The 161659-nt window shown below is 71.7% G+C and carries 156 protein-coding genes, 4 tRNA genes and 3 pseudogenes (1 of these 163 cut by a window edge); 66 read left to right on the top strand and 97 right to left on the bottom strand.

What is annotated here, in order from left to right; all coding sequences use genetic code 11:
* Positions 1-52: 52 nt before the first annotated feature.
* Entirely contained in the window at positions 53-508 is a 456-nt protein-coding gene (locus BJP25_RS31965) for a nuclear transport factor 2 family protein (RefSeq protein WP_075978781.1), read from the bottom strand.
* 179 nt (positions 509-687) lie between these two features.
* Here BJP25_RS31965 and BJP25_RS31960 point away from each other — a divergent pair, with 179 nt between their 5' ends.
* Both BJP25_RS31960 and BJP25_RS31955 read left to right on the top strand, forming a co-directional pair.
* Positions 688-1614 carry a DMT family transporter gene (locus BJP25_RS31960; protein ID WP_084794845.1) on the top strand — a complete coding sequence of 309 codons (927 nt, stop codon included), beginning with the start codon at positions 688-690 and terminating at the stop codon, positions 1612-1614.
* Positions 1615-1624: 10 nt separating this feature from the next.
* Entirely contained in the window at positions 1625-3028 is a 1404-nt protein-coding gene (locus BJP25_RS31955) for an MFS transporter (protein WP_075978780.1), read from the top strand.
* Between the two features lie 64 nt (positions 3029-3092).
* Here the strand turns inward: BJP25_RS31955 and BJP25_RS31950 are convergent, their stop codons facing one another.
* The 8 genes from BJP25_RS31950 to BJP25_RS31915 all read right to left on the bottom strand — a co-directional run bounded on the left by BJP25_RS31950 (position 3093) and on the right by BJP25_RS31915 (position 9709).
* Entirely contained in the window at positions 3093-4097 is a 1005-nt protein-coding gene (locus BJP25_RS31950) for an alpha/beta hydrolase (protein WP_198943661.1), read from the bottom strand.
* A gap of 103 nt (positions 4098-4200) precedes the next feature.
* Entirely contained in the window at positions 4201-5025 is an 825-nt protein-coding gene (locus BJP25_RS31945) for an ABC transporter permease (RefSeq protein ID WP_408607247.1), read from the bottom strand.
* 5 nt (positions 5026-5030) lie between these two features.
* The gene (locus BJP25_RS31940; protein ID WP_075978779.1) at positions 5031-6104 is read right to left on the bottom strand and encodes an ATP-binding cassette domain-containing protein; all 1074 of its coding nucleotides are present in this window, start codon (positions 6102-6104) and stop codon (positions 5031-5033) included.
* A 123-nt stretch (positions 6105-6227) separates the two neighbouring features.
* Complete coding sequence (locus BJP25_RS31935) at positions 6228-7004, bottom strand: TetR/AcrR family transcriptional regulator (RefSeq protein ID WP_075978778.1); 777 nt, start codon at positions 7002-7004, stop codon at positions 6228-6230.
* Positions 7005-7061: 57 nt separating this feature from the next.
* Positions 7062-7943 carry an NmrA family NAD(P)-binding protein gene (locus tag BJP25_RS31930; protein WP_075978777.1) on the bottom strand — a complete coding sequence of 294 codons (882 nt, stop codon included), beginning with the start codon at positions 7941-7943 and terminating at the stop codon, positions 7062-7064.
* 11 nt (positions 7944-7954) lie between these two features.
* On the bottom strand, positions 7955-8794 hold the full coding sequence (locus tag BJP25_RS31925; RefSeq protein ID WP_075978776.1) for an NAD(P)H-binding protein: 840 nt from the start codon (positions 8792-8794) through the stop codon (positions 7955-7957).
* 154 nt (positions 8795-8948) lie between these two features.
* Positions 8949-9383 carry an ester cyclase gene (locus tag BJP25_RS31920; RefSeq protein ID WP_143219430.1) on the bottom strand — a complete coding sequence of 145 codons (435 nt, stop codon included), beginning with the start codon at positions 9381-9383 and terminating at the stop codon, positions 8949-8951.
* Positions 9380-9709 (bottom strand): antibiotic biosynthesis monooxygenase family protein, encoded by a 330-nt coding sequence (locus BJP25_RS31915; protein ID WP_075978775.1) that lies wholly within the window; start codon positions 9707-9709, stop codon positions 9380-9382. Before BJP25_RS31915 ends, BJP25_RS31920 begins: the two co-directional genes overlap by 4 nt.
* 219 nt (positions 9710-9928) lie before the next feature.
* Between BJP25_RS31915 and BJP25_RS31910 the strand changes: the two genes are divergently transcribed.
* Both BJP25_RS31910 and BJP25_RS31905 read left to right on the top strand, forming a co-directional pair.
* Entirely contained in the window at positions 9929-10714 is a 786-nt protein-coding gene (locus BJP25_RS31910; RefSeq protein WP_075978774.1) for an SDR family NAD(P)-dependent oxidoreductase, read from the top strand.
* Between the two features lie 37 nt (positions 10715-10751).
* Positions 10752-11711, top strand: a complete 960-nt coding sequence (locus BJP25_RS31905) for an aromatase/cyclase (protein WP_075978773.1) — start codon at positions 10752-10754, stop codon at positions 11709-11711.
* Between the two features lie 69 nt (positions 11712-11780).
* Here the strand turns inward: BJP25_RS31905 and BJP25_RS31900 are convergent, their stop codons facing one another.
* Entirely contained in the window at positions 11781-12542 is a 762-nt protein-coding gene (locus BJP25_RS31900; RefSeq protein WP_075978772.1) for an SDR family NAD(P)-dependent oxidoreductase, read from the bottom strand.
* Positions 12543-12600: 58 nt separating this feature from the next.
* A complete protein-coding gene (locus BJP25_RS31895) occupies positions 12601-13506 on the bottom strand; it encodes an AfsR/SARP family transcriptional regulator (RefSeq protein ID WP_075978771.1) in 906 nt (301 codons plus the stop codon).
* A gap of 661 nt (positions 13507-14167) precedes the next feature.
* On the opposite strand from BJP25_RS31895, the gene BJP25_RS31890 reads away from it, so the two are divergent.
* From BJP25_RS31890 to BJP25_RS31825, 14 genes are all read left to right on the top strand, one after another.
* On the top strand, positions 14168-14938 hold the full coding sequence (locus BJP25_RS31890; RefSeq protein WP_075978770.1) for a cyclase family protein: 771 nt from the start codon (positions 14168-14170) through the stop codon (positions 14936-14938).
* Entirely contained in the window at positions 14938-16353 is a 1416-nt protein-coding gene (locus tag BJP25_RS31885) for an AMP-binding protein (protein ID WP_084794843.1), read from the top strand. The genes BJP25_RS31890 and BJP25_RS31885 overlap by 1 nt, the downstream gene beginning before the upstream one ends.
* Position 16354: 1 nt before the next feature.
* Positions 16355-16618: a hypothetical protein gene (locus tag BJP25_RS31880; RefSeq protein ID WP_075978769.1), complete on the top strand. Its 264-nt coding sequence runs from the start codon at positions 16355-16357 to the stop codon at positions 16616-16618.
* The gene (locus tag BJP25_RS31875; protein ID WP_198943660.1) at positions 16615-17646 is read left to right on the top strand and encodes a hypothetical protein; all 1032 of its coding nucleotides are present in this window, start codon (positions 16615-16617) and stop codon (positions 17644-17646) included. Before BJP25_RS31880 ends, BJP25_RS31875 begins: the two co-directional genes overlap by 4 nt.
* Positions 17639-18448, top strand: a complete 810-nt coding sequence (gene trpA / locus BJP25_RS31870) for a tryptophan synthase subunit alpha (protein ID WP_075978768.1) — start codon at positions 17639-17641, stop codon at positions 18446-18448. Before BJP25_RS31875 ends, trpA begins: the two co-directional genes overlap by 8 nt.
* Entirely contained in the window at positions 18445-18819 is a 375-nt protein-coding gene (locus tag BJP25_RS31865) for an ectoine synthase (protein WP_075978767.1), read from the top strand. The genes trpA and BJP25_RS31865 overlap by 4 nt, the downstream gene beginning before the upstream one ends.
* Before the next feature lie 77 nt (positions 18820-18896).
* The gene (locus BJP25_RS31860) at positions 18897-20039 is read left to right on the top strand and encodes an acyl-CoA dehydrogenase family protein (protein WP_075978766.1); all 1143 of its coding nucleotides are present in this window, start codon (positions 18897-18899) and stop codon (positions 20037-20039) included.
* Positions 20036-20722: a phosphoribosylanthranilate isomerase gene (locus BJP25_RS31855; protein WP_198943659.1), complete on the top strand. Its 687-nt coding sequence runs from the start codon at positions 20036-20038 to the stop codon at positions 20720-20722. The genes BJP25_RS31860 and BJP25_RS31855 overlap by 4 nt, the downstream gene beginning before the upstream one ends.
* The gene (locus BJP25_RS31850) at positions 20719-21462 is read left to right on the top strand and encodes a beta/alpha barrel domain-containing protein (protein WP_198943658.1); all 744 of its coding nucleotides are present in this window, start codon (positions 20719-20721) and stop codon (positions 21460-21462) included. Before BJP25_RS31855 ends, BJP25_RS31850 begins: the two co-directional genes overlap by 4 nt.
* Before the next feature lie 94 nt (positions 21463-21556).
* The gene (locus BJP25_RS31845) at positions 21557-22828 is read left to right on the top strand and encodes a beta-ketoacyl-[acyl-carrier-protein] synthase family protein (RefSeq protein WP_075978765.1); all 1272 of its coding nucleotides are present in this window, start codon (positions 21557-21559) and stop codon (positions 22826-22828) included.
* Positions 22825-24027 carry a ketosynthase chain-length factor gene (locus BJP25_RS31840; RefSeq protein ID WP_075978764.1) on the top strand — a complete coding sequence of 401 codons (1203 nt, stop codon included), beginning with the start codon at positions 22825-22827 and terminating at the stop codon, positions 24025-24027. Before BJP25_RS31845 ends, BJP25_RS31840 begins: the two co-directional genes overlap by 4 nt.
* Before the next feature lie 76 nt (positions 24028-24103).
* Positions 24104-24364: an acyl carrier protein gene (locus tag BJP25_RS31835; RefSeq protein WP_198943657.1), complete on the top strand. Its 261-nt coding sequence runs from the start codon at positions 24104-24106 to the stop codon at positions 24362-24364.
* A gap of 128 nt (positions 24365-24492) precedes the next feature.
* On the top strand, positions 24493-24840 hold the full coding sequence (locus BJP25_RS31830) for an NUDIX domain-containing protein (protein ID WP_075978763.1): 348 nt from the start codon (positions 24493-24495) through the stop codon (positions 24838-24840).
* A gap of 200 nt (positions 24841-25040) precedes the next feature.
* Positions 25041-25415, top strand: coding sequence for an NUDIX domain-containing protein (locus BJP25_RS31825; protein WP_075978762.1), 375 nt, complete (start codon positions 25041-25043; stop codon positions 25413-25415).
* 9 nt (positions 25416-25424) lie between these two features.
* Here the strand turns inward: BJP25_RS31825 and BJP25_RS31820 are convergent, their stop codons facing one another.
* Positions 25425-25958: a GNAT family N-acetyltransferase gene (locus BJP25_RS31820; protein WP_084794841.1), complete on the bottom strand. Its 534-nt coding sequence runs from the start codon at positions 25956-25958 to the stop codon at positions 25425-25427.
* 153 nt (positions 25959-26111) lie between these two features.
* Between BJP25_RS31820 and BJP25_RS31815 the strand changes: the two genes are divergently transcribed.
* Positions 26112-26894, top strand: coding sequence for a hypothetical protein (locus tag BJP25_RS31815; protein ID WP_075978761.1), 783 nt, complete (start codon positions 26112-26114; stop codon positions 26892-26894).
* Positions 26895-26950: 56 nt separating this feature from the next.
* Here the strand turns inward: BJP25_RS31815 and BJP25_RS31810 are convergent, their stop codons facing one another.
* Both BJP25_RS31810 and BJP25_RS31805 read right to left on the bottom strand, forming a co-directional pair.
* Positions 26951-27760: an Fpg/Nei family DNA glycosylase gene (locus BJP25_RS31810; protein WP_075978760.1), complete on the bottom strand. Its 810-nt coding sequence runs from the start codon at positions 27758-27760 to the stop codon at positions 26951-26953.
* Positions 27760-28230: a ribose-5-phosphate isomerase gene (locus tag BJP25_RS31805; RefSeq protein WP_075978759.1), complete on the bottom strand. Its 471-nt coding sequence runs from the start codon at positions 28228-28230 to the stop codon at positions 27760-27762. Before BJP25_RS31805 ends, BJP25_RS31810 begins: the two co-directional genes overlap by 1 nt.
* A gap of 61 nt (positions 28231-28291) precedes the next feature.
* Here BJP25_RS31805 and BJP25_RS31800 point away from each other — a divergent pair, with 61 nt between their 5' ends.
* Both BJP25_RS31800 and BJP25_RS31795 read left to right on the top strand, forming a co-directional pair.
* A complete protein-coding gene (locus tag BJP25_RS31800) occupies positions 28292-28978 on the top strand; it encodes a DUF429 domain-containing protein (RefSeq protein ID WP_075978801.1) in 687 nt (228 codons plus the stop codon).
* The gene (locus BJP25_RS31795; protein ID WP_075978758.1) at positions 28979-29644 is read left to right on the top strand and encodes an MBL fold metallo-hydrolase; all 666 of its coding nucleotides are present in this window, start codon (positions 28979-28981) and stop codon (positions 29642-29644) included.
* A gap of 93 nt (positions 29645-29737) precedes the next feature.
* Here BJP25_RS31795 and BJP25_RS31790 read toward each other — a convergent pair whose 3' ends face one another.
* Both BJP25_RS31790 and BJP25_RS31785 read right to left on the bottom strand, forming a co-directional pair.
* The gene (locus BJP25_RS31790; protein WP_075978757.1) at positions 29738-31168 is read right to left on the bottom strand and encodes an aldehyde dehydrogenase family protein; all 1431 of its coding nucleotides are present in this window, start codon (positions 31166-31168) and stop codon (positions 29738-29740) included.
* 200 nt (positions 31169-31368) lie between these two features.
* The gene (locus BJP25_RS31785; protein ID WP_075978756.1) at positions 31369-31986 is read right to left on the bottom strand and encodes a mycothiol-dependent nitroreductase Rv2466c family protein; all 618 of its coding nucleotides are present in this window, start codon (positions 31984-31986) and stop codon (positions 31369-31371) included.
* Between the two features lie 197 nt (positions 31987-32183).
* On the opposite strand from BJP25_RS31785, the gene pepN reads away from it, so the two are divergent.
* A complete protein-coding gene (gene pepN, locus BJP25_RS31780; protein WP_075978755.1) occupies positions 32184-34739 on the top strand; it encodes an aminopeptidase N in 2556 nt (851 codons plus the stop codon).
* 385 nt (positions 34740-35124) lie between these two features.
* Here the strand turns inward: pepN and BJP25_RS31775 are convergent, their stop codons facing one another.
* Both BJP25_RS31775 and ctaJ read right to left on the bottom strand, forming a co-directional pair.
* Positions 35125-35613, bottom strand: coding sequence for a DUF5130 family protein (locus tag BJP25_RS31775; RefSeq protein ID WP_075978754.1), 489 nt, complete (start codon positions 35611-35613; stop codon positions 35125-35127).
* Entirely contained in the window at positions 35600-35857 is a 258-nt protein-coding gene (gene ctaJ, locus BJP25_RS31770; protein ID WP_075978753.1) for an aa3-type cytochrome oxidase subunit CtaJ, read from the bottom strand. The genes BJP25_RS31775 and ctaJ overlap by 14 nt, the downstream gene beginning before the upstream one ends.
* Before the next feature lie 385 nt (positions 35858-36242).
* Between ctaJ and BJP25_RS36615 the strand changes: the two genes are divergently transcribed.
* On the top strand, positions 36243-37148 hold the full coding sequence (locus BJP25_RS36615) for a hypothetical protein (protein ID WP_408607244.1): 906 nt from the start codon (positions 36243-36245) through the stop codon (positions 37146-37148).
* Positions 37149-37160: 12 nt separating this feature from the next.
* Here the strand turns inward: BJP25_RS36615 and BJP25_RS31755 are convergent, their stop codons facing one another.
* Positions 37161-37853, bottom strand: a complete 693-nt coding sequence (locus BJP25_RS31755; RefSeq protein ID WP_233158374.1) for an HNH endonuclease — start codon at positions 37851-37853, stop codon at positions 37161-37163.
* 169 nt (positions 37854-38022) lie between these two features.
* On the opposite strand from BJP25_RS31755, the gene BJP25_RS31750 reads away from it, so the two are divergent.
* The 3 genes from BJP25_RS31750 (at position 38023) to BJP25_RS31740 (ending at position 41121) form a co-directional block, all read left to right on the top strand.
* Positions 38023-39009, top strand: a complete 987-nt coding sequence (locus tag BJP25_RS31750; protein WP_075978751.1) for a mechanosensitive ion channel family protein — start codon at positions 38023-38025, stop codon at positions 39007-39009.
* Between the two features lie 37 nt (positions 39010-39046).
* Positions 39047-39448 carry a globin gene (locus BJP25_RS31745; protein ID WP_075978799.1) on the top strand — a complete coding sequence of 134 codons (402 nt, stop codon included), beginning with the start codon at positions 39047-39049 and terminating at the stop codon, positions 39446-39448.
* Positions 39449-39552: 104 nt separating this feature from the next.
* A complete protein-coding gene (locus BJP25_RS31740; protein ID WP_233158373.1) occupies positions 39553-41121 on the top strand; it encodes a glycoside hydrolase family 13 protein in 1569 nt (522 codons plus the stop codon).
* Positions 41122-41276: 155 nt separating this feature from the next.
* Here BJP25_RS31740 and BJP25_RS31735 read toward each other — a convergent pair whose 3' ends face one another.
* From BJP25_RS31735 to BJP25_RS31695, 9 genes are all read right to left on the bottom strand, one after another.
* Positions 41277-41912 carry a hypothetical protein gene (locus BJP25_RS31735; protein ID WP_075978750.1) on the bottom strand — a complete coding sequence of 212 codons (636 nt, stop codon included), beginning with the start codon at positions 41910-41912 and terminating at the stop codon, positions 41277-41279.
* Complete coding sequence (locus tag BJP25_RS31730; RefSeq protein ID WP_233158372.1) at positions 41905-42333, bottom strand: acyl-CoA thioesterase; 429 nt, start codon at positions 42331-42333, stop codon at positions 41905-41907. The genes BJP25_RS31735 and BJP25_RS31730 overlap by 8 nt, the downstream gene beginning before the upstream one ends.
* Positions 42334-42401: 68 nt before the next feature.
* Positions 42402-43397 (bottom strand): PP2C family protein-serine/threonine phosphatase, encoded by a 996-nt coding sequence (locus BJP25_RS31725; RefSeq protein ID WP_075978749.1) that lies wholly within the window; start codon positions 43395-43397, stop codon positions 42402-42404.
* A gap of 130 nt (positions 43398-43527) precedes the next feature.
* The gene (locus BJP25_RS31720; RefSeq protein WP_075978748.1) at positions 43528-48498 is read right to left on the bottom strand and encodes an NAD-glutamate dehydrogenase; all 4971 of its coding nucleotides are present in this window, start codon (positions 48496-48498) and stop codon (positions 43528-43530) included.
* 161 nt (positions 48499-48659) lie between these two features.
* Entirely contained in the window at positions 48660-52115 is a 3456-nt protein-coding gene (locus BJP25_RS31715) for a hypothetical protein (RefSeq protein WP_075978747.1), read from the bottom strand.
* A 12-nt stretch (positions 52116-52127) separates the two neighbouring features.
* Complete coding sequence (gene ettA / locus BJP25_RS31710; protein ID WP_075978746.1) at positions 52128-53804, bottom strand: energy-dependent translational throttle protein EttA; 1677 nt, start codon at positions 53802-53804, stop codon at positions 52128-52130.
* A gap of 82 nt (positions 53805-53886) precedes the next feature.
* Positions 53887-54141: a DUF7218 family protein gene (locus BJP25_RS31705; RefSeq protein WP_075978745.1), complete on the bottom strand. Its 255-nt coding sequence runs from the start codon at positions 54139-54141 to the stop codon at positions 53887-53889.
* 74 nt (positions 54142-54215) lie between these two features.
* A complete protein-coding gene (locus BJP25_RS31700; protein WP_075978744.1) occupies positions 54216-54602 on the bottom strand; it encodes a single-stranded DNA-binding protein in 387 nt (128 codons plus the stop codon).
* A gap of 102 nt (positions 54603-54704) precedes the next feature.
* Positions 54705-56708 carry a cytochrome c oxidase assembly protein gene (locus tag BJP25_RS31695; RefSeq protein ID WP_143219429.1) on the bottom strand — a complete coding sequence of 668 codons (2004 nt, stop codon included), beginning with the start codon at positions 56706-56708 and terminating at the stop codon, positions 54705-54707.
* Between the two features lie 192 nt (positions 56709-56900).
* Here BJP25_RS31695 and BJP25_RS31690 point away from each other — a divergent pair.
* A tRNA-Arg gene (locus tag BJP25_RS31690) sits at positions 56901-56976 on the top strand.
* 109 nt (positions 56977-57085) lie between these two features.
* Complete coding sequence (locus BJP25_RS33915; RefSeq protein ID WP_143219428.1) at positions 57086-57427, top strand: hypothetical protein; 342 nt, start codon at positions 57086-57088, stop codon at positions 57425-57427.
* 195 nt (positions 57428-57622) lie between these two features.
* Here BJP25_RS33915 and BJP25_RS36610 read toward each other — a convergent pair.
* Positions 57623-58048, bottom strand: a pseudogene (locus BJP25_RS36610) (recombinase family protein); the annotation flags it as partial.
* Between BJP25_RS36610 and BJP25_RS33905 the strand changes: the two are divergent.
* Positions 57939-58169 carry a hypothetical protein gene (locus tag BJP25_RS33905; protein WP_158075739.1) on the top strand — a complete coding sequence of 77 codons (231 nt, stop codon included), beginning with the start codon at positions 57939-57941 and terminating at the stop codon, positions 58167-58169. The pseudogene BJP25_RS36610 and the gene BJP25_RS33905 sit on opposite strands and share 110 nt — an antisense overlap.
* 83 nt (positions 58170-58252) lie before the next feature.
* Here the strand turns inward: BJP25_RS33905 and BJP25_RS36605 are convergent.
* From BJP25_RS36605 to BJP25_RS31625, 14 genes and pseudogenes are all read right to left on the bottom strand, one after another.
* A pseudogene (locus tag BJP25_RS36605) lies at positions 58253-58666 on the bottom strand (recombinase family protein); the annotation flags it as partial.
* Entirely contained in the window at positions 58663-59079 is a 417-nt protein-coding gene (locus tag BJP25_RS31680) for a recombinase family protein (protein ID WP_084794839.1), read from the bottom strand. The gene BJP25_RS31680 and the pseudogene BJP25_RS36605, both read right to left, overlap by 4 nt.
* A gap of 122 nt (positions 59080-59201) precedes the next feature.
* On the bottom strand, positions 59202-59765 hold the full coding sequence (locus tag BJP25_RS31675; protein WP_075978741.1) for a hypothetical protein: 564 nt from the start codon (positions 59763-59765) through the stop codon (positions 59202-59204).
* Positions 59766-59890: 125 nt separating this feature from the next.
* A complete protein-coding gene (locus BJP25_RS31670; RefSeq protein ID WP_075978740.1) occupies positions 59891-60799 on the bottom strand; it encodes a replication-relaxation family protein in 909 nt (302 codons plus the stop codon).
* Positions 60800-60968: 169 nt separating this feature from the next.
* On the bottom strand, positions 60969-63125 hold the full coding sequence (locus BJP25_RS31665) for a type IV secretory system conjugative DNA transfer family protein (protein WP_075978739.1): 2157 nt from the start codon (positions 63123-63125) through the stop codon (positions 60969-60971).
* Positions 63118-63351, bottom strand: a complete 234-nt coding sequence (locus BJP25_RS33895) for a hypothetical protein (protein ID WP_143219426.1) — start codon at positions 63349-63351, stop codon at positions 63118-63120. The genes BJP25_RS31665 and BJP25_RS33895 overlap by 8 nt, the downstream gene beginning before the upstream one ends.
* A 154-nt stretch (positions 63352-63505) precedes the next feature.
* Complete coding sequence (locus BJP25_RS31660; protein ID WP_075978738.1) at positions 63506-63706, bottom strand: hypothetical protein; 201 nt, start codon at positions 63704-63706, stop codon at positions 63506-63508.
* Entirely contained in the window at positions 63703-64302 is a 600-nt protein-coding gene (locus tag BJP25_RS31655; protein WP_075978737.1) for an MT-A70 family methyltransferase, read from the bottom strand. Before BJP25_RS31655 ends, BJP25_RS31660 begins: the two co-directional genes overlap by 4 nt.
* Before the next feature lie 205 nt (positions 64303-64507).
* Positions 64508-65182, bottom strand: a complete 675-nt coding sequence (locus BJP25_RS31650; protein ID WP_143219425.1) for a hypothetical protein — start codon at positions 65180-65182, stop codon at positions 64508-64510.
* On the bottom strand, positions 65182-66255 hold the full coding sequence (locus BJP25_RS31645) for a hypothetical protein (protein ID WP_075978735.1): 1074 nt from the start codon (positions 66253-66255) through the stop codon (positions 65182-65184). Before BJP25_RS31645 ends, BJP25_RS31650 begins: the two co-directional genes overlap by 1 nt.
* The gene (locus tag BJP25_RS31640; protein WP_143219424.1) at positions 66252-67052 is read right to left on the bottom strand and encodes a hypothetical protein; all 801 of its coding nucleotides are present in this window, start codon (positions 67050-67052) and stop codon (positions 66252-66254) included. The genes BJP25_RS31645 and BJP25_RS31640 overlap by 4 nt, the downstream gene beginning before the upstream one ends.
* An 81-nt stretch (positions 67053-67133) precedes the next feature.
* Entirely contained in the window at positions 67134-67358 is a 225-nt protein-coding gene (locus tag BJP25_RS31635; protein WP_075978733.1) for a hypothetical protein, read from the bottom strand.
* Positions 67359-67473: 115 nt separating this feature from the next.
* The gene (locus tag BJP25_RS31630) at positions 67474-67659 is read right to left on the bottom strand and encodes a hypothetical protein (RefSeq protein WP_143219423.1); all 186 of its coding nucleotides are present in this window, start codon (positions 67657-67659) and stop codon (positions 67474-67476) included.
* 331 nt (positions 67660-67990) lie between these two features.
* Positions 67991-68419 (bottom strand): hypothetical protein, encoded by a 429-nt coding sequence (locus BJP25_RS31625; protein ID WP_075978731.1) that lies wholly within the window; start codon positions 68417-68419, stop codon positions 67991-67993.
* A 151-nt stretch (positions 68420-68570) separates the two neighbouring features.
* Here BJP25_RS31625 and BJP25_RS33890 point away from each other — a divergent pair, with 151 nt between their 5' ends.
* On the top strand, positions 68571-70028 hold the full coding sequence (locus BJP25_RS33890) for a hypothetical protein (protein WP_143219422.1): 1458 nt from the start codon (positions 68571-68573) through the stop codon (positions 70026-70028).
* Between the two features lie 216 nt (positions 70029-70244).
* The gene (locus BJP25_RS33885; RefSeq protein ID WP_143219421.1) at positions 70245-71870 is read left to right on the top strand and encodes a hypothetical protein; all 1626 of its coding nucleotides are present in this window, start codon (positions 70245-70247) and stop codon (positions 71868-71870) included.
* Between the two features lie 63 nt (positions 71871-71933).
* On the opposite strand, the gene BJP25_RS31620 is transcribed toward BJP25_RS33885, so the two are convergent.
* Both BJP25_RS31620 and BJP25_RS33880 read right to left on the bottom strand, forming a co-directional pair.
* Complete coding sequence (locus BJP25_RS31620) at positions 71934-72305, bottom strand: ribbon-helix-helix domain-containing protein (protein WP_075978730.1); 372 nt, start codon at positions 72303-72305, stop codon at positions 71934-71936.
* A 204-nt stretch (positions 72306-72509) separates the two neighbouring features.
* Positions 72510-73241 carry a hypothetical protein gene (locus BJP25_RS33880; RefSeq protein WP_143219420.1) on the bottom strand — a complete coding sequence of 244 codons (732 nt, stop codon included), beginning with the start codon at positions 73239-73241 and terminating at the stop codon, positions 72510-72512.
* 1368 nt (positions 73242-74609) lie between these two features.
* On the opposite strand from BJP25_RS33880, the gene BJP25_RS31615 reads away from it, so the two are divergent.
* Together BJP25_RS31615 and BJP25_RS36025 are read left to right on the top strand one after the other, a co-directional pair.
* The gene (locus BJP25_RS31615; protein ID WP_075978729.1) at positions 74610-74966 is read left to right on the top strand and encodes a hypothetical protein; all 357 of its coding nucleotides are present in this window, start codon (positions 74610-74612) and stop codon (positions 74964-74966) included.
* Positions 74967-75421: 455 nt separating this feature from the next.
* Entirely contained in the window at positions 75422-75637 is a 216-nt protein-coding gene (locus BJP25_RS36025) for a hypothetical protein (protein ID WP_143219419.1), read from the top strand.
* 121 nt (positions 75638-75758) lie between these two features.
* On the opposite strand, the gene BJP25_RS31610 is transcribed toward BJP25_RS36025, so the two are convergent.
* The 3 genes from BJP25_RS31610 to BJP25_RS31605 are packed head-to-tail and all read right to left on the bottom strand — an operon-like array spanning position 75759 to position 76729.
* The gene (locus tag BJP25_RS31610; RefSeq protein ID WP_075978728.1) at positions 75759-76052 is read right to left on the bottom strand and encodes a hypothetical protein; all 294 of its coding nucleotides are present in this window, start codon (positions 76050-76052) and stop codon (positions 75759-75761) included.
* A 28-nt stretch (positions 76053-76080) separates the two neighbouring features.
* The gene (locus BJP25_RS34465) at positions 76081-76227 is read right to left on the bottom strand and encodes a hypothetical protein (protein WP_158075738.1); all 147 of its coding nucleotides are present in this window, start codon (positions 76225-76227) and stop codon (positions 76081-76083) included.
* A gap of 58 nt (positions 76228-76285) precedes the next feature.
* Positions 76286-76729 (bottom strand): recombinase family protein, encoded by a 444-nt coding sequence (locus BJP25_RS31605; protein ID WP_075978727.1) that lies wholly within the window; start codon positions 76727-76729, stop codon positions 76286-76288.
* Between the two features lie 279 nt (positions 76730-77008).
* Between BJP25_RS31605 and BJP25_RS31600 the strand changes: the two genes are divergently transcribed.
* The gene (locus BJP25_RS31600) at positions 77009-78364 is read left to right on the top strand and encodes a helix-turn-helix domain-containing protein (RefSeq protein WP_075978726.1); all 1356 of its coding nucleotides are present in this window, start codon (positions 77009-77011) and stop codon (positions 78362-78364) included.
* Here BJP25_RS31600 and BJP25_RS31595 read toward each other — a convergent pair.
* Complete coding sequence (locus tag BJP25_RS31595) at positions 78361-79026, bottom strand: HAD family hydrolase (protein ID WP_075978725.1); 666 nt, start codon at positions 79024-79026, stop codon at positions 78361-78363. The two genes, BJP25_RS31600 and BJP25_RS31595, sit on opposite strands and share 4 nt — an antisense overlap.
* 513 nt (positions 79027-79539) lie before the next feature.
* On the opposite strand from BJP25_RS31595, the gene BJP25_RS33870 reads away from it, so the two are divergent.
* Entirely contained in the window at positions 79540-79836 is a 297-nt protein-coding gene (locus BJP25_RS33870; RefSeq protein WP_143219418.1) for a hypothetical protein, read from the top strand.
* A complete protein-coding gene (locus tag BJP25_RS33865) occupies positions 79833-80939 on the top strand; it encodes a putative T7SS-secreted protein (protein WP_143219417.1) in 1107 nt (368 codons plus the stop codon). Before BJP25_RS33870 ends, BJP25_RS33865 begins: the two co-directional genes overlap by 4 nt.
* Positions 80940-81298: 359 nt before the next feature.
* Here BJP25_RS33865 and BJP25_RS31585 read toward each other — a convergent pair whose 3' ends face one another.
* Positions 81299-81532 carry a helix-turn-helix domain-containing protein gene (locus BJP25_RS31585; RefSeq protein WP_075978723.1) on the bottom strand — a complete coding sequence of 78 codons (234 nt, stop codon included), beginning with the start codon at positions 81530-81532 and terminating at the stop codon, positions 81299-81301.
* Positions 81533-81800: 268 nt separating this feature from the next.
* Here BJP25_RS31585 and BJP25_RS31580 point away from each other — a divergent pair, with 268 nt between their 5' ends.
* Positions 81801-82853: a hypothetical protein gene (locus tag BJP25_RS31580; RefSeq protein ID WP_075978796.1), complete on the top strand. Its 1053-nt coding sequence runs from the start codon at positions 81801-81803 to the stop codon at positions 82851-82853.
* Positions 82850-83494, top strand: a complete 645-nt coding sequence (locus tag BJP25_RS31575; RefSeq protein ID WP_075978722.1) for a hypothetical protein — start codon at positions 82850-82852, stop codon at positions 83492-83494. The genes BJP25_RS31580 and BJP25_RS31575 overlap by 4 nt, the downstream gene beginning before the upstream one ends.
* A 63-nt stretch (positions 83495-83557) precedes the next feature.
* Here the strand turns inward: BJP25_RS31575 and BJP25_RS31570 are convergent, their stop codons facing one another.
* The 5 genes from BJP25_RS31570 to BJP25_RS31545 all read right to left on the bottom strand — a co-directional run bounded on the left by BJP25_RS31570 (position 83558) and on the right by BJP25_RS31545 (position 87585).
* The gene (locus BJP25_RS31570) at positions 83558-84607 is read right to left on the bottom strand and encodes a helix-turn-helix domain-containing protein (protein WP_075978721.1); all 1050 of its coding nucleotides are present in this window, start codon (positions 84605-84607) and stop codon (positions 83558-83560) included.
* Position 84608: 1 nt separating this feature from the next.
* Positions 84609-85229, bottom strand: a complete 621-nt coding sequence (locus BJP25_RS31565) for a hypothetical protein (RefSeq protein WP_143219416.1) — start codon at positions 85227-85229, stop codon at positions 84609-84611.
* 58 nt (positions 85230-85287) lie between these two features.
* Positions 85288-86421 carry a tyrosine-type recombinase/integrase gene (locus tag BJP25_RS31560; protein ID WP_233158370.1) on the bottom strand — a complete coding sequence of 378 codons (1134 nt, stop codon included), beginning with the start codon at positions 86419-86421 and terminating at the stop codon, positions 85288-85290.
* On the bottom strand, positions 86418-86684 hold the full coding sequence (locus BJP25_RS31555; protein WP_075978719.1) for a hypothetical protein: 267 nt from the start codon (positions 86682-86684) through the stop codon (positions 86418-86420). The genes BJP25_RS31560 and BJP25_RS31555 overlap by 4 nt, the downstream gene beginning before the upstream one ends.
* Positions 86685-87288: 604 nt before the next feature.
* Positions 87289-87585, bottom strand: a complete 297-nt coding sequence (locus BJP25_RS31545) for a hypothetical protein (protein ID WP_084794856.1) — start codon at positions 87583-87585, stop codon at positions 87289-87291.
* Between the two features lie 221 nt (positions 87586-87806).
* Between BJP25_RS31545 and BJP25_RS31540 the strand changes: the two genes are divergently transcribed.
* Positions 87807-89069 (top strand): NYN domain-containing protein, encoded by a 1263-nt coding sequence (locus BJP25_RS31540; protein WP_075978716.1) that lies wholly within the window; start codon positions 87807-87809, stop codon positions 89067-89069.
* A gap of 61 nt (positions 89070-89130) precedes the next feature.
* Complete coding sequence (locus BJP25_RS31535) at positions 89131-93912, top strand: DEAD/DEAH box helicase (RefSeq protein WP_075978794.1); 4782 nt, start codon at positions 89131-89133, stop codon at positions 93910-93912.
* Positions 93913-94508: 596 nt separating this feature from the next.
* Here BJP25_RS31535 and BJP25_RS32935 read toward each other — a convergent pair.
* Positions 94509-95015 (bottom strand): helix-turn-helix domain-containing protein, encoded by a 507-nt coding sequence (locus BJP25_RS32935; RefSeq protein ID WP_143219415.1) that lies wholly within the window; start codon positions 95013-95015, stop codon positions 94509-94511.
* Positions 95016-95319: 304 nt separating this feature from the next.
* Here BJP25_RS32935 and BJP25_RS31525 point away from each other — a divergent pair, with 304 nt between their 5' ends.
* The 3 genes from BJP25_RS31525 (at position 95320) to BJP25_RS31515 (ending at position 97920) form a co-directional block, all read left to right on the top strand.
* Positions 95320-95799, top strand: a complete 480-nt coding sequence (locus BJP25_RS31525) for an NUDIX hydrolase (RefSeq protein ID WP_332888648.1) — start codon at positions 95320-95322, stop codon at positions 95797-95799.
* Positions 95800-95846: 47 nt separating this feature from the next.
* The gene (locus BJP25_RS31520; protein WP_075978715.1) at positions 95847-96125 is read left to right on the top strand and encodes a helix-turn-helix domain-containing protein; all 279 of its coding nucleotides are present in this window, start codon (positions 95847-95849) and stop codon (positions 96123-96125) included.
* Between the two features lie 181 nt (positions 96126-96306).
* Positions 96307-97920, top strand: a complete 1614-nt coding sequence (locus BJP25_RS31515) for an MFS transporter (RefSeq protein WP_233158369.1) — start codon at positions 96307-96309, stop codon at positions 97918-97920.
* Positions 97921-97938: 18 nt separating this feature from the next.
* Here the strand turns inward: BJP25_RS31515 and BJP25_RS31510 are convergent, their stop codons facing one another.
* Together BJP25_RS31510 and BJP25_RS31505 are read right to left on the bottom strand one after the other, a co-directional pair.
* Positions 97939-98934, bottom strand: a complete 996-nt coding sequence (locus tag BJP25_RS31510; RefSeq protein ID WP_075978713.1) for an NAD-dependent epimerase/dehydratase family protein — start codon at positions 98932-98934, stop codon at positions 97939-97941.
* A 5-nt stretch (positions 98935-98939) separates the two neighbouring features.
* Complete coding sequence (locus tag BJP25_RS31505; RefSeq protein ID WP_084794831.1) at positions 98940-99968, bottom strand: ScbA/BarX family gamma-butyrolactone biosynthesis protein; 1029 nt, start codon at positions 99966-99968, stop codon at positions 98940-98942.
* A 226-nt stretch (positions 99969-100194) separates the two neighbouring features.
* Between BJP25_RS31505 and BJP25_RS31500 the strand changes: the two genes are divergently transcribed.
* Entirely contained in the window at positions 100195-100833 is a 639-nt protein-coding gene (locus BJP25_RS31500; RefSeq protein WP_075978712.1) for a ScbR family autoregulator-binding transcription factor, read from the top strand.
* A 13-nt stretch (positions 100834-100846) separates the two neighbouring features.
* On the opposite strand, the gene BJP25_RS31495 is transcribed toward BJP25_RS31500, so the two are convergent.
* The 4 genes from BJP25_RS31495 to BJP25_RS31480 all read right to left on the bottom strand — a co-directional run bounded on the left by BJP25_RS31495 (position 100847) and on the right by BJP25_RS31480 (position 105208).
* Positions 100847-101470, bottom strand: a complete 624-nt coding sequence (locus BJP25_RS31495) for a ScbR family autoregulator-binding transcription factor (protein WP_075978711.1) — start codon at positions 101468-101470, stop codon at positions 100847-100849.
* Positions 101471-101563: 93 nt separating this feature from the next.
* Positions 101564-102409, bottom strand: a complete 846-nt coding sequence (locus BJP25_RS31490; RefSeq protein WP_075978710.1) for an AfsR/SARP family transcriptional regulator — start codon at positions 102407-102409, stop codon at positions 101564-101566.
* Between the two features lie 164 nt (positions 102410-102573).
* Entirely contained in the window at positions 102574-104184 is a 1611-nt protein-coding gene (locus tag BJP25_RS31485; protein ID WP_075978709.1) for an ABC-F family ATP-binding cassette domain-containing protein, read from the bottom strand.
* Between the two features lie 220 nt (positions 104185-104404).
* Positions 104405-105208, bottom strand: a complete 804-nt coding sequence (locus tag BJP25_RS31480) for an Rmt family 16S rRNA (guanine(1405)-N(7))-methyltransferase (protein WP_075978708.1) — start codon at positions 105206-105208, stop codon at positions 104405-104407.
* Positions 105209-105260: 52 nt separating this feature from the next.
* On the opposite strand from BJP25_RS31480, the gene rsmI reads away from it, so the two are divergent.
* Both rsmI and BJP25_RS31470 read left to right on the top strand, forming a co-directional pair.
* Positions 105261-106118 carry a 16S rRNA (cytidine(1402)-2'-O)-methyltransferase gene (rsmI, locus tag BJP25_RS31475; protein WP_075978707.1) on the top strand — a complete coding sequence of 286 codons (858 nt, stop codon included), beginning with the start codon at positions 105261-105263 and terminating at the stop codon, positions 106116-106118.
* Positions 106105-107217, top strand: coding sequence for a DUF371 domain-containing protein (locus tag BJP25_RS31470; protein ID WP_075978706.1), 1113 nt, complete (start codon positions 106105-106107; stop codon positions 107215-107217). Before rsmI ends, BJP25_RS31470 begins: the two co-directional genes overlap by 14 nt.
* A 16-nt stretch (positions 107218-107233) precedes the next feature.
* Here the strand turns inward: BJP25_RS31470 and kamB are convergent, their stop codons facing one another.
* From kamB to BJP25_RS31415, 11 genes are all read right to left on the bottom strand, one after another.
* Positions 107234-107884 (bottom strand): 16S rRNA (adenine(1408)-N(1))-methyltransferase KamB, encoded by a 651-nt coding sequence (gene kamB / locus BJP25_RS31465; RefSeq protein WP_075978705.1) that lies wholly within the window; start codon positions 107882-107884, stop codon positions 107234-107236.
* Positions 107885-108608: 724 nt separating this feature from the next.
* Positions 108609-108983 carry an STAS domain-containing protein gene (locus BJP25_RS31460; RefSeq protein ID WP_075978704.1) on the bottom strand — a complete coding sequence of 125 codons (375 nt, stop codon included), beginning with the start codon at positions 108981-108983 and terminating at the stop codon, positions 108609-108611.
* A 465-nt stretch (positions 108984-109448) separates the two neighbouring features.
* On the bottom strand, positions 109449-109907 hold the full coding sequence (locus BJP25_RS31455; RefSeq protein WP_075978703.1) for a PPOX class F420-dependent oxidoreductase: 459 nt from the start codon (positions 109905-109907) through the stop codon (positions 109449-109451).
* An 8-nt stretch (positions 109908-109915) separates the two neighbouring features.
* A complete protein-coding gene (locus BJP25_RS31450) occupies positions 109916-110833 on the bottom strand; it encodes an SMP-30/gluconolactonase/LRE family protein (protein WP_233158368.1) in 918 nt (305 codons plus the stop codon).
* A gap of 90 nt (positions 110834-110923) precedes the next feature.
* Positions 110924-111586 (bottom strand): histidine phosphatase family protein, encoded by a 663-nt coding sequence (locus BJP25_RS31445; protein WP_075978701.1) that lies wholly within the window; start codon positions 111584-111586, stop codon positions 110924-110926.
* Positions 111583-112638: a phosphotransferase family protein gene (locus BJP25_RS31440; RefSeq protein ID WP_075978700.1), complete on the bottom strand. Its 1056-nt coding sequence runs from the start codon at positions 112636-112638 to the stop codon at positions 111583-111585. The genes BJP25_RS31445 and BJP25_RS31440 overlap by 4 nt, the downstream gene beginning before the upstream one ends.
* On the bottom strand, positions 112635-113384 hold the full coding sequence (locus tag BJP25_RS31435; protein ID WP_075978699.1) for an SDR family oxidoreductase: 750 nt from the start codon (positions 113382-113384) through the stop codon (positions 112635-112637). Before BJP25_RS31435 ends, BJP25_RS31440 begins: the two co-directional genes overlap by 4 nt.
* Positions 113381-114181 carry an SDR family oxidoreductase gene (locus tag BJP25_RS31430; RefSeq protein WP_075978698.1) on the bottom strand — a complete coding sequence of 267 codons (801 nt, stop codon included), beginning with the start codon at positions 114179-114181 and terminating at the stop codon, positions 113381-113383. Before BJP25_RS31430 ends, BJP25_RS31435 begins: the two co-directional genes overlap by 4 nt.
* The gene (locus BJP25_RS31425; protein WP_075978697.1) at positions 114178-115386 is read right to left on the bottom strand and encodes an acyl-CoA dehydrogenase family protein; all 1209 of its coding nucleotides are present in this window, start codon (positions 115384-115386) and stop codon (positions 114178-114180) included. The genes BJP25_RS31430 and BJP25_RS31425 overlap by 4 nt, the downstream gene beginning before the upstream one ends.
* Before the next feature lie 196 nt (positions 115387-115582).
* Positions 115583-116785: a S8 family peptidase gene (locus BJP25_RS31420; protein ID WP_075978696.1), complete on the bottom strand. Its 1203-nt coding sequence runs from the start codon at positions 116783-116785 to the stop codon at positions 115583-115585.
* 419 nt (positions 116786-117204) lie between these two features.
* The gene (locus BJP25_RS31415) at positions 117205-118800 is read right to left on the bottom strand and encodes an acyl-CoA synthetase (RefSeq protein ID WP_233158367.1); all 1596 of its coding nucleotides are present in this window, start codon (positions 118798-118800) and stop codon (positions 117205-117207) included.
* 237 nt (positions 118801-119037) lie between these two features.
* Here BJP25_RS31415 and BJP25_RS31410 point away from each other — a divergent pair, with 237 nt between their 5' ends.
* The gene (locus BJP25_RS31410) at positions 119038-120657 is read left to right on the top strand and encodes a bifunctional 3'-5' exonuclease/DNA polymerase (protein ID WP_408607246.1); all 1620 of its coding nucleotides are present in this window, start codon (positions 119038-119040) and stop codon (positions 120655-120657) included.
* Positions 120658-121070: 413 nt separating this feature from the next.
* Here BJP25_RS31410 and BJP25_RS31405 read toward each other — a convergent pair whose 3' ends face one another.
* Positions 121071-122066 (bottom strand): tetratricopeptide repeat protein, encoded by a 996-nt coding sequence (locus BJP25_RS31405; RefSeq protein ID WP_075978693.1) that lies wholly within the window; start codon positions 122064-122066, stop codon positions 121071-121073.
* Positions 122067-122314: 248 nt separating this feature from the next.
* On the opposite strand from BJP25_RS31405, the pseudogene BJP25_RS31395 reads away from it, so the two are divergent.
* Positions 122315-123394, top strand: a pseudogene (locus tag BJP25_RS31395) (multidrug effflux MFS transporter); the annotation flags it as partial.
* A gap of 219 nt (positions 123395-123613) precedes the next feature.
* On the opposite strand, the gene BJP25_RS31390 reads toward BJP25_RS31395, so the two are convergent.
* Positions 123614-125533, bottom strand: coding sequence for an SDR family oxidoreductase (locus tag BJP25_RS31390; protein WP_075978690.1), 1920 nt, complete (start codon positions 125531-125533; stop codon positions 123614-123616).
* Between the two features lie 58 nt (positions 125534-125591).
* Entirely contained in the window at positions 125592-125843 is a 252-nt protein-coding gene (locus BJP25_RS31385; protein WP_075978689.1) for a hypothetical protein, read from the bottom strand.
* A 144-nt stretch (positions 125844-125987) separates the two neighbouring features.
* Between BJP25_RS31385 and BJP25_RS31380 the strand changes: the two genes are divergently transcribed.
* Positions 125988-126497 (top strand): PH domain-containing protein, encoded by a 510-nt coding sequence (locus BJP25_RS31380; RefSeq protein WP_075978688.1) that lies wholly within the window; start codon positions 125988-125990, stop codon positions 126495-126497.
* Positions 126494-128002, top strand: a complete 1509-nt coding sequence (locus BJP25_RS31375) for a PH domain-containing protein (protein ID WP_075978687.1) — start codon at positions 126494-126496, stop codon at positions 128000-128002. Before BJP25_RS31380 ends, BJP25_RS31375 begins: the two co-directional genes overlap by 4 nt.
* 7 nt (positions 128003-128009) lie before the next feature.
* Here BJP25_RS31375 and BJP25_RS31370 read toward each other — a convergent pair whose 3' ends face one another.
* Entirely contained in the window at positions 128010-129488 is a 1479-nt protein-coding gene (locus tag BJP25_RS31370; RefSeq protein ID WP_075978686.1) for a glutamate--cysteine ligase family protein, read from the bottom strand.
* 117 nt (positions 129489-129605) lie between these two features.
* Between BJP25_RS31370 and orn the strand changes: the two genes are divergently transcribed.
* Together orn and BJP25_RS31360 are read left to right on the top strand one after the other, a co-directional pair.
* Positions 129606-130211 carry an oligoribonuclease gene (gene orn / locus BJP25_RS31365; RefSeq protein ID WP_075978685.1) on the top strand — a complete coding sequence of 202 codons (606 nt, stop codon included), beginning with the start codon at positions 129606-129608 and terminating at the stop codon, positions 130209-130211.
* Between the two features lie 65 nt (positions 130212-130276).
* A tRNA-His gene (locus tag BJP25_RS31360) sits at positions 130277-130349 on the top strand.
* Positions 130350-130606: 257 nt separating this feature from the next.
* Here the strand turns inward: BJP25_RS31360 and BJP25_RS31355 are convergent.
* Positions 130607-130834 (bottom strand): RNA-binding S4 domain-containing protein, encoded by a 228-nt coding sequence (locus tag BJP25_RS31355; protein ID WP_075978684.1) that lies wholly within the window; start codon positions 130832-130834, stop codon positions 130607-130609.
* A 33-nt stretch (positions 130835-130867) separates the two neighbouring features.
* The gene (locus BJP25_RS31350; protein ID WP_084794825.1) at positions 130868-132070 is read right to left on the bottom strand and encodes a L,D-transpeptidase; all 1203 of its coding nucleotides are present in this window, start codon (positions 132068-132070) and stop codon (positions 130868-130870) included.
* Between the two features lie 169 nt (positions 132071-132239).
* Between BJP25_RS31350 and BJP25_RS31345 the strand changes: the two genes are divergently transcribed.
* Positions 132240-132315: transfer RNA gene (locus tag BJP25_RS31345), tRNA-Lys, on the top strand.
* A gap of 79 nt (positions 132316-132394) precedes the next feature.
* Here the strand turns inward: BJP25_RS31345 and BJP25_RS31340 are convergent.
* Together BJP25_RS31340 and BJP25_RS31335 are read right to left on the bottom strand one after the other, a co-directional pair.
* On the bottom strand, positions 132395-133609 hold the full coding sequence (locus tag BJP25_RS31340; RefSeq protein ID WP_084794823.1) for a glycoside hydrolase family 3 N-terminal domain-containing protein: 1215 nt from the start codon (positions 133607-133609) through the stop codon (positions 132395-132397).
* A gap of 48 nt (positions 133610-133657) precedes the next feature.
* A complete protein-coding gene (locus tag BJP25_RS31335; RefSeq protein WP_075978683.1) occupies positions 133658-133849 on the bottom strand; it encodes a hypothetical protein in 192 nt (63 codons plus the stop codon).
* 169 nt (positions 133850-134018) lie between these two features.
* Between BJP25_RS31335 and BJP25_RS31330 the strand changes: the two genes are divergently transcribed.
* Positions 134019-134804 carry a DUF4184 family protein gene (locus BJP25_RS31330; protein ID WP_075978682.1) on the top strand — a complete coding sequence of 262 codons (786 nt, stop codon included), beginning with the start codon at positions 134019-134021 and terminating at the stop codon, positions 134802-134804.
* Here BJP25_RS31330 and BJP25_RS31325 read toward each other — a convergent pair.
* From BJP25_RS31325 to BJP25_RS31305, 5 genes are all read right to left on the bottom strand, one after another.
* On the bottom strand, positions 134788-134991 hold the full coding sequence (locus BJP25_RS31325; protein WP_075978681.1) for a hypothetical protein: 204 nt from the start codon (positions 134989-134991) through the stop codon (positions 134788-134790). The genes BJP25_RS31330 and BJP25_RS31325 overlap by 17 nt on opposite strands.
* Positions 134988-136127, bottom strand: a complete 1140-nt coding sequence (locus tag BJP25_RS31320; protein WP_075978680.1) for an inorganic phosphate transporter — start codon at positions 136125-136127, stop codon at positions 134988-134990. The genes BJP25_RS31325 and BJP25_RS31320 overlap by 4 nt, the downstream gene beginning before the upstream one ends.
* Positions 136128-136290: 163 nt before the next feature.
* Complete coding sequence (locus BJP25_RS31315; RefSeq protein WP_075978679.1) at positions 136291-137529, bottom strand: GGDEF domain-containing protein; 1239 nt, start codon at positions 137527-137529, stop codon at positions 136291-136293.
* Positions 137530-137891: 362 nt separating this feature from the next.
* Entirely contained in the window at positions 137892-138761 is an 870-nt protein-coding gene (locus tag BJP25_RS31310) for an SDR family NAD(P)-dependent oxidoreductase (RefSeq protein ID WP_075978788.1), read from the bottom strand.
* Between the two features lie 705 nt (positions 138762-139466).
* Entirely contained in the window at positions 139467-142895 is a 3429-nt protein-coding gene (locus BJP25_RS31305; protein WP_075978678.1) for a tetratricopeptide repeat protein, read from the bottom strand.
* Between the two features lie 404 nt (positions 142896-143299).
* On the opposite strand from BJP25_RS31305, the gene BJP25_RS31300 reads away from it, so the two are divergent.
* Positions 143300-145414: a phospholipase A2 gene (locus BJP25_RS31300; RefSeq protein ID WP_075978677.1), complete on the top strand. Its 2115-nt coding sequence runs from the start codon at positions 143300-143302 to the stop codon at positions 145412-145414.
* Between the two features lie 276 nt (positions 145415-145690).
* Entirely contained in the window at positions 145691-147661 is a 1971-nt protein-coding gene (locus tag BJP25_RS31295) for an LCP family protein (protein ID WP_084794817.1), read from the top strand.
* Between the two features lie 82 nt (positions 147662-147743).
* Here BJP25_RS31295 and BJP25_RS31290 read toward each other — a convergent pair whose 3' ends face one another.
* Positions 147744-149243 (bottom strand): flavin-containing monooxygenase, encoded by a 1500-nt coding sequence (locus BJP25_RS31290; protein ID WP_075978676.1) that lies wholly within the window; start codon positions 149241-149243, stop codon positions 147744-147746.
* 126 nt (positions 149244-149369) lie between these two features.
* Between BJP25_RS31290 and BJP25_RS31285 the strand changes: the two genes are divergently transcribed.
* Entirely contained in the window at positions 149370-149951 is a 582-nt protein-coding gene (locus BJP25_RS31285) for a TetR/AcrR family transcriptional regulator (RefSeq protein ID WP_075978675.1), read from the top strand.
* A 66-nt stretch (positions 149952-150017) separates the two neighbouring features.
* Positions 150018-150413, top strand: coding sequence for a hypothetical protein (locus BJP25_RS31280; protein WP_075978674.1), 396 nt, complete (start codon positions 150018-150020; stop codon positions 150411-150413).
* A gap of 58 nt (positions 150414-150471) precedes the next feature.
* Here the strand turns inward: BJP25_RS31280 and BJP25_RS31275 are convergent, their stop codons facing one another.
* Positions 150472-150693, bottom strand: a complete 222-nt coding sequence (locus tag BJP25_RS31275; RefSeq protein WP_075978673.1) for a DUF3618 domain-containing protein — start codon at positions 150691-150693, stop codon at positions 150472-150474.
* Between the two features lie 109 nt (positions 150694-150802).
* On the opposite strand from BJP25_RS31275, the gene BJP25_RS31270 reads away from it, so the two are divergent.
* The 7 genes from BJP25_RS31270 to BJP25_RS31240 all read left to right on the top strand — a co-directional run bounded on the left by BJP25_RS31270 (position 150803) and on the right by BJP25_RS31240 (position 154867).
* A tRNA-Leu gene (locus BJP25_RS31270) sits at positions 150803-150876 on the top strand.
* Between the two features lie 65 nt (positions 150877-150941).
* Positions 150942-151427, top strand: a complete 486-nt coding sequence (gene smpB / locus BJP25_RS31265; RefSeq protein ID WP_075978672.1) for an SsrA-binding protein SmpB — start codon at positions 150942-150944, stop codon at positions 151425-151427.
* A 33-nt stretch (positions 151428-151460) separates the two neighbouring features.
* Positions 151461-151646 carry a hypothetical protein gene (locus tag BJP25_RS31260; RefSeq protein ID WP_075978671.1) on the top strand — a complete coding sequence of 62 codons (186 nt, stop codon included), beginning with the start codon at positions 151461-151463 and terminating at the stop codon, positions 151644-151646.
* Between the two features lie 205 nt (positions 151647-151851).
* On the top strand, positions 151852-152382 hold the full coding sequence (locus BJP25_RS31255; protein WP_075978670.1) for a hypothetical protein: 531 nt from the start codon (positions 151852-151854) through the stop codon (positions 152380-152382).
* A gap of 136 nt (positions 152383-152518) precedes the next feature.
* Complete coding sequence (gene bcp, locus BJP25_RS31250) at positions 152519-152992, top strand: thioredoxin-dependent thiol peroxidase (RefSeq protein ID WP_075978669.1); 474 nt, start codon at positions 152519-152521, stop codon at positions 152990-152992.
* A 106-nt stretch (positions 152993-153098) separates the two neighbouring features.
* On the top strand, positions 153099-153941 hold the full coding sequence (locus BJP25_RS31245) for a serine hydrolase (protein WP_143219412.1): 843 nt from the start codon (positions 153099-153101) through the stop codon (positions 153939-153941).
* A 47-nt stretch (positions 153942-153988) separates the two neighbouring features.
* Positions 153989-154867: a serine hydrolase gene (locus BJP25_RS31240; protein WP_143219411.1), complete on the top strand. Its 879-nt coding sequence runs from the start codon at positions 153989-153991 to the stop codon at positions 154865-154867.
* On the opposite strand, the gene rdgB is transcribed toward BJP25_RS31240, so the two are convergent.
* The 6 genes from rdgB to BJP25_RS31210 all read right to left on the bottom strand — a co-directional run bounded on the left by rdgB (position 154842) and on the right by BJP25_RS31210 (position 159269).
* Complete coding sequence (rdgB, locus tag BJP25_RS31235) at positions 154842-155453, bottom strand: RdgB/HAM1 family non-canonical purine NTP pyrophosphatase (protein WP_075978666.1); 612 nt, start codon at positions 155451-155453, stop codon at positions 154842-154844. The genes BJP25_RS31240 and rdgB overlap by 26 nt on opposite strands.
* Positions 155450-156211 carry a ribonuclease PH gene (rph, locus tag BJP25_RS31230; RefSeq protein WP_075978665.1) on the bottom strand — a complete coding sequence of 254 codons (762 nt, stop codon included), beginning with the start codon at positions 156209-156211 and terminating at the stop codon, positions 155450-155452. Before rph ends, rdgB begins: the two co-directional genes overlap by 4 nt.
* 21 nt (positions 156212-156232) lie before the next feature.
* Positions 156233-157003: an MBL fold metallo-hydrolase gene (locus BJP25_RS31225; protein ID WP_075978664.1), complete on the bottom strand. Its 771-nt coding sequence runs from the start codon at positions 157001-157003 to the stop codon at positions 156233-156235.
* Positions 157004-157038: 35 nt separating this feature from the next.
* The gene (gene murI / locus BJP25_RS31220; RefSeq protein WP_075978663.1) at positions 157039-157845 is read right to left on the bottom strand and encodes a glutamate racemase; all 807 of its coding nucleotides are present in this window, start codon (positions 157843-157845) and stop codon (positions 157039-157041) included.
* Positions 157842-158477 carry a rhomboid family intramembrane serine protease gene (locus BJP25_RS31215; RefSeq protein WP_075978662.1) on the bottom strand — a complete coding sequence of 212 codons (636 nt, stop codon included), beginning with the start codon at positions 158475-158477 and terminating at the stop codon, positions 157842-157844. The genes murI and BJP25_RS31215 overlap by 4 nt, the downstream gene beginning before the upstream one ends.
* A gap of 156 nt (positions 158478-158633) precedes the next feature.
* A complete protein-coding gene (locus BJP25_RS31210) occupies positions 158634-159269 on the bottom strand; it encodes a response regulator transcription factor (RefSeq protein ID WP_075978786.1) in 636 nt (211 codons plus the stop codon).
* A gap of 76 nt (positions 159270-159345) precedes the next feature.
* Between BJP25_RS31210 and BJP25_RS31205 the strand changes: the two genes are divergently transcribed.
* Positions 159346-160188 carry an oxidoreductase gene (locus BJP25_RS31205; protein WP_075978661.1) on the top strand — a complete coding sequence of 281 codons (843 nt, stop codon included), beginning with the start codon at positions 159346-159348 and terminating at the stop codon, positions 160186-160188.
* Here the strand turns inward: BJP25_RS31205 and BJP25_RS31200 are convergent.
* The 3 genes from BJP25_RS31200 to BJP25_RS31190 form a co-directional block, all read right to left on the bottom strand.
* Complete coding sequence (locus tag BJP25_RS31200; protein WP_075978660.1) at positions 160178-160870, bottom strand: aspartate/glutamate racemase family protein; 693 nt, start codon at positions 160868-160870, stop codon at positions 160178-160180. The genes BJP25_RS31205 and BJP25_RS31200 overlap by 11 nt on opposite strands.
* Before the next feature lie 57 nt (positions 160871-160927).
* Positions 160928-161389 carry an SRPBCC family protein gene (locus BJP25_RS31195; protein WP_158075737.1) on the bottom strand — a complete coding sequence of 154 codons (462 nt, stop codon included), beginning with the start codon at positions 161387-161389 and terminating at the stop codon, positions 160928-160930.
* Positions 161390-161470: 81 nt separating this feature from the next.
* Positions 161471-161659, bottom strand: the 3' end of a protein-coding gene (locus BJP25_RS31190; RefSeq protein WP_075978658.1) for a PLP-dependent cysteine synthase family protein. Its footprint extends 762 nt past the window's final position; the window shows 189 of its 951 coding nt (coding positions 763-951); the start codon falls outside the window, past its right edge; it ends in the stop codon at positions 161471-161473.

Here is a 161659-nt window from a genome sequence, read left to right as displayed (position 1 = left end):
CCGGGGGGGGGGCACCGGGGGCCCCGGTGCCCGCCCCGCCGTCGTCGGCCCGTCAGGGGCGGTCGTCGCGGGTGACCCTGCGGTGCCTCAGCAGGACCTCCCCGTCGCGCACGACCAGCTGGTCGTGGGTCACGCACATCATGTCCAGCCGGGGCGCGCCACCGCGCGGGGTGGCGATCACCTGGGCGTAGGTCCGCGCGGTGAGCACGCCGTCGGCGTCGGCGGGGTCGAGCGCCAGCGACACCAGCACGTGCCGGTGCTGCTCGCCGATCTCGTCGAGGCGCTGCTTGGCCTCCCGCGCGCCCTCGGCCAGCGCCCGCCTGCCCGCGATCGGCTCGGGCGCCGACGGCGGGGCGAACACCCCGTCCTCGGTGAAGGTCGCCGCCCACTGCTCGGCCGCGCCCGAGTCCAGCAGGTGCATGTGGTGGGCGTAGAAGTGCTGCACGCGCGCGTAGAGCTCGCCGTAGCTCAGCTCCAGCGCCGTGGGCGCGGTCTGCGCGATGGTCATCGGTGGTCCTCCGCTCGATCCGTCCACAGTGGTCGCACCAGCGTGGCGCACCCCGCTCCGAGCGCGCTCGAGCATGGCAGGAGCCCGCCTCCACCGGTACTCCGGTGCCGCGCGACCGAACCCGGTGACCGTGGTGGCACGGCCCCCACCGCGGGGCACACCGACGGAGGGAGCGGCACGTGGACCAGGGTGGGGCGCTGCGCTTCGGCGCGGTCGCGCTGATGTGGGGCTCGACGTACTTCTGGATCAAGGAGGCGCTGGGCGGGCTCTCGCCGAGCCAGTTCAGCTTCCTGCGGGTGCTGGTGGGCGCGGTGGCGATGCTGGCCGTCGTGGTCATCGCGGGGGCTGCGCTGCCGCGCTCGCCGGGGGTGTGGCTGCGGCTGCTGCTCATCGGTTTCCTGACCAACGCGCTGCCGGTGCTGCTGGTGCAGGTGGTGCCCGACGCCACCGGCGCCGACGTCGGGGTGGTGTCGGTGTTCAACGCCAGCGTCCCGATCTGGGTGCTGCTGCTGGCCCGGCCCGCGCGCGAGCCCCGCGCGGGCGCCCGGCTGGTCACCGGGGTGCTGGTGGGCTTCGCCGGGGTGCTGCTGGTGTTCCCGCCGTGGGAGCAGGCCGACCGCTGGCTCACCTGGGGGTCGCTGGTGAACTTCGTCGCCGCCGTCGCCTACGGCCTGGCGATGATCGCGATGCGCAGGCTCATGGTGCGCGCGGGGGTGCGGCCGGTGGTGCTCTCGGCGACCCAGGCGTTCTTCGGCGTCGGGTGGGCCGCGGCGGTGATCCCGGTGGAGGGCTGGGGCCCGGCCCCGGTGTGGAGCACGCCGGTGGTGGTGTCGCTGCTGGTGCTGGGCGTGCTCAACACCGCGGTGGTGTTCACCTTCTTCACCCGGCTGGTGCTCGACGAGGGCGCGCTGCGCGCGGGCACCGTGCTCTACCTGGTCCCGGTGGTGCTCGTGCTGGGCAGCGCCTGGCTGGAGGGCGCCCCGCTGTCGGCGCTGCACCTGGTGGGCATGGCGGTGGCGGTGGTCGGCGTGGCCATCGCCTGGGTGCCCGCGCGCACCGGGGCGCCCGCGCCCACCCCCCGCCCCGAGCCCTCCGCGATCGGTTGAGGAGCAGCAGATGTCCGCAGTGATGACCCGCGCGAGCGCGGCGCCCAGCGCCCGCCGCACCGCCGTCGGCCTCGCCGTGCTGGTCGCCGCGCAGGCGATGGTGCTGGTGGACGAGATGATCGTCAACATCGCCCTGCCCGGGCTCAGCGAGGCCCTGGCGACCACCCCGACCCAGCTGTCCTGGGTGCTCAACGCCTACCTGCTCACCTTCGGCGGCCTGCTGCTGCTCGGCGGCCGGGCCGGGGACATCCTCGGCAGGCGCCGGGTGTTCCTGGTCGGGGTCGCGCTGTTCACCGTCGCGTCGCTGGCCCGCGGCCTGGCCCCCGACGTCGGCACGCTCATCGCCACCCGGGCGGTGCAGGGCGTCGGCGCGGCCCTGGTCTCCCCCTCGGTGCTGGCGCTGATCATCGGCATGTACCGGGAGGCGGGCGCCCGCGAGCGCGCCATCGCCGTGTACACCGCCGTCGGCGGGGTGGGCGCGGCGGTGGGGCTGCTGCTGGCGGGCGTGTTCACCTCGGTGGGCTCGTGGCGGTGGGTGCTCGCGCTCAACGCCCCGGTCGGCCTGGTCGTGCTGGCCGCGGCACCCTTCGTGCTGCGCGAGACCGTGCGCGCCCCCGGGCGCTTCGACCTCGCGGGGGCGCTGACCTCCGCGTTCGGCGTGGCCGCGCTCGTCTGGGCGCTGTCGGGGGTGGGCACGACCGGCTGGGGCGACCCGCTGGTGCAGGCCGCCGCGGCGGTCGGGGTCGCGGCGCTGGTGGTGTTCGTCGTGGTCGAGCGGCGCGCGCGGCAGCCCATCGTCACCCCCGGTCTGCTCGCCGACCGCGGCCGGGGCACGGCCTACCTGGCGGTGCTGGTGGTGCAGGGCGCGCAGATCGGGCAGCTGTACTTCCTGACCCAGTTCCTGCAGCAGGCCATGGGGTACTCGGCGATGCTCGCCGCGGTGTCGTTCCTGCCGGTGACCGCGACCCTGCTGGGGCTGGCCGGGGTGGCGGTGCGGGTGTCCGCCCGGTTCGGGCCCCGGCTGCCGGTGGCGCTGGGCGCGCTGGCCCTGGTGGCGTCGAACCTGCTGCTGTCGCGCCTGGACCTGAGCGCGGGGTACGCCGTCGACGTGCTGCCCGCCCTGCTGCTGCTGGGCGCGGGCATCGCCTTCGGCACGATCCCGGCCACCATCGCGGGCACCTCGGGGGTCGCGGAGACCGAGTACGGGGCGGCCTCGTCGGTGGTGACGACGGTGACGGCGGTGGGCGCCTCGCTCGCGCTGGCCACCCTGGTGACGGTGATGACGACGGCCGCCGAGGGCGCGGCGGACCCGTTCACCGAGGGCATGTCCGCGGCGTTCGTCGCGGGTGCGGCGTTCGCCGCGGCGACCCTGCTGGTGGCGCTGCTCATGCCGCGGCGCGGCGCGCGCACCTGAGCCCGGGCGCGAAGAGGGGGCGGGCAGTGGGGGGGAACCCACTGCCCGCCCCCTCTTCGTCGTGTCAGCCGACGTGCGCGCGGACCCACTGCAACGCCTTGGCCTGCCACTGCGGGGCCGTGCGGTGCAGGTTCAGCGAGTGCCCGGTGGCGGGGACGACCCACACGGCCAGCTCGGCGGTGCGGTAGTGCGCGCGCTCCTGGGCGAGCAGCGCGGCCGAGCTGCGGCAATCGCTGCCCGTCCCCCCGCAGACCACCTTGTCCTGCTGGCCCACCACGATGAGGGTCGGCACGGTGATCGCCGCGTTCTCCTCGGGCAGGGGGTAGGAGGCGCTGAAGACGTCGGGCTGCTTGGTCAGCTCGTCGAGCACCACCACGCGGCGGTCCGCTGTGGACAGGTCGTAGAACCAGCGCGCCCTGGCCCCCGGTGCGGTGGTGTAGTAGCCCTCGTCGAGCCCGCGGTGGCGCAGCAGCGGGTCCGCGGTGACCGGGTGGGTGATCTGGTCCCACGGCAGCTCGGCGGCGTAGGCCGCCTCACCGGTGAGGACCAGGGCGTCGACCGACCCCGGCCGGTGGATGGCCAGCGACCGGGCCAGCGTCGAGCCGTAGGAGTGCCCCACGGCGACGACGGTGGCGAACCGGTGGCCCGCCAGGCCGCCGCGCACCCGCCGCAGCACCTCGCCCAGGACGGCCTCCTGGGTGTCGGCGGCGTAGGCGGTGCTCGGCGGCGCGGAGCTGGCCCCGGACCCCAACCGGTCCAGGACGAGAGTGGCGTGCCCCGAGGCGAGCGCGGCCTCGGCGTAGGACGGCTTGGCCGGGTCGCCGCGCAGCCACCAGTACGCCTGCCCGTAGGTGCCGCCGGGGACGAGGACCTGGACGGTGGTGGCGCCGCGCGGCACGCACAGGGTGGCCGAGACCCGCAGGGTCGACGGCGCCCCGGCGGTGACCGGGACGGGGATGCCGACCGCCGCGCACGCCGCGGCCGCCCGGGACGGGGCGGCCGCGGCGGGCGCGGCGGTGGCGAGCAGCAGGGCGTGGGCGGCGACGATCCGGGTCAGTGCTCTGCGCACCGGCTTACCTCCGGTTCAAGGGGGTGGACAGCCGACTGCCCCGGCGGGGAGGGAGGTCCCGCCGGGGCAGTCGCGGTCGGTCCAGCGTGGCCGGACCCGCTCGTCAGTCGCTCAAGGACGAGTAGCGCCGCACCGCCAGCGGCAGGAAGATCGCCAGGATCACCAGCGGCCACACCACGGCCATCAGCGCGGCGTTCTCCACCACCCACGAGTCGCCGCCCCAGCCGGGGTTGCCGAACAGGTCGCGGGTGGCGGTCACCGTGGACGACAGCGGGTTCCACTCCGCGATCGCGCCCAGCCAGCCCGGCATGGTGGACGGGGCGACGAAGGCGTTGGACAGGAAGCCCAGCGGGAACTCCAGCGTCTGCACGCCCGCCACCGCCTCCTGCCCGCGCATCACCAGGCCGAGGAAGATGCCGACCCAGATCAGCGCGAAGCGCAGCAGCAGGATCAGGCCCATGGCGCCCAGGGTCGCCCCGACCGAGCCGTTGGCCCGCCAGCCGATCGCCAGGCCCACCAGCATCATCACCGCCAGGGTGACCACGGCGAAGATCATGTCGGCCACCGCGCGGCCGATCAGGATCGCCGCGGGCGCCATCGGCATCGACCGGAACCGGTCGGTGACCCCGCGCTCGACGTCGGTGGAGATGGCGATGGTGGTCATGCTGATGCCGAAGATCATGGTCATGGCGAACATGCCCGGCATGAGGAACTCGCGGTAGCTGCCGCCGTCGGGCACCGCCATCGCGCCGCCGAAGAGGAAGGCGAACATCAGCACCATCACCACGTTGAACGCCAGCGAGGCGATCAGCGTGGCGGGGTTGCGCACCCAGTGCGCCAGGCTGCGGCCGGTCAGGGTCACCGAGTCGGCCAGGACGCGGCCGAGGCCGCCGTCGCCGACCTCGGGGACGGGTCGGTCCAGGGTCACCGCGCTCACGCGTTCACCTCCTGCGCACCGGCGCGCTCGGCGGCCGGGACGTCCTTCTTGCCCTTGCGGTCCGGCTTGGACTTCTTGTCCGCCTTCGCGGCCTTCGCCGCCGCGGCGGCCTCCTCCTCGCTGACCGGCCTGCGCCCGGTCAGGTGCAGGAACACCTCGTCGAGGGTGGGGCGGCGCAGGGCGATGTCCTCGGCGGACACGCCCGCGGCGTCGAGCGCGCGGACGACCTCGATGAGCGAGGCGTCGCTGTTGGCGACCCGCACCGAGAGCTTGCGGTCCTCCTCGTCGAGCTCGGGCGCGGCGCCGACGAGCTGCTCCAGGGTGCGCGCGGCCAGGGCGAGCTGGTCGCGGTCGGGCACGGCCAGGTCGATGCGGTCCCCGCCGGTCTTGGTCTTGAGCTGGTCGGGGGTGCCCTCGGCGATCACCCGGCCGGTGTCGATGACCGAGACCCGGTCGGCCAGCTGGTCGGCCTCGTCGAGGTACTGGGTGGTCAGCAGCACCGTGGTGCCCTGGCGCACCAGGTCGCGCACGGCCTCCCACACCTCGTTGCGCCCGCGCGGGTCCAGCCCCACGGTGGGCTCGTCGAGGAACAGCACCGCGGGCGCGAGGATCATGCTCGCGGCCAGGTCGAGCCTGCGCCGCATGCCGCCGGAGTAGGACTTCACCGGCTTGTCCCCGACCTCGGCCAGGCCGAAGCGCTCCAGCAGCTCGTCGGCGCGCTGCCGCGCGGCGGCGGCGCCCAGCCGGTAGAGCTTGCCGAACATGACCAGGTTCTGCTTGCCGCCGAGCACCTCGTCCACGGCGGCGTTCTGCCCGACCAGGCCGATGCGGTACCGCACCTTGGCCGCCTCGGTGGCCACGTCGTGACCGGCGACGGTGGCCCGGCCGCCGTCGAAGCGCTGGAGCGTCGACAGGATCCGGACCGCGGTCGTCTTGCCCGCGCCGTTGGGCCCGAGCAGGCCGCACACGGTGCCCGCCCGCACCTCCAAGTCGAAGCCGTCGAGGGCGACCTTGTCGCCGTACCGCTTGCGGAGGCCCTCGGCCACCACCGCGAGATCGCTCGAGCCCACAGTTGCTCCCCTTCCATCGGCTCCCGGGAACCGGCTACAGCGTATCACATACCGTACAGCATGCTGTACCTAGTACGACGAGGACCCCCACCCGGCCGCGCACGGGGCGCGGACGGGCCGGGGTCAGGCCGGGTCGGAGCCTGCGGCGCGCTGCTCGACCAGCGCCTCGATGCCGTCGAGCAACCGCGCCAGCCCGAAGTCGAACGCGTGCTCGGCCGGGTAGGCGGTGCCGTGCGCGGCACCCGCGGCGGCGCCGACCTTGGCCGCCGTCGGGTACCGGCCCATGTCGACCACCGAGGACAGCAGCGGCCCGTGCACCCGCCACCACTGCTCGTCGGTCATGCCGGTGCCGCGCTCGGCGCGCAGCGCGTCCACCGCGCGCCGGGCCGCGCCCTCGGCGTGGTCGCTGACCAGCGCGACCACCGAGTCCATCTCCACGTCGGACAGGCCGATGCCCTCCACCGCGCGCAGCTCGAACTCGTACTTGGCCAGCGCGTTGGGCCCCAGCGACGGCCGCCCGGAGGGGATCTGCAACATCCACGGGTGGCGCAGCCGCAGCGCCCAGTTCTCCCGCGCGACCAGCTCCAACCGCGCCCGCCAGCCGCCGTCGAGGTCGTGCGGCTTGGCCGTCTCCCCGTAGACGGTGTCGAGCATGACGTCGATCAGCTCCGCCTTGCCGGGCACGTAGGTGTACAGCGACATGACCCCGACCCCGAGCGACTGGGCGACCTGGCGCATCGACAGCACCCCGAGGCCCTCGGCGTCGGCCAGGTCGATCGCGGTCAGCACGATCTTGTCGACGTTCAGGTCCGAGCGACCGCGCTGCCGCGACCGCCGCCGGTCGCCCCAGAGCAGCGCCAGGCTCCTGGCCGGGTCACCACCGCTGTCGACTCCCGCCACCGCGCACCCCCTTACCGTATTATGTACAATACATCATACGACGGGAGCGCCGGGACGTCACGCCGCGGCGGGCGCGCGCCAGGCGCCGAGCGCCAGCCAGTCCCGGAAGCTGTGCAGGCCCGGGTGCACCGCCCGCACCGCCGGGATGTCCGCGGCGTAGCCGTCGGTCTGCAACCACTCGAACATCACCGCGATCTCCGGCGCGTACGGGATGTGCGGGTTGGCCGCCACCTGCTCCAGCCCCAGCGGGGCGAACCGGGCGGGCAGGCCCGCCGCGGCGCCGAACGCGGCGGCGATGCCGTCCGCGGTCAGCTCGTCGCCCGCGATCTCCAGCGCCGTGCCCGCGAACCGCCCCGGGTCGGCGAAGGCGGCGGCGGCCACCGCGCCGATGTCGGCGGCGGCGATGAGCTGCACCCGGGTGTCCGGGCGCAGCGCGAGCCGGACGGTGAGCACGCCGTCCTCCACCGCGGGCGGGTGCGCGGCGAAGTTGTCCATGAAGAACGTCGGCCGCAGCACGGTGGTGGGCACGCCGGACGCGGCCAGGTACCGCTCCACGGCCCGCTTGCTGTCGAAGTGCGGGACACCGCTCTCCCGCTCGGCCCCGCCCACGGAGCTGTAGACCACGTGCTCGACGCCCGCGGCCGCCGCGGCGTCGGCCACCGCGCGGCCCTGCCGGACCTCGCCGCCGAGCCCGCCGGGGGCCATGAACGTCTGCACGCTGAAGACGCCGTCCACCCCCTCGGCCGCCGCGCGCAGCGACGCCGGGTCGTCCAGGTCGCCCCGGACGAGTTCGGCGCCCGCGGCGGCCACCGCCAGCGCCGCGGGTGAGGACGGGGTGCGCACCAGGGCGCGCACCCGGGCGCCCGCGGCCAGCAGGGCGCGCGCGGTGGCGCCGCCCTGCACGCCGGTGGCGCCGGTGACGAGGATCGTCCGGTTCACCGCCGCCCCCCTCAGCCGAACGCCGCGGCGTGCTCGGCCGCCCACGCGTGGAAGGTGCGGGCGGGCCTGCCCAGCAGCCGCTCGGCGGTGCCGGTGGGGTAGCCCCACGGGACCTCCCGGCTGCGCAGCGCGGCCACGTTGCCCTCGGCCACGGCGCGGTCGCCGCCCGCCGAGGCGAACACCGCCACCGCCTGCTCGGCCGGGGCGACCTCGAAGGCGATCGGCCTGCCCGCCGCCCTGGCCAGGATCCTGGCCTGGTCGCCGGAGGTCAGCACCTGCGGCCCGGTGAGGTCGTAGGCGTGCCCGGTGTGGCCCTCCTCGGTGAGCGCGGCGACGGCCACCGCGGCCACGTCCCCCGGGTCGATGGGGGCGCCGGGGCGGTTGCCGACCAGGCAGCGCACCGTGCCGGTGCCGCGCACCGACCCGCTCCACCACAGCGCGTTGCTGTGGAAGGGGCCGGGGCGCAGGAACGTCCAGCGCTCGGTCGCCGCGGCGACCGCGGCCTCGGCGGCCCGGTGCTCCTCGGCGATGCGGTGCGGCACCGGGTGCAGCACGCTCAACGACGACAGCAGCACCACCCGCGGCGGTCGCCGCACCGCGGCCAGGGCGGCGGTGAACCCGCGCACCTCGGCCTCCACGTCGCCCACCAGCACCAGGAACACCGCGTCGACGCCGTCGAGCGCGGCGGTCACCGCCGCGGTGTCGCGCGGCGCGCCAACCGCCACCTCCACGCCCTCGGGCAGCGCCGCGTCGGGGTTGCGGGTCAGGGCCCGCACCCGCTCCCCCCGTTCGAGCAGCCGGGTCAGCACCCCGCCACCCACCGTTCCGGTCGCCCCGGTCACCAGGATCATGCGTCCTCCACCCACTTCCGCCTCGATTCCGAACCAGGTCGCGCAGCCCGGGCGCAGCGCCCGGGCGCGGACCCACCGCGCCCGGCGGGCGCGTTCGTCCACTGTGCTCACCGCGGTGCGGCCCACACCCGCTCCCCGCCTGCCGCGGCCGCCGTCAGTCCCGCCAGCCGCGCTCGGTCGGCCACGGCTCGTCGAGCTGGCGGTAGGTGCCCAGGTAGTCCGGCCAGTCCCGGTGGTCGCGGATCTTGCCGTCGACGAGCTTGACCAGGTGGATCTGCTCGCCGGAGAACACCCGGCCGGTGGCGGGCATCCCGACCAGCTCCCCGACGTGGCGGCCGTAGAGCACCAGGTACGCCCGCACCCAGTCGCCGCGCTCCTGGTAGCGGATCTCCTCCAGCCGCGCCTGCTCGGAGAAGGTCATCCGCAGCCACGCCACCGCCATCCGGAACGCCGCCGGGCCCTTGAGGTCCATGTGCTCCAGCGACGCCGGGTTGAGGTAGTCGGGGTGGATGTACTCGTCGGCGTCGTCGGTCTCGCCGGTGTTGTAGGCGCGCACCATCCGCTGCACGGCCTCGATCCCCGCGCTCACACCGCCACCGCCCCGGCCACGTGCAGCACCGGCTCGTAGAGCGCCGGGTCCGACGAGCACAGCGCGCGCAGCTCGGCGGCGTGCCGGGCGAACCCGGGGGCGCCCACCGCGGCGCGGAAGGACGCCGCGTCGGTCCACTCGGCGACGTTGACGTACCCGACGGCCGCGCCGCGGTCCAGCGCGCGCAGCAGGGTGTGCCGCACGAAGCCCGCCTGCTCGGCCATGAACCGGGACGTCTCGGCGAAGGCGGCCTCGAACCGCTCCGGCTCGCCGGAGACGGTGAAGCGGTTGACGAAGGTCACCGGACCCTCGGGTGGCTCTGCCATCGGGTGTCCCCTCCTGGGTTCGTGGGACCGGCCTGCCCGGTCCGCTCCACCGTCGGCCCCCGGGATCGCACCGGGCTCGCAAACGGCTCGACGCCGCCTCCGCCCCGGGGTCCACCGGCGTTCGAGCGGGCGTTGCCACGATCAGCGCGCGGTGCGCCCCACCGGGCGGGCAGCCAAGACGAGCACCACCCAGACGAGCACCACCGACGAGGAGGAACCATGGCCGAGCACCCACGCCCCGCCGCGCTGGTCACCGGGGGCACCAGCGGCATCGGGCTGGCGGTGGCCCGCGCGCTCGGCGCCGCGGGCCACCCGGTGTTCCTGTGCGCGCGCGACGCCGAGCGGGTCGCGCTGACGGTGAAGACCCTGCGCGAGGAGGGCACCACCGCCGCCGGGACGTCCGCCGACGTGTCCGACCCCGAGCAGGTGCGCGCCCTGGTCGCCGCCGCGGTGGCGGCGCACGGCCCGGTGGGCGTGCTGGTCAACAACGCCGGGCGCAGCGGCGGCGGGCCGACCGCCGAGATCGCCGACGACCTGTGGACCGAGGTCATCGACACCAACCTCACCAGCGTCTTCCGGATGACCAAGCAGGTGCTGACCGCGGGCGGGATGCTGGCCGCGGGCTGGGGCCGGGTCGTCAACATCGCCTCCACCGGCGGCAAGCAGGGCGTGGTGTTCGGCGCGCCCTACTCCGCCTCCAAGCACGGCGTCGTCGGCTTCACCAAGGCGGTCGGCCTGGAGCTGGCCAAGACCGGCGTCACCGTGAACGCGGTGTGCCCCGGGTACGTCGAGACGCCGATGGCGCACCGGGTGCGCGAGGGCTACGCGCGGATGTGGGGCACCACCGAGGACGACGTGCTCGGCCGCTTCCAGACCAAGATCCCGCTGGGCCGCTACTCCACCCCCGAGGAGGTGGCGGGCCTGGTCGGCTACCTGGTGACCGACACCGCCGCCTCCATCACCGCGCAGGCGCTCAACGTCTGCGGCGGCCTCGGCAACTACTGACCGACCACACCGGAGCAGTCCGAACAGGAGGAACGGGATGGGCACGACCCACGAGACCGAGCACCGCGTCGAGGTCGACGCGCCCGCGGCGCGGGTCTACGCGCTGATCGCCGACGTGGCGAACTGGCCGGTGGTCTTCCCGCCGACCGTGCACGTCGAGCACGTCGAGCGCGCGGACGGCGGCCGGGGCACCGAGCGGATCCGCATCTGGGCCACCGCCAACGGCGCGGTGAAGGCCTGGACGTCGCGGCGCGAGCTGGACCCGGCGGCGCGGCGGGTCCGCTTCCGCCAGGAGGTGTCGCAGTCGCCGGTGGCCGCCATGGGCGGGGAGTGGATCGTCGAGGAGCGCGGCGAGCACGCCTGCCTGGTGCGGCTGACCCACGACTTCCAGGCCGTCGACGACGACCCGGGTGGCGTGGCGTGGATCAGCGCCGCGGTGGACCGCAACAGCACCTCGGAGCTGGCGGCACTGCGCGCGGCGGCCGAGGGCGGCGCGGGCGCCGCGCGGCTCACCACCACCTTCGACGACGTCGTGCGCGTCGACGGGGCGGCGCGGGACGTCTACGACTTCATCAACGAGGCCGACCAGTGGTCGCACCGGCTGCCGCACGTCGCCGCCGTGCGCCTCACCGAGGACACCCCGGGCCTGCAGGTGCTGGAGATGGACACCCGCACCGCCGACGGCGCCACGCACACCACCACCTCGACGCGGGTCTGCCTGCCCACCGACCGCATCGTCTACAAGCAGTCGAAGACCCCCGCGCTGATGTCCGTCCACACGGGCCAGTGGCGGTTCGAGGAGGTCGACGGCGGCACCGTGGTCACCTCAACGCACACCGTGGTGCTGGCCCCCGGCGCCATCGCGGGTGTGCTCGGCCCGGAGGCGACGGTGGACACCGCGCGGGACTACGTGCGCGCGGCGCTCGGGCGCAACAGCACGGCGACCATGCTGGCGGCCAAGGAGTACGCCGAGGGCAGGCGCGCCACCGTGGGCTGAACGCCGGGCGCCGGGGTGGTACCGCGGTCGCGGTACCACCCCGGCGCGCTCACGGGTGTTCCCGGGTGCTCAGGTGACGGAGAGGCCGCCGTCGACGGCGATGACGGCCCCGTTGGCGTACGCGGCGCCCGGTTCGGTCAGCGCGACCACCCACCAGGCGATGTCGGCGGGGTCGCCGACCCGCCCGGCCGGGATGCGCGGCAGCATGGCCGCGAGGACGTCCTCGTAGACCTGCCTGGGCATGCCCGCCCGCTCCGCGACGCCGGTGTCGACCAGGCCGGGGGCGATGCCCAGCACGCGGATCCGCCGCGGCGCCAGTTCCACCGCCCAGGTGCGGGTGAGCGCGTCCAGCCCGACCTTCGTGGCCGCGTACACCCCGCTCTCGGGCATGGCGCGCAACCCGATGCAGCCCGCCGAGCCGATGTTGACCACGGTGCCCGCCGACTCGGTGAGCGGGTCGAGCGCGGCCTGGGTGAGCAGCACCGGGGCCACCAGGTTGGTCTCGACCTGGTGGCGCACGGCCGCCGGGTCGAACCCGCCGAGCACGTCGAACCCCGCCGTGGCGGCGTTGTTGACCAGGACGTCGATGCCGCCGAGCTCGCGCAGCGCGGTCTCGACGACCAGGTCGGGCCCGTCGGGGGCGGTGATGTCGGCGGCCAGGGCGCGCACCCCGGGACGCCCGCCCGCCGCTTCGGCGAGGGGCTCCGGGGAGCGGCCGACCACCAGCACGCGGTCGCCGCGGTCGGCGAAGGCGTGCGCGGTGGCGCGGCCGATCCCGGTGCCGCCGCCGGTGACCACGACGCGGCGCGGTGTGTGCTGTCCAGGTGTCATGCGCCGACGGTAGGAGCGGGCGGGCGCAGGACGCTCGAACGCCGGTCCAGCCGCCCGCTCAGTACACCCTGGCGGTGTCGGCGGCGGTGGACCAGCGGAAGTCGACGACCTTGGCCAGCAGCGCGTCGTGACCGCGGCCGCCGTCGGCGCCCAGGATCGCCTGGTGCACCTCGCGCACCCGGGCACCGGGCTCGATGCCCAGGTCCTCGACCAGGTTGTCGCGCAGGGTGCGGAAGACCTCCAGCGCCTCCGCGCGCCGGTCCAGGCTGTGCAGGGCGATCATGTACTGCGCGTGCAGCCCCTCGTGCAGCGGGTTCTCCACGGTGAGCGCGGCGAGCTCGGTCAGCACCTCGTGGTACATGCCCAGGCGCAGCTGCGCGCCCACCATGTGCTCGATGGCCACCAGCCGCGACTCCTCGACCTGCCTGCGCTTGGACTCCAGCACCCGCCCGCCGCGCACGTCGAGGAACGCCGGGCCGCGCCACAGCCGCAGCGCGGCGTCGAGGGTGCGCACCGCCTGCAGGTCGTCGCCCGCGAGCAGGAACTCCCGCGCGGAGGCCACGGCCACCTGGTAGCGGTGCAGGTCGAGGCTGCCGGTGCCGAGATCGAGGACGTAGCCGCCCGCCTTGGTCTGCAGCAGCCGCGCGGCCACCTCCTCGGTGCGCAGGCCGGTGGTCGTGGCGAGCACCTTGCGCAGGTTGAGGATGTAGGTCTGGAGGGTGGTCAGCCAGCTGGCGGGCGGCTCGTCGCCCCACAGCTCGCGCATCAGCAGCGAGACCGGCACGACCTGGCCCGCGTTGACGGTCAGGGCGGTGAGCAGGTTCCGCAGCTTCGGTGCGCTGGGCGTGCTGGTGTTGTTCCCGCACCGGAGGTACAGCGGTCCTAGGACACCGACGTCTAAAGCACAGTCGCGCCCACCGGGGTCACCGGTGGGGGCGTTCCGGACACTTCGCGCGAAGGACATGGAACCCCACAGTGTCGATTCGGCTGGATCGGCCGGTGAGCCGGTGCCGCGTGCCCGTGCGGGGGGTGTCCGGCGGAGCGCCCATCCGGGCTCCCCGGGCTCCGCCGACCCGCACCGGACGGGGCCGCCACTCCCCCGGTGGCCTCCGCAGCGGGTGCGCACCGCACCACCCTGGCTGCCTCGGCGATGCCCAATGGTGCTCGCGGTGAGCAGACCTGTCCAGGAAGCGCTCAGCGCCGCGAGCACTCCCCAGCAGGTCGAACGGGGCTTGAGCGGGGTTCGAGAGCGGCGTGGCACCGGCGGCGCGGGCAAATCGGGCGTTTAGGGCGATACCTGTGTACGGCACAACGTACGAACAAGGCCCGCGTCACGCCCGGAGATCGTTCCGCCGATGGCGAAGTTACCGACGGTCACAGAATTTTGCGTCATAGGCGGAAATGGGGCTACAGCGCGGTGTCACTTTCCGTTCCGCGCCACCACACCGATGGCCGAATCGCCAGCGGCCATCGGGGCGCTAATCGCATCACCGCCAGTGATAATCAGCCGAAAAGTATCACCAGTGATGTGCGTCACCACGGTGGTGAATTGCGTCCACCCATTCTCCAACCCGCCTCAAGCCCGGGCGGCGACGCTGGTCCCCGGAGCAGCTGAGGAGGTACTGGTGCGGATCATCGATCTGTCCTCGCCGGTCGACGCGGCGGCGTACGAGCCCGACCCGGTGGTGCACGAGGTGCTCACCCCCCGGGAGGGCGCGCTGCACATGGCCGCCGAGATGCGCGAGCACTTCGGCGTCGCGTTCGACCCCGACGACCTGCCGGACGGGGAGTTCCTGTCCCTGGACCGGTTGACCCTGACCAGCCACACGGGCACGCACGTCGACGCCCCGTCGCACTACGGGAGCAGGCCGGGCGCCGAAGCGCCCCGCCACGTCGACGCGCTGCCCCTGGACTGGTTCTTCGGCCCCGTGGTCAAGCTCGATGCGCGGGGGCACGGTACCGGCGTCATCGGCGCCCCGCACCTCGAAGCGGAGTTCACCCGAATAGGGCACACCCCCGGCGCGGGCGAGATCGTCGTGCTGGACACCGGCGCCGCCGAGCTGGCGGGCACCCCCGCCTACTTCACCGATTTCGCGGGCCTCGACCGCAAGGCCACCGAACTGCTGCTCGACCTCGGCGTGCGGGTGATCGGCACCGACGCGTTCAGCCTGGACGCCCCGTTCACCGACATCCTCGCCCGCTACCGGGAGACCGGCGACCGCTCGGTGCTCTGGCCCGCGCACTTCGCGGGGCGCACCCGCGACTACTGCCAGCTGGAGCGGCTGGCCAACCTGGGGGAGCTGCCCGCGCTCGGCGCGCGCATCGCCTGCTTCCCGGTCCGGATCGCGGGCGGCGGCGCCGGGTGGACCCGGGCCGTCGGCCTGCTCGACGACTGATGGCGGGCCCCGGGTTCGCCGAGGCGGTCGGCACCCACCCGGCGGACGCGCCCGCGCTGGTGCACCGCGGCACCACGACGACCTACGGCTGGCTGTGGGCCGAGGCGCTGCGCGGGCGAGACCGGCTGCGCGCGCTGCCCGCCGGCGCCCCGGTGGCGCTGCGGGTCGACAAGTCACCCGCCGGGATCGCGCTCGTGCTGGGCGCGCTGCTGTCCGGCAGGCCCGCCCTGCTCCCGTCGGCGACCCTGCCGGAGACCGTGCTGGGCGAACTCCTGGCGGCGACCGGGTGCACGTGGGTCGTCACCCCCACCGGGGCGACCGAGGTCCCCGGGGCCGGGCGCGCGGCACCCGCGGGCACCGCCCTGGTGCTCACCACCTCCGGGTCCACCGGTGTCCCCAAGGCGGTGCCGCTGCCCGGCGCGGGCATCGACGCGTTCACCCGCTGGGCGGCCGCCCGGTTCGGCGTCGGCCGGGGCACCCCGGTGCTCAGCTACGCGCCGCTGACCTTCGACCTGTCCCTGCTCGACATCTGGACCACGCTCGCCGCGGGCGGCACCGCGGTGCTGGTCGACGAGGACGAGGCCCTGCACGCGGGCAGGCTGGCCGCCGCGGTCCGCGACAACCGGGTCGAGGTGGTGCAGGCCGTGCCGATGGCGCTGGCCCTGCTCGCGTCGGCGGGCGGGTCCTACGGCTCGGTGCGGCACGCCATCGCCACGGGCGACGCCCTGCCGCCCGGCGGGGTCACGGCGATGGCCGCCGCGTTCCCGGGTGCCCGGCTGCACAACCTCTACGGCTGCACCGAGACCAACGACAGCCTCATCCACGACATCGATCCCCGGCGCGACGCCGACGGGCCGGTGCCCATCGGGGTGCCGCTGCCGGGGGTGGCCGCGCGGGTCGTCGACGCCGAGGGCACCGAGGTCACCGGTCCGGGCACGGGCGAGCTGTGGGTGCGCACGCCCTTCCAGGGCCCCGGCTACCTGGGCGGCGTCCGCGGCGGGTTCGACGCCGGGGAGCCGGGGTGGTACCGGACCGGCGACCTGGTGCGGCGGCGCGCCGACGGGGCGCTGGTGCTGCTGGGCCGCGCCGACTCCCGGGTCAAGGTGCGCGGGGTCGCGGTCGACCTGGCCGCGGTCGAGGCCGCGCTCGCCGGGCACGGCGAGGTCGTCGAGGCGGTCGTGCTCGCGGTGCCCGACCCGGTGGGCGGGCGGCGGCTGCGCGGCCTGGCCCGCCGCGCCGCGGGCAGCGCGCTGACCACCCTGGACCTGCGCAGGCACTGCGCGGCGGTGCTGCCGCGCGGGGCCGTCCCATCCGACCTGCTCATCGTCGACACCGCGCTCCCGCGCAACACCAACGGAAAGCTCGACCGCGCCGCCGCGGCGCGCGAGCACACACCCACCCTGGAGGGGATCTGACGTGCAGCACGCGCGCGCCATCACGCAGTTCATCATCGACGAGTTCCTGCCGGACGTGGCCCCGGCCGACCTCGACCCGCACGCCGACCTGATCGCCGACGGGGTCATCGACAGCCTGGGCCTGCTCAAGCTGCTGGTGTGGCTGGAGACCGAGCACGGCCTGCGCGCCGACGACCTGGAGCTGTCGCCGGAGCGGTTCAAGTCGGTGGCGGCCATCGACGGCCTCATCGCCGAGCACGCGGCCACCGCGGTCGAGGCGACGTGAGCGCGACCGTGCACCCGGTGGTGCTGGCCCTGCTCGACCGCGGCGCCGACCCGGGCGCCGGGGTCGACGCGACCGCCTGGCACTCGCTGTGGGACGCCGTGGCGGCGGGCGCGCTGCCCCGGGGCGAGGCGGTGGCGCTGCTGGCCTCGCTGGCGACGCTGCGGCCCGCGCCCGCGACGGCCGCCGCGTTCGCCCGGTCGCTGGCCGAGCGGGGTCCCCGACTCGGGCCCGCCTTCCCCGGGTCGGTGAACGTGGTGGGCACCGGCGGCGGCCCGCGCACCTTCAACATCTCCACCGCGGCGGCGTTCACCGCCGCAGCGGCGGGCACGCCGGTGGTCAAGACCGGGTCGCGGGCGCGCACCAGCGCGCACGGCTCCTACGACCTGCTGGACCGCCTCGGCGTGCCGCGCACCCGCTCGCACGAGGAGACCGCCGAGGTCCTGGACCGCTGCGGGGTGGCCTTCGCGGGCGACTTCGCCTACCCGGCGGAGCTGCGGGCGCTGGTCGGGGCGGTGCTGCCGCTGCCGCCCGCGGCGGTGGCCGGGTTCGTCAACCTGCTCGGCCCACTGCTGGCCGCGGTGCCGGTGGCCGCGCAGGTGACGGGGGTGTCGGACCGCTCGGCGCTGCCGCTGCTGCGGGCCGCGGCCGACGCGGCGGTGCCGCACCCGGTGTGGTTGTGCAGCAACGCCGCCGGGGTCGACGAGCTGCTGGGGTTCGCCGACGACACCATCGACACCGGGGGCGGGCCGGAGCCGGTGCCGGGCGGCACCGGGTCGCTGGCGCCGCTGCGGCCCGTGCCCGACGCCGACCTCGTCGACCACTTCCTCGACGTGCTCTGCGGGCGGGGGCACCCCGGTGCGGTGGCCGCGGTGCGGCTCAACGCCGCCGCGCTGGTCCGGGCCGCGGACCCGGCGGTGAGCTGGGTGGAGGCGCTGGCCATGGCCGACGACGCGGTGCGCTCGGGGGCCGCGGCGGCGCTGGTGCGCCAGGCGCGCGCGGGCAGGCCGGTCGCGGTGGCCCGTGGCTGAGTTCTTCGCAGGCCGCGGCCCCGCCGACCCGGGGCTGGCGGTGTTCCTCACCGCGGGCGCCCAGCCGCTGGACCTGCAGGCGGACCTGGTCGAGGTGCTCGACGCGGCCGGGGTGGACTGCCTGGAGCTGGCGGTGCCGTTCCCCGGCTCCCCCACCGACGGCCCGGTGCTGCGCGCCGCGGCGGACCGGGCGCTGGCCGCGGGCACGGACCTGGCGCGGGTGCTGGCGTTCGTCGCGGCGGTCCGCCCCCGCCTGCGGCGCACCAGGATCGCGCTGCTGGCGGACTGGCGGCACACCGCGCACCCGGTGGGCGAGGAGGAGTTCACCCGCCGGGCCGCCGGGGCGGGCGCCGACGCCCTGCTGGTGCACGGCCTGCCGCCGCGGCGGCGGGAGCGGCAGGAGTCGGCGGCGCGCGAGGTCGGCATCCCGCTGGTGGGCACCTGCTACGCCACCTCGGCGCCGGAGGTGGTCGCGGCGTCGGCGGCCACCGCCGGGGCCTACCTGTACCTGGTGGCCCACCGCGGGCGCACGGGGTCGGCGCCCGCGGGCGGGCACGCGGCCCTGGCGGGCGCGGTGGCGGCGGCGCGCGCGGTGGCGCGGGTGCCGGTGGCGGTCGGCTTCGGGGTGCGCACGGGTGCCGATGTCCGTGCGGTCGCCGAGGCGGGCGCGGACGCCGCCGTGGTCGGCACCGCGGCGGAGCAGGTCCTGCGGCGGGCGCGCGACCCGCTGCGGGGGTTCGACGAGTTCGTCCGGTCGCTGGTGGTCGGCGCCCGGGAACCGCAGGGAGGAGCGAGGACATGATCGTGCGCACCAAGGACGAGGCGCAGACGGTGGACTGGGGCAACGGGTTGAGCACCCGGCTGCTCGTGGCCGCCGACGGCCTGGGCTACACCGTCACCGAGACCACCGTGCGGGCGGGCACCAAGTCCCGCCTGGAGTACCGCAACCACCTGGAGGCCTGCTACTGCGTCGACGGGGAGGGCGAGGTGGTCGACCTGGAGGGCACCAGCCACCGCATCGAGCCGGGCGTGATCTACGCCCTCGACCGGCACGACGCGCACTTCCTCATCGCCGCGCCGGAGCAGGACATGCGCCTGGTCTGCGTGTTCACCCCGGCGCTGCGCGGCGACGAGCGGCACAACCTCGACGCCGAGGGGTTCTCGCAGTACTGAGCGCCCCGCGGGACGGCTGACGGCGATCGACAGGCACGAGCAGGAGCGGAGTGGGACATGATCAGGGGGTCGCACCGGTGATCAGGACGACAGCGGAGCAGGACGCGCTGCGGGCCGGTCTCATTCCATGGCTGGACGTGCTCAACGACGAGCACGTCGAGCTGGACCAGCGCGCGGAGTTCTCGGCGGCGAAGTGGGCGGCGGTGCGGCGCACCGGGCTGCTGGCGCTGCCGTTCGACCCGCGCTGGGGCGGTCTCGGCCAGGACCTGGTGACCACCGTGCACGTGCTGGAGGGCCTCGGCGAGGGCTGCCGCGACGGCGGGCTGGCCTTCTCGGTGTCCACCCACCTGGTGAGCACCGGGATCGCGTTGGCCCACCACGGGTCCGAGGCGCTGCGCGAGCGCTACCTGCCCGGGGTCTGCTCGGGCGAGACGATCGGCGCGCACGCGATCACCGAGGCCGAGACGGGGTCCGACGCGCTGCGGATGCGCACCAGGGCGGTGCGCGACGGCGACGACTACGTGCTCACCGGCACCAAGTGCTTCGTCAGCAACGGGCCGGTGGCCGACCTGGTGGTGGTCTACGCGCGCACCAGCGGTGACTCCGGTCCACTGGGGACGACGGCGTTCCTGGTCGAGCGCGGCACCCCCGGGCTGTCGTTCGGCCCGCCGGAGGCCAAGCTCGGCCTGCGCACCTCCCCGCTGGGCGAGGTGCGCCTGGACGGGGTGCGGGTGCCGGCGACCAACGTGATCGGCCCGGTCGGCGGCGGGTTCCTGGTGCTCGACCACGTGATGAAGTGGGAGGTGCTGTGCTCGTTCGCCATCACGGCGGGCGCGATCCGGCACCGGCTCGACCGCTGCCTGGAGCACGCCAAGCGCCGCAAGCAGTTCGGCGCGCCCATCGGCAGCTTCCAGGCGGTCTCGCACCGGTTGGTGGACGCCGAGATCGGGCTGCGCACCGCGCGGTCGTGGCTCTACCGCACCGCCGAGCGCTTCGCCGCGGGCGAGAACGTCACCGAGGACGTCGCCATCACCAAGCTGGTCACCAGCGAGGTCAACGTCTCCACGGCGCTCACCGCCGTGCAGGTCTTCGGCGGCGCGGGCTACCTGGTGGGCACCGGGGTCGAGCGGGACCTGCGCGACGCGGTGGGCGGCACCCTCTACTCCGGCACCTCGGAGGTCCAGCGCAACCGCATCGCCGCCATGCTGGGGCTGGGGTGAGCGCCCCCGGCCCGCCGCGGGCGGTGGCGGCGCCCGCCACCGTGGTGAAGGTGTGCGGGGCGCGCACGCGCGAGGACCTGCGGGTGCTCGCCGGGGCGGGCGTGGACCTCGCGGGCGTGTGGTGCGGGGTGCCCGGCGGGCACGCCGACCTGCGCCCGGACGTCGCCGCCGAGCTGCTGGCGGCCACCGCCCCGGAGCCGGTGCTGGTGACCCTGCGCGGCGAGGGGCTGCTCGACCTGGTGCGCCGCACCGGGGCCCGGCGGGTGCAGCTGCACGGGCACCAGCCGCCGAACCTGGTGCGCGGGTTGGTCCGCGCCGGGGTCTCGGTGATCAAGGTGCTGCACCTGCGCGGCGGCCGCTGCCTGCAGGAGGGGTTGGTGCCCGCGTACCTGCGGGCCGGGGTGTCGGCGTTCCTGCTCGACGCGGCCGACGGCGACCGCCTGGGCAGCACCGGCACGAGCGCGGACCCGGCGCTGGTCGCGGGCGTCGCCGCGCGGTTGGGGGCGCCGTTCCTGCTCGCGGGTGGGATCACCCCGGCGGACCGCGGGCGCTTCTCCGAGGTGGTGGCGCACCCGGGTTTCCTCGGGGTCGACGTGGACACCGCGGCCCGCGACGCGCGGGGGGCGCTGTCCGCCGCCCGGGTGGCCGCCCTGGTGCGGGGGTGGGCGGGGGCGCGGCCGTGAGGTTCACCGAAGCGCTGCTGACCGCCGCCCTGCCGGTGGTCATGGAGGTCAAGGTGCGCAGCGGGTCCGGCGAGCCGCTGCTGGGCGACCGCGACCCGGTCGGGTTCGCCGCCGAGTGCGAGCGGGCGGGGGCGCCGTGCCTGTCGGTGGTGACCGGCCGGTGGTTCGGCGGCACCCCGGCGCTGCTGCGGGAGGTGTCGCGCGGCACCGCTCTCCCTTTGCTGCGCAAGGACTTCATCGTCCGCGAGTCCGATTTGGACGACAGCGCCGCGTGGGGCGCCGACGCGGTGCTGATCACCCCGGGCGTGCTGCCGTCCGGTGTGCTCGGCGGTCTGGTCGAGGGCGCGCTGCGCCGCGGGCTCACCCCGTTCGTGGAGGTCACCTCAGCGGCCCAGGTGGACGCGGTGCCGCACGCGGGCGAGTGCGTGCTCGCGGTGAACAACAAGGACATCGGCGACCGCGAACGCGGTCCCGCCGACCTCGACCGCAGCAGGCGGTTGCTGGCGGCGCTGCGCTCGGCGGGCACCCCCTGCCCCGTCAGCGCGAGCGGTCTGGACGACCCGGCCGCGGCCGCGGCGCTGCTGGCCGCGGGGTACGCGGCGCTGCTGGTGGGCAGCGGCGTGCTGCGCGCGGGCGCGCGGCGCTGGGCGGCGGACCTGCGCGCGGCGCGCGGGTCGGCTGGAGCGGCGCTGGAGGCAAAGCCCGGCCGCATTCCAGGGGGGTTCGAGCCGGGCCGGTAAGGCTGGGCGCACGGGCGCAGCTCGGGGCACTGGCACAGCACGCGGGACATGGCCACACCGCCGAGCGCGGGGGGCACGGACGAAAGGTCGGCTCATGGCTGGACAACGGCGAGTCGTCATCACCGGGATCGGGGTGGTGGCGCCCGGCGGGATCGGGCGGGAGGCGTTCTGGGACCTCATCACCAGCGGCCGCACCGCGACCCGCACCATCTCCACCTTCGACCCGGGGCAGTTCCGCTCCCGGGTGGCCGCCGAGGCCGACTTCGACCCGCTGGCGCACGGGCTGACCCCGCGCCAGGCGCGCCGGATGGACCGGGCGGCCCAGTTCGCCGCCGTCTGCGCCGCCGAGGCGCTGGCCGACAGCGGCCTGGCGGTCGCGGACCTGCCGCCGGAGCGCACCGGGGTGGCCATCGGCAGCGCGGTGGGCTGCACGACGAGCCTGGAGCGCGAGTACGCCGTGGTCAGCGACTCGGGCGCGCAGTGGCTGGTGGACCCCGCCTACGCGGTCCCGCACCTCTACGACTACCTGGTGCCCAGCTCGCTGGCCCGGGAGGTGTCCTGGGCGGTGGGCGCCGAGGGGCCCGCCACCGTGGTCTCCACCGGCTGCACCTCCGGCATCGACGCGGTGGGCCACGGCTGCGAGCTGGTCCGCGAGGGCTCGGTGGACGTGGTGCTCGCGGGCGCCTCCGACGCGCCCATCTCCCCGATCACGGTCGCCTGCTTCGACGCGATCCGGGCGACCACGCCGTACAACGACGACCCGGAGCACGCCTCGCGCCCGTTCGACAACACCCGCCGCGGCTTCGTGCTCGGCGAGGGCGCCGCGGTGTTCGTGCTGGAGGAGTACGAGCGGGCCCGCGCCCGCGGCGCGCGCGTCTACGCGGAGGTCTCCGGGTTCGCCTCGCGCTGCAACGCCTTCCACATGACCGGGCTGCGCCCCGACGGCCGGGAGCTGGCGGCGGCGGTGACCGGTGCCCTCGACGACGCCCGGATCGCCCCCACCGCGGTGGACTACGTCAACGCGCACGGCTCGGGCACCAAGCAGAACGACCGGCACGAGACCGCGGCGGTGAAGACCGCGCTGGGGCAGCACGCCTACGCGGTCCCGGTGTCGTCGATCAAGTCCATGATCGGGCACTCGCTGGGCGCCATCGGCTCCATCGAGATCGCCGCCTGCGCGCTGGCCATCCAGCGCGACACCGTCCCGCCCACGGCGAACCTGCACGTGCCCGACCCCGAGTGCGACCTGGACTACACCCCGCTGACCGCGCGCGAGCTGCCGGTCGACACCGTGCTCACCGTGGGCAGCGGGTTCGGCGGCTTCCAGAGCGCGATGGTGCTGACCGCGGCGGGGTCGGCCAGGTGACCCGCGCGGTGGTGACCGGCCTGGGGGTGCTGTCCCCCAACGGGGTCGGCGTGGCGGGCTACTGGGCGGCGACGCTGGCGGGCCGCAGCGGCATCGGGCCGATCACCCGGTTCGACCCGGCGGGCTACCCGGCGCGGCTGGCGGGCGAGGTCGACGGCTTCGACGCCGCTGAGCACGTCTCCTCGCGGCTGCTGCCGCAGACCGACCACATGACCAGGATGGCCATGGCCGCCTCGGACTGGGCGCTGGCCGACGCCGGGGTGCGCCCGGCCGAGCGCGCCGAGTTCGGCATGGGCGTGGTGACCGCGAGCGCCTCCGGCGGGTTCGAGTTCGGCCAGCGCGAGCTGGAGGCGCTGTGGGGCAGGGGCGCCAAGCACGTCAGCGCCTACCAGTCCTTCGCCTGGTTCTACGCGGTCAACACCGGGCAGATCTCCATCCGGCACGGCATGCGCGGGCCCAGCGGGGTGCTCGTGGCCGAGCAGGCTGGCGGGCTCGACGCGCTGGCCCAGGCCCGCAGGCACGTGCGCCGGGGCACCGACCTGGTGGTCACCGGCGGGGTCGACTCGTCGCTGTGCCCGTGGGGCCTGGTCGCCCAGCTGCCCAGCGGGATGCTGAGCACCGCGGCCGACCCCGGCGCGGCCTACCTGCCCTTCGACTCCCGCGCCGCGGGCCACGTGCCGGGCGAGGGCGGGGCGATCCTGGTGCTGGAGCGGGCGGGCGCCCGGCCGGGGCAGCGGTCCTACGGCGAGCTGGCGGGCTGGGCGGCGGGGTTCGACCCGCGGCCGGGGTCGGGCAGGCCGCCCGCGCTGCGCCGCACCATCGAGGCGGCGCTGGCCGACGCGGGCGCCGACGCCGCCGACGTCGACGTGGTGTTCGCCGACGCGGCGGGCACCCCGGAGCTGGACCGGGCCGAGGTGGCCGCGCTGACCGCGGTGTTCGGCACCCGCGGCGTGCCCGTCACCGCGCCCAAGACCATGACCGGCAGGCTCTACTCCGGCGGCGCGCCGCTGGACGTGGCCGCCGCCCTGCTGTCGATCCGCGACGGCGTCCTGCCGCCGTCGGTGAACACCGGCGGCGACGCCGCGGCCGAGCTGGACCTGGTGCTGGGCGCCCCGCGCCCGGCGGCGCCGCGCACGGCGCTGGTCCTCGCCCGCGGCTACGGCGGCTTCACCTCCGCGGTCGTGCTGCGCGCCGCGTGAACCGCCCCCACCCGTCCCGACCACCCACCGGCCGGTCCCCCCGGTCGGCCCACCCACGAGCACGGAGGCGAGACCCATGGAGATGACCCCGACCGAGTTCACCGAGGTGCTGCGCGCGGGCGCGGGCGGCGACGCCCCCGCCGAGACCGGCGCGGACTTCCTCGACACCACCTTCGAGGAGCTGGGCTACGACTCGCTCGCGCTGCTGGAGACCCTGAGCCGGATCGAGCGCAGCCACGGCGTGTCCCTGCCCGACGAGGTGATCGGTGAGCTCACCACCCCCCGCTCGTTCCTCGACCTGGTCAACGAGCACCTGCGCCGCGCCCTGCCGGTGTGACGGCCGTGCCGGGTGCCTCCCGCGGTCAGGGCGGGCACCCGGCAACGGTGTGCCGGTGCGCTTGGTCGTAGCGCGTTGTTAACGGTCTTGGGGGTGTAGGGGGCACCCCCGGTGGGTATTCGTGGCCCATGACGCTGATGGGCAACGCGCTGAGCGCGACTGTGCTGGTGGTGGACACCAGCGGGGCTGTGCTGGTGGTGCGGCGGGGAGCCGGGTGGGAACTGCCCGCGGGGGATGTGCGGGTGGGTGAGGCCGTGGTCGAGGCCGCCGCTCGGGTGGTGCTGGAGGGCACGGGTGTCTCCGTGGGCACCCCGGTGATGGAGGGGTTGGACTCGGCCGGGGAGTTCTCGGTGGTGCTGCGGGCGAAGCCGGTCGGTGGGAACGTGCTGGAGGGGGCGCGGTGGGTCGCGCCCGGGGAGGTCGAGGCGGTCGGGTTGTCGGCGCGGGCGTTGGACCTGGTCCGCTCGGCCTGCTGAGCGCGGCTGGGTGGGGGGATTGAACAGAGCGGGCTGGATTTAAAGAGCGGGTTGGGCAGCAGTGGGCCTTGTGGGATGACTCACGGCGTGACAAGAGATCGTCCGGTCTATTGGACGTCGGCTAGGACTTCTTCCTGTTCACGGCGAATTGCACCGGAAGATGGTGTTGCCGGGCGGCCGCGGTCGGTATGACTGGGGGTATGGCGCTGATCGAGGACGTCCGGGTGGCCGGGACGTGCGTGGTCGTCGTGGACGACGCTGGGCTGGTGCTGGTCGTGCGCGGTGGGGCCGGGTTGGGCCTGCCCCGCGGGCCGGTCGGCGGCGGGGAGACCGTCGCCGAGGCCGCGGCCCGGGTCGTCGCGGAGCAGACCGGGGTCGTGGTGGAGGAGCGGTTCGCGCCGCTCGGCGTCGGACCCGGCGGCGCGGTGTGCCTGCGCGCCCGTCCCGCCGAGGGTGACCTGGCCGAGCGCGCGCTGTGGATCGAGCCGGAGGACCTCGACGGCCTCACCCTCGCCGCGGGCGTGCGCGAGCTGATCGAGCAGGCCGTCGACGCGGGCACGGCGCGGACGGGCTGAGCCCCGGCTTCAGCGCCAGGCGCGGTCGTGGGGGGACAGGGCGTACTCGACCTCCCGCACCGGGCGGGCGTCGCCGAAGTCTCGGTCGCGGTGCAGGCCGGTGCGGGCGAAGCCCTCCTTGGCGTAGAACCGGCGGGCGCGGTGGGCACCCGCCAGCGTCCACAACCGCAGGCGGCGCCGGTCGGCCACGGCCTCGCGCACGTTGTCGAACAGGGTCTGCGCGACGCCGGTCCCCCACGCGTCCGGGTGGGCGTAGTACGCCCGCAGTTCCGCGTCGGCCGTGTTGTCCGCGTGCGGGCCGAACCAGGCGAACGCCACCACGGCCGCCCCCTGCTCGGCCACCAGCAGCTCGGCCAGGTCGAAGGCCGGGTCGGCCAGCCGCGCGTGCCAGCGGCCGCGGCGCTCGGCGACGAACCGGGTGAGCCACTCCGGCTCGAACAGGTCGCGGTAGGCGCGGTGCCAGGCCTCGGCGTGCACCCGCCCCAGGGCGGCGGCGTCGTCCGCGGTGGCCTCGCGGACCAGCACGGGGGCGGCCAACCTCACCGGGCGTCCTCCTCACCGGTCATGGTCGAACCGTAGTGGCGCCGCGCACACCGCGGGGGCGATGTGTCCAGGACCAGCCAGTGCCGGGAACCGGCACCGGGTGTCCCCGCGTTGTCCCTTGCGAGAAGTTCTCCGGGAACAGGGAGGGACCCCATGGGCACGGTCGTGCTGGTGATCGTGATCCTGGCACTGGTCGGCGCAGGTCTGGTGGTGGTGCGCAACGGCAACGCGGCCAAGCAGCGGCGGCTCGACGACGCCAAGGCCGAGGCGCGGCGCTGGGTCGAGCGGCTGGGCGGTCAGGTCATGAACCTGACCGGCACCGACCAGGCGTCCAAGCAGGCGCTGGCCGACGCGTCCGAGCGCTACACCGCGGCCGGGTCGCAGATGGAGCAGGCCACGACCGCCGAGCAGTGCAAGCTCGTGACCGAGACCGCGATGGAGGGCCTGTACTACGTGCGCGCCGCGCGCGAGGCGATGGGCCTGGACCCGGGTCCGGCGCTGCCCGAGGACCCCGCGCGCCGCGCGGCGGGCCGGGTCGAGCAGGACCGGCACGTCGAGGTCGAGGGGCACCACTACGAGGCCTCGCCGAACTCCGGCGCGAACACCCCGTACTACTACCCCGGCGGGCGCGTGGCCGGGCGGCCGGTGCCGCAGGGCTGGTACAGCGAGCCGTGGTGGAAGCCCGCGCTGGTGGCGGGCGCCTGGGGCGTGGGCTCGGTGCTGCTGTTCAGCGCGATGTTCTCCGGCATGGCGGGCATCCCGGACGCGGCCGCCTGGGAGGCGGGCTACGACGCGGGCCAGGCCGACGCCGCGGAGGCCGACGCGGGCGCGGACGGCGGCGACTACGGCGACGGCGGCGGGGACTACGGCGGCGACTTCGGCGGTGGCGGGGACTTCGGCGGCGGGGGCGACTTCGGCGGCGGCGACTTCTTCTGACCGCGCGACGACGAGGGGCCGGGCACCGCTGGTGCCCGGCCCCTCGTCGCGCGGGTTCAGGCGGGCTGGCAGGTGGGGCACCAGTAGTTGTTGCGCCCCGCCACCACCTCGGTGAGCACCGGGGTCCCGCACAGCAGGCAGGGCAGGCCGGTGCGCCGGTAGACGTAGACCTCGCCCCCGTGCCGGTCCTCGCGGGCTGCGCGCCCCATCGCCCTGGGCAGGTGCTCGTCGCGCACGGTGTCGATCCGGCCGCGCCGCACGCCGATCCGCATCAGCTCCACCAGGTCGGCCCAGATGTCGTCCCACACCGCCCTGTCCAGCGCGCGACCGGGGGTGGCGGGGTGGACGCCGTGGCGGAACAGCACCTCGGCCCGGTAGATGTTGCCGACCCCGGCGAGCACGGACTGGTCCATCAGCAGCACCGCCATCGAGGCGCGCGAGCGCGAGATCCGCGCCCACGCCTCGTCCGGGTGCGCGTCGCGGCGCAGCGGGTCCGGGCCGAGCCGGGCGCGCAGCGCCTTGACCTCGACGTCGGTGAGCACCTCGCAGCGGGTGGGGCCGCGCAGGTCGGTCCAGTGCGTCGGCCCGACCAGCCGCATCCGCACCTGCCCCACCGGCTCGAACACCGGCAGCGCGTGCTCGGCGAAGGAGCCGTAGAGGCCGAGGTGGACGTGCACCACCAGGTCGGTGTCGTAGACGTGGAGCAGGTGCTTGCCGTGCGCCTCGGCCCGGCGCAGCACCCGGCCGTCGACCAGGGCGGCGTCGGCGGCGAAGCGGCCCTGCGGGCTGCTCACCGCCACCGGGTGCCCGGCGTAGCGGCGCTGGTGCAGCCGGGCCAGGCGGTGCAGCGCGTGCCCCTCGGGCATCAGGCGGGCAGCGGGGGCGGGGTGCCGGTGCGCTCGTAGTCGGCCAGCATGCCGATGCGGCGCACGTGCCGCTCGTCCTCGGAGAACGGGGTGGCCAGGAACGCCTCGACGATCGCGGTGGCGTCCTCGGTGCTGTGCATGCGCGCGCCGACGCCGATCACCTGGGCGTCGTTGTGCTCGCGGCACAGGGTGGCGGTCTCGGTGCTCCAGGCCAGCGCGGCCCGGCAGCCGGGGACCTTGTTCGCGGCGATCTGCTCGCCGTTGCCCGACCCGCCGATCACCACGCCCAGGGTGCCCGGGTCGGCCACCACGCGGCGCGCGGTCTCCACGCAGAACGGCGGGTAGTCGTCCAGCGCGTCGTAGGCGTGCGGGCCGACGTCGACGACGTCGTGGCCCGCGGCGGTGAGGTGGCTGACGAGGTGGGCCTTCAGCTCGAAGCCCGCGTGGTCGGATCCCAGGTAGACGCGCACGGCGGCGAGTGTGCCATCCCCGGGGGTGCCGCGCGGGCCGAGGGGTGCGACGGTGGTGGCCGTGACCACACGGACGGGTGAGGCGGTGGCGGGCGTCGACGGGGTGCCCGGCGGCTGGGTCGTGGCCGTCGTCGAGGCGGGCGGCGCGGTGTCCTGGCACGCCTGCGCCGACGCCGCCGAGGTGCTGGCGCGCACGGCGGGCTGCGCCGCGGTGGGGGTCGACGTCCCCATCGGACTGCCCGCCGCCGCCCCGCGCGAGTGCGACCTGCTGGCCCGGCGGCGCCTGGGGCGGGCGCGGTCGTCGGTGTTCCTCGCCCCGGTGCGGGCGGTGCTGGCGGCGGGGTCGCACCCGCAGGCCTGCGAAGTGTCGCGGGCGGCGGCGGGGGCGGCCATCTCGATCCAGGCGTGGGGCATCGTGCCGAAGATCCGCGAGTGGGACGCGGCGGAGTTCGACGGCGACCGGGTGCTGGAGGTGCACCCGGAGGTCGCGTTCCGCGCGATGGCGCCCGGGACCGCCTTCGAGCGCAAGAAGAACGCCCGGGGCGCGGGCCAGCGGATCGCCGCGCTGCGCGGGTTCGCCGACGCGGGCGCGGCCCTGGCGGGCGCCCCGGCGTCGGCGGGGGTGGACGACGCGCTGGACGCCCTGGCGTGCGCGTGGACGGCGCGCCGGTGGGCGGCGGGCGAGGCGGAGCAGCTCGGCGGCGACCGGGACCCGGTGTCGGGCAGGCGGATGAGGATCGTGGTGTAGGTGCGCTGGATCGAGCTGGCCGACGGCGTCCTCGCGTGCCGCCACGACGACCTGGACCTGACGCTGGGGCTCGTCGTCGGCGCGCGCCGCTGCCTGGTGGTCGACACCGGCACCGACGCCGAGCACGGCGCCCGCTGGGCCGCGGCGGTGCGGGCGGTGACGCCGCTGCCGTGGGACGTGGTGATCACCCACGCGCACTGGGACCACCACCTCGGCACGTCGGCCTTCCTGCCCGCGCCGGTGTGGGCGCACCCGGCCGCCCGGCACGAGGTCGAGCACGGGACGGCCGCGCAGGTCGCGGAGTGGTCGGAGCGGGAGCCGCGGCGGGCCGACCGCCTCGCAGCGGCCCCGGTGGTCCTCCCGGACCGCGAGGTGCGCGACCGGGTGGAGCTGGACCTCGGCGGCCGCTCGGTGGAGCTGCTGCACCTGGGCCCCGGGCACACGCCCGGGGACGTGCTGGTGCGGGCGGGTGACGTGCTGTTCGCGGGGGACCTGGTGGAGCAGGGCGCCCCGCCCGCGGTCGGGCCGGACGCGGACGTGGCGTCGTGGGTGGCGGTGCTGGGGCGGATCGGGTCGCCGCGGGTGGTGGTGCCGGGCCACGGGGAGCCGGTCGACACCGCGTTCGTCGCGGCCCAGCGGGCGGAGCTGGCCCGGCTCGTCCGCTGAGGGCGGGGCCGAAGCCCGCAGGTCCGTCCTCTGTGGACTGGGTGCTGACGCCGAGGGGCCCCGGCGCGCTCGCCGGGGCCCCTCGGTGGTGGGTCAGCGCTGGATGGACTTGACCTCGGTGAACTCCTCCAGGCCGAACTTGCCCAGCTCGCGGCCGTTGCCGGACTGGCGGTAGCCGCCGAAGGGGGCGGCCGGGTTGTAGGCGCCGCCGTTGACGTCGACCTGGCCCGTGCGCAACCGCTTGGCCACCCGCAGCGCCCGCTCGCCGTCGCCGGAGAACACCGCGCCCGCCAAGCCGTAGATGGTGGAGTTGGCGATCGCGACGGCCTCGTCCTCGTCGGCGGCGGGCAGGATCGACACCACCGGGCCGAAGATCTCCTCCTGGGCGATGCGCATGTCCGCCCGCACGCCTGCGAACACCGTCGGGGGCGCGAACGCGCCCGTGGCAGGCAGGCCGTCGGTGCTGCCGCCGAAGGCCACCTGGGCGCCCTCGGCCTTGCCCGCCTCGATGTAGCCGAGCACCCGGTCGCGCTGGGCGGCCGAGGACATCGGGCCGATCCGGGTGGTCTCCAGGGTCGGGTCGCCCACGCCGTACTTGGCCGCGTTGGCGGCGGCGATCTCGACGACCTGGTCGTGCAGGGCCGCCGGGACCACCCAGCGGGTCCAGGCCGAGCAGGTCTGGCCGCCGTTGATGAAGGTGTTGCCCAGGCTGACCTTGACCGCCTTCTCCAGGTCGGCGTCGTCGAGGATGACGCTGGCGGACTTGCCGCCCAGCTCCAGCGCCACCTTCTTGACCGTGCCCGCGGCGTTGACCTGCACGAGCTTGCCCGCGGCGGTCGACCCGGTGAAGGACACCATGTCGATCCCCGGGTGCCCGGAGATGGCGTCGCCGACGACGGGGCCGGTGCCGTGCACGAGGTTCACCACCCCGTCCGGGATGCCCGCCTCGGCCAGCACCTGGAGGAACAGGTTGGCGTTGAGCGGGGCCACCTCGCTGGGCTTGAGCACCACGGTGTTGCCCGCGACCAGCGCCGGGGCGACCTTGGCGACGATCTGGTGCAGCGGGTAGTTCCACGGGGTGATCGCGCCGACCACGCCCACCGGCTCGCGCACGATGAGCGAGTTGCCGATCTCCTCGGTGAAGTCGTAGCCGCCCTCCAGGACCAGCTTCGCCGTGGCCATCGAGGTGGCCGTGGGCAGGCCCGCCTGCACCTTGGTGGCGAAGGTGATGGGCGCGCCCATCTCGGCGGTGATCGTGGCGGCGAACTCGTCGCGGCGCGCGTGGATGGCCTGGGCCACCGCCAGCACGGCGGCCGCGCGCTCGCGCGGGTCGACCTGCGACCAGGACGCGAACGCCGAGGTGGCCGCGTCCACGGCGGCGTCGACGTCGGCGGGGGTGCCGGCCGGGACGTGGGCGATGATCTCCTCGGTGGTCGGGTCGACCACCTCGATGCGCTCGCCCGACCCCTCGACCAGCGACCCGCCGATCACGTGGCCGGTGCGCGCGGTGACCGGAGCAGCCATGGACCCTTCCCCTCACGTCGACGTCAGCGCGGCGGCTCGCCCGGCGCTGCGGCCCCACCGGCGCGGCGCGGGGGACCCGCGACGGCGCCCGGCGGCCCTCCCCCACCCTGGCACAACCCCGCTGACGGGACCACGACCGCTTCGGTCACACGGCGCTGACCGGACCACCCCGGCGGTCCGGTCAGCGGCGTGGCGGGCGGTCAGTCGAAGTTCAGGCCACCGGTGCGCGAGCGCTTGAGCTCGAAGAAGTCCGGGTAGCCCGCCAGCAGCCGGGCGCCCTCGAACACCTTCACCGCGTCCTCGCCGCGCGGGATCGAGCTGAGCACCGGCCCGAAGAACGCCACCCCGTCGATGTGGATCGTGGGGGTGCCCACCTCGTCGCCCACCGGGTCCATGCCCTCGTGGTGGGACTTGCGCAGCGCGGCGTCGTGCTCGTCGGTGTGCGCGGCCTTGGCCAGCTCGGCGGGCAGGCCCACCTCGGCCAGCGCCTCGGCGACGACGGCGTCGTAGTCCTTGTTGCCCTGGTTGTGGATGCGGGTGCCCAGGGCGGTGTAGAGGTCGCGCAGCACGTGCTCGCCGTGCGCCTCGGCGGCGGCGATGGCGACCCGCACCGGGCCCCACGCCTTGTCCAGCAGCTCCCGGTAGCCCGGGTCGAGGTCGCGGCCCTCGTTGAGCACCGACAGGCTCATGATGCGGAAGCGCAGGTCGAGGTCGACCTGCTTCTCCACCTCCAGGATCCAGCGGGAGGTGATCCACGCGAAGGGGCAGGCGGGGTCGAAGTAGAAGTCGACCTTGGTCCTGGTCTCGGTGGTGGTCATGGGGCGCGGCTCCGTCCGCTCGATCTGCTGGTTGCTCGCCGGGCACCCCCGGTGCCCGCACCCCGGTGCAACGCCCGGCGGCGGCGAAACCTTCCCGCCCGGGGCACCCGCCGACCGCCGTCGACCACCCCGCGTCGTCCGGTCGTGATTGGATGCGATTGTCAGTTCCGAGATCGACGAGTCCGCCGAGGTGTTCCGTGGCCGCCCCTAACCTGACCAGAGAGCACGCCCAGCAGCGCGCCGCCCTGCTCGACGTGGAGTCCTACGTCATCGAGCTGGACCTCACCGACGGGCTGGGCCAGCCGGGTGAGGGCACGTTCAGCTCGCGCAGCACGGTCCGCTTCCGCGCGGAGGCGGGCGCCGCCACCACCATCGACGTGGTCGCCGCGTCGGTGGACTCCGCGGTGCTCAACGGCGCCGAGGTCGACGTCTCCGGCTACGCCGAGCAGGACGGGCTGGCGCTGCCCGGCCTGGCCGAGGCCAACGAGCTGACCGTGGCGGCGACCTGCCGGTACACCAACACCGGCGAGGGCCTGCACCGGTTCGTCGACCCCGTCGACAAGGGCGTCTACCTCTACACCCAGTTCGAGACCGCGGACGCCAAGCGCATGTTCGCCTGCTTCGACCAGCCCGACCTCAAGGCCACCTACCAGCTGCGGGTCACCGCCCCGGCGAGCTGGAAGGTGATCTCCAACGCCCCGGCCGAGCGGACCACCGAGGTCGACAACGGCGCGGTGCTGCACGAGTTCGAGGTCACCCGGCGCATCTCCACCTACCTGGTGGCGCTGGTCGCGGGCCCGTACGCGGAGTGGCGCGACGAGTTCTCCGACGAGCACGGCACCATCCCGCTGGGCATCTACTGCCGGGCGTCGCTGGCCGAGCACATGGACGCCGAGCGGCTGTTCACCGAGACCAAGCAGGGCTTCGCCTTCTACCACGAGAACTTCGGCGTGCCCTACCCGTTCGGCAAGTACGACCAGTGCTTCGTGCCGGAGTTCAACGCGGGCGCGATGGAGAACGCGGGCTGCGTGACGTTCCTGGAGGACTACGTCTTCCGCAGCCGGGTCACCCGCTACTCCTACGAGCGCCGCTGCGAGACGGTGCTGCACGAGATGGCGCACATGTGGTTCGGCGACCTGGTCACGATGCGCTGGTGGGACGACCTGTGGCTCAACGAGTCGTTCGCCACCTGGGCCTCGGTGCTCGCGCAGGCCAACGCCACCGAGTACGTGCACGCCTGGACCAGCTTCGCCAACATCGAGAAGTCCTGGGCCTACCGCCAGGACCAGCTGCCCTCCACCCACCCGGTCGCCGCCGACATCCCGGACGTGCAGGCCGTGGAGGTCAACTTCGACGGCATCACCTACGCCAAGGGCGCCAGCGTGCTCAAGCAGCTGGTGGCCTACGTGGGCCTGGAGAACTTCCTGTCCGGGCTCAAGGTGTACTTCGGCAAGCACGCCTGGGGCAACGCCACCCTGTCCGACCTGCTGGGGGCGCTGGAGGAGGCCTCCGGCCGGGACCTGTCCGGCTGGGGCGCGCAGTGGTTGCAGACCACCGGGCTCAACTCGCTGCGGGCCCGCTTCGAGGTCGACGGCGAGGGCCGGTTCACCGAGTTCGCGGTGCTGCAGGGCGGGGCCAAGCCGGGCGCGGGCGAGCTGCGCACGCACCGGGTGGCCATCGGCGTCTACGACGACGTCGACGGCAAGCTGGTGCGCACCCACCGCGTCGAGGTCGACGTGGACGGCGAGGTCACCGCGGTGCCGGAGCTGGTGGGCACCGCGCGGGGCGCGCTGCTGCTGGTCAACGACGACGACCTGACCTACTGCACGATGCGCCTGGACCCGCTGTCGCTGACCACCCTGGTCGACCGCATCGGCGACATCACCGAGCCGCTGCCGCGCACCCTGTGCTGGTCGGCGGCCTGGGAGATGACCCGCGAGGCCGAGCTCAAGGCCCGCGACTTCGTCACCCTGGTCTGCCGCGGCCTGTCCGCCGAGAGCGAGGTGGGCGTGGTGCAGCGGCTGCTGCTGCAGGCCCAGACCGCCCTGGCCTCCTACGCCGACCCGGCCTGGGCGCCGACCGGCTGGCAGTCGTTCACCGACCGCATCCTGGAGCTGGCCACCGCCGCGGAGCCGGGCTCGGACCACCAGCTCGCGTTCGTGAACTCGCTGTCGGGCTCGGTGCTCGACGAGGCCAAGCTGGCCGTGCTGCGCGGCTGGCTGGACGGCTCGGCCCCGCTGGAGGGCCTGGTCGTCGACACCGACCTGCGCTGGCGCCTGCTGCACGCCCTGGTCGCCCACGGCGCCGCGGGCGAGGCCGACATCGCCGCCGAGCGCGAGCGCGACTCCACCGCCGCGGGCCACCGCCAGGCCGAGCGCTCGACCGCCCTCATCCCCACCCCCGAGGCCAAGGCCGAGGCCTGGCGCCGCGCCGTCCACGACGACGAACTCCCCAACGCGGTCAACGAGGCCATCATCAACGGCTTCTCCCACCCCGCCCAGCGCCCCCTGCTGGCCGACTACGCCCAGTCCTACTTCACCGACGTCGCGGGCGTCTGGTCCCGCCGCTCCAGCGAGCGGGCCCAGTCGGTCGCCCTCGGCCTCTTCCCCGCCTGGGCCGTCGAACCCACCACCGTCCACGCCGCGGACGAGTGGCTGGCGGGCGACCACCCCCCGGCCCTGCGCCGCCTCGTCTCCGAAGGCCGCGCGGGCATCGTCCGAGCCCTCGCCGCCCGCGAGTTCGACGGAAGCTGACCCCCGCAAGACACTGACCCCTCGGGCAGGTGCCCCAGCACCCACCCGAGGGGTCAGTTCTGTCTTTCCCAAGCCACCTCCCAGCGCAACCCCCCAAGCAGCAGGCGGCCCGGCTACGCCCCTGCTCGATGGGGTGGTTGTGCTTGGTCGGGGGAGGCGATCATGTGCTACCCAACGGGACGGGCGGGCGTCTTTTCAGCCCGCCTTTTCCCCGCCCGCAGCGCATGATCGCCGTAGGGGCCCCGACCAAGCGCAACCACCACATCGAGCCCGCCCCCCAAATCCCGAAAAGATCGGGCGAAGCCCGATGCCCCCCAGGAACAGCGAACGGCCCGGGATCCGCAAGGACCCCGGGCCGCCGCACCGAGACTTCACCGCAGGGACATCACCGCCGGGGCGCGTGCCCCGCCTGGTCGGCCAGCATCCGCAGCCCGCTGACCAGCCCACCGGTCAGGTCGCCCTCCTTGAAGGAGGCGACCATGCTCATCACCGCGAGGTTGCACCCGCGGTCGGGCAGCCTGCGCGCGGCCTCCGCGCCGGAGACGACCTCGACCTTGCGCTGCCCCGGGGACACCGCGATCAGCACCGAGTCGGTGGAGGCGGCGCCGATGGAGGCGTGCAGCTCCTCCGCGCGGTCGCGGGTGTCCTCGCCGAGGTCGCCCAGGTAGACCGAGAAGCCGATGCCGGTGTCGCGCGAGGCGAGCGTCAGCGCCTCGTCGAGGCGGGCCAGCTGCTGCGGGGTGAACGGCAGGCCGGGCTTGGCCGGGACCTTCTCCCTGGCCACCGAGAGGCGGCCGGAGGCGGTGCGGGCCACGCCGATGCCGTGCTCGGGATCCTCGACCACCGGGGTCGGGACGAGCTCACCAGTTCCCACGGGCGCCTCCCTTGGCCGTGCGGGTGGTCTCGGCGTCGGCACCGGGGGCGGCGTGCGCGGCGGGGTGCGCCGAGCCGAGGCCCGCGGGGTTGGCCGACCACCAGACCGGGTCGTGGGTCCACTGCTGACCGGGGCGGTATCGGGGCGACTTGGCGAACTTGTCGCGCAGCGTCACCAGGGTGATCACGCCGTAAAGGGCCAGCGGGATCACCGCGAAGACGAGGACGGTCTCGACGGGCGTCACGGGTGCAACCGTAACGGACGAGGTCGGGCCCGGTGCGCCGAGTCCCGCCGACCGGGTGCGCGGCGCGGACGCGGTGGCCGCCCGCGTCGCTGCGGGTGATCGTTGGTGCTCTCCTGGTAAGGCTGATCGGCCGAGTGCCCCCACCCGAGGTAGCTCGTTCTGCCTATCGCCAAGGGGCGAACGGCCCCATCTGGCCTGGTGGCGGACTGCGGAGCCGGACAACGTCTTGTCGGTGACGGGTCGGGGTCATAGCTTTTCACCTGTACGGCCCTTGCGGAAGGGTCGACCCGCCCACTAGACGCGTTTCCGCCCCTCAGGAGGCCACACTATGTACACCTCTGCTTCCGTTGACGCGGCCGCCGCTATCACCCGATCGGGTGAGATCGTGCGTCAGAGTGGCCTTCACCTCGCCCTGCGGGGCACCCGGGTCACCGCTTCCAGCGACCTCGCGGCGCCCGCCGCCTTCCGCGCCCTCTGGGCGGAGGACGTGGCGCGCGGCACCCGCGTGACGCGCGGCACGCGGGTCACGGCCGGGACCCGCGTCACCCGCGGCACCCGGGTCACCAGGGGCACCCGGGTCACCGCCCAGGGCACCCGGGTCACCGCGATGGGCACGCGCGTCACCCGCGGCACGAGGGTCACCGCGATGGGCACCAGGGTCACCGCCGTCGAGCGCGGCACCCGCGTCACGGCCACGGGCACGCGGGTCACGAGGGGTACCCGCGTCACGTCCCTGCTGGTCAACGGCACCCGCGTCACCGCCGTCGAGCGCGGCACCCGGGTCACCCGCGGCACCAGGGTCACCGCCATGGGCACCCGCGTCACCAGGGGCACCCGGGTCACCTCGCTGCTGGTCAACGGCACCCGCGTCACCGCCGTCGAGCGCGGCACCCGCGTCACCATGGGCACGCGCGTCACGAGGGGCACCCGCGTCACCCGGGGGACCAGGGTGACGGCCATGGGCACCCGCGTCACCCGCGGAACCCGCGTCACCGCCATGGGCACCCGCGTCACCAGGGGCACCCGCGTGACGGCGATGGGCACCCGTGTGACGCGCGGGACGCGGGTCACCCGCGGCACCCGGGTCACCGCCATGGGCACCCGCGTCACCGCGGTCGAGCGCGGCACCAGGGTCACGATGGGCACGCGGGTCACCGCCGAGCACCGGGGCACGCGCGTCACCCGGGGCACCCGCGTCACCCTCCAGGAGCGCGGCACCCGGGTCACCAGGGGCACCCGGGTCACCGCGCGCGGCACGCGGGTCACCCGCGGGACCCGGGTCACCGCCTGAGGCGGCCGCCGGTCAGGCGGCCTCGCCGAGGTAGGGCAGCCAGAGCGGGTCGGCGTCGGTCACGCCCGCCAGCAGCCGCCAGTGCGGGCCGCGCGGCGCGGTGGGCACCACGCGCAGCCGCCAGCCCAGCTCGGTGAGCATCTTGTCGGCCTTGCGGTGGTTGCACTTCGCGCAGCAGGCCACGCAGTTCTGCCACGTGTGCTGCCCCCCTCGGGAGCGCGGGATCACGTGGTCTATCGTCTCCGCTCGACCACCGCAGTAGGCGCAGCGGTAGCGGTCGCGGTGCATCAGCCCGGCCCTGGTCAGCGGCACCCGCCCCCGGTAGGGGACGCGGACGTAGCTGCTGAGCCGGATGACCGAGGGCACGGCGACGCTGTGCGCGGCCGAGTGCACGACCAGCCCGGTCGGGTCGCCGTGCACGACCTCGGCCTTGCCGCAGACCACGAGCACCACCGCCCGCCGCAGCGGCAGCGCCGTCAGCGGCTCGAAGGTGGTGTTGAGCAGGAGCACCCGCCTGCGGCCCCACGTCGGCGCGGGAGCCGGTAACGGCGTCGCGACGGGGGTGGGCAGCGGGATCGGAGCGGGGTCGGCGCGCGCCTGCGCGACCAGGGTGAGGCCATCGGGGCCTGCCTGGGGCGGGCACAGCGTCGGCCGCGACGCGAGCCCTGGGGGCGCGCCGCGGCGGGTCGGTTGTCGCTCTGGCACTCGACCACCTCCACCGGTGCTGCCTAAGTCGACCACACCAGGGGCCGTTCGCGCACGTGTGTTCTCGCACGCGTCCCGGTTCGGACGACATACGGACCCCGGGTGGACGGCATGCGGACCCCGTCCCGGCCTTCGACCGCCCGCGGGGGCGTCGCTATCGTCGGCCCCGATGAACGCGATCGCCGCCTCCCAGTTGCCCCTGTTCGGAACCGAGACACCCGGCTGCGTCGCCGAGGACGCCTCCTCCTGGTGCGCGCAGGTCTGGCGGGTGACCCACAACGAGTGGCTGGCGGCCTCGGCGGGCTGGCTGGTCGCCAAGCCGCTGAAGATCCTGCTCATCCTGGCCGTGGCGTTCCTGGTGCGGACCGCGGCCCGCAGGCTCATCGACCGGGTGACCAACGGCGACGGCAAGGTCCCGACCATCCTCAAGCCGCTCAAGGAGCGCGCCCCCGGCCTGGGCAACCTGGTCTCCGAGCGGCGCCAGCAGCGGGCCAAGACCATCGGCTCGGTGCTCAAGTCGGTGGTGACCTTCATCGTCTACGGCCTGGCGTTCGTGCTGGCGCTGGGCGAGCTGGGGCTGAACCTGGGCCCGATCATCGCCTCGGCGGGCATCGTCGGCGTCGCGCTGGGCTTCGGCGCGCAGAACCTGGTCAAGGACTTCCTGTCCGGGATCTTCATGATGCTGGAGGACCAGTACGGGGTGGGCGACGTGGTCGACGTCGGCGAGGCCAGCGGCACCATCGAGGCGGTCGGGCTGCGGGTCACCACGCTGCGCGACGTCAACGGCACGGTCTGGTACGTGCGCAACGGCGAGATCCTGCGCGTCGGCAACTCCAGCCAGGGCTTCGCCGTGGCCGTGGTCGACATCCCGGTGGGCTACAGCGCCGACGTCAGCCAGGTCACCGAGATCCTCGACCGGGTCGGCGCCGAGGTCACCGGCGAGGAGCCCGCCTCGCACGACGTGATCGAGAAGCCCGAGGTGCTGGGCGTGGAGAAGGTGACCCCGGAGAGCGTCACCATCCGGATGACGGTCAAGGTGCGCCCCGGCAGGCAGTGGGCGGTGCAGCGGGCGCTGCGCGCGCGGGCGATGGCCGAGCTGGAGGCCGCCGACGTCGACCCGCCGATGGGCAGGCTGTTCCCCCGGCCCACCGTCTAGCACCGCCCGGCCCCCGGGGTCACCCGTGCCGCGCGCGATGAGCGAGGATGGGTCGGTGGGCACACCGGAGACCTTCTACGACGCGGTCGGCGGCGAAGCGACCTTCACCAGGATCGTGGCCCGGTTCTACGCCGAGGTGGCCGAGGACGAGGTCCTGCGGCCGATGTACCCGGAGCAGGACCTCGGTCCGGCCGAGGAGCGGCTGCGGCTGTTCCTCATCCAGTACTGGGGTGGGCCGCACACCTACTCCGACCAGCGCGGGCACCCCCGGCTGCGGATGCGGCACAACCCGTTCACCATCGGGCCGATCGAGCGCGACGCCTGGCTGCGCTGCATGCGGATCGCCGTCGACGAGCAGGGCCTGCCCGAGGACCTGCGCAAGCAGCTGTGGGCGTACCTGGAGATGGCCGCCAACAGCATGATGAACAGCTGGGTCTGAGCGGGGGCGGGCGAGGGGCGTCCGGGCGCCGATCAGGACCGGAAGATCACACCGGCGGCCAAAAGCCGGGTGCGGAGCGCGATCGGCCGGCAGGATGACCGACCGTGGGAACAACGGCCGACGACGCCGCGGTGCCGTGGTGGCAGGACGCGGTGTTCTACCAGGTCTACGTCCGGTCGTTCGCGGACTCCGACGGCGACGGCGTCGGTGACCTGGAGGGCATCCGCTCCCGCCTGGGCTACCTGGAGCTGCTGGGCGTGGACGCGCTCTGGCTCACCCCGTTCTACCGCTCGCCGATGGCCGACCACGGCTACGACGTGGCCGACCCGCGCGACGTCGACCCGCTCTTCGGCGACCTCGCGGCGTTCGACCGGCTGGTGGCCGACGCGCACGGGCACGGCATCCGGGTGACCGTCGACCTGGTGCCCAACCACACCAGCGACCAGCACCCGTGGTTCCAGGCGGCGCTGCGCGGCGGCCCGGAGCGCGCCCGCTACCACTTCCGCCCCGGCCGCGGCCCGGGCGGGGAGCAGCCGCCGAACAACTGGACCAGCGTGTTCGGCGGCCCGGCGTGGACCCGCACCCCGGACGGCTCCTGGTACCTGCACCTGTTCGCCCCCGAGCAGCCGGACCTGAACTGGGACGACGCCGACGTGCGCGCCGACCTGGTGCGCACCCTGCGGTTCTGGCTCGACCGCGGCGTCGACGGCTTCCGCATCGACGTGGCGCACGGGATGGCCAAGGCCCCCGGCCTGCCCGACCTCGACCCCGCGGTGGTGCCGGTGCTGACCGGCGCGCACGCCCACCCGGCCGCCGACCCGCGCTTCGACAACGACGAGGTGCACGACGTCCACCGGATGATCCGCCAGGTCGTCGACCGCCACCCCGGCGCGGTGACGATCGGGGAGATCTGGGTGGAGACCGACGAGCGCTTCGCCCGCTACGTCCGCCCCGACGAGCTGCACCTGGGCTTCAACTTCGCCCTGGCCACCACCGCCTTCGACGCCGACTCGGTGCGCCGGGCGGTGGAGCGCTCGGTGGCCGCGGTCGGCGCGGGCACCCCCACCTGGACCCTGTCCAACCACGACGTCGAGCGCCACGTCACCCGCTACGGCGGCGGCGAGGTCGGCCTGCGCCGCGCCCGCGCGATGGCCCTGGTCGAACTGGCGCTGCCCGGCGTCGCCTTCCTCTACAACGGCGAGGAACTGGGCCTGCCCAACGCCGACCTGCCCGAGTGGGCCCTGCAGGACCCCATCTTCGAGCGCACCGGCGGCGCCGAGCGCGGCCGCGACGGCTGCCGCGTCCCCCTCCCCTGGGAGGGCCCGCCCCCCACCTACGGCTTCTCCCCCGGCGACAAGTCCTGGCTCCCCATGCCCCCCGAGTGGGCCGCCCACACCGTCGAGTCCCAGCTGGAGGACCCGGGCTCCATGCTGTCGCTGTACCGGCACGCCATCGAGCTGCGCAAGACCTCCGAGGCCTTCGCGGGCACCGAGCTGGAGTGGTACGGCGCCCCGCCCGGCTGCTTCGCCTTCCGCCGCAAGGGCGGCGGCCTCATCTGCGCCCTCAACACCTCCGACGCCCCCGTCCCCCTCCCCCCGGGCACCACCCTGCTCGCCAGCGGCCCCCTCGACGGCGAGGAACTCCCCCCGGAGACCGCCGCCTGGCTCGTCTGACCTGTGGACAACCCGCCGTCCGCCCCCGGGGTCGTCACTCCCCCGCGGCAGGATGGATGTCGGGGGTTCCCCGGGCCTGTGGACAAGCGCTTGCGACGCCGCGCGACCCCGTGCTCAGCTGAGGGGTTGAGCAGCGTCGAACGGGTGGCGGCGCGTCAGACGAGCAGGGGCAGCAGGGCGTGCCTGCGGCGGACGACGGCGCCGTAGCGGGCGTCGAGGCGCAGCCAGGAGTCGGTGGCGGTCACCCGGATCTCCTCGGTGGCGTCCGGGTCGGCCAGGAAGCCCATGCCGGAGAGGGCGAACAGGCAGCGGAGGGGGACCTTGACCTCCATGCCGTCGCCGGTGACGGTCAGGACGGTCTGGTCGAGCAGCGACGCGGGCGGGGTGCCGTGCGGGCCGGTGTTCTCGCGGGCCAGCGCCAGGCCGCGGTCGGCGAGGTCGGCGACGACGCGGGCGGGCAGGGTGTCGACCCGCTGCCAGTGCTTGGTGGGCGGCAGGGCGGCCCGCCAGAGCATGTCCTGGGGGTGGCCGGGGTCGAGGCGGTCGCCGCGGACGACGGCGAGGGCGGCCAGCAGCTCGTTGCCGGAGACGGTGACGTCGCCGGGGTCCAGCGCCGCGGTGGCCGAGCGGGTGGCGAGCACGTCGAACGGGGTGGAGACCCAGGCGTCGACGGTGTCGCCGCCGCGGGCCTTCAGGCGCACCACGGCCTGCTGGTCGAGGCGGACGGCCCTGGCGACGAAGGCGCCGAGGTCGTTGCGCTCGGCGGGGTCGGTGAAGACCAGCTCAGGCACTCGGGAGCTCCAGCCAGGTCGCGAGGAAGGCGCGTTCGGGTTCGGTGATGCGGCGGGGGGCCTGGCGCTCGAAGTCGAACGCGGCCATCGTCGTGGTGGCGGTGACGCCCACCGGGTCGGCCTCGGCGGGCCCGGTGTGGATGGCGTAGCGCAGGACGAAGTTCGAGACCTGCAGGCGGGTCACCGCGATCTCGGTGCGCAGCGACTCGACGTCGGTGAACAGCGGGGCGCGGTAGTGGACGTCGAGCTTGACCACGATCAGGCCCTTGGACAGCTCGCCCGCGGCCTGGGCGGCGGCGCCGCGGAACAGCATCTGCACGCGGGCCTCCTCCATCAGGGTGACGGTGCGCGCGTGGTTGACGTGTCCGTAGGCGTCCATGTCCGACCACCGCGGGCGCACCTGCGCCACGAAGACACCCACCCCGGGACCTCCCCCTGCCTGCTCTGCGGCCCCGACCCTATCGGGCAGGCAGGTTGGGCGAACACCGCCTACTCCGCCACGACCTCCGCGACCACCACGGTCACGTTGTCCCGGGCACCCGCCGCGCAGGCCGACTCCACGAGCATCCGCGCCACGTCCTCGGGGGCGTCGGCGCGGAAGGACTCCAGCAGCTTGTGCACGGTGGTCGTGCTGAGCGCGTCGAACAGGCCGTCGCTGCTGAGCAGGTAGCGGGTGCCCACCACGGCCGCGTGCGACCACAGCTCGGGCACCGCCTCGGCCTCCAGGCCGATGGCCCGCATGAGTGCCGACCGGTTCGGGTGCTTGGCCGCCTCCTCCTGGCTGAGCAGGCCCGCGGCCAGCATCTCCTCGGCCAGGGTGTGCGGCCTGCCCATCCGCACGATGCCGAAGGACTGCACCGGGATGGCGGCGGTGGGCAGGTCGTCGGCGTCGACCTCCTCGGCGCCCGGGCGCTGGGCGGGGATCGGCGGCCGGGCCTGGGCGTCCACGGCGCCGGGCGCCGGGGCCAGGGCGTCCTCGATCGAGCTCGCCCGGGGCGCCTGGGCGGGCCGCGGGGTCAGCGCGTCCCCGATCGACAGCGGCCGGTCGGGCGCGGGCTCGGGCACCGGCAGCTCGGTGGTGGTCTGCGACTGCACCGGGATGGCCGCGGTGGGCGGCTCCTCGCGCGGCGGCGGCTGCACCAGGGTGGTGCTGTCGCCCAGGTGAGCGCCCTGCACCGCCCACCCGGCCGCGGTCCGCACGAGGGCGACGACCTCCAGGGTGGCGGCCATGCCCTCGGTCTCCGGGTGCGCGCGGGCGTGCGCGCGCACCGCCTGGTTCGCCGCCCGCACCAGCTCCTGGGGCGGGGTGCCCGCCGGGGCGCCGACCGCGGCGGTGACCGCCACGGCGGAGGCGACCTCCCCCGCGGGGGCGCCGCCGACGCCGTCGGCCAGCGCGAGGACGTGCGACCCCGCGGCCGCGGAGTCCTCGTTCGTCTCCCGCGCACCCAGTGCCGTGCAGGTGGCCGCCGCGAACCGCATGTCCATGTCTCCACCGTGCCGGCGCTCGGGCGCCGCCGACAGGGGGAGCGCTCCTCCCTTTCCCCGAATCCCCGCTCCCGGGGCCCGTCCGCCCCGGTGCCCGACCGCCGCGCGGCCGGGCACCGGGGTCAGCGGGTCACCGGACCATGCCGCGCAGCTGGCGGGCGGCCACCGACAGGGTGGCCAGGTCCAGCCTGCCAGAACCGCGGATCTCCGCCAGCGCCGACCGGGCCCTGGCGAGCCGGGAGGCGTTGGCCTGCTCCCACACCTGGATCTTGGTGTCCGCCGGGTCGCCGGGGTCGGCCCGCCCCAGCACGTCGAGGGTGATCGCGCGCAGCGAGGTGTAGAGGTCGTCGCGCAGGGCCAGCCGGGCCAGCGCGTGCCAGCGGTTGCCGCGCTCCAGGCCGCTGATGGAGGTGAGCAGCACGTCGAAGTCCAGGTGGTCGGACAGCGCGTAGTACAGCTCGGCGGTCTCCAGCGCGCCGCGCTCCACCTCGACCTCGCCGTCGCGCTCGGCCAGCTCGGCCACCTCGACCACGTCGAGCAGGCCGTAGGCGTCGAGCAGGGTGGCCACCCGGGTGGCCAGCTCGGCGGGCACGCCCTCGGCCACCCACGCCTCCACCTGGGCGGCGGACTCGTCGCGGGCGGGCCCGCGCAGCAGCCCCGGCACCGCCCCGGCGAGCAGGCCCACCCGCTCGCGGAACCGGGTGATCTCCGCGCCGACCTGCAGCGGCTGCGGCCGGTGCGTCAGCAGCCAGCGGGCGGCCCGGTCGAGCAGCCTGCGGGTCTCCAGCACCATCGCGTCGGCGGTGGCGGTGGGCACGGCGTTGTCCAGGGCGTCGACCTCGCGCCACAGGGCGGGCAGGTCGAAGATCCTGGTGACCACCGCGTAGGCGCGCACGGCGTCGGTGGCGCTGGCGTTGAGCTCCTCGGCCAGCCGGAACGCGAAGGTCACCCCCGCGCCGTCGACGACCTCGTTGACCAGCAGCGTCGTGGTGATCTGCTTGTGCAGCGGGTGCGCCGGGACGGCCTGGCCGAACCGCTCGCGCAGCCGGGTCGGGAAGTAGTCGGGCAGCCTGCGGGCGAACACGTCCTGCTCGGGCAGGTCGGAGGCCAGCAGCTCCTCCTTGAGCGAGAGCTTGACGTGCGCGAGCAGGGTGGCCTGCTCCGGCGAGGTCAGGCCCTCGTCGGCCTTGTCCAGCGCGCGGAAGCCCTCCTTGCTCGGCAGCGCCTCCAACCTGCGGTCCAGGCCCTTGTCCCGCTCCAGCCACTCCACCAGGCGGGCGTGCACCGGCAGCATCGCCGCGGCGTGCGCGCGGCCGATGCCGAGCACCGCGTTCTGCCGGTAGTTGTCGGCCAGCACCAGCTCACCGACCTCGTCGGTCATCTCCGCCAGCAGCTCGTCGCGCTGGGCCCGGTCCAGCTCGCCCTCGCGCACCAGGTGGTCGAGCAGGATCTTGATGTTGACCTCGTGGTCGGAGCAGTCGACCCCGGCGGAGTTGTCCAGCGCGTCGGTGTTGACCTTGCCGCCCGCCTTGGCGAACTCGATCCGCCCGCGCTGGGTCAGCCCCAGGTTGCCGCCCTCGCCGACGACCTTGACCCGCAGCGCGGCCCCGTCCACGCGCAGCGCGTCGTTGGCCTTGTCGCCCACGTCGGCGTGGGTCTCGGTGCTCGCCTTGACGTAGGTGCCGATGCCGCCGTTCCACAGCAGGTCCACCTCGGCCAGCAGGATCGCCTTCATCAGCTCCTGCGGCGAGAGCCTGCCCACGGACTCGTCGAGGCCCAGCGCGCGGGCGGCCTGCGGGCTGACCGGGATCGACTTGAGCGTGCGCGGCCACACCCCGCCGCCCTCGCTGATCTTCGACCGGTCGTAGTCGTCCCAGGACGAGCGCGGCAGCTCGAACAGCCGCTTGCGCTCGGCGAACGCCTCGGCGGTGGTGGGCTCGGGGTCGAGGAAGACGTGCCGGTGGTCGAAGGCGGCCACCAACCGGATGTGCTCGGAGAGCAGCATGCCGTTGCCGAACACGTCACCGGACATGTCCCCGACGCCGACCACGGTGAACGGCTCGGACTGGGTGTCCACCCCCAGCTCGCGGAAGTGCCGCTTGACCGACTCCCACGCGCCCTTGGCGGTGATGCCCATGGCCTTGTGGTCGTAGCCCACCGAGCCGCCGGAGGCGAACGCGTCGCCCAGCCAGAACCCGTAGGAGCAGGCGACCTCGTTGGCGATGTCGGAGAAGGTGGCCGTGCCCTTGTCGGCGGCCACGACCAGGTAGCTGTCGTCGCCGTCGTAGCGCACCACGTCCTTGGCCGGGACGGTCTCGCCCTGGCTGAGGTTGTCGGTGAGGTCGAGCAGGCCGGAGATGAACATCCGGTAGCAGGCCACGCCCTCGGCGCCGAACGCCTCGCGGTCCAGGCCGGGGTCGCCGGTCGGGGCGGGCGGGCGCTTGACGACGAACCCGCCCTTGGCGCCCACCGGCACGATCACCGCGTTCTTCACCGCCTGCGCCTTGACCAGGCCCAGCACCTCGGTGCGGAAGTCCTCCCGGCGGTCGGACCAGCGCAGCCCGCCGCGGGCCACCGCGCCGAAGCGCAGGTGCACGCCCTCGACCCGGGGCGAGCAGACGAAGATCTCGAACCGCGGCCGGGGCTCGGGCAGGTCCGGGATCGCCCGCGGCTCCAGCTTCACCGCCAGGTAGGGCCGGGGCGCGCCGTCGTCGCCGCGGACGAAGTAGTTGGTGCGCAGGGTGGCCCGGATGACGGTGAGCAGGCTGCGCAGGATGCGGTCCTGGTCGAGGCTGGTGACCTCGTCGATCATCTCGGTGATCTCGGCGACCTGGGTGGCCACCTGCTGCTCGCGGCCCGCCGCGGGCAGCGCCGGGTCGAACGAGGTCTCGAACAGCCGCACCAGGGCGGTGGCCACCCGGGTGTGGGCGAGCACCGCGTCCTCGATGTACTCCTGGCTGTAGGGCACCCCGGCCTGGCGCAGGTAGCGGGAGTAGGCGCGCAGCACCGACGCCTGCCGCCAGGTCAGGCCCGCGCGCAGCACCAGGCCGGTGAACCGGTCGGACTCGGCGTCGCCGCGCCAGGTGGCGGCGAAGGCCTCCTGGAAGTCCGCGCGCAGCCGCTCCGGGTCCTCGTCGCGGCGGGCCTCCAGCAGCGCCGGGTCGATGCGCAGGCCGAAGTCGTAGACCCACCAGCGGGTGCCGCCCTCGCCGCGCAGCTCGTAGGGCCGCTCGTCGACGACGGTGACGCCCATGCGCTGCAACACCGGCAGCACGTCGGACAGGGTGATGCCCGCGCCCGCGAGGTAGAGCTTGAACCGGCGCTCGCCCGCGGCGGCGTCCTCGGGCACGTAGAACGACATCCGCAGCTGCCCGCTGGAGCCGATCTCCTGCAGCTCGCGCAGGTCGGCCAGGGCCACGTCGGCGCTGAAGTCCTCCTTGTAGGCCTCCGGGAACACCTCCGCGAAGCGCTGGCCCTGCTCGGTGGCCGACTCGGCGCCGATCGCGCCGCCGACCTCGACCCGGCTGCGCTGCTCGGCCAGCAGCGCCTCGACCATCCGGTCGTCCCAGCCGCGCACCGCCTCGGTCAGCCGCTCCTGGATGCGGGTGACGTCGGCCGCGGTGGTGCGGGCGGGGTCGGTGTGGACGATGAAGTACACCTGCGCCAGCGGCGACTCGCCCAGCCGGGTGCTGAACTCCACGCTGGTGCCGCGCAGCTCCTCCAGCAGCACGCCCTGCATGGCGATGCGCGAGGTGGTGGTGTACCGGTCGCGCGGCAGGAAGATCAGGCAGGTGTAGAAGCGGTTGTAGGTGTCGCGGCGCAGGAACAGCCGCAGCCTGCGCCGGTCGGCCAGGGCGATGACGCCGGTGGCGGTGGCGTAGAGCGCCTCGGTCTCGGTGGAGAACAGCTCCGCGCGCGGCCAGTTCTGGATGACCTCCAGCATCCGCTGCCCGGAGTAGGAGTCCATCGGGAAGCCCGCGCGGTGGATGACCGTGCGCACCCGCCGCTCCACCACGGGGATGTCGAGGACGTCCTCGTGCAGCGCGCTGGTGGTGAACACGCCGAGGAAGCGGTGCTCGCCGGTGACCTCGCCGTCGGCGTCGAAGGTCTTCACGCCGACGTAGTAGGGGTAGGTGGAGCGGTGCACCGTCGACGGCGCGCTGGCCTCGGTGAGCACGAGCAGGTTCTTGCCGAGGGCGTGGGCGAGCGCGTCCGGGCCCGCGGTGAGGCTGCGCGCGGCCAGGCTGTCCTGGCGCAGCACGCCCAGGCCGCTGGCCAGCACGGCGCGCACCGCGGGTTCGGCGGCGCCGTCGGGGCGCACCAGCTCGTTGCGCCGGTAGCCGAGGAAGGTGAAGTGCCCGTCGGCCAGCCAGCGCAGCAGGGCGGCGCCGTCGGCGACGACCTCGGGGTCCAGCGGCGGCGGGGCGTCGGTCAGCTCGGCGGCCAGCGCCAGCGCGGTCTCGGTCATCCGCGCGGTGTCCTCGACGACCTCGCGGACGTCGGTGAGCACCGAGTGCAGGGCGTTCTCCACCTCGCGCGCCCGGCTGCCATCGGTGACCAGGTCCAGGACCTCGATGTCGATCCAGGACTCGGCGAAGGCGCCCTCGGGCGGGGTGATCGGGTCGGCGGTGGGCAGCACCTCGCGCAGCGCGCCCGCCACGTCGCGGCGCACCACGACGATCGGGTGGACGACGCGGTGCACCTGCAGGCCGCAGCGCACCAGCTCGGCGGTCACCGACTCGACCAGGTAGGGCATGTCGTCGGTGACCAGCTGCACGACGGTGCCGCGCGAGGACCACCCGTCGGTGCCCGCGGTGGGGTTCACCAGGCGCACCGTGGCGCGGCCGGGGACGCGGGCGGCGGCCAGGTCGGCGTGCGCGCGCACGGCGCCGACGAGGTCGACCGGGTCGGCGTCGAGGACGTCCTCCGGCGGCAGGTGGCGGTAGTAGAGGCGGATGAGGTCGGCGATGTCGGGCGCGTGGGCGGCGGCGCGCTCGATCAGGTCGTCGCGGGTCTGCTCGGGGCTGCTGGTGACCGGTCGTCCCGCCTGCGTGCCGGGGGCGGCTGCGTCGAGGCGGGTCGGGGAACCAGTCGAGGTCATGGTTGTTCAGCTCCACATCGGTGGTGGCACGTCGTTGTGCCACGAACGGCTCGCGCGCGAGATCCTACGCCGGAAGCGGCCCGCTCCCGGTGAATCTCCGGATAATGTCAGTTTTCATGCCTGATCCGGTGGCTGAGAAACCACGTGGACCCCCTTGCCGGTCACCCGCTGTCGAAGTCGGCGGGCGCCCACTCGGAGGACCGGTGCCGCCCGCGCGCGCCGGGCGGCGGCACGGGTCGACCGGACACCTGCTGCTCGTCGGCCTGCTCGCCGCCGCGCCAGCCGTCGCGCTCGTCGGGCTGGGTGGCCTGGTAGGCGGCCATCGCCTCCGCGAGCAGGTCGGCCAGGTCGCTGGAGGCGGTGCGCTCGCGCCTGCCACCGCGCTTGGCGGGCGCCTCGGCCGCGGGCGCGTCGGCGGGGCGGGCCTCGACCTCCGGCGGGCGCGGCAGGCCGCGCAGCCGGGCGGAGAAGTCGATCGAGCGCCGGTCGGCGAGCCGGGCGACGTTGTCCGGCACGGGCTCGACCGGGCTCGGCAGGGCGGGCACCGGGCTCGTGGGCGGGTCGAGGAGGGGGTCCCCGACCGGCTCGTCGCTGCCGGGCGGGGGCGCGACCTCGGGCGGGGTGGGCTGGGTGTCCGGGTTCGGCGGGGTCGGCACGTCCGGGGACCCGGGCGGGGTCGGCACGGTGGCGGCGGGCAGCGGGGGCGGCTCCGGCAGCGCCAGCGACGGGGTGTCCGACAGGGCGGGGAACGGGGGCAGCGCGACCGCGGGTTCCGGCAGCGGCGTGGCGGGCAGGTCCGCGCCGGCCTCGGGGGACCCCTCGTCCGGGGCACGCCTGCGCCCGCCCTCGCCCGGGGTGAGGCCGAAGCGGTCGAGCACGGACTGCGCGTCGCTGACCTGCTGGGCCTTGCCCGCTGCGGGCTCGGGGGCGGGCGGGGGCGCGGCGGCCTGCTGGGGCGCGGCGGCCTGCTGGGGCGCGGCGGGTCTGCGCCCGCCGAAGCGGATCTCGCCGCTGTCGAACTTGCGCAGCACTTCCTGCACGTCGATGCCCGTGGGCGGCGTGGGCACCTTGTCGGCGGGCTTGGCGGCGGGCGGGGCGTGCTCGACCGGGTCAGCGGGGCCGGTGGGCGCGGGCTGCGCGTCGGCAGCCGTCCCGGCCGGGTCCGCCGGGGTGTCGGCCGAGTCCATCCGGCGCAGCACCGACTGCACGTCGACCGGCCCGGTCGTCGGGTCGGTGTTGGGGCCCGCGACCGCGTCCTGGCCGCGCCTGCGGACGCTGGCGGTGTCGGTGCGCCTGCTCGCCTCGGCCTTGGCGCTGGCCTGCTGCACCCGGCGGCGCAGCTCGGCGGTGTCGAAGCGGCGCAGCACCGAGCGGGCGTCGGCGTCGGGGGTCTGCGACCGGCGCCGCAGGCGGTCGGTGTCGCTGGTGCCCGCGCCGGTGCGGTCGGCGCGCCGCTGGCCGCCGGTGGTCTCCGGCCGGTGCCGCACCCCGCCTTCGGAGCGGGGCGCGCGGCCGGTGGCGCGGCGGATCTCGGCGCTGTCGAACCGGCGCAGGATGGCCTGGGCGTCGGTGCCGTCGGCGTGCCGGGACTCGGCGTCCCCGGCCGCGCCGTCCGCACCGCTCGCCGGGGCCGCCTCGGTCGCCTGGGCGGCCGCGGGCCCCTCGACCTCCGGCAGCACCGTGGGGTCCTCGCCCCCGAACGGCAGGTCCTCGGCCCGGCGCCTGCCCCCGCTGGTGGGCGTGCCGAGGACACCCGAGCGCGACAGCACCGAGGCCACGTCCTCGCTGTCGGCCGCGGCGGACAGCTCGGCGGCCGACGGCCTGCGGATCTCCTCGCTCGCCCGCCGCGAGGCCCGGCGCCCGAGCGTGCCCGGGGGCGGGATCGGGTGGGTCGACGGCTCGGCCGCCGCCTCGGCGGGCGCGGTCCGCGGCTCGGGCTGCGGGGGCTCAGGCTGCTGGGGCTCGGGCTGCTGGGGTTTGGGGGCGGTGAAGCGGGGCTCGGTGAGCGCGGCGCGTGCGGCGACCAGCAGGGCGTCGACCCCGCCGACCGGCCCGTCCACGCTGCCCAGCCGGGTCGCGACGCCGGTGGCGACCCCGACCGGCCTGCCCGCGCGCTCGGGCAACCAGTCGCCGCCGCCCGCCTCGCGCACGGTGTCGGCCAACCACTCGGCGGCCGTGCGCGGCGCCCCGGGCAGCAGGACGGCGAACTCGCCCTGGTCGCCGCGGATCAGCTCGGCGTTGTCCGGCGCCAGGCCGCGCACGTGCGTCGCCAGCGCGTTGAGCAGCGCCTCCAGGCCGACCGGCGCCTGGTCCCCGGGCTGCGCCACGATCCGCACCAGGGTCAGCGCGTACTCGGTGTCCGGCTCGGGAGCCTGCTCCTGCGGTTCAGCCTTCCCGCTCTGCGCCGCCGGTTCCGCGCCCGCGGGCGGCCCGGGGTCCGCGTCCGGTTCGGCGGGCGCGGGGCGCGGGGACGGGACCTGGTGCGGCGGGGAGTAGGTGGGTGGGCGGACGACGGTGTCGCGCAGCAGCTCCACGGCCTGCTCGGCGTCCGTCGCACCGCTGACAGCCGTGGTGAGCAGCGCCCGCGCCTCTTGGGCGGTGGTGAGGGTGCGGTACTCGGCGGCCCGCGCCGAGCGCAGCGCGTGCAGCGCCTCCACGGGGTGCCCGGCCTCCTCCTCGGCCCCGGCGAGCAGCGTCCACGCGTCGGCCAGCAGCGAGTGCAGCCCGTGCCGCTCGGCCGCGCGGACGACGTCGACCAGCAGCGCCCGCCCGGTCTCCGCCCGCCCCGCGGGCAGGTGCACCCGGGTGGCCAGCGCCAACCGCACCCGGCCGAGAGCGGGCGCGGCGGCCGCCCGGACCGGCAGGGCGAGCGCGTCCGCGGCCAGCGCCTCCGCCTCGGCGAGGTCGCCCTCGTCGAGCACGGCGCCGACCAACTCCCAGGTCAGCCGGGCCCGGACGAGCCCGCCGTCGGGCGCCGCCCCGGACACCCGGTTGAGCAGCGAGAGCCCGTCCCTGGCCGTCTCCTCCGCCGCCTCCGGGTCGCCGTGGCGGCGGTGGTAGGCGGCGGTGCCCGCGGCGAGCAGCGCCCGCCGCAGCCGCCGCTCGTCCTGGTCCAGGGCGGCGTCGGCGGCCAGCAGCCGGTCGGCCTCGGCCAAGGCGTCTTCCAGGTCGTCGCGGCCGCCGACGTGCGTGGTGCACGCCGCCAACCCGGTGAGGGCGTCGGCCCTGGTCGCCTCGCGGACGGCCTCGGAGGCCAGCACCGGCCGCAGCAGCTCCACGCCGACCAGCGGGTCGCCCAGGGCGAGGGCGGCCGCGGCCAGGGCGGTGCGGACCGTGGCCTCGGACTCGACCCCGGCGGCGTCGACCGGGCCCGCGGGCGGGCGCAGCGCGGCGACCCCGTGCCGGACCGCCTCGGCCGGGCGGCCGAGGCGGACCAGCGCGGTGGTCAGCAGGACCCGGACCCGGGTCGCGGTGGCGGCGTCGGCACCGGCGAGGGCGCGCTGGGCGAAGGGCACCGCGACCTCCGGTGCGCTCCACCGCAGCCGGTCCGCCCCGCGGACGAGCGCCGCGCGCTCGTCCGCGTCGACCACCGCGGGCTCGGTGTTCCAGGCCGCCACGTCGCAGGCCCCCTAGTCGCGGGTCAGCTTGCGGTGGGTGACCCGGTGCGGGCGGGCGGCCTCGACGCCCAGCCGCTCGACCTTGTTCTTCTCGTAGCCCTCGAAGTTGCCCTCGAACCAGAACCACTTCCACGGCTCGGCCTCGGTGCCCTCCCACGCCAGGATGTGCGTGCAGGTGCGGTCGAGGAACCACCGGTCGTGGGAGATGACCACCGCGCACCCGGGGAACTGCTCAAGCGCGTTCTCCAGCGAGCCCAGGGTCTCCACGTCGAGGTCGTTGGTCGGCTCGTCGAGCAGGATCAGGTTGCCGCCCTGCTTGAGCGTCAACGCCAGGTTCAGCCGGTTGCGCTCGCCGCCGGAGAGCACGCCCGCGGGCTTCTGCTGGTCCGGGCCCTTGAAGCCGAACGCGCTGACGTAGGCGCGCGAGGGCATCTCGACCTGGCCGACCTTGATGTGGTCGAGGCCGTCGGACACGGTCTCGAACACGGTCTTCTTCGGGTCGATGTTGGCCCGGTTCTGGTCGACGTAGGACAGCGACACCGTGTCACCGACGCGCACCGCGCCCGCGTCCGGCTTCTCCAGGCCCACGATCGTCTTGAACAGCGTGGTCTTGCCGACGCCGTTCGGGCCGATCACGCCGATGATGCCGTTGCGCGGCAGCGTGAACGACAGGCCGTCGATGAGCACCCGGTCACCGAAGCCCTTGCGCAGCTCCTCGACCTCGACCACGACGTTGCCCAGGCGCGGGCCCGGCGGGATCTGGATCTCCTCGAAGTCCAGCTTGCGGTACTTGTCCGCCTCGGCCGCCATCTCCTCGTAGCGGTCCAGGCGGGCGCGGGACTTGGTCTGGCGGGCCTTGGCGTTCGACCGCACCCAGGCCAGCTCCTCCTTGAGCCGCTTCTGCAGCTTCTGGTCCTTCTTGCCCTGCACCGCCAGCCGCTCGGCCTTCTTCTCCAGGTAGGTGGAGTAGTTGCCCTCGTAGGCGTGGGTGCGGCCGCGGTCGATCTCCAGGATCCACTCGGCCAGGTTGTCCAGGAAGTACCGGTCGTGGGTGACGGCCAGGACGGCACCGGCGTAGGAGGCCAGGTGCTGCTCCAGCCAGAGCACGCTCTCGGCGTCGAGGTGGTTGGTGGGCTCGTCGAGCAGCAGCAGGTCGGGCTTGCTCAGCAGCAGCTTGCACAGCGCGACCCGGCGGCGCTCACCACCGGAGAGCACGGTGACGTCGGCGTCCGGCGGCGGGCAGCGCAGCGCGTCCATCGCCTGCTCCAGCTGGGAGTTGAGGTCCCAGGCGTCGGCGTGGTCGAGCTCCTCCTGGAGCCTGCCCATCTCCTCCATCAGCTCGTCGGAGTAGTCGGTCGCCATCAGCTCGGCGATCTCGTTGAACCGGTCGAGCTTGACCTGCACCTCGCCGAAGGCCTCCTGGACGTTGCCCAGGACGGTCTTCTCCTCGTTGAGCGGCGGCTCCTGCTGCAGGATGCCCACGGTGTAGCCCGGGGACAGGAAGGCCTCGCCGTTGTTGGGCGCGTCCAACCCCGCCATGATCTTGAGCACGCTGGACTTGCCCGCGCCGTTCGGCCCGACCACGCCGATCTTGGCGCCGGGGAAGAAGGCGAGGGTGACGTCATCGAGGATGACCTTGTCACCGTGCGCCTTGCGCACCTTCTTCATGGTGTAGATGAACTCGGCCATGCCCGCGATCGTAGAGTGGTCGGCCCGGCGCCGTGAGCGCGGCAGGGGCTTCGCCCGCGCCCGGGGGCGGCCCGAGCGCCCGTCAGTGCTCCCGCAGCGCCCTGACCAGTTCTTCCTTGCGCATGCCGGAGCGCCCGTCGATGCCGATCTCCCCCGCGCGCTTGCGCAGCTGCTGCACGGTCCAGTCCTCGTACGAGCCGCTGTGCCCGCCCTTGGCCGACACGGCCCGCTTGCCGCGCGCGGCGGAGGCGTTGGCGATGCGGGCGGCCTTCTCCTTCGACTCGCCCTTGTCCCGCAGCTCCCGGTAGGTCTTCTCGTCCTTGATGCTGCTCGCCACGGCGTCGCTCCTCCTGCTGCTCGTCGGAACTCCCGCCTGGGGGCTTCCCCCGTCGTGACCACGGCAAACACCCCTCACGCCGCGTCCGCGGCCGCGTCGGCGCCGATCGGCTCGGCGTCGGCGGGCCGGGGGAAGCGCAGGTTGCGGCCGACCGCGGAGGCCCGGACGACGAGCGTGGTGCGCTGGGCGCCCTCCCACTCGTACTCCTCCACCCGCAGCCTGCCGTGCACCACCACCGGGTCACCGCGCCCCAGGCCTGCGGCCACGTTCTCGCCGAAGCGGTCCCAGCACTGCACCTCGCAGTAGAACTGGTGCCCGTCGACCCAGGCGGCGGTGTCGGCGTCGTAACGCCGCTCCTTGCTGACCATGCGGAAGCGGGAGAGCGTCTTGCCCTCCTCGTAGCGCCGCTGCTCCACCGGGGCCACGACCCAACCGGTGAGCGTCACCATCGTCTCGTTCACGTCCGTCTCCGTCCCTCGTCGGTACGGACAACGGTGCCGGGTGCGCGCGGCCGGGGCCAGCCGCGCTCGCGGCCTGTGGACAGCTCGGGGGGCTGTGGACAACTACCGCTTGTCGCGGGCCATCTGGCGCAGCATGGCGTTGTAGGCCTCCAGGTCGTCCGACCCGCCCTCGTCCACCCGGCGGTCGGTGCGGCGCGCCTCGCGCTCGTCGGCCCGCGACCACTGCGCCAGCAGCGCGATCAGCACCAGCAGCAGCGGGATCTCCCCGGACGCCCAGGCGATGCCGCCGCCGAGGCGCTGGTCGCCGACCAGGTCGGCGTTCCAGGTGAGCCCGAGCGACTGGTAGAAGGTCAGGCCCACCACGGTGTCCATGCCCATGATGATCACGCCGAAGAACGCGTGGAACGGCATCGACGCGAACACCAGGCCCAACCGGCCCAGGTGCGGCAGCCGGTTCGGCGCCGGGTCCACCCCGATCACCGGCCAGTAGAAGATGTAGCCCACCAGCAGGAAGTGCGCGTTCATCAGCAGGTGCGCCCAGTGCTCGGGCAGCGCCGCGTCGAACAACCCGGTCAGGTACAGCCCGTAGAACGACCCGACGAACAGCACCAGCGCGACCACCGGGTTCGTCAGCACCTTCGACACCGGCGAGTGCACCGCCGCCAGCAGCCACTCGCGCGGCCCGGGCGGGTTGTCCCGGCCCGCGGTCGGCAGCACGCGCAGCGCGAGGGTCACCGGGGCGCCCAGCACCAGCAGCACCGGCGCCAGCATGGAGAGCATCATGTGCGCTTCCATGTGCACGCTGAACACCGCCGGCGAGTACCGGCCGACGCCGGAGGAGGTCGCGAAGAGGATCACGAAGCAGCCCGCCATCCAGGCGATCACCCGCCCGACCGGCCAACTGATCCCCCGCGCCCGCAGCCGCCGGTACCCCACCGCGTAGAGCCCGGCGAGCACCAGCGCGGCGGTGCCGAAGACCAGGTCGAACCGCCAGTCGAACAGCAGCCGCACGGCGGTGGGCGGCCCGTCGAGGGTGTAGCCGAGCTGGATCTCCGTGCGGTCGGGCTGCACCTGCACCGACGCGGGCGGCGCCGTGCGCGCCAGCGCCGAGGCCACCCCGATCGTCACCAGCATGACCAGCACCTCGACCCCGGCGAGCCGCAGCAGCGCCCCCCGGTCACCCCGCTCCACGACGCCCTTGACGCCCCGCTCGCGCTGGAAATAGCCGAACACGCCCAGCACCACGAGGAGAGCGGTCTTGGCGACGATCAGCAGCCCATAGCTCGACGTGAACAGGTCGCGCACCGGCAGCCGGATCAACGCGTTGACGACCCCGGACGCGGCCATCACCACCCAGCACACCAGCGCGACCTTCGAGAACCGCGCCGCGGCCAACCCCAGGTGCGCCCCACCGCGCCGCCCGTGCACCAGCAGCGCGATCAGCCCCCCGACCCACAGCGCGGCCGCGAGCAGGTGGAACAACAGGCTGTTGGTCGCCATGTCGTGCGACCCGCCGCTGGCCGAGTGCCCGGTCAGCGCCACCGGCGCCACCCCCGCGACGGACACGAAGAACAGCGCCGCCGTCCACCCCCAGCTCAGCACGAACCGCGTCCCGACCCACACCACCAGCGCGAACCCGGCGGTGAACAGCCACGCCTTCGGCTGCTCCAACCCGCCCACCAGGTCGACCAGCACATCCGTCCGCAGCACGTCCCCCACGCCCAACCCCGCCGCGTCCGCCGCCGTCAGCGGGGCGAGCAGCAGCGATCCGAGGAACCACACGGCGGCCCCCCACCCCGCCATCCGCAGCGCCCCGTACCCCCCGACGTCCAGCACACCCGACCGCTGCGGCGGCACGAAGAAGGCCGCGAACAACAACCCCCCGATCGTGACCACACTGCCCGCCTCGGCAACCACCCGAACGAGCGTCAACGCATACCCGGTGAAGGCATCGGACTGCGGCAACCCCGGCAACACCTCCGCGGCCCCACCCGTCAGCGTGAGCAGCACCACGGCGACAACACCCGCCGCGAGCACGCCCACCACCACGAGCCCGACCACCCCGCCCACCCCGCGGGGCCCCCGAGCCACCTCACGCTCAGTCACGCCATCACCAGCCACAACCAGAGCGTAGACGCCTCCCCACCACCCACCGTGACAAGCCACCCCACCCCCCGAACGGCCCCCCACCCTCCCCCGAACGCCCCCACCACGCCGCCGGGGAGAAACGCCGGGCCCGTCTCCAGCGATCAACCAAGAGGAACGGACTACTGTGCACCCTCGGCAGTCCGCCCCCGCGCCCCTGTAGCTCAGCGGATAGAGCAGGAGCCTTCTAAGCTCTTGGCCGCAGGTTCGAGTCCTGCCAGGGGCACCAAAGCGTGCTTATCCGAACCCTCGGCCAAAAAAGTAGATCCCGAGGTCAGAACAGAGAACTCCCCAGACGCACCGTCAGGTGCGCTGGGGAGTTCGTCGTTCTGCCCTCGTTGCAGTACATCAGCCACGGTCGTGACATCGCTCACGTCCGGCATCGCTCGTTCGGGTGGAAGTTGCACTCGTCGGGCTATGCCGAGCATCTGCTCGAATGGAGCCGCCACGGTAGCGCCCACGCCCTCCTGGCGAATCTCCAGTCGTTCGAAGAACGCCTGGTTGAACAACCGGCGAGTCGCCGGTGGAGCCGCCAGGTAGGCCCGGTGGCAGTTGCTTGCCAGCTCCAGCGCTACCGCCAGGTTGCGTTCAAGCTCCACGAAGGCCACGTCGGTGGCAGCCAGCCGCTCGTCGATGCGGGCCAACTGGCCAGCAAGCGCTTGCTGCTCCTTCGCCACTAAGTCCAGTGGCATGGCTCCGGCGTAGATCGCCTCCACCAGCTTCTTCTGCTTCGCCTCGGCCGCCTGTCGTTCGCGCTGCAACTGTTCCCGTGCTCGCTTGGCTTCGGCGCGGGTGGCAGCCAGGGTCCGGTGCAGATCGGCCTCCACCAGCGCCCGCACAGCTGGCGTCAGCTCCACCCGGGACCAGTAGTCCTCCACCATCTGCTCGACAGTGGAGATCAGGATGGCCTTGCGACGGCAATCCGTCCGTTTGGCGTGACGGCCCAGGCAGACGAAGTACGGGTAGACCACGCCGTGACGGTTCTTGGCGTTGGTGATCGTCAATCGCGAGAGACAGTCACCGCAGAACACCGACGATTTGAGGTAATGCCGGTGCTCACGTTGGCGCTCGCCGAGCAGATGCTCGCGCAGTACCTCCTGCACCTTCTGCCACGTCACCGCATCCACCAGCGGTGGATGGTTCCCCGGGTGCCACACCCCCTGGTAGCGGACCTCGCCCAGGTAGTACCGGTTGGTCAAGATGTTGTGCAGGATGCTCGGCTGGATCACCTTCTCCGGCAGCTTCGGCGTCCGCCGGGTCCGCAGCCCACGCACCTCCAGCTCGGCGGCCATGGACCGCAACGTCCACTCGCCAGTGGCATACGCCTGGAACGCCCAGCAGATCAGCTCGGCCCGCTCCTCGTCGACCACCACCGTCCGCACCTCACGGCCCTCGTCGCTGAGCTTGCCGGTGTTGCGGTAGCCCAGCGGCGCCTTGTTGTTGGTCCCGCCCCGCAGCGCCTTCTGGCTCATGCCCTTGTGGACCTCGACGGCCAGGTTGTGCGAGTAGTACTCCGCGAACCCTGACAGCATGGCGTGCATCAGCATGCCGCTCGGCGTCTCGTCGATGTTCTCCATCACCGAGACCAACTTGGCGCCCGCGGCACGGATGGCCATCGTGATCGTCACGTCGTCCATCCGGTTGCGCGCCAACCGGTCGACCTTGTGCACCAGCACCAGATCCACCGGCTCCGAACGGAGCGCCACCAACATCCGCTGCAAGTCCGGCCGATCCGCCGACTTGGCCGACTCCCCGGCATCGACGAACTCTCCGACCACCACCGCACCCAACTCCTGGGCTTTGCGGTAGACCGCCTCCCGCTGCGCCGGGATGGAGTAGCCCTCGTCCTGGCCACCCTTGGCCGCCTGCTCCTTGGTGCTGACCCGCAGGTAGGCATAGGCACGCAGCGAGCCGCTCACTCGGCACCTCCGACCTGTGGCAGCCGCCGGAACGCCTCACGCATCCGCTGGGCAGCCACAAAGCGCTCGGCGACCTCCACCCCCATGACCGTCAGGACGTCAGCACCACGAGCCTTCAGTTCCGCCAAGATGGTTTCGAGCCGCACCAGGTCGCCCGCCAGGCGTGCCAGGTCGTACACCAGCACTGCGCAGACCGCCTGGCTGGTGACGTCGTCGATCAGCCGCTGCAGCTCACCTTGCCGACTGGCCACGGCCGGGCCGTGGTCGACGTACTCGCCCACCACGCGCAGACCGTGCCTGTTGGCCAGTTCGGAGCAGACGGCGCGCTGGTCGTCGGCCATCCGCGTGCTGGCATCGTCACCCTCCACGCGGACATACACAAAGGCATTTCGCAGTCCTGCTTCGGCTTTCATCTGAACCCCCTTTCGTTCTTTGTTTGCCTATATGGCAATCCCTTCGATAATAGCTCCGAATTGCGTTAATTCCGAGCATGTCCAAAAATGAAGCTGAAATGACATTTTTGGGATATCCGAATTCATTCGTCAGATATCCCAGGCCCTGCTTCGACCGGCCGGTCGTCGATGAAGACTTCGAGGCGCTTGTCGATCGGGGTGGTGTGGAAGCGCTGGCCGGTGTCGAGCGTGATGTGCCACTCGCCCATGGGGTTGGGGATGAGTTTGACCTGCCTGCCGACAGTTGGTGAGAGACGTGGGTAGCGTTCGACCAGGTGTTCCAGGACGGCCGTGATGTTCTCGAAGCTGCCGAGGTGGACATCGGCGAAGTGGGTCATCATGTCGGGGCGGTCGATGCGGACGCCGGGAAGGCGCAGGTAGGCCCGGAACGCTCCGCGGTGGTCGCGCAGGGAGCCGTCCAGCCTGGTGCGCAGGTCCGTCAGCGTTCGGGGGTCGGCCTGCTGGTCGGCGGGCAGCGTGGCCTCAGTCGCGGCGACGACGTAGCGCGTCAGCCACTCGACCCAGGCGGGTTCCTCGGCGTCGTCGTCGAGGTAGCTGTAGATGGTTGCCAGTTCGTCGGTGATGCGTTCACGGTCGATGCGGCCGGAGATGGCGAACTGGTGCAGGGCGCTGACCGGATCGGCCATGTTGTTGGCCAGGTCGCGGGCGATCGTGCGGGCCCCGTACTCCGGCAGCTGGCCGCTGGCTTCGGCATCGACGAGGGCGTCGGCGATGACGTCGGCCAGGTCGTCGGCCTGCTCGACGCTGCCGGTCAGGTCGATCTCGCCGTACTGGAGGCGTTCTGGGGTTGGCCCGAGCCGGCCTGGCTCGTCGGGGTTGAAGAATGGGTGTCGTTCGATGGTGTAGGTCCTCCTTTCGTTGGGGGTTCAGGTAGTTGGTTGGTTGCCACGGCAGTGAGCTGGTCGCGGGTGATGACTCGGAACAGCTCGGGTTGGATGGCGGCGTCGCGCTCGAAGGCGTACTCGAGCGACCGCTGGCGGCGTTCGTCCGGCACCAGCCAGACCACGGCCGGGAACAGGCCGTGCTGGGCTTGATGGGCACCAGTGGCGGCGTAGCGCTGGTAGGCCTTGGCCTTGCGCAGCACCACCGGCGGGTGCTCGGTGGCCAAGTCGACCTCGATGAACCGGTGATCCTCGAAGTCGCCGCTGGTGGTGATGGCGAACAAGTCCGGCTTGAGCCACTCGGTGGTGCCGAGCGGGCCGACGAACGAACGCCAGTTGTAGGGCTCGGTCTCGATGGTGAGCTCGTCCAGCGCTCCGGTGCGCTGCAGCTCCCACAGCTCGATGGCAGCGTCGGCCACCGCCAAGGTGTGGTCAGCGAAGGCCGCTGACGGCTCCAGGTAGCGCCGTCGGGCGGTGCCACCGTGCCGGACACGCAGCAGCCGCTCGCCCACCGCGCCGAGCTGCCAGGAGATGCCGCTGCTGCCCGCCCGTACTCCGCCGATACGCCGCTTGAGGCGGGCCACCAGGTTGCGGGCTTCGAGGCGGTCGAGCACTCGCATCGCCGCAGTGGAGGCCGCGCCTTGGTTGGCGTGGTCATGGAAGTGCAGCCGCCGGATCTGGGCGGTGGTCAGGAGTCGGAAACAGGAGAGTGATTCGAGGATGGCAACGTCACGGTCGGACAGGCGAGCCAGCAGGGTGCTGGTGGCGTCTGGACTCATCGGCAGCCCTCGGCCTGGTGGCCGCCGTGACTCCCAGGATGGGAGTCAGTCCCATCCCAGCTCGCCGCCCTCACCGCCCGTGTACAGGCATAACGCCGACAGGCGGGCAACACGAAGGCACGGGCGAACCGTCGGGCAGGCGTTGCCCGACATGGCTTCGGCGCACCGGTCATGACGACCTGCGCTTTCGCCCCACCACTGGGTTCATCGGGTTGGCTAGCGTAGGCGGTGAGGTCGTCGGGGTGGCGCCGGTGCTAGACGGTGGCGCCAGTGGTGCGAAGTTGGCAGCGATGCGCGCCCGGACCTCGGCCGGATCGGTGATCGGCGGTGAGGGCGGCAGCGTCTTGACCAAGGCCCAGCCGGACGGGTGTCCCTGGGCCACCAGGTTGGCGTAGGCGTGCCACCGGGGCAGGCTGGTGAAGTCCTCCACGCTCAGCTCGCGGGCCAGCCGCGCCATGTCGCGGGCGTCGTCGTACTCGGTGGCGAAGATCAGCTTGGAGCGGGCGTTCATGTCCACCGCCGAGCGCAGCGCCGGTGGGAACTGGTCGCGGAACTGTGCCGCCAAAAACCACCCCACCGACAGAGAACGGCTGACCGCCAGGGCATCGGCCAAGCCGACGCCGAGGTGCAGGAAGCGCGGGGCCTCGTCGACGACGATGGTGGCCGGGTGGGCGTTGGCGTCGGGTTCAGCGGCTCGCTCCTGTGTGGCCTGCCAGAGGTCAGCGATGATCAGGCTGCCGAGTAAGGAGGCGGTGCCAGGGCCGATCAGGCCATCGTTGAGCGGTACCAACAGGATGCGCTTGTCGCGGAACAGGTTGCGCAGCTTGAAGCGCGGCTCGGGATCGCCCAGGATCCGTGTCAGCGCCGGGCGGAGCAGGAACTGCCTCAGCTTGTTGAGCGGCGCGGCGATGGCCGCTGCCTGCGCCTGCGGGCTCTGGCTTTCGTACCAGGCCCAGAAGCCCGCCAGGGCGAGGTCGTCCTGGCTGTGCCCGACGTAGCGCCGTCGCACGGCCGGATCGACCAGCAGCTGCGGCAGGTCGAGCAGAGTCGCGGGCAGTCCCTTGGCCGCTGCCCTCGCCAGGGTGCGAAGGGTGGCGCTGAAGATGTCGCTGCTCCTCGGCCCCCAGCCGTCGTGGAAGACGTGCTCGAAGACAGCCAGGATGCCGTCGACCACCACGTCCGGGTCGCGGCCGGAGACGTCGAGCGGGTTGAAGGTGACCGGGCCCGGCTCGCCGGGGTTGATCTCGACGACATCGTCCCAGCGGGATTTCGGTGTGCGGGCAAGGATGTCGTCGATGAGCTGCCGTTTCGGATCAAGCACGGCAACCGCCCGTCCGGCGTTGATGTCGGCCATGATCAGCGACAGCATGGCCGTGGTCTTGCCACTCCCCGACGGGCCGTAGGTGATGCCGTGGAAGGTCTGGTCCTTGGCGGAAATGCCGAGGGTGCGGTCGTCGCCGGGCACGGCGCTCTGCACGAAGACGCGCTCGTCGCCGTGCACCGACTTGGCCGCCCGGAGCGGCTTGGGGTGCAGTGGCGGCAACCCCGGCAGTTCGCCGCCACCGATGGGCAAGGCCAACAGGCCGACCAGCTCGTCGACGGCCAGCCGGAGCGGCCAGCGCAGTGGCTGCTCGGCGCGCTCGATGGCGCGCGGGTGCTGCCTGCGAGTCGAGATCCGCACACCCGGCGACTGCGCCGTGGCGATGGCGCTCAGCAGTCCCAGCACGAGGCGTTGGCGGCGGGCAGGGTCGGCAGCGGTGACGCCCAAGCGGATGGTCAGGGCGAAGCCGCTGTGCGACACCCGGGCCTTGAGGCGCTGGCGGGTCTCGGGACTGGCCTTGGTCGGCATGCCGAGCACCAGCCGCGTCAGGCTGGTATCCGGGTCGGCTGTGCCTTCGGCCACTGTGACCGGGGCCCGCCGCGGACCAAGGACCACCTGGAGAACGAGCTGCTCGCCCTTCTTGGTGATGACCGACAAGGCCGAGAGCAGCGCCCGGGTCGTGGCCTCCGGGCGATCGGTCAGCAGCGGCAGGCTGCGGGGGCTGAGCTTGAGGCGCACGGCGGTATCGACGGCCAAGCGCGGGCTGGCCTTGGCCAGGCTGCTGCCCGGCAGCAGGTCGACCAGAAGCCGCCGCAGTCCAGTCAGGTGGGCACGCGCCGCGCCCAGCAGGTACCGCACACCACCCTGGTCAGCACGGGCCTCCAGCACCAGGCGCGGCGCTTGGCGGTCGGCGGCCAGACGGTGCAAGAAGCTTGCGAGGTCAGCGGCCTCCATGGGCCGCGGCAGGTGCAGGCTGGAGAAGACCAGCGCCGAGGGGTCAGCCATGGCGGCCACCTCGGCGCGAAGCCTCGGACTCGGCCGGGAACTCCGGGCTTGGCTGGTGCTCGCTCAGGGCCTGCGTCTCCAGGTCGGCCTCGACCAAGGCCAGCAGGGCGCGGCTGAACTTCTTCAGGTCGAGCGGATCGCGGCGAACACCATGGACGTAGTAGCGCGGCTGGTTGCCAAGCGCCCGACGTCGTCGTCGTTCGGGTTGCTGTGGTTGCATAGTCATCTTCCTCCTCTCACTTACGATTGCTTGTGCTCTCAGGTGCTGCTAGAGGGTCAGCCAGCGCTATTCGAGCCTTCTTATGAACTACATTGAACAGTTCGTCAAGAGTGTTTGTCGCTTTTACAACAACACATGACCTACGCCGATGGAGGTGGCGCTACCAACGCGAGCGCCGCCAGCGAATGACGGCGATCGCGATCCACGTCACGGTGCCGAGGGCGATGAGACCGCCGATCCAGGGCAGGTACGGCCCCAACGACTCGATGGCCCACAGCAGGCTGAAGATGATCGCCATGAGCAGCACGTAGCCGCGCAGCACCAGCCACAGGCCGCGCTTGAGCGGGTTGCCCTCGCTCACCGGCCATCACGGGACCTGCGGTCGCTTGGCACCGGGTAGCCGGGGATGGTGATGTCGCTGTCGTCGATCTGGTTGCCCCAGACCGCCCAGTCGGCTGAAGAGGACGGCCGCCGCCGGGCGAACAGCTCCAGGTACGGGCCGTCCGCCAACCGCTCGATGAGGGCGTACTGCTCCTCGGGCTTGTGGGAATGCGCCTGCACCGGGGCGTTGATCCAGCTCGGCTGCGAGCGCATCTTGACTTGCGGCTTGCCCTTGGTGGCCACCAGCAGGTGCTCGGTGGCGTTGCGGATCGGGTTGCCAAGCCCGAGGCGGAACTTGATCCACGTGATCTGGTTCTTGACCGTGAACCCCCAGCCCTCGGCGACGTCGTAGCCGTCGCGCAGGGTCGCGTTGGTGACCCAGAGGAACAGGAAGCTGTTGTTGGCAGCCAGGTCGGCCACCGGCATGGCCTTGATGCGCTCCAGGGACATGAGCGGGTAGTGTCGCTCAGCCCCGCGGTCTCCGGTCTGGCCGAGTTGCCACGGCGGATCGACGAGCAGTGCCCCGTAGCGTCGCGCCGTTGGGGCTGCCGGGATCGGCAGCGGGAGTTGGTGCATAGAGGTGGTCTCCTTTCGTTGTGCGCCCTGGACGGGACGCGTTAGCTATCGCCTCCTGTTATGGGGAGTGTTGCTGGATAAGGGAACCGTGGCTTCGGGCGAAGGTCCGGGCGAATGTTCGCCCGAAGCCACGGTCACCGACCACTGTTACGGGCACAGTTTCGGCGCAGCAGGCTGCACGAGATGGGCTGTTGTGGAATGCACCTCAGTCCACGTAGGCGATGCTGCCGGGCCGGTGCGCCACCAGCTCGCCGAAGACGGTGCGGGCCACCGCCCCCGGCGTGCTGTCCTCGGTGATCCGGCTGACGGCGATGCCCTCCGGCAGCTCCGGCTGGCCGCTGCCGAGCACCACCGCCCGATGCCTGCCGGGCAGGCTCGCGAAGCGGGCCAGCGCCGCGGCCGGGTCGTCGTCGGCCAAGGCGAAGTCGGAGAACAACACCACCGAACTCCGGTGACGGTGGAAACGCTGCACCAGCCGCTCGGCCTGGCCCAGGCTGGGGCCGAGCTGGCTGCTGCCCGCACCGTGAGGCACTGACAGCTGCGCCTCCAGCGACCAGAGCCCGACGGTGTTCAGGCGGTGGGTCCGGGCCCGGCGCTGCACGTCGAAGTGCAGCACCACCGCCCGCTCATCCCCGGCCCCTGCCCGGGCGACCGCCCGGAAGGCCTGCCGGATCTCCTGGTAGCGGTTGGACTGCGGGTCGCTGCCGCTGGTGCTGGTCACCGAGCCGGAGTCGTCGACGATGACGACCACCAGCGTCGGCACCTCGGCAGGGCCACCGGCTTCGCCGAGAACCAGCTCCGCGTCATGCTCGGCGTGGCCCACCTCGCCCAGCAGCCTGGAGGTCAGCAGGCGGCTGGTGCGAAGCTGCCGGGCCCGCATCACGACCGGTCCCCCCGCCGCGGGCGCCGCCCGATCTGGCCGCTGACCTCACCGGCCGGAGCGCCGTGCCCGAAGACCTGCGGCTGCCGCCGCTGGACCCGGAAGGCAAGCGAGTCGACCCGCTTGCTGGCAGCCGTGCCGCGCAGCTCGTGCTCGGCGCGGATCGAGGCCACCGCCTCCATCGCCCGGGCGCGCTGCTTGGTGTGCGGGCAGGAGGCCAACGTCTGGTGCCGCATCATGGCCTGCTGCCAGCGCCCGAAGCTGCGGTCGATCTGGTCGGCCACCTCGTCGGCAGCGCTGTAACCCAGCAGCGCCGAACCGACCGCCGTCGCCGCTGCCAACAGGCCGAAGGTCAGCCCGGCGGCGGCACCCTCGACGCTGGCCCGCAACAGGCCGATGCCGACCGCCACCAGCAGCGTCACCACCAGCGACAACCCGCCGACGAGCTTGACCATCCCGAAGCCGCCGGTCGTCCCGGTGAAGAAGCGCGCGAAGCGCTGCTCGTCGGCCGAGAGGGACCTCAGGTCGCGCTGCCGCAGCTTGGCCAGCTGGTAGTTCCGCAGCTCACTGCCGACCAGCCCGGCGGCACCGGCTGCCAAGCCCGCCGCCAAGGCCTGCCCGAAGGCGATCTCCGGCACCTCCCCGAAGGCCACAGAGGTCGACCAGACCGCCACCGCGTCGCCGAGGGCCAGGATCGGGGCGACTACCCAGTAGCGCAGCTTGGCTTTGGGCTGGACGCAGACGTAGGGCGCCAGGACTTGGACCGTCAGGTGGTAGTCACCCTGGGCCTCGGTCACTGCCCGCTGGTGCTGCTCCAGCAAGAAGCCGGACGCCGAGGCGGGCACCCCCAGCTGCTCCGCCGCCATCCGGGAGCGGCGGGCAGCCAGCTCGCCCTCGGCGGACCAGAGCAGCGGCTGCTCTGCGGCCAAGGCGGCGTACTCCTGCTCGACGTAGGACTGGCCCATGACTGGCAGACGCGGCTGCATCTGCACCTTGGGCGGGTTTCCCACCTGGATGGCGTCGGCCTGCCGGGTCCAGAAGGCCACCGACGGCTCGCGGCTGGCGTTGATCACCGGCCCGCCACCACGTAGTCGGTCACCGCCGAGCAGCGGGCAGCCCCGGTCCGAGCGCAGAGCCGGGTGTAGAAGACGACCAGCCCCTCCACCAGCGGCGTCGGGTACGAACCGGTCGAGATCTTGCCGAGCCCGGCCACCGTGACCGTGGCGCCGGAGAGCTGGGGCACCGCCAGCCCGTCAGCCAGCTGCTCCAGCTCCCCGGACGTGGAGATCCGGGAACCGAGGTCGACGCCCGTCGTCTGCACGCCGTCGCTCAGGATGACCAGGCGCAGCTGGAAGGGCGCACCGAGCTGGGCGGCGTACTCGGCCCCCAGCCGCAGCACCCCGACGATGTCGCTGCCGTTCTGCGGCAGCGCGCCCAGTGCCTCGACGTAGCCGGACCGGATGGTCTCTATGGCAGTGTCGACCGCGGCGGGCACCCGCTTCAGGCGGGCGTTGAGCGTGGCCCCTTCCTGGGCCAGCGAGCTGGAGAACAGCTGGATGGTGCTGCCGCTGGAGCCGGAGAAGCCGACGACCGACAGCGTGCCGCTACAGACGGCCGTCTCCGTCACCACCGACTCGATGGCCGCCATCCGCTCGGCCGTGATGGCCTCGGCGCTGCTGGAGCCGCTGCCGTCGATGCCGATGAAGCTGGCGGGTGGCGCGGCCGGGTCGCAGCGTCCGGCCAACTGCTGGAGCTGGCCCAGCTCACCCTGCGAACCACCACTGCCCGACGAGCAGGCCGTGAGCAGCATGAACAGCGACATCACCACGACCACCAGGCCGCGGGCGAATGCGTTACGAGAACCGTGCATACGAACTCCTCTCTGTGCGTACCGGTAAGGAACGGTGCTGGGGAAGCAGCCGGGCAGGACCGTCTCCCCAGCACCGGAGGGTTACGAGGCCGCTGGCACCGCGGCCGGGTGCGGCTTCTTGAACTTCTGCTTGGTGCCGATGCGCAGCTGACGCCTGCGCTTGTGCTCGCTGACCTCCGCCAGCTCGGCCGGGCCATCCGGCTGCAGCCGCAGCCGCTTGCCGATGACCAGGAGCTCCTGCTCCTGCTTGCCGAGCTGCGCCAGTTCGCGTTTGCGAATGTCTCTGGTGAAGCGGTTCCTGGGCATAGGTGTCCCCTCTGCTGAATTCGGATGAGCCGGTGACGAACGCTCGGACCGCTAATGGCCGAGCAAGAAGTGAGGGGGTCAGGAGCGACGCTGGCCGCTCCCGACCCGTGGGCAACTACTGTTCGGGGTCGTCGTTCTCCTCGCGCACCGCGCGCAGCAACTTCCACTCTTCGTTGATGCGCTTTTGCGCCGCAGCCTGTTGGCGGTCACGCCGCTGAAAGACCTTCTCGGTGCCCGCTATACCGAGCAGCACACCAAGCAGGATCAGCAGCACAACTGCCACCACGATGAGGACAATCACGAACAACACCCCACAGAATCGTGGGTCACGTGTACGACTCCTGTCTTTGGTTATCAAGGTCCCCCGAGAGCCGGGGCCAAGCGGGCCGGAGAGGCCGCTGGGAAAACCCTCTCAACAGATTTCAGCCGCCGCAAGAACATCAGGCCAGATGTCACGGCAACCCAGCGTTTTGTCACGACATCTCCGCAAAATCCCAGGCCGCGCCGGTCGCGTGACACGCCATGACAAGCCTGTGACACGCCCCCGACCAGTGAAAAGCCCGCTCCAACAGCGTCAGAACGGGCAGGGGGTGGGGTCGACCAGGGACAGGTGCAGCGCGGCCTGGACACCGTTAGACGCCCAGGCGCTTCAGCCGCTTCTTTTCGTGGTAGCGCTCCAGGCGGCGAGCCCAGTCGGTCTCCACACAGGTTGCAAAGAAGCCGTAGTTGTGGATGTCGTGGAGTTCGCCGTGGTAGGACGTGCCGACCGGCAAGAACCGGTCGGCTACGCGCTCGATCTTTTTCGAACTCGGATCTCCTGGCGTCAGCCAGTAGCTGAGCGAGGACGGGTAGCGTTGCCAGCGATCCACGACAAAATGGATGGCGATCTGCAATTTGGCGAACTGGTAGCGACAGGCCCAGACGCCACTACCGTCGAGCATCCAGGCGCGGATGTAGTCGGCCAAATTGTCGGGTGACAACTCGGATGGCGGCGTGCGGTGAACAAACTCCAGAAAAGAGTGCACCGAAGCGTAACGCAGCCCGTTGTAGTGAGCAAGCATTTGTCGAACCTCCATATTAGTGAAGGTCGACCCCATTCATTCTTATAACATAAACGCAATGTCATTGCAAGTGCAACTAGTTGCTTGGGCTTCCATGCAGAGCGTTGCTGCATCTATCATGAGGCTAGCTCTGATCTAGGGAGACGTGCTCGTGCCACCTCTGCAGCCCAACGCTTCCGACGACTACGGCTTGGAACTGCAACAAATTGCCGAAGGCGGCGACTACGAGCAAGCCGATTCCTTGGGCGACCTTGTCCTAGAACTTGCTGGAGTTGCGAACTGGGAGGTTCCGCCCGGTGCGCGGGGTCTGCTACTAACAGCAGCGCTGGAGCAAGTTGCAACCGTGGTACGCGCGACCGCACTTAAACATCTGAGAACTGAGAAGCACGACAGAGGAAATCCAAGTTGTCTTGCGGCTGCGGCATGTGAACTGTTGGATCTAAGGGGCGCGGATCTTTACGAGGACCAGTTCGCCGAGGCGCTGAAATTGTCTACGTTCGCGGACGTTTGGAAGAAGCCAGGTACAACCCTAGGCGTACAGCGCCGTCGACGTGCGGTCGTGTGGGCAGAATACGGCGAGCAAGAGTTTCGGTCAAGCTTGGGGCGCGGGCCGTATAGAGAGTCCTTCTATCATCTCGGCAACGCCCTCGAGCAGTGGAAAACCGACTCGGGTCTAGTTGATAAAATCATCGGCACACGCGGCCCGCAGCCCATCTACACACCGCAATCGGATCCGCCTAGTAGCACGGCCCGTAAACCGTGGAGAATCGGGAGCCTTGCTGCTGTCGCAGTCGTTGTGGCTGCGGCCGCCACCCTCTACGGCGCAGGGGTCTTTAGTGGAGAGTCAGCTCCATCAGTACGCACCACTTTGATCGGCACTTCCCAGTCGACAGGTGGCGGCATTCGCGTCGCTTACGCTAATCAGCCTCGTGCCGCTTCGCCCTCCGATATCCAGCGTCTCGCTACCGGAGAACTTCTTGATGATATTCACAACCGTGACACTTTGCTCAAAGGTCAATTGGACGCTGGCGCGTTCCTGGTCAGAGACGCGGAGGTATCGTTTGAGGTAACCAATGTCGGAGAGCATGAAATATCTGTCTACGCTATCCACATCGACAAGAAGGAAGTACCAATCCCGGTCGAGCAAGCCATATTGATCGACGATCTTCCCCTCGGCGGAGATAAGCGCCTGATCGAGTTTGATCTCGACGAAACTGCGCCCGAGGGGTACAAGCGAGAGAGCGGCTACTCTGACCCGTACCCGTACTTCAAGGATCAGACAATTTCAATTGCTCCCGGAGCTACTGAAACCTTTTCTTTGCAGTTCTTTCTAGGTTTGTCGGCATATGAGTTCACAATCAATATTGAGTATACGGATGACGGTGAACTCCGGAAAGCAAATCTCAACCGAAGCGGCCAACCATTTCGCATCACAGGTGAGGCGTGTCCTCAGCAGAGAAACTCTCCGCGCCTGCGGGATAATCAACGCAATCTAGTCAATACCGTCCACTATGCGCGAGTCGCAGAGATAGTTCTTGCCTCGGGCCGAGTCTGGCAGTATCAAGATAACGTTGCCGAGTACGAGCGCCACTGCATGGCGGACGAGTAAGGGTAGCGGTCAGACATGAAGCGAAATTTCCCGAAGCCAAAGGCCCTTGCGCTGATTGTCGTGCTCGTCGCGGTGGGACTTCCGCTCGTTGCGTCGTCTGGGCCGCGGTCGCCAGTCTGGGGGTACACGGCAGACCAGTACGTTGTATTGCTAGAAGGCACGACTGAGCTCGTCCGATCTCATGTTGAACCTGATCGACACATACAGCCTGTCAGTATGACTAACTCGGGTCGCTTTGCTTTTACGTTGATTGTCGATCCGCAGGAGCGTGACGCGACCGCGGACGATGTTACCACCGCCATGATGCAGAAGCGCAAATTACTCGTTCTTGACAGCGAAGAGCGGCGGGTCTCCGAACTACCATGCAGCATGTGTCAGCGCGCTGCGGCGGTCGATGAAGACAAAGTGCTTGTAAGCCTGCATCCCTTTTCAGACGAACCTTCCGGCGCGCTTCTCAGATTTGATCTTGCCAGACAGAACAAGGCCTCAAGATTGAACGTAGACCTTACCGATGATTGGGTTAGCCGCATTCGTATCCGCGGTGCGTCCGGCGGCCGGTGGGCCTTAGCAAGCACCTTTGACGTCGAGTTAGATAGAGAATCGTTCTTTGTCGTTGACAGTAACGCGCACGCAATTAAGATTGATGGAAGCCTCCCGACTACTTCTCCGTTCGCAAGCAGCCAACCAATCAATCGTATCGTGTCCGTGTTAGCCGCGAGCGGTCTTTCAGAAGAGCCGCCAGCATTCTTTGCCGTTGCCGAATATCGCACCGACGACGGTTGTTCCGGCTATCCAGACTTCTTCTATATCTATGATGGCAAGGTCATAGATGTCTCCGACAAGGAGTTTCTACTCGACGGTATAGCCATTGCCACCCCGCAGATCGATCGATTTGATAAGCCAATCGTTAACGGGGTCTTGTTTGATTGCACTAACGAAAGTGGTTCTGGTGTAGCACAGTCGTGGATACGCGCGGGCAAAAAGTGGCAAGCAACTCCAGCGCCACAAGTTCGTACCATCCAACTGAACTCTTCATACGCACTACTGTCCCGAGGAAATCTCGCTCTTAACTCCCAACTTGTCTTGCAATACGGCGGCGAACAACACTTGGTTGCAACTGGATACCAATACGCATTCTGGCGCTCGCCTTTTCACTTTGCGAAGCCCGTACAGGCCGACATGTGCAAGGTGTTCGACGAGTTCTGCGTGCCAGAGGGCAGCACTCAGTTGCCGTCTAGTAGTTGCCCGCGTCAGATGACCGCTTGCAATATCAAAGATGTCGACCTTGACGGCGATAAACAGGACGAGCAGTTGAGGATCCTCGTCGCTACACGACTTAACGGGTCTCGATTCCTCATCGTCGAAGCCAACTCCTCGATTTATGGCTTCAGGCAGTTTACAAGCGAGATCTTGAGCGACCGTTCTGATGTCGGTTATCTCGGCAACTACGACGTCAACGGAGATGGTGCGCAAGATGTTTTTGTTAAGCTGTCCGGTGACGACAGGTCTAGCAATGTGCAAGTACTAACTTTGAAGAGCGGGGATCTGCGACCAGTACCGGGGATTCCCGAGGATGGCCTACTTCTGGATTCGTCGAGTACTGCGATGGCCGGATTTATTTGTAGCTTTGACCCGTCGACCAAGTTGCCGACTTTGACTGTGTTTGGACTCGGCACGAGCGACCCACAGGCAGAACTTTTTTCAGGAACCGAGACAAACTATATGGCGAATGAGAAGGGGAGGATGGTAACAGAAGGGCCGCGGGAGAAGACTTACCTTCTCGGCACAGAACCCATACGCAAAGCCGGAATCACTTGCGGTGATTTGCCTGAGTTTCCCTAGAGTAAAGCCTCCTGTGTCTGCCGCTCTACACGAGTAGGCAAACACAAGAGGCGGTGGCGGGAGCTACTTCGGTCGACGGGCTTCACTGCGACGCGGAGGAGCGACTGGGGCATCACGTCCATCGTTCGATGGCGGCTCCCCGGGCTCCGAAGGGTTCGCGGCGTCCGGCTGGCTAGCCCCGAAGATCGCCGCGATCGCCCGCTCGCGCTTCTGCGCCTCGGCCTCGATCTCGGCCCGCAGGGCCGCAGCCTTGGCCAGGACCGTCGGGTCCGTCTTGCGCTGTTCGATCCAGGCGACCAGCGCCAGGCGGATCTCCTCGGTGGTAGAGTGGCCGCCAACTTGGGCCAGGACGTCGAGCTGGGCGCGCATGTCGTCGCTCAGCCTGACGGCGAGCGGCTTCACGCCGCCTGAAGTAGAGAATGCCTGCTCGCTCATGCGAGCTCCCTCCTCGGTGCCATGCGGCCGACGAACCCTCGAGTGGGTTCATCGAGTAGGCCGCGGTACACCGACGAGGAGCTGCTCCCCGGCAACGCACTGCCGCCAGGGCTGCCCTAGTTATCGCTCAAGTCGCCAGAGCGAGCAACCGTGGGTTCGCTGGTGATGTGCAAAGCACACCGAATTTCTACTTGAGTCAGAATGTTATTTAACTAAAGTTCGTTTCACCATTGATCGCAATTCTGCCGCAAAACTGATCATCGCGTAAGTTGCGAAGGCTTGCAGTAGCAGACCAGCGGCAAACGTAAGCTGCCACCCCATAGCTGGCTGTTCTGAACTGTAAGATAGAAGCTTGAGAATCTCTAGCATCAGGGAAAATGTCAACACAAGCGCTGAACCAATGTGGACAACCACCAGGCAGAACCCAGAAAAGGTAGTCAAGAATGCAATAAATGCGTTCGATTCAAACCAGACTGCGGCGACGAGAACGGTCGTGATACCTGCCGCAAGGTAGATCTCAATAGCCTGGTCAAATTGAAACCACCCAGACGGAAGGGGGAGATCAAGGAATGACTCCTCTGACCATTTAGTGTTCCTGGCCAGACTTCGGTAAATGAACATGGACATCGCTCCCGTAGCAATGAGAAGCAGCGCCCATGCGGTTAGGCATATCAAGAACAACAAAAAGGTGAAGGTAAGTGCTATAAACTTCGCGCGCGGAGATCGTTCGATAGTGTTCCGTGTCAAAGCGTAGGCCTTACTTGCGTTTCGAAAAAGGGTTCTTGACCCTTTGGCCACGCCAAGCCAAGATGACACGAAACCATATATAAGGAATAGCACTAGAATGCCGGTGCCGAGATAGGTTGTGATGCCCGACTCGATGAGATCATCCAGAGAAAGCAGGTTGTCCTGAACCCACTTGAGAAGATCTTCCAATGAAACCCTCTCCCGAAATCTACGCCGACGTGAAGCATACAATCGCAAGCAAGTCTGCGAGTCGTTTGGTGGGAATCAGACATGCCGCGACAGTCACCGAGTAGGAACCGATGCACCTCTGGGACAGCTTCCCCTCTCGCACCGTCGCCAAGGTCAAGCCATCCTTGTGCCGTGTGCCAGCCTGGAGAACGTGTCCACAAACCGTGCACTCTTCGGCCGGAACCCGCGCAGTGCTCGTCGCCTTCTCTTGAGGCACCTGTTCCTGGCTTGGCTGCTGCACCTCGCATCACCTCATCGTCGACCGTCTTCACGCCGGACTTCACCATCACCGAACTGACCGAGTGGACGACGCATCGGAGACCAGGCACCAGTAAGGGCTTGTACAACCGACGACATCAACGAACTTTCCCCTGCAGCAGGTCCTGAGCAACATCATGGCCGAGTAGTGCTGGCGCGTCGGTGACACGCTCGCCAGGCTTGAGGCCAGCGACGCCGAGGCTGCCGCGGTCCTACGGGAACTGCTTGCCGAAGTCCACGAACTCCGCAGTACTGGTCCGCGGTTCTCCGACCACGGCGCGGCCGAGCTGATGAACCGGGCGACTGGCCGTCTGGCCGCACTCCACGAGGCCGCCAGCAAGCTGTCCTCGGCAGCGAACGACCTAGCCCGGCTTGGCGATCTGTCCAGTTTCATCTCCAGGGCCGCCGATCAGCTGTGGCGGGCGCGCGAGGGGCGGTAGCACCTGACGCTTGGCTATCTAGGTGGCGAAGCACGACAAAAATGCGTCAGCTCACCCAGGAAGCGCAGCACGACCACCTAAGACAAATCTTCTTCGCAAAGCGTTGTCACTCGATCGGGTGGATCTACTGAGATACTGAGATACTGAGACGCGGTAAGACGTTCTAGCCCGCTAGCCTCCTGTCCTGAACCTTAGAGGTCTAATCCTGCGTAACGCCGCAGAAACATGGGACCGAGACTGACCGCAGATGGCGCGACACGCGCCCCGGTCGGTTGTTCCTGTGCATTAACAACCCGATCGGGTGGCGTTTGGTATGCAAGCCTGCCGCGTGCCCCCTTGAGCGCCTGCGCGGGGGTACGCTCTGCCCTGCGAACGGATCGTGTCGTTATCTCCCTGCACATGTTCCCCACATGACCGCTCACCGCTACCGCGGTGCCGCTCGTCTGGAACTAGTGTCAGGTTGGTATCCAGCCCACATCTGCTTCGTTCTTTACCAACGGAACGGTCGCCGGAGTCCCCCCTTTGAGGGGAAGGACGCGGTGCATCGGGGCGGCAACCCCGAGCACCACGCCCCTCCGATGACCGTGCCTTGCAATGCCCCGCAAAGAACACTGGAGAAAGGCCCAGTCACGTGCACACCCTATCGGGCGACGACTTCGACGGCGACAGCCGAAGCCGGGGTATCCCCGGATCGGACGACGCTCCGACGTCGAACGACGCCACCTCGGTCTCCTTGCGGGAGCTGCTGCGCCTCGGCCAGCAGGACCACCAGCGGGAGATCGATAAGCTGGTTGCCCAGCACAACACCCCCCGGCGCAGCAGGACGACGTCCTTCGTGGTCAAGTCCGCGGTCGTCTGGAGCGTCTGGGTGACCTGCATGTTGTTCACGGCCTGGCTGGTGCCGGAGACGCTCGCCGTCGTCGGTCCAGCCAGCTTCGGCACCGCTTTCTCCACCTGGGTGCTGTTCGTCCGGGGGTGGCACGTCTAACCGCCGGAATGTAAGACGGGAGCGGTCTGCCGCTGCGGTTACCAGCGGCAGACCACCCCCTGCTAGGAGGTGACGGCCGCCCGGCCATGCTTCGCTGGCTCCGGGCGGGCGGTCGTCACTGCATTCGAAGAGACGCCACTCCCCTCGGTCGGTCATCCGGGAGGCTCTTCCCGCAGGTGTTCACATGCAAACAAACGTGTCATCTGCACGGCCGTGACGCCTGAGCTGGCGGTCCTACACCTTCCGGTACCTGCGCCGAAGGATCTTGCAGATTGCCGGTTTCCGTGTCTCCCATGGTTATGCAGCGCTGAGCTGCGTCTATGCAAGATTGTCTTGACGTCCCACCGCTCACCCGGGTTAGCCCGTTAGAGGTCGCACGCAACCAGCTGCCCGCCCGCCTGTTAACGCAGGGTGAGCTGACATCCGGGGCCAGGCCCCGCATCCCCTGACACGTCGTGTCTCCGTTCGGCGCTCTGGCCAGCCGCCGCAGCCCGGCCAGCACCCGCTGCATCGTGGCCAGGTCGGTGCGCATCCCCGTCAGCGGCGACGTCCACCCGCCGCTGACCGGGACGAGCTCGTGCTGCGACAGGTCGAGCCGCCCGCGGAACCACCCCGGCCCGCTGGCGATCGCCTCCACCTGCATGGTGCGCGGGGAAGGCAGCTGCGTCTGACGCAGCCAGGGAACGACCTCGCCGGTGTCGCGCCCCGACCAGACCCGGCCACCACCGCAGCCAAAACGCGACAACAACGCCACCGCAGGCACCGCCCGCCGCTGACTACCGTCGTGGCGGGTCACTGCGGCGAACCGGGCGTGGGACCCGGATCGCCCGGGAACGGCGGTGCAGGAAAGTAGTCCGGCAGGACGGTGACGATGCGGCTCGCCAAGGCCGCCCCGACCTCGACCATGTGCGTGCCCAGCCCGGCCACCACCGTGGCGGGCAGCGGCGGGGCGCCCTCGGTGTGCTGCCGGATGACGTGCTCGAGGTAGGACGACAGCGCCACGTTCAGCTGCGCCAAGCCCGCCAGCAGCACTTGGTCGTCCCGCCACGAACTCGGCATGCGGCTGGGCAGCATCGACGGGTCCATCGGTTCCTCTCGTGCGTGTGGGCCGACCTCAGCCACTCGGGCCGCCCGCGGCCTGGCGGAGCTTGCGGATCGCCCGGTCCATGGCGTTGACCTCACCCGACTCCCCCAGCGCCGTGACCACCCAGGTCGCCCGCGCCATCTGCTGCCGCTCCTTGGCCGTCAGGTGGACCGTCACCGGCCTGGTCGGCTCCGGTTCGGGCGGATCGGCGCGGCGGGTCACGGCACGGCTGCGGCTACGACAGGGCCAGGTGCGCCAGCTGGCGCACCACCACCGGCGGAAGACCGCCGTCCATGACGCGCAGCTCCACCCCGTGCGCCAGCAGCTGCGCCGCCAGCACGTCGACGACCTCGACCGTGCGCGACAAGTGCCCACCGTCTGGCAGCACCACCGCCGCGGCCTGATGGTCAGCCAGCGCCGCCAACAGCCCCCGGAAGCCCGGCCGGTCCTCCACGTCCAACCCGGAGCAGGTGTCGGTGAAGACCGCCCGCAGCTCCCACCCCTGCCGGGCACACCAGATGGCCAACTGCTCCCGGCAGGCCGCCAGGTATCCGGGCCGGTCGCTGACCGAGCGCACGTAGCCGAAGACCATCTCCGAGGGGAAGGCCTGGGCCTGCGGGCACGGCAACGGCTGCTCCCGCAGCCTGGTGGACGTGCTGGTGTCTGCCATCGCGGTCATGCCTGGCCTGCCTCCCGTGCGGATATCGGTGGGAGGCACCCAGCCCTGGCAGCGCTGGCAACCGGCCAGCGGCGGGAAGAATCCTCGTCGAAAGGCGTCACCGGCTGGTTTGGTCTGCCAAGGCTGGGTGCCTGGCAGCGAGTCAACCGACAAACCTGCTGGTGACGTACCTGCCAGCTCCCCGCCACCACCCCGCCATTGGCCTCCAAGCGGGCGGCGGGCAGCAGCTACGGCCGTAAGCTCGCCGTCGTCCGGTGTGTGCGGCGCCAAGGAGGGCTCATGGCCAAGTACGCCCCCAACACCCAGCTGGCCTGGCAACGACTGCAACGTGGCTGGAGCAGGGAAGAGCTGGTCGCCCAGATCAAGCAGAGCATGGCCGCCTGCTTCGAGGCGGAGTCCGGGCTGACCGCCGAAACCGTGCGCCGCTGGGAGTCCGGTGACCGCTGGCCCGAGCCGCGCTTCCGCAAGCACCTGGTGTTGCTGTTCGGGCTGCCCGCCAGCGAACTCGGCCTGCTGACCGCCGACGAGCTGGCGCTGCACCCCTTGCCGCTGAGCCCGTCACCACTCGCTTCCGGTTCACCCGAACGTATGGTGGAGTCGATCGTGAGGGAGGTCGTGATGGCGCTGTTCGAGGGGAAGCGCGGGCGCAGCCTGCTCGACACCAGCCTGGTGTCGCTGGTCCGCCACGGCGTCGGGGAGCCGTCCGGTCTGCCAGCACTCCGCGGTGCAGCCAGCGTCCAGCTCGACCCGCGCTCGGTCGACGCCTACAGCGAGATCACCGCCGCCCACCGACAGCTGTACTGGCGCAGCACGCCCCAGGAGCTGGTGGCCTCGGTCGCCGCCCACGCCCAGCTCGGCCAAGACCTGCTCGACAGCCGCGTCGGCCGCGACCACACCACCAGGCGTCTGGCTGCTGCCGTCGCCGAGTCGGCGCTGCTGACCGCCCGGCTGGCCTTCTTCGACCTGCAGCGTTTGCCGTTGGCGGCCCAGGCCTTCGAGGTAGCGGAGAAGGCCGCCGCCCTGGCCGAGGACCACGCCCTGGCTGCCGCTGTCGCCGCCCACCAGGCCTTCGTGCCGGGGTTCGCTGGCGATGGTGCCCAAGCCGACGCCCATCTCGACGCCGCCACCGCTCACCTGCGCTACACCACCAGCCCGCAGCTCAAGAGCTGGCTGTACTGCGTGCAGGCCGAGCTGCTGGCGCGCACCGGCCGTGCCAGCGACAGCCTCAGCCGCATCCGGCTAGCCGAAGACGCCCTAGCCAGCGACGGCCAGGACCCGGTCTGGCTCGACTTCTACAACAGCGCCCGCCTCGACGGCTTCGCAGGCAATGCCCTGCTGCTCGGTGGACAGCACGACCAAGCTGCCATCCGCTTGGAGGCGGCAATCTCCGGACTGGCCGACGCCGAGTCCAAGCAGCGGTCGGTGCTGCTGTTCGACCTGGCTGCTGCCCGCGCCGCCACCGACGCCGAGCACGCGCTGGCCGCGGTGCACGGCGCCTGTGACGCCCTGAACACCTCCTGGTACGCCGCCGCCCTCGACCGGGTGCCAGCGTTGCGGACCGCCCTGACGGCCACGCCGTACCTGGCCGAACTTGACGAACGGGTCCAGGCGCTGGCACCAGCCGCTGAGTCCTAGGCCGTCTGGTCCTGGTTGTGCTTGGCCACGAGTTCCGGCAGCTCGGCCAGGCTGTCCAGCTTGAACAAGCAGCGTGCCTCGACCTCGGCGTCGGACAGGATGTGGCCCCAGGGCCCGCGGCGTAGCAGGGCAGTGGCAATCCCGAGCTGCTGGGCCGGGCGGACGTCGTTGTCCAGCCGGTCACCGACGTAGAGCAGTGACGCCGCCGGGACTCCTGCCTCCGCGATGGCCCGCTCGAAGAAGGCCAGCGACGGCTTCTCCGCCTGCCAGCTGTCCGAGGTGCCCAGCACGTCGGTCGGCAACGCCAACTCGCGCAGGATGCCCTCGGCCCGCGCCGTCTGGTTCCCGGCGATGCCGACGCGCAGCCCCTGCTCCCGCAGGGCAGCCAGGCACGGGCGGACATCCGGGTACAAGTTCTCCTCGCCGAACGACTCCGGCTGCCCAGCCGCCGCCCGCCGCTCCCGCTCGGCCGCCAAGTCGAAGCCCGGCTGGAACACCTGGAAGGTGTCCCGGTAGTCGCCGCCGCGGGCGATGACCGCCCCGAAGACCGCCGAGAAGGTGTGCCGGGGCACCCCCAGCCAGTCGGCCCAGGTGCCGTACTCGCGGCTCTCGTCCACCAGCACCTCACCGACGTCGAAGAAGACCGCCTTGATCTGCGCCATGTCGCTCCTGTGTCCGCGCGGGGTGTCAGGAGGCATCTTGCCGAAGGTGGTTCGTGGTGGTGCTGGTGGCACTCGCTAGGCGAGATCGCTGGGGAACAGGCGCGGCGCTGCAGCAGATCGCTGAACCAGTACGGCCCGGCATGCCGGATGGGGACCTACGCTGGAGCGGAGACGGCCCCCGCTTCCGCGGGGAACGTCCCTGCTTTCTGGGAAGCCGACACCAGTTCCCACCCAGCCCAAGCCGCAGCCCAGCTTCACCAGGGCCAAGTAGCACTCGTACATCTCGATGAAGCCAGGCGACTCGCCCCGGACTAGCGTCCCCGCCAACCGCTGGGCAAGTCGGTGATGCGCGGCTTGGTGGACGAGGCCACCCGGCGACAGGTAGAGCGGTTCGCGGCGCTGCCAGCGGGATTCGGACCGCGGATAAAGATCCGCCAGGCTGGCGGTAACCATCTGTCCTTGCCATCGTTTGGTCACTAGGTACCCGCTGACCAACCCGTGGGGTGAGCAGTCTTGAGCGAGGGCTATACAGTCAACGTCGACCAACTGACTGAGGCTGGACGCAGCATCGTCGACTTGGTGAAGCAAGTAGCTGAACAACCCACCGACGGGCTCGATCCGTCTGAAGCCGACCTCGGTCATGCTGAACTTGCGGCCGCAGCTGAAGAATTCTTCGATCGGTGGAGTCGCGGTCTCAATAGCCTTCTGCAAGACGCAGGCACGATCGCCGTCAATCTGCACGAGACAGCCGAAGCTTATCGACAAGCCGAGCAAGAAGCTGTGAACAACCTCGGTGGAGATCAGCCGTGAACGAGAATCCTGCAGTACAGTTTGAATTGTCCAAAGCCAAGAAGGCCACAGACATCTTCCCCGGAAACCCCGGTTCTATCTGGAATTCCGTGCGGGCCGTGAAGAGGCGCGCTGCCGACTTGGATGCAATCGGCGCCGGACTCAAAGTGGTGGATGCTGGAGAGTGGGAAGGTCCAGCGGCCGTTAGATTCCGAGGTTGCTTCGACCATCAGCCGAAGCGGTGGCTGACGGCAAGCGACCGATTCGACAGCGCGGCGAAAACACTCGACGAGTACGCCCATACTCTTGATTGGGCGCAGAAGGAAGCTGCCGAGGCTATTGCTTTGTGGAAAGAGGGCGTAGCGAAGACCGAAGCATCGGGACTGCTGCCCGCCGGTGTGCCAAAAGACTCCACCGGAATATCGTTCACCGGAACTGTATTCACTTCACGCCTCCTTAACGACCCTGGCCTGGAACTACGCCGTCAAGCAGTCGACAAGGTAGTGCGAGCGCGTCGTGAACTTTTCGACGCCGCCAATGATGCAACATGCAAGCTGCGAGATGCCGCAAGTGACGCTCCAGTCACACCAACCCTGTTGGATAAAGCGGCCAAGCTGACATGGCCAGTTGGCTACTACCTTAACTACCTGTTCGGAAGCGGTAGGGACACTGTTACGAACATAAACAGCTTCAACTGGACGGCGGGGTCTCTGGCCGACATCTTGGTACCCTACATCAAGAGCAACTCTCTTACTGATGGCACTTACAGTGTCACTCCGGCCAGCCTAGGAGATAACGGAAGGATCTTGCTTACGCCAGACACTCTGGGCAAGTCGATCATCGGAAGTCCGATATCCGTGGCACCCACAGGAACGTTGACTATTAGTGGAAACTCTTGGGAGTTCACGGGATCGGTCTCGTCGCCGTCTGCCGATGATTACGACTTCGATACCGCCCTCCTGACCGGACGACCGGCACGGGAACTCGGACCCGAGGTTTCAACCTGGATAGGCTATCTTGGTGGGGTTGCGGTAAATGCTCTACCGACGCCCGATACCGCACAGGTTTACAAGAATTACATTAGTGGTAGTATAAGTATACATGAAAGTGGTACGATCAATTAGCAAGAAGTTCGTATGGATGATTGTAACACTTTTAGTGGCGCTCTCAGGTGTAGTCATTTGGTCCTGGGCAAATTTGCCCAGGAAGCTACCTCAAGCTAATTTAGAAGATATAGCAATGCAATCGGCGTATAGGTATTGCACCAAAACCAACAGTGCAGTCGACTGTAGAGGATTAAAGACACGACAATCACTGAAGCGGATAGAATATTCCTTCGGAAGTTCGCCATATTATGGTGACCAATATGGCTACTATTCAGTTGACGATGCAATTCTCATGGTAACTATCAAAGATGACGGCTCAGTGCTCCGTGTCGGCGCTCCTGGATTTGTTGATTTTAGCAAGAAGTAGTCGAACTCGACTACTTGTCTAGGCTGGCAACTACCTCGTCGATGGTAGAACCAACCGCCTCCGCCACATACCGCAGCTCCACCACGTCCAGTCGCCGCTCGCCGGACTCGTACTTGCTCACGAACGACTGCGGCTCCCCGAGCCGTTCAGCCACCTGCACCTGCGTCAGTCCAGCCTCGAGGCGGAGACGCCGCAGCAGCTGGCACAGCTGCTGGTACTCCGCCGAGTAGATGGACTTGTCCACCCGCCCAGCGCACTGCCCCCTTGGTCAATATCCCAAAATCGGATATCGTCTGTCGTGTCGAGAGGCGTCACCACCCACCAAGAGAAGGGACGTGGCCCATGAGCAGGCAAAACAACGGTGGAGGCGGCGGCAGCGGGGGCACCGGCGGCGGCAGCCGCTAACCCGCACGCACCACCTTCCGAACACCGCGAACGCCCTGGCCAACCCCACCGGCCAGGGCGTTCGTGCTGGTCAGGCAACCAGGATAGTCGTATACTTGATCTTGAACATGCTCGACCTGCTCCGTCAGCTCTACCGCGCCAAGATGCTCCTCATCGGGGTCAGCTTGGTAGCCGCGGGCATCCTCGGCCTCGTCGTCGGCAGCTACACCAACGCCAGCTGGGTGCGCGACCTTGGTTCAGCCGCCCTCCAAGGCGGCCTGCTGTCGGTCATCGTGCAGATCGTCGTCGACGGCGTCAGTGAACGTCGCCAGGCCGAGCTCATGCGCAGTGCCGTCCGGCAGGAAGCCCCCGCCATCCGCGATGCTGTCCTGGACAGCCTCGCCTTCAGGCCAGAGGCCCTGAAGCAGGTTGCCTCACCTGAAACCCTCGACCGCTTGGCGGTCAACGCCCTCGGACTCCGGCTCGGAAACCCAGCCCTGGCAGCCGACGCCTACCGCGACCTCCAGTTCCAGCTCGGCACCACCGAGGAACGCTGGCACGACGTTTCCATCTCCGTGTCACTACGCCCCTGGACACCGCGGAACGCAACCAGCTCAGCCGACTTCTTCGAGGCCACCATCCGCTGGGAGTACCGCGTCACCCCAGCCACGCCGGTGCTGCGCTTCGCCTGCGTCTCCGACCTCGACGAGTACCGCACCCTCCTGAACGACCCCACCGTGGCCTCGGTCTGGTTCTCCGAGTTGGATGCCAGCTCCAGGGACACCTTCGACGTCCAGCACCTGGCCGTCGATGGCAAAACCCGTCCCGTACGCCGCAGCCGCCGCAAGCAGGGACAGGTCTTCACCGCCGACCTCGGCACCACCGCGGGCAGGGAAGTCGTCCTGAGCTACACCTACCGCATCCTGGTCCAGCAACGCGGCAACGTCCTCTACCTGAACCTCAACCAACCAAGCCACAACCTCCGCATCCACCTTGACTACGACGGCACCGGCATCCAGCACGTCACCACGCTCGACTACATCGCCGGAGCCCAGCCGGTCCGCATCGAGCGCACCGACAGCACGGCCACCGCGGCACGGGTGGACATCGGGTTCGACGGCTGGGTGCTGGCACAAAGCGGGGTGGCGTTTGTGTGGGTTACGGGTAGAAAGAAGCCATGAGCTACCAAATGTCAGATGAGCAGTGGGCTGAGCACCGCGGCTACGCCGATCAGGTGCAGATCGTCGTCACGCCGATGGATAACCCATCGGCGCTGGAGCACCTTGAGCAATGGATCGTAATCTCGCACGGGGCCGCTTGGACCCCGGACTGGCTGCTACGCAAGGTAGAGTCCATCCCGCTCAGTACCAACTCTGAACTGGGCAGCGCGCCGTATATCCTAACCTCCACGGAGAACCGCACCAGTTGGGGCGCAGACTCGGCGACCTATGAGATCCTGCTTGGCATCTCTACCTGGGCGGCAACCAGCGCAGCGTGGGATCTTCTCAAGATTGTTTCCAAAGAGATGGCGGTTAGGCTCAAAGCTGAGCACCCCGGCATGATTGAGACCGACCTGAATGAGCACGAGGCAATTGAACGCACACGGTGGCTAGTGGCCAGCCGCTACGACACGCCCGTGGATCAACTCCAGGTTGTCGAGACAGACCTAGACGCAGAGGGCCAAGCCCGCGTGGTGCTTGATGATGGCAACGGGTGGCTCTACGATGTCACTCTCGAACTCTGCGACGGATTAGTCTACCTCTCGCGGATCAAGCGAACGAAGAAGCGCGCAGCCGACAGGAAAGATTCTTCTGTCCAATAACAAACAAATCTCTACCTCGTCGTGAGTCCATCCGGTTTGTATGCAGCGACGGTTTTCCGCTCTCTAACTCACGACTCGGAGAGGCCGCTGACCTCGTTTCGTAAAGTCGTCCAGCATCTTGTTTCGGGGCATTCCTAGCACGTCTGCAAGTTCTTTTGTAGTGTACTCGTGGTCGTCTAGATGAACCTGCACCATATCAACAAGCACACTCGGTTCTTCACGTTCAACCGGAAACGGCTCGACTGGCAGATAACCAAGCTTGTTCATATAGGCATGAAGACTACGGCAGCGCCCGGAGTTGATGAGACCTAGATGTTCCGCCCGCAGTATCAGAGACTGCATTGAAACTTTCCAGTACGGCTTGAGCGTGGCGGCCCTTTTTAGGTCAATGCCTCGTAGATCGCTTGTCACCGAGGCAGCAGGCATCAAGAACTCTTCGGCGAACCGATCTGCCTCACGTTCAGCGTAATCGCGAGGCGGAAAACCCTCATGCATCACCATATGGCCGAGTTCGTGAGCAAGTACGAATCGCTGCTGCTCCGGAGTCAAGGTTGAGTTCACGACGAAAAGCGCAGGGGCGCCCGGGTGCCATACGCTAATCGCGTTGATGCGATGGGTGCCGAAGTCGTTACGAAAAATGACGCCACCAGCATTTTCAATGGCATTGACCATGTTGCCAACAGGGCCCATAGGAAGTTGCCAGTAGGCCCTGAGCCTTCGCGCAACTTCTTCAGGGCCGTCGTGTTCGTCGGGGTTCATGCTAGGGATAGCACGATCTGCGTCTACTTCGATACCCTGGTAGAGGCGTTGCAATCTCATCCGCAAAAAGTTGACCTGGGCTTGAATCTTTCGCAGAGTCTTCTGACTCAAGCTTTGCTGCTTGCGATGAAAGAAGCTGGCGCTACCAAAGCCATGCACTTCATCGGACCAACTCAGAAGGGCAACTGTTACGTCAAGTCGCTTCGCCAAACGTTGCAACTCGTCTGACGTCAGTTCAACGATTCCAGACTCTGCCTTACTCAAGCGCGATTGCGGGATTCTACACGCCTCACCAAGCTCTTTCTGCGTGAGCCCTTGCGCATCCCGAGCCGTTGTCAGCATGCGCGGGTTCATGCTACTCCTCTAGCTTCCTCTTACGCCCCTTGCTGCGTACACGGGGCTTGGCGGCAGTGGGGTCAACCTTAGCGGGTCCGCCGAGAATTGTCGCGCCTTGGTCACCCGTTGTGGTGGAAAGCTCAATGGGGGCCCAGTAGTGCTTCCCATCGACCACGCACGTGACAGCTACAGTCTTCATTGAGGTCTCGACCTCGTCGAGCAAGTAGCCCATCACTAGATGGGTCATCTGCGTCAGCAAGCCAGCTTCAAGCGAAAGCTGCTGCGAGTCGAAGGCAATGCTTTGCTGATTGACATTGGACGAGGTCTTGTAGGCGCCGTTCCGAAACTTCTTGAACCGGATGACAAGACGATCTTGAATCCGCACTAGCCACAAGCCGTTCTTGTGGAACACCTGTACGCCCTCGCGGCCGGACATGCTCCGACGCACCTCGGCCACGATGAACCCGTGCAAGGTCTGCGCGCGGGCATTGGCAGTCACATCCGCAGGTGACCCTGGCAAGTCATGAAGCCACTCGCACCAGCGCTTCCAAGCGAGCTCGAAGCACTTGTTCAGCACACCGACGTGATCGGCAAGGGCGAGCTCGGCCTGCTCGCGCGTCATCAGGGACGACTTGGTCACTCGGAGATCGTGACAGGTTGCAGAAGCCATGTCAAATATCCAGCACAGATTCCAGCTGTCATCCGGGTCGGCCATCGGTGCTGGTCAGCGGATGCCCCTCCCCCGTCATCGCCGCTAGCGCTACCGCCACCTCGTCTAGCCCTGCCCGGATGTAGGTCGTCGTCACCGAGCTGTCGAACGGCCTCGGGGTCTGATGCCCGGCGAAGGCTCGGGCCACCCCGAACCCGAAGCGCCGCTCTACCCAGGTCAAGGTGGTGTAGCGCAGCCAGTGCGTCGAGATGTGCTCGTTGGCCACCGCAGGTACCTGCTGAGCCATCCGTCGCCAGATGTAGTCGTAGCGCCGGTACGTGATCGGCCTGCCATCCCGGTAGCGCAACACCTTGTTCGTGATCCCCGGCCGGGACTCGACATGCTTGACCAGACGGCGCATCAGGGAAGGAGACACAGGCTGCCAGCGGAAGCTCCCGGCCTTCTCCCGAAGCCCGACTACGCAGTTCTCCGGGTCCAACTCGTCGACCTGGAGGTTGGTACCCCCTTGTCGACGGGCAGCCGTCTCCCAGTGCAGGTCGATGATCAGCAGGTCCAGCTCCGGGTCGTTGCCCGACTCCGAGGCCACCGAGCGGATCACCGCCAGCATCCCGGCCGACAGCGCCCGGCGGTCGTTGGGCTGCCGCCGCGGCTTGTTGACCCGGATCGCCGGGTTGTGCCGCTGCGGGATTACCCCGTCCAGCACGGCGTGGTGGTACAGGCAGCGCAGGGCACCGATCAGGTGCTCCGACGTCGACAGGCCGCCGCGGGCGTTGCGCCGCTGGACGACCTTGGTGCGGAGCTCGTAGGAGAACTCCTTGATCTCGCTCGGCAGCAATTGGTCCAAGCGCCGGTCGCCCCAGCGCTCCTCGATCTTGCGCCAGTAGTAGACGTAGACCTTGCGGGTGTTCGGGCTGACCGCGGCCGAGACCACCGGGATGAACTCGGCGATCGTCGGTACCGCCGCCTCGGTGTCCTCGGCCAGGAGCAAGTCCTGGGCCGTGATCCCCAATCGGGCGATCACCTGCCGGGCCAGTGTCAGATCGACCAAGGGCGGCTTAGCGAGCTCCAGCCGCTCACGCTGGCCGAACTGCTTGCCCTGCCAGCTCGAGGCCGCCGAGGCGTCAGTATCGACCCGACGAACCGCTGGAGACGTGTCGCTCACCGGCGCCAACCAGGCGACAAACGGTTGAGCTCCTTCTCATCCCGGCGCTGCCGCACCAGCTCGGCCACGTCTACCAGGCCACCTCGGTCGACCGCCTCGTCCATCAGCATCTCCATAGCCTTGGTCGGTACGGCGTAACGGGAACGGATCTTGAGAGCAGGGAAGGCGTCCTCCCGGATCGCCCGGTAGGGCGTGGCTGGGTCAACACCAAGCTGGCTGGCGGTCTGGTGCACCGAGTAGACGAGCGGCTGCTGGTTGGTCATGGCGGTCTCCCTCCGTGTGGGCTGGTTCTGCGGGTCCAGCCTGCGGGAGGAGGGGAGGCACGATCGGGTGGCGATTGGTAAGTGCCGGTGCTGAGCAGACGAGCGGTTGGGCATTTGCAGCTCGACTGAACCACGCTCCGTGGTTGATGCTGGTGGATCAGCACACGGGCGAGCCTGGGCCGCGTAGGCCCGCCAGGCTCGCCCGTGTCTACTGGCTGCTCAGCCGATCCAAGGCCAGTTGGGATCAGCAGCTGATCCGGGACTCGGTACTGACCGACGTGCGGCCAGCCGACTCGTACATACCGCGGTAGGTCCAGGTTCCTCCGACGCAGCCGCCGGACGTGCTCAGCGAACCGTCGCCACCGGTGTTCGTGGACTCGTTCTGCCACCATCCAAGAGTTCCTCGGCACCGCCCGAACGTCATCCCACAGCGGTTCCCACTGCTTCTCGACCGACCACACGTAGGGGCGTTGGAACACCGGGATGATGTAACGCGCCTGCGGTTCGAAGAGTCTTTGCGGCGTCAGCGTTTCGGCCTGTATCGCTTCCTCATGAATCGACGGTCCGGTGCAGATCTAAGCACGGAGCACTGCGCCGGACACGATCAGTTGAGGGAGCGAAGGAAGCCCTCGACATCAAAGCCGTGGGCCTGGAGTCGCATCTGAGCGGTACGTCGTTCCTGATCGGTGAAGAGCAGTTCGTACTGGGGTTTGATGACCGACGCCTCCACGCTGTGGGCCAGCATGTTCTCCTCCCAGAGCCTGACGAAGCCGTCCGAGGTACTCGTCCCCCGCAACAGGGTCTTCGCCGTGTCGACACCCCCCTGCATGGTCAGCATGTGTAGGAACGACTTCGCCGTGTACCTGATCGTGCGGACCAGGTATCGGTAGCCGTCAAGCATCTCGTCATGGAACTCACGAGCCCGTGTCGCAAGCTCGTCATCAGCTCCGATTGTCACAATCGCCACCCTCTGGTAGGTCGTTCAGTGGTGCATCGTTGGCCTGCAGTCCCCGTTACAGTCAACGCACTCTCCGCCCGAACGAGGTGTGAGCATGTAACGATAGCTCAAGCCTTGCCGAAGGTATCCAGTTGAAGCCGACCCTACCCACAGATGAGGGATATATGAGCAACCATCCAGATATCGCTTACCGACGCGCTGCACTATTTGTCGACTTTGAGAACATTCATATCGGACTTACCACGTCGAGCGCCGAGGCCGGGCATAGATTCGCTACCCAACCCGGCTTGTGGGTGGACTGGCTTGAGAACTCCCTAGGCCCACTCATGATCGACGCAGAGGAGCAGCCGCGAAAACTGCTGCGTCGGATCTGCTATCTTGATCCGGCACGTTCCGGCAAGTATCGGGTATATTTTACCAGAGCCGGCTTCCGGGTGGTGGATTGCCCCTCTCTTACCTCGATGGGCAAGAACAGCGCTGACATCCATATGGTGCTCGACATCCTAGATACACTTACCCATCCCGTGTACTACGACGAATTCATCGTTCTCTCGGCTGATGCGGACTTCACGCCCGTGCTCCAGCGGCTGCGCGAACACGACAGGCGGTCCGCGATTCTTACGGCCAACCCTGCGGCGGCGGCCATGCACGCGGCCTGTGACTTCGCTATCCCGGACGTGATTTTCTTGGACGAGGCACTCGGACTTGGTGAACCAGAGGCCGAACCGGAAGCTGCGACAATCAAGCAGCCTGACCACGACTCTCCTGACGATGCGCTGCACACAAAGATCCAGTCCATCGTTCGTGACCTTGTCGCTGAGTCCAAGTCGCCGATTGCGATGGCCAAGGCCGCACACGAAGTTCGTAAGGTGGCAGGTTCAGCAGTCGACACGACCGCCTGGGCGGGGTCGGGCAGCTTCGGAAAGTTTGTCGCTGGCATCGTGGACGAGCACCTGCAAGTCGCGATTGGTAGGAGCCCTGGTTGGCTCTTCGATCCAACGCGGCACACCCCACCTGAGGTCGAGGCGTCGGCCGTTGACGTGCCGGAGGTAGCACGACGGATCAACCACGTGGTGAGGGCACCGCTGCTGCCGACTTCGGCCTACACGTGCTTGTTCGACGTTCTGGCAGGAGATGCGCGCAGCATGGCTGGCAGCGGGCAAGTCGCAGTGGAACGTGCCGCCCGGGACATCTGCGCTGAACGGGGGGAGACAGTCTCTCGCCAGGCCGTGCACTTCGTGCTTGTGAACTACAGCTACAACGGGATCTCGTGGACCACTCCCGAGTGGGATGCCAACGTGCTGGCGAGCCAGTTTGCCGACAGCATGCTCAAGCTGGCAGCAGATGCGCAGATGGCGCTGACCGACGACGAACAGGCCGAAGTCCGACAGTGGATCCAAGGAGGGCAGGGAGGGGCTCAGATCTGACCGAGCCGCCGGGGAGACCCGTATGACCAACGCTGTCACAGACTTGCGGCATGATGCGTCCATGTCCACGACGATCCACGACATCCTCCACGAGCTCCGTGCCAGCGCCTTGGACGAGCGAGACAAGGGTGAGAAGTTCGAGCGTCTGATGCAGGGGTACTTCCGAGCCGACCCGGAGTGGGCCCTGCAGTTCAGCGACGTCTGGTTGTGGTCGGAGTGGCCTGGGCGTGACGGTAGGCCGGACACAGGCATCGACCTGGTGGCGGTGAGCCGGGAAACCGGAGAGCGCACCGCGATCCAGTGCAAGTTCTACGCGCCGCACCACAGTGTGCAGAAGAGCGACATCGACTCGTTCTTCACTGCCTCGGGCAAGATCGGCTTCACACGCCGGATCATCGTATCGACCAGCGACAAGTGGTCTAAGAACGCTGAAGAGGCGCTCGCTGACCAGCAAGTCCCGACCCAGCGGCTTGATGTTTCGATCTTGAGTGAGTCAGTCGTTGACTGGTCGAGGTACTCATTGGCGACCCCCTCGGTCATGCCGACGCGCAAGTCGAAGTCGCTACGCCCACACCAGCAAGAAGCGCTCGATACGGTCATCGAGAAGTTCGAGCACCACGACCGCGGCCAACTCATCATGGCCTGCGGGACCGGCAAGACGTTCACGTCGCTGAAGATCGCCGAGGAGGCGGTCGGCTCCGACGGCACCGTGCTTTTCCTCGTCCCGTCGATCTCGCTGCTGTCCCAGACCCTCCGAGAGTGGACGCAGGAGGCCGCGGTCGAGCTACGCCCGTTCGCCGTCTGCTCCGACGTCCGCGTTGGCCGCAAACAGACCGAGGACATGGGTGTCGTCGACCTCGCCGAGCCCGCCACCACCAACGCCGCGAAGCTGCTGCAGCGCTTGGGTCGGACCTCGCCCACGGGCAAAATGACCGTCATCTTTTCGACCTACCAGTCGATTCAGGTGGTGGCCGATGCTCAAGCAGCGGGCCTCGGCGCGTTCGACATGGTCATCTGCGACGAGGCGCATCGGACTACCGGTGTCACGCTTGCCGGTGAGGACGAGTCGGCCTTCGTGCGTGTGCATGACCAGAAGTTCTTGAAGGCCAAGAAGCGGCTCTATATGACTGCGACACCGCGGATCTACCGCGATGAGACGCGCGTGAAGGCTGCCGAGTCCGCAGCGCTGGTCACCGACATGAACAAGATCGAAGATTACGGTCCAGAGTTCCATCGTCTCGGTTTCGGCGAGGCGGTCGACCGTGGCCTGCTCAGCGACTACAAGGTGCTAGTTCTGGCTGTCGACGAGAGCAAGGTGTCCCGGCAGTTTCAGTCGCTGCTCGCCGACGAGAACAATGAGCTGAAGCTCGATGACGTGGCCAAGCTGGTTGGATGCTGGAATGGCTTGGCTAAGCGCGGCCTCGATGAGCAACGTCTTCACGTCGATGCCGAGCCGATGCGCCGAGCCGTGGCCTTCGCCGAAAACATTGCGGTGTCCCAGCGCGTTGCTCAAATGCTCGAAGTAGTCGGTGAGCAGATGGGGCAGGACAGCGACGAGGACGACCCGTTGGTCCTCCAAGCGCAACACGTCGACGGCACCTTCAATGTCTTGGAGCGCAATCGCCGTCTCGACTGGCTGAAGGCAGACCAGGATGCCGGGACGAACGAGTGCCGAATTCTCACTAACGCCCGCTGCCTCTCCGAGGGCGTCGACGTGCCCGCGCTCGATGCAGTACTCTTCCTCAACCCACGAAACTCCGTCGTTGACGTCGTGCAGTCGGTTGGCCGTGTTATGCGGCTATCCAGGGAGACCGACAAGAAGTACGGATACGTCATTCTGCCTATCGGCGTACCCGTGGACATGCCGCCCGAGGTGGCGCTCGCCGACAACAAGAAGTACAAAGTCGTCTGGCAGGTGCTTCAGGCGCTCCGTGCGCACGACGAGCGCTTCAACGCGATGATTAACAAGATCGAGCTGAACCGAAACCGTGACGACAAGCTTCAGGTCATCGGCATCGGGTTTGACGATCAGGAGCGCCGGACCGACAACGTGGATCGGCAGACCCAACTTGCCTTGGCCTGGTCGGACGAGTGGCGCGACGCGATCTACGCCAAGATCGTCACAAAGGTGGGAGAGAAAGCGTACTGGGAGGATTGGGCCCGCGACATCGCCAAGATCGCCGAGGCGCACATCACCCGGATCAAGGCGCTTCTCGATGACGACTCGCTTGGTATCCATCCCAAGTTCGAGAAGTTCCACGCTGGCCTGCGGGGCAATTTGAATGATGGCATTACCCGCAACAACGCCATCGAGATGCTGGCGCAACACATTATCACCAAGCCGGTGTTCGATGCTCTCTTCGAGGGCTACGCCTTCGCGCAACACAACCCCGTCTCGCTGGTCATGCAAGACATGCTCGATGCCCTAGACAACCAGGGCATCGAAAAGGAGAGCGAGAGTCTCGACAAGTTTTACAACTCGGTACGGATGCGAGCCGAAGGAATTGACAACGCCGAGGGCAAGCAACGCATCATCACCGAACTCTATGAGAAGTTCTTCAAGAACGCCTTCCCAAAGGCGGCCGAGTCGCTCGGCATCGTCTACACCCCGATCGAGATCGTCGACTTCATCCTCCGGTCGGTCGAGCACCTTCTCGACACCGAGTTCGGCGCGTCGCTCAACGACGCGGGCGTCCATGTGCTTGATCCCTTTGCGGGCACAGGGACCTTCATCGTGAGGCTGTTGCAGTCCGGCATCATCAGTCCGGGCAACCTCCTGCACAAGTACACCCAGGAGTTGCACGCCAACGAGATCAATTTGCTTGCCTACTACGTAGCCGCGGTCAACATTGAAGCTACGTTCCACGGTCTGAAGCAGGAAGGAACCAGCGAGTACTTGCCGTTTGAGGGAATTGTCCTCACCGACACTTTTCAAATGCACGAGAACGACGACACCCTCGACGCCGAGGTGTTCACGCGGAACAACGATCGCGTCGTTCGTCAGAAGGCGACCGACATTAGGGTGATTGTCGGGAACCCGCCGTACTCGGCAGGACAAACGAGCGCGAACGACGATAATGCGAACCTGAAGTATCCGACGCTTGACGCAAGAATCGAAAGGTCTTACGGTAGGAACTCATCTGCGAAGCTAAAGAACTCACTATACGATTCCTACATTCGGGCAATCCGATGGGCGTCTGATCGTGTCGGTAATCGCGGGATTGTCTCTTTTGTTTCCAACGGCGGCTTCGTTGATTCTAACGCGGCCGACGGCCTGAGAAAATGTCTGATCGGCGAGTTTGACAAGATTTACGTCTACAATCTACGTGGCAACCAGCGTACGGCGGGCGAACTATCGCGCAAAGAAGGGGGCAAGATCTTTGGCGGGGGAAGCCGGGCGACGGTTGCGATCGTTTTTCTGATCAAGACCGAACAGAAGGACAACGGCGTTCCCGCAACGCTGTATTACCGTGATATTGGCGACTGTCTATCACGTGAACAGAAGCTTGAAATCGTGAACAGCAATCTTCTAGGTAATATCGAATGGAAAATGATCCAACCGAACGAGTACGGAGATTGGATCAATCAAAGGCGAGGCGATTATACGAAGTTTACCCCATTGACGTCCAAAGACGGGATCGCCATGATGCGCGTCAACTCCGGGGGTCTCAATACTAGTCGGGATGCCTGGGCGTACAACTTCTCCCAGTATAGCCTCAAGAAGAACGTGCAACGGTCGGTTCGCTTCTTTAACTCTGAGGTGGATCGATTCGGGAAGTCCGGCCTAGGGGCTGGCTCTGCGGGCACCTTTGTTGATCGCGATCCAGTCAAGTTCAGCTGGGACGTAGCGCCACTGAAGATGCTTACGAGTGGCCGAAAGATGGCTGTTAACGAAGAGTCTTATGCGGTCGCGATGTATCGGCCTTTTATGCGCACCCATGTTTACCGCGACCCTACTCTAATCAATAGGACCTATCAGCTCGCGCAAGTTTTTCCTGACAGAGACACATCCAACCTTGGTTTCTATATTGTGGGCACTGGATCGGATGTCCCGTTCTCGGTGCTGATGGTCGATGCTGTACCCGATAGGCACGTTACTGGCGCTGGGAGTGGTGGAAGCATCTTTCCGCGGTACCTTTTCGAGCGAACAGGATCCGATGGACAGTTGGGTTTCGATGTCGCAGAAGATCAAGAATACCGTCGGATCGATAACATGCATGATGCAACCTTGCAGACCTATCGCAAGGCGTACGGCTCTTCGGTGAGTATCGATGACATTTTTTACTATGTTTACGGCTTGCTTCACTCTCGTGAATATCGGGAAGTGTATGCTTCGGATCTGAAGAAGCTCGTCCCGCACATTCCAATGGTGACGGCCTTCTACCCATTCTCGGAAGCAGGACGAGAGCTTTCCCGGCTTCATCTCGGTTACGAGACCGTGGACCCTTACCCGTTGAACGAGAGCGTTGCAGAGGCAGAAGCTCATAGAGACACTTGGCGAGTGCAGAAGATGGTTTTCGCCAAGGGATCACGGGTTGACGGTAAAGCCACTAAGGATCGATCTAAGATTGTCTATAACTCGCAGCTCACGCTGTCGGGTATCCCTGACGATACTCATCGGTACATGATTGGCTCACGTTCGGCGCTCGAATGGATTCTAGACCGATATCAGGTCAAGAAGGATAAGTTGTCCGGCATTGTCAATGACCCGAACGACTGGGCAGAGGAATGCGGTAATCCACGCTACATCATTGATCTGATCAAGCGGATCGTGACTGTGAGCGTCGAGACGATGAAGATCGTGGACAGCCTTCCCCCGCTCGACATCATCGACCCCGAGTAGTCGCCATGCTCGTCGAATCATAATCGCGTAACTGAGGGACGTTCGCCCAGTTTTGCTACAGCCTTATCCATACGCTTGAGGAGAGACGAGCAACGGAAGACTTATACGCAACGGGTGTGGATAAATTTGATGAGGTTGCCCGTCGCTCAAGATCGCCCTTGAGCGACGGGCTGGTTTGCCAGTACATGAGTATCTCGCATTGCTCTTGGTCGCTGTCAACAGCCGTCGTATCAGCAGCGAGAACCCGTTGCCTCGATCAAGGGCCGAGAAGTCAGGCTTTCAAAGGCGATGCTATGACGGATTGTCAACTAATCATCACCGACCATCGGCCTGCATGGATCATGCATAGATTGCGGTAGTAGGAGGCCGTTCTGACTGCCCAGTTTGGTGCTATGAGTCGTTCGGCCAGCTCATTGATGCTGTAGTACCTGACAAGCTGGAACGGGCAGACCCATCTGGGCGTCGCCGAAGACGTTCGCCACTCCGTTAAGGACGTCATCACTCCACATCTTGAAGCGCTCAGCCAAGACCGTGCTCCTCCGCACGAGCTACTGGCATCCATCCTCCTGGCGTCTGGGCCAGCGAACCTCGGTAGCTCATTGAGGGCTAGCAGGCCGCCGTTTCACCCCATACCGAATCAACACATTGCGCACCGCGGAGTAGCTCACCCCCATCACCCTCGCAATCGCCTGCATGACCATCCCCTCCTCGACGTACAGCTTCACCACCCGACGCTCCTGCGCCTCGTCGAACACCCTGACCGGCCGAAGCCGCACACCCACCCGCTTCAAGTGGCGTCCCACTGTCTGGTCGTGCACCCCAAATCGTCGTGCCAACTCAGCCTGCGTCGCCCCGGCCTTGTACGACTGCACCAACTCCGCCACCTCTTCCGGTAACAGCATCCGGTTCTCCTCCACCTCCAACCGCACCGAACCCGACTCCACCAGACCAACCTGATCCACCACCGCAGCCACCAGCTCCTCGCGGTCGACCTCCACACCACCATCCAGCACCAACGCCCCAGACCCCACCATCTCGAACAGCCGAAACAGAGGTTGTCTCAGGTTCGTAAGTGAGTCGAGGAGGCGCACCAGACCTGGCATTCTCGAACGCTCAGCATCAAGAGCAAGAGCTGAGGTCAGAACAAGGAAATCCCCCGTCGCACCGCTGGGTGCACCGGGGATTTTCCTCGTGGCCAGGTCGGTACTCATCCCCGTCTGCGGCATCCGGCTGGCGTTGCCCTCGTGCTGCGACAGGTCAAGTTGCCCACCAGATCACCAAGCCGCCGTCCGCGCTTGACGGTCAGCGTAACCAACTCGTCGTTGTCGCACAGCCGAACCCACTTGCCCAGATAGCCCGGCGTGATGTCGTGTCCGTAGCAAGCGGGCACGAGATAGCCTCTGGGGCGTGGCTTTGGACCTGCTGCCGTTCGACGAGTACGCCGCGTCGCTCAACCGCAAGCGCACCGCGGCGGGCGTGCTGTTCCGCGACCAGGCCGACCGAGTGCTCCTGATCGAGACCACCTACAAGACCGACTGGGAGATCCCGGGCGGGGTGGTCGAGGCTGAGGAAGCGCCTTGGACCACCGCCGCCCGTGAAGTACGCGAAGAAGTCGGCATCGACCGTCCGTTGGGTCGCTTGCTGGTCATCCAGCACATTCACACCCGCGGCGTCATGCCGGAGGGCTTGGCCTTCGTGTTCGATGGTGGGCTGATCACCGAGCAAGAAGTCGCTGCGCTGCCGACCGTCGATCCCGAAGTCCGCTCGCTTGGCCTCTACGACGTGGCCCAAGCGGAGCAGCTGACCAGCCCCGCACTGTTCGGACGTATCCAAGCGGCATTGACCGCCGTCCAAACCGGCGAACTGACCTTGCGCGACGCCGACTAGAACCTGCACGGTGCAAGCAGAGAAAAGAGGCCCGGCATGCCGACGATTTGGCGAGCAGCTCGGCTCGCAGCCGAAAGGCTCACAACTTCTCTCAAGAGCAACTAGCTGGAGCGGCGAGCGTTGACGTCGACACCGTTGGCCGCATCGAGCGCGGCGAACGGCGATCCACCCGACCGGCAACCGTCGCCAAGCTGACAACGGCCCTTGGCAGCAGCACCATCCCCGGCTTAGACGATCTCATGAGCCATCGCTCAGGCACGAGGCACCGCACCGCTCCTGCAAGAAGCTGCGCCTTCCGTTCCGCCCCAGAACGCGAGGCGCACTAGAGGACCCGTTGCTCCGGAGGCCGCGAAACCCCCCGCAAAGAAGACAGCCGAGGGCACATCTTCGATCGGCGCGCAAATCCGGCGAGGGCACAGATTCGACTTCCACGCAAATCCCATCGAGGGCATATTCAGAGGGCTTTTCGCAAGCTTGTGGAGGAATTTCTCCCAGCTTGACAGCGGATTGCCGAGGCTGCTTGAGTCGGTCGGGTTCTCGCCTATTCGAAAGGTGTCCATGACCACGCCTCCGATGCTGCCCGCAATGCGGCAGCGGTTGATCCTCGCCTTCCTGATGGTGTGTTCGCTGTTGATCTGGTTGGACAACACCGTCCTGAGCACCACCCTGGAGACGCTCGCGGACCCGGTGCGGGGGTTGGGGGCCGGCCCGGCCGAGCTCCAGTGGGCGACGGGTGCGTACACGCTGGTCTTCGCGACGTTGATGTTCACCGCCGGGGCGCTGGGGGACAGCTTCGGGCACCGGAACGTGCTGGTGGTCGGGCTCTCCGTCTTCGGGGTGGCGTCCGTGTGGGCGGCTTGTGCGGGTGGCGCGGGGCAGTTGATCGCGGCTCGGGCCGGGATGGGGGTGGGGGCCGCGCTCATCATGCCCGCCAACTTCGCGATCCTGCTCTGGACGTTCACCGGGCCGGGGCGGGCGGGGGCGATCGCTGTTTCCTCGATGGCGACCGGGGTGGGGATGGCGGCGGGGCCGGTGGTGGCGGGGGTGTTGCTGAGCCACTTCTGGTGGGGTTCGGTCTTCGTCGTCAACGTGCCCGTCGTGGTGGTGGCGTTGGCCGGGGTCATCTTGCTGGTGCCCGATTTCCGCAGTCCTGTGAAACGGTCGGTGGACCCGGCCGGGATCGCGTTGTCGATCAGCGGGTTGGCCGCGCTGACCTACGGGTTGATCCGCGCCGGGCAGGTCGACGACTGGGGGCGTGGTGACGTGTGGTTGCCGATCGCGGGTGGGGTTGTCCTGCTGGCCGCGTTCGTGCTCGTCGAACTGCGGGTCCAGGAGCCCAGTTTCGATCCGCGGCTGCTCGTGCGGCGGGTGTTCGGTGGGGGCAACGCGGCGATGGCGCTGCTGCTGTTCTGCGTGGCCGCTGTCACCTTCTCGAACGCGTTCTACCTGCAGGGCGCGCTGGGCTTCTCCCCGATGGAGGCGGGCCTGGCCAACCTCCCGACCGCGGTCGGTGCCGTCGTGGGTGCGCCGCTGGGTGCTCGCCTGGTGCGGCGGTGGGGGCTGCGCCCGGTCGCGCTGCCCTCGATCGCGGTGGCGGCGCTGAGCTTCGGTGCGGTTGCCCTGCTGGACCTGGGTACGCCGCTGCTGTGGATCGAGGTCGTGCTGCTGGTGCAGGGCTTGGCCGTGGGCATGGTGCTGGCGCCGGTGACCGGGGCGCTGCTGAGCAGCCTGCCGCTGGAGCGCTCCGGCGCGGGGTCGGCCGTCACCAACACCGCGCGGCAGGCGGGCAGCGTGATCGGCATCGCTGTGGGCGGCACCATCCTGTCGATCGCCTACCGCGACGCGGTCGAACCCTCGCTGGCCGGGCTCCCGCCCGCGTTGCGCGATGCCGCCGGGGTCTCTGCGGAGCAGGCCAGGCACGTGGCCGGGATGATCGGCCGGCCTGCGCTCGCCCGGGCCGCCGACAGCGCGTTCATCCACGCCATGCACGTCGGCTCGGTCTGGGTCATGGTCGTCGGGTTGGTCGCGACCGCTGTGCTGGGGTTCGCCCTGCGCCCCGCCGCGCGGCGGGGACAAGAGGAGGTAGCGGCCGATCAGGCGTACTCGGGTGCTGACCGCTGACAATCCCTGGTGCGCGCATCAATTCCTGCGGCGCGTCAAGGCATCGCCGTTGGACTGCGGCTCAGCGATGGGGGTTAGGCCCGCCTCGATCGCTTGCGCGCGGTACCAGGCCGCCGCGGCGGCCAGGCCGTGCAGGGGGTGGGGGCCCGGGTTCACGTGGGTGTGGCGCCAGATCCGGGCGCTGGCGTACCAGTTGTCCTGGGTCAGCAGCTCGAACTGGTGGTCCGTCAGCTGGGGCAGCAGGGCGCGGCAGTCGGCGGCGGCGATGTCCCCCGACGGCGCGGGCAGGCCGAAGGCGGCGCACGCGGCCAGGACGAGGTCGCGGTAGCTGGTGCGGCGCGGGTGGTTGACGTGGAAGGCGGTGCCCGGGCGGTGGCGCCACGGGGACAGGGCCAAGGCGGTGATCACCCGCGCCAGGTCGTCCACGGCGACGACGGAGACCTGCGCGGAGCCGCCGTCGACCCAGGCGGGGACGGTGGCCAGCACGCGGAAGACGGCGGGCAGGAACCAGCGGTCGCCCTGGCCGTAGATGAGGTTGGGGCGCAGCACGGTGCCACCCGCGGCGCGGACCAGTTCCTCGGCGCGCAGGCGGGTGCGGCTGGTGTCGGAGACCGGGTTGGGCACCAGGTCGCGCACGCGCGCGCCCCGGCGGGTGCCGCGGCCGTAGACCGCCGCGGTGCTCAGGTGCAGGACCCGGGTGACGCCGCTGCGGTGGGCCTCGGCGAGCAGGGCGCGGGTGCCGTCGACGTTGACGGCCTCGCAGGTGGCGGGTTCGCCGCCCACCTGGGCGGCGAGGTGGAGCAGGGTGGCGGTGCCCTCGCAGGCGCCGCGCAGGGAGCGGGGGTCGAGCAGGTCGCCGCGGACCTCGGTGGCGCCCGCGGCCAGCGCCCAGGCGGGCAGCGGGGCCCGGGTGAGCACCCGCACGTCGGCGCCGGTGGCCAGCAGCGCGCGCAGCGCGGCCGTCCCGGTGAAGCCGGTGCCGCCGGTGACCAGCACGCCGCCCCCGGTGCGCACGGGTGTCAGGCCCGCACGGCCAGGTCGACCTCACCGGAGGCGACGACCTGGTCGGACTGCTCGATGCGGAACCGGACCCGGGCGTCGACCCGGCGGGCCCGGGGCGCGGGCAGCGGCTCGGCGGTGATCACGGCGGGCCCGGTGAGCTCGACGAACTTGTCGAAGTCCATCCCCAGCGCCAATGGCAGCGCGTCCGGGGTGCCCAGCACCAGCAGCGCCGCCTGGCGGGCGGCCTCCAGCAGCACCATGCCCGGCACGTGGTCGACCGGGTGGTCGAACAGCACCGCGTGGTCGCGGTCCACCCGCAGCGGCCAGGTGCGCGGGCCGGTCGAGCGGCCGAGCGCGACGTCGTGGTCGCGGTCGCGGCCCACCGACCAGGACGGCACCGGCACCGGCAGCCCGGCCGCGGCGGGCTGGGCCAGCGCGGCGCCGCGCAGCCGGGCGTAGCCCGCGGGGGCCACGCAGCTCCAGGTCACCGAGCCGGAGCCGATCCACTCCCGGCCGCGGTAGCCGTCGACCTCCAGCACCATCCCGCGCACGCCGCGCGGGGTTCGCTTGACGTCGCGGCAGCGCACCACCAGCAGCACGTCGGCCGGTCGGGGCCCGACGGCCAGCCGGTCGCCGCGCACGCGGTAGGACTTGCTGTGGGTGAGGAACTTCCAGTCCAGCGGGACGCCGTAGCCCTGGTGGGCGACCAGGAGCGTGGCCTGGCGCAGGGTCTCGGCGAACAGCACCGGGTCGTGGTCGCCGGTGCGCAGGCGGTAGAAGCCGTGGTCGCGGGGCCACTGGGCGGCGACGAGGAAGGTGTCGGCGCCGGTGTCCTCCAGGTCGGTCACCAGCACCTCGCTCACCGCGGCGCGGTGCACGAGGGCGCGCGGGATGGTCCGGTCGAACCGGTCACCCACGGTGAGGTCGGCGGGCAGGGCGGGGTCGGGGGCCGGGTCGGGGGCCGCCGGGGTGGTCGGGACGGCGATGACCCCGGCGATGCGGGGGTGCGGGCGGGCGGTGGTCACGGGGCGGGCGAACGTGGTCATCGGAACCTCCAGCAGGGGTTCTTCTCGGTGGACCGGTCGAGCGCGCTACATGAAACATACTAACCGCCCGGTTTGTTCAACTCCACGTCCGAAGGGTTTCTAGGGGTTACCATGGCCCCCCAGAGGTGATCCCCCTCCCCGCCGCACTGCTCCGGACGGGGTAATCGCCCGCGGAGCCACCGCACTGGTCCGGCAGGCCGGTGCCAGCACGATCGGAGACCTGCCCGTGGCCAAGCAGGAGCGCGCCGAGCGCACCCGCACCGCGATCCTCGACGCCGCCGCCGAGGCCTTCGAGGAGCACGGGTTCGCGGGCGCCCGCCTGTCGGACATCCTGGCCAGGGCCTCGGTCACCAAGGGCGCGCTCTACTTCCACTTCCAGTCGAAGGAGGAGATCGCCCGGGCGATCATAGACGAGCAGTTCACCATCTGGCCCGTGCCCGACCCGGCCGACAACGCGGGCGTGCAGGGGTTCATCGACCTGACCCACGAGATGGCCCGGCGGCTCCAGGGCGACGTGCGCATCCGCGCGAGCATCCGGCTGGTCATCGAGTACGGCACCTTCACCGACCCGGCCACCACCGCCTACCAGGGGTGGATCAGCACCGGCGAGCGCTTCCTCGGCCACGCCCAGGACAAGGGCGACGTGCGCGCCGAGGTGTCCCCGCGCGACGTGGCCACCTACATCATCGGCTCGTTCACCGGGGTGCAGGTCAGCTCCGAGGTGCTCTCCGGGCGCACCGACCTCAGCGACCGGGTCACGACGATGTGGCGGATCATCCTGCCCGGCATCGTGGCCCCGCGCAGGCTCGCCCGCTTCCGCCCCGAAGGCAGCACCACCCCGGCGCGCGCCGGGCTCACCGCCTGAGCGCCCGCGCGGGTCAGACCGCGGAGCCGCCCGGCAGCAGGGCGGGCACCCGGCCCGCCTCGGCGATCCCGGGGATCACCACCCGCCACACCGCGGTCAGCGAGTCCGACAGCGGCACCGCGCGCGCCCCCGACGCCGACAGCGCCTCCAGCCCGAGCGTCACCGCGAGCACGGTCGCGGCCGCGTCGGCGGCGGCGACGCCCTCGCCCAGCGCACCCGCCGCCTCCCCCGAGGCGGCGACCACCCCGACCACCTCCGACCAGCTGCGGTGGCAGTCGTCGAACGGCGGGCCCTGCTCGCCGCACTCGCGCGCGACCCGGAACCCGGCCCGCACCAGCGGGTCGGCCACCAGCGCCCGGCCGAGCCCGTGGGTGAGGTCGATCAGCGCCTGCACCGAGCACACCGCCCGGACCGCGCGCGCGGCGAGCTCCTCCAGCGCTTGGGCGACCTCGGCCTGCACGGCGCCGACGAGGTCCTCCTTGGCGGAGAAGTGGAAGTACAGCGCGCCCTTGGTCACCCCGGCGGCGTCGGTGATGTCGTTGATGTTCGTGCCCGCGAACCCGCGCCGCTCGAACAGCCGCGCGGCGGCGTCGACGAGCCGGGAGCGGGTCAGCTCAGCCCGCTGCTGCTTGGACACCCCGACGATCTCCCGCTTCCGGCGCGGCCGGGTTCCCCACCGCGCGACTCCCCCGACCCGGGGCGGACCCCTGGTTCCCCCACCGCACCCCGATCACCCGACGTGGGCCAGCCGCGCGGGCCTGCGCTCGGGGGCGCCCTGGCGCACCGGGGACTGCTCGGCCAGCCTCGGGTCGGCGGACAGGATCATCCGCTGGAGCTGGTGCAGCGCGGGCGAGGGCTCCAGGCCCAGGTCACCGACGAGCGCGCCGCGCAGCCTGCGGTAGGTGTCGATCGCCTCGCCGCGGCGGCCGGATCGGTAGAGGGCGAGCATCATGTGCGCGCACAGGCCCTCGTGCGTGCGGTTGCGGGCGACCAGCGCGGTCAGCTCGCCCAGCAGCTCGTGGTGGCGGCCCAGCCGCAGGTCGGCGTCGATGCGCCGGTCCAGTGCGTTGAGCCGGGCCTCGGCCAGCCGCTCGGCCTCGACCTCCAGCACCGGCCCGCAGCGCACGTCGAGCAGCGCCGGGCCCTTCCACAGCGCCAGCGCCTCGGTGAACCGGCGCGAGGCCAGCGCGTAGTCGCCCGCCTCCCTGGCCCGGTGCCCGGCGGCGGTCAGCCGCTCGAAGTCGGTGACGTCGACGGTGCCGCCCCGGGTGTCGAGCAGGTAGCCGCCGGGGTGGGTGACCAGCACGTCCTTGGGGTCGCGCACGGAGCCCGCGGGGGCCGCGCGCAGCGCCTCGCCGATGAGGCCGCGCAGGTGGAACACGTAGGTCTGCAGGGTGGTGGCGGCGCTGCGCGGGACCTTGTCGCCCCACAGCTCCTCCTGCAGCGCGGGGATCGGGACGACCTCGCCCGCGTGCACGGCCAGCAGCGTGAACACCTTGCGCGCCTTGCCCGCCGACGGGGTGACGACCCGTCCGCCCACGCGCACGGCCAGTGGTCCCAGCAGCTCGATGTCCATCGCGCCCCTCCACAGGTGCTCCGGGGCCGCCCCTGCCGGGCCGCTCGCGGTTGGCTTGAGCTTAAGGAGACCGGGCGGTCGGTTTCAAGAGAGAAACCGACTGCCCGGTTGGTTTCCCTAGTAGTGCGCGCGCACCGGGGCGGCCACCTGCGCCCTCGCGGGGATCAGACGACCTCGCCCCGGGCCAGCTCCCGGTGCTCGCCGGACCAGCGGCGGCGCAGCCACCGGTCGTGCGAGGCCACCACCACCGCCCCCGGCGCCGAGCCGATCGCCTCCTCCAGCTCCCCCGCGAGGGCGAGGGACAGGTGGTTGGTCGGCTCGTCCAGCAGCAGCACGTCCGGCGGGTCCGCCAGCAGGACGGCCAGCGCGACCCGCCTGCGCTGCCCGGTCGAGAGCGCGCCGACCGGCCGGTCGAGGTCGCGCGGCGCGAGCAGGCCCAGGTGCCCGAGCGGCGGTGAACCCAGCGGTGCCGCCGCGGCGTAGCAGGCGCGCGGCGTGCTCGCCGGGTCGTCGAACACCACGTCCTGCTCCAACAACGCCACCCGCAGGCCGGGGGCGCGCAGCACGTGGCCGCTGTCCGGGGCGAGCGCGCCCGCCAGCACCGCCAGCAGCGTCGACTTGCCCGCCCCGTTGGGCCCGGTGACCAGCAGCCGGGCGGACGAGCCCACGTCCAGCAGCCCCACGTGCAGCCTCCCCCGGACCCGCACGTCCCGCACCGACAGCGCCGTCGCCTGACCACTGCCCTGGCCGGTGACCCGCGCGGCGAACCGCAGCGGCGCGGGCGGCTTGCGCACCTGGTTGGCCTCCAGGTCGGCCAACCGCTGCTGCGCGGCCCGGATGCGCCGGGACGTCTGCTGCTGGACCCGGTCGCCGCGCATGCCGTAGCTCATCTTGTTGCCGTCGGTGATCGCGCGGGCGTGGTTGATGTTGCGGGCGGTGAAGTCCACGCCGTGGCGCAGTTCCTTCAACTCCTCCTGCTCCTCGGCGAACTGCTGCTCCCAGCGCGCCCGTTCGGCCCGCTTGGCCACGAGGTAGTCGGAGTAGGTGCCGCCGTAGCGGGTGGCGCCCGCGCGCGAGGGGTCCAGGTCGACGATGTCCGTGCACACCTCGTCGAGGAACACGCGGTCGTGCGAGGCGAGCACCACCGCCCCGGGCAACCCGGTCAGCCCGCGTTCGAGGAACCCCACGGCGTCGTCGTCGAGGTGGTTGGTCGGCTCGTCCAGCAGCACCGCCCTGGGCCTGCGGATCAGCAGCTCGGCCAGGCCCAGGCGGGAGCGCTGCCCGCCGGAGAGCTCGTCGACCCGCCTGCCCGGGTCCACCGCGTCCAGGCCGAAACCGGCCAGCACCAGCTCCGCGCGCCGGTCGGCGTCCCAGAGGTCGTGGTCCTGCGCCCACTCCAGGACCTCGCCGTACTCGGTGATCGCGGCCCGGTCGTCCGGGTCGGCCGCCACCCGCTCACCGACCCGCTCCAACCGCGCGGCCGCGGCGCGCAGCTCCGCGAGGGCGTGGTCCACGACGCCCCGCACGGTGGTCTCCGGCGGGTGCGGCAGCTCCTGCCAGAGGAAGCCGAGGTCGGCGGGCCTGCGCACCGACCCGCCGTCGGGTTCCTCCACGCCCGCCAGCAGCCGCAGCAGGGTGGACTTGCCGACGCCGTTCTCCCCGACCAGGCCGACGCGCTGGCCGGGGGACGCCGACAGGGAAGCGCCGTCGAGGACGACGCGGTCGCCGTAGACCTTGGTCAGGTCGTCGGCGTGCAGGAAGGGCGTGGATGACAAGGGTGAGCACCACCAGGGGAGACGGGTCGGCCAGGACAGCGGGGACCCGGCACGGCGCACGTCGACGTCAGGTGGATCGGCCCAGCGGGAAGCACCCGGCGCGCGGCGGGGGTTCACACGGGGGAGGACACACGCGGTCGACGGCCATCAGCGGCACGGGTCGAGGCGGTGTCAGCAGAACATGGCACCGATCATCGCACCGGCCCGAGCGGCGGTCAACTCAGCGGGAGATGACGTAGACCAGCTCGTTGGGGATCTCGAAGCTGTCGACCCGCCACGGCTTGCCCGCCGAGTGCTCGGCCATCGCCGCCGAGTGCGTCTGGAACATCCCCTTGCTGCGGTTGCCCAACGACTTGGTGGGGAAGGTGGCCACCACCACCGGCGAGTCCAGCGACTCCAGCAGCGACCACCCCAGCCCCTGCTGCTGGCGCTCCAGGCACGGGATCGTCTTGAGCAGCAACGTGACGTCGGCGCGCCCGGTGACCGGGGTGGCCACCAGGTCGAGCACCCGCGCCTCGTGCTCCACGCCCAGCAGCCCGAGCGCCCGGTCCAGGAAGGCCATCTGCTTGGTATCGATGTCGGACGCCAGGTACACCGTGGACTCCGGCAACCCCATGCGCCGCACGGCCAGCGGGTTCAGCCCGCACGCCACGTCCCGCACGGTCGCGGGCTCGGGCACGCGGCGGAACACCTCGCGGTAGAACTCGTCCAGGTGCGGCAGCCGCTCCCGGGTGGACGCGTGCACCTTCATCGCCGACTCCAGCGCGGCGTCCGGGTCGCCCTCGGCCACGGCGGCGGTCAGCTTGCGCAGCACGGCGTCGTAGTTGGGCGCGGACCCGGGCAGGTAGGCGCCGTAGATCTCGTGCAGCGCCCGCTTGGTGCGCTTGACCGCGTCGGTGACGTCACCGCCCGAGGACACCAGCGCCCGGGCGGCGGTGCGGCGGATGGTGTCGGCCGACACCACGGCGTAGCGCTTGCTGCCCGCCACGGCCCGCTCGACCGCCTGCAGCTTCTCGTCGGCCATCCCGTCCCCGTCTCCTCCGGTCCCCCCAGCCTAGTTGGGTACCGTTGCGGGCATGCGCCCCGACGTCGACCCGGACCTGGGAACCCTGTACCTGGTGCCCACGCCCATCGGCGACCCCGGCGACATCACCGCCCGCGCCGTCGAGGTGCTGCGCTCGGTGTCCGCGGTGGCCTGCGAGGACACCCGCAACTCGCTGAGCCTGTTCAAGCCGCTGGGCATCGAGGCCAGGCTGCTCAGCTACCACGAGCACAACGAGGAGTCCCGCGGCAGGCAGCTGCTCGACCTGCTGCTCGCGGGCGAGGACGTGGCCGTGGTGTCCGACGCGGGCACCCCGCTGGTGAACGACCCCGGCTACCGGCTGGTGGCCTCGGCCATCGACGCGGGCGTGCGGGTCCGCCCGCTGCCCGGGGCCAACGCCCCGATCACCGCGCTGATCGGCTCCGGCCTGCCCGTGCACCGCTTCCAGTACGCCGGGTTCCTCCCGCGCAAGGCGGGCGCCCGCCAGTCGGCGCTGGCCGGGCTCGCGGGCGTGGCCGCCACCCTGGTCTTCTTCGAGGCCCCGCACCGGGTGCTGGAGGCCCTGCGCGACATGCTCGCGGTGCTGGGCGACCGGGACGCGGCGGCGGGCCGCAACCTGACCAAGCCCGACGAGCGGTTCCTGCGCGGCCCGCTGTCGGGGATCATCGCGGAGCTGGATTCCGAGGAGCAGGTGCGCGGCCAGTTCACCCTGGTCGTCGCAGGCCGCGACGCCTCCTCCGACGACGCGGCGGAGGAGCTGGCGGGCAAGCTCGCGGACGCGCTGATCCAGCACGGCGCCACCCCCAAGCTGGCCACCGCCGTCATCCGCGACGTCACCGGCCTGCCCCGCAACTGGGTCTACGACCGGGTGCAGTCCGTTGCCCGGCCCTGACCTGCTGCGCCTGCGCAGCCGCGGCCACCCCGGCGTCCGGGCGACCCACGACCGCACGCTGGAGCTCACCACCGACCCCGACATCACCGCCCGCGCCACCTGCATCCTGGGCACCGGCACCGAGGTCGTGGGTCCGGTGCCCCCGGCGATCGCGGGCCTGGTCGACATCACCATCACCGCCGCGGGCCACACGGCCGTGGTCCGGGCGCTCGCCAACTCGGCCTGGCACCCCGGCACCACCGCCGTCGTCCGCCGCAGCCCCGTCCGCCTCCCCAACACCCTCGCCACCGACGCGGACACCACCGCCCGCGACCTCCCCCGCGACCTCGTCCTGGCTCTGTCCAACCCGGACACCGAGATCACCACCACCATCACCCGCGCGCACGACGACACCCCCCGCCTGGTCCTCTTCCGCCTCGGCGACGACCGCCGCCTGCTGGCCGAGGTCGCCGCGGCGGACGCCGTCGTGGCCGAGGACGACACCGCCCGCTCCGTCCTCTCCGGACTGACCGCCGCGCACGACGCCCTGGGAGCCCTGAGCACCGGTGCCCGCGTCCTGGCCGTGTCCAGCGGCGAGGGCCCGCACCCCTTCGCGGCGGCGGCCCTGAGCCAGGACGACCGCCCGGAGGTCGAAGTCCTCGGCCTCCCCCCGGAACTGGCCGTGGCGTCGATCTCCCCCCACTGGGCCCCACCCCTCATCACCGGCCCCCAGTCCCGCCGCGACGCGGCGAAGCTGGCCGCGGCGCACCCCGCGGCCCGCGTGGTGTTCCGGACCCCCGGCACCAGCCTCGCCCGCGCCCTGGACGAAGCCGCGAAGACAGCGGGAACCCGCACAGCGGCGATCGGCACCGACGAACGCCCGACCTGGGGCCCCATCACCGAACTGCGCACCCTCACCCCGCGCGGCGACGTCTTCTGCGCGCTGGACCCGGTCCAGTCGGAGGAAACCGCGGCGGACCCCTCAGCCCCCGAGGCCTTCATCACGGCCCTGCTGTCCCAGTCCGTCTCCCCGACGACCCTGGTCAAGGCCCTGTCCTCCCTGCCCGGCTGGTCCCGCAAACAGGCCTACGACCTGGTCCTCCGCCTCAACCAACGCTGACGCCGAGCGAGGCGGGTCAGGGGGTGATGGTGCCGGTGAGGGCCAGGACTTCGAGGTGGTCGCGGGAGGAGTTGAGGCGGCGGGTCCAGGAGGTGGACAGGGCGGCGATCTCGTCGGCGTCGAGGTAGGTGGCGGTGTCGAGGTGCCAGCCCGCGGCGGCGAGGGCGGGGCCGAGGGCGTCCTGGGCGGTGTCGGGGGTGGGTTCGGGGTGTTCGCCGACCTCGGGGACGGGGGGTTGCCAGGCGTGCAGGTTGAGGGTGATGAGGAAGCGGGCGCCGGGGGTGCAGGCGGCGGCGAGGCCGCGGAGCATGGCGGGGTCGGAGCCGAGGACGCCGCGCAGGAGGCTGCCCCAGGGCATGAGGACGTGCAGCTCGGTGAAGCCGGTGAGGCCTTCGGGCAGGTGCTCGGCGGGGGCCCAGACGTAGAGCAGGTTGGGTTGGCCGCCCTTGGCCGGTTTGGCGGCGGCGCGGGTGGCGGCCTTGCGCATGTTGTCCTTGGCCGCGTCCAGGCCGACGACGAGGGTGTCGGGGCGGGTCCTGGCGACGTGCGCGGGGTGCTTGCCGTCCCCGGTGCCGACGTCGAGCAGGGCGTGGGCGTGGGTCGCGCGCAGCGCGGCGAACTCGGCCGCGGGCAGGTCGACCACGTTCTTCCCGGTGACGCGGCGCATGGGCCGAGCCTATCCGGCACCCCGGGCGCGCAGGACCCCGGCGCCGGGTCGGGGGCGCCGGGGTCCTGGGGGTCGCCGGTCGCGCAGTGGCGGCGGTGTCGCGCGACAGGTGACCCGGTTGCGCTGCCCGGCGGGCAGCGGCGAGCCTACGTCGTCAACACGGGCTGACCAGGAGAACCCTCGACCGGCTCACCGGCGCCGACAGGGCGGCCGGGATCGGCGGCCCCACCGGCACCGGCAAGTCAGTCGGGCCTGGCAGACCCCTCGGTGCTGCCGGGCCAGTCGGGGTGGGCAAGTCCACTGGCAGCGGCGCGCGCGTCGGCACCGGCTCACCCCCCGCGTTCCGGGCAGGCCGCAACCGAGCTGTCGCGGACGAACGCGCCACCAGGTTCGCAGGTCCAACCGCCCCACCCGGGCCGACGATCCGCACGTCGTGACTGCTCATCCGCGCTTCCTCCCCGGTCCGGGCCTGGTGCCTGCTAGGACAACGGCTACCAGCGCGGACCACCCGTGACCATTGGATCACCACAGGTGACCGTCCAGAGTGGATAGCACGGAGCGACGGCGTCACCGGTGCGGGACCCCGACCGGCGGTCACTCCTCAGTGTCCGCCGGGTACGAGGTCACGCAGACCACCACCCGCTCCACGACCGGGGGCGGTGGCGGGGGTCGGGCCATCCCATCGGTGGATCCGGGCTCGGTGTCACCGGTTCGAGCGCGCGGGTCACCAGGGGGAGGAGATCTCGTTCTGCAGGGCGGACGGCAGGTCGCGGTAGACCGCGACGGCGTCGCGGATGCCGGTGACCTGCAAGGTGTGCAGGGCGGGCCCGAGGGGCGCGACGATCCGCAGCAGCTTGCCGCGGTGCAGGCAGTGGTAGTGCGCGCGCAGGAACAGCGGGGCGACCCCGACGCTGAGGAAGGTGACCTCGGACAGGTCGACCACGACGAACCGCTTGACGGTGTCCTCCTCGCAGGCGTCGATCACCTGCTCGCGCAGCGGGCCCTCGGAGACCAGGTCGACGCGCCCGACCACCCCGACCACCACGGCCGACCGCGTCCGCCGCGTGGTGACCTCAAGCGGAGGCTGCCCAGGCCGCACCGCCGCCCTCCTCGCTCCGCCCCAGTCCGACACCCCGGAACCGCACGTCCGCCCGATGATAACGGCCCCGCCGCCGCTCCCGGGCCGCTCGACGGGCCCCGAACCGGCCGCCACCTGCGCCACCGTCACGTCCACACCCGGCGAATCGACCCCCACCAGGCGTTCGTTACCCCCTGTTCCACAGAGCACATCGGCACCCGTTGCCGCAGGTCAAGCCCCTGACGACGACGGTGGTCGCCCATTGCGGCGAAGTGACGTCCCCCCGGAGCCCGTCCAAGCGGCCCGCTGCTGCCCAGGGCCGGCGCAGGCCACGGCGGGTGGCCGCAGGCAGTGGGGTCGAGCTAGGCAGCCACGGCTGAAGACCGGAACGACAAGGACCAGCAATGCGCGGCAAGGTCTGGTAGCAGGCAGGAACCATCGCGGCGGAGAGCCGCGGTGGCGGGGGCCGGGTCCGGCGGGCGGTGGTCAGGACAGGCGGGGCGGGAAGCCGCCGGTGGCGATGGGGCCCCAGCCGGTGATGGTGATGCGGATGAGGCACTTGCCCTGGCGGACCATGGCTTCGCGGTACTCGTCCCAATCGGGGTGTTCGCCGGAGATGGAGCGGAAGTAGTCGACGAGGGGGTCGAGGGCCTCGGGGAGGTCGAGGACCTCGGCGGTGCCGTCGACCTGGACGTAGGGGCCGTCCCAGTCGTCGGAGAGGACGCAGGCGGAGACGGTGGGTGTGCGGCGGGCGTTGGCGGACTTGGCGCGCTCGGGGTAGGAGGAGATGACGACCCGGCCCTCGGGGTCGACGCCGTAGGTCACCGGGGACAGCTGGGGGGCGCCGCTGCGGCGCTGGGTGACCAGGACGAGCTTGGTGCGCTCGCGCAGGAACGCGGTGAGCTCGACCTGGTCGGGCTTGCGGGCGGTGGCGGTTCTCGGCATGAGCCGAGCTAACCACGCGCCCCCGGGCCCGGCAGGGAGAAGCTGCCCAGGGCGCGGGCGGTGAGGCCGCCCAGCCACACCCTGCCGCCGTGCTCGCGGACGCCGGTGACCATCGGGTACGTGCCGAGCGGGGCGCGCAGGTCGTGCACGACGGCGGCGGTGGTGGGGTCGATGGCGCGCACCCAGGTGATCTGGTCGGGGTTGGGTTGCAGCTTCTCCGGCAGCCGCCACAGCGCCTTGCGGATCGCCGGGGGTGTGGCCAGCAGCGTGTCGAGCACGGGGTCGCGGGGGCTGGGGAAGGCCATCCACACCAGGCCGTCGCTGCCCAGGGACAGGTTGTCGGCGAAGCCGGGCAGGTCGTCGGCGAAGACCGACACCGCGCCGTCGGGCAGGGAGACGCGGCGGATGTTGTAGGCGGCCATGTCCGAGACGAACACCGCCGACTCGTCGGGGGCCAGCGCGACGCCGTTGGCGAAGGCCAGGCCGGTGACCAGGACGTCGACGGCGCCGTCGAGGGTGCGGCGCAGGAGCCTGCCGGTGGCGGAGTGCTCGATGACGTCGGCGCGGTAGTCCGGCAGGTCGAAGCGGCTGGTGGAGTCGGAGAAGTAGACGGTGCCGTCGGCGGCCACGGCCGCGTTGTTGCACAGCCGCAGCCCCGAGCGCCCGCGCGCCACCAGTTCGGCCACCGACCCGTCCAGGCCCACCCGGAGCAGCCCGCGCGAGGCGTCGCACACCACCAGGCCGCCGTCGGGGTGCCACTCCAGCCCCAGCGGGCGACCACCGGTGTCGGCGATCTCGGTGATCTGCTTGCCGTCCTCGGTCACCCGCACGACCCGACCGTCGTCCAGTCCGGTGAGCGCGCTGCCGTCCGCGGGGTCGACGAGCACGTCCTCCGCGCCCGCCCCCGGCAGCGGGTGCAACGCCACGGGGGGCATCGCGGACGGGGTCGGCGCAGGCCCGCGCCTCGGCGCCCGCCACACCACCGGTTCGATCCTCGGTCGGACCACGTCGTCCTCCTAGCGGTAGGTCAGCAGCTCGCGCTTGTCGCCCTCGAAGTGGCCGTGCTCGTTGAACGACACCAGCGACGCGCCCGCGCGGCCGTGCACGACCTTGGTCACCGCCGCGTTCACCACCACCCGGTTGAGCGCCACGACGGCCGCGCCGGACAGGCCCAGCAGCCGCGAGCACAGGGAGGCGATGACCCCGCCGGAGGTGAACACGACCGCGACCCCGCCGGAGCCGAGCCCCTGCGCGACCTCGGTCAGCGCGTCGAACGCCCCGCCGGAGAAGTCCTCGAACGCCCCCGCCGGGCCCGCGGCGGACCCGGCGACCCAGTCGCGCAGCGCCCAGTCGAGCACGGCCTGGAACTCGCGCGGGGAGGTGGGCGGGGCCACGTCCTCCCGCTGCGCCAGCGCGGTCACCAGTCCGATGTGGTCGTACTCGTCCCACCGGGCGTCCTGCCCGACCTCGACGTCGAGCCCGGCGGCGGCGAGCGCGATGGAGGCGGTGGCGCGCTGCCGGGACAGGGTGCCCGACCACGCCTGGTCGGGCACCACGCCGCGGGCGCGCAGCTCCTCCCCCAACACCTTGGCCTGGAGCTCCCCGGTCGGGGAGAGCACGTCGTAGTCCTCGGCGCCGAAGGAGGCCTGCCCGTGGCGCAGCAGGTAGACCGCGCTCACCGGCCCATCACCTCGCGGCAGCGCCACTCCAGGTACCCGACGAACATCCAGAACTGCCCGAAGCGCGGGTTGGTGGTCTGGCCGTGGTGGAAGCGGTAGTAGATCTGCTGCATGATCACCGCGAGCCGGAACAGGCCGAACACCTCGTAGAACGCCCAGCGCTCGGTGCTCAGCCCCATCCGCGCGCAGTAGTGGTCGACCAGCTCGGCGCGGGTGAGCATGCCGGGCAGGTGCGTCGGCTGGCGGCGGGCCTGCTGGAACACCTCGTCGTCGTCGGCCTGGATCCAGTAGGCCACCGCACCGCCGAGGTCCATCAGCGGGTCGCCCAGGGTGGACATCTCCCAGTCGAGCACGCCGGTGATGGCCAGGTCGTCGTCGAGCACCACGTTGTCGAAGCGCCAGTCGTTGTGGATGACGACGGTGGCCACGTCGTCGGGCTGGTTGGCCGCCAACCACGCCATCACCTCGGCGAAGTCGGGCACGTTGTCGGTGCGGGCGGCGGTGTAGCGCCGCGACCACCCGCCCACCTGGCGGCCGACGTACCCCGCGCCCTTGCCCAGGTCGGCGAGCCCGGCGGCGTCGGGGTCGACCCGGTGCAGGTCGACGAGCCGGTCGACCAGCGCGGTGGACAGCGCCCGCGCGCCCGCCTCGTCCAGCTCCAGGCCGGGGGGCAGGTCGCCGCGCAGGATCGTGCCCTCGACGCGCTCCATGACGTAGAAGTCGGAGCCGAGCACGGACTCGTCCTGGCAGAGCCCCAGCACCGTCGGCACGTAGGGGTAGACGGGCTTGAGCGCGCTCTGCACCCGGAACTCGCGGCGCATGTCGTGCGCGGACGCGGCCTTCTTGCCCACCGGCGGGCGGCGCAGGATCAGCTCGCGGTCGGGGTAGCGCAGCAGGTAGGTCAGGTTCGACGCGCCGCCGGGGAACTGCCGCACGGTGGGCTCGACGTCGCCCAGTCCATCCACTGTGGACCGCAGCCAGGCGTGCACGGCGGCGGTGTCGAAGCTGTCCTCGGCGCGGACGTCCTGCGCCTGGTCGCGCGGCGGGGTCACGCGAGCTTCCGGACGAGCTTGAGCGGCAGGGTGCGCATCGCGAAGCCCAGCGGCGTCCACGGCCACGACGGCGTGCACGCCTCGGCCACCTCGCGCTCGATCGCCTTGACCATCGACCGCACGCCGGGGATGGTGTCGACCATCAGCGGCGCCTTCTCGACCCTCTCGTTCATCTCCGAGCGGATGTAGCCGGGGTAGATGGTCGAGACCTTGATCCTGGTGCGCATGAGGTCCGAGCGGATGCCCTCGGCCAGGGTGGCGATCCCGGCCTTGGTGGCGGCGTAGGTGGTGATGTTGCCGCGCATCCCGCGCATGGCGCTCATCGACGAGATCACGACCAGGTGCCCGTCCTGCTGCGCCCGGAAGGCCTCCACCGCGGCCTCGCACTGGGCGAGGGCGGAGACGAAGTTCGTCTCGGCGGTCTGCTTGTTGGCGTGGAAGTAGCCGGTGCCGATCGGCTGCCCCTTGCCGAGGCCCGCGTTGACCACGACGCGGTCGAGCGAGCCCAGCTCCTCGCGGAACTCGCCGAACACCCGGAACACCGCGTCGTGGTCGTTGACGTCGAGCGCCTTCACCGCGACGGTGATGCCGGGGTAGGTCGAGGTCAGCTCCGCCTTGAGCTCGTCGAGCCGGTCGGTGCGGCGCGCGGCGAGGGCGAGGTTGCGCCCCAGCGCGGCGAACTGGCGGGCCATCTCCTCGCCCAGGCCGGAGCTGGCGCCGGTGATGAGGATGTTCTTCCTGGTCACTTCTCCCCCTCGATCTTCGACCGCATGCGGTCCCAGAACGCCGCCACCTGCGCCTCGAACACCTCGGGCCGGGTGCGCTTGAAGTCGTAGGACTGCCTGCCGTCCTCGTGGGTGAGCACGAGGAACCGCTTGTCCGCCACCGCCCGCACGACCTGGTCGGCCACGTCCTCGGCGGTGACGGTGGCCACGGCCATGAGCTTGCTGGCCACGTCCACCTCCGGCACGTCGGGGTTGCGCGCGGCGCCGGGCAGGTTGGTCTGGAAGAAGCCGGGGCACACCACGGTGGTGGCCACGCCGTGCGGGGCCAGCTCGAACCGCAGCGTCTCCGACAGCGACAGCACGCCCGCCTTGACCACGTTGTACGGGGCCATCGCGGGCAGGTTCATGATCGCCGCCATCGAGGCGACGTTGACGAAGTGGCCGCCGCCCTGCTGCTTGAACAGCGGGGTGAAGGTGCGGCAGCCGCGCACGACGCCCTTGAGGTTGATGTCGATGATCCAGTCCCAGTCGGCCATCGGCACGACCTCGATCCGGCCGCCGAGGCCCACCCCGGCGTTGTTGACCACCACGTCGACGCCCTGCCACAGCTGCCGCACCCGGGCGAGCGCGCCGTCCCAGGACTCGTCGGAGCGCACGTCGAGCACGTGGTGCTCGGCACCCAGCTCCCCCGCGACCGCCGCCGCCGCGCCCGCGTCGACGTCGGTGACCAGCACCCGAGCGCCGTCGGCGGCCCAGCGGGTCGCCAGCGCCCTGCCCAGCCCGGACCCGGCGCCGGTGACCAGGACCCGCGCGCTCACGGCAGGTACTTCTTCAGCTCGATGCGGGCGACGACGCCCTGGTGCACCTCGTCCGGCCCGTCGGCCAGGCGCAGGGCGCGCGCGCCCGCGTAGGCCGCGGCCAGCGGGAAGTCGTCGGTCATGCCCGCCCCGCCGTGCAGCTGGATCGCCATGTCGATGATCCCCAGCGCCATGTTCGGCACCACCACCTTGATCTGGGAGACCTCGGACAGCGCGCCGCGCAGCCCGTGGGTGTCGAGCTTCCACGCGGTGCTCAGCACGAGCAACCGCGCCTGGTCGATGGCCATCCTGGCCTGGGCGATGCGCTCGCGGTTGCCGCCGAGGTTGGCCAGCGGCTTGCCGAAGGCGACCCGCTCGGTGGCCCGCCTGCACGCCAGCTCCAGCGCGCGCTCGGCCAGGCCGATGAGCCGCATGCAGTGGTGGATGCGGCCGGGGCCGAGCCTGCCCTGGGCGATCTCGAAGCCGCGGCCGGGCCCGGCGATGACGTTCTCCACGGGCAGCCGGACGTCGGTGAAGGTGACCTCGCCGTGCCCGGAGGGGGCGTCGAGGCGGCCGAACACCGGCAGCAGCCTGCTGACCTCGACGCCGGGGGCGTCCATGGGCACCAGCACCATCGAGTGCCGGGCGTACTTGTGCGCGTCGGGGTCGGTCAGCCCCATGAAGATCGCGACCGCGCAGTTCGGGTGCCCCACACCCGTGGAGAACCACTTGGTGCCGTTGAGCACCACCTCGTCGTCCTTGACGACGGCGGTGGCCTCCATGTTGGTCGCGTCGGAGGAGGCCACGGCGGGTTCGGTCATGCAGAACGCCGACCGGATCTCCCCGGCGAGCAGCGGGTCGAGCCACCGCCGCTTCTGCTCGTCGCTGCCGAACAGGTGCAGGACCTCCATGTTGCCGGTGTCCGGGGCGTTGCAGTTGAACACCTCGGGGGCGATGGCCGAGCGGCCCATCAGCTCCGCCAGCGGGGCGTACTCGACGTTGCTGAGCCCGGCGCCGTGCTCGGGGTCGGGCAGGAACAGGTTCCACAGCCCCTGCGCCCTGGCCTTGGCCTTGAGCTCCTCGATGACCGGCAGCACCACCCACGGGTCGTCCAGGGCGGCGAGCTCGCGGTGGTAGTCCGGTTCGACCGGGTCGACCTCGGTCTCCATGAAGCGCCCGACCCGTTCCAGGTACTCGGCCGCGCGGGCTGAGTGCGCGAAGTCCACGGGCTAACCTCCTTGTCGACCCCGGTTGACCACCGCCGCTAAGCTACCGCTTAGTAGAGCGCGCGCCAAGGGTCGTGACCGGATCGGGCGCGCCCGCCCACCGGGTGTCGAGGTGGACCCGAGCGGGAACGGCGGAACCCCGCCACCGCGGGGGTGACGGGGTTCCGAAGCCGGTCCGGGACGTGCTCCCCCGGGCTCAGCCGCCCACGCGGAGCAGCAGGTTCGGGGTGCCCGAGGAGGCGTTGGTGATCTTGTCGGCGGAGGCGGACCCGGTCAGGCCGGAGGCGACCTCGGCCGGGGTGGCGCCCGGGTTCTGCGCCAGGTAGAGCGCCGCCGCGCCGGTCACGTGCGGGGTCGCCATCGAGGTGCCCGAGATCGTGTTGGTCTCGGTGGTGCCGCCGATCCACGACGAGGTGATGCCCACGCCCGGGGCGTAGAGGTCGACGATCGAGCCGTAGTTGGAGAAGCTCGCCTGGGCGTCGGTGTCGTCCGAGGCCGCGACGGTGATGGCGGGCCCGACGCGGGCCGGGGAGTAGCCGGAGGCGTTCGCCCCGTCGTTGCCCGCGGCCACGGCGAACACGACGCCGGAGTCGATGGCGCCCTCCACCGCGGCGTCGAGGGCCTCGTCGGCGCCGCCGCCGAGGCTCATGTTCGCCACCGACGGGCCGCTGTGGTTCTCGGTCACCCAGTCGATGCCCGCGACGACGCCCTCGGTGGTGCCGGAGCCGCCCGCGTCCAGGACGCGGACCGGGACGATGTCGACCCCGGGGGCCACGCCGTACTCGGTGCCGCCGACGGTGCCCGCCACGTGCGTGCCGTGGCCGTTCTCGTCGTCGGGGTCGCCGTCGTTGTCGACCGCGTCGAAGCCGCCGGACACCCGGCCGCCGAAGGTCTCGTGCGCGGCGTTGACGCCGGTGTCGACGATGTAGGCGGTGACGCCCGCGCCGTCGGAGGGCGCCGAGTAGGAGCCGTCCAGCGGCAGGTCCGCCTGGTCGATGCGGTCGAGGCCCCAGGAAGCGGTGGCGTCGACGTGGAAGCGCTGGTTCGCCTGGACGAAGGCGACCGAGCTGTCCGCGGCCAGCCTCTCGGCCTCGGCCTCGCTCATGCTCACCGAGAACCCGTTGATCGCCGAGTCGTAGGTGCGGCCGACGGTGCCGCCGTAGCGCGTGGCCAGGGTGCTGGCCTGCGCGCTGACCTGCTGCGCGCCGAGCGTCTTCGCGCCGTCCTTGAGGACGACGATGTAGCTGTCGGCCACGGTGTCCGCGGCGTCGGCGTGCAGCACGACCCCGGTGGCGGCCTGCGCGGGCACCGCGGCGAGCGCGGCGACGGCGGCGGCGGCACCGAGGACGCCCAACCCCGCCGCGCGCCTGCCCCTGCGGCCTTCACGACTCGTGTTCATGAACCCTCCATCTACCCCGACTGAAGTGCACGCTCCGACATCGGAGAGCGGCTTTTCGGTCACTCTCCGCGTCGTTGCTTGATGGTTATGCAACGCGTGCGCAGACCCCCGCGGCAACGCTTCACAGTTGCCACTACTGAGCCCATCGGAGCAAATGCCTTACCCCTTGTGGCTGTGCGCCGACCGGCCGGGCCATGCGTCCGATAGACGCCAGGGAAAGGCCTGGGAATGACAAAGCCGCAGCTCATCGCCCTGGAGCGAGGAACTGCGGCCATTTCGTCGTCATTAACCGACCACGACGTCCATGAATGCGAAAGACGTTGACCAAAACCGGAGAAACCGCCGAAGGGACGCCCATCCCGGGCGCCATCCCCGACGACCGGGGGTTGCGTCGGCAACCCCCGGCTTGATAATGCGGATCAGCCGAATTCGGGAAGCCGCTTGCGCAGCAGCTTGCCGGTGGCGTTGCGCGGCAGCTCCTCCAGGAACACCACGTCGCGCGGGACCTTGAACCGGGCCAGGTTCGACTTCACGTGCTCGCGCAGGTCGTCCTCGCTCGCCCTGGCCCCCTCCTCCAGCACCACGTAGGCCTTGAGCCGCTGGCCGAACTTCTCGTCCTCGACGCCGAGCACGGCCGCCTCGACCACACCGGGGAACTCCACCAGCAGGTTCTCGATCTCGGCGGGGAACACGTTCTCGCCGCCGGAGACGATCATGTCGTCGTCGCGGCCGTCGATGAACAGCCTGCCCTCGCGGTCCCAGTGCCCGACGTCCCCGGTGGACAGCAGCCCGTCGATGATCTCCTTGTGCCGCCCGTCGGTGTACCCGGCGAAGGCGAGCCCGGAGCCCGCGAACACCCGCCCGGTCACCCCCGGCTCGGTGATGGCCTCGCCCGCCTCGTCGTAGAGCACCACGCGGCAGCCCACCGGCGGCTTGCCCACGGTGCCCGGCGCCGCCCGCCAGTCCTCGGGGGTGGCCACGGTGGCGACCGAGACCTCGGTGGAGCCGTAGAGGTTGTGGATCACGTCGCCGAACACCGCGCTGGCCCGGTTGCCCAGCTCCGGCGACAGCGCGGACCCGGCGGTGAACACGATCCGCAGCGAGGACGTGTCGTACTTGTCGATGATGTCGCTGCCCAGGTCCATGATCCGCTGGAGCATCGTGGGCACCACGACCAGCGCGGTCGCCTTGTTGTCCTCGATGGCCTTGAGCGTGGCCTCCGGGTCGAACTTGCGGCGCAGCACCACCGCGGAGTGCAGCGCGAAGGTGATGATGAACTGCGACAGCCCGGTCGCGTGGAACAGCGGCGCGCCCATCACCGTCGCCTCACCGGCGCGCAGCGGGATGCGGTCGAGGAACTGCGCGGCGGCCAGCGGCGAGCGCACCTGCCGCGGCGCGCCCTTGGGGGTGCCGGTGGTGCCGGAGGTCAGCAGCACCATGCCGCCGGGCTCGCGCGGGGCGGGCAGCGGGTCGTCCTCGGTGGCCCGGATCAGCTGCTCCAGGGTGGTACCCGCGGTGCGCGGGTCGTCGACCCAGGCGGTGAACCGGGGCAGGTGCTCGGGCAGCGCGTCCACCAGCTCGGCGAACTCCTGGTCGGCGACGAAGACGGTGACGCCCTCGCGCTCGGCCACGTCCACCAGCTGCGGCTTGGCGAAGCCGGTGTTCATCAGCAGCAGCCGCGCGCCAAGCTTGCCGGTCGCCAGCATCGTCTCCACCGCGCCCCGGTGGTCGCGCGCCAGCAGCGCCACCACGGAGCGGTCGGTGACCCCGTGCGCGGCCAGCGCCCGCGCCAGCGCGTTGGACCGGCTGTCGAGCTGGGCGAAGGTCAGCGCCCCCAGCTCGTCGACCAGGCCCACCGCCTTGCTGTCGCGGGTGGCCGCCACCCGCGCCGCCCCGGCGATCGGCCCGAACTTGCGCACCGCCATGGCCGACTTGAGCACGTGGTCGGGTCGGGTCAGCGGCACCAGCCCGGCCTTGCGCATCACGTCCACACTGCGCACCGCAGTGGGGACCATGGCAGCGAGATCACGCACACGAGTCAGGTACTCGGTCACCGACGCCTCCTGGGGTTACCCTTCGGTAACACGGTGCCGCACCCCCTGGCGAGCCGTCAACCAGCGGACCTACCGCCGGTACGTACTACTCATTTCCCCCCGCTTCGCCCGGATCGTTCTTGTCGTGCGCGCGCAAGCCCCCCGCCGAGCGGGCCCGTTCCTGTCGTGGGGCGGGGGCACAATGCCGGTGTGCGGGTCGTGCTGGTTCCTGGGCCTTCCGGTGCGGCGCGGGCCGTGGTGGACGGGGCGGCGGTGGACGTCCCGGACTTGGTGGCGTGGGTGCGGCGGGTGGAGCGGGAGTCCGCGCCCCGGTGGGTGGTGCCGTCGGTGGAGGAGGTGTACCCGGCGCTGCTGCGGGCGGGGGTGCGGGTGGCCCGCTGCCACGACCTGACCCTCACCGAGGGCATCCTGCTGGCCTTCGAGGAGCGGCCGGGCCGCCCGCGCAACGTCGAGGCGGCGTGGGCGCGGGCGCGCGGGCAGGCCGAGCCGGAGGACCCCAGGCCCACCGCGCGCGGCGACCAGCCCGTGCTGTTCGAGGCCGAGCGCAGGGCCGTCCCGGTCGAGCGGGTCGCGGCGGTGCTGGCCGACCAGGAGGCGCGCATCGCCGCCGCCGCGCGGCCGGACCTGCTGCGGCTGCTGGTGGCCGCCGAGTCCGCCGGGGGGCTGGCCGCCGCGGAGATGACGCACTTCGGGCTGCCCTGGCACGCCGACGTGCACACCGACCTGCTCACCTCGATGCTCGGCCCGCGCCCGGCCCCCGGCGCCCGGCCCGCGAAGCTGGCGGTGCTGGCGAGCGCGATCTCGGCGGCGTTCCGGGGCAAGCCGGTCAACCCCGACCACCCGCCGAGCATCGTCAAGGCGTTCGCCCGCGAGGGCATCGAGGTCGAGTCGGCACGGGCGTGGGTGCTCAAGCGGGTCGACCACCCCGCGGTCGCGCCGCTGCTGGAGTACAAGGAGCTGGCCAGGATCTGGGTGGCGCACGGGTGGTCGTGGCTGGACAGCTGGGTCGACGGCGGCCGCTTCCGCCCGGACTACGTCGTCGGCGGGGTGGTGTCCGGGCGGTGGGCGACGCGGGGCGGGGCCGCGCTGCAACTGCCGAAGGTGCTGCGCACGGCGGTCCGCGCCGACCCCGGCTGGTCGCTGGTGGTCGCGGACGCCTCCCAGCTCGAACCCCGGGTCCTCGGCGCGCTGTCGGGCGACCGCCGCTTCGCCGAGGTCGCCGCGGGCACCGACCTGTACGCGGGCCTGGCCGCCGACGCCTTCGGCGGCGACCGCGACCGCGCCAAGGTCGCCATGCTCTCGGCCATGTACGGCGGCACGGCCGGGGAGGCAGGCGCGCTGCTCGCGGTGCTGCGCAAGCGCTTCCCCGTCGCCGTCGAGTACGTCGAGCAGGCCGCCAGGGCGGGCGAGGCGGGCCGCGTCGTGCGCTCCCGCCTGGGCCGCACCAGCCCCCCGCCGAGCGAGGCCTGGCACGAGCGCGTCTCCGCCGAGGGCGACGAGCGGGTGGAGCGCCGGGCCCGCCAGGCCGCCCGCGAGTGGGGCCGGTTCACCCGCAACTTCGTCGTCCAGGCCTCCGCCGCCGACTGGGCCCTGACCACCCTGGCCGCCCTCCGCCGCCGCCTGCTCCCCCACCCCGCCCAGATCGTCTTCTTCCAGCACGACGAGGTCATCGTCCACTGCCCCACCGACCTCGCCCCGCACGTGGCCACCGAGATCACCGCCGCCGCCGAGGAAGCCTCCCACCTCGTCTTCGCCGGCACCCCCGTCCAGTTCCCCCTCCACGCCACCACCGTCACCAGCTACGCCGACGCCAAATAACCCCTCCCCCTCCGACCCAGCCCCACCCCACATCGCACCCCCACTCGGCGCCACAGCTCACCAACGCCACCGCCCACCCGACGCCCCACTCCACGGCTCACCCAACGCCACACCCACTCGACGCCGCCGCCCCACTCTGCGCCCAACGCCACCGACCAGTCACGCGGCCGCCCCACCTCGCGCCGCCGCAGGCTCCCGCCCGGGTACCCCGGCCAGGGGGACCCCTGTTCTTCACGCTACCCGCGACCGCGCTGGCCGCAGAAGACGCGGCGCGAACCTGGGGACAACTCAGGCCCCTGTGGACAGACGGCCCCTGTGGACGGATTCCGGAGAATGTCGGGCATCCCTGATAGAACTGCGGTCATGACAACGCACCTGACCGCACTCCTCGACCGACTGTCCACATTCACCAGTCAGCGCATGCGCATGCGCGCCAGGCCCGCCCAGCAGGCACCCAGCGCGAGCACGGCGGCGGCCAGGCCGGGCCAGAGCAGCACGACGTCCCTGGCCCCGAACGCCAGGCCCAGCACCCACGCCACGAGGGACAGCGCGCCCACCCCCAGCAGGCCCGCGCCCACGCAGAACAGCGGCATCCGCGCCCACAGCTGGGGCAGCGGGAGCCGGGAGACCCGGGGCAGGCCCAGGAACCCGTGGACGCCGAGGCCGCCCACGGCCAGCAGCAGGGCCAGGCCGAACCACACCAGCAGCGGGGACGGGCGCGGGGCCCCGGCGACGAGCAGCACGAAGCCGCCGACCAGCAGCCAGGCCGAGCAGCGGCGCAGCACCAGCCACAGCGCGATGCGCTGGGCGCGGCCGAACGGCACCTGCGGGCCGGGGTCGGCCTGGGCGGCGCGGACGTGCGCGAGCCCGGCCAGGCGCTCGCGGACCTCGTCGTTGCCGGGGTCGAGGCGCAGGGTGTCGAGGAACGCGCGCTTGGCCAGCGGCAGCTCCTCGGCCCACAGGGCGGCGGAGCCGAGCACCTCGTGCGGGCGGGCCTCCTCGGGGGCCACCTCGACCGCGCGGCGGGCGGCGGCGAGCGCGGCGAGGGGTTCGCGGGGGCCGTGCGCCTCGGCGAGGGCGACGTGGGCGCGCCAGTCGTCGGGGTCGCGGCGGGCGGCCTCGCGGGCGGAGACGGCGGCTTCCTCGTACCGGCCCAGCTCGCCGAGCGCCAGGCTGGCGAGGCGGTGGGCCCAGGAGCGCTCACCGAGGGTGATCGCGCGCTTGGCCGCGTCCAGGCACAGCTCCGGCTGGCCCGCGTCGAACAGCGCCGCGGCCAACCGGCACCACGCGGTCGGGTTGTCCGGGTGCACGACCAGGACCGGCTTCAGCAGCGAGATCGCGGCTTCCGGCCGTCCGGCCGCGGTGAGCTGCGCGGCCTCGGACAGCACCGCGTCGATCGGCTCGGCCATGGCACCTCCCGCCCTGTGGCGACAGTCTGTCAAGCCGCTGATCAGGTCAGGTCGCGACGCGCCGGGGCGGCGGGTCACCGCAGGTGCCGGTTCCCCTCCGCGACGGGCTCGCCCTGACGACCGCCGATCAGGTGATCGTCTGCGCCGGTGCCCCCATCCTCACCCGACCGGGCCCGCCCGACCAGCGGGGTCCCCCGAGTGGCGGAGGCGATGTGGGTGAGCGGTGCGATGATCCATAGACTGATCGGGTGCATGCGCCGCAGGGGGCGAGGAAGCCCCGGCTCGCCCTGATCCTCGGCGGGCTGTCGGCGTTCGGGCCGCTGTCGATCGACATGTACCTGCCCGCCTTCCCGCAGCTGGCGCAGACCCTGGGCACGTCGGAGTCGCTGGTGCAGCTGACCCTGACCGCGTTCATGGTGGGGCTGGCCGCGGGGCAGGTGGTGGCCGGCCCGCTGTCGGACTCGCTGGGCAGGCGGCGGCCGCTGCTGGTGGGGCTGGTCCTCTACACGGTCAGCTCGCTGGTGTGCGCGGTGGCCCCGTCGGTGTACGCGCTGGCGGCGCTGCGGTTCGCCCAGGGGGTGAGCGCGGCGGCGGGCATCGTGATCGCCAGGGCGGCGGTGCGCGACCTGTACTCCGGCACCGAGATGGCCCGGTTCTTCTCGATGCTGATGCTGGTCAACGGCCTGGGCCCGATGCTGGCGCCGGTGATCGGCGGGCAGGTGCTGCGCTGGACGTCGTGGCCGGGGGTGTTCCTGGTGCTGGCCTGCTTCGGCGTGCTGCTGCTGGTGGTCTCCGCGCTGGGGCTGCCGGAGACGCTGCCCGCCGAGCGCAGGCGGCCGCCGGACCTGCGGCAGGTGCTGCGCACCTACGTCCGGATCGCCACCGACCGCACCTTCACCGCCTACGCGCTGGCCGCCGGGTTCACCCTCGGGGCGATGTTCGCCTACATCTCCGGGTCGTCGTTCGTGCTGCAGGAGGTGCACGGGCTCAGCCCGCAGGAGTACAGCGCGGTGTTCAGCCTGAACGCGCTGGGCATCGTGCTGGTGAGCCAGCTCAACGGGTTGCTGCTGCGCCGGTTCGACCCGCGCAGGTTGCTGACCGGCGGGCTGCTCAGCTCCGCGGTGGGCGCGGCGCTGGTGCTGGCGGCCGTGCTGGGCGAGCTGGGGCTGGCGGCGCTGCTGCCGGGGCTGTTCGTGGTGGTGGCCAGCGTCGGCATGGTGACGCCGAACTCCACCGCGCTGGCCCTGGCCGACCACGGCAGGCGGGCGGGGTCGGCGGCGGCGCTGCTGGGGGTGCTCCAGTTCGTCGTCGGCGGGCTGGCGGCGCCGCTGGTCGGCCTGGGCGGGCGCGGCGAGGGCGGGGCGGGCGGGCAGGGCAGCGCGGTGGCGATGGGCGTGGTGATCTTCGCCCTGTCGCTGGGCGGGGTGGCCGCGTTCGCGCTCATCCGGCCGACCCGGCGCAGGCCCGGCCGGTACGTGGCCTTCCGCGAGGCGCCCACGCAGGAGATCGAGATCCCGCTGGGGGCGCTCACCCCCGTCGGCCGGGGCCTAGCGCAGGGCGCGCCAGGCGGGCCGGACGACGGCGGAGAGCAGGACCCGCAGCGGGTGCTCGGCCCGGCGCCGGGCTTCCGGGGCCGATTCCGGGGAGAGTCGGTACGCGAGCCCGAGCACCTGCCTGGCCAGGTCCGGGGCGAAGACGCGTAGCAGCTCGACGGCCAGGCCCTCGGGGCGCTGCACCACGTCCGGGCCCGCGGTCATCGCGCGCAGCACCATGCGGGCGGCCCGGTCGGGGCTGGCGGCGGGCAGGCCGCTGTAGAGGGAGGTGGGGCCGATCATCGGGGTGCGCACCAGCGGCATCCGCACCGAGGTGACGGTGACGCCGTCGCCGACCAGCTCGCGGCCCGCCGAGCGGCCGAAGGCCTCCAGCGCGGCCTTGGACGCCAGGTAGGCCGAGAACCGGGGGGTGTCGGACTGCAAGCCCATGGTGGTCACGTTCACCACGCGCCCGAAGCCGCGGGCCCGCATCCCGGGCAGCAGGCCGAGGGTGAGGCGCAGCGGGGCGAAGTAGTTCAGCGACATCGTGCGCTCGTAGTCGTGCAGCCGGTCCACGGCCAGGTGGACCGACCGGCGGATCGAGCGCCCGGCGTTGTTGACCAGGACGTCGACCTCGCCCAGCTCCTTGACCAGGGCGTCGACGGCGTCGCCGTCGGTGAGGTCGCACGGGTGGGTCGAGGCGCTGCCGCCCGCGGCGGTGATCTCCGCGCGCACCAGCTCCAGCTCGTCCTGCCTGCGGGCCACCAGCAGCACGTGCGCGCCCCGGGCGGCGGCGGCGAGCGCGGTGGCGCGGCCGATGCCCGAGGACGCGCCGGTGACCACCACGCGCCTGCCGCGCAGGGAACCCGGGGACACCCAGGCGCGGTCGGGGTCGAGGTGCTCGGCCCAGTACCGCACCAGGGCTCCGGCGTACTCGGCGAACGGGCGCAGCCGGACGCCGGAGCCCGCGAGGGCGGCCTCGGTGGCGCGGGTGTCGAACTCGGTGGGGATGTCCAGGTGCGGCAGCACCTCGGCCGGGATGCCCAGCTCGGCCAGCAGCGCCGCGGCGGGCGCGGGGACCGCGCGCACCGCGGGCAGGCGCACGGGCAGCGTCACCGCGACGCGCGGCGCGCCCACGGCGTCGGCCAGCGCGTTGTAGACCTCGGTGACGGGCTGGCGGCCGGGGGCGGTGAGGTGGTGGGTGGTGCCCGACGGGGCGTCGCGGTGCATCAGGTGCGCCATGGCGTCGACGACGTAGTCGACCGGCACGAGGTTGGTGGCGCCGAGGTCGGGCAGCACGAGCGGGAGGGCGCGGGGCAGCCTGGCCAGGCGCACCAGCGCGGGCAGGAAGTAGTAGGGGCCGTCGACCTTGTCCATCTCGCCGGTGCGGGAGTCGCCCACCACGGCGGCCGGGCGGTAGACCCGGTACGGCACCTCGCCCTGCTCGCGCACCAACTCCTCCGCGGCGAACTTGGTGGCGTGGTAGGGGCTGTGGTGGCGCTGGCCGAGGTCGAAGTCGGTCTCGGCGAAGCGGCCGCGGTGGTCACCCGCGACGGCGATCGACGAGACGTGGTGCAGCAGGCGGGCGCGGTTGGCGGCGGCGAACTCGATGACCCGCCGGGTGCCGGTGGTGTTGGTGGCCTCGTTGACCTCGGCGGGGGCGGTGAAGTCGTACACCGCGGCCAGGTGCACCACGTGGTCGACGGGCCCGGGCAGCGCGTCCGGTGCCACGCCCAGGCCGGGCTCGGTGAGGTCGCCGGGGACCGCGGTGACCCGCTCGGGGTGCGGCCAACCGCTCGCCAGCGCCTCGAACCGGGCCGTCGACTCCGGGCGGACCAGGGCGAACACCCGCTCGCAGTCCGGGCGCGCGAGCAGCCTGCCGACCAGGTTGCGGCCGAGGAACCCCGTCGCGCCGGTGATGAAGTAGGTAGCCATGCCGTGCCTCCTCGACACGGATTCTGACAGTATCTACTCGTGCGTCAAGCCCGGTGGCTCAGTCCGGCCGCTCGACCGAGGCGTCGACCACCGCGTCGCGCAGCGCCGCGCGCAGCCTGCCCACGTCCAGCGGGCTGAAGATCGCGGTCTCCCCCGGCGGGGCCACCAGCACCACCCGCCCCGCCCGGACGAAGACGGACACCTGCCGCTTGCGCCCGGCCAGATCGCGACAGCTCACGCTCCACTCGCGTTGGCTCACCCGGTACCGCCCCTCCTGTGCGTCCCGCACATCCCCGACCGTCACCGACATGACTCGATCCGTAACGAGACGTGACGCGGCGGGGTCACGGAAAAGCGGACTTTTCCGCGCTGCCCCGACAGCTGGTGGACGATTGCCCACCCGTACCACCCGGGGGTGACGCGGGGTGACGGCCCGGCGGGCAGACTGGGCCACGTGAGCGACGACCTCGGCGGGGCGGGGCTGCGGCTGCGCGCGCCCGCCAACCTGGTGAGCAGGCGCGCGGTGGCGCACTGGGCGGTGCGGGCCGGGCTGGTGTGGGCGGTGCTCGTGCTGGGGCAGGCCGCACCGGGCCTGCTGGGGTTCGCGGTGCCCGACTGGCTGCGGCTGACCGCCCTGGCCACCGCGGTGCTCGGCGCCGCGCACGTGGTCGTCATGCCCCGCTGGCGCTACCGGGTGCACCGCTGGGAGACCACCGGCGACGCCGTGTTCACCCGCAGCGGCTGGTTCACCCAGGACTGGCGCATCGCCCCGGTCTCGCGCGTCCAGACCGTCGACACCGAGCGCGGCCCGTTGCAGCGGCTGTTCGGGCTGGCGACGGTGACGGTGACCACGGCGTCCGCGCAGGGCCCGGTGAGCATCGAGGGCCTCGACGAGGCCACCGCCGCGCGCCTGGTCGACGAGCTGACCAGCACGACCCAGGCCACCCGCGGGGACGCGACGTGACCGGCTCGTTCCCGGCCGCCCCCGAGGTCGCCGCCCCGGCGCCGGAGTGGGGCAGGCTCGACCCGAGGATGATCGTGGTCAAGCCGCTCAACGAGCTGGTCGGGCTGCTCCCGCCGCTGGTGGCCCTGGTGTTCCTCGGCGACGGCGACGCGGTGCGGATGTGGATCGGCGCGGGCACCGTCGCCGTCGTGGTGCTCTGGGGCCTGCTGACCTGGCTCACCACCCAGTACCGCATCACCGCCGCCCAGGTGGAGCTGCACACCGGCCTGCTGGTCCGCAAGCGGCTGGCCATCCCGCGCGACCGCATCCGCACCGTCGACCTGACCGCGAAGCTGGGCCACCGGCTGTTCGGCCTCGCCGCGGTGAAGGTCGGCACCGGGCAGCGCGCCAGCAGGGACTCCGAGGGGGTGGAGCTCGACGCCGTCACCGCCGTCGAGGCCGACCGCCTGCGGCAGGTGCTCCTGCGCCGCACCCCGGGGGACCCGGTCCCGGGGGCCGTGGAGGCGCCCGGCACCGGGGAGACCATCGCGGGCTTCGACCGCCGGTGGTACCGGTTCGCGCCGCTGTCGCTGTCCGGGCTGGTCAGCATCGGCGTGGCGGTCGGGTTCGCGATGAACCTGGCCAACGAGCTGGCGCTGGACATCTCCGAGGTCGGGGTGCTCAGCACGGTCTACCGGTGGGTCGTGGGCTCCGGGGTGGCGACGACGCTTTTGACCTCGGCCGCCGTCGTGGTGGTCCTCTCCGCGCTCGCCTCGCTGCTGGCGTACCTGGTGCAGTACCACGACTTCCGGCTCTCGCGGCAGGCCGACGCCACCGTCCGGGCCCAGCGCGGGCTGCTGACGACGCGGTCGGTGTCCATCGAGGAGCAGCGGCTGCGCGGGGTCAACCTGCACGAGCCGCTGCTGCTGAGGTGGGGCCGGGGCGCCCGGTTGTCCGCCGTGACGACGGGTCTGGACCACAAGCCGGGCAGCGCCCTGCTGCTCCCGCCCGCCCCGCGGGCCGAGGCGCTGCGGGTGGCCGAGGCGGTGTTGAAGTCCGATGTGGACGCGGAACTCACCCCGCACCCCCGGCGCGCCCTGTACCGGCGGCTGGTGCGCGCGGTGGTGCCGACCGCCGCGCTGGCGGCGGTGCTGCTGTTCGTGACACCGCAGCTCGGGTGGCCGCTGTGGCTCGGGTGGGTCGCCACGGCCCTCATCCCGCTGTCCGCGCTGCTCGGCCACGACCGCTACCGCGGGCTGGGTCACGCGCTGACGCCCACCCACCTGGTGACGCGCTCCGGCTCGCTGGACCGCTCCACGGTCGCCCTCCAGCGCACCGGGATCGTCGGCTGGAAGGTCACCCGCACGTTCTTCCAGCGGCGGGCCGGGGTCATCACGATCACCGCGACCACGGCGGCGGGCACCGGCGGGTACCAGGTGATCGACGTCGGCGAGGCGCAGGGCCTCGCGCTCGCCGACGCCGCCGTGCCCGACCTGGCGCGCCAGTTCCTCGAACCGGCACGCTGACCACGCCCTAGTCGACGGGCCAGGTGTGGACCGGTTCGTTGGTGTGCATGTGGTGGGCGTAGCGGCGCACCATCTCCCGCAGCGCCTGCTCCCGGCTCATCGACGTGCTGGACTCCAACCCCTGCACCGTCTCGACCTGCCACGACGCCCCGTTTCGGCCGGTGACGCAGCGCTGCTCGATGATCCCGAGCAGCCGGTCGCGGTCGGCCGGGTCCACCCCCCACGCGTCCAACCCCTGGTGCGCCAGCGGCAGCAGCCTGCGCAGCACCAGCTCCGTCGCGGGCACCTCCCCGACCCCCGGCCAGTACACCCGGGCATCGATGCCGTTGCGCGCCGCGGCGTGGAAGTTGTCCTCGGCGGCGGCGAAGCTCATCTGCGTCCACAGTGGCCGGTCAGCGTCGGCCAGCGCCCGCACCAGGCCGAAGTAGAGCGCCCCGTTGGCCATCGTGTCGACCACCGACGGGCCCGCGGGCAGCACCCGGTTCTCCACCCGCAGGTGCGGGCGGCCGTGCACCACGTCGTAGATCGGCCGGTTCCACCGGTAGATCGTGCCGTTGTGCAGCCGCAGCTCGTGCAGCTCCGGCGTGTCGCCCCTGGCCAGCACCTCGGCCGGGTCCTCGTCGTCGGTCAGCGGCAGCAGCGCGGAGTAGTACTGGGCGTTCTCCTCGAACAGGTCGAAGATGGAGGTGATCCACCGGTCGCCGAACCACACCCTCGGCCGCACCCCCTGGGCCTTGAGCTCGTCCGGCCGGGTGTCGGTGGCCTGCTCGAACAGCGCGATCCTGGTCTCGGCCCACAGCTGCTTGCCGAACAGGTAAGGGGCGTTGGCGCCCAGCGCCAGCTGGATGCCCGCGACCACCTGGCTGGCGTTCCAGTACCGCGCGAAGTCCTCCGGGGCCACCTGCAGGTGGTACTGCACGCTCGTGCAGGCGCTCTCCGGGGCGATCGAGTCCGCGTGCGCCACCAGCCGCTCCGGACCACCGATGTTGATCTCCAGGTCCTCGCCGCGCGCGGCGAACACCTGCTCGTTGAGCAGCTTGTAGCGGGGGTTCGCGCTCAGCACGTCGAGGGTGATGTGCTTGCGCTGGAGCGTCGGCAGGATGCCCACCATGAGGATGTGCGCGCCCAGCCGGGCCGCCTTCTGCTCGGCCTCGTTGAGGTCGTCGCGCACCAGCTCCTCGAACGCGGCCAACCCCGCCGGGCCCAGCCGCTGCGGCGGCAGGTTGATCTCGATGTTGAACTGGCCCAGCTCGGTCTGGAACGCCGGGTCGGAGATCGCCGCCAGCACCTCGGCGTTGCGCATGCTCGGGTCACCCTGGTCGTCGACCAGGTTCAGCTCGATCTCCAGGCCCGCCATCGGCCGGTCGGCCTCGAACCGCGACTCGGCCAGCATCTGCGCGAACACGTCCAGGCACCGGCGCACCTTCTGCCGGAACCGCTGGCGGTCCGCGCGGGTGAACTCCGTCGGCTCCACGTCCTTGCCCATGCCACCAGGGTGATCCAAAGCCAGGCCCGCCGCCACACGCACTGGGCCATCCGGACGCAGCCGACACGGCCCGTCGCGCCACCGGCGCGCCGCGGGCACCCGGCTAAGCTGCCACCCGTGACGGACCGACTGGTGTGGATCGACTGCGAGATGACCGGCCTCGACCTGGGCAAGGACGCCCTCATCGAGATCGCTGCCCTGGTCACCGACTCCGAGCTCAACGTCCTCGGGGACGGGGTGGACCTGGTGATCCACACCGACGACGAGACCCTGGCCGGGATGCCCGAGGTGGTGCGCGACATGCACGCCCGCTCCGGGCTCACCGACGAGGTGCGCGCCTCCGCGCTCACCCTCGCCGAGGCCCAGCGGCAGGTGCTCGACTACGTCCGGCAGTGGGTGCCCGACGAGCGCACCGCCCCCCTGTGCGGCAACTCCATCGCCACCGACCGCGGCTTCATCACCCGCGACATGCCCGAGCTCGACGCCCACCTGCACTACCGCATGGTCGACGTCTCCTCCATCAAGGAGCTGTGCAGGCGCTGGTACCCGCGCATCTACTACGCGCAGCCGGACAAGGGCCTCGCCCACCGCGCCCTCGCCGACATCAAGGAGTCCATCCGCGAGCTGCGCTACTACCGCGGCACCGCCTTCGTCCCCCAACCCGGCCCCTCCACCGAGGAAGCCCGCGCGGTCGCCGAAGCCGTGCTCACCGCGGATGCCTAACCCGGTGTCGAAGGCCTGACGGGGCACGCTATGCTGTCCCAGGTCGCCAGCGATGGCGACCGATGGTGGGTGTAGCTCAGCTGGTAGAGCACCTGGTTGTGGTCCAGGAAGTCGCGGGTTCAAGTCCCGTCACTCACCCGGCCGAAGGCCGACCATGTCCGCAGAACGCGCGGACGTGGTCGGCCTTTCGCATTCCCGGGGGGCGACCCCCCGGACCCCCACGGTGCGGCGGGTTCCTGACGCGGGGGGTGGGGTGGGCTCGCGGCCTGGCGGCCGCATCGGAGGGCGGCTCGCGGCCTGGCGGCCGCATTGCGGGGAAGGCGAGCCGGGGGGAGGGATGAGCTGGGGGTGGATTGAGCTGAGAGAGAGGGAGAGGGAGAGGTGAGGGGAGGGGGTTAGGGGGTGGGGGTGGTTACTTTGAGGTGGGTGGTGGCGGCTTGGATGGTGTCGCCGGGGTGGATCTGCCTGCCGCGGCGGTGCTCGACCTCGCCGTTGACGGCGACCTCGCCCGCTTCGAGCAGGTCCTTGGCGTGCGCGCCGTCCTCGGCCACACCCGCCAGCTTGAGCAGCTGGCCCAGCCGGATCATCCCGTCCCGGATCTCCACCTCACGAACCTCGCGCATCCACCCATCCTGCCCCACCCCGGCGCGGGCGGGTCAGCCCCTCTTGCCACCCTGCTTGTAGGTCTCCCACGGGATCTGCCAGTCGCTCAGGCCGTCCCAGGCCTCCAGCACCGGACCGCCGGAGTTCTGCACGACGATCACGTCACCCTTGTTCGAGATCGACTGGAGCCAGTTCGCGGCCTCGGTCGTCATGTTGATGCAGCCGTGGCTGACGTTGCGGGCACCCTGGTCGCGCACCGACCACGGCGCCGAGTGGTAGAAGATGCCGCTGTTGGACATGCGGCTCGCGACCTCCACCTTCGTCCGGTACCCCGCGGCAGAGTCCGCTGGGACGCCGTAGGTCGACGAGTCCATGGTGTAGTCGCGGTGCTCGCTCATCACGGTGTAGGTGCCCGCGGGCGTCTCGTGCGCCTTCTTGCCCATGGAGATCGGGATGGTGCGGGCCAGCACCCCGTTCACCGTCACCGTCATCTGGTGGGTGGCGCCGTCGGCCACCGCGACCACCGAGTCGCCCACGGTGATCGTGGCGTTGCGGTCCGCGCGGCCGTAGACGCCGTTGCCCAGCGGCTTACCGTAGATCGCGGCGCTGATCGTCACGGTGCTGTGCGCGGGCAGGTACTCCTTCGGCCGCCAGTGCACCTCCTTGTCGCTGAACCAGTGGAACGCGCCCTCGACCGCGTTCGGCGTGGTCACGACCTTGATGGCCTTCTCGGCGGCGGCCTTGTCGGCGATGGCGGTGTCGAAGTAGAAGGCGAACACCTGGCCCACCCCGACCACCTGCCCGTCGAGCGGGTTCATCGACAGCGCGGTCTGCCGCCGCGGCGTCACCGTGGTGAAGGTCGACGTGGCGGTGGTGGACTTCCCCGCGGCGTCGAGGGCGGTGGCGGTCGCGGTGTAGGTCTTGCCGTACCCCAGGCCCTCGGTCGTCGCCCAGGTCGCCCCGTCGGCCGACAGCGCACCGGCCACCACCCGGCCGTCCTCCCCGGTGACCCCCGCCTGGGTGATCTTCCCGCCTGCCGCGGAGATCGTCACCGGCTCCCCCGGGGCCACGTCGGCCGCGGTGTTCGCCGGGCTCACGGCCAGCGACAGCGGTGTGACGGGGGTCGTCGAGGTGGCGGGTGCCGAGGTCGAGCCCGGCTGGCCGCCCACGGCGGTCGCCCCCTCCGCGGTGCACGCCGCCAACGACACGAGCGCCGCGCAGGCCACCGCGGCCCGCCCCCACCGTCCCCGAACCATCCGGCACCACCCGTTCATCCGTCACCCGACCCGGTGGTCCCAGTGTGCCTGACGCCCCGCCAGAAGGGGGCGACACCGTCGAATCCGGACAGGGGACCCCCCCCGATTTCAGGCCTCCGAGGGGCCTGTGCTAACTTTTTCCCTGTCAGCGGGGAAAGCCTCCCGATGAGCGCCGCTAGCTCAACTGGCAGAGCAGCTGGCTCTTAACCAGCGGGTTCGGGGTTCGAGTCCCTGGCGGCGCACCACCGAAGAAGCCCGGTCCACACGGACCGGGCTTCTTCGCTTTTCCGGGCACCCGGAGTCCTCCACAGTGGAGTCGGCCGGTCAGCAGGCGGACTTGGCGCGCAGGACGCGGCGGAGGGCGTCGGTGATGCGGTCCGGGGGGAGTTCGCCGGTGGTGGCGGCGGAGACGAGGCGGTCGAGGACGGGGGTGAGGCGGGTGCCGGAGGACCAGAAGGGGGTGTCGGCGCCGGACTTGAGGGCGGCGAGGACGGCCTCGGGCAGGTCGTAGCGGGCGGAGACGGCGCGCATGGAGCCGAGGTCGTCGGTGATGGTGAGGCCGTCGAAGCGCAGGTCGGTGCGCAGCAGGCGGTAGGTGGCCGGGGAGAGGGAGGCCGGGGCGCCGTCGGTGAGGCCGGGGACGGTCATGTGGCCGACCATCACCGCCACCTCGCCCTGGCCGGGCAGGCGGCGGTAGGGCTCCAGGTCGGCGGTCCTGAGCTGGTCCAGCGGGGGCGTGCTGACCGGGCCCGCGTGGGAGTCGCCGTCGGCCCGGCCGTGGCCGGGGAAGTGCTTGAGGACCGGGAGCAGGCCCGCGTCGCGCAGGCCCGCGGCGAAGGCGCCCGCGTAGCGGGTGGCGGTGGCGGGGTCGGCGCTGAACGAGCGGTCCCCGATCACGGCCCCGTCCGGCTGGTCGCTGACGTCCACCACCGGCGCGAAGTCCAGGGTCACCCCGTGCGCGCGCAACTGGCCGCCCCGCTGCTCGGCCAGGGCCCGCACCTGCGCGTCGGTGCTGGTGGCGGCCATCGCGCGGGCGCTGGGGAGGTCGCCGTCGAGGGCGTCGATGCGCTGCACCCGGCCGCCCTCGTCGTCGACGGCGACGGTCAGCGGCAGGTCGGCGGCGGCGCGCACCGGGCCCAGGGCGTCGCCGACCAGCAGCTGCGTGGCGTTGCCGCCGAGGAAGATGCCACCGACCTGCTCGGTGCGCACGGCCGCCAGCGCCGCGGCGGGCCCCGAGGGGTTGACGCCCACGATCAACAGCGCGGCCAGCCGCTTGCGCAGCGGCATGGCGGAGATCACACCCGCGCAGCGGTCGGGCGGGGCGACCGAGGACGACGCCCCACCGCCGGTCGCCGTCGGGGCGGGCGCGGCGGTGCCCCCGCCGCCGGGACCGGCCACCGGCCAGCCCTCGACCCGCGGCACCGCGCGACCGTCGACCACCTGCTCAGGGCCGAGGAACAGCCCGCCGACCACGGCGCCGACGCCGACCGCGGCCAGCACCCCGCGCGCCCGCCGCCGTCGCACCAGCCTCGACACCATGGGGGCATTGTCGCCGGGGCGGGCACCCCCGCGCAGCGCAGGCGCGGGTCACAGCGGCGGGATGATCCCCGCGAACTGGCCGGTCGTGTCGCAGTGCGGGCAGGGTCGCCCGTTGTCGAGGGGGCGGGGCTCGCCGACGATGACGGCGAGCTTGGGGTCGGCGACCATGCCGCCACCGCCGCAGCACTGGCAGACGGTGTGGATCTCAGCGGGCACCGCCAGCTCCTCGTCCTCGTTCATCCACGCTCCTCACGGGTGCGCCCAGCATCCTCGCACCCGCGCCGACCGCCGTGCCGCGCGCACGCCGCGCGAGCCCGATTTGCCCGGAGCGGGGGTCGGGGTGGGATCTGCGCAACACCTCCACAGGAGCTGCGTGCGACCGCCACGACATCGCGGGATCGTCGGTGCCATGCCCTTCACCCTCGCCCACCCGGTCGCGGTGCTGCCCCTGCTGCGGACGCGGCTGGTGGCGCCCGGGCTCGTCGTGGGGTCGATGGCCCCGGACCTGTCGTACTTCGCCGCGCTGCGCCCGCTCGACGGCGACGTCACGCACAGCTGGTGGGGGCTCGTGGTGGTCGACCTGCCGCTGGCCCTGGCGTTCCTGGTCGTGTTCGAGCGGTTCACCGCGCCCGCCCTGGTGGCGCTGGGGCCGCGGTGGGTGCGCGAGCGGGTGGCCGGGCGGGTGGCGCCCACGCCGGTCACGCCCGCGCTGCTCGGCTCCATCCTGGTGGGCGGGGTCACGCACGTGGTGTGGGACGCCTTCACCCACTACGACGGCTTCGCCGTGCTCCGGATGCGGTGGCTCAAGCACGACGTGGTGCCGGGGCTGCCGATCTACCAGTTCCTCCAGATGGGCGGCAGCGCGGTCGGCGTCGCGTTCCTCACCTGGTGGGTGCTGCGGCGGTTGCGGCGCACCGACCCCGGGCCCGTCCCCGCGCACCTGGCGCCCCCGGCGCGGCCGCTGGTGCCGATCGCCTGGGTGCTCGGCGCGGCCGCGGTGGTCGGGCTGGGCAACGGGCTGCGCGGGATGGCGGCGGTGGGCGAGGTCCCCGTGCTGGACCTGCTGGCCGCGGTGCCGACGACGAAGCAGTGGCAGACCGGGGTGGTGCTGGCCTGCATCGGGGCGATCTCCGCCGCCTTCGCCGCGCTGGCCTGCTACGGGGTGCTGCGCGGGCGCGTCACTTCGACACGATGACCCAGATCCCCACGCCCACCAGCGCCGCGCACAGCGCGAAGCTCACCACCGCCGTGCCCAGCCCCACCACCGACCGGGTGTCGGCGTGGTCGGACCAGCCCCGCACCCCGAGGGCGAACAGCACCACCGCGCCGACGCCGGTCACCAGCGCGGCGACGACGACCTCCGCCAGTTCCGCCCAGTTCACCGCTCACCCCCGCTCCCGGAGGTCGCCAGCGGCTCCACCGGGATGTCGTTGACGTTGTGCGCGCCCACCGCGTCGCGGCGGGAGGCCAGGTAGATGCCCCCGGCGAAGAGCACGCCGAGCACCGCCACCAGCACCGTGCCCACCGCACCGGTGGAGGCCACCGACCCGGCTAGCGCGCCCGCGGCCCCGGCGGCGGGCAGCGTGGTCAGCCACGCCAGGACCATCCGGCCCGCCGTGCCCCAGCGCACCACCGCCTGCGGCGTGCCCAGCCCCGCGCCGAGGATGCCGCCCGAGCACACGTGCGTGGTCGACAGCGCGATCCCCATGTGCGACGAGGTGAGGATCACCGCGGTGGCGCTGGTCTGCGCGGCGAAGCCCTGCGGCGCGCCGATGTCGGTGATCCCGGAGCCCAGCGTGCGGATGATCCGCCAGCCGCCCAGGTAGGTGCCCGCGGCGATGGCCACCCCCGCGCCGATGACCACCCACACCGGCGGGCCGGAGCCGCGCGGCAGGCTGCCCGCGCTGATCAGGGTGAGGGTGATGATGCCCATCGTCTTCTGCGCGTCGTTGGTGCCGTGCGCGAGCGAGAGCAGCGACGCCGAGGCCACCTGCCCGATCCGGAACCCGCGCGGGGTCCGGCTGGCCGTGGCCCGGCGGGTGATCCGGAACGCCAGGTAGGTCGCCACACCGCCCGCGACCCCCGCCACCACCGGGGCGACGAGCGCGGGCAGCAGCACCTTCTCCAGCACCGTGCCGAAGTGCACCGCCGACCCGCCCGCCACCACCCACGCGGCGCCGATCAGCCCGCCGAACAGCGCGTGCGACGAGCTGGACGGCAGCCCGACGTACCAGGTCAGCAGGTTCCACACGATCGCGCCGACGAGCCCGCCGAAGACCACCTCGGGGGTGACCGCGGCGTCGTCGACCACCCCGCCCGAGATCGTCTTGGCCACCTCGACCGACAGGAACGCCCCCGCCAGGTTCAGCACGGCCGACAGCGCCACCGCCACCCTCGGCCGCAGCGCCCCCGTCGCGATCGAGGTGGCCATGGCGTTGGCGGTGTCGTGGAAGCCGTTGGTGAAGTCGAACAGCAGTGCCGTGGCCACGACCAGCGGCACCAGGACGGTGAGGTCCACCGGGAGTCTCCCTCCCCGAAGGGGTACTCGGGTTCCTGTTCTGGACAAACTCCGGCCAACTTACGTTAACGCCCCCGCAATCCGGCACGCGCCACCGGCGGGTCCGGTGAGATCAGGGGTCACCCCTGCCCGACGGGCCCCCGCCCCCGACCGGGTCGACCGCTCAGGAGGCGACCCGGACGCGGTTGCGGCCGGTGCTCTTGGCGTCGTAGACGGCGGCGTCGGCGCGGCGGAGCAGGGACTCCAGGGTGGTGCTGGGGGCGGGGGCCGCCGCGATGCCGATGGAGGTGGTGCGGGCGGCGATCTCGACCGGGTTGCCGCGCTTGTCGGTGGCCACGACCTGCATCTCGGCCACCCCGCGGCGCACCCGCTCGGCCACCAGGCTGGCCTGGTGGGCGTCGGTGTCGGGCAGCAGCAGGACGAACTCCTCGCCGCCGAAGCGGCCGACGATGTCGCCCTGGCGGGTGGTCTGGTGCAGCACGGCGCCGACGGCGCGCAGCACCGCGTCGCCCGCCGGGTGGCCCCAGGTGTCGTTGACCTGCTTGAAGTGGTCGAGGTCGAGCACCGCGACGGCCACCGAGCTGCCCCGGCGGCGGGCGCGGACGAACTCCCGGTCGACCTGCTCGTACCAGCCGCGGCTGTTGAGCAGGTCGGTCTTGTCGTCGGTGCGCGAGTCGCCGCGCAGGCTCTCGATCTGCAGGGCGCCCCAGTCCAGGGCGCACAGCAGCGGCACCACCAGCAGCGGGGCGGCCCAGGCGTGCGCCACGGCCAGCGCCACCAGCACGCCCAGGCACAGCGTGAGCGCGGCCATGCCGTTGTCGCGGCGGCTGCCCGCCACCAGCGACCAGGTGGGCTTGGGGGTCGACAGGGCGATCACCCCGGCGATCGAGGCGAGGTTGAGCACGAAGTACACGACCGCCGCCGCCACCAGCACCAGCAGCTCCACCAGCGAGAACCGGCGCAGCACGTCCAGGTCGGTGACCCGCACCAGCGCCAAGGCGGCCAGCGCGGCGAGCAGGATGCCCGCGGTGCCGAAGGTGAACCGGTAGAGCGGGCGGCGGGCCACCGGGTAGAGCTGGACGCGCAGCAGCAGCAGCGACAGCACCGCCATCCACGCGGGCAGCAGCACCATCGCGGGCAGGATCCACACCACCGAGGTGTCCACGTGCGGGCCGGTGCGCGAGTCCCGGCGCGCCTCCTCGGTGCGCCGGGACAGCCACAGGTGCGCCGCACCCGCCACGACCAGCGCGCCGAAGCGCCGCCACTCGGTCGCGCTGGCCGCGCGGTCGCCGAGCAGGGCCAGGGTGGTCGCCCCGAGCGCGACCAGCTCGAACACCAGGATGTAGGCGACGGCGGGCCGGGGCAGCGACCGGAGTCCGGGACGCGGGCCCGCGTGCGCCACACTGGTCGCGGTATCACCCCCTCGGGTTACAACTGGGTCACTGGACCCCGTCGACCCGTGACCGGTACCACTCAGCAGCGTTCTGTCCGGTGTGGAACCCCCGGGAGGTGGACCCGATGAGCCGCGACTGGTGACCCCGCGTGCGGGTGCCGCGCCGCCCGCAGACACCACGCCGGACCGACCGACAGGAGAGACCGATGCGTTCTCGCGACTGGTGAAGCCCCGGGAGGGCGTGGGGCGACCGCGTCCGGACCAGGCCACGGCGGCGACCTCCTTCCCCCGGGAGCGGTGTTCTCAAGGGGAAGGATACGTGTCCCGCCATCACTGTTTAACAATCAACGACTTTGCCCGGTGGTCGACCCCTAGGCGGGGGTGAGCCACTTGCGCAGCCGGGGCGGCAGGCGCTTCTCCAGGCCGTAGGGCTCCAGGTGCCCGCCGAGCACCTCGGTGAACGCCCGGTCGACGCTCTCGACGTCCCACTCGTCGCGGCGCAGGACGGGTGCCTTGAGGTGCGGCTGGCCGACCACGTGCAGCTCGGTGCCGGTGCACCGCACCACCTGGCCGGTGATGCCCGCCGACCGGTCGCCGAGCAGGAACCGCACCAGCGGCGCGATCAGCTCCGGGGTGCTGTCCGGGCCGGTGGTCCGCATCGCGCGCTCGGAGGTCCACACCATCCTGGTGTAGGCGCGCGGGCACACCGCGTTGACGCGGATGCCGCACTCCTCCAGGTCCAGCGCCCACGACGCGGTCAGCGACGCCACAGCGCCCTTGCTCGCCGCGTACGCGCCCAGCGTGCGCTGGCCCAGGTGCGCGCCGGAGGAGATGTTGACGATCGCGCCCCGCCCCGCCGCGCGCATCCGCCGGATGGCGGCCAGCCCGGTGTAGAGCACCCCGAGCACGTTCACCTCCACCAGCTCCCGCACCCGCCGCGGGTCGTCCTCCCACGGCAGCGCCTCGTAGTTCAGCCCGGCGTTGTTGACCAGCCCGTCGACGGCGCCGAACTCGCGGGCGCACAGCTCCACGATCTCCACGGCCTGCTCCGCGTCGGCCACGGTGTGCCCGCTGACCACCGCGGCCCCGCCCGCCGCCCGGATCCCGGCGGCCACCCGCTCGGCGGCGTCCCGGTCGACGTCGTTGACCACCACCGCGGCGCCCGCGCCCGCCAGGTCCTCGGCGAACGCGGCGCCCAACCCCCGGCCCGCGCCGGTGACGACCACGGCCTTGCCGTCCATCCCGTACCCGCGGTCCTCGGGCGGGTCGAACCCGGCGACGCCCAGGTCGGGGACGGTGAGGCCCAGCACATCGGGCCGCCGCGCCGGACCGGCGCCCCGCGGGTCTTGCTGCTGCTCGTCCATCGCACGCGCTCCCCACCACCGGCCCCGAACCCGCGGCGGCCCACCCGCCGCGGCGGCGGTCCTCGACGACCGCCACCGGCTCGGCCCCAGTGTCAGCGCGGGGGCGGTGGCGGGCAGCCCGACCGCGCTGAGCGGTGCGCGGCGTGCGCTGAGCGCAGGGGGGCGCGTTCGGCCCCGGGGAACACGCGGACTGGTCACTCGCTGTTCGCCGGGCGGTCGTGGTGGTGCCGTGGTCGGTGGGGTGGTGGGAGTGACGTGCGGGGATGCGGGGGGGGTATCGAGCTTCGGTCGGGCATCGGGCTTCGCCCGATCTTTTCGGGATTCGGGGGGCGGCTCGATGCGGTGGTTGCGCTTGGTCGGGGCCCCTCCGGCGATCATGCGCTGCGGGCGGGGAAAAGGCGGGCTGAAAAGACGCCCGCCCGTCCCGTTCGGTAGCACATGATCGCCTCCCCCGACCAAGCACAACCACCCCATCGAGCATCTGCGTAGCCGGGCCGCCGGTTCAGCGGGGGGTGCCTTGTGCGAAAAGCGGGAGGGGCTGGCTGGGTGGGTGGGGCGGGGAGGTGTGGGTGTGTTGGGGGATCAGGTTGCGGTGAAGGCGGCCAGGAGGGCTTGGACGTGGTCGGCCTCGGGGACGGCCAGGGCGGTGAAGACGGGGAGGGCGGCGCGCCAGTCGAGGACGGCGGCGGGGCGGTTGCCCGCGCGTTGGTGGAGCAGGGCCCGGACGTGGCGGGCGCGGGCCTCGGTGAGGCGTTGGCCGGTGCGGTGGGCGGTGGTGATGGCGCGTTCGACGTGGTCGGCGGCGGTGTCGGGGTCGGCGGCGTCGAGGTGGGCGTGGGCGAGTTCGGTCAGCGCCCTGGCCTCCAGCAGGCGCATGCCGGAGGCGCGCATCAGGGTCAGGGCGCCGAGGCCGTGGTCGATGGCGGCGCCGGGGTCGCCGGTGCGGCGGGCCAGGGAGCACTGGCCCATGCGCACCGAGGCCTCGCCGTAGCCGAAGCGGATCTCCCTGGCCAGGTCCAGGGCGCGGGCGTAGTGCTCGGCGGCGGCCGACCACTCGCCGGTGCGCTGGGCGATGGTGCCCAGGATGTCCAGGCAGCTGACCTCGTGGCGGCGCTCGCCCAGGTCGCGGTTGGCCTCCATGGCGTGCCGGACCTGGGCGGTGGCGGCCGGGTAGTCGCCCGCGTCGCAGCCGGTCTCGGCCAGGCACACCAGCATGCTGACCTCGCCGTGGCGGTAGCCGTAGCGGCGGCACACCGACAGGGCGTGCCGGTAGCGGCGGGTGGCCAGCGGCAGGTCGCCCATGGCCCAGTGCGCCAGGCCCAGGCCCTGCGACGCGGCGGCCTGCACGTGCCGGTGGCCGATGCGGGCGCTGAGCTCCAGCGCCTCGGTGTGCCGGGCCACCGCCTCCTCCGGGTTGCCCAGCGACAGCGCGGCCACGCCCAGGTAGTGCAGGGCGCCCGCCTCGCCGAAGCGGTTGCCGATGTCGCGGTGCAGGCGCAGCGACCGCTCGTAGTACGCCGAGGCCTGGGCGGGTTGGCCGAGCTGGGAGTGGGCGCGGCCCAGGTTGTGCAGCGCGGCGGCCTCCACCACCCGGTTGCCGGTGCCCTGGCTCAGCTCCAGCGCCCAGCCGTGGTGCTCGGTGGCGGCGGCGTAGTCGCTGAGGTTGCAGTGGATGACCCCGAGCAGGTCGTGCACCGAGGCCTCGGCGTCGACGTCGCCGCAGGCGCGGGCGGCGGCCAGCGCGGCGCGGGCCACCGCCAGCCCGTCGGCGCCGTGGCCGCGGTTGAAGAAGAACGGGCGCAGCGCCTCGGCGAAGCGCCAGGCGTACCGCGGCAGGCCCAGCCCGGCGGCCTCGGTGGCCGCGGCCACCAGGGTGCCCAGCTCCAGGTCCAGCCAGGCCAGCGCGGTGTCCTCGGTGCCGGTCCGGCGCGGGGCGCCGACCTGCCAGAGCACGGCGCTGTGCGCCTCCACCTCGGCCAGGTAGTGGTCGAACAGCCCCACCAGGGCGCCCCGGTGGTCGTCGTCCTCATCAGCGGCGCGGGCCCTGGCGTAGTCGCGCAGCAGGTCGTGCAGGGCGTAGCGGCCGGGCGCGGTCTCGCGGATGAGGTTGCCGCTGTGCAGCACGCGCAGCAGCCGGGCGGCCTCGGGCACGGCCAGCCCGCCCAGCGCGGCGGTCGCCGGGGCGTCGACCTCGGCGCCGGGGGCCAGGCCGAGCAGCCGGAAGAGCCTGCGGGCGGCGGGGGCGAGCTTGGCGTAGGACAGGTCGAAGGCCGCGCGCACGGCCGCGGACTGGTCGCCGGGCACCGCCAGCCCGGCGAGCCTGCCCCGGTCGCGCAGCTCGCGGGTGTAGTCGGCGATGCTGACCTGCGGGCGCACGGCGAGGTTGGCGCCCGCGATGCGCAGCGCCAGCGGCAGGTGCCCGCACACCTCGGCCACCTCCGCCGCGGCGGCGGGCTCGCGGCGCAGCCGGGCGGTGCCGACCATCCGGCCGAGCAGCTCGGCGGCCTCGGCGGGGCCCAGCACGTCGAGCGGGAGCTGGTGGGCGCCGTCCTGGGCGGTCAGCCCGGCGAGCCGGTCGCGGCTGGTGACCAGGACCAGGCAGCCGGGGGCGCCGGGCAGCAGCGGGCGGACCTGCTCGGCGGTGGCGGCGTTGTCCAGCAGCACCAGCACCCGGCGGCCCGCGAGCAGGGTGCGGTAGAGGCCCGCGGCCTCGTCGGTGTCGGCGGGCACCCGCTCGGGCGCCACGCCCAGGGCGTGCAGGAACCGCACGAGCACCTGGTGGGTGCTCAGCGGGGTGCCCGCGGCGTGCCCGCGCAGGTTGGCGCTGAGCTGGCCGTCGGGGAAGCGGTGCCGGGCGCGGTGCGCCCAGCGCAGGGCCAGCGCGGTCTTGCCCACGCCCGCCGTGCCGGACACCACCACCGGCACGACACCGCTGTCGGTGGCCCCCGCCAGCTCGTCGAGCTTGCCCAGCGGGTCGTGCCTGCCGACGAACCCGGGTGACTCGGCAGGCAGCTGCGCGGGCACCGGCAGCGCCGGGTCGGGGCCCGCGGGCGGCGGCCCGGGCGCGGGCGCGGCGCGCAGCACCCGCACGTGCGCCGCCCGCACCTCCTGGCCGGGCTCGACGCCCAGCTCCTCGTCCAACCGGGACCGCAGGTCGGTGAGCACCCGCAGCGCCTCGGCCTGCTCGCCGGTGCCCGACAGCGCCAGCCCCAGCCGCGCGTGCAGGCCCTCGTGCAGCGGGTCGTGCGGCACCAGCGCGCGCAGCACCCGCACCACGGCGGTGTGGGCGCCCAGGGCCAGCGCCAGGTCAGCGTGCTCCAGGGCGACCTCGCGGCGGCGCACGGCCAGCGCCTCGGCGGTGGGGTGGGCGCGCAGCCGGTCGGGCAGGTCGGCCAGCACCGGCCCGCGCCAGCAGTCCAGCGCCCGGCCCAGCAGGTCGACCGCGGCGGCGCCGCCGGTGGCGCGGGCCCGCTCGACCAGCTCGGTGAAGCGCAGCAGGTCGAGCTCCTCGGCGGTGGCGTCGAGCCGGTAGCCGCCGGGTTCGGAGGCGATGGCGTCCCCGGCGTCGAGCGTGCCGCGCAGCCGGGAGACGTAGGTGTGCACCAGGCCCAGGCAGCTGGCGGGCGGGTCCTCGCCCCAGAGCACGTCGACGATCTCCGCGTGCGAGACCCGCTCGCCGGGGTGCAGGGCCAGCAGCGCCAGCAGCACCCGCTGCTTCACCGCGCCCGCCCGCAGCCGCACGTCGTCGCGGGTCACGGTGAACGGCCCGAGCACGCCCACCCGCAGCTGCGGCGAGGGCACCACCGCGGCGCTGAGCACCCCCACCTCGACGCCGACCGCCTCGGCCAGCCTGCGCACGGACTCCGGGCGCGGCCTGCCGACGCCGCCGCGCTCGATGTAGCGCAGCGCCCGGACGCTGAGCCCGGCGCGCTCGGCCAGCTCCCCCTGGGTCAGCCCGGCGCGCAGCCGGTGGGCGCGCACGGCAGCGCCGAACGCCCCGCGGTCCACCACGCGTCCTCCCCCACCGCCCGTGCGCTCGCGCTCTTGCCGCACGGGACCGCCGATCTTGCCGCCGCACCGCGGTCACATGTCACCCGAAAGCACTATTGCCCCAGGTGGAACCCCTGATCACCGGGTCGGCGCGACCCCGGCGGCAGTACAGGACGGTTGCCAGGACCGGACACTAGCGTGTGTCGTCGGGTCCGGTGGGCAGGCCCGCGCGGCCCCCGGGGTGGTCGCGGCGCGGCGTTCTGGGGGTGCGCCGCGCCGCGACGGGGGACCGGTAGCCTCGCCCCGGTGGGGGACGTGATCCAGGGCACCCGCGGGCAGGCACCGCCCGGCGGGCGATGACGCAGGCGGCGCCGAGCGGCGCGGCGCCAGGGGCCGGTCCGGTCGGGCGCCGGGCCGGTGGGCGCGTGGGCTGGCTGCTGCTGGTGCTGCTGGCCGCGGCGGGGTTCGCCGTGGTGGCCTCCCGGGCCCCGGCGCCCGACGAGCGCGTCCCGGCCGGTCCCGCGGCCGCCGCGGCGAGGGTGCTCGACGCGCTGCTCGCCCCCGGCTCCGGGCGCGACCCGATGGCCGACCTGCCCGCCGACTTCACCGCCGAGCTGCACGTCACCCCCGTCCGCGCCGCCGCCCCGGACGGCACGGTCCGCGTGGTGCACCCCGATGGCGGCTGCTCGACCCCGTGGGGCGACGACGACACCCGCTGGGACTTCTCCGTCGGCTGCAAGGCCCACGACTTCGGCTACGACCTGCTGCGCTACGCCGCCGCCAAGGGCACGCCGCTGCCCGCCTCCTACCGGCACGAGCTCGACGCGCGGCTCTCCGCGGACATGCACCGCCAGTGCGAGCTGAACCCGCGCGGCTCCGGCGGCACCTGCCGGGTGGTGGCCTCGCTGTACTCGGCCGGGCTGGTGGTCAACTCCTGGCACCAGCGCTGGGGTCCGCCGATCAGCGAGCCGGTGGGGGCCTGGGCGATCGGCCTGCTGGTCGTGGCGGTGCTGCTGGCCGTGCGGGTGCCCGCCTTCACCCGCCGCCGGGTGCCGCGCGAGCACGCCCACCCGCTCGGCGCCGCCGAGGGCGAGCGCGCCGCCTACCTGGGCGTGGTGCGGCTGGCGAGCCTGGCCGGGGTGGTGGTGGCCGAGTCGGTGCTGGCGTTCGGGCCGCTGCTGGGCGTGCCCGCCGCGGACCTGTGGCCGGTGACCTGGCTGTTGCAGCTGGTGCCGCTGTACTTCTTCGCGGGCGGCGACTCGAACCTGCTGGCCTGGCGGGCGGCGCGGGCCACCGGTCACGGCTACGCCGGGTACCTGGCGCGGCGGGTGTCCTGGCTGATCCGCCCGGTGCTGGCGTTCGTCACCGCCTGGCTGGTGGTGCCGCTGTCGCTGGACCTGCTCGACGCCCCGGACGCGGCGGTGGCCGCCTTCGGCAGGCTCGTCGCGCAGCCGCTGTGGCTGCTCGGGCTGTACCTGCTGGTGGTCGGCGTGGCCCCGGCGGCGCTGTGGCTGCACGGGCGGGCGCCGCTGCTGACCCCGGCGGCGCTGGCCGCGGGCGTGGTGGGCCTGGCGGTGCTCGGCTCGGGGTCGGTGGCCGCGCACGCGGGCGGCATCCTGCTGGCGCTGTTCTTCGGGCAGCTGTCCTTCCTGCACGCCGACGGGGTGCTGCGGCGGGTGGGCGGGCGGGCCACCGCGCTGGTCGCCGGGGCCGCGCTAGTGGGCCTGGTGCTGCTGACGACCGTCGGCGGGCACTCCCCCGGCCTGATCGCCGAGCCCGCCGAGACGGCCAGCTTCGTGCCGTCCGCGCCCGCGGTGCTGCTGCTCGGGATCGCCCAGGTGTGCCTGGTGGTGGCGCCCGGGCCCGCGGCGGTGGCGAGGGTCGCGCGGGGCGCGGCGGGGCGGTGGATCGGGTTCGCCAGGGCGGCGCCGATCACCTCCTACCTGACCTATCTCAGCGCGCTGCTGCTGGTGGCGGGCGTGGTGGGGGCCGTGCGCTGGACCGGGGCGCAGGGCCTGGTGCTGCGGCCGCGGGTGCTGGCGGCGGTGGGGCTGCTGGTGGTGCCGACGGTGCTGGCGTTCCTGCTGTTCGAGAAGCACCGGCACGCCCCGGTCGCCCCGGCCCCGCGCGCCGGGTCGAGCCGGTGGGACGCCGTCGCGGCGGCGCTGGGCACCGCCTACGGGGCGCTGGGCATCGCGGGCTTCGCGGTGACCGGCATCACCGGCACCGCGCACGGGTCGGTGCTGCTGGGGCTGCCGCTGGACCCGATGTCCGGGGTCGTGCACCTGCTGCTGGGCTGGTACCTGCTGCACTCGGTGCGCGTGGGCACCGCGGCGATGCCGTGGCCGTGGCTGCTGGCCGCGGTGGCGTGCGTGCCGCCCATGGTCACCACCGTCAGCGACGTGGGCACGGCTGTGCACCTCGTCACGATCGCGCTCGCGCTGGGCTGCGCTGTCGGCACCGCTTGGCCCGCCCGGCTGCGGCCGCGTCGGCGCAGGTCGGCGGCGGTGCCGCAGGTGCACGAAAGGGTGAGCGGATGACCCGGGTTACCCACTCGGGCGACGGCCGACACCTGGGCCGCGCACCGGGTGTGTCACAGTACGGACAACCTGGGGGCGGTTGTCCGCGTCTGACCCGTGACGGGTCGGCGCGGGCGTGGCCGTGTGGACGACGTGCGCGACCGGGTCTCGCGCACGGCCGGCAGGGAGGAGCGAGGCGTGGAACACCGGCCGCCAGGGTCAGGCAGCGCCGCGGACCGGGAGCGGTCCGCACAGGCACGTGCCGACCGCGGTCGCGGCGCGCAACCCGGTGCCCGGGTGCCCCGCCAGTCCGCCGACCGCGCTGACCGGGGCCGGGGCGAGCGCGGGCAGCCCCCGCCCGAGCGCGCCCGCCGCGACCAGCGCGAGGGCCGCGGCGCCGACCCCCGCGACGCGCGCGGTCGCCGGGAGGCCGGTGGCGCCCCCGGGGAGCGCCGCGGCGAGCCGCGCGGCGCCGAGCGCCGGGGCACCGACCGCAGGGGCGCCGAGGGCCGTGACCGCCGCGAGACCCGGGAACGGCGCGACCGGACCGACCCCCGCGACCGAGCCGACCGCCGCCGCGAGGGCGCGCCGCCGCCGCGCAGGCCGCGCCCGGAGGCGGGGGCGCCGCGCGACCCGGCCCGCCGCGACCCAGTCCGCCGCGACCCGGCCCGCAGGCCCGAGCGCGCCGAGGAGCGCCGCCGCGCGGGTGCGGGCGCCGCCGCGCGCCGCCCGGTGTCCGCGCTGGAGACCGAGAAGATCGGCCCGCGCGACCGCCCGGCCGCCCGGCCCGCGGCGCTCGTGGACTCCGGCCCGCGGCCGCGGTACCTGCCCGGCAAGGTGCTGGTGGCGCTGCTCTCGGCCGTGGTGCTGGCGACCGTGGGCTACTACTGGAAGATCCAGGACGACTTCGCCGACGACCTGACCAGGGCCAACGTCATCGACGGCGAGCAGGTGGAGAAGCCGCCGGACGGCGCGGTCGACATCCTCATGGTCGGCATGGACTCGCGCATCGACGCGCAGGGCAACCCGCTGTCGAAGGAGCAGCTCGCGGCGCTCAACGCGGGCGTGGCCGACGGGCAGGTCAACACCGACACGCTGATCCTGATCCGGATCCCCAACGACGGCAGCCCGGCCACCGGCATCTCCATCCCGCGCGACTCCTACGTCGACATCCCCGGCTTCGGCAAGCACAAGATCAACTCCGCCTACGCCAGGGCGAAGAACGACGCCTACGCCGGGCTCAAGGAGAAGGGCGTCAGCGGCCGCGACCTCGAACTCCAGACCAACCAGGCGGGCGCGCGCGAGCTGATCAAGACGATCTCCACCCTCACCGGCGCCACCATCGACCACTACGCCGAGGTGAACCTGCTCGGCTTCTACGACATCACCAACGCCATCGGCGGGGTCGAGGTGTGCCTGAACAAGGCGGTCAAGGACAGCTTCTCCGGCGCGAACTTCCCCGCGGGCGTGCAGACCATCGCGGGCGCCCCGGCGCTGGCCTTCGTCCGCCAGCGCCACGGCCTGCCCAACGGCGACCTCGACCGGATCGTGCGCCAGCAGACGTTCATGTCGGCGATGGCCAAGAAGGTCTTCTCCCAGGACGTCATCGCCCCCGGCTCCTCGACCCTGCCCAAGCTGCAGGAGGCGATCGCCAAGTCGGTCGTGCTCGACCAGGACTGGGACGTGATGAAGTTCGCCCAGCAGATGATCGGCGTCACCGGCGGCAAGATCCAGTTCAAGACGATCCCCACCGGCCGCCCCGACCTGCCCACCCCCGACGACGGCCAGGCCATCCAGATCGACCCGGACGAGGTGCGGGCCTTCGTCCAGCACTTGCTCAACCCCAACGCCCCCACCAGCACCGCCCCCACCGGGTCCTCCTCGGAACCCGGCTCGACCGAGGCCGACAGCACCAAGCCCACGGTGAACGTGCTCAACGGCTCCGGCCGCACCGGGCTGGCCGCCGACGTGGCGAAGGTGCTCACCGGCAAGGGCTTCACCGAGGGCGCCACCGGCAACGCGGCCAACCGCGCCAAGACCGTCGTGCGCTTCGCCACCGGTCAGCAGGCGCAGGGGCAGATGGTGGCCGACGCGCTCGGCGGCGACTACGCGGTGGAGAAGGACTCGGCCCTGGGCAAGGGCAAGGTCACGGTGATCCTGGGCAAGGACTACGAGGAGACCAACGGCCTCACCGGCGCCCCGCTGCTCGACCTGGGCGCGCCCGCCAAGGCGCAGGAGCAGCCCGCGGGCCCGGCCTGCATCAACTGACCCCGGCAGCGCGCGGCCCGGCTCGTCGAGCCGGGCCGCGCGGGTGCCCGGGGCGTCCGGCGGGAACGCCCCGGGCGGCGGGTCAGCGACCCGCCAGCTGCGGGGTGCGGCTGCGGGTGATCAGCTCGAAGTCGGCGGCGTCGACCTTGCGGGTGCGCAGCCAGTAGCGCCAGGTGAACCCGGGCCACAGGGTGCGGTTGACGCCCTGGGCGTCGAGGTACCAGCTCTGGCAGCCGCCCTGGGTCCACACGCCGTCGCGCAGCTTGCGCTGGATCTCGGCGTTGAACCGCTCCTGGGCCGAGGCGCGCACGTCGATGGCCTCGACGTTGTGCTGCTCGGCCAGGGCCATGGCCTCGCGGATGTAGGTCAGCTGGGCCTCGATCATGAACACCACCGAGTTGTGCCCCAGGCCGGTGTTCGGGCCGAGCAGGAAGAACAGGTTGGGGAAGCCCGCGACGTTGATGCCGTTGTAGGTGTTGATGCCCGCCTCGGCCCACAGCTTGCCCAGCTCCACGCCGTCGCGGCCGGTGATGTCGAGGTGCTGCATGGCGTCGACGACCTGGAACCCGGTGCCGTAGATGATCGCGTCGACCTCGACCTCGCGGCCGTCGCCGGTGACGATGCCGTTCGCCGTCACCCGCGCCACCCCGGAGGTCTCCAGGTCCACGTTCGGCCGGTTGAAGGTCGGGTAGTAGTCGTTGGAGATCAGCACCCGCTTGCAGCCCATGACGTAGTCGGGCGTGAGCTTCGCGACGAGGTCGGGGTCCTTGACCGAGCGCTTGATGTTCATCTCGGCCAGCTTCGAGGCGGCCTTGAGCACGCCGAGGTGGCCGTTGAAGCCGACCGCGCGCACCTCGTTCAGCCAGTACAGGAAGTTGCGGTAGCCGCGGTAGGCGCCCGGGACCTTGGCGAAGGCGGACTTGGCCCACCCGGGGATCGCGTGGTCGGGCTTGGGCATCACCCACGGGGGCGTGCGCTGGAACAGCGTCAGGTGCTCGACCTGCTTGGCGATGCGCGGGGTGAACTGGATGGCGCTGGCGCCGGTGCCGATCACCGCGACCCGCTTGCCGGTGAGGTCGTAGTCGTGGTCCCACTGGGCGGAGTGGAAGGTGGCGCCCTGGAAGTCCTCGATGCCCTCCAGGTGGGGCACCTGCGGCACGTGCAGCGCGCCGATGCCGGAGACGAGGTACTGGCCGACGTAGGTGTCCCCGGAGCGGGTGGCCACGTACCAGCGGTTCTCCTCCTCGTCCCAGCGCGCGCCGGTCACCTCGACGCCGAAGCGGGTGCTGCGGGCCAGGTCCCACTTGGCCGCCACGTCGCGCATGTACTGGTGGATCTCCGGCTGGGGGGCGAACGCCCGGCTCCAGTCGGCCTTGGGCTCGAAGGAGAACGAGTACATGTGCGACTGGATGTCGCAGGCGCAGCCGGGGTAGCTGTTGTCGCGCCAGGTGCCGCCGAAGTCCGCGGCCTTCTCCAGCACGACGAAGTCCTCGCGCCCCTGCTTGCGGAGCTGGATCGCCATTCCCATGCCCGAGAAGCCGGTGCCGACGACCACCACACCGGTGTGGATGAGCTTGCCCATGCGGCGCGCCTCCGCTGTTAAGGTCGGTTACCTGTTACCGGGGGTCAAGCTTACTCGGAGTAGGTTACTTGCGGTAGACTCAATCCCGTGACAACGGCCGAGGGCAGGGTCCAGCGCAGGCGGCGGATGCCCCGGGCCGAGCGCGAGCAGCAGATGATGGCCGTGGCCGAGGAGGTCTTCGCCGAGCGCGGCTACGTCGCGACCTCGGTGGACGACATCGCCGAGCGCTGCGGGGTCTCCAAGCCGATGATCTACGAGTACTTCGGCTCCAAGGAGGGCCTGCTGGTCGCCTGCATCCGGCAGGCGCGCACGGAGCTGGCCAAGGCGACCACCGAGTCCGTCATCGGCGCGCAGTCCGCCGAGGACGCGCTGCGCCGGGGACTGGTGGCCTTCTTCGAGTTCACCGACACCCACCGGCGCGCGTGGTCGCTGATGCTGCGCAGCGAGGCCGCGGTGGCGGGCCCGGCGGCCGCCGCCGAGATCGAGGCCCTGCGCCAGGAGCAGGTGGAGATCGACGTGGCGCTGTTCCGGTCGTTCCTGCCCGACGCGCCCGAGGTGGAGCTGGAGGCGTCCGCGCACGTCGTCGTCGGCGCCTGCGAGCGGCTCTCGCTCTGGTACGTCTCCCGCGACGACGTGACCGCCGAGCAGGCCGCCGACCACATCATGCGCGCGCTGTGGACGGGCATGCAGAGCCTGGTGCGGGACTGACCGGGAGCACGGTCGCCCCCGGCGGCCTACCCTGGGGAGCGCACAACCCGCAAGGAGGGCCGAGCGTTGTCCGAAGCTATCCTGGCGAACTACACCCGTGACGGCGACGACTGGTCGGTCGAGGTGTCCCACGGCGACGACACGCTCTCCGCCACCGCGCCGGGCCTGATCGCCGCCCGCGACCGCGCGGACCAGCTCGCCGAGCAGATCTCCCCCGCCGCGCGCAGGCGCACCGTCGTGCACACCCTCGACGGCGACGCGCTGGGCTTCACCGAGGCCTACCTGACCGCCCGCCTGGCCAAGGCGCCCGAGTCCGACGAGCAGCCCGGCGTCGACACCCCGGCGGACACCGCCGACCCCGGTGACAGCGCCGACCCCAACAAGGACGACGACCCCAACAAGGACACCGACACCGCCGCGGACGGCGACGACGCCGCCCAGGACGGTGCCGCCACGGCCTGACGACCAGACGGCCGCGCGCGGCCCCCGGGGGCTCCCGGGACCGCGCGCGGCCGCTCGATCAGGAGAAGATCTTCCGGACGACCAGCAGGCCGACCAGCACACCGGCGCCGATGAGCGCGTACTTGACCCGGGGGTCGTCCAGCTTCGAGCGCGCCTCGGCCTTGGCGCCCTCGACCAGCCGCTTCGGGCTGGCCTTGGTGCCCAGCTGGTCCAGGGTCGCGGCCAGCGCGTCGCGCGCCTGCTCGATCTCGCGCTGGATGGTGTCGGGGTCGCGGGCCACGTGTCCTCCTAGGAAACCGCCGTCGGCCGCACCACGGTAGATCACCCACCACCGCGCCCGCGCGCCGGCCACACCGTTACGCTGGGGCCGACCGCCCGCGGGCGGTCGGGGGACCGTAGCCCAATTGGCAGAGGCACACGGTTTAGGTCCGTGCCAGTGAGAGTTCGAGTCTCTCCGGTCCTACCCAGCGCGCCGCCGCCCCCGCTCGGCGGCGGGGACGCCGGTCACCGGCGCAGTACCCTCGGGTCATGGGCAAGAAGGCGGCGAAGCAGCCGGGCACGGTCGCGACCAACCGCAAGGCCCGCCACGACTACCTCGTGCTCGACACCTACGAGGCCGGTGTCGCGCTGGTGGGCACCGAGGTCAAGAGCCTGCGCCTGGGCCGGGCGTCGCTGACCGACGCGTTCGCCACCATCGACGACGGCGAGGTCTGGCTGCGCGGCCTGCACATCGCCGAGTACGACTACGGCACGTGGACCAACCACCCGCCGCGCCGGGTGCGCAAGCTGCTCCTGCACCGCCGCGAGATCGACAAGCTCCAGCTCAAGGTCAACGACCCGGGCCTGTCCCTGGTGCCGCTGTCGATGTACTTCTCCGGCGGCCGGGTGAAGGTGGAACTGGGCCTGGTGCGCGGCAAGAAGGCCTGGGACAAGCGGGCGGCGCAGGCCGACCGCGACGCCCAGCGCGAGATCGCCCGCGCGTTCTCCGACCACTTCAAGGGCAGGCGCCGCTGACGCGGGGGCCCCGGGGTGTGGGAGCATCGCGGCGTGCGCGCCCCACACCCGCTGGCGGCGCTCCTGCGGCTGGTCGACCGGTTCGAGGAGCGCGGGGTGCACACGCCCGGCCTCGACGACGACCGCGCGCCGTCCCCGTGGCGCGACCACGGGTGGCTGATCGCCGCGTGGCTGGTCGGGGTGGCGCTGTTCGTGCTGTTCCTGGCGTTCGCGGGGTGAGCGGCGCACGGCCGGTCGGCCGCCGCGGGGGCGTCCGACCGGAGCAGTGAAGTCGATCACCCGCTGTGCCCCGCTGATCACAGCTCGGCCACAGGGCGGCACCAGGACCGAATCAAACGACGGGCACCGGCGCCATCGGCCCCGAACGCCCGTCATGGTGGATGGTGCACGAACCCGCTCCCCCTCCTGCGAGAAAGGTCCCACGGTGAAGCTCGCCCGCCTGACCGCCGCCTGCGCCTCGGTGCTGGTCGTCGTCGCGGGCTGCGCGGGCGCCGAGCAGACCGCCGCGGTGGCGCCCCCGCCGACCACGCTGAGCGAGAAGGCGCTGCGCTCGGGCGGCCCGTCGGTGCGCGGTGGCGAGCGCACCCCGCTGGGGCAGGGCCTGGTGCTGACGGTGTCGGCGCCCAAGTCGTTCACCCCGACCGGGTCGGCCTCCCCGCCCGGGGCGGCGCGGGCGGTGGGCTTCGACATGACCGTGGAGAACGACGGCCAGACCTCCTACAAGCCCGCCCTGCTGGCGCTGGAGGCCCGCTCGGACGGGCGCGCGACCCAGCAGGTCATCGACACCACCGCCGGGTACACCGGGGTGGCGGGCGGGGGCGAGCTGCGCCCCGGGGAGAGCGCGCACTTCTCCGTCGCCTTCGCCGTGCCGCAGGGCAAGGCGTGGGTCCACATCGACGCGCGGCCGGACCCGTCGTCGAGCCCCGCGGTGACGGTGTTCAGCGAGACCACCTGACCACCACGGCGTTCCCCACGAGCGGTCCGGTGCCAGGTCGGGGACGGTGGCGGGTCGTGGAACACGGGGGCGGGTGGCGGGTCGCGGAACATGGGGGTGGGTGGCGGGTCGTGGAGATGGCCTAGCGTTTCGAGCCATGAGCGAGCAGAAGCGGCTGTCCCCCGGGGACCCGGCCCCCGACTTCACCCTGCCCGACAGCGAGGGCAACGACGTGTCGCTGTCGGACTACCGCGGCAAGTCCGTGGTGGTCTACTTCTACCCCGCCGCGGCGACCCCCGGCTGCACCAAGCAGGCGTGCGACTTCCGCGACAACCTGGCCGAGCTCAACGACGCCGGGTTCACCGTGCTGGGCATCTCCCCGGACAAGCAGGCGAAGCTGGCCAAGTTCGTCGCGGACGAGGGCCTGACCTTCCCGCTGCTGTCCGACCAGGACCGCGAGGTGATGAAGGCCTACGGCGCGTTCGGCGAGAAGGTGATGTACGGCAAGACCGTCACCGGCGTCATCCGCTCCACGTTCGTCGTGGACCCCGAGGGTGTCCTGAGCCACACCCTCTACAACGTCCGCGCCACCGGCCACGTCGCCAAGCTGCGCAAGGACCTCAAGGTCTGACCCGGGGCAACGTCCCGGCCGCCGCCGCCGTGACGCCCGTGGGGCGGGTGGGAGTTGCGTCCCCGTGGGATCAACTTCCGCCCGCCCCACCGGCGTGTGAGGGGGTATGCGACGTTGGACCCTGCTCCCGATCCTGGCCCTGGCGGCGGGGTGCGCGAGCCCCGTTCCCGCCCACACCACCGTGCTCGCGGCGCCCCGGCTCGCCATCCCCGCCCCCGCGGCGCCCCCCGCCCCCGCGCCTCCCCCGAGACCCGCGGCGGCCGACGTCGTGGCCGCGGTGCGCGGGGTGGAGGGGTCGGCCGAGGTCGGCGTGCTGGTGGTGGACCGGCAGACGGGCGACGACCTGCTGGCGTCCGGGGCGGACCGGCGGTTCCGCTCGGCCTCGCTGGTGAAGCTGCTGATCGCGGTGGACGTCCTGGCGGCGGGGGCCGACGCGGGCCTGCGGCAGCGGGTCGCGACGATGCTGCGGCTGTCCGACGACGGGATCGCCAGCGAGCTGTGGGTGGCCAGGGGCGGGTCTGCCCTGGTGGCGCGGGTGGCCGGGCGCGTGGGCCTCACCGGCACCCGCCCGCCCGCGCGGCCGGGGCAGTGGGGCGACGTGCTGATCACCGCCCGGGACGTCGCCCGGGTGTACGACCACGTGCTCGACGAGCTGCCCGGGGCGGACCGCGCGCTGGTGGTCGACGCGCTGGCCGCCGCGCCGCGCCGGGCAGCGGACGGGTTCGACCAGCACTTCGGCATCCCGGACGGGCTGGCCGCCCGGTGGGCGGTGAAGCAGGGGTGGTCGAACTCCGCGACCGACATCGTCACCCACAGCACGGGCCTGGTGGGCGAGGGGTGGCGCTACGTCGTGGTGCTGCTGACCGAGCACCCGCGACCGACGCGGTGGTCGACGGCGTGCGCGTCGGTGACCGCGGGCGCGCGCAGCCTCGCTGTGCTGTTCCTGTGAGTTCGTTGATCTGTGAACCATCCCGCGGGTCGGGGCGTTGACCGGGCATGAGGAGCCGCGGGACCGGGCTGGTGGCCACCGCCGCCGTGCTGGCGCTGAGCACGACCCTGGTGGGGTCCGCCGCCGAGGCCTGCGAGCGCCCGCGGGCCCAGGCACCGCTCACCCGGGTGCCCGACGACGTGGGGACGACCACGGCAGCGGCACCGGCGCCACAGGCGCGATCGCTGTCAGCGGAGCCGGTCGTGGCGGCCGTGCGGGCGGTGCAGCCGTCCGCGACCGTGGGCGTGCTGGTCTGGGACTCGCGGACCGGCGAGACGGTGCTCTCGGCCAACGCCGACCTGCGGTTCCGCTCGGCCTCGGTGGTCAAGCTGCTCATCGCGATCGCGGCGGCGGGCGACCCCGCCCACGCCGAGCGCGTCACCGGGATGCTCACCACCAGCGACGACGACGACGCCAGCGCCCTGTGGACGCTGCTGGGCGGTGACACCCTGCCCAGCGCCACCGCCGCCGCGCTGGGCATCACCGGCGTGTCCGACCCCGACATCCCCGGGCGCTGGGGCAACACGCTGATCAGCCCCGCCGCGGTGGCCCAGGTCTACCGCCATCTCCTGGTGGGCCTGCCCGGCGCGCTGGCGGAGATGGCGCGGGCGACCGCCACCGCCGCGGACGGGTTCGACCAGTCCTTCGGCATCCCGTCCGCGTTCGGCACCTGGGCGGTGAAGCAGGGGTGGGGCAACGGGAGCGGCTTCACCGCCGTGCACAGCACGGGCCTGGTGGACGACCGCTACGTCGTGGTGCTGATGACGGAATCACCGACCGCGGCGACATTTTCCACCAACGCCGCCGCCGTGACGGCCGGGGCGCGGGCCCTGGCCGCCCTGCTCGGCGCCACCGCGCCCGTCAGGCCTGCTGCGCCAGCGCCTTGAGGTGCGGCACCAGCAGGCGCAGCGCCTGCCCGCGGTGCGACACCGCGTCCTTCTCCTCGGCGGACAGCTCCGCGGACGTCCGGGTCTCCCCCTCCGGCACGAAGATCGGGTCGTAGCCGAAGCCGCCGGTGCCCCGCCGCTCCCGGATCACCGACCCGCGCCACTCCGCGCGCAGGGTGCCCTCGTCGCCGTCGGGGAAGCTGTAGGCGATCGCGCACACGAACGCCGCGCCCCGCCGCTCCTCGGGCACGTCGTTGAGCTGCGCCAGCACCAGCTCCAGGTTCGCGTCGTCGGCGCCGTGGCGGCCCGACCAGCGGGCCGAGAGCACCCCGGGCATGCCGTTGAGCGCGTCCACGGCGATGCCGGAGTCGTCGGCGATCACCGGCAGGCCCGTCTCGCGCACCGCGTCGCGGGCCTTGGCCAGCGCGTTCTCCTCGAAGGTCGCGCCGGTCTCCGGGGCGTCGGGGAACGGCGGCAGGTCGGCCAGGCCGACGACCTCCAGCCCGGTGATCGACTCGGCGGCGACGATCCGGCGCAGCTCGGTGAGCTTCTTGGCGTTGCGGGTGGCCAGCAGGACCCTGGTCACTTGGCCCCCTTCGGGGTGGGCAGGGTCCCCGGGTAGGGCGCGGCCAGCGCCTCGGCCTGCACCCGGTTCAGCTCGGCGCACCCGGCCATGGCCAGGTCCAGCATCCGGTCGAGGGTGGAGCGGGCGAAGGTGGCGCCCTCGCCGGTGCCCTGCACCTCGATCAGGGTGCCCGCGTCGGTGGCCACGACGTTCATGTCGACCTCGGCGCGCGCGTCCTCCTCGTAGGGCAGGTCCAGCCGCACCCGGCCGCCGACCACGCCCACGCTCACCGCCGACACCGCGCACGACAGCGGCTGCGGGTCGGCCAGCCTGCCCGCGGCCGCCAACCAGGTCACCGCGTCGGCCAGGGCCACGTAGGCGCCGGTGATGGCCGCGGTGCGGGTGCCGCCGTCGGCCTGGATGACGTCGCAGTCGAGGTGGATGGTGTTCTCGCCCAGCGCGGCCAGGCCGATGCAGGCGCGCAGCGAGCGGCCGATGAGCCGGGAGATCTCGTGCGTGCGCCCGCCGACGCGGCCCTTGACCGACTCGCGCTCGCCGCGGGTGTTGGTGGCCGAGGGCAGCATCGCGTACTCGGCGGTCAGCCAGCCCAGCCCGGAGCCCTTGCGCCAGCGCGGCACGCCCTCGGTGACGCTGGCCGCGCACAGCACGCGGGTGCGGCCGAATTCGACCAGCACCGACCCGGCGGGCCAGTCCTGGTAGCCGCGGGTGATCCGGACGTCCCGGAGCTGGTCGTCGTCCCTGCCATCGCTTCTCGCCACGGCGGCCAGCCTAGAGGGCGCTCAGACCTCGTAGCTCTCGCCCTGCCGGACGAGCACGACGTCGCCGCGGAAGGCCGCGCGGGCCTCGGTGAGCACCGCCGAGCTGTCGGTCCACGGCGGCACGTGGGTCAGCAGCAGCCTGCCGACCCCGGACTGCGCGGCGATCTCGCCCGCCTCCCGGCCGGACATGTGCAGGTCGGGGATCACCGCCCCGCCGTGGGTCCAGGACGCCTCGGCGAGGAAGGCGTCCACCCCGCGCACCAGGTCGGGCAGCACCGAGTTGACCCCGGTGTCGCCGGTGTAGCCCAGGCTGCGCCCGCCGTGGCTGATGCGGAAGCTGTAGGACTCGCACGGGTGCGCGGCGGGCGCGGCCACCACCTCGAACGGGCCAACCTGGAACTTGCCCACGTTGAGCGGGATGAAGTCGAAGACGTCCGACAGGTCGGTGACCTTGCGGTCGGCCTCGTCGGTGCCGTACTGCGCGCTGAACCGCGTCGGCGCCTCGGCCGGGGCGTGCACCGGCAGCTTGTTCGCCCGCGGGTCGATGGTCGGCGCCGGGTGGTAGCGCCGGTACACCGCCAGCCCGGAGAAGTCCGCGCAGTGGTCGGCGTGCAGGTGCGAGAACAGCAGCGCGTCGAGCTCGAACGGGTCGCGCAGCGCCTGCAGCGCGGAGAAGGTCCCGTTGCCGAGTTCGACGCCGAGCAGGAACCCCTCGGCCTCGATGAGGTAGCCGGAGGCGGGGGCACCGGGTCCGGGGACGCTCCCGGAACAGCCGAGGACGGTCAGCAGCACCCGGACAGGGTGTCACACGGGCGGCCCCGGCACGATCACCGAACCGCGCTCCCGGTCGCCCCGAGCAAGGCCGGGCCGAGGAACCGGCGGGCCAACCGCTCGAACGGCTCGGCGGGCCCGGTGGCCCGGAACTCGTGCTCGACCGGCCGGTCCGGCCCGGCCAGCAGGTCACCCTCGGTGAGCACCCGGAACACGTCCTTGGCGCACTCCTCGGCGCTGGACACCAGCGTCACCCCCGGCCCCATCACCACCTGGATCAGGCCGGTGAGCAGCGGGTAGTGCGTGCAGCCGAGCACCAGGGTGTCGACCCCGGCCTCCTGCAGCGGCTCCAGGTAGGTCTGCGCGAGGCCCAGCACCTGGCGCCCGGCGGTCACGCCGCGTTCGACGAAGTCGACGAACCGCGGGCACGCCGCGCTGGTCAGCTCGACCCCCGGCGCGGCGGCGAACGCGTCGTCGTAGGCCCGCGACCGAATCGTTCCAGCGGTTCCGATCACTCCCACCCGCCCGGACCGGGTGGCCGCCGCCGCGCGGCGCGTCGCGGGCACGATGACCTCCACCACCGGCACGTCATAGCGCTCGCGCGCGTCCCGCAGGCAGGCGGAGGAAGCGGTGTTGCACGCGATGACGAGCGCCTTGACCCCGCTGTCCACCAACCGGTCGGCCACCCCCAGCGCCGTCTCGCGCACCCGCGCGATGGGCTGGGGACCGTAGGGGCCGTTGGCCGTGTCGCCGATGTAGCGCAGCCGCTCGCCCGGGAGCTGGTCGGCGATCGCGCGCGCCACGGTCAGCCCGCCCACCCCGGAGTCGAAGATCCCGATGGGGGCGTCGTTGGCCGGGCTCACGCCGCGAAGGGGGGAGGCGACTGCTCCCGCTTGGCCATGCCCTTGTTCGCCTGGGCCACCAGCCACGCCGCGACCACCCCGCCGAGGGCGCCGAACAGGTGCCCCTGCCAGGAGATCCGCGGGTCGCCGGGCAGCACGCCGAACAGCATGGTGCCCCAGTAGGCCAGCAGCACCACCGCCAGCCCCAGTTGCAGCGCGCTGCGGTTGAAGATGCCCCGCACCAGCAGGAACAGCAGCCACCCGAAGCAGATGCCGGACGCGCCGACGGTGACGCTGCCGCCGTTGCCGCTCACCCAGACCCCGACCCCGGACACGACCCAGATGGTCGCGGTCACCGCCACCCACTGCGCGAGCCCGTTGGCCATGGCCAGGAAGCCCAGCACCGCGAACGGCAGCGTGTTGCTGATCAGGTGCCCCCAGCCCGCGTGCAGCAGCGGCGCCCAGAGGATGCCGTCGAGGCCCGTGGCCGCCCGCGGCACGATCCCGTTCTGGTCCAGCCGCCCGCCCATGACCGAGTCGACCCCCTCGACCAGGTACAGGACCAGCGTCAGGCACCCGATGACGACCGCCGCCTGGACCGGGTTGGGCGGCAGCACCCGGCTCCCGGGCGCCTTGACCGGAGATGAGCTCACACCACCCAGGCTACGTGCTCATTCCTCCCACCACCCGTCCCCTTGTCCCGCCCGGCATCGCCTCCGACCTGGCGGCTCGGGCGCGGGCTCGCCCGGCCCGGCGGGGAAGGCGTCGCCCGGTTGTCCCGCCGCGATCGGCTGGTCCGGGTGGGGGCCTCAGATGAGGCCGAGCTCGCGGGCGCGGACGCCTGCCTGGAAGCGGGTCTCGGCGCCGAGGGCGGCCATGAGCTCGGCCACCCGGCGCCGGTAGGTGCGCACCGACAGGCCCACCGTGCGGGCCGCGGTCTCGTCCTTGGCGCCCGCGGCCAGCACCTCCAGCACCCGCGGCGCGATCGCGCGCAGCTCGGCGCTGGTGGCGTCCCAGGCCGCGAGCGGCGTGGCGCCCACCCACGCCGACTCGAACAGGCCGCTGACGCCGTGGACCACCTCCGGCACGGTGATCACGCTGAAGGTGGGCGTGCCCGCGTCGCTGCCGCCCGCCAGGATCGCCACCCGGCCGTCGATGAGGATGGTCTCCCCCATCTCCCGGGTCGGCACGCGCACCTGCGCGCCCAGCGACGCCATCCGGCGGGCGTAGTCGGAGAAGCCCGGGTCCAGCATCAGGCCCGCGTGGTAGAGCTTGCGGACCCGGACCCCGGCAGGCGAGCGCCGCGCGGGCGAGACCAGCCGGACCCAGTTCGCGTACTGGTCGGCCGCACAGCTGACCTCGCTGCGCGCGCCGGTGAACAGGTGTGCGGTGCGCTCCCACAGCTCGCGCATGCCGTGGACCACCGCGATGCCCTCGGTCCTCATCACCACCATGGTGGCACCGGGTGGCAAGGTCCTGCCAGGAGATGACCGCCCGCGGCGGGTGCAGCAAGGTGGAGGCATGCAGATGACAGGGAAGTTGGGCGGGGCCGAGGTCGGTCGGATCGGGTACGGGGCCATGCAGTTGGCGGGCCCGCACGTGTTCGGCCCGCCCGCCGACCGCGCCGCGTGCGTCGCGGTGCTGCGGCGCGCGGTCGAGCTGGGCATCCGGCACATCGACACCTCGGACTACTACGGCCCGCACGTCACCAACGAGATCATCAAGGAGGCGCTGCACCCCTACCCCGAGGACCTGGTGCTGGTCACCAAGGTCGGGGCCAAGCGCGACGCCGAGGGCGGCTGGCCGCCCGCGCTGGCGCCCGAGGAGCTGCGCCAGGCCGTGCGCGACAACCTCGACCGGCTCGGCGTGGACGCCCTCGACGTGGTGAACCTGCGGCTGCCCAGCCCGGACGGGCGCCCGGTGGAGATGTCGCTGGCCGAGCCGTTCGGGGTGCTGGCGGAGCTGCGCGAGCAGGGGCTCATCAAGGAGCTGGGCGTCAGCGTCGTCTCGGCCGAGCAGCTGCAGGAGGCGCGCGACATCGCCCCGGTGGTGTGCGTGCAGAACCTCTACAACGTCGTCGACCACTCCGACGACCCCATGGTGGACCTGACCAACGAGCTGGGCATCGCCTACGTGCCGTTCTTCCCGCTCGGCGGGTTCACCCCCATCCAGGCCGACGTGCTGCACCGGGTGGCCGAGCGGCACGGGGTCAGCGACCGGCAGGTGGCGCTGGCGTGGCTGCTGCACCGCTCGCCGAACATCCTGCTCATCCCGGGCACCTCGTCGGTGGAGCACCTGGAGTCCAACCTGGCGGTGGGCGAGATCACCCTCACCGAGCAGGACCTGGCCGACCTCACCCTCTGAGGGCGGCGTCCACGGCGGCCTCGGCGTGCAGGCGCGTGGTGGGGAACACCGGGACCGGGCTGTCGGCCTGCGACACCAGCAGCTCGATCTCGGTGCACCCCAGCACCACGCCCTGCGCGCCGCGGGCCACCAGGCGGGCGATGACCTCCCGGTACACCTGCCGGGAGGCCTCCTCCACCCGCCCGAGCACCAGCTCGGAGTAGATGATCCGGTGCACCTCGGCCCGGTCCTCGGCCTCGGGCACGATGGCCCGCACGCCGCGCTCGGCGAGCCTGCCGGTGTAGAAGTCCTGCTCCATGGTGAACGCCGTGCCGAGCAGCCCGACCCGGTGCAGCCCGGCGTCGCGCACGGCCTGCGCGGTGGTGTCCGCCAGGTGCAGCAACGGCACCCCGAGGTCGTCCTCCACGGCCGCGGCGACCTTGTGCATGGTGTTGGTGCACAGCACCACCAGCTCGGCCCCGGCGCGCACCAGCGCCCGCGCCGCGTCGCGCAGCAGCAGCCCGGCGTCGTCCCAGCGGCCCTCGGCCTGCATGCGCTCGACCTCGGCGAAGTCCACCGAGTACAGCACGCAGCGCGCGGAGTGCAGCCCGCCCAGCCGCTGCTTCACCCGCTCGTTGAGCACGCGGTAGTACTCCGCCGAGGACTCCCAGCTCATCCCGCCCAGCAACCCGATCAGCTTCACACCCCCATCCTGCCCGGGGGCGCCAGCGGATTGCGCCGGTCGGTCCACAGGGGAACTTCAGGCGAGGGAGCGGGTGAGGCGCACCAGGGACTCGTCGAGGGTGCGGGTCAGCCGCGGGCCGCCGAACAGGTGCAGGGCCAGCAGGTTGCCCAGGCCCACGGGCGTGCGGGAGGTCTCGAAGCGCACGCGGGTGCCGTCGCCCTCGGGGGCCAGCACCACGCGGAAGACGACCCCGGTGGCCCGCACCGGGGCCGGGGCGTCCTCGACCCGCTCGGCCAGCTGCCGCCAGGCGACCCGGGCGCCGGGCTCGAACTCCACGACCTCCTGGTCGACCTCCTGGCGCCGCCCGCCGTCGAGCAGGGCGCGGGCCAGGCGCAGCTGGCCGACCCCGGACCCGGAGACCACGTCCACCCGGTCGGCGAAGCTGCACCAGTCCGGCAGCCGGGACGCCTCGGACACCACCGGCCACACCGCCCCGACCGGGGCGGGCACGAACCGGGTGGCGGAGTGGGTCGGCACGGCGGGCACAGTACCCGCGCGCCGCGCCGAGGACAGGCCCGAGGGCCTGTCCTCAAAGCCTGCTCTGTGAGAGAGCAGGCCCTAGGCCCAGAGGTGGCCGTCGAGCCGCTCGGCCGCCTCGTCGACGCTGCCGCTGTAGGCGCCGGTGGACAGGTACTTCCAGCCCGCGTCGCAGACGATGAACACGATGTCGGCGGTCTCGCCCTTGGCCTGCGCCTTCTGCGCGGCGGCCAGCGCGGCGTGCAGGATGGCCCCGGTGGAGATGCCCGC

Source organism: Actinokineospora bangkokensis (assembly GCF_001940455.1).
GTDB classification, from domain to species: domain Bacteria; phylum Actinomycetota; class Actinomycetes; order Mycobacteriales; family Pseudonocardiaceae; genus Actinokineospora; species Actinokineospora bangkokensis.
The sequence above is the reverse complement of the archived record's forward strand: the minus strand, read 5'-3'. Positions and strand labels throughout refer to the sequence as shown.

Coding starts and splice junctions, on each gene's coding strand:
- BJP25_RS31965 (WP_075978781.1), bottom strand. CDS start 508: ATGACCATCGCGCAGACCGCGCCCACGGCGCTGGAGCTGAGCTACGGC.
- BJP25_RS31635 (WP_075978733.1), bottom strand. CDS start 67,358: ATGCCCAGGAACCGCTTCACCAGAGACATTCGCAAACGCGAACTGGCG.
- BJP25_RS31750 (WP_075978751.1), top strand. CDS start 38,023: ATGAACGCGATCGCCGCCTCCCAGTTGCCCCTGTTCGGAACCGAGACA.
- BJP25_RS31505 (WP_084794831.1), bottom strand. CDS start 99,968: ATGACCACGTTCGCCCGCCCCGTGACCACCGCCCGCCCGCACCCCCGC.
- BJP25_RS31545 (WP_084794856.1), bottom strand. CDS start 87,585: ATGCTTGACGGCTACCGATACCTGGTCCGCACGATCAGGTACACGGCG.
- BJP25_RS31210 (WP_075978786.1), bottom strand. CDS start 159,269: ATGAGGACCGAGGGCATCGCGGTGGTCCACGGCATGCGCGAGCTGTGG.
- kamB (WP_075978705.1), bottom strand. CDS start 107,884: ATGCGCCGCGTCACCGGGAAGAACGTGGTCGACCTGCCCGCGGCCGAG.
- BJP25_RS31285 (WP_075978675.1), top strand. CDS start 149,370: ATGCCCCGGGCCGAGCGCGAGCAGCAGATGATGGCCGTGGCCGAGGAG.
- BJP25_RS31535 (WP_075978794.1), top strand. CDS start 89,131: ATGTCCACGACGATCCACGACATCCTCCACGAGCTCCGTGCCAGCGCC.
- BJP25_RS31625 (WP_075978731.1), bottom strand. CDS start 68,419: ATGCTTGCTCACTACAACGGGCTGCGTTACGCTTCGGTGCACTCTTTT.
- BJP25_RS31845 (WP_075978765.1), top strand. CDS start 21,557: ATGGCTGGACAACGGCGAGTCGTCATCACCGGGATCGGGGTGGTGGCG.
- BJP25_RS31670 (WP_075978740.1), bottom strand. CDS start 60,799: ATGAGTCCAGACGCCACCAGCACCCTGCTGGCTCGCCTGTCCGACCGT.
- BJP25_RS31900 (WP_075978772.1), bottom strand. CDS start 12,542: ATGACACCTGGACAGCACACACCGCGCCGCGTCGTGGTCACCGGCGGC.
- BJP25_RS31605 (WP_075978727.1), bottom strand. CDS start 76,729: ATGACCGCGATGGCAGACACCAGCACGTCCACCAGGCTGCGGGAGCAG.
- BJP25_RS31790 (WP_075978757.1), bottom strand. CDS start 31,168: ATGGCTGCTCCGGTCACCGCGCGCACCGGCCACGTGATCGGCGGGTCG.
- BJP25_RS31680 (WP_084794839.1), bottom strand. CDS start 59,079: ATGAAAGCCGAAGCAGGACTGCGAAATGCCTTTGTGTATGTCCGCGTG.
- BJP25_RS31310 (WP_075978788.1), bottom strand. CDS start 138,761: ATGGACGGCAAGGCCGTGGTCGTCACCGGCGCGGGCCGGGGGTTGGGC.
- BJP25_RS31330 (WP_075978682.1), top strand. CDS start 134,019: ATGCCCTTCACCCTCGCCCACCCGGTCGCGGTGCTGCCCCTGCTGCGG.
- ettA (WP_075978746.1), bottom strand. CDS start 53,804: ATGGCCGAGTTCATCTACACCATGAAGAAGGTGCGCAAGGCGCACGGT.
- BJP25_RS31610 (WP_075978728.1), bottom strand. CDS start 76,052: ATGGACCCGTCGATGCTGCCCAGCCGCATGCCGAGTTCGTGGCGGGAC.
- BJP25_RS31835 (WP_198943657.1), top strand. CDS start 24,104: ATGGAGATGACCCCGACCGAGTTCACCGAGGTGCTGCGCGCGGGCGCG.
- BJP25_RS31340 (WP_084794823.1), bottom strand. CDS start 133,609: ATGGTGTCGAGGCTGGTGCGACGGCGGCGGGCGCGCGGGGTGCTGGCC.
- BJP25_RS31675 (WP_075978741.1), bottom strand. CDS start 59,765: ATGGCCGATCCGGTCAGCGCCCTGCACCAGTTCGCCATCTCCGGCCGC.
- bcp (WP_075978669.1), top strand. CDS start 152,519: ATGAGCGAGCAGAAGCGGCTGTCCCCCGGGGACCCGGCCCCCGACTTC.
- BJP25_RS31745 (WP_075978799.1), top strand. CDS start 39,047: ATGAGCGAGGATGGGTCGGTGGGCACACCGGAGACCTTCTACGACGCG.
- BJP25_RS31895 (WP_075978771.1), bottom strand. CDS start 13,506: ATGTCCTTCGCGCGAAGTGTCCGGAACGCCCCCACCGGTGACCCCGGT.
- BJP25_RS31570 (WP_075978721.1), bottom strand. CDS start 84,607: ATGAACCCGCGCATGCTGACAACGGCTCGGGATGCGCAAGGGCTCACG.
- BJP25_RS31350 (WP_084794825.1), bottom strand. CDS start 132,070: ATGGTTCGGGGACGGTGGGGGCGGGCCGCGGTGGCCTGCGCGGCGCTC.
- BJP25_RS31390 (WP_075978690.1), bottom strand. CDS start 125,533: ATGGCTACCTACTTCATCACCGGCGCGACGGGGTTCCTCGGCCGCAAC.
- smpB (WP_075978672.1), top strand. CDS start 150,942: ATGGGCAAGAAGGCGGCGAAGCAGCCGGGCACGGTCGCGACCAACCGC.
- BJP25_RS31785 (WP_075978756.1), bottom strand. CDS start 31,986: ATGACCACCACCGAGACCAGGACCAAGGTCGACTTCTACTTCGACCCC.
- BJP25_RS31370 (WP_075978686.1), bottom strand. CDS start 129,488: ATGGGCAAGGACGTGGAGCCGACGGAGTTCACCCGCGCGGACCGCCAG.
- BJP25_RS31405 (WP_075978693.1), bottom strand. CDS start 122,066: ATGGCCGAGCCGATCGACGCGGTGCTGTCCGAGGCCGCGCAGCTCACC.
- BJP25_RS31600 (WP_075978726.1), top strand. CDS start 77,009: ATGGCCAAGTACGCCCCCAACACCCAGCTGGCCTGGCAACGACTGCAA.
- BJP25_RS31915 (WP_075978775.1), bottom strand. CDS start 9,709: ATGGCAGAGCCACCCGAGGGTCCGGTGACCTTCGTCAACCGCTTCACC.
- BJP25_RS31655 (WP_075978737.1), bottom strand. CDS start 64,302: ATGCACCAACTCCCGCTGCCGATCCCGGCAGCCCCAACGGCGCGACGC.
- BJP25_RS31575 (WP_075978722.1), top strand. CDS start 82,850: ATGAGCTACCAAATGTCAGATGAGCAGTGGGCTGAGCACCGCGGCTAC.
- BJP25_RS31865 (WP_075978767.1), top strand. CDS start 18,445: ATGATCGTGCGCACCAAGGACGAGGCGCAGACGGTGGACTGGGGCAAC.
- BJP25_RS32935 (WP_143219415.1), bottom strand. CDS start 95,015: ATGCCAGGTCTGGTGCGCCTCCTCGACTCACTTACGAACCTGAGACAA.
- BJP25_RS31240 (WP_143219411.1), top strand. CDS start 153,989: ATGAGGAGCCGCGGGACCGGGCTGGTGGCCACCGCCGCCGTGCTGGCG.
- BJP25_RS31650 (WP_143219425.1), bottom strand. CDS start 65,182: ATGCGGGCCCGGCAGCTTCGCACCAGCCGCCTGCTGACCTCCAGGCTG.
- BJP25_RS31955 (WP_075978780.1), top strand. CDS start 1,625: ATGTCCGCAGTGATGACCCGCGCGAGCGCGGCGCCCAGCGCCCGCCGC.
- BJP25_RS31830 (WP_075978763.1), top strand. CDS start 24,493: ATGACGCTGATGGGCAACGCGCTGAGCGCGACTGTGCTGGTGGTGGAC.
- BJP25_RS31640 (WP_143219424.1), bottom strand. CDS start 67,052: ATGCACGGTTCTCGTAACGCATTCGCCCGCGGCCTGGTGGTCGTGGTG.
- BJP25_RS31415 (WP_233158367.1), bottom strand. CDS start 118,800: ATGGTCCCCACTGCGGTGCGCAGTGTGGACGTGATGCGCAAGGCCGGG.
- BJP25_RS31620 (WP_075978730.1), bottom strand. CDS start 72,305: ATGAGCGAGCAGGCATTCTCTACTTCAGGCGGCGTGAAGCCGCTCGCC.
- BJP25_RS31335 (WP_075978683.1), bottom strand. CDS start 133,849: ATGAACGAGGACGAGGAGCTGGCGGTGCCCGCTGAGATCCACACCGTC.
- BJP25_RS31245 (WP_143219412.1), top strand. CDS start 153,099: ATGCGACGTTGGACCCTGCTCCCGATCCTGGCCCTGGCGGCGGGGTGC.
- BJP25_RS31665 (WP_075978739.1), bottom strand. CDS start 63,125: ATGGCTGACCCCTCGGCGCTGGTCTTCTCCAGCCTGCACCTGCCGCGG.
- BJP25_RS31490 (WP_075978710.1), bottom strand. CDS start 102,409: ATGGACATCGAGCTGCTGGGACCACTGGCCGTGCGCGTGGGCGGACGG.
- BJP25_RS31480 (WP_075978708.1), bottom strand. CDS start 105,208: ATGGCCGACGAGAAGCTGCAGGCGGTCGAGCGGGCCGTGGCGGGCAGC.
- rsmI (WP_075978707.1), top strand. CDS start 105,261: ATGCGCCCCGACGTCGACCCGGACCTGGGAACCCTGTACCTGGTGCCC.
- BJP25_RS31910 (WP_075978774.1), top strand. CDS start 9,929: ATGGCCGAGCACCCACGCCCCGCCGCGCTGGTCACCGGGGGCACCAGC.
- BJP25_RS31455 (WP_075978703.1), bottom strand. CDS start 109,907: ATGCCGAGAACCGCCACCGCCCGCAAGCCCGACCAGGTCGAGCTCACC.
- BJP25_RS33885 (WP_143219421.1), top strand. CDS start 70,245: ATGACTAACTCGGGTCGCTTTGCTTTTACGTTGATTGTCGATCCGCAG.
- BJP25_RS31290 (WP_075978676.1), bottom strand. CDS start 149,243: ATGGGCAAGCTCATCCACACCGGTGTGGTGGTCGTCGGCACCGGCTTC.
- BJP25_RS31385 (WP_075978689.1), bottom strand. CDS start 125,843: ATGTCGGTGACGGTCGGGGATGTGCGGGACGCACAGGAGGGGCGGTAC.
- BJP25_RS31925 (WP_075978776.1), bottom strand. CDS start 8,794: ATGATCCTGGTGACCGGGGCGACCGGAACGGTGGGTGGCGGGGTGCTG.
- BJP25_RS31555 (WP_075978719.1), bottom strand. CDS start 86,684: ATGACCAACCAGCAGCCGCTCGTCTACTCGGTGCACCAGACCGCCAGC.
- BJP25_RS31810 (WP_075978760.1), bottom strand. CDS start 27,760: ATGCCCGAGGGGCACGCGCTGCACCGCCTGGCCCGGCTGCACCAGCGC.
- BJP25_RS31205 (WP_075978661.1), top strand. CDS start 159,346: ATGCAGATGACAGGGAAGTTGGGCGGGGCCGAGGTCGGTCGGATCGGG.
- BJP25_RS31815 (WP_075978761.1), top strand. CDS start 26,112: ATGGGCACGGTCGTGCTGGTGATCGTGATCCTGGCACTGGTCGGCGCA.
- BJP25_RS31595 (WP_075978725.1), bottom strand. CDS start 79,026: ATGGCGCAGATCAAGGCGGTCTTCTTCGACGTCGGTGAGGTGCTGGTG.
- BJP25_RS31720 (WP_075978748.1), bottom strand. CDS start 48,498: ATGACCTCGACTGGTTCCCCGACCCGCCTCGACGCAGCCGCCCCCGGC.
- BJP25_RS31420 (WP_075978696.1), bottom strand. CDS start 116,785: ATGAACACGAGTCGTGAAGGCCGCAGGGGCAGGCGCGCGGCGGGGTTG.
- BJP25_RS31885 (WP_084794843.1), top strand. CDS start 14,938: ATGGCGGGCCCCGGGTTCGCCGAGGCGGTCGGCACCCACCCGGCGGAC.
- BJP25_RS31905 (WP_075978773.1), top strand. CDS start 10,752: ATGGGCACGACCCACGAGACCGAGCACCGCGTCGAGGTCGACGCGCCC.
- BJP25_RS31825 (WP_075978762.1), top strand. CDS start 25,041: ATGGCGCTGATCGAGGACGTCCGGGTGGCCGGGACGTGCGTGGTCGTC.
- BJP25_RS31355 (WP_075978684.1), bottom strand. CDS start 130,834: ATGCGCGAGGTTCGTGAGGTGGAGATCCGGGACGGGATGATCCGGCTG.
- BJP25_RS31725 (WP_075978749.1), bottom strand. CDS start 43,397: ATGGACATGCGGTTCGCGGCGGCCACCTGCACGGCACTGGGTGCGCGG.
- BJP25_RS31540 (WP_075978716.1), top strand. CDS start 87,807: ATGAGCAACCATCCAGATATCGCTTACCGACGCGCTGCACTATTTGTC.
- BJP25_RS33895 (WP_143219426.1), bottom strand. CDS start 63,351: ATGACTATGCAACCACAGCAACCCGAACGACGACGACGTCGGGCGCTT.
- BJP25_RS31580 (WP_075978796.1), top strand. CDS start 81,801: ATGCTCGACCTGCTCCGTCAGCTCTACCGCGCCAAGATGCTCCTCATC.